This window comes from Cellvibrio sp. ATLC23, assembly GCF_057196725.1.
On record NZ_JBXUOS010000003.1, the window covers coordinates 57672 to 288357 of the forward strand.

The window sequence follows — 230686 nt, forward strand, 5'->3', positions numbered from 1 at the left end:
CGGAAGTGGGCGGTATAGACCCAGATATTTTTTTCGATGACGATGGCCGCGTATACATCGCCCACAATGATGCGCCCATAGGTGAACCACTCTACGAAGGTCACCGCGCGATTTGGCTATGGGAGTTTGATCTCAACAATAAAAAAATTATTAAAAACTCTGGCCGTATGATTGTGAATGGCGGTACCGATCTGGCAAAAAAACCGATTTGGATTGAAGCACCACACATCTACAAAATTAACGGCTGGTATTATTTGTTGTGTGCTGAAGGTGGCACTGGCTACGATCACAGTCAGGTTGCATTTCGCACCAAAGATCTCAGCAAACCATTTGAACCCTACACTGGCAACCCCATCCTGACCCAGCGCGATTTGGATATCAATCGCCCGAACCCTATCACCACGGCGGGCCATGCCGACTTAATTCAAACCAAAGAGGGAGAGTGGTGGGCAGTCTTTTTAGCCACTCGCGCCTATGACAAGACCGCGTACAACACCGGGCGCGAGACCTTTTTATTGCCGGTAACCTGGAAAGATGGCTGGCCAATTATTTTGGAGCAGGGCAAAGAAATCCTCTATCAAACAAACGCGCCAAAAATCACCTCAACCACAAAAGATGCAGAGCCGACCACAGGCAATTTTATCTGGCAGGATAATTTCTCCAGTAAAACACTACAGCATCAATGGGTCAGCTTGCGCACCGCAGATTCACCTTTTTATAAACTGCAAAAGAATAGCATTCAGTTGCAAGCACTAACTGTAGGGTTGGACGAACTGGAACAACCTGCATTTCTCGGCCGCCGCCAGCAACACACTCAATTCGCCGCCAGCACCGCGCTGGATATTCCAACAGAAAAAGTCTCCGCAGGCATAGTCGCATTACAAAGCGAAACCGCACATTATTATTTCGGCGCAACGACCAGCAACGGCAAAACGCAACTATTTATTGAGCAAGCCAACCAAGGTGCACCCAAGGTCATCAAGACACTAGCACCTACCGATATTAGCAAACGTTTAACATTGGAAATTACCGGCAACGCGGGCAAGATAAATTTTTACTACCATAATAAAGATGGCAATAAAAAACCGGTACTGGAAAATGCAGACGCAAAAATCCTGAGCACGGAAGTTGCCGGTGGTTTTGTTGGGACATTGTTAGGTATTCATGCGAGGACAGAATAATGCGCAGATTTTTTATCTTCTGGACTTTTTTATTGCTTGCACCAGTTAGTTTCGCGCTGGGTGAAAAATCCTGGCTGAGCACATCAGCCGGTCACAACCTGGTGCTGACCGATAAAAACAGCAGCGCCGAATTGATTATCGATAGCGATGAATTCCCCGGCGTGCTGCGCGCCGCAAAAAACTTACAGACTGACATCGAAAAAGTCAGCGGAAAAAAGCCAGCGCTCACCAATCTCATCGGCGATAAAAAATCATCGCTGGTAATTATTGGCACACTCGGCAAAAGTAAATTGATCGATCAATTGATAGCCGCCAAAAAAATCGATGTGAGTAAAATTCGCGACCAATGGGACGCTTATCACGTCGAAGTCATCGAACAACCGTTCCCGCAGGTACAGCGGGCGCTGGTGATTGTCGGCGCCAACAAACGCGGCACTATGTACGGTATTTACAGCTTGAGCGAACAAATCGGCGTATCACCCTGGTATTGGTGGGCCGATGTGCCGGTGAAAAAACAAGCCGCTTTGTATATTGATAAAAATGTGCATGTGAGTGAAATCCCCAAAGTGAAATACCGCGGCATTTTTCTCAACGATGAAGCGCCCGCACTCACTAATTGGGTGACTGAAAAATACGGTAACTACAATCACCAATTTTACGAAAATGTATTTGAATTATTGCTGCGTTTAAAAGCGAACTTTTTATGGCCAGCCATGTGGAACAACGCTTTTGCCGATGACGATCCACAAAATATGATTCTGGCCGATGAATACGGCATAGTCATGAGCACCTCGCACCATGAACCAATGATGCGCGCCGACAAAGAGTGGAACCGCTACGGCAAAGGCCCGTGGGAATATTCAAAAAATCCGGAAAATTTGTACAACTTCTGGGTCGATGGTGCCAAGCGCAATAAGCCCTATGAGAGTATCTACACCTTGGGCATGCGCGGCCAACAAGATGAGCCGATGAGCGAAGGTGAAAATATCGATTTACTGGAAAAAATTGTTCGCGATCAACGCAACATTATTAGCGATGTATTTGGTAAAGATCAGCTTACCAAAGTGCCTCAGGTGTGGGCGCTGTACAAAGAAGTCCAGGGATTTTACGAGCGAGGCATGCGCGTGCCCGACGATGTAATCCTGCTCTGGTGCGATGACAACTGGGGCAATATCCGCCGATTGCCGTCACCCGCCGAGCGCAACCGCGCGGGCGGCGCAGGCGTTTATTATCACTTTGATTATGTGGGCGGGCCGCGCTCTTATCGCTGGATCAATACAGTTTCCATCGCCAAAATTTGGGAGCAAATGCATCTCGCGTACACTTATGATGCAAACCAAATTTGGATTGTGAATGTGGGCGATTTAAAACCCATGGAATATCCGATTGAGTTCTTCCTCAACATGGCCTGGAACCCGGAGGCTTGGCCGAAAGAGCGCATTCCAGAATTTGCGACACTCTGGGCAGAGCGCGAATTTGGCAAACGACATGCGCAGGAAATTGCGGCGATTATGACCGGCTATACACGCCACAACTTGCGCCGCAAACCCGAATTGCAAGACGCCACAGTTTACAGCCAACTCAACTACGCTGAAGCCGACCGAGTGACGGCAGAAATAAAATCCTATGCCACGCGAGCAGAAGCACTCTACGCAAAAATTCCGAAGGAACAGCGCGATGCGTACTATCAGCTCGTGCTCTTCCCTGCCAAAGCGAGCGCGATAGTCACCGAGCTTTACGATGCGCAGGCGAAGAACCATCTCTATGCGCAGCAGACCCGTGCCAACACCAATGAATATGCCGATAAGGTGCGCAGATTATTCGCCGCCGATGCAGCACTGGAGCAGGAGTATCACAAACTAAATGACGGCAAGTGGAATCATTTTATGTCCCAGCCACATATCGGCTACAGTCATTGGAATAACCCGCCAGAAGATACGCTGCCAGTTACCCACCACTACCAGCCGCATAACTCGGCCGAAATGGGCATAGCCGTAGAAGGTGTAGCATCCGCCTGGCCAAGCCCCGGCAACTACCAATTGGGGCGTTTTGACCCTTTCGGCCAACAACAAAGAACCATTGAACTGTTCAATAAAGGTAAAGAATCGTTCGTCGCTACTGCCAAAGTGAGTGCACCTTGGATTATACTTAGCCATACTAGTATACAAGTTAGATCTGCGGCGCAACTTCAGGTATCCATCGACTGGAACAAAGCCCCCATCGGAGAAGCGTCCGGCAGCATACAAATTGCGGGCACAGGCTGGGGCAGCGCCAGCATTGCGATTAAAGCGTTTAACCCTGGCACCAACAAGCGTGCACTAAAAGGCTTTGTCGAAGCAGACGGCTATATCGCAATTGAGGCGGAACATTATCAACGCAAAGGCGACGCCCGCGATGACAAGGGGGCAAAGCTGAGCTGGGAGAAAATCCCGCAACACGGGCGCACCCTGTCATCTATGTCGGTTTATCCGATTACTGATACTCGCTTTGCAGCGGCGGAACAGGCGCCCTATTTGGAATATGAGATTTACCTGACACGCGCAGGCACATTTTCGATCACCGGATTGTTTGCGCCCAGCTGGCCGATGATGCCGGGGCAAGGTTTACGCTACGCGATTGCGATTGATGACCAACCGGCGCAGGTAATCGATTTAACCGCCGATATGAGCAGCGCCACTTGGGACGAAACCGTGCGCACCGATGTGCGCGCCAGCCGCAGCGAACACGTGTTTAACAAGCCCGGCATACACAAGCTGCGCATTTACAGCCTCGACCCGGGAGTGACGCTGCAGAAAATTATGATTGATACCGGCGGCCTGTTACCCAGCTATTTGGGGCCGGAGGAGAGCCGCTTTTACTAAAAAACCAGCAGTAGAGAAGCCATTGAATGAAAATTATTGATGCGAAAGTGATTGTCACCTGCCCCGGCAGAAATTTTGTCACACTGAAAATTACTACTGATCAGGGCGTGTACGGCATCGGCGATGCAACACTCAATGGCCGCGAAAAAAGCGTGGTCTCTTATTTGGAGGATTATTTAATCCCCGCATTAATTGGCCGCGACCCGCAGCAAATCGAAGATATCTGGCAATTTTTTTATCGCGGCGCCTATTGGCGTCGCGGGCCAGTGGGCATGACCGCGTTGGCTGCGATTGATGTCGCACTCTGGGACATAAAAGCCAAATTGGCGAATATGCCGCTATATCAATTGCTCGGTGGCAAAAGCCGCGAGCGTATCCTCACTTATACACACGCCAACGGTAAAGATTTGGACTCGACCCTGGACGCCGTGCGCAAAGCCAAAGAAAAAGGCTATCAGGCAATTCGCGTGCAGTGCGGCATTCCCGGCATCGAAAAAACCTATGGTGTTGCCAAAGGCGATAAGAGTTATGAACCGGCCGACGCCGATTTGCCCTCGACCGAAGTCTGGTCCACCGAAAAATATTTGAATTTTATTCCCGAAGTATTTGCCGCTGTGCGCAAAGAATTTGGCCGCGATATTCACCTGCTGCACGACGTGCATCACCGTTTAACGCCAATTGAGGCCGCGCGCCTAGGCAAAGAACTGGAGCCCTATCACCTGTTTTGGATGGAAGATGCGGTGCCCGCCGAGCATCAGGAAGCGTTTAAAATTATTCGCCAACACACCACCACTCCGCTGGCTGTGGGCGAAGTGTTTAACTCCATTCACGACTGCCGCGAGCTAATCCAAAATCAACTGATCGATTACATACGGACTACAATTGTTCACGCCGGTGGCATCACTCATGTGCGCCGCATCGCCGACTACGCCAGCCTGTTTAATGTGCGCACCGGCTTTCATGGCGCAACGGATTTATCGCCCGTGTGCATGGGCGCTGCGCTACATTTTGATTACTGGGTGCCGAACTTTGGCATTCAGGAGCATATGGCGCACAGCGCGCAGATGGATGAAGTGTTTCCCCACGCCTATCAATTTGAGCGCGGCTTTTTTACCCCGGGCGAAGTGCCGGGGCACGGCGTAGACATAGATGAAAAGCTTGCCGCCAAGTATCCCTACAAGCGCGCCTGCCTACCTGTGAATCGGTTGGAAGACGGAACGCTCTGGCATTGGTAAGATTGCGGTGGCAAACAGCAATACACTATCCACAACGAGACAATAATTATGAGAACACAACAATTCCTGATGTCTAGCCTCATCGCTGGCAGCTTGCTCATCACAGGCTGTCAGGATAAAAATGCACCGGAAGCCAGCGCGGAAGTAGCGTCCTCGGCTGCCGCTTCAGTTGCTGCCGCAGCGCCTGCACCAACACCAGCAGATCCAGCGCAATTTATCGGTCAACCACTCATCAGCGAGATTTACACCGCCGATCCATCTGCCCATGTGTTTAACGGCAAAATTTATATATATCCCTCACACGACATAGATACTGGCACCACCTCTGAAGGAGATGGCGATAAATTCGATATGAATGATTATCGCGTGCTCTCTATGGATAGCGCCGATGGTCCCGCGACCCTGCACGATGTAGCGCTGAAACTGGAAGATGTACCCTGGGCCAGCCGTCAACTTTGGGCGCCAGATGCTGCGGAAAAAGACGGCAAATACTATTTATTTTTCCCTGCTAAAAACAAAGAGCAGATTTTCCAGATCGGCGTCGCCACCAGCGACTCGCCTACCGGCCCATTCAAAGCCGAACCAGAACCAATCAAAGGCAGCTTCAGTATCGACCCAGCCGTATTTAAAGACGATGACGGCGCCTACTACATGTACTTCGGCGGTATTTGGGGCGGGCAATTACAGCGCTGGGCCAGCGGCAGCTATGTTGAAGAAGATAAATATCCAGCAAGTAATGAACCCGCCTACAGCCCGAAAATCGCCCGTATGAGCGACGACTTGCTGCAATTTGCCGAAACACCCAAAGATGTGCAAATCATTGACGGCGGCGGTGTTCCGCTGTTGGGCACCGACACCAATCGCCGCTTTTTTGAAGCCGCCTGGGTGCATAAATTTAACGGAAAATATTATTTGTCTTACTCCACCGGCGACACCCACTTTATCGCCTACGCGATTGGCGACACCCCCTACGGCCCCTTCACTTACAAAGGCATGGTGTTAGCACCAGTTTTAGGCTGGACCAACCATCACTCAATCGTGAAGCACAACGACAAATGGTATTTGTTCTACCACGATTCTCAGCTGTCCGGCGGCCAAACTCATCTGCGCAATGTGAAAGTGACTGAGCTTGTTCACAATGACGATGGCACCATTAACACCATTGATGCCTATCTCGACTAACGCCTAATGCACTAATGCACTAATGCAACAACCCGGAACCCCGCCCGATTAAATCGGGCGGGGTTTTTATTATTTGAAAGTCAAAACACAAAAATTGACTTTTGTCATACTAGGTGAATATTATTTGAACGCCAGCAAATGTCTTATCAATGGCAAATAGCCCTAATAATAATTACTCACACGAGACTAATTCCATGCGCAATCTTCTCATCAAACTGCTAAAAACATTACCCTCACTTGCTCTTGTTTGCCTCCTATCGCCACTCACTAGTCAGGCGCAAAACACGCTTAATCCTAATTATTTTTATTTGGTCAAAGGCGAGTTAATTGGCCGTAGTATTTCACTTGGCGATCCCAGCAATTGGAGCACAAGTTTGCAAGGGCGCGAGGGAAAATCAGCAAGTAGCAAAGTGGCTGTAGCCCCGACCGACTTTAAAGCGAAAGGCGATGCCATTCAAATAACTTGGTCGCGCAAAAAAATGCAAGGGAACTTGGGGCTCTATGGCAATGCAATTGATTTATCCAAGTTTAAAGACGCTGCATCATTAACTATTGATATGCGTGTCGATGTTAAACCAGATAAGGACGTAAAAATCGGACTGGACTGCGGCTACCCTTGCCGCGCCGAACTGAGCATCAATAAAATGATCAAAACTATGCCCAAGGGTGAATGGTTTTCTCTGCCACTTCCACTAAATTGCTTTCAGAGCGACAATTTTGACCTAAGCAAAATTGTTGGCCCGTTTAGCATTGGAACAGAGGGAAAGTTTACTGTAAGTATTACTAATATCCGGATAGAAAAATTGCCGGATGGCGACAAGGGCTGCGCTGCCAACGAATAAGTACAGACAGAAAAGGCGCATATCAGTTTTTCTGAATGCGCCCCTCCCCCCCCAATTGAGTCAGCTATTAGGGGGATGTATTAAAATTATTCCGCCTTACAGTTATCCGCTATATATCGTGTGTGTGTAGGCATAAAATCAATACACTTATTGATGACCTGCTCATACGCCTTGAACCTTTCCGCCAGCTCAGCCAAAGGCATTGAATCTACTGCCGGATGGTACTCTTCCGCTTGAATCCCCTGCCCCTCAAAAACGGCAAGCCAACTCGGAGTGCTAAATAACTCCTCGTTTTCTCGATAAATTCGTCCAGTGGAAACATAAAGTTTGATTTTCTCGCGCAAATATTCAGGTATTTCCATGCTGCGACAATAGTTCCAAAAATCAGAATCTGTGCGTTCAGTAGCCTTGTAATGCAAAATTAAAAAATCACGAATTCGCTCATACTCAAAAACCGTATTTTTGTTATATAGCTCTGCACCGTCTTCCATAAAACGCCGCGATGGAAACAAATTAATCAACTTGGAAATTGCTGTCTGAATCAAATGGATGCTCGTAGATTCCAACGGCTCCAAAAATCCGCTGGAAAGGCCGATTGCAACACAATTTTTATTCCAAAACTTCACGCGACGACCCGTTTTAAAGCGAATCACACGAGGGTCAGCGATGACGGCGCCATCCAAGTTTTTTAACAGTACTCCTGTTGCCTCATCGTCGCTCATGTACTGACTTGCATACACATGCCCGTTTCCAGTTCTATGCTGTAACGGTATACGCCATTGCCACCCAGCTGTGTGCGCAGTGGCGCGAGTGTAAGGAATTGGCTCTTCAATTTTCTCACAAGGGGCAGCCACCGCACTATTGCAAGGAAGCCAATGCGACCAATCTTCAAACCCGGTTTTGAGCGCGCCTTCAATTAACAGAGCACGAATTCCAGTGCAGTCGATAAAGAAATCGCCTTCTATGACAGCACCACCCACAAGAGACAATGATTTTATATAACCACTATTTTCACATAGCTCAACCGAAGAAATTTTGCCTTCTGTACGAACAACGCCACGAGCCTCTGCATAACCTCGCAAAAATTGCGCATAACGGCCCGCATCGAACTGAAATGCATAACCAAAATCAGACAGAGGTGAACCATTGATATTGAGCGGTCGAGTAAACTTTTTGTGCCGCGCCGCCATGGTGGCAATAGAGTAACTTTCCAAACTCGAGGCTAATCCGTTACTTTTTAGTTTTAGCCAGTACTGATGAAATGGAAACGCATTTATGTCTTCACCATAAGAACCAAATGGGTGGATATAACTCTGACCTATTTTTTTCCAGTTAATGAACTCAATCCCCAACTTAAATGTTGCCTGAGTTTTTTTCATGAATTCATTTTCGTCAATTTCCAGAATTTGATTAAATTTTTGGATATGAGGAATTGTTGCCTCCCCCACACCAATAGTTCCAATCTCTTCCGACTCGACTAGATGCACATCATAATTAGTACATCCCAGCACCTTACTAAGCGCCGAGGCAGTCATCCAGCCCGCTGTACCACCACCGGCAATGACTATTTTTTTAATTTTATTATCACTCATAATATCCACACTGAAATCCGGAGTAAGGGTAGTTACTTAAGTATTGCGTACTTACCTAAAATCTCATCTTCATCAGAAAGCTGGGCAGCCAGATTTGAATTCACCATGCGCATTTGACCCAAACGCTTAACAACCAATTCCAAATTGCAGCCATTTAATAGGATATCGTGCTTTTCAGGCCAATAGTCATTCCCCAATAACAACGACACCCATGCGCCAGGCATCCAAGTTTCGTATTCTTCGAACGCTAACTTGCCTCGCTCTTTAAATAAGCTAAGTTTTCGCTGTAGCTCAGCGGTGCGCGGAATTTTGCTAATGCAAGACCAAAACCCAGAAGATTCGGCGGCACCTAACAATAAATTGAGCTGCTGATAATCCAGCACTCGATCATATTCATCGGATGTCAACTGATTATATTGTTGCGTAGAAAAATCATTCACACCTGCAGCGGAATACAAATCAATAAAGCGTAAAACACCACTTTGTACATGATGTAAATAAGAAAAGGTAAGCTCGGTAAAATTACCCGCAGCGGCGCCTATTGCAAGGCAGTTTTTCACCCAAAATTTTTCCCTTCTGCCAGGCACAATATTCGATGGCTGCACAGGCTCCGAAAGCTTAATGCCAGCAAAATTTATTGCTGCGGCCACTGCCGCTTCATCAGACTCATACTCGTTGCTATAGGTTAGCGAGTACAACGTTTTATCTTTCAATGGAATCGATTTTAGCCAGCCCCCGCGACACAGTGACAACTCAGTACACAACCCTGACTTGGCTGCACCGCCTACAAGATCGATCTGCTTATTAACGGGCAATTCTTTATCCCATTTTAAAAACTTATCGCCTGGCAACTGCCGCACTAAAACCGAATCACTGCCACTACAATCAAAAAAGAAATCTCCACTAACTACTTCGCCAGAAGTCAGCACTAGCGCTTTAATATTATCATCGGCATCAAGATTTAAATGATCCAATTGGCCGCAAATCACTTCCAAGTGTTTTCTCACAGCACATGTTTGCATCAACTGGCTATATTGCGAAAGATCAACATGCAAGGAGTAATCTAAGTTAAAACCCTGCTCAACTAAGTCTTTATTGAGAAAGCCAAACTTTTTTGCTGCGGCAGCTTGCGCGGCTAAAGAGTACGCATCAAAAGCCGTTGTATCACCGCATTGATGTAACAAAATTGCATATTGATGAAAATCAACACCATCAAGCATGCTGCCGTAACTACTAAAACCATGCATGAAGTTTTGACCCAACTTGGACCAGTTTTTATATAGTGTTCCGAGCTTGAACGTGGCTGATGTTTGCCCCATAAGCTCCCGCTCAGACATCCGCATACTGGCATGAAACCGGCGCAAAGAAGTAAACCCCGAGTCTGCGATCGAAGGCTCTTTCATATTAACGCCAGGGTTAACAAGCACAACTTTCAGAGCATCTACGGTATATGCATTTGTAAGCGCGGCAGCAGTAACCCAAGCACTCACGCCTCCGCCATAAATAACAAGTCGATTTGAGGTCATTGACGCCCCCCGTACAAACTCATTAACGCCCTCGGACGCCCATTTGCTTCAGCTTGATGCTGCTCTAGAAATACGTGATGCGCAGGCATTTGCATCGCAGCGCGATCAATAAGCGCTTCTATTTCTATCATGGTTTTTTCCAACTGTGAATTAGTCATCCAATTAACGCGCGGATCATAAGCACTCGGCACCACTCCCTGCCCGAGATATACAGCAACCCAACTAGGCTCCAGAAATAATCCCCCCTGATATTCAACCACATGCCCACGCTCGCGAAAAAGCGCCATTTTATGAGCAAGCTCATCGGGAATAGACATGTTTCGGCAATAATCCCAAAAAGGAGCATCATTACGCTGGGTCGCATGATAGTGAAGGATTAGAAAGTCCCTGACTCGTAAATACTCCATATCCATTAAACGGTTAAACTCATCGACTCCGGCTAAATCAAATTTTTTGTCTGGAAAGAACTCTATCAACTTCATTATTGCAATTTGAATCAGATAGATACTTGTCGATTCAAGCGGCTCGAGAAATCCACCCGACAAACCAATTGCAACGCAGTTTTTATTCCACGCTTTTTTTCGTTTTCCAGTCGTAAATTGTAAAAACTTAGGGTCGGCAATCAACTTTCCATCGATATTACTCACCAAGGTATCGCAGGCGTCTTGATCAGTTATAAATTCACTGCAATATACATGACCATTACCCGTGCGATGACGGAGCGGAATCCGCCAACGCCATCCAGCAACTTGCGCAATTGCTTTCGTGTAGGGTAATAGCGCCCCGTCCAACTCGGAAGGCGCAGCAACAGCTCTATTGCACGGCAACCAATGGCTCCAGTTTTCATAGCCTGTTTTAAGTGTCTGCTCTATGAGAACTCCGCGAAAGCCAGAACAATCAATGAAGAAGTCGCCACCGATTACCTCTCCAGTTTCAAGCTGCACCGAGCTAATTTCGCCATTATCGCGCTGATTAACTGCAACCACTTTTCCTTCTTCACGGACGACCCCAAGGTTTTCACTGTATTTTCTTAGGTAGGATGCATACATACCGGCATCTATATGGAAAGCGTAAGAGTAGGTCGAAAAAACTGACCTCTCATCACTCATGGGGAACATAAATTTTTGTTGTGCTGCTGCAACAACAGGAAGCGAATAATAATCGATCGCCTTACCCAACCCCTGAAAATGCTGCCTTAGCCAGTAATGATGAAATGCAACGCCATTGATTTCCCGGCCATACTCACCAAATGGGTGAATATATGCATCACCCATCTTGCCCCAATTAGAAAATTCAATGCCCATTTTATAGGTTGCATTTGTTGCCGCCATAAACTCAGCTTCATCAATCCCAAGGGTTTGGTTAAAAAAGCGCAAATGCGGCAGCGTTGCTTCGCCCACGCCGACAGTCCCAATAACCTCAGATTCAATTAATGTAATAGCGTAGCCTTTATTTTTGAGAAAGTGAGCAAGCGCAGCCGCTGTCATCCAACCAGATGTTCCTCCACCAATAATTACAATTTGTTTTATTTGTTCTTCCTGCATGGACTAACCCCACTAAAGAATTGTTATAAGCAAAAAAAATGCACACGGCAATAATGCCGTGTGCATCCTTAGCTCTCAACATCAACAATCCTGAATTAGAACTGACCCTTCAAGACAATTGAGAAACGACGATCATTGATAAAGTAGTTACGAGGAACCACTGAACCTTCTTGATTAACCTGCATTTTGGTCCAAGTAACCTCATCCATCAAGTTTGAGCCTTCCAAACCAATTTTGAAGTTGTCATTAATGGTATAGAAAATCGAACCATCTAACTGACCGGCTGCCTGAGCATAAATTGGCAACTTAGTAATAACATCACGGGTAGTTAACAAATAATCTGAACGCCAGTTATAAGCTAAGCGAACAGATAAGTCGTCTTTTTCGTACATACCAACGATGTTATAGGTAGTTTCCGACATACCCTGCAGCGGCAAATCAGTATAAGTAGGAGTAAAACCAGCATCAGCGCTACCCGGTGGGTTTGCGGGGTCAATGTTGCTATTAGGTGAAGTGCCGCTAACATCCAACAGAGTTAAGTTCAATTGCAAACCCAAACCATCAAATGGTGCTGGCAGCATATCGTAGAATTGCTGATAGCCTGCTTCAAAACCGGCTATAGATGCATTTACGCTTTTGTTAACTGGTAAATCCATCAATACAGTGCGAGTCACGCCATTGTTTGTAATAGTAGTATTTACAGCCTCGTTAGCAAAGAAGTTACTCATGTCTTTATAGAAAACACCAGTAAACACAGAGCCTGCATCCGCAAAATACCACTCAACCGCCGCGTCATAATTAGTAGATTCCATCGGTTTAAGATTAGGGTTGCCACCACTACCACGGTATTCAAAGGTTACGTTTGTTGGTGCTGCATCTTCTGTAGGACGAGTCAACGTTGGTTGTGCACTCACAGAAGTATAATTACGTAGATTACCAATATCCGCAAAAGAAATTGCTTTAGACACAGCAAAACGTGCCTGCACATCGTCAGTTACCAAGTAGCGCAAGTTGAGACTAGGCAATGTTTTGGTAAATGATCCATTCACTGTACCTATATCTAAAGCACCATTACTGAACCTCTGATCTTCTGCCAATTTCGCAGTATCGCAACTAACACAGTCAGCAATCGCGTCAGCTAAGTTAGCATCCCAGACTTCAGGGAATGCGTTTCCTCCAACTGACTCTGTCTCAACCTTAACTATCCGCACACCCACATTACCAGTCAGACGCTCTTCACTATCCGCGAAGTTTAACTGCACATAGGCAGCCTGATTGGTCTCAGTAGTGTTAGTAAGTTCCGCTAATGTGTAAAGCCCGCCATTGTAAGCAGTATCTCTATAACCAGCCGGCTGATAACCAAAGGGTCTGGTAGCAGCAACGAAGTTATCGTAGTTTGTCACTAAGCTTTCAGCTGCTGCCAAGAAATTACCGCCCTCTACGCCACTCTTATTACCTTTGCGGAAATGCCCCCCCGCATAAGAGTACTGATCAAAAGCGATATTACCAGTGTAGGGAACACCATTTTTGCTATTACCATCCCACGGAGTATTGTCTTGCAAGCCAGAGAAATACTTTCTGCCATCACCCGCCCAGTTTTCAGAGAGGTTACCCCAATTGTATTGCGACCATTTTACGTCTTGCTCACGCTCTGAAAAACGAACACCAGCTTCAACGGATTGCAGCCAGCCGTTATCAACTTGATATTCAGCATCTAGCTTGATTGCAAACTCATCGCCTTCGCTGTCCTCAAGGTGATCCATTGCTGAACGCCAATAGTAGTTGGCGGGATCAGTAAAAAACTCCTCCGAGCTCACACCTGCATCAGGTGAGGTCATGAATACCGTAGGGCGATCAGATGTGAAATCGAATTCCGTGTTGGCACGCACCCCCGTCTGAATGCTCATGTCGATAGAATCTGTGGATGCTTTCACATATTGCACATCACCAATCAACTTCAATTCATCTGAGGGAGTGAACTCAAGACGGAACGAGAAGTCTTCAACCTTAGAATTGGTATCTGAAAAGCGTGAAGTGGTGGTGTAGGAGTCAACATTGTTGACTTCACCCTTAGTCACATAAAGCCCATTGGCTGAGAGATTGGAATAAGTGCCAATTTTATCGTCTGACTCTATGTTGTGCTCTAACCAATTGCGGCCAGAATCAGAGTAGACATATTCAACTGTAGCAAGCAATGTATCATCAGGATTACGCCATTGCCCTACCAAAGATCCGCCATTACGCTCGCGCTCCTGAATTGCCGAGGTAATACGACCATTGATCGGAGCAAAACGTGTGATCGTTTGACCATCTACCATAACATTGGTGTTTTGAAATCTCTCTTCTGCTGTTAACTCTCCATTGCCATCAATGTTATTACCAACCTGTCCATAAGCAACCCCATCAGTGCGACTAGTTAACTCAGAGGTAGCCAAACTAATCAAGAAACCAAACTCCCCTGCATCGGTATCCCATCGATCACTGAACAAACCTGAGATGCTTGGCTTTGTCTCTTCAGACAAGTCGGCATAGTTGGCTGCAGCGCTAAATGCTAACTGACGATCCGAAGAGTCGAACGGCTTACGGGTATTCAGATTAATTGTGCCGGAAATTCCGCCTTCAATCATTTTAGCGCTTTGACTTTTAAAGACTTCAACCTTCGCCATTAACTCTGGCGGAACATCTTGAAAGCTAAGGCCGCGACCGCTGTTAGCCGAAAAAGAGTCGCGACCATTAAATTCACTGCGAGTTTGCGGTAGACCACGAAGAGTCACACCGCTACCTTCGATAGAAAAGTGGTCAGGGTCATTTCTACCAGCAAAACGCTCGATAGAAACGCCAGGTACACGCTGCAGTGATTCGAGAACACTTTTATCAGGCAATGAACCAATGTCAGATGCAGAAATAGCATCAACAACAGTCGATGACTCACGTTTTATATCTTGTGCGTTTTGCAAGCTTGCACGCACACCGGTAACCAAAACCTCTTCAGTGGCACTGCTATTAGCTGGCGCATCTTGCGCGAAGGATGGTGCGCCCATCGCCATAATGCAGACAGCCAACATAGATTTCTTGAACTTAGTAGCTTGTTGTGGATCTTTTTGATTCTTATGGAAAACCATAGCCAACCCCTTGTTTAATATTATGATCAGGTGATTTTTATCGTGTCTCGCATGCCCTGTCAGGCAATAAGGACTTATTGAGTTTGTATCAAGAGCCTCATTAGTCAAATCATCTTGCGTTGATGTAGACAAAAAACAACAAGATAATCACATCCTACCCTGCAAACCGCATTTATGTCCATATGACCATAAGCCAAAAAGGCACATTTTTGATTGATTATTTCGCAAATTGACAGCGCTATCAATTGAGATGCTATATATCAATTATCTGTGATCAATGGTTTCGCAAATAAAAAAGCCCACTGCGATGAGTGGGCCTTAAAACGATGCAAACAATGATTCTTACGCCAAAAATGGATGACGCAGGACTATAGTTTCAACCCGATCGGGACCAGTGGAAACTATGTCAATTGGCGCCTTAATCAGCACCTCTAAACGACTAATATAGGCGCGGGCGTTAGCAGGCAATTCGGCCAAGGCTTGAGCGCCCACGGTAGATTCGGTCCAACCAGGCATTTCTTCATAGATTGGCTTGATGCCAGCCCAACCATCCGCATCGTAAGGCATACCAACGATAGGATTGCCTTTGGCATCTTGATAACCAATACAAATTTTCACGGTTTCCAAACCATCGAGCACATCAAGTTTGGTAAGGCAAATACCCGTAACACTGTTGATGCGATTGGCATGACGAACAGCTACCGCATCAAACCAACCACAACGACGCTTGCGCCCGGTGGTGGCGCCAAACTCATGGCCTTTTTTGCCCAAATACTCACCAATCTCACAACCCAACTCAGTAGGAAACGGACCTGAACCAACACGGGTGGTATAGGCTTTGGTGATACCGAGAACATAATCGAGATAAAGCGGACCAAAACCTGAACCCGTGGCAGTACCACCAGCAGTGGTATTGGACGAGGTCACAAAGGGATAGGTGCCATGATCGATGTCCAGCAGTGAACCTTGCGCACCTTCGAATAGAATACTTTCACCATTCTCACGCGCAGTGTGAAGAAACTCAGTTACATCAGCCATCATCGGCAATAATTGCTCAGCCCAAAGCTTGCAGTCTGCCATCACCTTATCAAAATCAACTGCCTCTACTTTGAAATAATTAGTCAGTACAAAGTTGTGGTAGCTGAGAATTTCTTTGAGCTTAATAGCAAAGCTATTCAAATTAACCAGATCACCCAAGCGCAAACCACGACGCGCAACCTTGTCTTCGTAGGCTGGGCCAATACCACGGCCAGTAGTGCCGATTTTGGCATCGCCACGCGCCAGTTCACGCGCCTGATCCAAGGCAACGTGATACGGCAGGATCAGCGGGCAAGCAGGCGACAGACGCAAATTTTTACGCACTGAAACGCCGGTATCTTCCAACCCTTTGATTTCTTTTAGTAAAGCTTCAGGCGATAAGACCACACCATTACCAATCAGACAGGTAACGCCTTCGCGCAAAATGCCAGAGGGAATCAAGTGAAGTACAGTCTTTTTGCCATCGATCACCAAGGTGTGACCGGCATTGTGGCCGCCTTGGAAACGCGTCACCAGGGAGACCTGATCGGTCAACAAGTCCACGATCTTGCCTTTACCTTCGTCACCCCATTGGGTGCCTAATACCACGACGTTCTTGCCCATGACTGGTTTAACTCTCTGTGCTGAATAAAAAAAGAAAATAGACGAATTTAAAGTGCTACGACCTGGTAGTGGCCATCAAATAACAGTAATTGGCGATCACAACCCAACTCGGCAAGATTAGCGCCATGATTGACTGCGATAACCCGCTGACCTTGCTGACGCAGGGCTTGAATCATTTGCCACTGTTGCGCATCACCCGTTTCAATCACGGCAATGGCAGGAACACCAACTTTAGTGAGCAAACCCAATTTACTGATAGCGGTGATATCGACCGCAAAACCTGTGGCAGGACGAGCGCGCCCAAACACCTCGCCAATATGATCGTAACGACCACCGCTAGCGATAGGATTGCCATAGCCAGGTGCAAACGCGGCAAAAACCAAACCGGTTAAATAGTGATAACCGCGCAGCTCGCCCAAATCGAAATACAATTCGGCAGCGGGATAGCGCTGCTCGATAATACGCGCAACCTCATCCAACTGATCGACCGCAACCTGCGCAGCCTTTACGCCATTAAATAATTCGCGTGCTTTATGTAAGACTGTTTTATCGCCTGCCAAGGTTGGCAGCACTAAAAACAACTCGGCTTTGGCAGCTTCAGTAATATTGGCAGCAACCCAAGCGCGAATCTCTGTTGTCGCTTTACGCTGCAACAACTCAAAAAAAGTATCTTCCTGGATTTTGCTCAAACCGGCATCTGCCGCAATCGCACGATAAATTCCGACATGGCCCAAATCGATATGCAAGCGCGGCAAACCCGCCACCTGCAAAGACTCTAATAAGAGTGAAACTACTTCGATATCCGCTACCACACCCGGCTCACCGTAAAACTCAAGCCCGGCTTGAATAGGTGTGCGAGTTGCTAGCGGATTTTTAGGCCGGGTATGAACTACATGGCCGGCATAACACAGGCGATTAGCACCGGTGTGATTAAAACTGTGGGCATCCATACGCGCCGTTTGCGGCGTGATGTCGGCGCGAATACCCAAGGTGCGGCCACTTAACTGATCGGTGACTTTAAATGTGAGTAAATCGACATCGCGCCCCAAACCGATAAGCAATGAATCGGTATATTCCAGCAGCGGCGGGATCACCATGTCGTAGCCCCAAGTGCTGTATAAATCCAGCAGGCGGCGACGCAAACTATCTATGGCTTTGGCCTCGGCGGGAAGAATTTCCTCCACTCCGTCCGGTAATAGCCAACGATCAGCGTAGGTCATAAGCGACTCTAGGTTAAATGCAGGGTTAAATGCGAATCAGGTAAGCACACATAAAAAAACCGAGCGGCTGGCTCGGTTGCGGCATTTTAACACTGTTTGGCGGGGGAATTGTAGGTCAATTACAACAAGTTAATCCCCCCAAAACCAAATCGCCCGCGGAGCGGGCGATTTGCTGAAAAACCAAGACTTAGTTTTTGCCTTTGGGGTCTTTCAGGTAGCGGAAAAAGTCGCTTTTGGGGTCAACTACCATCAAATCATCTTTGCCGCTAAAACTCAGACGATAAGCATTAAGACTGCGCACAAAACTATAGAATTCAGGATCCTTATTGTAGGCACTAGCAAAAATCGCGGCGGCCTTGGCATCACCTTCACCGCGAATACGCTCTGCGTCGCGATAAGCATTTGCCTCAAGCACAGAAACCTGACGGTCCGCATCCGCCCCAATCACTTCAGCCTGCTCCTTACCCTGAGAGCGATATTCACGCGCTTCTTTTTCACGATCCGCCGCCATCCGCGCAAACACTGACTGACTGGCCTCAGCAGGGAAATCGATACGCTTTACCCTGATATCCTTCACCTCAATGCCAAGCAATTTTACCGCATCAACATTAATACTGGCAGTGATCTCACTCATTAACTCGTCGCGTTTACCCGACACCACATCGTGCAAGGTGCGGCGACCAAACTGGTTACGCAAACCATCTGCTACACGCTGTGACAAGCGGTTTTCAGCGATCATCTCATCACCACCAGTGGCTTTGTAGTAAGTTTCTACATCGCTCACCTGCCATTTGATAAACGAGTCCACCATGATGCGTTTATTCTCTACGGTAAAGAAACTCTCGGTAGCCATATCGGCAGTCAATAAACGCCCATCAAACTTGCGCACTTTTTCTGCAAACGGCAGCTTAAAGTGCAAGCCAGGTGGAACATCCGCCTTAACCAAGCGACCAAACTGCAATACGACGGCGCGCTGATATTCAGTCACCACATACATCGAATTCGATCCGACCACCAATGCGATCAATATAACCACAATGGAAAAAATACCTTTACTGGACATTAGCGCATCTCCCGACGAAGAAGGGGCTTAGTCGCATCAGTCGGCTGCGCCGTGCGACTATTAAAATTCTCAGGTCGAACTTGAGGCTCGCTCGCCTGTTGACGATTACCCATACGATCTAACGGCAAATAGAGCATATTGTTTCCACCCGCCACATCCACCATTACCTTGGATGAGCTCGCCATCACCGTTTCCATTGTTTCAAGATATAGGCGCTGACGCGTCACTTCCGGAGCACGTTTGTACTCGGTAAGGAGACTCTCAAAGCGATCTGATTCACCTTCTGCACGCGCGACTACTTCGGCGCGATAGGCTTCAGCCTCTTCGATCATCCGCTGCGCGCGACCGCGAGCCTCGGGGATAATGCCATTGGCATAGGCTTGCGCTTGATTTTTAAAGCGCGCCTCATCTTCTTTTGCCCGTATTACATCATCGAACGCAGAGCGAACCTCTTCGGGTGGGCGAGCGTCCTGAATGTTCACTGTATTCACCTGAATCCCAGCGGCATAAGCATCAAGATAAGCCTGCAAACGCAGCTTCACTTCTTCTGCGATCTTCTGACGCCCTTCCGATAACACCTGATTCAATTCACTGGAGCCTATTACGTGCCGCACCGCTGAGTCGGTTGCATGACGCAGACTGGTTTCCGGGTCGCGTACATTCAATACAAATGCCCTGACATCAGAGACGTTGTACTGCACCGAGATCGGCAGCTCAACAATGCTTTCGTCTTCAGTCAGCATCAAACCACGAGACGGATACTGACGCTCGCCGGTGACGTTGACGATAACCACCTCGGTGATTAGAGGCGCATTCCAGTTCAAACCTTCCGTTTTGATTTCAGAAAAAGCGCCAAACTTAAGCACCACAGCGCGCTCTTTAGCATCGACTTGATAAACCCCGGCGCCAACATAAAACAAAGCGATAATAACGGCACCAATCGCAAATAAAGGCCCAAAGCTAGCACCACCAGATGATCTTCCACCACCTGAGCCGCCACCAAACATACCGTTTAGCTTGTCTTGCAGTTTTTTAAATGCCTCATCAAGATCCGGCGGGCCATCGTTATTCTTGCCGCTGTCGCGCCCACCCCAAGGATCCTTATCTTTTCCCGGTTCATTCCAGGCCATAGTTTTTCTCCAGATAGAAAGTAAAGCTGTGTTGGGGATGAATCACGAATTTACAACTCCCGGGATAAATCATCGGGCTCTGGTAAACTTTGTTCATCCCAAATCAAATCCTCATACACCAAAGAAGCGGCACTGAGAATTCGTAATAAATCACTTTTGGGCACACGAATCTGTAACAGACTGGCGCCATCATCACGGTAATGCTCCGCCACTACCGCCTGTTGGGTGTAGAGCATAGCGCGCAAACGCCCTTGTGTGGGCGCTAACACCAAACAACCATTTACCACTTCTTTGCCAAGCAGTTCAGAAATCGCTTGCGCCAGCAACTCGCAACCTAGATCAGCTTGCGCAGAAAGCCATACCGCAACAGGTTTGCCGGTTGCATCGCGATCTATCTGTGGCTCAGCTTCGGCAAGCAAATCTATTTTGTTATACACGCGAAGTTGGGGCAAATCGGCTGCGCCAATCTCTTCCAGCACCAACTCCACTTGCTCGGTATTGCGCATGCGCTCTTCCGCTGCGGAATCTATCACATGCAAGAGTAAAGTTGAGTTACTCGCCTCTTCTAATGTCGCGCGAAACGCTTCAACTAATTTATGCGGAAGATGACTGATAAAACCCACAGTATCCGCCATGACAACGGCACCTATATCCGATAGTTCGATTCGGCGCATTGTAGGGTCGAGAGTGGCGAACAGCTTATCTACCGCATACACATCTGATCCGGTAAGACGATTAAATAATGTTGATTTACCGGCATTGGTATAACCCACCAAGGATACAGTCGGAATCGCTGCACGCTGACGAGAGCGACGCCCTTGATCACGCTGGGAACGCACTTTTTCCAACCGCCGTTCAATCATGCTAATACGATTGCGCAGTAAACGCCGGTCGGTCTCAAGCTGGGTTTCACCGGGGCCACGCAAACCAATACCACCTTTTTGCCGCTCAAGGTGCGTCCAGCCGCGAATCAAACGCGTGGCGGTATGGCGCAACTGCGCTAATTCCACCTGCAATTTACCTTCAAAGGTACGTGCGCGCTGGGCAAAAATATCCAGAATTAAACCAGTGCGATCAAGCACGCGGCACTGAAGCACTTGCTCTAAGTTGCGCTCTTGGCTGGGCGTCAAGGTGTGATTAAAAATCACTAGCTCGGCGCTATGATCAGCAACCAAATCGGCCAGCTCTTGTAGCTTACCGGTGCTGATGAGAAATTTAGCGGTGGGAGTAATGCGGGAACCGCCGGTAAGAAAGGCAACCGGATCGCCACCTGCGGACAATACCAGCTCTTCAAATTCACGGGGATCTTCGGCGTCTTGGCCGTGAGATAAATTCAGGTGAACCAGCACCGCCAGTTCACCCGATTCAGGGCGATCAAAAAACAATTAGCGACCTCGAGGTTGTATCAATGATTTGATAAATTACTCGGCCTGCTCGTCTTCTTCGCCTTCGACACCATCTGCTTCGTTCAGCAGAGGTACGCGTACTGCGCGCGATGGAACTACAGTGGAGATTGCATGCTTGTAAACCATTTGGCTTACAGTGTTTTTCAACAGCACGACAAACTGATCAAATGACTCGACCTGGCCTTGTAACTTAATACCATTTACCAAGTAAATGGATACAGGCACACGCTCTTTGCGCAGAACGTTCAGGTAAGGGTCTTGTAAGCTATGCCCTTTTGACATGTTTATCTCCTAGGGACAATAAAAATTATAGTAATTACCCACCCAAAACACCTAGTACATCGAGTAAGGAGGAGGTGGAAGAAAGCATGAAAATCTGACAAGGGTTCTCACGTAGGCATTATATGGCTGCGAGGCCTATAAAATTCAAGGCGCAACGCACAATTTCTTCCTTTGTGAGTGAAATTCCCTGCTCATTCTCAGTGTATATCCAGTGTAGTTCACTATTTGGTGTTGTCGACCAGCCGCGTAACCAAGTGAATTGTCGTTTAGCTAATTGTCGCGTGGCGATAATTCCGCGCTCTGTCATCTCACTGTAATCCAAACGACCATCGAGATAATCCCACACTTGGCGATAACCCACCGCGCGAATTGCAGGCAAATCCGGATGCAAATCCCCACGCGCATGCAAACATTTCACCTCATCAACTAAACCGCTGCCGAGCATTTTTTCAAACCGTGTAGCAATACGCTGATGCAGGATGGCGCGATCACGTGGCGCTATCGCAAGCTGGCAAACATTGTATCGCTCGCAAAATGATGGCGCTGATGATGACTGATGTTGCGCTTGTCGCAGCTGCGCCATGGTTTTACCACTCACGCGATACACTTCCAACGCGCGGCTCACTCGCTGCGAGTGATTGGGGTGAATATCCGCCGCAGTCTGCGGATCAACCTGTGCGAGCTGTGCGTGAATATGCGGCCAACCCAACTCCTCCGCTTCACGCTCAATCTGTGCGCGGACTTCAACATCCGCCGCTGGCATTTCCGCCAAACCATCGAGTAACGCGCGAAAATAGAGCATGGTTCCACCCACGAGCAGCGGAATTTTTCCCTGCGCATGAATAGCTTGAACTTCACGTTCAGCATCCGCTAAAAAATCTGCCACCGAATAAGGCTCAGCGGGATCGCGAATATCAATCAGGCGATGCGGCGCAAGCGCTTGTTCTTGTGCAGAAGGCTTGGCCGAACCCACATCCATACCGCGATAAACCAATGCCGAATCCACACTGATCAATTCCACCGGCAGATGCTGGCGCAGCGCAATAGCGAGATCGGTTTTGCCGGAGGCGGTTGGCCCCATTAAAAAAATCACCGGTAATTTTTGCGCAGAGCCATTCATATCATTACTGCCCATCTTTGCTACTGCCCACGCATAAACATTTTGTCGAGCTCATCGAGCGATTGCAGCAGCCATGTGGGGCGGCCATGATTGCATTGGCCGCTGCGCTCGGTCGCTTCCATATCGCGCAGCAAGCCATTCATTTCGGGAATGGTTAGTTTGCGATTGGCGCGCACTGAGCCGTGGCAGGCCATAGTGCCGAGAATTTCATTGATGTGATGTTGAATGCGCTCACTGCTGCCGTGTTCGATCAAGTCGGATAAAACATCGCGCACCAACTGCTCTACTTTTGCGCGATTTAAAATCACCGGCAGTTGGCGGATCAATAAAGTCTCGGGCCCGGCGCGCTGCAATTCAAACCCGAGCGATCTAAAAATCTCGCAAAAATTATCGGCGCAATCAGCTTCTTTTTCACTGACCGCAATACTCTCTGGCACCAACAGCGGTTGGGTTTGAATGCCGCCGCAGGCAAAGGATTCTTTCATGCGCTCGTAGGTGATGCGCTCGTGCGCCGCGTGCATATCCACCACAATTAAACCCTGCGCATTTTCCGCCAGAATATAAATGCCTTTGAGTTGCGCGATGGCATATCCCAACGGTGGGATTTCTTCGTCAGCCGTCTCGGGCAAACTATAGGTTGCCGCCGTGTTTGCAGGGCGATGCAGTTCACCATAAGCGCCCATCTGTTCCCGCACATCAGCAGGAGAAATCGCTGCAGGTTGATAACTCGCCGGGTAGTTATTGCTTGCCGATGCAGCGCGAAAACCCATCGTCTCCTGGCCCTTAAATTCACCAGCGGCAAGACCTTGAATGGGGCGCGCCGATGAAAGCGCAAACGGATTTACACCGGGAGTTTCATCAGCACCTTCACTCAGCTCGCGTTTGGCCAGCGTATCTTCCGGACGTACTTTGGCAAGGGCGTGATGCAAACTTGAATAAATAAAATCGTGCACGCTGCGATTATCGCGAAAGCGCACTTCGTGTTTGGTGGGATGCACATTCACATCCACCGTCGATGGATCCAATTCCAGATACAACACAAATGCGGGATGACGGCCGTGATATAAAACATCCTGATAGGCCTGACGCACTGCGTGGCTGACCAGCTTGTCGCGAATCGCGCGGCCATTGACAAAAAAGTGTTGCAGGTCGGCCTGACTGCGGGAAAAAGTCGGCAGCGCAACCCAGCCCCACAGGCGCAAAGAACCGCGTTCAATATCGATATGCACCGCGTTTTCCATAAACGCTGGGCCACAGACTTGCGCCACGCGGCGCTCCTGCTCCAATTGCGAATCGCCCGCGCGCCAGGAATAAATCGCGCGGTTGTTGTGGCGCAAATTAAATGCGACATCAAAGCGCGAGAGCGCCAAGCGTTTTACAACATCTTCAAGATGGGTGTATTCGGTTTTATCGGTGCGCAAAAATTTGCGGCGTGCGGGGGTATTAAAAAACAGATCGCGCACTTCAACCGTAGTGCCGCGCGGATGGGGCGCCGGCGACAATTGGGTTTCCATATCACGCCCTTCGGCGACCACTTGCCAGCCGGCACTGTCTTCATTGGTACTGCTGATTAAGGCCAGACGCGCGACCGAGCTGATACTCGCGAGGGCTTCACCGCGAAAGCCCAAGGTTGCCACAGCTTCAAGGTCATCTAATTCATAAATTTTGCTGGTGGCGTGGCGGCTGAGTGCAAGCGGCAAATCGTCTTTATCGATACCGCCGCCGTTATCGCGCACGCGCATCAATTTAATTCCGCCCTCTTCCACATCGATTTCCAAGCGCGTTGCACCCGCATCGAGCGAGTTTTCTAACAGCTCTTTAATAACAGATGATGGCCGCTCCACCACTTCACCTGCAGCGATTTGGTTCGCGAGGCGGGGGCTGAGTAATTTAATTTTTCTCATGGGATGCAAGTCACGTGAAGATATCAGGAGGTCGGAATCTTAATCGTCTGACCAATTTTTACCGTGGCGTTTTTCATGTTGTTGTGGCGCTGAATCGCGGCAATGCTCACTCCATAGCGCGAGGCAATGCGGGAGAGAGTATCTCCTGCTACGACTTTGTGCTGGCGCGGCGCGGCTGGCGGCGGCGTGTAACTCGGGCGTGCGACTGGTCGGCTGGCAAGCGCAGCACCGCCAGCGGGAATTTTTAATGTCTGCCCTAAATTCACCGTGGTACCGCGCATATTGTTGTGCAGCATCAAACTCTGCATAGACACGCCATAGCGCGCCGCAATGCCGGATAAACTATCGCCCCGCGCAACTGTATGCTGCCGCTCAAAATCTTTCAGCGCGCCGGATTCCAATTGTGCTGCCACATAGGTTCCCGCAGGTGGATGCTGATAAAAATGCTGTTTGATACCGTGAAAAACCGATTGCGCCATTTGTTTGCGATAAGCCGGAGTCGCCAACTTACGCGCTTCTTCTGGATTGGAAATAAAACCGGTCTCGACCAGAATGGAGGGAACATCTGGCGACTTAAGCACCATAAAACCCGCCTGCTCTACATGGCGTTTATGCAAATGCGCCATGCTACCCATGGAATTCAGTACATGATGTCCCACTTGCAAACTCGAATTGAGCGTCGCGGTCATCGACAGATCTACCAGCACTCCAGCGAGCACCTGATCTTTATCGCCGAGGCTGATATCGCCCACACCGCCAATCAAATCCGATTCATTTTCGCGCTGCGCTAAAAACCGCGCGGTTTCCGACGTCGCACCATTTTGCGAAAGCGCAAATACCGAAGCGCCGCGCGCACTGGCTTTGGTAAAGGCGTCGGCGTGGATGGAGACAAACAAATCCGCTTTCATGTTGCGCGCCAAGTCGCGGCGTTTTTTAAGCGGGATAAAATAATCGCCAGTGCGAGTTAGCTTGCCGGTAAAGCCCGGCTGCGCATTTATCGCAGCAACCAACTCTTTGGCGATCGCGAGGGTAACTTCTTTTTCGCGCAGACGATTTGGCCCCATTGCACCCGGGTCTTCACCGCCGTGCCCGGCATCCACTGCGATCACAATAAAACGCTTGCCACTGAGATCGGCACTAACGGTAGTAACAGGGGCGGGAGCAGGAGCACTCACCGCAGGCTTGTCTTGCACCGCGACAGGTTTGGTGGCGGGTGCCGGCGATGGCGCTGTAGTCGCAACAGTGGTCGAATTTGCCGGCGTGACTTCATCGTACAAATCGATAACCAAACGGTCGTGCATGCCCGCGTGCGCCTTGAGCGCAAAACTGTTGGGTGCGACCTTGGCTTTTAAATCCAGCACTAAACGCAAATCTGTTTTGTTGTGCACATAGCTGCGAATCACCATCACCGGGGTGTCGGCGAGCGGCAGCTTGGCCAAGTCGCCGCGCAACTTACTGTTGGGCACATCGAGAATAATACGGTCGGGGTTACCGGCAAGGGTGAGACTGTGTTGCACCGGAGCATCCAAGTCCAACACTATGCGGGTGTGGTCTGGAGCACGCCAAACACGCACACCATTGACGTTAGCCGACTGGGCAGCTTGAGCAACCAATAATACGCCCAAGCAGCAAATAGCACTCAGCCAGCGAAAACAAACCATAGACGATCTCATCAACTTCAATAACAAATCTGATTGTAATTAGAGGGTGAAGGCTAAATCCCCTTACGCGGGTGCTGCAAATAAGAGCACGCAAGTGCGCACAAGTTCGCACTCTACCGCAAAACCCTGTTTTCGCTCTAGCACAATCGCCAAAGCGATCACTTACCAACCTGGGAAAACAGCACAGTTTTCCCCCGATTCTGTGAACCAGACACGACTATACTCACTGCTGTATCTGCATCATAACCACCACAAAAAACTTACCGGTGCTCACTTATGCCATCAGCCAGCCGTATCAACTTGTTGCCCTATTCGTTTGCCGCTCTTGGCTTAACACTGGCAAGCATGCCCAGCATGGCGATCAGTTATGGCATTTACGATTCCCGCGCACTCGCCATGGGCGGCTCCGCCACTGCTATCGGCAGCCATGCACAGGCGGCGTTTTACAACCCGGCGCTGCTGGCATTTCACGATAAAGAAGAGGAAGAAGGTCGCGATGGCCGAGTCTATTTGCCCAATATAGTGCTGCAGGTATCCGACGCCACGGAAGCGGCAATCAATGCCATTGACGATGATCTGGACACCCAGCTCAGCGGTGCAATTAACCGCTTTAATGCTGCACCCAGCCTCGACAGTGCCGGGCAAGTCGCCAGTTCAGCGCAGGACCTCAGTGATGCGCTGGATGATATAGCCAACCAAGAGTTAAATATCGACAGTTTTATTGGTTTCAACATCAGCGAGCCCAGCAACCGCGAAGGTGGGGCATTTTATTTTGGTGCGCGCCTGATCGGCGGCGGCCTTGCCAATGTCAGCGAAGCCGATAGCGCGCTGCTCAAGGACTATATCGAGTCCATGAACAAAGTCGCCGCCGGAGTTGACCCTGCCACTGTCGCCGCAGAATATCCGCAACTGATCAACACCAACGGCCAGTTGATCGACCCAACCCGCACCCTCACCTCCAATGCCGATATCAGCGCGCTCGCCATTAGCGAATGGGGCATGGCGATGGCCAAACAATTTGAGTGGGGCGATTATGGCCTCGCTATCGGCATCACCCCCAAGCTGATGCGAGTCGATGCCTTCCGCGATACCGCTGACTTTAATGACAGCCTGGGCTCTGCCGATGAAGGCGTTGATAAATTTTCGGACACCCAAGCAACCCATATCACGCTCAATGCCGACTTCGGTTTAGCAGCCACGATTAAAGAACACTACCGCGTTAGCCTTACGCTTAAAGATGCGTTTGAAAAGAGCTTCACCACCACCCAAGCGCCAGATCCTCTCACCGGAGAAGAAGCGCCTGAACTCAAGGTTACACTCAGTTCGCGCGCGCGCCTCGGTGTGGGTTATGTGGCTGAGACCTTCAGTGTGGGCGTGGATTACGATCTACACGAAGCCACCCCCATGGCCAATGAAGCGGGCACACAGGAGTTAAGTGTGGGCGCAGAATATGTCCTGTTTGATGCGCTTGCCCTGCGCGCCGGTTATCGCCAAGACAAAACCGGCCTGCGCGACAATTTAATCAGCGGTGGTGTGGGTTATCAGTGGAGGCGTTTTGTGATGGATATCGCCTATGCCAGCGGTGGTAATTATCGCGGCGGCGGCTTGCAGTTGGGCTGGACGTTTTAGCCTGCCAGCATCGCAAGCTAGTCTTTCATAAACTGACTGATATCAAATGTTTGCGCCGCATGGGCGCACATAAACTCAATAAATTCTGCTTCTGGTAATGGACGGGATATCACATAGCCTTGAGCGATATCGCAGCCATCTTTTTTCAGCATCTGCAAGGTTTGGTCGTCCTCGACTCCTTCGGCCACCGTGACCAAACCCAGCTCCCGCGCCATTAAAATCGTCGAGCGCACTATGCTGTGATTGCGCGGATTGTCGAGCATATCGCCAACAAAACTACGATCGATTTTTAATTCGCGAATTGGAAATAAACTTAGATACGACAGCGATGAATAACCCGTACCAAAATCATCGACCGAGGCGTAAATACCTCGCTCACTCAACTCGCCCAAGACTTGTTGTACACGCTGCGGATCGGATGCCACCGAGGTCTCGGTCAGCTCCAATTTGATATCACTGGGCAACCCCTGATAGCGCACCAGCGCCTGACTCACAATTTCCGCGAGATTGGTTTCAATTAAATCGTAGGCGGCGATATTAATACTGATACAGCAGGACAAGTAACGCTTGCGCAACAGAACCGCTACACGCACTGCCTCATCGATCATCTGCTCGGTCACCTGCTCGATCAAACCGGAGTTTTCCAGCAGTGGAATAAACACGTTGGGCGGCACCAAGCCCAAACGTGGATGCTGCCAGCGCACCAACACTTCAGCGGAGGTAATTTTGCCAGAGCGCAAATCCAGTTGCGGCTGGAATACCGGAAAAATACCTTGCACATTGCCATCGATAAAAATGGAAATAATATCCAGATCGACACGGCTGGGTTCCATCGCCGCTTCATAGGCCAGCCAGCGACGACGACGCACTTCGCTCATCGCCAAGGCGGTCTCTGCATGACGCATTAACTTTCCCGCTGAGCGACCATGCTGCGGCCAATAGGCAGAGCCGCCGACAAATTGCGAGTTCAACCCCGGATCAGACTCTGCCATAGCGCTACCCAACTGTTCGAACAGCGTCAGGGCATTGCCTTTATTCAGAAACAATGCAAATACACCGCGCCCCAAGTAAGAACAAAAAGCATCTTCCAACTTGAGCAGATGACTCGCCAAAGCGCTCACGATCATTTCTCCCCGCGAAAAACCAAAGGTGCGCACTATGACATCCAGATCAACCAGCTTAAGCACCAGAACTTCTTTTTCTTGTTTGACCGGTTGCTGATGGGAGTGAAAATAATCATCCAACTGGTCAATAAAATAAGGCAGCTTGGCCAAGCCGGTCTGTGCATCAAACTGCGCAGCTCGGCGCAACTCCTGCTCTGCGCTCTCGCGTTGCACCAGCGCCTCGCTCAACTCGTGAGTGCGCATTTCAACCTTGCGTTTTAAGCTCCAATACCAACTCCCGCCAAGAGCAAGGAAAGCCAACAACAAGGCAAATCCAGTAGAAAAAAAACTCAGCCAGCGATTGTCGCGTTGCGCTGGTTCCAATTCGTTTTGCCACTTTAGATAAAGCGCTTGATACTGACCGCTAGCGATGGTGGCACTCAAGGAATCCTGCAACCACTCGGCCAATTCTGGTTTATTTTTATTGACCGCAAATGCGTAACCACGCGACCAAAACGGCGGGCCCATGCGCTCCAACTTCCATTCGTGCTGGCGCAACAAACTTTCAGCCGCCAAGCTGGCAAGCACGGCGTAATCCGCCTTACCCTGCAACACCGCCTCTATCGCCGTAAGCGTATTGGAGGTAAGCACCAAGTTAGGTTTATTGGTTAAATGACGCAATTGTTGATGGGCGAAAGACTCTTCTTCCAGTGCTACAGTTTTATCAATGAGGCCATCTAATGATGAAACCCGCATCGCGCTGGGCAACGCATAAATCGCATGCGAAGAGTAAAGATAAGCTTGAGTGAAAATAAAATGCCGCGAACGTTCCAGCGAGTAATACATAGGCACCACATCCAGATGCCCGGTTTCCAATGCATGCACGGTATCAGGCCAATTCCCCAAGCGATGCACTGCTTTACTGCCGCCAATACGCGCCACTTCGCGCGCTAATTCGATGTTAAAACCTTTGATCTGATTTTTTTCCAGCCACTCGAGCGGCGGATAGGCAAGATCCCCGCCAAATAAAATTTGCGCGGGCGGCTCATATGCGGACACGGAACGCGGCAGACACACGCCTAAAAAACACAACCACACCAGCAATCGCTGGCAATTGCCCGCCGAAAAGAAATTACTCAGGCACATCCTTAAACACCCAAAAAAATGGCGACCCATTACTACTTCGCCGAAAGATCAATTAAGCCTAGGGCATGAATGGAGTTTTCACCAACAAGTCAAACTGCAAGATCACGAGAATGTCGCCTCACCACTTGTGAGGGATTAATAGATCTACGACAAAGCCAATGGCTGGACACGCCGCATCGGGAGAGATAGCTATAGGGGACAATGGACACTAAGCTGCGATAAGCAAGTGGGCGAGTTCCGCACTGTGCGCGCGCCACTCAAGACGGCGCCCCTCACCTGCAACACTGATATCAATTACCAGATCCGGCACCGGCAGCACACCCTCACCGCGCGCGGGCCATTCGATCAAACACAGCGTGTTATCGGCAAAATAATCGCGAATACCCATGTACTCCAACTCTTCCGGGTCACCAAGGCGATAGAGATCAAAGTGATACACAGTGCGCGCTGTAAACTCATAAGCCTCGACCAATGTGTAGGTCGGGCTTTTTACCGCACCGGCATGGCCAAATGCGCGCAAGATCCCGCGGGTCAGCGTGGTTTTACCGGCACCCAGCTCCCCCAATAAATGCACGGTGAGTGCACTGGAATATTGCGCAAACACACTCCCCAGTTGCTCACCCAGAGCAACCATGGCGGTTTCGTTCTCAGCAATATAGGCGGCTTGATAAGTAGGCATTTACTAACTCCGCAACCTAGAGCAATTGGCCAAGATAGGGGATTAAATCAGTCGCTAACAGGCTGCGCTGGCCGAGATCTTCAGCCGCCAAATCCGCTGCGCAAGCGTGCACCACTGCCCCCAAACGCGCTGCATCGTGGCTGCGCAGCCCTTGGGCGATTAACGCCCCCACAATGCCGGACAGCACATCACCCATACCGCCGCTGGCCATACCGGGATTGCCATCAGTCACCACACCGATAAGACCATCATTCGATGCAACCAAGCTGCCAACGCCTTTTAAAATCACACTGGCGTTATAACGCGCACTAAGCGCCCGCACTGCGGCAAAGCGGTCGGCCTGCACTTCGGCGGTGGTGATGCCCAACAAACGCGCCGCCTCAGCGGGGTGCGGGGTAAGCAGCCAAGGGCGATGTTGTTGCTGCGCCGCAGCAGGTACCACACGGCCTTCCGCGAGAATATTCAGCGCATCGGCGTCCAGCACCAACGGCAAGCCGGATTTGATCGCCTGTTGCAGCATTTGCTCCGACCAAGGCGTGCGGCCAAGGCCAGGGCCAACTACCAGCAGTGTCGGCTGTGCTAACAATGGCTCCAACTCCTGCCCCGAAACCACACCGCAGGCCATCACTTCCGGGCGGCGTGCAAGAATTGCCGCCACATGCTCCGGGCGTGTCGCCACACTGACTTTACCGGCGCCAGAGCGCGCTGCCGCTTCAGCGGCCATCAGTGCAGCACCGCCGTAACCTGTATCGCCACCAATCACCATCACATGGCCAAAGTCACCTTTGTGCGCATCGGCAGCGCGGGCGGGCAGCAGGTCAATTAATTCATTCAGAGATAGACGCTCAACATCGGAGGTGATTGCATCATAAGTAGCAGCGGGCACCTCCAGATTAGCAAGGACTAACTCACCAGTCAGCGCAGCACCGCGCCCGGTAAGTAAACCGCGTTTGATGGCGATAAAGGTAATGGTCAACTTGGCCGCTACCGCGACACCGGCAACCGCACCGGTATCGGCATTCAGGCCAGAGGGAATATCCAGCGCGAACACCGGTAAACGGCTGTGATTGATCTGTTCAATCGCTGCGGCAAACTCGCCCGTGGGGGCGCCGCGCAGACCTATGCCCAGCAGTGCATCCACAATCACTCCACTCGCTGGCGCAGCCGCTTGCGCAAAAGGCACCATGGTCACGCCCTCTTGCAGGGCAAAATCATAGGCTTGGCGCGCTTCGCCGCTAAGTTTGTCCGGCGCGGTCAATTGAATAACCTGCACTGGCAATAAACGCTGCGCCGTCAACGCCGCGAGCACATAACCATCGCCACCATTTTTGCCTGCGCCACAGTAAATGCTGATCAACTCCGGCGCCGGAAAGCGCTCAAGCAGCAGCTCAAACGCTGCCCGCCCCGCCCGTTTCATCAACTGAATCGCGGGAATACCACCGGCGATAGCGGCTGCATCCAACGCATAAACGTCATTGGCGGTGTACAAAATAGGAGATGAAGCGGTAATTTTCATGAGTCGCGACCATTAGGGGCAGGAATGGGGCGCGATTATACGCAACTTGCTGGAATGACGTTAAGGCTTCGCCGTATTGGTTAAGAGGGGCTTGGCCGGAATGGCAGAGAAAATGCAGCACCCTCTGCCAAGTTGACTATATTGAACAAGTCTTTTTATTGATTAGTACATCCCATTTCTGCTTTGGAACCACATGTCTGAATTTAGCCTGCAAGCCATTATCGAGGGTGATTCGCTGCAACTAGGCGAAGTATTCGCCAGTATCGCCGCGACTGAAGCCGGCGATCCCGCTAGCCTGCGGCAACAGTTCGCCAGCGATTTTTTTACCGCATTTACCCAAAGCAACCCATGGGATCATCGCCTGCAGCCATTGCTCTACGCATTCAAGCCTGCCGCCTTACAGCACCTCGCTAGCAGTGATGCGTTTTATTGCACTGCGAAACACCCACTGCGGCGATTTTTTGGCGCCATCGCCGCACCCGCAAACGCTTGGTGTCTGCGGGATTCAAAACCCAATCAGCAATTGTTCGATAAGCTCAGCACGCTATTTGCCTTCGCCACTCGTTATTGGTCCAATAGCGAAGAAGCACAAATCGCTGCGGCCACTGAGCTGCAACAGCAGCTTGATGACTTTAACAATTGGCTCGCCACCGAAGACAAACGCGCCGCCATGCTTGAAAGCCGTCTGTGCGAAACCGAATTGGCTAACTTGAAACTTGAGAGTGCCGAAGCGCGCGTCGCCGATGCCATCAATCGCAATCTGGCACAGCGCCCACTGCCAGCCGAGTTGCACAACAGCATCGCCGCAACCCTCAAAAGTGAACTGCAATACTGGGCATTTAATACCGCGCCCGATGAACTGCCGCAATTGCCCCTCTGGAAAAGCTGGCAGCGCCTCTTGCCTGCACTCGGGCAACTGTTTACCAGCGAAGGCAACCAAGTTGATGACCAATTGTTGTATGAGCAGATCCCGCTGGTGCTCGCCGAATTGGAGCGCAGCCTGCAATATCCGAGTAGCAATGCCCAAGCCTATGAGCAATTCGTAGCGCAATTAAATCGCTGCCTGATGAGTGCCATCCAAAAACAGCCGCAGGAATGCACCCTATTCCCCGAACTCGACCATCCCGGCAGCCCGAGCGATGCCCACACCCATATTCCCAAAACACTGTTGCAGCAAACCGAGCGCATTAATGTGGGTGACTGGATTGTATTTAGCGGCGCGGATAACAGCAGCGATAGTGATATTCGCTGCAAACTGGCGTTTAAAAATCCGGAGTTGGATCAACTGCTATTTGTCGATCACACCGGGCGCAAAGTGATGAACAAAAACACCAAAGATTTTGCCCTCTGCCTGTCCACCGGCATTGCGCGCCCGCTGCCCGCAGCAGAAATTGCCAACATTATTCAGCGCTGCATAAGCCCGCTGATCGAACGCGCCAAACGCAGTGTGCAAGCGCAATTACTCGCGCAAAAAAATAAAGCCGAACAAGTGGTGCGCGCGCTGATCGCCCAACAACAAGCGGCGGCTGAAGCAGCTGAACGCGAGCGCGTCGCAGAACAGGCGCGTATGGAGCAACAACTGGCAGCGCGCCGCGCCGCCGCACGCAAAGCCATGATGGAAGCGCGCGCACTGGCCGACGAAAAAATGCGCCGCGCCGCCGAACAAGCTGCCGAAACTGAGCGGCAGCGCATTGAACAGGCCGCCAGCCAAGCGGCAGAGACCATCGCCAAACAGCAGCAGGCCACACAAAGTGTGAGCGAGTTGCAAGTGGGCGCTTGGGTGGAAATTAACAGCGAAACAAATCCAAATGAAAAACTGCGCGCAAAACTTTCAGTGATTATCAGTTCCACCGGCAAATATATTTTTGCCGATCAAGTCGGACGCAAAGTAGCGGAACATACCCGCGAGCAACTAATCGCCGCACTGGTGGCAGAGCAAATAAAAGTGGTGCGCAACGGCGACAATTTTGAAGATCAACTGGCCAAAGTGATTCGCGGTTTACGCCGCGACGTCTCTTAACAGCGCGAAGGGAAAACACCTATGAATAATAACGATCAACGCCAGGAATACCGTTTGGATAATCAACTTACGGTGATTATCGAACTCGACTCATCCGACGCCGGCGAACCCACACTAGTGGTCAGTAAAAGTTTGGATATTTCCGCTAATGGTTTGCGTGCGATTGCCCACGAAGTGGTCGCCACCGATATTATCCTGCGCTGCTGTATTCGCGATGAAAAAAATGATCGCCAGTTTTTATTAGTCAGCGAAGTGAAATGGTGTCGCCCCCATAGCGACGGCGATTATTTAATCGGCCTCAGCCTGTTCGATTCCGACGGCACCGACATAGTGAAATGGAAAGAATATATTGCGCAGAGCTGTGCGGACTGACTCCAATAAGCGCCAAAAAGCTCTGCCGTTCACCCGCTATTTTGTCCGCTCACCTGCGCTAACCACCACTCTCACGAAACCTGCTACATACAATTTATCCCTCTTTTAAAGTAACCCTGTGTTTATCAAATCAACCTCAGGGGTAAGGAGCAATGTATGTTATGCAATAAAAAAAACGGTCTATGGTTTTCAGTAGTGTTTGGAATTCTGGTCGCTCTTGGCGTATTCAACCAAAGCCATGCCGCGACAAATAATTTCACCCAATTTAAAGATATGACCATTGCAGTACGCGGCCACGGTGCTGCACTGATTTTTATTCCCGGCTTAAACAGCGGCACAGAAACGTTTGACGCTACCTGTAATTATTTTCAGCAGCATTATCAATGCCATCTGGTACAACTACCCGGCTTTGCTGGCTTAGCACCCAACAACAACGACTCTAATTTTTTAACCGCAAGGCGCGATGCACTTATCACGTATGTAAAACAAAAAACCACCGGAAAAGTCACGCTGGTAGGGCATAGTTTAGGCGGCACACTAAGCCTAATGATTGCACTCAAGGCACCGGAGCTAATCGATAAATTAATTATTGTCGATGCGCTGCCATTTTTTCCTGCGCTACAAAACCCTGCGCTCACTGCTGAACTCGTGCGTCCGCAAGCGGAGCAAATGCGCACCATGATGGATAACCAAACACAAACCGATTACCAAAAAAATGCTGTCGCACAATTGCATGGCATGAGTAACGATCCGGCACGGATGCCGTTATTACTGGAGTGGAGTAAAACCAGTGACCGCGCCACCACCACACAAGCCCTGTACGATTTAATGACGACAGATTTGCGCGCTGACTTAGCCAGAATAGAACAACCCACACTGGTACTGGGTGCTTGGGCGGCGTATAAAGCCTATGGCTCGACAAAAGATAGCACCCAAACAATATTCCAAACTCAGTACGCATCGCTCAAGGATGTGGATATTCGTTTATCAGAAAGCGGCTATCATTTTCTCACTTGGGATGACCCCGAGTGGGTAAATGAACAAATACAACAATTTTTGCAGTTTACAAAATAAAAATTTCACTTATGTATCCAACTAGTATCGACCTCATCATCTAACAGCACAATTCCAATTATGATTAATCATCGCCCGCAGACCCTCCCCAAAAAATCATCCAGCCGCGCCTATTACTGGGCGCAACTGGCGTTCTGGGGTTGTTATCTATTTATTAGTTGGATTTTTGTTGCGCTCTGGGGGCAAATGTCTGGCGCGGCGGCGGCAATTTTTATCAGCCATACACTGCTGCTGTTGTGTGCTAGCCACGCTTTGCGCCAGCTGTATCACCTGCAAACCGGTAGCACCCGGTTTGCCGCGATGATGATGCAATTACTTTGGGTGTTGCCACTCAGCGCAATGGCCATTCAAAGTCTGCTGCATTTGTTTATTTATGGCGTCTTGGTTTTTACTCCACTGCAAAGTGGTATCCACGCCTTCAACATGGGTAGTTTCATTGGCTACAGCATCAACACCACAATCATCCTTACACTCTGGTCGATTTTGTATTTGCTGCGCAGTGAATTTAGCAAGCGCCGCGACACTGAAATTGCGCACTGGCGCGATCAAGCCAAATTGCGCGATATGGAATTGCAATTTTTACGTAGCCAAATCAACTCCCATTTTTTATTTAATTCAATCAATAATTTGCGCGCGTTAATTTTGGAAGATCCGCAAGCAGCGCGGCAGGGGCTAGCCGATTTAGCCACGTTATTGCGCGGCCTGTTACAAGTGGAGACCCACACCACCGTCACTTTGCGCGAGGAGTTGGACTGGGTGCGCGGCTATCTCGCGCTGGAAGCGTTACAATTTGAGCAACGACTGCAATATGAATTTGCCATTGACGAATCGTTACTCAACGCCCAGGTGCCGCCGCTGTTACTGCAAACACTGGTTGAAAATGCCATTAAACACGGTATCGCCAGTCGCCGCCAGGGTGGCTTGATTAGCCTGCGCGCGCAGTTACTCAGCGCTGAACAATGGCAATTAGAAGTGGAAAATCCAGCCGCCGAACTGCCCGCGCTGCATCAGGGCAATGGCATTGGCCTTGCCAATACACGCGCCCGCTTAACCAGCGCGTTTGGCACGCAAGCAACATTGGCTTTACAACTGGGTGAGCGTGTTATCGCACAGGTAACCATACCTTTGAAGACAAGCCCTTAATAAATTTATAAAAATATCTCGTCAGCCGAAGAAAACACACAATGAACATAGTGATAGTGGATGACTCGCGCCTTGCGCGCAAAGAGCTATGCGGATTAATTGCCGAGCACACCGACTGCACAATTACCGGTGAAGCGAGCGATGTGCAATCGGCAGTTGCGCTGATTAATGAAGTGCAACCGGAGTTGTTGTTACTCGATATAAATCTGCCCGACGGCAACGGCTTTGATGTATTGGAGCGGTGCGATCACACCCCCAAAGTGATTTTCACCACTGCCTACGAACAACACGCCCTGCGTGCATTTGAGGTGAATGCGCTGGATTATTTATTAAAACCGGTGACCCCAGAGCGCCTGTCCGCCGCACTGGAAAAATTAACCCAGCAAATCCAATCTGCATCACAGCCAACGCCCAGCAATAAAGCCGCCAGCGAACATGTATTTATCCGCGAAGGCGAGCAGTGTCACTTCGTAAAATTCCGTGATATCAACCGCATATCCGTAGAGGGAAATTACGTGCGCGTATTTTTTAATGCACAGAGCGCACTTCTGCCTCGCTCCTTGAATTACGTGGAAAGCCGTTTGGATAACAAAGTATTTTTTCGCGCTAATCGCCAAGAGATGATTAATTTAAATTTTATTGCGCGCATCGAACCCTGGGTTGGCGATGGCTTGTTAATTGTGATGCAAGATAAAACTGAAGTCATCAGCTCGCGTCGCCAAGCGCGCGAGCTGAAACTGCGAATGGAATTTTAGTTCAGGTTTAATGAAGATAGGTCAAACGCACACCGAAAATGGTTTGATGCGGATGATAAGGAGCTGCCAATTGATTAAAGCGGCTGTTCACTAAATATTGTGCGTCGGTGGTTACAAACAGCGAAGGGTTAACTTCATAGCGCGCATAAATTTCATAATGCCGGGTATCGGCAGGTTCTATCACGGCGGCCTCAACCGGCATATGCGATGACACTTGCATTAGCGCCGCACCAGAACCGAATACCCAAGACGGATAGACGTATTGATAACTTACCCCGACAAACCCGGCTATGGGTGACACAGTATCATTTGCGCGCCCCACACGAAGATTAACGGCGTGCTGCCCGGTTTTATATCCCACCAACCCATAACCGCCATAGTTGCGCTGTTCGCCAGCCGATTGATCCAAACGGCTGTGGTCTGCACTATTGAGCCACAACCCAGTGCGCATCAACCAATGTGAATTACTTTTGGTAATCGCCGCAATCGCAAACACTCCTTTGTGATCCTCGCCCACATTCACCAACTGGGCGTAACTAAGGTTGGGATTATCGGCCAGACCATTCGACGATGCCAAAGCAGTGCGCAGCGCCAGTCCGTCACCCAACTGATGTTCATAGACCGCGCCCAAACTGTAATCGGGAAATTCTATGGTGGGATTTTGCACAAAAGGTACCGCTAAAAATTGCGCATTTTCATCGCTGGCAATTCGGCTTTGATCGAAATAAGCGGTGACATCCAGCAAACCGATACTCAGTGTTTGCTGTGGATTAAAAAAATGGCGATAACCCAATTCCGATAGCTGAACTCGCCCGCGACGCTCATCATCCAACGCGCTGCCTGCATCGGCATTGACCTCGGGCAACACGCTGGAGACACCCATTTGCCGCGGTGAGTTATTCGCTTCTATGTAGGAGTAAAACTCACTCATCTCACCCTGCCAGCGCAGCACCAAATCGCCTGAGAAAGTTATTTCCTCGCGCACCTGCGCATCGTTAGCGGTTTGATAAGTAGTTGTTATACCCGCTTCAACCAGGGGCATAGCCCATGCATTGCCACTGGTTAAGGCGATCATTCCCAACGAAAATCCACCGACACTGTATTTCATTTTTTCCTCTACAGGCGGCCACTCAAGCAGCCTGAATGTGATTCGCGATTAGATGTGCCGATTATAGTAGCGCAATTATTTGCCCTCGCACCTGTTTTATCATCTCGATATTTTCAAACCGCTCGAACTGATACAGAGAGTGGAGTGTTAAAGTTTTTCCAATCGCCTTTGTGCATCAGCCGCCCACTGACTTTTTTCATCCAGTACAAGAGCCTTTGCTAAAAACGTTTTAGCAGCATGCTGTTTGCCCATCGCAGCAAAAATCACACCTGCATGGTAATGAACAATGGCTGACGAAGGCGCAATTTTAGCAGCATCAACCAGCAGTTCCGATGCTTCCCTGTAGTGTTTTTGTTGATATAAAACCCACCCTAATGTATCCATCAACTGCGCATTGTTAGGCATTAACTGATTCGCTTTGCGCGCATTTTTTTCCGCCTCATCCAACTTGTTTTGCTCCGCCAAAAGAGCAGCCAAATTATTTAATGCCACAACATTCTCCGGCTCAGTTGCCAGAATTTTATTGTAGGTCAACTCGGCTTGAGAATATTGCTTGTCTTGCTGCAAAAGTGTCGCGTACAGCAATGCTTCTGGAGTTTGCTCGCCACGAGCTAAGTACAATTGTTTCGCCGTTAATGCCGCCTCTGCAGTTTTGCCCAATTTGCTTTGCACAAGGCTATAAGCACGCAAAACTTCAGCTGCTTGTGGGTGCAATTGATTCGCTCTTTCAAGATACGAAAGCGCCTCTTCATAGCGTCGCAATGCCGCTAACTCACTCCCAATACGAAATTGTAATAGACCATTTTTCGGAAATTTTTCCGCTCCAGCCAGCAAGGCAGCAAGACCTGCATCCAAATTGTTTTGCGCGCGCTCCAGTTCAGCCAACATAGTGTAAGTTCTGGGTTGTGCCTGCCCTGCCGCAATTCCTCCCCGCAAACGCTTAATAGCTTCTTCAGGCTGTTTTTTTTCCAAGTAGTAATTTGCGAATTTGTAGTCAATCGAAGCTCGGCGAGCCCCCTTGGCAACAGCAGTGGCAAATGCGGCTTCTGCTTCTGCAAGCCGACCAGACGCCAAGACTAAATCACCCTGTTCAATATAGACCGACCCCCAATTGGGAAATTTGCTCGCCAGTTTTTTCAGTGTTGTTTCCGCTGCGTCGAACTCTTTATTCTTGCGCTGGCTAATGGCTAATCCCAAGAGATATTCGCGCGTATCAGGTTGCAATTCCAGCGCCCGTCTAAACCGCTGGCTCGCATTAGCATACTCACCTGCACCTAAATAAGATGTCGCGAGAATAGAATGCACGCTCGCATCCGCCATGGTGAGCGGCACGCGTGGAGCAAGATACTCGATAGCTTCAGCATATCTATCGTGTTTATTTAACAGCTGCGCCAAGTTTGGTGCCACTCCCAAATATTGACTACCTGTATCAATCAATCCTTTTTTCAAATACTGGATGGCTTGCAAATCTTTTTTCTGGAACTCATACAAAAGCCCAAGACGCTGATTCGCCACGCGATTCATGGGCTTAAGCTCCAATGCTTTTTTCAGGGAAGACTCAGCGGCATCCACTTGCTCAAGCTCCATCTGGACTATACCGAGCTTGGTCCATGGACCATCTTGTTCTGGATCTAGCTGCGCGGCTTGTTTGAATTCAATTAACGCACCGTCAAGATCATGGGAATAAAATAAAACCGTACCCAAAACTTCATGGGCTAATCCTGACTTTGGATATTTTTTTATCGCTGCATGCGCAATCTGATTGAGTTGCTCCAAACCTGACTTACCGGGATCAACAGTGACATTCACAAAGGCCTCTGAACCAATCCGATTTTTCAACTCTATGCTGGGGACAGGGCTGACACCCTGATCCGTAAATGCCGATGATGGCTCAAGTGTAAATAGCGCCGCGTGAGCAGTCAGTACGCCAAAAAACAAACACCAACTCACCGATAGTTGGATCAACCATTTAATGGCCGGAGAATAGGTTTTACACAAGCGAAATAGAAATATTGGGGCAATCACTGCCATCTCCTTTGTTCAAATCTATATTATTTAAATGGACGCTAACATAAGGTCCTTGTTTGCCATCATATACCGACAATTATTCTCGACAAGCGTTTACCGCTACAAAACAAGAGGAAGGACCGGCGGCATAAAAACCTTACCAAGCCCCCAAAATAAAAAAAGCGACCCGATGGCCGCTTTTTTTATCAACGCCGTATTAAGCCTTAACGCGACGACGAGCCATACCCAACCCAAGCAGGCCAATACCCAACAACAGCATGCCACTAGGTTCTGGCACAGAAACACCTGTTACTCTGATGCTATCTTTCTCACTCGCAACAATGCTACCGCCCACTAAACCATGGGTAAGAAAATCGTGCGTGCCAACTTCTTTACCAGTGAAAGTCACTGCGAAAGTAAATGAACGAGAAACACTACGGTCAAAACTGCCCACCGCACTATCACCCACGCAAGCACCAGTGTCGGCTGTCAGGCACGCAACAGAAACATCAACGCCCGGCATACCAGCACCCAGATCATCGACAGACACTTTGCTATAGGTAGCAAATGAATCCTCAACGCCAGCTAAAATAGATGCTATCAGTGCATCTGAACTTATAGCGCTGGAAACAATAGAACCACCGGTCGCAGTCGCCAATACGGTTGGATCAATACCACCCCATGAAGTGCGGGTCATATTGCCGAAGTCAATCCCAATAAAGGTGACATCATTCGCAGCCAAAGCAGCTTGTGCACCGGCCAAGGTAGAACCGTCAGACTCTTTGAAAGTTGCATCACCTAACGCAATAACGAAACGCGATGAACCTGGTCTCCAAGATGTGTTTTCAGCCGCTAACTTAACGGCATGAATACCTTCTTCAGGAAAGTCACCGCCATAACCGCCATCACCCAAGTTAATAGCATTGATTGCTGCTGCACCTGCGACGGCATCAGTAGTGAGGTCAGTATTTAAACCCGAGCCCGGCTCACTGTAGTAGCCGGTGCCAGTGGCCAAACTACCAAAGCCAGAAAGACCAGCCAGCAAATTACTCGCCGCTGTTTTAGCAGCATCAATAACGCCACCCATACTGCCAGAGGTATCAATCAGGAATACGATATCAAGGACACCACTAGAAATGGATTCTTCGATGGTGACAGTTTTGGTGATAGTTACGCTTTCACCTAAGCCCAAGGTTGCAGAGTAAGTGTCAGGAGAGATGGTGTCAGCATTTACCGCAACTGGCAAAAACAGTGCCGCCGACAATGCGATTTTTTTAAACAGATTCATGGCTTAAGATCCTTCATCAATAAAACAAGTGATTGGTTTAGGTATAACAAAATTAATGTTGCCCTAAATTTTGTAAGTCGCGGATACACTTCACTGAAAAGGCTCTTATATAACAACGAGCCTTTTAACTGTCCTTAGCGACATACAGCAATACCAAAAAGCAAAAAATGAGCCAGCCCAATAAAAATGTTTAATATCAAGCACAAAGAGCACCGCAATGGCGCGCCACTGTATTTGCCGTGTAAATATCTTCGACAACCAAAGGCTGCGCGATGAAATAAACAAAAAGTCGGCGAGCCCCCAACAACAGCGGCACCCGCCTCTAAGTAGAGGATTGAGCAGAAGGGTTATTTCAACAAATAGACCACATACACCTGCGCGGTAATTTTCATCACGCCCGGCTCAAAGGGTTCTGAACTATCTGACGCCCTCATCACACCCATTTCTTTTGCTGAGCTACCCATCAACTGGCGATTGGGGCGCAGTTCCCAGCGCTCGTTGCCGCGATTATTAAATTCCGAAATCGACCAGGGCTCACCTGCGGTTTTGCCTTGGGATTTTGCCAAGCGATTTGCGCGCGCCTTGGCATCATTCATGGCCGCGGTTTGCACTTTTTCTTCCACCGCTTTTTTATCGGCAAGCGTCAGATTGGTGTTGATGGTTTCAGAAATGTTGGCATCGACTAGCGCCTTCATCATCTCGGGATATTTTTTTAAATCGCGCAGATTAATATCCACCTGGCGCGATACATTATTGCCGGTTAATACCCGCTGGCCGTCTTTGTATTCATAATCGGGGCGAATGTTGAGCGCGGTGGTGGCGATATCATTAGCTTTGATACCAAATTTTTTCACTGTCTCAATTAGCAGGCGCGAGCGCGCATCCACATCCGCTTTGGCTTTGGCGAGATCCAGATCGGACTTTTGAATACTGAGAGTAAAAGTCATCATATCCGGTTCCACTTCCAGTTCCGCCGAACCTTCTACATAGACATGGGGCTGTGCAGGCAGAGGGGTTGCCGAAACACCAACAGTCGCACCGACACTTAACAGCAAAGCAGTAATAACCATTGTCAATTTCATAAAAAACTCCAGTGGGAAAACGTGGCTTCACTATAGCGGCCGAAAGTGAATATCACCCGAATCAAATGTTTAAAAATGTAACCCCATCAGTTTTCGGGCAAAATGCACCGCTCAACTGATTAATGAGCTGCCATGTCAAACCTCGATCTCCAGCAACTTGCCGCCGATATCAAACTCTGGGGGCGCGAACTCGGCTTTCAGCAAGTCGGTATTACCGATATCGACTTGGGCGACGCGGAATTGCGCCTGCAAGAGTGGCTGGCCAAAGGCTATCAGGGCAGCATGGAGTGGCTCGCGGCGCACGGCAATAAACGCTCGCGCCCGGCAGAGCTGCTGCCCGGCACCGTGCGGGTGATCTCGGTGCGCATGGATTATCTGCCCGGCGACACCCAGCAAATCAAAATCCTCAAAGACCCGACCAAGGCTTACATATCCCGCTACACCCTCGGGCGCGATTACCACAAGCTGATCCGTAAACGTCTGAGTGTACTGGCGCAAAAAATCGACGATGCACTGCCCTGCGACTATCCGAACAAAGGTCAAAACCGCGCCTTTGTCGATAGCGCCCCAGTGATGGAACGCCCCTTCGCGGAAAAAGCCGGTTTAGGTTGGACGGGTAAACACACACTGATTCTTAACGATACGGCCGGCAGCTGGTTTTTCCTCGGTGAGATTTTTACTTTTGTGCCGTTGCCCGTTGATCAATCCACGCAAGTCAATCAGTGTGGCGAGTGCACCGCCTGCCTAAAAGTCTGCCCCACCGACGCCTTCCCGCGCCCCTATGAGCTGGATGCGCGCCGCTGTATTTCTTACCTGACGATTGAAAACAAAGGCGCCATTCCCGAAGAATTCCGCGAGCCCATCGGCAACCGTATTTTTGGCTGCGACGACTGCCAAGCCATCTGCCCTTGGAATAAATATGCGCAATTCACCGGCGAGACGGACTTTTTACCGCGCCACGGCCTCGCCGATAGCGACTTGGTCGATCTCTTTAATTGGAGCGAAGAAGAATTTCTCGCCCGCACCGAAGGCTCGGCGATTCGCCGTGTAGGTTATGAAGGCTGGCTGCGCAATATCGCCGTGGGTTTGGGTAATGCGCCTAGCGATGAGCGGATTATTCAGGCGCTGATGAATAAAAAAGATCAAGCATCGCCACTGGTGCAGGAACATATCGACTGGGCGCTAGTGCAACAAGCCAGTCCTCAGCGACGACGCAAGCGGAAAATCCGCAACGACATTAGGTGAGTGTCGATTTTTTTTACCAAAAACAGCAACAACAGAATTGCGTCACACTTTAATCAGTTTCAGCGCCCAAAAAGTATGCCGTTTTCGTAGACTGCGGCGCGCAGTAGCAACTGCGTTTTTATCATTACATCAAGGGATTTTTATCAGCATGAAAGTCAATAAACTCGCACTGGCAATTGGCATTGCCTTCACTACACTGGCAGCGGCTCCCTCTTACGCACTGTTGATCTCTACCAGCGTAAAAGCAAGCACATCGGTTAGCATCAACGGCACCACCAATGCTGATAGCGTTAGTTCCTCAACCTACGCCCTCAGTGAATCTGGACTTAACACTGAGTCACCGGTAAGAGCGAATGCTTCCGCATCAGCCTATGGCAAAGACACAGGTGAAAGTGGCCTGAAAAGCTATGGCTCACCATTTCTGGACAGAAGCTTTCTGTCAACCAACCTGGATTTATCCTCCAACGCGAGCGTCCTGCATACGGCAACTATTACTAACGATACCGGTACAGGACAAAATATCGACTTCAGTTTTTTAATCCTGAGCGGTGAATTAGGGCTTGGCTATTCGGACACATACAGCGACGACAGCACTCTGATTCAATCGGGCTACTCGGCGGATATCCGCGTTAATGGCGTAAGCCTGTGGGATAGCTCTGCCAGTCTTACTGCGGTTAACGACTGGTGGAATGGCCAAAGCCTAACCACCAACGGCACCACTCTTGGCGCACTAAGCGGTGATGGTGTGACTTACCAATGGGGTAGTTATGCGGGTCTATTGAACTTGGGTTATCTCGCCGCAGGCGCCTCATTAACTCTGGAGTATCAACTCAATACTTACGTTAATCAGTATTTAGCTGATGCAGGTTATGCCCACACCCCAGAGGCTCGTTTCGACGACCCATTTGGTTTTGGTTCCACTCCCATCTTTGATGTGAGCAACTTTGTTACCACCAGTAGCGGTGCTCCGTCGACAGTGCCCGAACCAGCAAACACCTTGCTGCTGGGTGCTGGTCTTGCAGCTTTGGCGTTCCGTCGCCGCAAAGCGCGCAAAACCGCTGTATAAGTAGTATCAACTGCTATCCCCTTTAAGGGGATAGCAGTTCCAACATATCCTCTACCAACGCACCTATCTGTTCATCCTGTGAAAATCCCCGATACTGCTGCGCCAGCATTTGGCTGTTGTTAGCCAATACCTCACAGCCCAACGCCTGTTGAAAAACAGCAGCATAGTCAGTATTAGTCGCATCCGCTTTCACGGCATAAGCCAAGCCCATATCACTTAACCGACGCGCCAACATGGTTTGTTCCATCTGCGTGGGGACAATTACATGGCGCACACCGGCCAAAAGGCATTGTGCGCTAACACCCATTCCACCCTGGCTAACTACCATCGTCGCTTGCGCTAACACACTGCGCATGCTGACTGGCTGGGCTTCAATCCGTAAGGAACTGGTAGACCAGGCCTCGCGCTGGGTTTCGCTCAAGCCCGGAATGTGGAGCAGAACTGCGCAAGGCAATTGCGCGAGAGCGGTAACCACTTGCTCCAGATGCACCAATTTCGGCGTGAGATAAGCAAAAACCCGCGCTTCCGCCCGCACGTCCGATAACATCGGCCACTGGGGCTCCAGACCTTGATCAGCACTGAACAGCGGCCCCCAGTAATCCACATCCGCGCGCGCGCCATAGTGATCTAACTCCGGCAAGGTACATAAATAGGGTTCAGCGCGATCAAAGATATCGCCCAGGCTGCTGAGAGCCTGACCACCACATTGGTGCATGGCGTAATTGATATTAGCCAGTAGCTGCTCATCCAAACCGGCATCTGGCTCAGACAGACTCGGGGTAAATAGTGGAAATCCTGAAGCAAAGGGAGGGATAACAAAACCCGTGCCGATTGCAGCAACCGGTAGGCCGAGAGCCTGTGCCGCCAAAATAGCTGTAGGGGCGTGATCGGCAATGACTAGGTCGGCCTGATACTCGCTTAACAATGTTTGCCAAGCCGCAACGTACCCTGCTAACACCGTTTTATCGAGATAACCTATAGCGGCCAAAATACCGCTGTAAGAGTAAGAATCGCGCTGGCGCGGGATAAAATTTGGGATCGGCGCTTGCACACAAGTCACCCCATCGCCCAACAATCCTGCGTGCTGCAAATTGCGCAGCGCAAAAATCACCTCGCAGCCACGTGCCTTGAACGCCTGCGCCAAGCTAATAAAACCGGTGATATGGCCGTAATTTCCACCCAGCTCCCAACAAAATACCACTCGTGTCATTGTTATCTCTACCTTGAATATTGAGAAGGAGCGCAGCCTAACCAATGCACCACAAGGCGGCAACATCCAATCACATTAGATAAATTGCACCTCGCTATGACGAAAATAGCCATAAGTTTTGCCCCTTGGCTGTTTTTTTGCGCCACAAACAGGAATAATACGCACCCCCTCAAGAGCGCAGCCGTTAGAGCAGCGCCGTTAGATAGAAATCGGTCAATCTCTGCTCCCTGGAATACACAGGAAGGGTAACGGGTGATAGGGACCGGAACCGCCCTGTTGAATTGCGCCTGAGAGCCAGGACATCAACCACAACGATAGGCTATTACTACTATGAAACCACTTTCCGATATAGGCTTGGTTGGCTTGGCTGTGATGGGTGAAAACCTCATCCTGAACATGGCTAGCAAAGGCTATACAGTCACCGCTTACAACCGCTCCGTAGACAAAGTAGACAGCTTCATCGCTGGTCGCGCAGCGGGCAAAACCATTCGTGGCGCGCGCTCAATTGAAGAGCTGGTCGCCTCATTGGCTAAACCACGCAAAATTATGTTGATGGTTAAAGCCGGTAAAGCGGTAGATGATTTTATCGAACAACTGATTCCGCACCTTGAAGCTGGCGACATCATTATCGATGGCGGCAATACTCACTTCCCCGATACCGACCGTCGCACCGCATACCTCGCGAGCAAAGGTTTACGTTTTATCGGCACCGGCGTTTCCGGTGGTGAAGAAGGCGCATTGACTGGCCCATCCATCATGCCCGGCGGCTCACCTGAAGCCTGGCCGTTTGTGAAAGATATTTTCCAGGACATCTCCGCCAAAGTAGATGACGGCTCACCTTGCTGTGACTGGGTTGGCGAGAACGGCGCTGGTCACTTTGTGAAAATGGTGCACAACGGTATCGAGTACGGCGATATGCAGTTGATCTGTGAAGCCTACCAATTGCTCAAAGAAGTAGTTGGCCTGAGCGCAGACGAAATGCACCAAGTCTTTGCCGAGTGGAACAAAGGTGAACTCGACTCTTACTTGATCGAAATCACCCGCGACATCCTCGCCTACAAAGATGAAGATGGCTCACCACTGGTTGAGAAAATCCTCGACACCGCTGGCCAAAAAGGTACCGGTAAATGGACTGGCGTAATCGCACTGGATCTGGGTGTACCTCTCACGCTGATTTCTGAAGCGGTATTTGCGCGCTGCCTGTCATCGCAAAAAGCTGAGCGTGTTGAAGCAGCGAAAGTCATTAAAGGCCCAGCCGTGAATTTCACTGGCGACAAACAAGCCTTTATCGATGACCTGCGCAACGCAGTATTTGCGTCAAAAATTATTTCTTACGCACAAGGTTATTTATTAATGCGCGAAGCGGCCAAAGAATACGGCTGGCATTTGAACTACGGCGGCATCGCATTAATGTGGCGCGGCGGTTGTATCATTCGCTCATCTTTCCTCGGCAATATCAAAGAAGCATTCGATAAGAATCCTGAATTGAAAAACCTGTTGCTGGATGATTACTTCGCCAAAACCGTTGATGCAGCCCAAGCTGGCTGGCGTCGTGTAGCTGCTGCGGCAATTGTTAACGGCATTCCCGCCCCGACAATCACCTCTGCACTCACCTACTTCGACGGCTACCGCACTGCGCGCTTGCCAGCAAACCTGCTGCAAGCCCAACGCGACTACTTCGGCGCGCACACCTATGAGCGCACCGACAAACCACGCGGTGAATTCTTCCACACCAACTGGACCGGCCGCGGCGGCAACACCGCATCGACCACTTACAACGTTTAAGTTTTTAAACGCGGTGTGAGAAAAACAAAAACCCGAATCAGCAATGGTTCGGGTTTTTTGTTGGGAAGTTAAAATGGAGATAAGCATGAAGGTTTATAGGTTTGAAAAAAATTCTGCAACGCGACTTCAAACAATTTTGAATAGCGAGATTCATATATCTTGCCCAGAAGAATTCAATGACCTAGATGACTGTTTCTTACAAGGAATCTTTACACCATATGTCGATGACCAGCACAACAAAAAGCTAAAAAAATGTGTTGATATTCTTTACCCAGAAAATCAGTATGATCATTCACCATTTCCTGAAGAAGCAGTAATTGAATTAAAAAGATTTTTCGCCTCCTTCGAATCACTTGAAAACCCTATCAAGTCCAAACTTGATAGAAACTCAATAGTCAGAAAAATTAGAGACCTATTGAGAAAAAGAACCGGTGTTTGTTGCTTTTTTAAAGATGCACCCACACACCCTTTGATGTGGGCGCATTATGCGGACAGTCACAAAGGCTTGTGCATTGAGTACGAAGTAGACAAAGAAAACCCATTATTCGCTATCAATTATTCCAGCGAGCCGCTAGAACCATCCCTTCACGAATTGCTTCTATGCCCCAATGAGACCCTAACCCGCATACTTACAACAAAAAGTATCGAATGGCAGCACGAAAAAGAAGTTCGTCTTATTTCGTTAAATACATTTGAAAATGGGGAAAAGGGAAAGAATATAAGCTTACCAATGGCAATGCACCCCACTAAGATAATTACCGGTGCTAATTTTACACATTCAGATGAACCACCACATTTAGAAGAGATAAGAGAAAAATTGAACATCGATGTGATTCTGTATAAAAAATTTATCGCCCAATTAAAACACATTGACAGAATTTAGCTCGTAGGTTGGGCAGCCATGCCCAACAAAACTTTTATTATCAAAGTTCTATGCCTATGAAAAATATAACCGATATCGCACCACCAAAACCCCCGAACGACTCGATATTGGAGGGTATCAAAAGAGGAGAAAAAGCCATCAAGGAAGGAAATGTATATACACACGCACAAGCCAAAGAAAAACTTAAAAAATGGCTTAAACCTTGAGGTGTTTGGCATTGCTGCCCAACCTACGGCCCAATAAATAATTAATCGACAAACGCAAAGGAATACCATGAACAACCGCTGGCTTTACGAAACCACACTCAAGGGCAATCGCGTCACTCTTGCTCCGTTAAAACGCGAGCACGCGGCAGAATTACTCGAAGCCGCAGCTGATGGTGAATTGTGGAATCTTTGGTACACATCGGTGCCCAACAACGAAACCATTACCGCGTATTTGGATCACGCATTTACAGAGCAAGCTAACGGGCGCGCCCTGCCCTTTGTGGTAATTGAAAATACCACGCAAAAAATCATTGGCAGCACCCGCTATTGCAATGCAGACAATGCAAATCATCGCCTGGAGATTGGTTACACTTGGTACGCAAAAACTTTTCAGCGCACAGACGTTAATACCGAGTGCAAATTGTTATTGCTTAACCATGCCTTTGAAGCACTTGGCTCAATCGCTGTTGAGTTTCGCACGCACTGGCACAATCAGGCATCGCGCGCGGCGATTGCTCGATTAGGCGCAAAGCAGGATGGGATTTTGCGCAACCATCAGAAAAACGCAGAGGGGATTTATCGCGATACAGTGGTGTTTTCAATCATCGATCAGGAATGGCCAACAGTGAAGAAGAACCTAGAATTCAAAATGCTGCCATAAATCAGGCTGCGACACCCAACATCACAGGTAAAAAAGTTTTTTTGCCGCGTATTACCGCCCAACCTCCCGAGCACCCTATTTCTCGTGCCACATCACAAACCCGTCATTTCTACTATGAAAACCCGCCAAATCCGCTACTAGCTGCTATAACTTAATGCAGTTCGGCCACACATAACCGCGCAAGAGCGATAACAAATTTGCGGTCGACAGCACCCTCTACTACAGCTAGCGATATAACAATGACACCACGCTTGATTCTATTTCTGACACTTACCATTGCGCAGTTTGCGCTGATGCCTGCCAGTCATGCGGACACCGCTGTCGCGGAGGTTGATTACCCCAAAAAAATCCACTTCCGCAACATTATGCAAAATCAGGACATCGCCCTCGGCGAAGTTGAATCCATTTTGCAGGACTACCAAGGCTTTATGTGGTTGGGTGGGCGCAATGCGCTGCTGCGTTATGACGGTTATGAGTTTTTGCCGATTTCCGCTGTGAAAGACCCGACCAATGTGACTGAGACAGAGCCGGTCAATCAGGTGTTGGAGTTACTGGAAGATAAACACCACAACCTCTGGGCGGCGACCCGCTCGGGCCTGTACCGCTATGATCGCGATCGCGAAGTTCTGCTGCCAATAGATGTGCCCGCCGGCTTGCTGGAAGCCGGCGGCGCGATCAATGCCATTGCTGAAAGCCCGACGGGTGATATTTTGATTGGCACCGCCACTGGCTTTGGCATTCTCGATCAAGGAACGGGGGCAGTGACTATTTTGAACCAACAAAACGGTGGCCTGCCAAGTAATCAGGTTAACGATATTTTGATGGATCAAGACAATGTGGTATGGCTTGGTTTGGACAGCGGTTTGGCGCAAATGGATTTCATCACACGCAAGGTCATACTGCATCTACCCAGCCCTGAAAACCCCAAATCAACTTTGGAAAATACCCTGCGCACACTCGCCGTTGATCGCGCGGGCAGAGTGTGGGGCGGCAGTGATTTAGGCATTTTTCGCTTTGACCGAAAAAGCCAAGCATTCACGCGCTACCAGCACAATCCCAAAGACCCAACCAGTCTGCCGATAAATTTCTTATGGAGCCTGTATGTCGATAATAGTGGCCGGATGTGGGTTGGCACAGACGGCGCAGGACTAAGCCTTTACAACGAGCCTCAGGACAACTGGCTCAGCTATAGCCGCAGCGACGGCGGCGCAGGCCAGTTGAGCAGCAATGTTGTCAGACGTATTTATGAAGATCGCACCGGCGACATTTGGGTCGGCACCTATCCCTCGGGTGTACATTTATATGACCGCTCAAGCATTGGCATCAGAGCCTATCAAAAATCAGCAATCAGCCACCATGGGCCGATGGACAACAATGTCGAGGCCGTAGTCGAAGACAAGGAGGGCAATATCTGGGTGGGCGCCAATGGTGTTTCGCGTTTTGATCCACACACTGATTTATTCACCCACTATCCTTACAGCCCAGGGGAGGATTCACCAATTGCCGCGCCGAACATGCTCTTTGGCACTATCGACTCCCAAAATCGCCTGCTGTTTGGATCTTGGGGCGCGGGCGTACAGGTTTACAACCCCACAACGGATAGGTTCGACAGTCTTCCGGTTGACCCGGACCAGAGCAGGCGCGGCGAGAAGACAGGAAGTACGCTGAATGACCTAATGGTGTGGAATGTTTTTGAGGACAGAGAACACAACATCTGGTTCGGCACACACTACAACGGACTGACTAAATTCGATCGTAAGACCGGCGTATATTCTTTCTTCCCGCACAGCGAAAGCGGCCCCCACAGCTTATCCAGCGCCGTGACCTGGGTTTCCTATGAAGATTCGCAAGGACGGTTTTGGGTGGGTACCGCCTATGGGCTGAACTTAATGAATCGCGAGAATAATAGCTTTAAGCGCTATCTACCCGATGACAAAAACCCCCGCAGTCTCGCAAATGGTTCCGTGCTCGCCATTTACGAAGACAGTAAAAAACGCCTGTGGTTTGGCACCGATATGGGCTTACACCTGTACCACCCGGAGACTGATGATTTTACTCACTATGGCACCCGCAACGGCTTTGCCGACCCTGGCATTCGCGCAATTACGCAGGATCATCAGGGCAACCTGTGGGTCGGTACCAATAACGGCGTAGTGCGCTTTAACCCCGATACCCTGGCAGTAAAAAATTACACGCGTTTTAACGGCGCCTTAATTGGCGGCATTACCACTGGTGCTGTGACATTTACCCGCGCAAATGAAGTGGTGTTTGGGTCTCGCAATGGTGTGTATTTTTTTGATGTTGATCAGCTCGAAAGCAATCAAAACCAACTTGCTCCGGCTATCGCAATTACTGACTTTCGCCTGTTTACTGAAAAAGTGCCCGTTCACGGACCACACAAGTTATTAGATAAGGTGATCACCCAAACCAGTGCTATCACGCTGAATCACACCCAATCCATGATTTCCTTTAGTTTTGCCGCGCTGAATTACCGCGATACCGAAAAAAATCTTTACGCCTATAAGCTGGAAGGTTTTGACAATCAGTGGCGCGAGGTGGGCAACCAGCGCACAGCGCTCTACACCAATTTGCCTGCTGGCAGTTATCGGTTTCGGGTGAAGGCCAGCAACAACGATGGTATCTGGAATGAAGAAGGACGCAGCCTACAACTCACTGTGCTGCCGCCACCGTGGAAAACCTGGTGGGCCTACACCCTTTACATCTCGGTTGTTATCGGCCTGCTTCTGATGTTTGTCCGCACTCAACATCAAAAAGTAGTAGTAGCGCGCAATATTAGTCGCGAGCTGGAACATAAAGTCACCGAGCGCACCGCTGAATTACGCAATAAAAACGCGGAGCTTGAAGGTGCTTATGCGCAGCTCGAGGCAATCAGCCTGTCCGACCCGCTGACCGGTTTAAATAACCGTCGCTACCTGCAAAAATTAATCCCCATGGATATAGCCAAAGTGCAGCGCGAATACGCTCCACCTGCCCCCGATCGCCTGCCGCGTCCAAATACCCGAGACCTCACATTTTTTATTCTGGATGTGGACTTTTTTAAAGCAGTTAACGATACCCACGGCCATGCGGCGGGGGATCAATTATTGATTCAGCTCTCGGATGTGCTGACTAAGATTTGCCGTGAATCGGATTGCGTAGTGCGCTGGGGCGGCGAAGAGTTTTTAATTGTGAGCCGGTTCGCCGATCGCGACGAGGCACCATTGATGGCTGAGCGCATTCGCAAAAGTATCGAGCAGCATAATTTCACCCTACCCGACGGCAATATTTTGAAAAAAACCTGCTCTATGGGTTTTGCCAGCTTCCCTTTCTTGCGCGAACACACTGCAACCCTGTCCTGGGAACAGGTGATCGATATCGCCGACCGCGCGCTCTATGCTGCAAAAAAATCCGGCCGCAACCGCTGTGTTGGCCTTGCAGCTAACGACAATACACCAGAAGACAATTTGTACCCCCGAATAAGCCGTGACCTGTCCAGCATGATTTATAACAATGAGCTCGCCGTGATAAGCCCATCAGAAACACCACTCGTTTGGGCGTAACAACTACTCATCGAACAGAGACCTTACGAGCAAGGCCAGATCAGGTGCGAGTTTAAATTCGCTACCGGATCTGGCTGCTGGGTATAGCCCTATTATTTTTTGTGCGCCGCTTGTAAATAAGTTGGCGCAATCTCGGTGGCGAAATACATTACGGGCACTAAAGATGCATTAGCGTCGATAGAAATTTCACGCGATGACCAACCGGTCTCCGTCAGCGCAAACATTTTCATCCCCGGCTGCGAGCCAAACTTGGGCATGGCAGGATCATTGGCATTGGTCCAATTGTTTGGCCCCAATACGAACTTGCCACTGTTTTTATCATCGACCAACGCATCGTGCGTGCGCTGAACAGCATGCTCTATGTGCGGGTAATCGGGCGCTGTCAACATGGCTAGCGCAACCCCATTCGTACCGAACATCTGATCTAAGACGCGCAAAACGCCGTTGGTATAACGAACAGCAGCCGAGTGCTTGCCGCGCGCATGGCTGATATCCGCTGCCCGCATAAGGATACGCGCATCATTGAGTTGCATACGGTTAGAACCCCAACGGAAATTGTTATCCACATCATTTTGGTCTGCCGCATCCCATTTATCGGATTTCACATCAAAGGTTACGCCGGGATACCCAACCTCTTGGTGTACCAGCACCTGTTCAGCGTAATGAAACAGATTTTTTTCTGCCTGGGTGAGATCAATGCCAGCAGGTTTTAGGGTTAAGAGGGACAAGGTTGCCTCGGTCGATACGGCTCCCCAGAAAAATTGACTCACACGTTGATGGTGATTGTGAGAGAGAATTTTTGACTTGAGTGCAGCAGCATCTTTCTCGTGCCCTAATGTTATTGCGGCGAGATACACTTCAACCAACGCAGCGTAGTGATCATCGTTGACATTATCATCACGCGGATCGAACTCGGGGCCCGACGCACATGGGGTGCGATCACCCTGCGGGTCACGCCATAATCCCCAATTATCATTGTTGGGGTAGTAGCCACCCTCACCACCAAACGAATCTGGCCCAAGGCATACAAAATCTTCTGTTTCGGCATTGCGAAGCGCGTTGTACGCATGCTGGTATGCAAGAGCGGCATCCTCTGCCGAACCATAACGCGTGTGCAAGCGAGCCATAGCACCCAAACTGCGCGCCACTGAATAAGTAGCTTTGGTTTCCGGCATAGAGATACATGAACTGCCCTTTCCTGTCGTTTCCGTACACTTCGCCCAAGTGTCATTAGAGTTGGTGTGCAACTTGGCTACAGCGAGCTTTTGACCAGGGAAAATCAACTGGTACATGGGGCTCGCAAAAAATACCAATTCATCAAAAACGCTACTCATACCTGCCCGCTTATCGCTGTAGTAGGTATTAATCGCGGGATAAGACTCCAGCAGATTGATCAATGACCACTTGGCCTCAGCGGCATTGACTGGGTAATAGCCTTGATCGCCCGCATCGGCAATAAAATTCATGGTGAGCTGATGGTTCGTCCAATCTTTCACTGAACGGGAAAACACATCCCCTTCGCGGCGATGGCTTTTGAAGTATCCGTACACATCCAGTTTGAGATCGCCGTACGGATCATTGCTGAGTGCAAAAGGGTGGGAGGTATGCTCACCCACGGCAAGAAAATAGCCGTCGCCGGGGGTGGTGAAATGAGAGAAGTCTATTCGAAAAAAGCTGTCGCCCGATGCGTGGTCGTTTTGATAATACTGCTTACTCTTACCCTGCGTAAGAACCTCGCCTTTTGCATTCAACAACTGCCATTTAATTGGTGTTTTATCGCTCGACATGAACAGAGCGATTTTCTGTTGCAAGGGTAAATATCCCGCGTAATTGATTCGAAAGGGATTGGCGAGCTGAGAGCCATCGTCGAGATTGGGCAGGGCTGCAGCCGTCAGGCGTGAAGATGATTGAGCAGGCTTCGTCGATTCACATGCTGCCAGCACCAAACCGAAAATAACGAATGAAACCAAGGTGAGCACTCGCCCACCTGCAGTTATTGACCGAGAAAAAATGTTAGGCATTGTAGTGTCCTTTTCACCGCACAGGTGTTAGTTATCGTTATGGGGCAAGACGAGCGCCTGCCACTAAATTGCTAAAAGCCCACCTATCATAGGTTAGGCATAAAGCCGCAGCAAACCCCTACACGACAAGATACACACCATCGCTCGATAAACGGGTTAACGAACAATCCAATAGCGTCACAAAACTGTAAACGAATAGCGGACAAAACCCGCTATGCTCAGCACACCCAAGATTGTTGCGGCACTGCTTATGACCAATCGCGAAATAATTACCGCTGTGGAGCAACCCTGTTTTCGCAGCGCCGACGTGCAACAAGATTTCCACCAAAAAATTCCCGAGCTGTTACAACTGGAGCAGCTGATAGGCGAGCACAGCCACCTGCTGCACGCCTGTTGCGAAACTACCGTGCAGCATGGCGCGATGGAATTCCCGCTCTACTCACTCAGGCTCGGCTCAAGTGCGCCCAGCGCGCCAACCCTATTGCTTACCGGTGGCATTCACGGCATTGAACGGATCGGCAGCCAGGTATTGATCGCATGGCTGCAATCTCTGCTGGAGCGGCTGCGGTGGGATACAGGTGTGCAACAGCAGTTGCAACAACTGCAATTAGTGATCATGCCGATAATGAATCCGGTGGGGATGTATTTAAATCAGCGCGCCAATGGCAATGGCGTGGATTTAAATCGCAATGCGCCGATTGATGCCGAAGGCCCAGTGCCGCTGCTTGGCGGCGGCCACAGGCTCGGGCCATTTTTGCCCTGGTATCGCGGGCGTAAACGCGGGCAGATGGAAGCAGAAAATAGCGCATTGGAGCGCGTCATCCGGCGGCAAGTGTTTAATCGCCCGTTTGCCACAGTGCTCGATTTGCACTCAGGCTTGGGCATGCAAGATCGCCTCTGGTTTCCACATGCCTATCGCAAAAAAGCCATTGGTAATATTGCTGAATATATTGCATTAAAAATGTTGTGGGAGCGAAGTTACCCAAATCACACCTATTTATTTGAACCGCAATCAATTCATTATTTATCCCACGGCGATCTGTGGGACTATTTTTACTACCAATCGCGCGCGCAAAACCAACCACATTTTTTACCGCTAACCCTGGAGATGGGTTCCTGGATGTGGGTGAAAAAAAGTCCGCGTCAACTGTTTAATATGGCGGGATTATTTAATCCGCAAATTCAACATCGCCACACACGGGTATTGCGCCGCCATATTGTCTTGTTGGATTTTATGCTGGCCGCCACGCTCAACCACGCCCACTGGCTGCCCGATAAAAAACACGCAGAAATACTGGCGCAAACCGCTAAGAGTCTGTGGTTTTGAAAACAGGTGAGTTTTTGAAAGTACAGAGAGGTTGAATAAATGCAGTTAATTTTATTGCGCGGCCTCGCACGTGAAGCCGACCACTGGCTAAATTTCCCCGCACAACTGCAACAGGCACTGGGCGACAACTGCCAAATTCATTTAGTCGATTTCCCCGGCTGCGGAAAATATTTTCAGCAGCCCGCACTCACATCCATTGCCGCCATGACCGATCATGCGCGCGCCGCAATCGATATAGCCGCAATCACTACGCGCAATGAAGCAGTCTACGTGATAGGCATTTCGATGGGTGGCATGGTTGCACTCGATTGGGCGCAGCGCTACCCACAAGAATTGCGCGGATTAGTGTTAATTAACTCCAGCGCGGGCAACCAACCTTTTTGGTGGCGCCTGCGGCCTACGGCATGGCCAACCATGATAAGTGCGCTGCTAAGCGATAGCCGAACACGCGAGGCGCGGGTCTTAAAAATCGTCAGCAATAACACTGCAGATTATGCGCAGCATTTAGAGCAGTGGCTGAGTATCCAGCAACAGCGCCCTGTCACCCGCGCAACGATTGTGACCATGCTGCGCGCCGCAGCCCAATTTCACCCACAAGCCACCTGCACAGTGAATGGCCTTGTATTAGCAAGCCAACACGACCGCATGGTCAGCGTGCGCGCAAGCGAGGCCATAGCCGCGCAATTTGGCTGGCCCATCCATAAACACCCGTCCGCCGGGCACGACTTACCAATGGATGATCCGCTGTGGTCGATCAAACACCTGGCAAGCTGGATCAATCAACACACTTAACCGTATTAATTACGGACACCGCTCTCATAAAATCACATAACTGTAACCGGTTACCAATCCATCAAGTAAGACAGCCTCAAAACTTCTTTATACAAAACATAGAGTTACCATTTTTTATATTATTAATATCAAAATAAAACATAAAAAATCACTTGTTTGTGTAAACGGTTACATATACATTTGGTTTTAGTGTTAGATGAAAAACACATGCAATACACGAATGAGATTTCTAACAATAATCAGCTACTGGAGTGCTCCATGAGAAATACTTCGCGCAATAAAATAAAACTATTAACCAAAATCATTGCATTTTATGGAGTGGCTTCATCGCCATTCTCTATGGCAAGCAATGACACAGATCAGGTCGAAGAAATTGTAGTATTGGGTATCAAAGGAGCGATAAGCAGGGCAGTCGATATCAAGCGTGAATCCAATAAAATTGTAGATTCTATTTCAGCTGAAGATGTGGGCAAGCTGCCTGATACAACAATTGCAGACTCACTACAGCGAGTGCCAGGGGTACAAATCAGACGCTCTGCTGGGGAAGGCTCAACAATTAACGTGCGTGGCATGCCCCAGGTAGGGGTGCAATTGAATGGTGAACAATTTATTAGTGCCGGCTCCATTACGACTACTCAGCCCGATTTTACCGATATACCTGCGACTTTATTATCCGGGGTGGACGTCATCAAATCCTCCACTGCCGATATAGCCAGCGGTGGCATTTCCGGTACAGTTAATTTAAAAACTCGTCGCCCTTTCGATCTGAGCGACGGTTTGACCGCAGCAGGCTCACTTGAAGCATCAACGGGCTCTTACTCCAGCGAGCTTGATCCAAAAAGCTCAGTATTTGTTGGCTGGAATAACGACGACGCGTTTGGTGTAGTGGCTACCGTAAGCGCGTCAACATCTAATTTAGCCAACTACCAATTAGGTAGTGTAAACCCCGACTGGCTGGGCTTACCAAATGAATCCTGGGCATGGAGTATCGGTCATGGCAGCAACCCCCAAAATAGTTATGACGCTAACCACGACGGTGACACTCAAGATACTTATGTGGCATTTCAGGGGCACTCCGGACTAAATCGTTTCACGGAACGAGATCGCTTGGGAGCCTCTTTATCTACCCAAGTTGCGCTGGCAGATTCATTTGAATTAATTGCCGATGTGTTTTACACCGAAATGGATGAATACAATCGCTCAGTAGGCTTTGTTGCCAGTAATTCATGGCGTGAATGGGGTTGGTTTAATCCGTTGGTTACCACCGAAGTAGAACCCGGTTTTCATACTGTACAAAAAGCCGAGCTTGAGGCACGCAGGGTGATGGCTTACGCCAAAACAGAAAACACTTTTAGCGACTCATTAAACGCCAATGTTGAACTGAAATTTGATAATGGTGGGCCATTCACTGGCTCTGTGCGCTATCTCTCGGGTTCCGCAAATTCAGATCGCATAAATAGCTATGCAGACTCCTATATATCAGATGGTCGTTCGCAGGTTGGAGCTACAGCCAATTTCGGCGATGGTCTGGTCGCCGTGAATCAGCGCGGCCTGGCCGGGCAACCGCTAAACTTTTATGCAGGCAACACTGGCGGACGAAACGGAGTTCCGATTACCGTTGACTACACGGGACAACATCCAGCTTGGGATTTCTCCAAGGTAGGCACAATTACCAAAGAAAATTATTCCCTTGTCTCGCTCTATTCGGAGAATAACTATCGCGCCGAAACGGATATGGACGCACTGCGCGCAGATGCAAGCTATGAATTTGAGTGGACTGACATTAAATCCATTGATGCGGGCATTCGTGTTTCCGATCGCGACATTGCACGCAACTCCTATGATCTAGTCGCACCTTTTACCAATAATCAAACCGGCCAGATCGGTTATGCCAAATGGAAAGATCCCGCCGGAAAATGGGGCACCCTGTCTAATGGCAGCTATCTACCTTTTACTGCAGATACCACCAGCACATCCACAGCGCCCGGACTAGACGAGCGCGGCTGGATTATTCAAGAGGATGATTTCGGCCCGGCAAAAGGCCTACCAGCAGGCGGCTTTTATTTTGTTGACCCCAAGGCTATGGATAACACCTTTGCTTTTCATGAAGCCATATACCCAGGTCACATTGAAGCGCCTTTGCCAACGCAAACTTTTGCGGTTAATGAACAAACCGAAGCCTTTTACTTACAAGCAAATTTTGAAGGTGACACAGGGGCATCAGGGATTGGATATCAAGCTAATCTAGGCGTTCGTTATATCAATACCGAGCTGACTACAACCCAGCACTTTGAAGGCAATAGCTTCATGGTGCCGAGTGCAGCAGCAATTTCAGGCGCACCGCCAGTTATTGGTGGTGAAATCGTGACAGTCAATAAATACGATGACTGGCTACCTAGCGCCAACATTAGCTTTGATTTGGCGGACGATAAAAAATTACGCTTTGCCTATTCCAAAACAATGACAAATCAAGATGCCAATGATTTGGGGCTGGGCTTAAAAGTAACACGCACTATCGACCCGAATGATAACAATCGTTTTAAAGCAGTTAGCGGCAGCCTCTTGGGCAACCCCAACATGGCTCCATGGCGCTCGGACAATTTTGATATTTCTTTTGAATGGTATTTCACCGACTCCAGTTTATTTAGCATTGGAGCATTCAAAATGGATATTGAATCCTTTATCGAAACTGCCAGCACACAAATGGAGCTACCTGACTCCGATGGCCAATACACGCAAGGTATGCTGCCCGTTACTCTGCGCCAAAATGGCCAAGGCGGAAGTATTGAAGGCCTGGAAATGGGTTATCAACAAGCGTTTGATTTCTTGCCGCGCGGCTGGGATGGTTTTGGTATAGCCCTTAATTACACCTACGCCCCAAGTGAAAGCGCCAACAAAGGTTATGCAGGGGAACTGTTACCCATAGCAGATAACTCTGAGGAGCAAGCCAATATCGTTTTATGGTATGAAAAAGATGCACTGCAAGCGCGACTCGCCTACAACTATCGCAGTAAACGGCTGATTGGACCTCGCGACATTTGGGGGACTCAGTTTGGATACTGGCAATCGCCAACAAGCTATTTGGACGCTTCGATTAGTTACGACATCAACGAGAACATTACCTTATTTGCGCAAGGTACCAACCTCACCGAAGAATATGAGAACAATTACCTTCAGTGGGAATCGCAGATGGTAACTCAAAATATATACGAACGCCGTCTAAACCTAGGCATAAGAGTCCGGTTTTAAGATAGCACTATCCTTTTTAGCGTCCCCTTTCCTCTCACACTTTTGAAGTGTGGGAGGCTTTTTTTTAGGAGCTTTGTATGATTCATTTCACTAACAAATGGAAGAGTATTTTCCCTCTCTTTTTTTCATTTTTGCTTTTTGCATTTAGCAGTCACTCAATATCAAAAGAAGCCGCTCAGCCCAATGTGATACTGATTATGGCGGATGATCAAGGCTGGGGGGATTTGGGTTTCAATGGCAACAAAATAGTAGACACTAAAAATCTTGATAGTCTCTTCTCCCAATCCGTTGTGTTTGATCGATTTTATGTAAGCCCGGTTTGCTCACCAACAAGAGCAAGTTTATTAACCGGACGCCACTCACTGGCCACCGGTGTATTCAGTGTGACCCGAGGTGGAGAAAAAATAAGTATTGCCGAAAATACAATAGCCGAACTATTACAAGACAAGGGTTATAGCACCGGAATTTTTGGTAAGTGGCACAATGGGCTGCAATATCCTTATAGTCCAAACGGACAAGGCTTCGATGAATTTTACGGTTTCGCAGATGGGCACATCACCCGCTATTTTGATGGAAAAATCCAGCACAATGCCAAAGCCATTAAATACACCGGTTATTTGCCAGATCGTTTAACAGATGCCGCGCTATCCTTTATAGAAAAAAATAAACACACCCCTTTTTTTACTTATCTCTCTTTTAATACTCCCCACAGTCCATATGAGCTGCCAAAAACATTATTTGAAAAGTACCAAGCCAAGGGTATAGATAATAATGCGGCTGCTGTTTATGGCATGATGGAAAATCTTGATGACAATGTTGGCCGTGTACTACTGAAAATAAAATCCCTCGGCATAGAAAAGAACACCATTGTTATTTATCTGTCTGATAATGGCCCTGCATTTGGGCATGGACATCATCGCTTTAATGGCCATATGAAAGGCTGGAAAGGAAAAGTAGACGAAGGCGGAGTAAGAGTGCCCTTCGCAATTTATTGGCCGGAAAAATACAAAGCCACAAAAATTGACACCATCGCACAACACATCGATGTTGTGCCCACCATTTTGGATTTGGTTGGACTTCCGATAAAAAGCAATATTCACGGTTTAAGTTTGCTGCCGCTGTTAAATAGCGACGCAAACAGCGGTAAAACTTTCTCCGACCGAATGTTATTTACCCATCATTTCCGCAATACAACAAGGCCAGACCAACAGCCCGTGCAACATAACCCTGGAGCAGTACGCCAAGGCAATTGGATCGCGGTATTAGACGAAACCGATTCCTGGTATCTGTTTGATGTTAAATCTGATCCCAGTCAGAAAAATAATCTAGCAGAAAAAAACAAAGACGTTTTGCGTCACTTGTCGAGCGTTTATGATAATTGGTACGAAAAAACTGTAGCTGAACATGGTGCATTTCGGCCACTACCCATTCATATTGGCTATAAAAACTTTCCCGAAACTTTTCTTCCAGCGCATGAAGGAGAACTGCAGGGAACCGGCATTGATTACAAATTTAAATACGGCTGGTCACACGATTGGATCACTACCATTGGCGCCGATAAAAGCGTTGCTTCCTGGCCCATTAGCATAATGCAGACAGGCAAATACCACCTTTATATTGGTTACTTCGCACCAGCCGATGCAGCGGCAGGGCAAGTAGCGCTTACTATTGGCGAGCACACATTAAAGCTGAATAAATTCAAGCCCTATATTGCCGCAATCGACGAAGGCAAACGCCTTTCTTACACAGATGAAGCTCCGGCTGTAAGTTGGAAAGAATACGATGTCGGCCAGCTAAATTTAACTAAAGGAGATAGCAGTATTAAACTTATCTTTAATGATTTTGACCCGCAGCACTCGTTAAATATTGGCTACATCAGGGTGGTATACAAAGAATAACTGCTTAATGGCAATTAACTATCGCAAAAAAATATCACACCAAAAATCCACATTGACCTGATGAATACCGATAAAAATGAACAAACTTTTTAATGTAATTACTCGATCATTAATGCCTATAGTACTGGCCTTTACCGGGCAGAGCTTCGCAGCGACATTACCGCACAACCACCAAAACAGCGAATCAACAGATGGACTGCGCATAAACACATTGAAAAATTCTTTAGAATTTTTCAACCGCTATGCCTATAACAAGGAACTCAACACCTATTATTCCGAAATAGCCAATGATGGTGCAGTAGTGTCTACGCGTATTCATACCGTCGCCCTGAGCAGGTTAATTTATAGCCTTGCTTATTCAGCAAAATATTTTCCGGAAAATATTCAAAAAGCCAAAGACTCAGCCAACTACCTATTAAATAACCTGGTCGCTAGCGACAACATTGGTCCTTATTTTATTCCGTCTATAGCCAATGGCGTGGCAGAAACAAATGACGTGCTCGATATATGGCAGCAAGCCTACGGACTCACGGGGTTAACTGAGTTGTATCGCAATACCGGCGATGCAAATTTACTTAAATAAATTCACGGTTTACATGACGCATTTGTGCGCCGATTTCATGATCGCCAATACGGCGGCTTCTACAACAATTATTCGCTTAGTTCAGGCCAACAAACCGCAGAGAAATCAATTCAATCGCTTATCTATCCCATATCGGCTTACATGGGAAACCTTTGGTTGTCCGACACTAGGAATCGCGCAAAGTATCAACCGTTTTTGCAAGAAAACCTGCAGATTATTATGCGCCATCACATATGGAGTGAAGAAAACGGATGGATCAATGCAAAATTTAATCGCCAATGGAAACCCTGCGAACAAAAGGAGCAGGATGAGATATGCTTTAGTGTTAGCCCCGGCCACAACTTTCAACTGGCCTGGTTTCTACTGCGTTCACACGAGTGGAATTTTTTACCGAAAGAAGACCGCCAGTACTATCGCCAGCTAGGTGAGCACATCATAGACATCACCTTAGCCAAGCCAGTATGGGACAAAAAGAACGGCGGTTTTTTTGAAAATGTTAATCCAACAGATGACGCAGTTCTATCAGAAAAAAAATCCTGGTGGCAACACTCAGAAGCGCTGATTGCACTATCCTATGACACAGATCGTCACAGCGGCGAACTTGCCACTCTGGAGAGGTTTTATTTTGAACACTTTATTGATTACAAAATAGGTGGAGAGTTTTTTTATATTGATAAAAACAATCAACCTATTATGGATGAACTAAAAGGCAGCAAAGGCAAGTCTTCATACCACATTACCGAAGCAATACGCTATCTGCTTGACAACGATACCGCCCCAAAAACCATCGCACACAAAACTCATAACAGAGCGCCATAACAGATGCGCAAATAGAATGATTACCTTGGAATACTGTTCTTATGCGCATTTATTACGTCTTATCGCACATAAAAATATAGATCAAATAGTTCTAAAAAAAAGAAAAGTTTTTGCAACGAAATGAAATCGGTTACATATTTACAAATATTGACCCCTCTTAACCAGATCTAGAACTAGACTTCAATGCATGCTTCCCCCCTTCTGAGGGCAGCTCCGCATTCGCTTGGGACAGGGGAATGAAACACCGTCAAGGTCGCGCCTGAACTTCAAAACCTAGAATAAGCACGAGGCTTACATGACCCACTCTGCTCTATCCGCGGGCATTTCGCGCCGCGATACCATTAAACAACTTGCTCTAGCCTGTGGTTTGGCACTCTCGGCCAATTCACTATCAGCATTGGCGGCGAGTTTTACCCCACCAACGGATTTCACCCGCAGCAAAAAAACACTGCTCAATAGCGATCAATTAGCACTGGTGCGCGAGCTGGGTGAGATTATTATTCCCACTACCGATACCCCCGGCGCCATTGCCGCAGGCGTGCACGATTTTATTAATCACTTTGTTGCCTACTGTGCAAACCCCAGCGAACAGCAAGCACTGTTAAGCGGATTAAAACGCATCGATGAATCAGCCCAAGCACGGCTGAGTAAATCTTTTTTATCTGCCAGCAAAGACCAGCAAATCGAATTGCTCACCAAAATGGAACAAGCGAGCGATGGTTTTACCGCTGCTGACCGCAAGTTTTTTAAACAATTTAAAGCCTTGGTAACCTTTGGTTACTACACCTCGGAAATCGGCGCCACGCAAGAGTTGGCTTACCTCGCCATTCCCGGCGGCTACAAAGGTAATTTCAAATTCAAGGATGTCGGCAAAGCCTGGGCGCTGCCGCAATAAATCAATCATCTGGCCAGTGTGCACAGACATCCTAATTTGATCCGTTAACTTTTTTGCGAAGTCATCTCATGAATAAAAATATTTACATCATTAAAAGCAGCGAAATTTTTGATGCAATTGTCGTCGGCTCTGGTATTTCCGGTGGCTGGGCCGCCAAAGAACTAACTGAAAAAGGGTTAAAAACTTTAATGGTCGAACGCGGCCGTCCGGTTGAACATCGCAAAGATTATGTCGGCGAAGGCTTGAAACCCTGGCAGATGCCTTTTCGCGGCAGAGTTGAAAACAGCACTGTTGATGAGCAGCATTATGTGCAAAAAAAATGTTACGCCTTTAACGATGCCACCAAACATTTTTTTGGCAATGACAAAGACTATCCCTACAGCACACCCAAAGACAAACCCTTCGACTGGATTCGCGGCAATCAACTGGGCGGAAAATCCCTCATCTGGCATCGCCAATCCTATCGCTGGAGTGAACATGACTTTACCGCCAATGCGCGCGACGGCCACGGCGTGGACTGGCCCATTCGTTACAAAGATATTGAACAATGGTACGACCATGTCGAAGTTCATGCGGGCATTAGTGGTTCTGTAGAAAACAACCCTGCGCTACCCGATAGTAAATTTCTGCCACCGTTTGAAATGAATGCGGTCGAAAAAGAAATGAAAAAGCGCATCGAGAAAAAATGGAAAACGCGCAAACTTATTATGGGTCGCACTGCGCATTTATCGGTGCCCGCTCCACATCACACCGCGCAGGGGCGCATTCAATGTCAGGCGCGTAATGAGTGCCAAAAAGGCTGCTCGTTCGGTGCTTATTTTTCTACCCAAAGCTCAACACTGCCTGCGGCGCTGGCCACTAATAATTTAACCATTGCCACCAACAGTATTGTGCACAGTGTTATTTACGATCCAAAGACCAATCGTGCTACCGGTGTGCGGGTAATCGATGCAGAAACACTGGAGACACGTGAATATTTTGCCAAAGTGATTTTTCTCTGCGCTTCCACACTCGGCACAACACAAATCATGCTCAACTCGGTGAGCGAAAGTTTTCCTACCGGTATCGCCAATTCCTCTGGCGCACTCGGCCATTATTTAATGGATCACCTTTACGGCGCGGGCGCATCTGGCCGTGTTGAAGGTTTTGAAGACGAATATTATTCCGGCCGCCGCCCCACGGGTTTGGTGATGCCACGCTTTACTAATTACAGCGAAATGAATCCCAACTTCCTGCGCGGTTATCAATTAACGGGCAGTGCAATGCGCGAAGGCTGGGATCAATTTAGTGAGCGCGACGGTTTTGGCGCAGACTACAAAAAAGCGATTCGCAGCGCAGGCAGCTGGATATTCAATTTGGGCGGCTCGGGTGAAATGCTGCCGCGTTATGAAAACCAGGTTTCCCTGCACCCCACATTAAAAGACAAATGGGGCATGCCGCAATTGCATATCGAGTGCGACCTTTCCGAAAACGATTGGAAAATGTTTGAAGATATAGCCGATACCTGTGCCGAAATTTTAGAAGGCATTGGCGTAAAAGATATAACTAAAAAAATCGAAGCTAAAAAAGATTGGCATCCCGGCCTCGCCATTCACGAAATGGGTACTGCGCGCATGGGGAAAGATCCAAAAACGTCCGTACTCAACGGCTGGAATCAGGCGCACGATGTACCTAACCTATTTGTCACCGATGGCTCTTCCATGGCATCTTGCGCCTCGCAAAATCCATCGCTGACTTATATGGCGCTTACCGCACGCGCCGCCGACTATGCAGTGCAACAACTGAAACTCGGAAAAATCTAGCAAAAAAACCATAACTACAGCACTAACAACACATATCCCAAAGGCAATAAAAAGGAACTCGACATGAAATTATCTAACACCATCAAAGCCATCACTATGGCCGCAATTGCTAGCGTCAGCATGGCAAGCTTTGCCGCCGATGTTGCACCCACCTCACCACAGCTGAGTGTGCAACTCTGGTCAGTGAAAGATGCTGTTGCAGCCGACTTTGAAGGCACCTTAAAACAACTCAAGGCCATGGGTTTTGATGGTGTAGAGTTTGCCGGAAACTTTGGTGCGTACGAAAAAGACCCCAAGGGTTTAAAAGCATTTTTGGAAAAGACCGGTTTGAAAGCATCGGGCGCACATGTGCATTTTGATAAATTGTCGCCTGAAAATTTTGATGCAACAGTCGCGTTTTACAAAGCCATCGATTGCAAATATCTAATTATCCCTATGGATAATCGCGCTGCAACACCCGAAGGCGCGAAACAAGTCGCCGCCGATTTGGACGCAGTCCAAAAGAAATTGGCAGCCCACGGCATGCACACTGGCTATCACAATCACACCGTAGAAATGCTCGGCGAGATGGGCAAAACTCCTTGGGATGTGATTGGTATCAATACTGAAAGTGATGTAATTTTGCAGCAAGATGTAGGTTGGACTGAAGTAGCAGGTAAAGATCCAATCGCGTTTATTAAAGCCTATCCAGGGCGCACTATTACCACCCACTACAAAGCGTCCGCACCTGCGGAAGGCAATACTGAGCATCCGATCATTGGGCAAGACACGACTGATTGGAAAGCGCTGATTGAAGCCAATAAAACCTACGGCGGCACACTTTGGTTAGTGGTAGAGCAAGAGTCTTATCCAAAAGACATGAGCCCAATGCAAAGCGTTGAAGCATCACTCAAAGGTTTACAAAAAGTCATTGCCGAGATGAAATAACACTCTTTATTGATACACAATCAAAAACCGCTGCCAAATGAATACTGGTAGCGGGTTTGTTTTTAACAGCACAGGTTAAAGAGTTGATAGACACGAGAATAAATATGAAAAAATTAACATGCTATGGTTTGTTATTAGGTCTTATTTTTGCACCCGCACTCTGGGCAGCGAGTGCGGACCTCAGTCAACTTCCACTTCATATTGGCGGGCGAGTGCTCGTAGAAACTAATAGCGACGGCAATAAAACCTATGAATACTCCTGGCCATCTATTTATTTTGAAACCGCATTTAAAGGTGATTCACTTACACTCAAATTTGATGATGACCAAAATAACTTTCAATTAATAGTTGATAATGGCTCGCCTATCACCATCAAAAAGCCCGGCAAAAATGATTTTGTGGTGCAAGATCTTACTGCGGGAAAACATTATGTAAGACTGGAGAAAATCAGCGAAACCCAATCCAGCAGCGGTCGCTTCCTCGGATTTTATAGCGATGACAAGCCATTAAAACTAAACACCAGACAACGCCAAATAGAATTTATCGGCGACTCCTACACCGTCGGTTACGGCAATATCTCACCTAGCCGTGAATGCAACAATGAACAACTGTTTGAAACCACCAATTCCCAATTGGCATTTGGCCCTTTGATCGCGAAACACTTTAATGCGGACTATCAAATCAACGCGTCTTCCGGTTTTGGCATAGTACGCAATTACAACGGCCACTCACCGGACAAAAACCTGATTGGCCTGTACCCATTCACTTTGTATAACAACAATTACATCTACCACAGCGACTGGCAGCCAAAAGTGATTGTGATAGGTTTGGGCACTAACGATTTTTCCACCAAAATCAACGATGGCGAACGCTGGAAAACACGCGAAGAACTGCAGCAGGATTACGTCAAAAAGTATGTGGAGTTTGTAAAATTCTTACAACGTAAAAACCCCAAAGCCCAATTTATCTTAATGGCATCAACCAATGCTGAAAATGAAATTGCGAATCAAATGACCAATGTGCTTGAACAGCTAAAATCCTCCGACATGAAAAATATCGATTCCATTATTTTCAGCGGCTTGGATTTCCAAGGCTGCCATTGGCACCCGTCAAAAAAAGATGATGAACTACTAGCGGAGTTGATTATCAAACATATAACGAAAAACAAAATCTGGTAACTTTAAAAAAGCCGCTGGCAAAACCAGCGGCGTTTTTTTATCTTCAAGCTAAAAAATACTTTAAGCTTTTGTACCCAGCGGCAATTTAGTCACAGGTTTTCCGGTAGCCGCAAATAACGCATTTGCCACAGCGCCTGCAATGGGCGGCAAACCCGGTTCGCCGACGCCTGACGGCATTTCTGCCGAAGGAACTATGTGTACTTCTATGTTTGGCATAGCGTTGATGCGCATGAGTTGATATTGGTGATAATTCGTTTGTTCGACCACACCATTTTTTAAGGTGATAGCTTCGCCTAGCGCTGCGCTTAAACCCATGCCGATTCCACCTTCCATTTGCGCACGAATCACATCAGGTGTTACAGCAACACCACAATCAACAGCACACACTACGCGTTCAACTTTAAACGTTTTATCGGCATTCACTCGCACTTCAGCGACTTGTGCGACCCAGGTTCCAAAAGACTTATGTACGGCAATGCCACGGCTTACACCCTTAGGCAACGCTTTTTTCCAATTTGATTTTTCTGCAGCAAGATTTAGTACACCTAATGCACGGGGCTCTTTAACCAATAATTCGCGGCGAAAAATAACCGGATCTTTTTTGGCTGCCTTGGCGAGTTGATCGACAAAAGTTTCCACCACAAATGCATTGCCGGAATGCCCCACTGAGCGCCACCAGAGTGTAGGCACTTTTACCGACAACTCAGTGCCCTGCACCTGCAAATGCGGGATTGTGTAGTGCATATCTTCAATGCCTTCAACTACAGTGCCATCGAGCGGGCCTCTTATCATGCCCTCAAAAGGCGTGCCGCGCAAAATCGATGGGGCTACCGCATGGTGCTGCCACACCAGCGCGCCCTCGTCTGTAACTGCGCCGCGAATGTGATGAACAGCCATTGGTCGATAACGCGCATTTAACATTTCATCTTCGCGCGTCCACACCATTTTTACCGCGCGCCCGGTCAGCTGTTTGGCAATAGCGGCAGCATCGAGCACATAATCACTCGCACAGGCGCGGCGACCAAAACTGCCGCCTGCGTAGAGCGTATTAATTTTTACCTGCTCCGGCTTTAAACCCAAAAGCTTGCCAACTTCATTTTGATCGATGGTAGGCATCTGGCAGGCGTACCACATTTCGCACTGGGTTTTATCGGCTTTTACGACGCAGTTGAGCGGCTCAATAGGCGCGTGCGCCAAGTAGGGCAATTCGTATTTGGCTTCGATAATATTTTTTGCCGCACTCAGGTTTGCTACTGCATCACCATTTGTTTTAGCAATGTGCCCGGTCTTTTCTGCTGCGGCATGAGCTGCAGCAAATAACGCTTCGCTGTCGCGAGTTTCACAAGCAGATAAATCCCACTCGATTTGCAATAATTTTCGCGCTTGATTCGCAGCCCAAAAACTTTTCGCAACAACTGCAACACCGCGCGGAATTTCCACTACGGCGACCACACCGGCAGCGGCTTTGGCTTTAGCAGCTTCGAGTTTTTTTACTTTGCCAAAAATTTGCGGCGGATAAGCAACCACGGCGGTGAGCATGCCGGGGAATTGAATATCCTGAGTGTAAACAGCGGTGCCATTCGTCTTTTCAAAACTGTCTTGACGCGGAATAGTTTTCCCTAGCAGCTGAAAATCTTTAGGATCTTTTAGCGCTGGTTTCTGTGGCGTGGGCATGGTTGCAGCCTTGCCAACCAACTGCTCAAAAGTGGCGTTTTTGGTTCCATGGTTTACTACACCTTTGCTGACCTGAATTTCACTGGCGGGAACTTTCCATTGCGCCGCTGCTGCGGACACTAACATAGCGCGCGCCGCTGCACCTGCCTCACGCAACTGCATCCAGGAGTTGGCGATTGATGACGAACCGCCAGTGCCTTGGGTTGGGCCCCAAAATAAATTGTTGTAGCGAGCAGCATCCGCAGGCGCAAATTCCCAATCCATTTGCTCCCAGCTTGCATCCAGCTCTTCTGCAACAATCGCCGCCAAACCTGTGCTAACGCCCTGCCCCATGTCCAGATGTTTTACCACCATAGTGACTTTGCTGTCGGGCGTAATTTTTATAAATGCGTTAAATACCGGTGCATCAAGCGCGCTGGATTTTTCTATTGTGCCGCCGGTTGTTGCGGCCGTTGCGCCGCCCGCGAGAAAACCACTGCCAATAATGAATCCGCCACCCGCGCCAACCGCCTGCAAAAATGTGCGGCGCGATACAACAGATGAGCCAGTATTTTGTTGGGCTTGAATAGCTTGTCGTTTAAGGAAGTTCATCAGGCTTTAACTCCCAGTTTTTCTGCGGCTTGATGAATCGCGCCGCGAATTCGATGATAGGTCGCGCAGCGGCACAGGTTTCCACTCATGGCCGAATCGATTTCGGCATCGGTAGGTTTTTTATTGTTTTGCAGCAGCGCCGTAGCCGACATGATTTGTCCTGACTGACAGTAACCGCACTGCACCACATCCAATTCGCGCCATGCTTGTTGCACTGCTTGAAAAGCAGGAGAGTCTATTCCCTCAATTGTTTCAATTTTGGCACCTGCCGCCGCAGAGATCGGCAAACTGCAAGAGCGTATCGGGCTGCCATTCATATGCACGGTGCAAGCACCACACTGCGCCATACCGCAACCTAATTTAGTGCCAGTCAGCTGTAATTCATCGCGCAGCGCCCAAAGCAAAGGCGTATCCGGGGCTATATCCAACTCGTGGGTTTTGCCATTAATTGTAAGCGAAATCATGGAGAACTCCTTGGCAATAAAGTAGTGAGATCGGCTGGCGTATCTATATCAAACTCAGCCGATGGCATGGCGACAGGAATAACCTGACTAGAACAATCTAACAATATTTTTTTTGCGCCCTGATCGCCACGGCATTGATACAACTGGGCCTTAAATTGCGCCGGAAAAATAGCGGGTACACCTAGGGTATTAGCAAAACTAGCGCAGGCAATCTGCTCGGGATTGCTGCACCAGCTGCGATACAGCGCACGCAAATCCTGCGCACTAATTAACGGCTGGTCGCCCAACATCACCAATACCGGATTATTGTTTTGCAAATATTTAATACCAAATGAGAGTGAATTCCCCACACCCAATTTCCACGCGGGGAATTCCAGTAACTCAATTGCGCGATCATTAATTTCTGTTGCATTTACGTCCAACTCAGGTAACGACTGCAACAGCTGGGAATAATAGGCGCCGCCTATAATCAAAATACGTTCCGGTTCAAGCGTTCGCGCCGCCGCAATGCAGGCAGCGAGTAGTGGCCGCCCCTGCCAATTAGCCAATTGTTTACAACCGCCAAAACGGCTCGCACTGCCCGCCGCAAGAATTAAACAATCGATAGCTGCATTGTTTGCGTTCATCGCGCCACCGCCATTAAGGCGTTGGCCTGATGACCAGTTGCACAACTCGACATCATTTCACTTAATGGTAGAGCACTACTGCCAAATATTTTTGCATGGCATTCAGCTAGCACCGATAGCGCAATACTTTCAGGCAAATCGCCACCCAATGCTAGCCCCATCGGCCCAGCAATGGGGTAACGTAATTGTGTTTCACTCAAACCGGCCACAGCCAAAACATCGGCTTTGCGTTTACTTGGGCCGAGTAAACCAATATAGGGGTTAATCATTTCGCGCTGCTGTAAAACCGCAATTGCCGCAGCATCCAAATTCATATTGTGATGCGCAATGACCAAGCCATCAATTTGTTGCAATAGATCACTGTGCAATTCCGCTGGCGATAAATTCAGTGCGTTAATAGCCGCTGGAAAATTTTCCCGCTTGGTAGCGTTTAAGCGCTGATCCGCCAATGTGACTCGCCAACCTAAGGTCAGCGCCAATTGGCACAAAGGAATAAGATCTACACCACTACCAAGAATTAATAAATGCGGCAGCGGATTAATTAACGTGGCTAGAATTTTTTTATCGCGCGCTGTTTCATCATGCACGGCAGAACTAAGTTGCATATGCCCCTGCTGGCGCTGTGAGAATTTTCGTGGGCAGGTTGTAAAAGTTGCATGGGCGTGGTCGAGCTGCAGTGAATAATCACAGGCTTGCTGTTGTTGTAAACAAGCCAATACAGCAGGTAACTGCAGATATTCATTAAGTAGATTGCAGGGATGCAACAAAATTTCCGCTGCGCCACCACAACCTATACCAAGTCGCCAAGCGATATTGCTATCGTCCGCTGCGTCGTAAATCACTCGGCGCGATTTACCCAGCGCCACCACTTTGCGCGCTTGCAATAGTAAATCTGATTCTATACAGCCACCGCTTAATAACCCTAATTGATGCCCGGCATCACTGAGCAACATAAGTGACCCGGTTTTACGGTAGACGGATCCGCGTGTATCAATCACCGCACCCAGCACCCAGTTAGCCTCGTTTTTCAGCGGCAACCAAGTGTTAAGCAAATGGTAAAAATGATTAGACATAAACAGGCATCCCTATTATTTCGCTTATCGGCCTACTCTGGCGATAGATAATCCCACCGACAGGCTGATAATGAAAGCGGGATTAACAAAACTAAACAGCCATCAAAAAAAGCATCCAGAATACTGAATGCTTTTTTCGCGATAACACAGGGAATAACTGCGGATATTTGGACAATAACGTTAAAGGCGAGAAGATTGAGGCTAAAGAAATTCAAATGAACCCAACACAACCTTTATAGATCGCGAAGGAATTTATGATTGATGACACCTAAGGAGCCATCATCATCAGGATTGGTTAATTCGATGAGAGTACGTTTGGCTAAATGCAAACGCATTAATCGTTCACCGAAGTGAGTTTTAAACAAGCGCTCCATCTGTCCATTTTCTTGTAAATACTTTAAACCCAAGGTCAAACGATCAGCCAACAATGATTGTTTGGGGCTAACATAAAAATAGACTGGCAAAGGCATATAGAGCAATAGCGTTTGCTCAGGCACCAGTTCATCAACCCGCTGTCCATCAATTTCATAATCATCATCAATTTCTATCACGCTTAATGGCACAAAGTGGTAGCGCCTACCGGCAAGCATTTTTAACAACATTGTCATATTAAGCGGCTCTGCCACAGAAAAGCCGTTGAATTTATAAACATGCCCCTCCCAGCCCTTACCGAACCCCATAGGTAACTTGCGCAATTCATCCAGAGTACCAATGCTGCTGAAGCGCACCTGATCCTCTTTTCTAATTAACAAAATGCGATAACCCATGACCCCATTTAACAAGGGCACTTCAACTCGAATTAATCCTTTACGCGGCCCTTTTTGACTCGGAAAGCCAACCAGACGATCCACATTGACCTTTTCGCCGTCCACCAACAAGTCGTGTTTGCGTTCTGAGCTCAACTGTTGCTGGGTGAACACCAATTGATACGGACCATAAGTTGCCTCAGTCACCTTGAGTGCCGACTCAATCACCGCCAGATAATACTCTTCACTAATTGAATTCGTGTTATTGCCGAGATATTTCACCAACATAGGTTCAACAGCGGATGCAGGCGCAGCTCGATGTAAGAATGCCGTCACCAGTAAGACAATGAATACGTTGGCATTGATTGATAGACAGGTCATAACACCCTCAACTGCAGTGCTTTATAAAGTTAAGACTAGCAGTAGTTTATTTTTACAGAGCGTCTATTTATGCATGAAAAGTGGCAAAACAATCACATGAAAGCATAACGAAGCGCCAGCTGGCGCAAACTGAGATAGCACAAATTTGATAACATTAGGCCTGTCTATTAGCTTTCAGGCAGCTCTCTATTGCCAATCAAGCTAGTGTAATTTTCACGGTAGTCATCCATATGTTCTTTGAGAAAATCGCGGTAGCGGCCAGTTAAATAATTGGTGGTGCCTTCCACATCTTCAGCGAATTCACTTTTATCCAGCGATGAATGCGCAACCACAAAAGCATTAAAGCGAGCTGCAGCATTTAACAGTGCTGCCGCAACCAAACCCGGGTCAGCGTTATCGCAAGCATCGTTGGCGGAATTAATAAAGCCTTCCACTAAATTCCAATACTGTTGCTCGTCATCGCTGTTGCTAATGTCGCTGCTGTTCGAATTCATGTTGTTATCGCTCATAAACTATTTCCAAGAATTAAGGATGTAATATTAAAAATGTAAAAATTAAGGATCTGATACTTGGGAGTCAACTACCGATGTGCGCAAACTGCGCAGGCGATTGCTGATGTCCGCCGCCAGTAAATTTAAGCAGGGCACCAAAATTAAAGTGACCACTGTGGCAAAGAGTACACCGAAGGCGAGTGAGATGACCATAGGGATAAGAAAGCGCGCCTGCACGCTCTGCTCCGCCATGATCGGCATCAAACCGATAAACGTAGTGAGCGAGGTTAACAAAATTGCACGAAAACGATCGCGCCCCGCCTGCACTACGGCTGCGTAAATATCCAAACCCTGCTGGCGCAATTGGTTGATGCGATCCAACAACACCAGATTGTCGTTCACCACTACACCGGCGCAGGCGATAAAACCGAGCATAGACAACATGCTCACTTCACGCCCCATCAGCAAATGGCCAATCACTGCGCCCATAAAACCAAATGGAATTGCAGTAAGCACAATCAGCGGTTGACCATAAGAGCGAAACACCACCGCCATCATCATATAAATTACCAATACCGCGAGTAAAAAACTCTGCAGTAACGATTGCTGAAAATCAGCTTGGTCGCGCATATTGCCATCGGGCTGCAAACTAAACCCGGAATACTGCCGCTGCCACTCCTGATAAAAACGTTCATTCATCGCGCGCACAATTGCTTGCGCATCACCCTCTGCACCTACACGCGCAGTCACGGCAATATTGCGTTTGCGGTCGCGCCGGTCAATCACGCTATAACCCGGTACAAACACCATTTCAGCCACTTCTAACAAGGGCACTTCAACACCGGTTGCCGTGCGAATTCGCATTTGATTAATTTGTTCCAAGCGCTGGCGATCTTCCACCGGATAACGCACCAGTACACGCACATCTTCACTGCCGCGTGGAATGCGCTGCGCCTCTTCACCGTAAAAACCCTGCCGCACTTGGCGCGCAACTTGATTGAGCGTAACACCGAGCATTTCAGCATTGGGTTTTAAGCGAATTTCCAATTCCGGACGCGTCGCCTCCAAACTGGTTTTTGCATCAAATACATGAGGATAAGCGGCCAGTGTGGTGCGCACCGCATCGGCCACGGCCTGCTGATCTTCAAAACGATTGCTATTAATACTCAGGTTCAAACGTATGTCATCGCCCGTGGCATTCAGGGTAAAATCCAAACGAAATTCTTTTGCTTCCGGTACATCGCCAATTAACGCCTGCCAGTGGCGGGTGACTTCATCGATTCCCACTTTGCGCGTTTGTGAATCCTCCAGTGCAACCGCCATATAAATATTGACGCCGTTGGCCCAGGTTTGCACTGCACGCACAAAATCGCCGCCATTTTTTTCACGCAGATCTTCATCTTCACGCAATTTTAACGCGGCATCTTGCACCTTGCGCATAATGCGCTGGGTTTCAAAAAAGGATGTACCCTCCGGCATGACCAGCCGCGCTTCTACTGAATCGCCCGGCACCTTGGGCATAAAACTACTTTTCAACCAACCACCAGCAAATAGCGCGAGTGATGCAGTAAACGCAAACACAAATCCAAGGATGGTGGCGTAGCGCGCGTTGAGCAAATTTTTCAGCAGTGGCACATAACAGGTTTCAATAAAGCCATCGAGTTTTGTCGCGATCCAACCGCGTAATTGATGCAAACGTTTGAGCGCAACATTTTTCGGTTCGCGTTCCGGCGCCATATGCGATAAGTGCGAGGGCAAAATCAACAGGGATTCAATCAGCGAAAAAACCAAACACAACAGCACCACTATGCCAATCGCGCGGGCAATCACCGCCATATTGCCCGGCACATCCAACATGGGCGCAAAAAATATCATGGTACTGGCAACCGAAAAAAACACCGGTACACTCACCAGTTTTGCACCGCTCGCCGCACTTGCTGCGCCGCGCAAACCGTGTTGCTGCCGCGAGTAAATACTTTCGCCAACAATAATCGCATCGTCCACGACTATGCCGAGCACCAATAAAAATGCGAATAGCGAAACCATATTAATGCTCACGCCCAGCGTTGGCAGCAGCCAGATTGCTCCTGCAAAAGCGGTGGCAATACCCACCGCAACCCAGATTGCAATCAGCGGGCGCAGAAATAACATCAATACAACGAGTACCAACAACAAACCGCTGAACGCATTACTCAATAATAAATCGAGGCGCGCTTCAAACAGTTTGGACATATCGCGCCAGATATCAATATGCACACCCGCCGGTAACACTGGTCGAATATCTTCAATATATTGTTTAACCGTTTTGGTCGCAGCGAGAATATCCGGGTCTTCTGAAATCGATAATTCCAAAAAGGCTGCAGGTTGGCCGTTGTATTGCGCCACCAAAGTCCAATCAGAAAAACCATCCTGAATACTGGCAATATCACCTAATAATAATTTAGAGCCATCGGCGCGGGTCAGCACGGGAATTTTGGCAAAGTCGTCAGCGGAATAGGCTTGATTGCGCGCCTGGATTTGAATATCGCCATCCATAGTGCGAATAGTACCCGCAGGAATATTAACGGAGGATTGGCGAATCGCCTGCGCAATTTGATCAAAACTTAATTGATAACGGCGCAAATTTTCTTCCGACACTTCTATGCCCATTTCATAGGGGCGAGTGCCATTGAGTTGCACCATGGAAATACCGGGTAAAAGCGCCAATTCATTGCGCAAATTCATGCCCGTTTCTTTTAGCGCAGCTTCATCCACATCACCATAGACCGCAATGCTCATTAATTGGCTGCGCCCGATTTGGCGGCTGGCGACAGGCCGCTCTACATCGGCGGGAAAACTATTGATGGCATCGATGCGGGTTTTAACATCGTTTAATATTTCTTGCGCGTCATAACCATCGGCCACTTCAATAGTGACTTGCGCATAACCCTGGCGGGATTTGGAGCTGATGGCATAAATCCCTTCCAAATCAGCAACGGCTTCTTCAATACGGATCGCAATTTGTTGCTCTACTTCCGTTGGCCCGGCGCCGGGGTAATTCATATTCACTTGAATAATATTGCGCTCAACCATGGGGAATACTTCTTTGCTGAGCTGGTTAAAACTAAAAAAGCAACCCACAAAAATCAGCACCATTAATAAGTTGGCGGCAACTTTATTTTCGATAAACCACTGAATGAGTCGGCTCATGGTTGGGTGGCCTCCGCAGCAAGATTAGTCGCCACTTCCGGCACCACTTGCGTGCCCGCCGTTAAATAACCCTGCCGCTCCAATACAATCGCCTGCTCCGGTTTGATATCGCCGGTAAACCACACCTGTTGCTCATCGCTACGCAAAATTTTCACGCTGTGAATCTGCACGCGATTATCAGCATCTAAACTATAAACCTGATCGCGCCGGAAAATAACGCTCTTGGGTAAGCGCATCACATTGGCGCTAGGCTTACCGATAATTTCAGCATTTACATACATTCCCATTAACAGCGGCACCGCATTTTTAACGGGATCAAACGGATCGGGAATTTCAACCACCGCATAAAACATGCGCGATTGCGGATCGAGACTCGCCTCGGTACGCGTTATTTTTCCTTTCCATTCATAGGCATTGCCCGCCACCACGCCGCGCAAGATAACATCGGGCAACTCCTGCTGCGGCTTACCAAAGGCGAGCGGCAAATTAATGAGTGATGCTTGTAAATCTGTGAGTGGCAAACGCACCAGTGCCGCCGCCGAATCGTACACAGTGGCAATGCGTGTGCCGATACCGACGTACTGCCCCAAATCCACCCAGGTAGTATTCACCCGCGCCGCAAAGGGCAATTGAATGCGGGTGCGCGCTAAATTTAATTGCGCCTGCTGCACACCGGCGCGCGCGGCCTCTACTTGCGCTTCTGCCGCGGCCAATTGCGGTTTACGCAGAAATAAATCATTGGCGTCTTTACTGCCCAACTCGTGCCACTGGCGCTGCGCCTGTTGCGCTTGGCCACGTTCAGTTGCAAGTGTTTTTTCCGCATCAAGCAACGCGGCTTTGGCGCGCACCAGCGCGATTTCATAATCGCGCGGATCTATTTGCACCAGCGTGGCACCCTTGGCAAAAAAACCACCGCTGGCAAATTGCTCTGACACCTGCACCAAACTGCCAGCCACTTGGCTGACCACATCAATTTGGCGACGCGGTTCTACACTGCCCTGCGCATTCACATTCACCGCCATGGTCTGCGGCTGCGCCAGGACGACTTTTACCTGAGTTTGCGCGATAGGTTTGGGCGCACGCGGTTGCGGGTTAGGTTTTAACAATACAATCGCAGCAATGAGTGTTACACCCAAGATAAGTACCCAAGCCACGGCAGGAATTCGGCGAAGTTGAGCTGCTAGAGTCATGTAAAAATTCTCACTTCCAATAAGAAAAACCCCTGCATCATAACAATGCAGAGGTTTATTAACTTATTTATTAATGATTAACACCCCTAGTCGCCGATATTACTGCACCGGCGCAAAGGGTTTGGCTTTAAAGTTAGTGCCGCGCAACTGCAACAGAAACTTGCCAGATTTTTTATTCAGCAACAAATTGTTATAAATACTGAGCAAATCTTTTTTAGTCACTTTTTGCAATGCAGCTAAATAGCGGTCGCGACGATCAAATTGATATTTACCTTGCCAAAATTCGCCAGTGTAGCGGTCAGCTTCGGCATAAAAATCCGTTGGCTTTTCCAACAGATTGGCAATCAAGGCTTGTTTTGCTTGTTCAATTTCTTGTTCATCGGTTGCGTTCAAGATTGCCAGATAATCCGCGCGGAATTTGTCCATACGGTTTTTTATGCCGGGCAAATCTGTATTGGAACTTTGTACCAGCATCACAAAACCGGGCACTTCATCCACCGCATAATTAAAACTGGTCACCACATAACCCAGTTGTTCATGGGTGCGCAGCTGCATAAAAAAGGCATTGCTAAACAATGAGTTTAATACCGCTAACTGCGCCTGCTCATCATCGGATTTTTTACTGCCAAACCAGGCTTGCAATACCGCACTATCGGCAAGTTCAACATCATCGCTGAAGGTTACTGCTTGCCCTACTGCAGGCGTTACATACTTATTTACAGCGCGAGCTTCAGGTAGACGCTTGCCCGGCAAGACCTGTGCCGCTTGCTCCGCCATTTCGCGCACTTGCGCTTCGCTGTAATTGCCCACGGCTAATAAGCGCAACAGTGGATCTGCTTTAATTTTCTGATGATAGGCGACCACGTCCGCCTTGGTCACCTTGTTGGCCGCCGCCAAAATAATGTCATCTGGCCATTGGGTTTTGTAAGTCAAACGCTGAGCATGGCCATACAACTGGCGAAATACATGATTCTTTTTCTTGTTCGCCATATTTTGCTGAAAGCTATCCATGGCTTCATTAAAATGTTTGTCACTAATATCCAACGTCACAAATTCCGTTAACATTTGCTGCAGCAATTGCGGATGCTTGTTGGTATAGCCGGACAAATAAAGCCCCTGACTATTTACATCCATCACCGAAGTGGAAATCCCTAAAGATGCACGCCCGGCGCGATCAGCCAGCGTCATAGTTTGTTTGGTATAAATCGCATTGACCAAATTCGCCAGTACCGCCTCTTTTGGTGAGTCGAGCGCAAAATCCACATTGATTTGCACTGACACACGGCCTTTGTCTTCACGATAAAACTCCGGGTGCGCCAAAAAGGCTTCGATGCCCGCTTGGGATACCACCGGATGGGGTTTGAGATAAGTATTTTCGACAATCGGCGCCTGCGTATCGGTAAACAAATCATTCAGCGGCGGCAGATTAAATTGATACTTGGCTTGCAACGCATTCCAACGTTTATATTCTTCCGCTGTGATATCGCGAATCGCATAGTGTCCATCAAAAAACGGCACTGGGGTCTCCGCTTTTTCAGCAGGGCTAACATGCCAAATACGCGCGCGTTTTTCATCGAGCTGTGTCAACACCGCTTTAATTGCCTTGGCGTCATAGCGCTCGTAAACATAATCCGCATTGATCAGGTTTTCGACCGGCAGATCAAATTGGGCCATAGCCAAACCGACTGCCTGCTGTAGCGGATCAGGCTTAGGTGCATTGGCAAAATCTTTACTGCGCATTGCCTGCAGCTCGCGATAATAATTTTGATCCAGACCTTTGCGTTTAATTAAATCTACATAGGAAAAAATGGCGGCGATAATTTCATCCTGTTTTTGCAAGCCGGCATCGGTTAAATCCGCCTGCACCCGCAAAAAACCATCTGGACCATAGGCTTCGGTATCAAAATAAGCTGACAGGGTTTTTACCAGCCCTTGAGCGCGCAACTGCTCGCCCAGTGTGCCCGGTTCCTCAGAGGTAAGTAAGCCATTGATAAATTCGTTGGGCTTCAACCGCCATTGGGCTTTGTTGGATTTCACCGGGAAATCCACATACAGCGCTTTCATATCCTTGATGGGTTTGTAGTGAATACTTTTACCCATTTCTGCTTTGGTTAAACCCGGCACGGTTACTTCAGGCAGAGTGACATTATTATTGCGGATGGACGCGAAATGTTTTTCGGCCAAAGCTTTTAATTCAGGCAGCGATTGTTTGCCCACCAGCGCCAACTTCATAATGTTGGCCGAGTAATAGGCATCGTAAAACTGTTTCATTTCTTCATTGAGCACTGAACCGGGCTTATCTTTCAACGTATCCAAGTTGCCAATGGTAAATTTGGAGCTGGGGTTTTTAGGGTTGGCGGTATAACCCTGCAACACATAAAGATTCCAGCCGTCCTGCGCTTTTTGCAGCGACCACTCGTTGTTAACGGCATTGCGCTCTTTATCGCTGAAGTGCGGATCAAAGGTCGGCTTTTTAAAATAATCGCTAAAGCGATCCAATGCCTCATCAAATTTTCCGGCATTGATTTGAAATAAATAGTTGGTTTTATCGTACGCGGTAAAAGCATTAGTCATACCGCCATTGGCTTGGGTGTATTTCATAAAGCCATCGGGTTCGGGATATTTTTCGGTGCCCAAAAACAACATGTGCTCTAAATAGTGCGCAAGCCCGAGCTGGTCTTCCGGATTGTGTGCGCTGCCCACACCAACGGCGAGCGAGGCAGAGGAGTTTTCCAGCGAGGGATCTGACACCAACACCACTTGCAAACCATTAGGTAACATCATCGCCGCGTATTGGCGATCATCATTCGGGCTTTTAATGATGGTGGCTTGTTCAATATTCTGTACGGCGGGCTTGAGATTGCTGGTAGATTCACAGCCCACCAAACTGATCCCGCCCAAGCCGATACCGCCCAGCAAGAGCACACTGAAGGCATAAGCCGAATAGCGCTTTAACATAGCCTGATTCCTTTTTTCCTTTGGAGTTAGAGTTTATTGTAGAGCGGGCAAAGCCTAACAGACTTTAACCCTGATCGCATCGCAGTGTTCACTTGTGCATATTGCGCCAATAGACCGGCCGGCTACTGAGAGTTTCCAGCGAAAGGCGCAGCAACAGGATTCAGCGTGGCGACAAAATGCCGCTGGCTTTGCATGGTTGCACCTGAACTCTCATCTCTCAATTCACGCTTTACCGTGATCAAACGCGAGCCCTGCTGACGATACTCGCTGTGAATTTCATTTTTAAATTGAAAACCGATCACAATAAATACTCGCCCTGAACCTTTTTCGGTCAACTGGCTGGCGAGTGGGACACCATTATCATCGATCCAAACTTGAAAGCGATTTTTGTATTTTTTAACATACTGACGAAACTCTTTATCAATTTTTTCCATCGGCATACTAAATGTGAGCAGGCGGGTTGGCCGACCGTTAAAGGTAACTGCTGTCTCGCTTACAAAGTGGTAGCGCCCCAACATTAATTCCATTTGCGCCGCCGGGTACAACAGCTCACGCCACTCCCAGTATTGAAATTGACCAACGGCATTCAGCGCGGAGTTTTTAACATTCTCATCTTCAATTTTTGCCAACTCTTCGGCATGTAGCTGAGCCGTTAATGCGGGCGAATAAACTGCATGCAGCCCATTTTTGCCATCTTCCAAACGCATTTCAATCAAACCTTCACGCTCGATCAGTTCATCGCGCTCGCCACTGCGGCCAAACAATTTAAATTGTGCATTAACAGCGATAGGCGCAGAAGATTTTAGCCGCGTTAATGCACTGCGAAAGTCAGCGAGACCATCGGCTTTTGCCGCAAGCGAAAGGCTCATTAAACAACCCATGATCACCATGGACGAGCAACCCGATAAAAATAGCCGTTTGATCATTAACATTCCTTTCCTATTATAAAAAACCAAGCATCATAAAAAACATCGACAGTTAAATCACAGTAACAATACCGGACACCTTGGGTTAGCCAAACATAGAGTCTGATCCCTAAGAAGAGTTCAACCACTAGTATTTTGAGTGCTAACCGGAACCTCCTTTGCGCCCATGACTATCAACCACAAGCAAATTCCAAATTCACCAAGCGTTCCGGGCAATCCAATCCAAAATGGAACCAACTCTTGCGAAAACATAAATTTCATGATGAATTCTGCCAAATATCCCAGACCACCGAGAGTTAATAAAATACCCAACACCCGAGGCAAGATTCCCGACCTCATTACTAAATAACCAAATGGAAACAACCAAGCCCCCCAGAAAATATTTGCGATTAATGTATTGTTGTTAAAAGACACCAATAAATACATCACCTGCGCTTCTAATAGTGCCCCCTCTATTGCAGCCAAATAGGAGTGACCGGAGAGTAACGTAAGCACATCGACAAGCTTTACCATATTGACCAAAGTCACCGGAATACTGATCAGCGCTAATATCACCATCAATATCGCCACCTCTCGATTAACCCACGCTAATAGTTTATAAAGCACTAGCGGTAAGAAAATAAAACACACAAAGCAAATTGCGTCGGCCAATACTCCCAAGCGAAAAAACATTTCTTGTGACTTAATCTGCGTTACGGTTGTCGCTGGGCTGGACCAATCAATTAACGTAGCGGGCATATAGACCAATCCAAAAATGCCGCTGATTATCAGTACGAGATAAACAAGCCCCGCCATTCTCGCTATGTTTGATGTCTTCATAATTCAAATATCCTTAAAAAATACAAGACTTAAAATATTAAACTTCGTAACGATTCTTCCGCAGCCAGATAACCGCACCCAGCAGCACCGCTACGACCAATCCATAGATGGCAACATCAGCAGAGTAGTTAAACGAAAAACTCACATTACCGTCAACACCATTACCAAACGACATCTGCATAACCTTACCGATGTTATTTAGATAGGTTTTGACTAGCTCATAGATATGGATATTGATTCCCAAAAAATAATTGAGAAAGCGATCCGCAACCAGAAGGATTAACGGAATAAAAGTAGCGCCTAAAAAAGGAGATTTTTTGGCATAGGCCGATGCCAGCATTGCCCAAGCAAACAACGGCAATATAAGCGGCACTAAACCAATGCTGCCAAATAGATAATTACCCAGTAATGGCAGTGCCTGCAGTGCAGTGACAAATTGCCCAAAATCACCCAGCCACAAACAAACCACCAACAATAACATCATGCTCGTTAACGCATTCATTGCCAAGGTCAACAAGGGAACACTCACCATCACCACCACTAACTTAATCAACACATTAAATTGCTCACTCACTGGCATTGAGCGCCAAAATAAAATATCGCGGCTTTTACGATCAGAAAACAAACAAGACGTACTGTAGTACAAAGTCAAAAACACACTGACAATAGTAAAAAACCACCAGCCCATAAACTGCTGCAAGGCAATAATAAAACCAACAACATCTTTGTTTTCAAAATTGATTTTAAATCCACTGCCTGCGTCATTCGGCTTTAAGAAGCTCTGAAAGTGCGGATCCAACAATTTGATGCCCGAGCCATTGTTATGGTTGATGGACGGATCGCTAATAATGACCAACACCCAAAAACTAGCGATGAGCAATACACACACCAAGGGCAAAAATACAAACAGGCTACGGTGCTCCCAGTATTCACGCTTCATTTGCACCACTAAAAGTTTCCCTAACATTACGCAACCTCCTTCGCTAAATGCTGCGGTTTTATTTTGGCAACAAATAATTCGCTTAAACTTGGTGTTGTGAGTTGCCCTAGTTGGGCAAGAGATTCGCGCTGCTGCTCATTGGGTTCAAACAACATACTAAAACCACCCAACAAGCGACGACTATGAATAGGGTTATGCGCCAAGGCATGCTCCTTGTAATTAGCACCGACTTGTAACTCCACATATTGCGTAGCTATTTGCTCCATACTCGCATCCAATACAATATTGCCCTGATTGATAAATACCAAATCAGTTAGGATGGTTTCGATCTCCTCCACTTGATGAGTGGTAATTAATATAGTTTTTTGCCCATCGAAATAATCGTTCAACAAGTTTTCATAAAATTGCTTGCGGTAGAGAATATCCAAACCCAGTGTCGGCTCATCCAATACCAGCAGCTCGCTATCAATCGCCATAATTAAGGAAAGGTGCAGTTGGGTAATCATACCCTTGGAGAGCGAACTAACTTTATCGCTTAACGCGATGGAAGTTTCCGCAAGATACTTTAGGCATTGGGCGCGACTGAAACGCGGGTGGACGCCTTCTGTATATGCAATTAACTCACTCACCCTAATCCATTGCGGCAATATGGCAGTATCGGCAATAAAAGAAACTCGCTCCAATAACTTCACCCGCTCACGTTGCGGATTCATCCCTAATACACTCAACTCACCAGCCACCGGCGCCAACCCTAGAATCCCTTTTAGAAAACTGGTTTTGCCCGCGCCATTCGGGCCAATCAGACCAACAATTTTTCCTGGGCTCACACCAAGATTAATATTATCGAGTGCGATTTTTTTGCCATAGTGCTTGCTGACACCCCGTGCGCTAATGACCTGATTCATTTTATTCTCCTTGTGCTGACTGCAAGGCAGCAATCAATTCTTTTTTGGTGATGCCTAGTTGTCGCATGCGCAGTAAAAGTGCAGGCACCTCAGTAGTAATAAATTTTTCTCTTTCCATCGCGTGTAATTTTTGCTGCGCATTAGGCAGCACATACATGCCCATGCCACGTCGTGCCTCTACCAAATCCATATCCACCAACTCCTGATAAGCCTTGCTCACCGTAATATGGTTAATTTGATAATCACTCGCTACCTGACGCACTGATGGCAGAGGGTCACCTTCTTTAAATGCGCCCGACAAAATAAGCGCGACAACTTTTTCGCGCAATTGCCGATAAATCGGTTGGTCATCATTCCAATTCATGCTTCACACTCCTATTCGGCCTTGGCATATCTGGAGTTTTGGTGCACACCAAATTCATTCCAATAATGCCGATATAGGTAGCGCCAAGGAATGGCAACGGGAGTTAATACAATACCCATTGCGCAAGCAAACACTACACCTGTCGCATACTCATCAAGCCCGGTATGCAACCAAACTGGCAGGGCATAGAACAGCACCCACATGGTTTTCCAGACCAGCTCAAAAATTAAAATGGGCAACATCTGTAGCGGATAACGCAACCCAACAAAGGCAAGAAGACTAAATGCCCCCAAAATGGATTGAATAACAGAGTGAGAATCAGCCACTCGCTCGGCTGGCGCCATTATCGCTGGCCAGATGGTCAAGCCTAAGCCGACGGCAATTAACAGATACATCGCCCGCAATAGGTACAACTGTACTTTTGTTACACCGGTCATCTTCTTCCTCCTGAAGTGATAAGTTTGACACTGCAATAGTGATATACAAAACCATAACACCAAAACAGGATATAGCAATAGACACGAAGCTAATCACCAATTTAAGGTTTTGCAAGCAGCTGCCTAGCTGACTATGCTATGCACACGGCAAGGCCTACATGTTGAGTCGCGGCCATCACCAATGGATAGATGTTATGAATCCCCTCTCTTTTCCCGCCTTAGGGAAATACATGGATCTGCTGGTCGACACGCTCTGTGTTGTCGATAAAAACGGGCATTTTTTGTATGTCAGCCCCAGCGCTGAACAGATTTTTGGTTATAGCCAAGCAGAGATGATGGGCAAACAAATGCTGGAGCTAGTGCACCCGGATGATCGCCACCTCACCCTGCAAACCGTCGACAAGATTATTGCGGGAGAACCGCAACCGCATTTTGAAAATCGCTACATTCGTAAAGATGGAGAAATAGTACACATCATGTGGTCGGCGCGCTGGTCGGAAAAAGATCAGTACCGCGTAGCCGTAGCGCGCGATATCACCCGACGCAAACAGGCAGAATCAGCGCAACAAGCCGTATTTGCAATTGCCGAAGCATCCCACGACGCGCAGGATTTACCCACACTCTTCGCGCAAATTCACAAAATTATTAGCGAACATTTACCGGCCGATAATTTCTCGGTAGCGCTGCGCGATAAAAACTCCGGCTTTGTTAGCTTTCCCTACTCACGGGAGCAGGTGGTTGTTTCCTTTGGCAACGACGGGAGAGACACTGCAAACCAATTGTTGGCGCAAGTACTGAACACCAATGAAGCCCAACTTTATAACGCGCCCCATGAGCGTCAGGCATTGCAGAGTTGGCTGGGGGTTCCTTTAAAATCCCACACCGGCGTGTTGGGCGCTTTAGTATTGAAAAGCTTTTCCACCACATACCATTACAGTCAAAAAAATACTGAACTGCTGCAATTTGTATCGACCCAAATTGCCGCTGCCATCGAACGCAAACAAATGATGGCGCGCTTGGAGCATCTTGCACTCTACGATCAGTTAACTCGCTTACCCAATCGCACCTTATTTTATGATCGTATTCATTCGGCCATGGCCCGCGCAAAACGCACCAAGGGAATTTTCTCCCTGCTGTATTTGGATTTGGATAAATTCAAAGCCGTGAACGATACCTATGGCCACAATATTGGCGATTTATTATTGGAACAGGCTTCACGCCGTTTGGAGCACTGCGTGCGCGAGTGCGACACGATTGCGCGCTTTGGCGGCGATGAATTTGTCATATTGCTGGAAAATATTGATCGGCCAGAACAAAGTACTGCAGTGAGCGATAAAGTGTACGCCTCACTCAGTCAACCATTCACCCTTGCCGAACACAATGTGACCATTTACCCAAGCATTGGTATTGCGCATTTCCCCGAGCATGGCAACAACGAAAAAGACCTGTTGCGCCATGCTGATGCGGCTATGTATCAAAATAAAAAACAGCAATAACTTATTCGGACAGGCTATTCAACTGCGTGTGCATTGACATGACTTGCACCACTGGCGTTGGTTTTTGCTTTGGGGCTGCCGTAATAATCGACGCTCGATGCACCACTTGCCTCAGCAACTAGCACTTCTGTAACAGCCGCCTCTACGTGAGATGCGCCGCTCGCACCCAAATCGGCTTTTTTTGCCATTAACTTTTTACCGCGAAAATTGCTCGCACCACTTGCATCTACCTTTAAGTCCTGAGCGTTGCTGGTCGATTTGATTTCAATATTGGAGGCACCCGATAGATCAAATTCTTGCTCCTGACTATTCACGCTATCGACGCGAACATTGGCAGCGCCAGACAATTCCATCCGCAAATTCTTGGCATTTAATGCCGAAAAATTTACATTGCCCGCGCCACTGACATTTAGCTGAAATTTTTCCCCTTGAAAATCACTCAAGTTAGCGCGCGCACCGCCCGATATTTCCAAATACTCCAGTTGTTTAACTCGCAATACAATGCGCACCGGGTCGTTGCTGCCGCCAAACCAGTTAAAAAAATTACTATCACTTTTTACCCATACACTTACACGGTTACCGCTCTGATCCACCTTGACCCGTTTCATTACTTCAGCATCCGCTTCAACACGCAGGTATTCAGTGCCGTCCTGACTAATTGCTACCGAGGTATTTCCACCCGAGACAAACTCGGTGAAATTTTTTACGGGATAAACTTTTGCTACAGTTTCCGCCAACGCGACTGGTGCAACCAACAAAACCATCAGCGTTATCATTAATCTGCGTAATAACATCATAGACTCCTATTCGTGCTCATCTTAACGTTTAAAAACTACTTAAATATTATGCTGTGCAGCATCAACGTCCACGGTTTTTACCCGAAACAAATTGAATGATTGAACAGCCGGTACAGCCAGCTTCAATTGTTCCTCTCGTGCATCGACCGACTGCATAGTGCCGCACAGTTTTTTACCTTGTTCCTCCAAACCGGCCGCTTTTGCATCCATCTGCAGCTCCAGTTGTTCGCCAAACTTATTCATGCGCGCCTCAAATGCTTTCATACTGCCACCTGATGCCAGCAGTTCTTTACCCATCGCGACCATTATGCTGCCGATAGAGTTTTGCATTGAGGTTTCCACAATACGCTCAATGCGAGTTTCAAATTGTTTACCTAAAAAATCGGGCGTATCTTCATTGGCGCGATTCAGGCTAATCGGGCGACCCGACGTGAAATAGCGATTTACATCGCCCTTGGCGTTATTCAACTCCGTAGTTAACTGCGCAGAAACCTGATTTTTTTCACCGAGTAAATTGTCAAACGTGAGAGCAACAGCCTCAATTGCCAGGTCGATCCCGCCCAGCGCCATGCTATGTACTTCCGGCACGACGGCGCGAATAGCCTTTGCGTAGCCGGTAACCGCATCTTGCTGCCCGGCAGTGAGTTTGAGAGTCTGCCCATTCACCACCAAGTAATGATCGGCAACAATTTTGTAGCTCGGTTTATCGGCTTCATAGAACTCAATGCTGCCCTCGCTGATGCGCAAGCCTGCATCTAACTCCAGATTACAAGAGTCGTGTGCGGCGGCGGCACCAGTCATTAATAACAACACTCCAGCAATAACAGTTTTCATCTATAACTCCTTTCCATTGAGGGAAATCAATCGCACGGGTTAATAATCGGGGTTTTCGTCCACTCCTAAGTGGCGCGGTTATAGATTGAGACGCTAGTGGCGCCGAATCAGATTCACCCTGCGAAAAATTTTGTTTTCCGTTCATAAACACCGGTTAAAAACAAGTCTGGCAGATACCCTGTTTTTGGGGATAATGGTGCCCTTTCCGATTCAAGCCCGCTCAAGAGTGTTTCATGCTATGACCAGCTTACCCAGTATTGCCAAACGTATCGCCGATGAATTAAACGTTCAGGAACAACAAGTTAGCGCCGCCGTAGGGCTGCTCGATGAAGGTGCAACCGTGCCCTTTATCTCGCGCTACCGTAAAGAAGTGACCGGCGGGTTGGACGATACACAAATGCGCACCCTGGAAGAGCGGTTGCGCTACCTGCGCGAACTGGAAGAGCGCCGTGCGGCGATCCTTAAATCTATTGCAGAGCAAGAAAAGCTCACCCCGGAATTGGAGCGCGAGATTCAAATCGCCGACACCAAAAACCGCCTGGAAGACCTCTACCTGCCCTACAAACCCAAACGCCGCACCAAGGGCCAGATCGCCAAAGAGGCTGGCCTTGAGCCACTGGCAGAGGCATTGCTCGCCGACCCGAGCCTCGCCCCCGAAGTGGAGGCAGCCAAATACTTCAACGCTGAGCACAGCATTAACGATGTGAAATCGGCGCTCGACGGTGCCAAATACATCCTCATGGAAAAATTCAGTGAAGATGCTGAATTGCTCGGCCAATTGCGTCACTTCCTAAAACAGGAAGCAACCTTCACTGCACGTGTTGCCACAGGTAAAGAAACCGACACCTCACAAGAAGTGCAAAAATTCCGCGATTATTTTGAACACGACGAACCACTAAAATCTGTACCCTCCCATCGCGCACTGGCGATGTTCCGCGGCCGCAATGAAGGTGTTCTCAGCATCACTATTAAAGTAGGTGATGAAGAGGCTAAGGTAGGTCATCCATGCGAGACGATGATCGCCAATCACTGGCAAGTGAAAGATCAGGGCCGCGCCGCCGATGGTTGGTTAGCCGAAGTGGTGCGCTGGACCTGGCGAGTAAAATTGCTGACGCATCTTGAAACCGATTTACTCGGCGAGTTGCGCGAAAAAGCCGAAGAAGAAGCGATCAAAGTATTTGCATCCAACTTAAAAGATTTATTGCTCGCCGCACCTGCAGGGCAAAAAGCCACAATCGGTTTAGACCCAGGCATGCGTACCGGCGTGAAAGTCGCCGTGGTTGATGCCACCGGTAAAGTGCTCGACCACGGTGTTATGTATCCAACACCGCCGCTGAATAAAATCGCTGAATCCGAAGCAATGTTGGTGCACCTGTGCAAAAAACATAATGTCGGTTTAATCGCTATTGGCAACGGCACCGCATCGCGCGAAACCGAAAAGTTCGCGAAAGATGTGTTGAAAAGACACAGCGATATCACTGCCAGCACCGTGATTGTGAGCGAAGCAGGTGCATCGGTTTACTCGGCGTCTGAATTTGCGGCAAAAGAATTTCCCGATTTGGACGTGACTATTCGCGGTGCAATTTCTATCGCGCGCCGCCTGCAAGATCCACTCGCGGAATTGGTAAAAATTGATCCAAAATCGATTGGTGTGGGCCAATATCAACATGATGTTTCACAATCGCAATTGGCGCGCTCGCTCGACGCGGTTGTTGAGGACTGTGTAAACGCCGTGGGTGTAGAGGTAAATACTGCATCGGCGGCATTGCTCGCGCGTGTGTCTGGTTTAAACACCACACTTGCCAACAACATCGTAGAATTCCGCAATCAAAACGGCGTGTTTAATTCCCGCGCCGCGCTGAAAAAAGTTCCGCGCTTTGGTGAAAAAACCTTTGAACAAGCGGCGGGCTTTTTGCGCGTTGCCGGTGGTGATAATCCGCTCGACGCATCAGCTGTTCACCCTGAATCCTATTCGGTAGTAGAAAAAATCGCGCAAAAAAATGCCCGCGAATTAAAAGGCCTGATTGGCGATTCCTCTTTCCTGCGCGGCTTAAAAGCCGCCGACTACACCGATGAAAAATTTGGTGTGCCGACTGTGACCGACATTATCAAAGAATTAGATAAACCCGGCCGCGACCCGCGCCCGGAATTTAAAACTGCACAATTTCAAGACGGCGTAGAAGAAATTACCGACCTGGTTCCCGGCATGATTTTGGAAGGCACAGTCACCAACGTGACTAACTTCGGCGCGTTTGTGGATATTGGTGTGCATCAAGATGGTTTGGTGCACATCTCGGCGCTGTCGCATAATTTCATTAAAGACCCACGCGAAGCGGTTAAAGCCGGCGATATAGTCAAAGCCAAGGTGATGGAGGTGGATGTACCGCGCAAGCGCATCGCCCTGTCACTGCGCTTGGATGATACCCCCGGTGAAAAAGTTGAAGGCAAGCGCGGCGGCGAGCGTCCACCATCGCAAAACCAACAGCGCGCAGCACAGAAAAACAACCCCGCGCCCGCCGCCATGGGTAGCATGGGTGCGCTGTTGCAACAGGCGCTGAAAAAGAAATAGCCGGAAAAAATTAGCCTTTTATTCTGCCCCGTCTATGCGGGGCACTGTTATTGAGAAATTTGATGAGCGATTTACCCAACTGCCCCAAATGCAATTCCGAATACACTTACGAAGACGGCGAATTATTAATTTGCCCTGAGTGCGCCCACGAATGGTCAAAAAATGCAGCAGAGGCCAATAGCGATGATGATGCATTAATCGTGCGCGATGCCAACGGCAGTATTCTGATTGATGGCGACAATGTCACTGTAGCAAAAGATTTAAAAATCAAGGGCAGCTCATCGGTCATTAAAGTGGGCACCAAAGCCAAAATCGTTCGCATAGTGGCAGGTGATCACGATCTGGATTGTAAGGTTGACGGCATGGGGCCAATGATGTTGAAATCTTCCGTCGTTAAAAAAGCATAATTAGCAGTAAAAAAACCAATTGCAACCAGGAGAAAGCAATGGAAATTGGTACAAAAACAATAGCAGCGGCAGTAGGTTTATTTTTTCTCGGTGGATTAAGTGTTTATTTGGTAATGGCTAAATCTGATGCACCAGCACAGCCAGCCCTTACCCAGCACAAAACTGCCGCTATGCAAGAAGCTCTGGAGCAAGTGCGCGCCAATGCCGCAACAGTGCAAGAAAAAAGCACTCTCACTAACCCAGTGGTAAACGATAGTGCGCCAGAGGCAGAGGCTGTAGAAGAGTTAACCCATGAAGCTTTTTTGGCACAAGCAGAAGCGCGCCGCGAAGAGAGATTAATCAATAAAGAAGAAACAGAACGCCTGGAAAAGTTAAAGGCGATGAAAGAGCGCAGTGTGGAGTGCAAGTTTTGGAAACAGCAGCAAAAAACTTCCAGCGCAGCGGCGAAAATAGAAGAAAAAATCAACGAGCATTGCAACCTGCCCAGCTCATCAGCTGCAAGCGAATCAAGCGCAGCAAGTCAAGATGCATTGAGCAGCACAATTAGCGAGAATACTACTCAGTGAACAACATCTTTCTTAGATCACACTATTAGGGGGGACTGGAACTTTCCAATTGAAAATTCCAGCCCCTCCTGTCTATTCAGGTCAAATTAAAAACGATAATCCACATTAAGTGAAACACCGCTTAATTCAATACCCTCTGAATAACCATCCCACTTGGAATCACCATCAACGATCATCCGGTATTCCAGATTAAAATTCAGGCGAGAATTAATGACAAACCCTACACCTACACCATAAGAAAAACCATTCAAACTAACAGTATCATCCTCCCCGGCATCCGCATCAAACATGACCGAACCCAGGGTATAACCCAGCAGTAAATAGGTTTTAGCCGTGTCATTTGAACTTTCTGTGCGATAGTAGAATGAGCTATATAACAGATCCAAACCATCATCAGATCCATAACCCAAACGCGCTTCGCCCCCAATAAAAGGGTTGCGCTTGTATCCACCAACAGCCTCAACTGTAACCCAATCGAGTGACCCACCCTCTTCAAAACGCATTTTTACATCGGCAGCACCACCACCCACATAAAAACCGCCCACATTATTATCACCAGCAACGGCCACCATAGGTAGACTTAATGCAACAGCTGCAAACCAATTTTTCATTTTTTTGCTTCCTTTAACATCATTGTTGTTTTCAAGACGGGAACAAAGCCCTCCCCGATCTTGATTGCCCATAAACTAGCGACGACATAATAGCCATTTCGTTAACAAATTCCATCTGATAAGAGCCATTAATAGCTCAACAACCCCACAGCTCCCTCATAGGTGAGTTTGATTCCCGCCAATAACAAAAAGCCATAACTGAGCCAATAAAAAAAGCGGTCCGATACACGGTGATGCAGATAAACGCCTAGCCACACACCTAATGGCGCCAGTGGTAAAAGTGCAAGTGAGGTGAAAAAAGAGCTGCTGTCAATTTGGCCTAGCCAGACATAGGGGATGAGTTTTATAAAATTAATAATGGCGAAAAATAAAATCGTGGTGCCCGCCAATACTGATTTGGATAAGTGCTGCGGCAATAAATAAATCGCAATTGGTGGGCCACCCGCATGGGCGATATAACTTACATAACCGGCAATACCGCCCCAGAAACTGCCGGCTATTTTGTTGGGTTTACGCTGGTTTAACTGTTCCAAAAAGTGCCTACCCCATAAGTAGTGCGCGACAAAATAAATCGACAGCACACCAATCATAAAGCGCACCCAATCGGCATTGGTCATTTCAAAGGTTAGCGCACCAGCAACTGTTCCCAGTAGTGCGCCAGGCAACAAAATTTTTAAATTCAGTTTGTCCCAGGTGCCGCGAAAGCTCCACAAACTAAATGCATCCATACTGCATAAAATAGGCAATAAAATAGCAGCGGCAAAACGCGGATCAATCATCAACGATAACAGTGGAACTGCGAGCATACCCAAGCCGCCACCAAAACCGCCTTTGGACATACCCACAAGAATGACGACCGGTACCGCAAGGAGATAAAAAGAGAGATCACTGACCATAGAGACTACTGCGCATGATGGCTTATTCAATACACGTGCAGCATGATGGCATTAAACCGATTTTTCCAGCGCAATCCTTGCGCTTAGCTAATTATTTTACTCTTTTCCTTTTACTCAAGAATCTTATTCAAGCGTCACAGGATAATAATCGTATTCGCAATAGCCTGAATTGGAGTCGCAAACTTCAATAAACAGATACACTTTCTGCGGTACTTGTTTAACTAATGAGTAAATATCCACTTCTTTGGTAGAACCTTCACAAGACATATAAAAATCGCTGGTATATTCGCATACCCAGTTGCCGCTCTGGTCACAGGCGCGCCCGGCACCACACCACTGCGAATAAATCGGCAAGCTGCCGTTGATAGAAGCGCGATCATTAATGCGCAGTGTCACGCGATAATCTTCAAGACTATCTACATCCCAAAAAATTTCGTACAGCCCATCATAAAGATAGGGGCTGAGTGCAAGCGGCGGGTGATTAGCAAAGGCAGTATCTGTATCGTAGCTATCAATAATATCGAAGGCACGCAATTCGGGAACGTAATTTTCATGCGGGTCATCAACTGCGACAGTTTCACCGCCACAGCCAAATAACCCAATAGACAGGAGCAATAGCATTGCAATAGGTAGATTTTTTAACATGGCTCAACTCCGTAGAAGCATACAGAGTTGATGCTAGAGTTTTAGCTCTGAATCACACCTGAATAATTAGCAATTCAGTATTGCTAATGACGAAGCTGCAGTGACGGTTTTAGATTGACCGATCCGTCTTCTTCCAGCTGCGCGTGCTGGGTCGATTCTGCATTCGCCACCATCACGATTGGCTGCATAAACAATGGCCGGCGCACAAACCACAGATGCCAACCAAAGTTTTCAAGGCTGTGCAGCGCAAGCAACTGGGATTCATTCAAATAGCGCCCAAGGTCGATAGGCACTGCCTTTTGTGCGCCGCGTCGATTATCAACAACCTGCTGTAACCGCTCGGCGAGTGTAGATTTGAGGGGCGATTTTGAGGCTCTAAGTTCCGGCATGTTGCAACTCCCTTAAAAAATGAACCAACCCTGTCGTAGCAAGCACACAATGCGTGATGCATGTCACAATAAGTGTCGCGAGAATTATCCACCTTGTCAAAAACCGAGTTGGAATATCCAGAAGGGCTATCAGCATCCTTTTACATAATTGATACACACAATGCCCTGCCAGCCGCTAGAATCACCTATCACTATAAGAATCTACACTTGGTCGCTCACTCACTTCACTATAGGGTTTACTTTATGAGTCACAGTCGTTTAAGCCATCCAGTTATGAAAAAAATTCTGCTGATCGCCAGCCTTTGTATTAGTCCGCTATCTATGGCCGACAAGAGTGAAATAAACACGCTGAGCAAAAAAGTTGAGCAGTTGCGTATTGCAATGATTGATGGCGACGCAAAAGCCTTGCAACAACTCTCATCGCCTCAACTCAGCTATGGACATTCAGGTGGCCACATCGAAGACCAACAAGCTTTTATTGAAAAAATTGTCAGCGGAAAATCTGACTTTGTCACTATGGAATTAGCGGATCAAACCATCAGTATTTCAGGTGATGTAGCCTTGGTACGTCACAATCTAAACGCCGATATTAAAGATGGCGGCGTACCTAACACGATTCACCTGGGCGTATTATTGGTTTGGCAAAAGCAGGCGGGAGAGTGGAAACTACTCGCGCGGCAGGCATTTAAATATCCACCCCAAGCGCAATAAACCCGATTAAAAGAGCAATCAACTGTTTAGAGAATATGTTATGAAACTTTACGGTAGCTACACATCACCCTTTGTTCGCCATGTGCGTATTGTACTGTTGGAAACCGGATTAGCCTGCGAGTTTATTGAAACCGACCAAACCGGCAGCGCAGCAAAATCACCCACCCAGCGGGTGCCATTTTTAGAAGACGGCGATATTTTTTTAACCGATTCCACATCGATTATTAAACATCTGCGCGAACGTGTTGGGCAGGAGTACTGCAAAACAGCTAAAGAATTAGATGAACTGTGCTTAGTGAATACGGTGATGGATACTTGCGTAAATTTGTTTTTCATCAAACGCGATGGAGTTGATATTAGCGCGATCCCCTACTTGCAGCGGCAAGCAGCGCGCATTCAATCAACATTGGCCGAATTAAATCAACAACAGTGGCCGACAAGCGCACCTTACAACGACGCTCAAATTCGCTTGGCCTGTTTTATCGGCTGGGCAAAATTGCGCAAACAAGTAGATTTTTCACTCCACCCTAATCTGGATGCATTTTTTACCTACGCCAACCAGCATCCGCATTTTCAAGTAACACAACCACCGCAAAGTTAACTTGCACCACAACATATTCTCTAAATAATTAAAAAGGCGCCGCGGCGCCTTTTTAATTAACTGAATGAACAAATCTACTCAAACTCCATACACAATTTTTGGTTTGCGCAGTTGCCGCGCCGTACACAATAAAAAGAATCCCGCTAATAAAATTGCCACCAACCATACCTGCAAAAAAAATACTGGTGACACATCGCCACCCAGCAACAAATCCTTAATTAATACTTGTTGCCCCAACACAGGAACCCAGCGAAACCAATCCGCATAAGCACTAGGATTAAACAAAGTATAAAACAGCGGCACCATTGGAATAAAAATCATCAGCCCCATGTAGGTTTGCGCATCTTTAAAACTGCGCGCAAACAATGAAATAACAAATTGCAATCCAGTCGCCAGCAATGCTACTGAAGACAGCACTAAATACACACCCGCCAAATCCAATGGGCTTACATTTACCCGCAATCCTAATTCTTTAAACGGCACATAAGCAAAAGCGAGCGCCAGCAGCGCCACCTCTATTAATAGCACCATTAAGGTGAGTGAAAAACAAGTAAACCATTTGCCCAATACCAATACCGCAGAGGATGCTGGCGTAATTAACAGTGACTCCAAAGAGCGCCGCTCGCGTTCACCCGCGGTCATATCCGCACTAAAACCGACACTGGCCATAAACGCGGTGAGAATTAACAGCATGGGTAAACTTGCCATCACAAAAAAACCCATCTTTTCATCGCTGGCAATATTTAAATCGCGAATCAATACCGGGTTAATAATACCCGGTGAAATTCCTCGCGCTAATAAACGTAAACTGCCCATGCGCCCATTCCAACTCCATATTTGCTGACGCACAAAATGTAAACTTCCCTGCAATTTACTATTGGTCGCATCAAACACCAGCGCCAATTCAATTGAGTCACCTGTGGCAAATTTTTCACGTGCGTCCGCTGGAATAATGAGCGCATAACCTAAATCACCGCGCTCAACCTGTTGATAAGCATCCTCGCCGACCGCATCGATCTGCACCCCGCGCTCTTGCAGCCAGTCAATCAGCGGCGGCAAATAATCGGCACCTACCACGGCGAGTTTAATCGGCTCGCTGGTCGTTGCGCGGGATTGATTGCTCATGTGAATAATAAACAGCGAAGAGGCCACAAACACGCCGACAAAATACACTGGCATCAGCAGCGCCATACGCAAACTTTTGCTATCGCGCAGCGCATCGCGCCACTCTTTGCGCAGCACTATAGCCACTTTCCCCAACCACTTACCCATGTTGCAGCTCCTGTTGCGGTTGAACGAGATTGACAAATGCATCCTCCAGCGAATGCGCTTTACCTGCAGCTAGAATTGCTTCCAGAGAACCATCAGCCAAAATTTTCCCGTGTGAAATCACAATAATTCGATCACACAAACCACTCACCTCATGCATTAAATGGCTGGAAAAAATCACACAGCGCCCCTGCTGTTTTAATTCGAGCAATAAACGGCGTACCGCGCGCGTGGTAATAACATCTAATCCATTGGTGGGCTCGTCGAGTAAAACATGTTGCGGCTGATGCACAATTGCACGCGCCAATGCAGTTTTCATTCGCTCACCCAACGAGAAACCTTCGGCGCGCCGCTCGGCGATATTATTCATACCCAGCCACGTAATTAATTGCTCGATCGATTGCTCCAGTTGTGCCCCCTGCAGCCCCTGCAACTCACCGAAGTAGCGGATATTTTCGCGCGCGGTCAAGCGCTTGTACAACCCCGTATCATCCGGCAGTACACCCAAACCTTGCCGGGCAGCATTGGGGTTTTTACTCACTTGGTGTTCGTCAACCCACACTTCACCGGAAGTGGGTTGAAGCAAGCCGTAGATCAATCGCATCAAGGTGGATTTACCCGCGCCATTTAAGCCCAGCAGACCGGTAATTTCGCCATCATTCAGGGTAAAGTTCACGTCGTCCAAGGCGACAATATTATTGGATGGAATCGTTTTGTTTTTATTTAAAAAATTTATTGAAGATGTTTTTTTTGCAGCAAAGGTTTTGCTCACATGTTCTACACGAATCATTATTCTGCCCCCCCTGCGGAAGAAGTCTGGGCCGAGCTCAGACTATCTGCTGATGAGCTCGTCACCTTTTTCTGATTAGCGCCCAACACTAATGGCAGCGGTTTTATATTGTCGACACAATCCAGTTTTACATCATTCATGGATGCGCGCTCAAGAAATTGTGCAATCAATTGCGGCACACAACCTTCGGTTGAAATAGAGTGATTACCACCCGCAGCACTGAGCAGAGTTGCATGGGACAAATGCGCAGCAACTGATTGCGCCCAACGCTCGGGAGTTACCGGATCATGTTTGCCCGACAGCAACAATGCGGGCACATCGCTGACAATGGGCTGCCAATAATCTTGCGGCAATTCAGCTTTGGGCCAGAATGCGCAGATAGGCTGTACCTCCTGCACAAAATGCAAACCTAAAAAGGGTGTGCTGTGGGCAACATCGTCAGCGCTTAACAGCGGCCAATCTTCATTACACATGACGCTATAACGCATTCCTTCGGCAATATTCATCTGTTGCGTCTGCTCACCGGAAAGCGATGCAAGCGCGGCAAGCAACCGATAATCTTCTTTTTCTGCACTGCTAATCGCGCGTGGTAGCAACACGGTTAAATCGCGCGAATAAAGCGACATAAACACCAGCGAAGAAAATGTGCGCGGCGTTAAATGCAATGTATCGGGTTGTTGATGACGCGGATGCTCATAATTGACCACCAAGGATTCTCCTTTAGTTTGCAGCTCAATTAAACGCTGCAAAACACGCTCAGTTTTTTGCACTATATCGCCAAAAAGAGAAGCGCAGTCTGTTTGCGCCATGCATTCATCACTTACTGCCGTTAAAGCAGCCATAGCATCGCGGGAAAAATATTTTGGTAGGGCAATCTCTACTGGGGCGACGCCATCCAAAATAATAGCGCGCGCCTGTTGCGGATAGCGACGCGCATATTCAAGCGCAACCCGCGTACCATAAGAGCCGCCCCACAGGTTTATTTGCGGATACCCCAAGGCGGCGCGCACCGCATCTAAATCCTGCACGCCGTGAACCGTAGTGTAAAACGCAGCGGAGTTGGTATATTTTTCTGCGCAGTTTTTTATTAATTGCAGATATTTTTCTTTCTGTTCAGTTTCAGATAAGAGCAAATCCGCCGCCGACAATTGTTCGCAGCGCAGCGGATTAGATTTGCCCGTACCGCGCTGATCAACAAAAATCAAATCGCGATTCTTACGTACATCGGCAAAAAAACTGTGCAGCTGTGTAGCCATTTCAATTGAAGATCCACCAGGGCCACCCTGAATCAAAAAAAGCGGGTCGGCGGCAGGAATTGGGCTGATCGCCGGTAAACGCAAAATCGCGATACTGATATCCTGACTATTGGCGTCAGCCGAATTTTCCTTCAACACCAATTCACCACATTCCGCGCCATACACTAGCGGCGGCTTGCCTGTTTCTACAAAGCCGGGGCAAGGTTTGAGAATGGATTCCGCATTGGTTTTCTGATCACTTTTTTCGGTGCAACCAACTATAAAAAATAGCGAAAAAAAACACAGAAACCGAGAGGTGAACCAAACAATTTTCATCCTTTAATTCCTTATATCAATACCAAAGTAAATTAGTGTCTTATGCACGATCACTCACTGGCAAGCATGTCGCGCAGACTAGCGAGCAGAACCTTGTCGGAAATTTCCAATTGCCGCGCAGCTATAACCAATTGCTCCAACTGCGAGTGTAAGTGCTGCAATCGCTCTTGTTCAGAATTGTTTTGTTTATTTTGTCGCGCAATTTGCATAGGTTTACCACGGTGCCGAATTAACAATCCTTCAACTTCCAGCAAGCTATAGGCTTTGGAAATAGTCATAGGGTTTACCGCATGCTCCAATGCCAGTTCACGTACCGATGGCAATTCATCGCCCTCCTTTAATTGACCACCGGCGACCATGCGCCGGATTTGTTCAGCGAGTTGGCGATAAATAGGGATGCCTGATTGGGGGTTAAGAGTAAACATTAAACTTTCCCCCGCGCAAAACCTATTTTTGCGGTCGCCTTTTGCGCATAGGTACGCAAGAACAACGCAGCAACCGTACAACACAACATAGTGCTCACAATTAACAGATCCACACTTATCTTCTCGCTTGAGACAAGACTCCAGCTAACACCTGCGAGGAAAATTTGCAGCATAACAATGAAGAAAATGGCAACACCCAATAAATTACTATTGCCCTCAGTACGACAATATAAACACCACACAAAATGAAACAACAACCAGTTCACCGCCAGCACTAGCAGACAGTAGAACATAATCCATTTCATTTGCAAAAATTCGGGAAATGCCCAATAACATGCAAAGCCAATTAATGCACAGAAAAAAAACAAATCAATTAATAGGGACAATACAAAATTCTTTTCAACTGCACTCAATAACTCAGCCCTGGTGCCTGGAAAATAAAGCCACACACGCCCAATACTCGTAAACAGCCCAGTAAAATAGCCCATTCCCGCGCTACTCAAAAATGCCCAGAGTGTAATGGGTATTGCAACTGGTGCTATGTCACGCAAAGCGCCACCATAACCCAAGCGTACGATTAGGCTCAAACTTAATACGAAAACCCCACCCATCGCTAGCCAAGTTATTACCCGCGATAGAGGATTACCCGTCACTCCATTTAACAAATGCAAATAGAGCGATGCAGGGGAATAAACACTTTTAATCCGCAAAGCAAGCATATTTATAGGCAACTTAGCCCAATGATTAAGTGATGTGTTATGCAAACTCTGCCAATTACGCAACAAAAAAACATTGTCAATTTTTTCCGTTGGCCGCCAATGCAGCCACCAATCTGAGAAACCTATACAAACCACCACACCCAAGGTAAAAAGCCCCCATGGAGAAATCTCAAGCGGCCAGATAAATGTCGAAAACACTATCCCCATACACCAAACAGCGAGCAGAGAAAAGTTCCCAAACCATTTCAAACAAAAACTGATGCAAGTAAAAACAATGACCAATTGAACATTATTCTAGTTAAAGAAAAATCCATTTCTTTTAAAAAAAATTGGAACGCGGTAAACAATACTGACATTGTCGCCAACACCAACCAATGAATTACCAACGCCCGCTGACGTAAACCCGGCATTAATCGCAATTGCCGATTAGATGGCAAAGACATGAGCTGCCCATGCAATACCAATACTGCGCTAAATGACCAGATTGAAAATACGACTGCCCAGATCCCCACAAAGACCAGCCGCCAATCGCCCACATTTAACAAGGATCCAACTACCACACTGAACACTGCAATTATGGTTGCCACCATACTGAGCATAAACAACCAGTAGTGGTAGCGCGCGGGGATCATCAGCCAGCGAAACAAATGCCAATATTGGCTTAAAGTATTCGTCATCATGGCGCCAGCTCCAGAAAAATATCTTCCAAGCTTAAATACTCCACCGCCACCTCTGCATTAAATTCATTCGCGAGCTGTTGCGCCATATCTGGCTGCCAGTACTGGATCGTCAATTGTGCTTGCAGTCCCTGATTTTTTTGTTTTAGCAAATAAGGCCAGCGAATTTTTTCTGGTAGAGGTTCATTAGCTGTAAGCCTGACGCGCACCAAACTTTCCTTCAGCCCATCCAAATCACTCTGACAAACCAGCAAGCCGTCGCGCAGTATCCACACCTGATTGGCAACTCGTTCAACATCATTGACAATATGCGTAGAAAAAATAACGGCGCGATTTTCATCGGAGGCTATCTCCACTAGCTGCTGTAAAAATTGACGGCGCGCAATCGGATCAAGGCTGGCGACCGGTTCATCCAGCACTAATAATTCTGGTTCGTGCGCTAATGCCAATAGAATCGATAATTTTTGGCGCTGCCCAACCGACATTTTTCCTACATAGGTATCCATCGGGATTAACCAATCGATAATTAAACGATCCACCAAGGTTTGATTCCAACGAGACTGATAGGCCTTAAATAGCGCGAGATGCTCCCAACCGTTCATCCCCGCTAACAATTCATCCTGCTGCGGCACAAATCCAATGCGTTGCTTTATTTCACCATTGATCTCAGTCGCTTTAACGTCCCACAGTTTGGCGTCACCTGAAGCCGGAAAACCAAACCCCAAAATAGTTTCCAGCAAAGTGGTTTTACCTGCGCCATTTTTACCGAGCAATGCGATTACTTGCCCCGGCAATACTTGCGCGCTGATTCCTTTTAATACGGTAACGCCTCCGAGTTTGCGTTGAAGATTATTTAATGGTACTGGGACTGACATAAAAACTCCTTGGATAAATAATGCCCAAAATATTATTCAGTGATTTGATAAGGTTTAATTTTGTATCCGCGCTGTTTTAGCTGCGCGAGCAAACCGTCTTTGCTACTAAGATGCAAACTTCCCACCAGCACCAATTCCACTTCGGGCGTTGCAAGCATCTTTTCAATTTTTGGCAGCCAAGCCTGATTCCGCGAGACTAATAATTGCTGATAGATCTGCGGCGTCTCTTTGCGCATATCAGCCGCCATTTCTTTATCTAATTTGTCTAATTCACCCACACGCCAATATTCAAGGGATTTAGCCAGTACCTGATCCATTTTATGTATATCGCGCAAAGTGGATTTGATTACCAAATTGGCATCCATATCGTCGAGCGATGTTAATTGCGCAAGCACTTCGCCTGTTGTTTCAAGTTCTTGTGTAGCTTTACCACCTAGAATCGCCTTTTGATAAAAGTAGGCATCAACTCCCTGCCCCACACCGAAACCTTTGCTTTGCATTTCTGCCATGGATAAGGCGAGGCTGACAAACATGGCTTTAAACATACTCATTTGGCCAAGCGGAAATTGGCGCTGATCTGCAAAAGTTTGTAATTCTTGCCAAAGTTTTGGGTGTAAGTCTCGCGCTAAATTTTTGCCGTCGCTGTACATAAATGCCTGCGCCATCTGCCGGCCAAATTCCGGTGAACTGGCTTGTTTCATATCAGTTTCCAGCACCAAAATTTTTGCATTTTCATAGGCGTGTTCGAATTCCGGTGGGAGCGGGTAATCGCTATTGCGCAGCACATGAATAGTGCCGCCGAGATAAATTTTTTCATCGCCCTTGGTGATTTCATACAAGCTGGTTTCCGCGCTCGCAGAAATACTGACGAATACCAACAAACTGGTAATTAACGTAAAGCGGAATCTCATGTTGCACTCCTTGGTGACGGGTTATACAGCGGATATTTTTAGGTCTATCACTATAAAAGCGATGTGTATTACTACACTAATACACATTAGTAGTTCTGGCAACAGTCAAAATAGATTTTTTTGGCGGGAGCCCCGAGCCTATCGCTAACCGCCCTTACACCGGATGATCCAAAGTGAGGTGAAATGCGTAAAAAGCTGTTATGGACTATCTAAAAGTTACCGGTAAGCGATAATGAGACTTCACATGACGACTAAAAAGGCCGTGTCGATGAATGACTCTACCGCCACAAATGACGCTCCCGACTGGGGGGCACTGCTGGCACGTGTTGCAGAGAATGATGACAAAGCGGCATTTCGTGCGATCTACCAACACTTTGCGCCGCGCATCAAAGCCTATGCAATCAATCAAGGCTTTAGCCAACACGCCGAAGTACTAGTACAAGAGGTTATGACCAGCGTCTGGCGCAACGCGGGAAAATACTCCGAGTCGCTTGCATCAGTATCGACCTGGATTTTTACCATCACCCGCAACCAGCGCATTGATATTTTGCGCAAGCTAAATCGCACTCGCGCAGAAATTGTGATCGAAACCGAAGAGCTGTGGCAGATTCCCACCGAAGACACCACCATTTGTTCGATTCAAAATTTGTCGACGGAAAAATTTGTCAAAACCGCCATCGATAAATTACCCGAAGAGCAAATGATCGCACTGCGCAAAGTGTATTACGAAGGCAAAACCCACGAGGAAGTGGCTGATGAGTTAAATATTCCTTTGGGTACAGTGAAGGGGCGCTTGCGTCTTTCGCTGCAAAAATTACGCGTTATGTTTGAGGATAAAGAGATATGAGTGGCTATCATCCTGATGATATGACCTTGATGAATTATGCAGCGGGAAGTTGCACCATTCCGGAATCACTCGCAGTGGCAATGCATTTGTGTTTTTGCCACGACTGCCGCCAGCACGTGAAAAACTTAAACCATTTAGGCGGCGCACTGCTGGAGACCATCAAACCTGCCAGCACCGATGACGATGCCTTTGAATCACTTATGGCATCGCTGGAACCGCACGCGCAGAGTGAAATCGCACAGGTGAAAATGGAACCAACTCCAAGCGAAAAAATCACTCAGCACTTCACTAATCCTTTGCTGCGTTATTTACCCACATCGCTTGCGGATTTACCCTGGCAACGCCAAACAAAAGAAATCAGCAAGTACGATTTAACCTCACTAATTAACGTAAAAGGCTTTCAAGTAGCGCTGCAAAAAATCAACGCTGGCGCAAAAGTGCCTAAGCATACCCACAAAGGTTTTGAATACACGGTAATTTTAAGCGGCGGATTTTCCGATGAACTCGGCGTATACCACGAAGGCGACTTCATCGCCCGCGACGCCAGCCACAAACACAGCCCAACCGCACTGCAAAACGAAGACTGTATTTGTTTAACCGTATTGAATGCACCGCTGAAATTTACCGGTTGGTACAGAGTGTTAAATCCGTTTATGGCGTGGAGTTGAAACTCGAATACTGTAAATCAAACCATGGAAACACTACCCCCGCACATGTGGGGGATAGCTTTTTATGATTCAAATATATTCCCGCATTTTCCTACCGCCGACAGGCACCAACCCATTACTCTGATAAAAAGTTAGCGTGCGTTCGAACTCCGACAACGGCGGTGTACATAATTCAATACATGACCAGCCCTGATCCCGCCCATAATCTTTAACCGCTGAAATAAGCTTGGCTCCAATACCGGAATTTCTATAGCTAGGATCAACATAAAATTCAGGGACAATACCAATTTTTCCACCAGCATAGAGCGCATAGGATTCGCTAAAGGTTGACATAGCAATCGGTTGATCTTCAATGTAGCCAATAATCGCACCGTAATTTTTATTGCGAATCAACTCGCAACACCGCGCAATGGTTTCCTCCAGATTAATCGAAAAAAAATTTTCCTTGGTTTTTAAGCAAATCTCTTCCGTTAGTTTTATAACAAACTTCGCTATCAATTCCGCATTTCGCTCAGTTGCGACAACAAATTTAACACTCATCAATCACTCCTTTAATGTTGCCAGTGGGTATTGTTGCACTCCACCCACGCTACACAGCTTTCATCTACTAAAACAAAAACGCCCGCATCTTTAGAGGCGGGCGTTTTTGTTTGACTCAACTAGCGAAAATTACTCGGCAGTCACTTCTTCTGAAGGTGCTGCGCCTGACTCTTCGGCCAATGCTTCTTTGATCGAGAGCTTGATGCGGCCGCGTTGGTCTACATCCAAGCACTTCACTTTTACAACTTGGCCTTCTTTCAAATAGTCGCTCACGCTAGCTACGCGCTCGTCGGCGATTTGCGAGATGTGTACCAAGCCATCTTTACCTGGCAGGAAGTTTACGAATGCGCCGAAGTCTACGATACGCACTACAGTACCTTCGTAGATTGCACCGATTTCCGCTTCAGCAACAATGCCCATTACGCGCAGGATCGCTGCTTGCAATGCGTCGTTGTTGTCGGCGTAGATCTTAACGGTGCCGTCATCATCGATATCGATAGACGATTGGGTTTCTTCGGTGATTGCACGAATAGTCGCGCCGCCTTTACCGATGATGTCGCGGATTTTGTCCGGATGAATTTTGATGGTTTCAAAGCGCGGTGCGTTTTCGCTAACCACTGAACGCGAGCTTGGCAGCACTTTGTTCATTTCACCAAGAATGTGTAAACGCGCGGCCAGAGCTTGCTCCAGTGCGATTTCCATAATCTCTTCGGTGATGCCTTCGATTTTGATATCCATTTGCAGTGCAGTTACACCGCTGGTGGTACCGGCTACTTTAAAGTCCATATCGCCGAGGTGATCTTCGTCGCCGAGGATGTCGGTCAATACCGCAAAACCATTAGCTTCTTTCACCAAGCCCATTGCGATACCCGCAACCGGTGCTTTGAGTGGAACACCAGCATCCATCAACGCCAAGCTTGCGCCACATACAGAAGCCATTGAACTTGAACCGTTAGATTCAGTAATTTCGCTCACTACACGCAAGGTGTAAGGGAAATCGGATTCTTTTGGCAGAACAGACGTCACACCGCGACGCGCCAAACGGCCGTGGCCGATTTCGCGACGACCAGTAGCACCCATACGACCACACTCACCTACCGAGAAAGGTGGGAAGTTGTAGTGCAGCATGAACGCATCTTTTTTGGAGCCTTCAAGGAAATCGATAATTTGTGCATCGCGTGCGTTACCCAGAGTCGCCACAACCAGCGCCTGAGTTTCACCGCGAGTGAACAACGCAGAACCGTGGGCTTTGCCCAATACGCCAACTTCAACTTGAATTGGACGTACGGTTTTGTTGTCGCGGCCATCGATACGTGGCTCGCCCGCTACGATGCGTGAACGCACCAAACGGTATTCAACCATGCCGAATTCGCCTTTCACTTCATCTGCTGTGAAGCCGGATTCTTCAGTAACCAATGCTTCAACAGCTTGGGTGCGCAACTCGCCTAAACGGTTGTAACGCTCGGCCTTGTCGGTGATGCGGTAAGCAGCGCCGATAGCATCGCCAAAACCATTTACGATCGCATCGGTCAAGCCTGCTTTAACAGCAACTGGTTGCCAATCCCAACGCGGCTTGCCCGCATCGCGTGCTAATTCAGCACAGGCTTGTACAACAGCTTGCATCTCCTGGTGAGCGTAAAGTACTGCGCCGAGCATGATATCTTCGGGCAATTCTTTCGCTTCAGATTCCACCATCAATACGGCGTCTTTAGTACCGGCAACCACCATGTCCAACTCGGAAGTTTCAAGTTGCGCAAAGCTTGGGTTGAGGATGTAGCCTTCTTCCTGGGTATAACCTACACGTGCACCACCAATCGGGCCGTTGAATGGAATACCGGAAATTGCCAATGCAGCAGAAGTACCGATCATTGCAACTATATCGGGATCATATTGCTTGTCGGTAGATACAACAGTACAAACCACTTGAACTTCGTTCAAGAAACCTTCGGGGAACAAGGGACGGATTGGACGATCGATCAAACGAGAGGTCAGCGTTTCTTTTTCAGAAGGACGACCTTCACGCTTCAAATAGCCGCCGGGGATACGGCCAGCGGCATAACTTTTTTCTTGGTAGTGCACAGACAGCGGGAAAAAATCTTGCCCGGCTTTAGCTTCTTTAGAACCTACAACGGTACAAAGTACACTGACTTCGCCCATGGTTACCATAACTGCACCGGTTGCTTGACGAGCAATGCGGCCAGTTTCGAGGGTTACGGTTTGGTTGCCGTATTGGAACTTTTTAATAATCGGATTCACTCTTTTATCCTTTATATTCACTAAAAATCAATTGCGTTAATTGTTACGCGTCTATTTAAGTTTGTTCTTTTCTATCTATACAGGATCTATAAATTTCACATTCAACATCAGTACAAATATGCGTCCTGCCTATGCGCTAACTTTTTCTCTTATCAGCACAGATCCCTAACAGCTTTCGGTCTCTAGATGAAAAATAACTAGAAGCACAAAATAAAAGTGCCCGCAGAGCGGGCACTGGACAAACTTAACGGCGCAGACCTAATTTTTGAATCAGAGCAACGTAACGTGAAGCGTCTTTACCTTTCAGGTAGTCCAACAATTTACGACGGGCGTTTACCATACGGATCAGGCCGCGACGTGAATGGTGGTCTGCCTTGTGGTCAGCGAAGTGGCCTTGCAGTTTGTTGATGTTTACAGTCAACAGAGCTACTTGGACTTCGGGTGAACCAGTATCACCTTCAGCTTGTTTGTATTCGTTAACGATTGCAGCTTTTTCAGAAGCACTCAGTGCCATGATGTTTTCCTCAATTTAATATGCGATTCAATTACAGCCCGCCCGTGCATATTTACAGGTGGGTTGTTGCGGTGATTATCCTGTCCTTATTAATGAAGCACAAAGGATGTCAGCCGCGGCTTTTTACCCATTCAAGCAAGCTTGAGGGCAAATTCTAAGGGCTAGCGCTCGTTAGCCGAGCGATTTGCCAAAATTCGTTTGGGGGCTACGCCACCCTCATCGGTGATGGTGCCCAAACCGAGAAACGCACGAGGCGATTGTTCGGTTTCTGCACAAAAGACGCGCACAATAGCACCTTGCTCGCCAAATCGATAGACCTTGGACACCATTACCGGGTTGCCCAAGCGGAAGTAGTGGGCACTGTTGGCGGGTAAGTCTACCGCTGGCAGGCTGGCCACTGGCGCATCGGTGCTGAGCAGATACGCATCCAATGCCGCATATGCCGCCTCATCACCCGCTTCGGTCTGCACCTCATCAAAGCGCGTTTGCAGCTCTTCCAACGTGATGCACTGCGCTTCATCAAACAGACCCGCATGTGAACGATGCAGCGTTTTCACATGGCCACCGCAGCCTAACGCAACACCCAGATCCACCGCAATCGAACGGATATAGGTGCCTTTGGTGCAGCGGATATCCAGCTCTACTTCGGCGTCTGCACCGGCGCGAAAGGCAAGAATTTCAATACTGTGAATAGTCACTGGGCGCGGCGCGCGCTCCACTTCAACCCCTTCGCGCGCCATCTTATAGAGCGGCTGGCCGTTGAGTTTGAGCGCGGAATACATAGGTGGCACTTGCAGAATATCGCCAGTGATTGGCTTAAGTGCTGCTTCAACCTGTGCCCGCGTAATACCTGCCGTGGATTTTTGTTCGATGATCTCGCCATCGGCATCGCAGGTATCCGTAGTCGCGCCAAGGCGAATACAGGTGCGATAGCCTTTGTCGGCATCCAACAAAAATTGCGAGAACTTGGTCGCCTCACCAAAACAGAGCGGTAATACGCCGGTAGCCAGCGGGTCCAAGGCGCCGGTATGGCCGGCTTTTTCCACAAAAAACAACCGCTTAGCGCGCTGTAATGCGTGGTTAGAGGTCATGCCTGCAGGTTTTTCTAACAACAATACGCCATCGACGGGACGGCCTTTTCTACGCGCCATCAGTGCTGCTCGCCCTTGAAATCATCATCGGAAGCTGGCTCGTCATCGTGTTGATGCTGGCTGTCTTCTTTTAACGCGCGCTCAATCAACGTAGAAATCGCCTGACCTTTGACCGAGGTTTTGTCGTAGATAAATTGCAGCTTGGGCACTGTGCGCATGCTCAATTCTTTCGCCAGAAATGTGCGCAAGAAACCGCTCGCTTTATTGAGAATCGAAGCGGCTGCGATACTTTCTTTTTCGTCATCAACACCCACAAAAGTCACATAGACTTTGGCGTAGGCCATATCGCGGGTGACGGTGACTTCATTGATATTGACCAAACCAATACGCGGATCGCGGATTTCATTGGGGATCACCTGCCCCAGCAAACGCTGGATGGCATCGGAGACGCGGTCTGAACGGGTAAATTCTCTTGGCATGCGCCACTAACCTCAATAATTACCCCCTCCCAGCCTCCCCCTTGGCAGGGGGAGGAGCTTTCACTCCCTCCCGTTTTGAAGGGGAGGGTTGGGGAGGGGTCAAAAATAACAAAGCCCCACTCCCATGACAGGAGTGGGGCACAGGTGTTGCAACCGGCTTAAAGCTGGCGCGCAACCTCTTTAACTTCGTAAACTTCGATCTGATCGCCCACTTTAACGTCGTAGTTCTTCACACCGATACCACATTCAATACCGTTGCGCACTTCGTTAACGTCATCTTTAAAGCGACGCAGAGATTCAAGCTCACCAGTGAAGATCACCACGTTATCGCGCAGTACACGGATCGGCTTATTGCGCGATACAGTACCTTCTATCACCATACAACCAGCAACCTGGCCGAACTTCGGCGAATTGAACACTTCACGCACATTGGCGATACCAACGATTGTCTCAACACGCTCTGGATCCAGCATGCCGCTCAGTGCCGCTTTTACTTCATCGAGCAGTTGGTAAATGATGCTGTAGTAGCGAATATCCACGCCTTCCGCTTCCGCCATACGACGGGTAGTGCCATCGGCGCGCACGTTAAAGCCAACAATGATTGCACCAGACGTAATCGCCAGATTCACATCATTCTCGGTAATACCGCCGATACCGGAAGAGATAATGTTCACCTGCACTTCTTCGTTACCGAGGTCGCCGAGTGAGGCAATAATCGCTTCGAGTGAACCGCGTACATCGGCTTTAACCACCACGGTAAGATTTTTCTTCTGGCCAGCTTCCATGTTGGAGAACATATTCTCCAGTTTAGATGCCTGGAAGCGCGCCAATTTCTCTTTGCGCTCTTTCTCGGCACGGAACTGGGCAACTTCGCGCGCTTTACGCTCGTCAGTCAACACCACAAAATCATCACCAGCGCTTGGCGGAGTATCCAAGCCAAGAATCTCAACCGGGGTAGATGGACCCGCTTCAGTCACTTGTTGACCGCGCTCGTTCATCATGGCGCGCACACGACCATAGCTTTGGCCGGCGAGAATCAAATCGCCCTGCTTCAAGGTGCCTTGTTGCACCAACACAGTGGCAACAGTACCGCGCCCCTTATCGACACGCGCCTCAATCACAACGCCCTTAGCTGCCGCACTTGGCACAGCATGCAATTCCAAGACTTCGGCTTGCAATGAGATAGCTTCAAGCAACTCATCAATACCTTGACCGGTATGGGCAGATACTTGAATAAATTGGGTATCACCACCGTAATTTTCGGGAATAACACCTTTTACGACCAATTCATTAGTCACACGATCTGGATCGGCAGAATGCTTGTCGCACTTATTGATCGCCACCACGATAGGCACATTAGCCGCACGCGCATGGAGGATGGCTTCTTCAGTTTGAGGCATTACACCATCATCCGCTGCCACCACCAGAATCACCACGTCAGTTGCCTTGGCACCACGGGCACGCATAGCGGTAAATGCGGCGTGACCAGGGGTGTCGAGGAAGGTAATCTCACCACGTGAAGTCGGCACACGATAAGCACCGATATGCTGGGTAATACCACCGGCTTCGCCAGCGGCCACTTTTGCTTCGCGGATGTAATCGAGCAGCGAGGTTTTACCGTGGTCAACGTGCCCCATTACGGTAACAACCGGTGCACGCTGTACCAGATCACCCTCAGTTTCGAGTGATTTTTCCAACGCATGTTCGATATCGTTTTCGCTAACCAATACAGCCTGATGCCCCATCTCTTCAACCAACAGCACCGCAGTGTCCTGATCGATAGATTCGTTCATCGACGCCATTACACCCATCTTCATCAAGCGTTTGATCACTTCGCCCACTTTAACGGTGAGGCGCTGCGCCAACTCTGCTACCGCAATGGTTTCCGGCACATTCACTTCATGAACAATTTTGGTGGTTGGCTTTTTAAAGGCGTGTTTATTGTGCTTTTTGTGACTCGCACGCAAATGGCTGCGGCGCGCTAATACATCGCTGTCTTCGCCATCTTCAGCAACAAAGTCCAACAAGTCGACCTTGGGAGCTTTCTTGGAGCCTGGCGCGCCTTTTTTGATCGCCTTGCCCGCTCCGCGCTTGTTGCGCTCGGAGTCATCGCTATCATCGTCATCGCGCTTATGGGTTTTCTTGTGGTTATGGCTGTGCTTGGTATCTTCTTTGTCTGCCGGCGGTGCAATAACAGCAACTGCAGGCTTACCTTTGGCTGGGCCACGGCCATCAGGACGGGCTGTTTTTGCTGGCGCTTGTCCAGCAGGTTTTTCCGCAGCATTATCTGCACGCACTGGATTGCGTTTCGCCTCTTCAGCAGCACGCTTGGCCTCTTCACGCGCTTTAACTTCAGCAAGACGCGCAGCCTCTTCGGCTTGACGGCGCTCAATCGCTGCGCGGCGCTTCTCTTCGATACCATCGGTGAAGGAAATGCGGTGGGAAGGCACTTCAGCAGCAGGCGTATCAACAGCAACCTCTTCCACCGCCGCTTCAACTTCTGGCGCAGCTTCTACGACAGGCTCGGGCGCAGGAGCGACTTCAGCAACTACCGGCTCTGCAGTCACTTCAACTTCCGGCTCAAAATCGGGCTCTTGCTCTGCAACGACGGATTCGCCCACTTCGTCCTCACGTTTAACGTAGGTGCGTTTTTTACGCACCTCAACATTTACCGTTTTACGTGCATTACCCGTACCGGTTTTAATGGTCGTGGTGGTTTTACGCTGCAAAGTGATTTTTTTAGGTTCCAGCGCGGCTTCGCCATGACTGCTCTTCAAAAAATTGAGCAAGCGCTGCTTCTCATCGTCAGAAACTTTCGCCTCGGCACTTTTGTGCTGCAAACCAGCTTCGCTCATTTGCTTAAGCAAACGCTCGACCGGTGCGCCTATTGATTTGGCGAGTTCATTAACGGTTACTTCTGCCATTGTTCTTCCTCAGGGATTGTTCGTTGCCTACAGGGTTTCGCTCACTAGAGTGGCTCACACTCAGGCAAACCAGGGCTCGCGCGCTTTCATAATCAGTGCGGCGGCACGAGTCGCGTCAACACCTTCAATTTCCAACAATTCATCTATCGATTGTTCAGCTAAATCTTCCATGCTGACAATGCCGCGGCGCGCAAGGTTTGCGGCTAATGCATCATCCATACCTTCCATCGCCAGCAAATCCTCTGCTGGTGCAACACCTTCAATGCGTTCTTCTGTTGCCAGTGCTTGCGTCAAGAGTGCATCTTTCGCACGCGCACGCAATTCTTCAGCAATCGTTTCATCAAAACCATCGATTGCCAGCATTTCTTCCAGCGGAACGTAAGCAACCTCTTCAAGCGTAGTGAAACCTTCTTCTACTAATACGCCAGCAATGTCTTCATCGACATCCAGCGCACTCATAAACATATTGATGTAGCTGCCAGATTCCGCTTCTTGTTTTGATTGCCATTCAGCAATACTCATGACATTGATATTCCAGCCAGTCAATTCACATGCAAGACGCACATTTTGACCACCGCGACCAATTGCCATTGCCAAATTTTCTTCGTTAACAGCCAAGTCCATTGAACCTGCATCTTCATCAACCACAATCGATTCAATTTCAGCAGGTGACATAGCATTGATAACAAATTGCGCTGGATTATCATCCCACAACACGATATCAACACGCTCGCCACCCAACTCATTGGACACCGCTTGCACACGCGAACCGCGCATACCCACACAGGCACCTACTGGATCGATACGGCCGTCGTTAGTTTTAACCGCAATTTTTGCACGCAGACCTGGGTCGCGCGCAGCGCCTTTAATTTCAATCACTTCTTCAGCAATTTCTGGCACTTCAATTTTGAACAACTCAACCAACATTTGTGGATTCGAACGGCTCAACAATAATTGTGGACCGCGCGCTTCTGAACGCACTTCTAACAACAGCGCACGAATACGATCGCCCATGCGGAAAATTTCGCGGCCAATTAATTGATCGCGCGGCAAAACACCTTCAGCGTTATTGCCCAAATCCACAATGATGCTATCGCGTGTTACTTTTTTCACGGTACCGCTGATAAGATCACCCATGCGATCACGGTACTCATCAACCATTTGCGCACGCTCAGCTTCACGCACTTTTTGCACGATCACTTGCTTGGCAGTTTGCGCAGCAATACGACCAAATTCTGCGTTATCAATTTTTTCGCGGTAAGTATCACCCACAACAAGTGACGCATCTTTATCGCGCGCTTCATCCAAATAAAGCTGAGTGCCTAACTCTGCCATAGTGTCATCGGCAACCAATTCCCAGCTGCGGAAAGTTTCATAATCGCCAGTGACGCGATTGATAATAACCTCAATGGTTGAATCTTCATCGAAACGTTTTTTAGTGGCAGTCGCGAGTGCAATTTCAATTGCCTGGAAAATTAATTCCTTATCAACGCCCTTCTCATTGGATACCGCATCAGCGACCAGCAAAATTTCTTTGTTCATTGGTTTGCCTCTGTTAACTCCTCAAGCCAGTGCCATGCACACACCAGATATTTACATTTCCCACACCGTCTATTTACGCAATTTGTCGCAAACAGACAGTTCATTTATATTCTGCTGCCAACTACTCTTTATCGTTAGACAGATTATGTTCGCGCATTAAATCCTCGTAACGCGGCTCTACATTTGCTTTATCAATTACATCAATCGCGATCTGTACTTCCTTATTATCTACTTGCAAAAACACATCGCCGCTTTCAACTTTGGTGATAACGCCTTTAAAACGACGGCGACCATCGCGTGCGATACGTAAACGCACACTGATAGTTTCACCCACATAGCGCACATACTGCGCCTCTTTATACAGAGGGCGATCCATACCGGGTGATGAGACTTCAAGCGTGTATTCGCCATCAATCGGATCTTCCACATCAAACACACTGCTCACTTGACGACTTACGCGCTCGCAGTCATCCAGCGACACACCATTAGGGCCATCAATAAAAATGCGCACCGTGGTGTAACGCCCTTGCGTCAAATACTCCAACCCCCACAGCTCACAACCCAAGGCGGCGGCGACAGGGGATACCATTTGCTCTAACAATTCTTGCTTGGAAGCCATGCTTTAATCCGGATTCAAACCAGCTCTGCAAAATACAAGAGCCCAAAAAACAAAAATGGGCACAAGGCCCATTCAAACGTTTACTGCTTTCACCACACAGGCCTGCATGGTGGGGACGATGCCCGCAAACAACAAATACAAAAAAGCCCCAAAAAGGGGCTTCTCGACTTGAACTTGCTTTACACAAAAGCAAATTCAATACTTCTTGGTCTGGCGAGAGCCGGGAAATCCCTTTATCTCCACCTGTTTCTTGTTTATCAAACCAACAAGAAGCAAAGAATTTTTGGTTGCGGGGGCAGGATTTGAACCTACGACCTTCGGGTTATGAGCCCGACGAGCTACCAAACTGCTCCACCCCGCGACTGAAACTCACATTTGCTAACCGCTCAAGTGAGGCCGCGAATTATAGGGAGACTCGGGCGCGCGGTCAAGGAAAATATATACTCAAGTACAACAAAAACCGATTCAGATGCATTACTGAACGATAAGATCAATTGCACAACAACTGCGCCCGCAAATTGAAATTTAACAGCCGGTTATGACAATTAAATTAACAGTCACACAGTTCTATTTAAAAAACTGCCGATCTCGGCACCTGAATTAAATACACCAATCTCTATCAGGCGACGATTGAGATCGATATTGCGCTTAGTGCCTTCATTAAAAAACTCCGCGCGCGCCTGACGCTGATCCAGCAGGCGCTGCTCAGCCTCAAAGCGCTCTTGATCTGCCTGTAGGCGCGCCTCTTCCTCGGCTAAACGCTGCTTTTCGCTTTCAGTATTATCTTGCGCACGCACGTCAGCGGGCTTATCTGCTTCAGCAGCTTGATCCTGCTGCGCCGAATCCACCCCGTCGCGACGACCTTCTGCTTCTATTGCCTGCTCTTCGCGCAGCTCAGCTCGCGCTTGAAGCTCCATTTGAGCAGCCAATGCCGCCACACGACCATCCTGCGCGGAAGGCTCAGCAGGAGCATTGGCAGCCCGACGCAATTGTTGTGCCTTACGCAAGGTTGCTTCCGGATCACCGGGGATGGGGGATGTATCAATTTTGACCTCACCGCCCACGGCGTAACTCACACCATCGGGGCCACGCACAAACGAATAGGTAGGGCTGCTGCCATATTGCCCGGCGACAGCCGCATGGGCCTGTTCATGAGCACGCACTTCGCGGTCGCGTGCCGCCAGTGTCTGTATTTGTTCGCGCTCGGCCTGTTGTCGCTCTTGTTCAGCACGACGATTTGCTGTCGCCCCCTGCGCTGCCTGATCGCCACTCTGGACAACAGGCTCTCGCCCCTGTGCGCCGCGCTCAACACGATCGCGCTCAACATCATCATTGGGGCGCTCATCGGGAAAGCGGCGATTCTGCCCGCGCCCTGACTCAGCGGATTGCTCAGCGGGGCGAAAGCTGGACGATTTAAGATCGGTAGTTTCCTGACCAACAGGCGCACGTCCCATAGGCGCAAACGGCGCTACGGTATTGGCGAAGCTAGACGGAATGTTATTGATCACTCAAATCACCTCACAGAACCCAAAAACGCGGCACCATTAAGCCTTGACGTCTAATAGAGTGCCTATTGTTTCATTGGCGGCCTGAACCACTTTGGCAGAGCTATCAAACACCTGGCTCTGCGCTTTGATATTAATCAGCGGCTCAGCAACATCATTTGCTTGAGGATTGTCGCGCTGGGTGGTGCCCGCTTGCGCGATTTGCTGTGCCGATTGCAGCATCGATGACTGGCTTTTTTGCATACCAATCAGACCCTGATTGACTACCGAACCTACGTCCATCAGCTTGCCCTCTTTTGTTGGCTATCAAGAATGAAATTGAGAAAGGAAACAGCATAAAAACATTTCCCCGACACTATGTAATAGTCTACGCCGGGAAACGACCAAAAAACAGGCGATATTGCCGCTAATGAGGCGCCTTTTAAGACGAGTTTGATGTAAAAAGCGCTTTACTATAACCCCTGATTATTCCAACACAGGGTTATTCGTTTTTTCTTTGACTGCAGCAAACAGGCCCAAGCTTTGCTGATACTTCGATATGGCTTTTGCCTGCTCAAACACACTTTGGGCCGTTAACTGCAAGCGGCTGCGCACCGGCAGCTGCGCTGCTTGCAATGCCCGCCCACTCCATGTGTTGCAGTTGCTAAACAAACTGTAATGGCCGCTGGCCTGATAAAAATGTCCCGCATCCGTTACATAAGCCCGCAGCGGAATCACGCGGCCGGAGTCATCTAACGCAAACGATTTATCCAAATAGCGAATCAATGTGCGCATCCCCTTGTCGGTTATGGCGATGGGCACGCGGGTTTCAGGGGGAATGGAAGTGAAAGGTGGCTGAGCATAAGCAATCACCTGCAGCGCCGAATGGCTCGATGCAATTAGCGCTTTAGTCGCAGAACCAAAGGTTTTACTTTTGCCGGTGAAGTAATTGCCATCGCCCCAGCCGATACGAACAAAACGCTGGCTGGCAGCCTCTTGCTGCAAATAACGGCTGTGGCGCGCGACCGTTTTTGCATCAATTAAAATGCTCGTGTGCCAATCGCGGTAAATAAAATAAATGATGTGCTCGGTATTAACACTGGGAATTTTTTGTTTTGCTGGCATAGAGCTGCAGCCCGCAAGCGCACATAGGGCAAAAAACCAGACTGTAAAATTCCGCAACAAGGCGCACATGCTTATTGAATCTTCACGCTGAAAACAACTGCGCCAGCACTCCGGCATCAAGTGCACTGGCGACTACTTCCGGCGCAGCATCATCCAACCAAGGCACAACCCCCAAACAAGGTGCGGGAATACGCGCGGCCAGGCTGTGAATATTTTCCTGCAATACCGGCATATCCGCATCGATACAATTGGCCACCCAGCCCGCCAATTGCAAACCGTCATTGCGAATTGCCTCTACCGTTAAGAGCGCATGATTGATACAACCCAAACGCACCCCCACCACTAAAATTACCGGCAGGCGCAAAATTTTTACTACATCGGCCACTGTCTCTTGTGGATTTAACGGTACGCGCCAACCGCCCGCACCTTCAACCAAGGTGAAGTCTGCCTGATTCAAACTGCCGCGACAAAAACCGGCGATGCGATCCGCCGATAAAATTCGCATCTCTTGTTGCGCTGCAATATGTGGCGCTATGGCCGATACCAAGGCGATAGGATTTATTTGTTCATAAACCAAGGGTTCGGTGATTACCGACTGCAACAACAAGGCATCAGCATTGCGCAAACCGGCATCGGTTTTTTCGCAACCGGCTGCAAGCGGTTTTAATGCAGCGGTACTTAAACCGTGCCGTTTTGCCGCGACTAATAATCCTGCCGCCACTAAAGTTTTGCCAACATCAGTATCCGTACCTGCGATAAAAAAAGTTTTTCTAGCCATGGTTCTGGATGCCGTTAATTGTGTGTGTCGTTAAGTTTAGATGCAGTTAAATAGATAACATCGTAGGTTGCGGGCAAGCCTTGCGGATTGCGAAACACTTCGTAAGCATTTTTAAACGCAAGCAAACGTGCCCGCCCGGTTAAACCTTCTGGTTTACCCGCATTGATATTGTGCGCACCCAAGGCTTTAAGCTCACGGGTTAATTCACTCAATCGCTCATAATAAAGGCTGCGATTTTCCTGCTTTAATTGAGCCACAAATAAATTCGCCGCCTCGGTTGCCGCCGTTAAATCCTGCGCTGACTGGAAGCGATTCACGTGCACATAACTGTCCACTTTTTGCCATGCGGATTTTAATTCGTGCAAGGTGTTGGGGCCGAGCGTGGCTATATGCAATTGGCCGCCGGGTTTCAACACCCGCGCCAACTCACTCAGCAACTGTGGCAAATCATTACACCACTGAATGGCGAGGCTGGAGAAAATAAGGTCGACGCTATTGTCCGCCAGCGGCAACACCTCGGCATCTGCACACAGCCAATTGATTTTTGCATGCTGCGCCGCCGCGTAATGCAACATGCCTTGAGCTATATCTAAACCTATAACCTGCGCATCGCCATATTGCTGCGCCAATTGTCGAGTAAAAAATCCGGTGCCAGAACCCAGATCCAAAATCACTTTTTGTGCAGAGGTATGAGCGGGAAAATCAGATGGCAACTGCACCATTAACTCTGTGCCTATATCGCGCTGCAATTGCGCGACCGAATCGTAAGTAGCTGCAGCGCGACTAAAGGATTGCGCCACCTTTTTTTTATCCAGGTCTAGTGTTTTAACGATTTGCTCTTTTACAAAATGCGCGACCGCATCGACCACCACTTGCGGCTGACTCCAGTGCAAAGCATGGGCGCTATTTTTTACGATTTGAATCTGCTGCTGGGGATTCAGCTGCGCCATTAACTCCGCAGCGGCCACCGGCACTAACGCATCTTTTTCGGCCAACAAATGCAAACCTGGCTGAACGAGTTGTGCAAATAGCTCGCGGTTATCCAACACCGATAACAACTGCAAAGCTTGCAGCCAATTGTCGGTCACTGGGCCGGCATCGCTGCGGCGCAATTGTTTTAATAGGCTGCGCTCTTCGGCATCACCCTGTGCTAATAAGCCGCTGAATAATTTCAACGTCGCCTGCGGGTCTTGAGCAAAACCTTGGTTAAATTGACGATTGGTGGCGCGCGCCATGGCTGCAGGGTAATCCGGCGCCGTGACAAACTTTACGTTAGCCGCAAGCGTAATCAGGCCGCGAATGCGCTCGGGAAAACGCGCCGCCAATTGCACCGCAAGCATGCCGCCCAGCGACCAGCCCATAACCACGGCGTTTTCCGGTAGTTGCGCCGCGACCTTATCGAGCAATGCGTCGAGTGAAAATTCTGGCAGAGGTTCGCTTTCACCAAAACCGGGTAAATCAATGAGCGTCAACGCCGCTATTTTTTGCAGAGGTTCCAACAGCGGCTGCCAAGTGCGGCTATCGCAACCCCAGCCGTGAATTAACACCAGATTAATCATGCGCAACCTCGCCCATGATGTCAGCAAGTGCCAACAATAATTGGTCAACTTGTTCAATGGTGTGTTGTGCGGAAAAAGTAATACGCAAACGGGAGCTGCCAACCGGAACGGTGGGCGGGCGAATCGCAATAATTAAAATGCCGCGCTCGGCTAATTTTTGCGAAATCGATAAAGCGCGCGCTTCATCGCCAATCACTATCGGCTGGATCGGCGAAAAGGAATCCATTAATTGCAAATTGAGCGCCTGAACGCCAGCGCGAAAATGTGCGATAAGTGTATTGAGATGTTCACGGCGCCACTGCTCCGTTTGTATCAAACGCAAACTCGCCCGTGTTGCCGCCGCCACTGCAGGCGGCATGGCTGTGGTGTAAATATAAGGCCGAGCAAATTGGATAAGGGTTTCGATCAGGGTTTCACTGCCTGCGATAAAAGCACCGAAGCTACCGGCGGCTTTGCCAAGGGTGCCCATTAAAATCGGCAACTGCTCTTGGTTTAAACCAAAGTGTTCTGCGCAACCGGCGCCGGTTTTTCCCAAGCAACCAAAGCCGTGGGCGTCATCCACCATCAACCAGGCATTATTTTTTTGCGCAAGTGCGGCGAGTTCAGGCAAGGGCGCACAGTCGCCGTCCATGCTGAACACACCATCGACCACAATTAATTTTCTTGCGGCTTCGGTTTTTTCTAAACGGCTTTGCAGGCTAGCCAGATCATTGTGCAAAAAACGCTGGAAACGCGCGCCGCTTAATAAACCTGCATCGAGCAAACTGGCGTGATTTAATCGGTCTTCCAATACCGCATCGCCCTGCCCGACCAAGGCGGTAATCGCACCCATATTGGCCATATAACCGGTGGAAAATAACAGCGCGCGCCCGCGCCCGGTAAATGCCGCCAACTCTTCTTCCAGCGCGTGGTGCTCACTGGAATGCCCAGCGACTAGATGCGAAGCACCACTGCCGACACCAAATGTGGTTGCGGATTTTTGTAGCGCGGCAATGACATCGGGGTGATTGGCTAGGCCTAAATAATCATTGCTGCAAAAGGCGAGATAGTTTTTTCCATCCACAACCACTTCGGGCGTTTGCGGCGACTGCAATAATTTGCGCGTGCGATACAAATGCGCAGCGCGGCGTTCGGCAAGAGCGGGAGCGAGAGTTTGATCGAGATGAGAGGACATGAGTGCAGCACACGTAGGATGGGTGGAGCCGCAAGGCGATACCCATCAAATTCGAACGCAGATGTGGTGGATATCGCTTAGGCTCCACCCACCCTACGAATTCATAACAACATTTTTTTGCAGCTTTACTTCGCCGCGTTGTAGAAAAACTCATCCAACTTGGCTTCTTGCAGCTGATGGACGATTGCAGCTTCCTGTTCGCTTTCATCTTCATGCACTTCGTAAGCTTCGGGTTTGATGCCGAGCTTGCTGAACAATTGCATATCTTTGTTAGCTTCTGGGTTGGGCGTGGTCAGCAATTTTTCGCCGTAGAAAATCGAGTTGGCACCAGCGAGGAATGCCATCGCTTGGGTTTGCTCATTCATTTGCTCGCGGCCAGCCGATAAACGCACATGGGATTGCGGCATCAAAATACGGGCAACGGCGATAGTGCGGATAAAATCAAACGGATCGAGATCGGCTTCATTTTCTAATGGTGTGCCATCCACTTTAACCAGCATATTAATCGGCACAGACTCGGGGTGCTCGGGCATATTGGCCAACTGTTGCAGCAAACCGGCGCGATCATTTTCCTCTTCGCCCATACCAACGATACCGCCGCAGCAGACTTTCATACCCGCTTTGCGCACATTGTCGAGGGTTTGCAGGCGATCTTGATAGGTGCGGGTGGTGATAATTTCGCCGTAGTATTCGGGCGAGGTATCCAGATTGTGGTTGTAGTAATCCAAACCGGCATCAGCCAATTCTTGCGCTTGCGACTCGTCCAGCATACCCAGCGTCATACAGGTTTCCAGACCCAGCGCTTTTACGCCCTGCACCATGGTGGTCACGTAAGGCATGTCTTTGTTTTTCGGCGAGCGCCAGGCGGCACCCATGCAGAATCGAGTTGCGCCCGAGGCTTTGGCAGCTTTGGCTTCCTCGATGACTTTTTCTACCGCCATCAGCTTTTCGCGCTCAAGGCCGGTGTCGTAACGCGCCGATTGCGGGCAGTAGGCACAGTCTTCCGGGCAGGCGCCGGTTTTGATCGAGCAGAGTGTACTGACTTGCACTTCATTCGGGTTGAAATGGGCGCGATGCACACTTTGCGCCTGAAACATCAGGTCGCTAAATGGCAGGGCAAACAGGGCGGTAATTTCGGCGCGGGTCCAATCGTGTCTAACACTTGGAGCAAAGCTGGCATTCATAAAGGCATTCCGTGGTCATTCTGGACAAGAGTTTTTGGGCTATGCCGCATCTTAACCGAGCCAAAAAAGCTGTCAACCTAAAAGACAGAATGAGGTTTACTACTCGATTTTGACAAAACCGCTGGCAATATCGAAAATGCGCCCACAAGGATTATTGCCAACAGGGATTTTTATGCTGCATTTCATCGCTTCAGCTACCACCAAACTGGTCGATCAACTTCTACCCGCCCCTTGCCTGCTGTGCGGCTTGGCCAACCCCAACTACCGATTGCTCTGCCCCGAGTGCGATGCAGCCCTGCCGCGCCTCAGCCATGAACCGTATTTATGCAACTGCTGCGCACTGCCACTGAGCAGCAATGCCACCCTGTGCGGCAAGTGCCTGCGCAAACCACCCGCATTTAAGCAATCGAGCATTGCCTTTAGTTACATTCATCCGCTGGATCATCTCATCCATCAATTTAAGTACCGGCGCCAATTGAGCAGCGGCAAATTGCTTGCGCGACTCTTAGCCGATACCTGCCAGCACAGCGAGCGCCCTGATTTTTTATTGCCCGTGCCCAGCTACTGGCGCAAACGCTGGCAGCGAGGGTTTAACCAGAGTGAGCTGATGGCCTATTGGGTGGGTGAACAATTGGCGCTTCCGGTGGTATCGGCCTGCCAGCAAACCCATTATCACCATTCACAAAAAGGCCTAAGCCGCGCTGAGCGATTAAAAAATTTGCGCGAATCTTTCAGTATCAAGCCGGGTTATCGCCTAAAAATCGCCAATGCTCATATTGCGCTGATTGATGATGTGGTCACCACCACGGCCACAACACGCACACTGAGTGAACTTTTGCTCAAAGCGGGCGCCCAACGGGTGGATATTTGGGCGCTGGCGCGTACACCAGACCATTAAGGTTGGGTTTATTGAACCAGATCAACTACACACCCGTATTCGCTATAAGCGGCGCAACATTCGCGTATTGATAACAAATCTTGCTACCTCAAGCATGTAATAGCCGCTACTATTCTTTTTCGCTTAGCCCGTTACTTTTATCGTTAATAGCCACAAGGATTTACATGAGTTTTCCCTATCGAGCGCTGACCCGCGCCCTTGCTTTAGCCGTCAGCTTGAGCCTGCCCGCGCTGGCCGAAACCACCCCGCCATTGCCATCGTCCGCCGCCCAGCAACTTTATGCCTCGGCGCAACAAGACTTGTTGCAGCTGCGCGTATTGCTGAAAAACGGCAATAGCCAGTCGTCGGTAGGCTCGGGGTTTTTAATCGGCAACTCCAACTTGGTGGTGACTAATTTCCATGTGGTCTCGCAAATTGCGCTGGAACCGGAAACCTATTTTGGCGAATACAAAGACACCAGCGGCGCCAGCGGTGCGATTGAATTGCTCGCCGTGGATGTACTGCACGACTTGGCAATTGTGCGGATCGCACGCAATGGCAGCGGCTTTTTCAAAGTGCCCCATGCACCCGCTGGCACCGAACAACCCGCGCTGGTGAAATTAAATCAGGGGCAGCATTTATATTCTCTCGGCAATCCACTCGATTTGGGTTTTACCATCTCCGAGGGGACTTATAACGGGATCAGCGCACGCGGTTTTTCCGATCAATTGATGTTTACTGGCCCAGTCAACGCCGGCATGAGCGGCGGCCCCAATGTGACGGCCGATGGCCAGGTCGCGGGAGTTAATGTTGCGCACCGCCGCGATGGCGAATTAGTCAGTTTTTTAGTGCCGGTGCGCTATGTGCAAGCGTTACTGGCGCGAGTCACCAGCGAGATGAAAGCGCCGGCCGATTTCAAACCCGTCATTGGCGAACAATTGCTCGAACACCAAGCGGTGATGGTGGATAAATTATTGGAGAAGCCATTCAGCATTAAAGATTTGGGCCCCTACCGCGTTCCGGTGCGCGAATCCGATCAGGTGCGCTGCTGGGGCAATACCGATAGCTCGGCCAAAAAGGCTTATACCATCGCCAGAATTAATTGCTCGATGGAGTCGGCGATTTTTGTGTCAGGTGAATTGCAAACCGGTCACATCAGCATGCATCACAAATACGCACACAACAAAAAACTCAACGCTATGCAATTTGCCCAACTCGCCAGCAATATGTTTGACGATCAGGTGTACAGCACCGCAAAAAGTGAAACCATCACTCCCGCTGCCTGTACTGAAGACTTTATTAAACACAATAATATTTCACTGCGCGCGCTGGTCTGCGCCGAGGCTTATCACAAATTTAAAGAGCTGTACGATTTCACCTTGATCACCGCAAGCACCGACGACAGCTATAAAAGTTTACAAAGCATGATCAATATTCAGGGCGTTTCCTACAGCAACGGGATGAAGTTAATCAGCCAATTTTTGCAAGGCATTGATCGCTCAAGCAAAACTGACGATGAAATAAAACCACTGCCCGATGACATGATACAAAGCGATGATGTTGATACTGACGAATCCAACACTATGGAGGCCGCACAATGAGCCACTCCATTTTTGTTGAGCAGTTAACCCCCGATGGCGAAGTGCTGCATCGCAGCAAGGTGACACATCTACCTATCACCATTGGCCGCGCTTACGACAACGATATTATTCTCGATGATCCACACACGGCTGCACATCACGCCCAGATTGAGTTGAATCAACTCGATGAATTAATTATCGCCGACCTGGGCAGCCACAATGGCATCACACTGACCAATACCCATGAGAATTTTTTTGTAGTGGATGGCGATAAAGTCTATCGCCTCGGCCACACGCGCTTGCGTATTCGCACCGCCGATTACCAGGTCGCTGCTGAAGTGACTGATTTGACCAACCATCAGTGGGAGGGGTTATTGCCTGCCTTAACGGGTTTGGTCTTGCTGCTAGTTACCGGCTTGACCAGCACTTGGCTGGCGGACCTTAATCAAGGCACGCTGAGCAAATACCTGCTGGAATTGGTGAGCGTGTTTGGTTTTGCCATTGGCTGGAGCGGTGTGTGGGCGCTGTTTGGCAAACTCTTTACCGGCCATGCGCGTTTTGGCCGCCACTTGTTTATTGCCAGTGCCGGGCTTGCCTTTCTGGAGCTGTGGGAGCATGTCAGCGGCCTACTCGCCTATGCATTGAGCTGGGAATTTTTGACCCTCTTTAATTCACATCCACTCATTGTCATTTGCGCAACGGTGCTGTACTTCCACATGCGCACCGCTGGCAACAAACGCCCGGGGCGTTTGAAACTCATCTTGATTGCCTTGGTATTGCTGGGTTCCACCATCACCATGACCAAAAAATATCAGGCGAGCAATCATCTGTCCGATGAGCTTTATATGAGCCACATTTATCCCCCTGTCGTCCGCCTCAGCCGCGATCACAGCTTGGAAGAATTTATGGCGGATATGCAATCGCTCAAAAAACAGGTTGATGATGAGCGCAAAGAAAAACCAGAAAAAGAAAGGCCAGAGAAAGATGCCATCACCAACAATCAAACCGAGGAGCCAAGGTCAGAACAGGAAAGTTCCGCCGCGACACCATGATCTATAACAAGGATTCAGGTGCGGGCTTTTCCATCGCCCGCGCCGATTCGTTGGACACTATCCACCCGCGCGCCTAGAATGGCGCCCTTTTTCTAACCCACCCTATCTGCGCAGGTACTCCAATGGGCAACAAAACCACCCTCTATGCCACTCACCAAACCATGGGCGGCAAACTTGTGGACTTTGGCGGCTGGGATATGCCACTGCATTACGGCTCGCAAATCGAAGAACACCACAAGGTGCGGCAACACGCCGGCATGTTTGATGTATCACACATGACGGTGGTGGATGTGACCGGCGCAGACGCCAAAGCCTATCTGCAATATTTGCTGGCGAACGATGTCGCCAAGCTGGATACGCTCTACGGCAAGGCGCTGTACAGCGGCATGCTCAACCATGAAGGTGGTGTGATTGACGACTTGATCGTGTACAACCTGGGCGATTGGTATCGCGTTGTGGTCAATTGCAGCACCCGCGAAAAAGATCTCGCCTGGATGAACCAAGTCGCACAAAAATTCGCTGTCGCCATCGCCGAGCGCGCCGAATTGGCGATGATTGCAGTACAGGGCCCGCAAGCCATTCAAATCGCCTCATCACTGGTTAGTGCTGAGCAGGCAGCGGTAATTGCCAGCTTGAACGTATTCCAAGGTTTACCTGCAGGCGATTGGTTTATTGGTCGCACCGGTTATACCGGCGAAGATGGCTTGGAAATTATGCTACCCAATGAAGCCGCAGCAAGCTTCTGGCAAGCACTGGCGGATGCGGGTGTCGCACCTTGCGGCTTGGGCGCACGCGATACCTTGCGCCTGGAAGCAGGTATGAACCTCTACGGCCATGAAATGGATGAAACTGTATCGCCACTGGCCGCCAATATGGGCTGGACTATTGCTTGGCAACCAGCGGAGCGCGATTTTATCGGCCGCGCGGTTTTGGAATCTCAAAAGGCTGCCGCATCAACCCAAAAACTGGTGGGATTAGTCTTGCGCGAACGCGGTGTATTGCGCGCCGAACAAGTTGTCACAGTCGAGGGTAGCGATGAAAAAGGCGTTATCACCAGCGGGACATTTTCACCGAGCTTGGGCTATTCTATTGCTTTAGCACGCGTGCCGCGGAGTATTGGCAGCCACTGCCAAGTGGAAATGCGCGGCAAGCAAGTGACGGTTGAAGTGGTAGCACCCAATTTTGTACGCAACGGCAAAGCGGTTATCTAAAGTTACGTAAAACGTTAAATATTCTCACAGAACCATTGCTGGAATAATCACAGCAACATTTACACGAACAATTACAGGAAAAAAGCCATGAGCGATATTCGCAAAGAACTGAAATATTTGAGCAGCCACGAGTGGGCACGCGTTGAAGAAGACGGCACTGTCACCATCGGCATTACCGACCACGCACAAGATGCATTGGGTGATGTTGTGTATGTGGAAACTCCGGAAGTCGGCACCCGTGTTGCGTTGGGTGAAGAAGCGGGTGTAGTGGAATCAGTTAAAGCCGCGTCCGATATTTATTCACTGGTTTCTGGCGAAGTGGTTGAAGTTAACGAAGCGCTGCAAGACGCACCTGAAACCGTTAACAGCTCACCCTATGATGACGGCTGGTTCTTCCGTGTTAAACCCGATGATTTAGCAGAGCTCGACGAAGCACTGGATGCCAGCGAGTATCGTGAATTACTGGAAAGCGACGAATAATTTCTTATTTATTCGCCATCCATAAAAAACGCGGCCGATGCCGCGTTTTTTATTGCCAACGATTTAAGTTTATTTACATCGCTGATTTGATTTCGTTTTGAATAGTTTTTATATCACGCGGCCAAGGGCCTGCATCGCGCTGCGCGCTGGGCAAACGGGCAATCGCCTGCCGCGCCTGTGCCGAACTGGAGTAGCGGCCAGTAATCACCACAAACCAATCTCGCCCTTGGCGCTTGCTGCGAAAGACTAGCAAATCATTTTTATTGGGTTGCTCCGCAACAAAAGCCCGCGCAGCTTTTTCAGTGCTAACGCCCAATAACTGCACAGTAAATTCGCTTGGCTGCCAAGACAAAATAGTGCGCTCTTGTGCATTTGCACCAATCGCCGCAGTACTTGTCGATTTCACCACAGGCTTAGCAATTTCCGGCTCAGGTTTAACCTCTCGCACCTTAGGCTGCGCCACTGGCTCCGGCACAGTCACGACCGGTTTTGGCTGCGGCAATGGTTCTGGCATTGGCTCGGGCACAGATTGAACCTGCTTGGGTGCCGCGGTAGGCAACTGCGCCAACGGAACAATTTCCTCTTTAGGTAACTCATCGCTGCCAACATTCGCACCTTTTGTTGTTTGCGCTGCTGGCTGCACTTGCTGATTAGGCTGTAATGGTTGCGGCAGTGACTGCAACAGTGGCTGCACTGGGGTATCGGTAGAGCTCAATGCTGCCTGCTGATCGGTAGCTATTGACGACACAGGCTGGGCTGGCGCAGCTGGAATTGCCGCCGAATTCACCAAAGAAGAATTGGCGCTTGTCGGTTTTTTTTCCTCATCACCCATATAGAGAATTACAACACCAACCATTGCTATCAGCAGAGATAAAGCCACAATATGCAGCACTGGTAGCGGGCGCTTACTAGATGGAGATGCAGGCGTAACTGACTCCAGCAGACGCTCCTGCGCCAATTCATGCAGCACACTGAGCTGCCCATGGGTCTGCCGCCACCAAGGCTCAACCATCGACTCTGAAAAAATTTCCGGCCCGAGATAGTCGGCCATCTCCATACGGAAATTTAAATAATCAACAGTTTCCAATAATCCGAAGGATTGCAAATGTAGATCATTGATTAATAAGTTTTCCGGACTCAAACGCTCCAGGCGATGCATCAATTGCGGCTCGCCAACCAATGCAAGGTGCAGGCGATTTTGCTGTGGAAAATTATTGAGCAGTGAGGTAATCACAGATATGGATTGATCATCCAACAAATGTGCATTATCCAATACGACAACGGCTAAACCTTCATCATCTGATACAGCCTCCTCGGCAATAAAAGCCTCAAGGCTGGTCAGCAAATTTTCCGTTGATGGGATATCGCCAGCATTAATTTCAAACGACTGAACAATCGATAATAAAATTTGCTCAAGACTTTGCCCGGAGCGCAAACTTAAAAAACAAATTTGATCCTGATCAGAAAGCGAATCCATAAACGCATGGGCGATGCGTGTTTTGCCCACACCATACTCGCCCAAAACCGCAAGAACACTATTGCTGAATTGGCAGAGATGCAATAGCTGGTCGAGCAACTGCCGACGGCCTGCACCAGTAAACAGAGGGAATGAATAGTCATTCGCAAAAGGATCTTCAGACAAACCATAACGCTGGCGATAATCTGCCAATAATTGATCTTCAGAGTGCCCGTTATCCAGCTCATCAAACAAATAAGGTTGTTGTGAGTCGCCGTGATCGAGCAAGCGACTGTCCGGCTGGGCACGCAGCGGTGACTCTCTGGTCATGATCTATGTCTCTTGTAACCTGTTTGATTAATCTGCTTTACACGCATCAAATGTATCTTGCAGCATGCCAGCATCTATATCGCTGGTAATAATTGCTTTGCCCATAGCCTCCAACAACACCAAACGCAAACGACCATCCAATACTTTTTTATCCACGCCCATTAACCCCATGAATTGAGTTGGAGTCATATCAGACGGTGCTTTAACGGGCAGATTTGCACGCTGCAACAAATGGATCACGCGCGCCAACTCATCATTACTGATAGCACCGCGACGACAGGATAAGTCCGCTGCCATTACCATGCCTGCAGCAACCGCCTCGCCATGCAGCCAATTGCCATACCCCTGCGCCGTTTCAATTGCATGGCCAAAGGTGTGGCCTAAATTTAAAATCGCACGCAAGCCGCCTTCATGCTCATCTTGCGCCACTACATCCGCTTTATTTTCACAGGAACGTTTTACCGCATAAGCCAAGGCAGTCATGTCGCCTGCAAGCAAATCATCCATATTGTTTTCCAACCAGACAAAAAAGTCATAATCAGAAATCAAACCGTATTTCACTATCTCCGCAATACCGGCAGACAATTCACGCGCGGGTAAGGTCGTTAACAAGGAGGTATCGGCAAGCACACAACGCGGCTGATAAAAAGCACCGATCATATTTTTACCGAGCGGATGATTCACGCCGGTTTTTCCACCCACGGATGAATCAACCATGGATAACAAGGTTGTAGGAATCTGAATAAAATCCACGCCACGTTGATAGGTTGCAGCGGCAAAACCAGTCATATCGCCAACCACTCCACCACCCAGCGCAATTAACGTAGTTGTACGGTTGTGGCGCGAGCTAAGTAAGGTATCAAAGATACTGCTCCACACTTGCACCGTCTTATGGCTTTCACCATCGGGCAAAATCACAGTGTCTACTTGATAGTCACTAAGGGCCGCACAAAGCTTATCGAGATAGAGAGGAGCAACCGTCTCATTGGTAACCACGCAAACCTGACGCCCCCGAATATGCTGACACAGTAATTCCGGCTGCGACAACAATTGTTCGCCGATATAAATGGGATAGCTGCGATCCCCCAAGTTAACGGTTAAAACCTGCATAAAGATTGCCTTTTACGAAGACGAAGAAAATCAGCCGCACTTTATCACAAAGCACAGACTGATATCAGCGATGGAAAGACGAGAAAAGAAGTGCTGAAAAGTGTTGAGACGTTTAGGTGTCTTGCACCAGTGATGCAATCTCTTGTGCTACTGCTTTGGGAGAGCGTCGATCAGTATTGACCACAAAGTCAGCTGCATCTTGATAAAGCGGATCGCGCAGCGCAAGCAGATCAATAATTTTCTGACGCGGATTTTCGACTTGCAGCAAAGGGCGCTTTTTATCGCGAGCGGTGCGCTCAACCAGCTGCTCGATAGATGCCGTGAGATAACATACAAAACCAGACGCCTTCATCATGTCGCGGTTTTGTACACGCAAAACAATCCCACCACCTGTGGCAATGACTGCATCGCGCTCTTTTGCTAACTCATGTAAAACTGCGGTCTCGCGCTCACGAAAGCCTTCCTCTCCTTCCATATCGAAGATCCAGGGAATGTCGGCCCCCGTGCGCTCTTCTATGACACGGTCGCTATCGCGAAAACTGAGATTTAATTCTGCAGCCAACAAGCGGCCTATTGTAGATTTGCCGGCCCCCATGGGGCCGACCAGAAAGACATTGGGTTTACGCATTAGTTTGAGAGAGTATCCGACATCAACTTGGGAGTGACAAAAATCAACAATTCAGTTTTGAATTGACTATCGATTGTTTTCTTAAATAATCGCCCAAGGTAGGGAATATCTCCCAACAGAGGCACCTTACTTTCGCCCTTGGTTCCCTCGAGCGAGAACACACCACCCAAGACCACTGTCTGACCATTATTTACCAATACTTTGGTCTCCAAACGAGTGATATCCACTGTCGGCACACCTGTTTCGGTGACTTGACCAATCGAATCTTTCCAAACAACCAGATCCATAATAATGCGATTATCCGGTGTTATTTGCGGCGTTACTTCAAGTTTTAACACCGCTTCGCGGAAGCCGGTAGTAGTCCCGCCGCTGGGAGCGCTTTCTTGATAACCAATTTCTTTACCAGATTTGATAATCGCCAGCTGTTTATCACTGGTAATTACCTTCGGCTGGGATACGATCTCAGCATAACCCGATGTCTCTAAAGCACTTAACTCCAAATCAAGAAAAGTATTATCTGTAATCACACCTATTGCCGCAGTAGCCGCATTGGTATTGTTTACAGCCAAGTTCACAACATTATTTTCCGTAATGTTAAGAGACTTATCATCATCAGGCCCTTGATTCCACCAATTATAAGGGCTAGTACCATCATCATCATCCAATCCTTCCTGAGAGCCTGCAAAGTTAATAATTCGCCTATTGTTAGCGTTGAATCCTGCACCACCCCAGCGCACCCCCAACTCACGCTCAAAGTCTGTGTTGGCAATAACAATACGCGCTTCAATCATTACCTGCCGGATTGGAATATCAATCTGATCAACCAAACGTTTGAAGGCTTCAATTCGCTCTGCCGTATCAGTAATAATAATCGAGTTGGTACGCTCATCAACAACACCCTGTCCGCGCTCGGATAGAACACTTCCTGTCGCCTTACTGCCACCCTGACCACCACCGCCACCGCCACCGCCGTCGCCACGGAACAACTCAAACATTTCCTTAGCATTAGCATAGCGAATACGAATATATTCAGTCCTAAGGGGAGCCAGCTCTTCAAGTTGTTTTTTGGTAGTAATTTCCTGACGCTCACGCTCTGCAATTTCTGCTGCCGGAGCAACCATCAGTACATTGCCAACCTGGCGTTTATCCAGCCCCTTATTTTTAAGCACCATCTCTAGCGCCTGATCCCAAGGGACATTTTGCAAACGTAGCGTGATACGCCCCTGCACAGTGTCACTCGCCACCAAATTCAATTCGGTAAAATCAGCAATAATTTGTAATACCGCACGAACCTCGATGTCTTGAAAGTCAAGAGATAACTTTTCGCCGGTGTATTCAAAATCTTTTTTCTTTTCCTGCTTTTCTTGCGCAGTTAGCGGCTTAATGCTCAACACATATTCATTATCAGTCTGATAGGCGAGATAATCAAAATCGCCTCCAGCACTGATGTTAAGCACTGAACTTTCGCCCTCTTGAGTCGCACTCACCAATGAAACCGGAGTGGCAAAGTCAACCACATCCAGCCGACGGCGCAATTCAGGCGGCAACCAAGCATCTCTAAACGATAATTTGACACCGGCGCCAGTACCAACCATGTCAGCACTTACTTTTGGATTGGATAAAGTCACAATCACTCGCCCCTCGCCAGCAGTGCCGCGGCGAAAGTCGATATTGGTGATTTTTGTTTGATTGCCAATAGCATCATTTTCTTTAAACGATGATCTAGTAGCCACTTCGACGGCTGGTCGAGAAATTTGCCCACTATCCGTACCTTTTGCTGCGCCAACTTCCACAACAAAACTATTGCCATCCGTACGGGTTGTATAAGAAGCCAAATCATTAAGATTTAAAATAAGGCGAGTGCGTCCTTCACTAGTCAACACCATTGCACTTTGACCATTATCGACAGCCAGAGGAAAACGACGTTCTTTTAACCCGCTCACAACATCAGGAAAGTCGAGCACAATGCGTGCAGGCTTTTCGATGGTATAGCCCTTGGGAGTAGGCGGCGGCGCATCAAATGACATGCGCACTTCAAAACGCTCACCAGGCAACTGGAAAAAATTAATTTCACTTAATGTACTTGCCAACGCTATAGGCGAAATAACCAAGCCAACAAATGCCAAAACATATTTACGCATATTCAACCCCGGAGTGAATAGAGCACACATATCCGCTTATTCCTTCTCTTCTAATTTAATAATTCTGGGACGTTCAACCCAACCATTGGAACCATCACCCACGATCTCCATCACCTCAATTTGCCCTGAGCTAGTGGATATTATTTTGCCGTGGTTCATCCCCAAGTAATTTCCAACCGTTGCTGGCACAACACTGTTTGCACCATCATCAATAAGCGCCCAAAGCTGGCCACCCTTACTGATAGTGCCTACCATTTTAAGCGAAGTGATATTAAAACCTTCGAGAAACTCTTTTTCTCTAGTCAAATCAGGAGCAACTGCACGCCCACCTTTTGCTGCCGATTCATCGATTGGAATAGGTTTTTCAAAGGGACTGCGCAAAGTCATCGCACTATAAGTGAAAGGCTGGTATGGACTAAACGTAGGCAATGGCTCAATTTGTCCTTTGGGCCTACGCTTTGTCTCTTCCATAAAATTGAGCAAATCCTGCTGTGATGACTGACCGCACCCTACCAAAGCCAGCATACAAACCAATTGGGTAATTAACAGTGACCGTCTCATTTGTCGGCCTCCTGAGACTTGTAGCGATAGGTCTTCGCTAGAATTTTCATATTCAAGGTTTTATTTTCTTTAGACGCCACAATGGAGAAATCATGCAAGGTCACAATACGCGGCATACCGGCAACACCACTGACAAAACCACCCATATCATGGTAACCGCCCTCCGCCGAAATATTAATTGGCACCTCAATGTAATACTCAGCCACCACATCAGGCTGAAAATTAATATTGATATTTGTCAATCCACTCTCACTACCACGAGTGCCTATATCTTCTAAAAGTCCAGGCACTTCGGTTTTGGCAGGCAGGCGCGACAACAAGGAGTCAAATGTAACCTTCATCTCCTCCATTTGCGCCTTGTAGGCATCCAAATTCGCTGCTTCAAAACTGCGTTTTTCAAAAGTTCCTCTCAAAGCTTGCTCTTGTGCGACAGCAGCCTCAAGCTCTAAATTCAAATCACTAATTTTCAGATAATAAGTACCCGCAAAAACCACCGCTATTAACAACAAACAGACAAAAGCTTTAGCGGGCCAAGGCCAAACACCTATCTTTTCAAAATCTATATCGTTTACATCAAATTCTTTAAGCTGTTCGAGGGTATCTTGAAATGACATTTATTTAGCTCCCCCTGTAGTTTTGGCCGGATCAATGGCAGCGTCCACCGGTGCGGAAGTCTCAACCGTCATTTTAAATCTACTCGCATCCTCACCCTCTTCTGGTGCAGCATCGACTGAAATCAAGTTGTGTGAGGCATACCAGTCTGAGGCTTCAAGATTGCGAAGAAAACTAGCAATACGATTGTAGGACTCAGCTACCCCCTCAATTGTCACCACATTACCTTTTCGCTCTGCCGAACTAATCCATACCCCATCAGGAATAGCTCGCGCAAGCTCATCGAAATACCGAACAATAACTGGACGAGTCCCCTCAAGATCGGTGATCACTTTTATGCGCGCCAATAAATCATCGCGAACTTTTTTAATCTCACTAATCTCTTTCACTTGTGCATCAAGCTTTGCAATTTCCTGACTCAGTAATTGATTGCGAAGATTTTGATTTTCAATCGCAGTCTGCACACTGGACACCCACGCATAGGCACCAAAGACCGCCGCCAAGCCAATAGCAACAATAACCCCAAGAAACTCTCGCTTCTTTTCTTGCCGATAAGCCTCGCGCCAGGGCAATAAGTTAATTTTGGCCATTAGTCAAAACTCCTCATTGCCAATCCAGTAACAATCATCAAGGCAGGAGCATCGTTTGCAAGCGACACCGCATTAACTCTGGATGAAACTGACATACGCGCAAACGGATTAGCTACCACAGTTTGCGTTCCTAATTTTTCTTCTATCAAACCAACCAATCCTTCTAACGAAGCAACACCGCCAGCGAGGATGATGTAGTCCACATCATTGTACTGACTAGCGGAGAAGAAGAATTGAAGGGAACGAGTGACCTGCTGCACAACAGCATCTTTAAAGGGAACCAGAACTTCCATCTCGTAGTCATCGGGCAAACCGCCTTGCTTCTTGGCAAGACCTGCCTCCTCGCGTGATAAACCATAGCGCCGCTGAATTTCTTCTGTCAGCTGACGCCCGCCAAACAACTGTTCGCGGGTATAAACGGTTTTGCCATCAACCAGAACACTCAAGGTCGTCATGGTTGCGCCTATATCAATAATCGCAACCACCTGCCCCTCTTGATCTTCCAATTGCTCAGCGATCAATTCAAAGGCGCGCTCCATACAATAGGCTTCAATATCAACTTTTTCCGCTATCAGATCTGAATCAGCCAGCACCTGCTGGCGAACCTCTACGTTTTCACGGCGACATGCCGCCAACAAAACTTCCACCTGATCGGGGTTGCGCGGAGAAATCCCCTGCACTTCAAAGTCAAGTGCAACCTCCTCAAGGGGGAAGGGGATATATTGATCAGCCTCAGCAGCGATCTGGCTTTCCATTGCGTCGTCATTTAAATCCATCGGCATATCGATCATCTTAGTGATCACCGCTGAACCAGCGACAGCAACAGCTGCATGTTTAAGCTTGGTTTTAGACTGCTTGACCATAGACCTGACCACTTCAGCCACTGCGACGGGGTCAGCAATGTTCTTCTCCACCACCGCATTGGGCGGGAGAGCTTTTACGGTATAGGACTCAACGCGGTAGCGATCGCCACTGCGACTAAGTTCAAGCAATTTGACCGAGGTGGAACTGATATCCAACCCGACCACCGGCTTAGCCTTCTTATCGAGGAAACTTAAAATGCCCATTTTTCTATCTATATCCGTAACTTAGACGTTGTTTATGTTATAGCACTTTAACTTAAGCCTGCAACAAACCGATGAATATGTAAACAGGCAAAAAGCCCGTATAATGCCCGCCACCTGCGGCAACCGCGCTAACTCATTAATTCACATAGAAAAAATGTTCAGTAAAAAATCCTTCTTCGGCATTATTTTCTGGCTGTTACTGGCCGGTTTCAGCGTTACTTTGGTGACATTCGCCGGGCTCTATCTTTATTTGAGCCCTAAATTGCCATCGGTTGATTCATTGAGGGAGGTTAAATTACAGACCCCTTTGAGAGTTTATTCAAGCGACGGCAAGTTAATAGGTGAATTTGGCGAACAGCGTCGCACTCCCCTTACCTACAACCAGATACCGCCTCTGTATATAAAAGCACTCCTCTCCGCCGAAGATGCAGAGTTCTTTGAGCATCATGGAGTTTCTCTAAAAGGCATGTTGCGCGCCGCATCACAAATTCTGAAGTCCGGCGCCATTCAATCGGGCGGAAGCACTATTACGCAACAGTTGGCGCGTGATTTCTTTCTCACTCGCAAACAAATCTTCTCACGCAAGTTTAACGAAATCCTCTTATCTATTGAAATTGAACGAAAATTTACCAAGGAAGAAATTCTTGAGCTGTTCAATAACAAAATGTTCTTTGGCAACCGCGCCTATGGTTTGCAAGCGGCAGCCCAGATCTACTATGGCAAGGATATTCACCAACTAAGTATCGCCCAATACGCAATGATTGTCGGTGTATTGAAAGCCCCCTCCGCCTATAACCCACTCGCCAATCTCAAGCGCGCTATGATTCGCCGCAATTGGATTATCGGGCGGATGTACGAGCTAAAACACATCGATCAAGCGACTTACGAAGCAGCAATTAATGAACCCAATACCGCTAGTTACCACGGCACAACATTAGATGTGCAAGCGCCTTATATCTCCGAAATGGCACGCCAGGAAGTATTGGATCGTTTTGGCGACAAGGCTTACTCCGAGGGCTACAAGGTCTACACCAGTGTCGATAGCGCCATGCAGGCAACCGCGCAAGCCGCTGTACTCAAGGGATTGCTGAGCTACGATCAGCGCCACGGTTATCGCGGGCCGGAGCGGCATTTAAAACCCTCAGAGGATGCCGATCTGATCGACTGGCAAGATCAGTTGCAAAACATTCCCACCCTGGGCGGCCAGGAACCTGCCGCAGTGGTAAATGCACAAGCAAAATCGCTACGGGTATTGATGAGCAATGGCGACTTTGTTGATCTGGGATGGGAGCAAGGCTTATCTGAGGTTCGCCCTTACTTGACGGAAGATAGCCGCGGGGGAACCTATAAAGCGGTCACCGAATTTCTCAAACCTGGCGATGTAGTGCGCATCACCAAAGACAGTGACGACCAATGGCGATTTAGCCAAGTGCCCACCATTCAGGCAGCGCTTGTCTCCCTCGACCCACTCGACGGCGCAATTCGCTCGTTAGTTGGCGGCCTCGATTTCAATCAAAGCCATTACAACCGCGCAATTCAAGGAGCGCGCCAGCCAGGCTCCAGCTTTAAACCGCTGATTTATACCGCCGCACTGGAAAATGGCTTCACTCCAGCGTCGATCATTAACGATGCTCCCATCGTGATTGAAAACACCAGCACCGGCATTGCCTGGCGCCCAGAGAATGACGATGGTAAGTTTGTCGGCCCCATGCGCATGCGTCAGGCACTCTATCGCTCACGCAACCTGGTATCGATTCGCCTATTGCGCAGCATTGGCATGCAAACCGCGCTAGACAGCCTCGCCCGTTTTGGCTTTAACCCCAAAGAGTTCCCGCGTGATCTAACCCTCGCACTGGGCACCCACGCCCTCACCCCCATGCAAATGGCCACCGCTTACGCCACCTTTGCCAATGGCGGCTTTAAGGTTGACCCTTATCTGGTCACTCGAATTGAAGACAGCAAAGGCAACATTGTTTACGAGGCACGCCCAAAGCGGGTATGTAAGGAGTGTGAGTTCAACCAACTCAGCTATGCCGATGATGGCAGCCTGATACCGGCAACCCCCAGCCTTGATAACAATGCGCGTGCGCCTCGTATTATTGATGCTCGCATCGCCTACCTGATCGACTCCATGCTGCGCGATGTTGTCGATAAAGGCACTGGTCGGCTAGCCAAACAACTCGGCCGCAATGACATCGCCGGTAAAACCGGGACTACCAACGGCCCACGCGACAGCTGGTTTTCCGGCTACAACCCCAATATTGCCACCAGTGTTTGGGTCGGATTTGATGCAAACACATTATTGGGGCGCAAAGAATTTGGCAGTTCCGCAGCACTGCCTATCTGGATCGATTTTATGCGCACCGCACTGGAGGGAATTCCTGATAAATTGCCGCGCCAGCCAGAGGGGATAGTGACTGTGCGGATCAATCCAGACACCGGAAAACCAGCCATGCCAGGCGATCCAGATGCAATTTTTGAAGTATTTTTAGGTGAAGACACAGGCCGCACTTCGGCTGCAGGTAATGAAAGCAGCGAGCAAGCGACCTTACCGGAAGAGCTTTTCTAACCCTTATCATTCAGTGATTACCCTCATGGACGAGGGCGACCGCAGCTGCATCACCAGCGGCTTAAATTGCTGCGAACGCTTCGACTTTTGCGCACTAATCCAACCGCGCACTTCAATTTTTCGCCCTTTCAACGTCAGCCAATTCTGCTTACGGTAACCAAATAGAGGCCAGTCTTTTTTGGCGACTCGCACCACCAGCTTGCCATCCAACTCCAGCCACAACGCAGAATTAATATCCACCTTAGCGACACGCCCCCTCACCAAACGAAAACCAGTTTCATCGCCGCGCATGGAGGTCCTTGGCAGCGGCTGCCAATAGGGGTCGCGCCACATGCCCAGATGTTTTTTGCGCGCGCCCGACTCAATTGCCGCTAGGCATTTTGCCTGTGCGATATTAGGCGGCACCCCGACTTGCATCGCCATCCCGTTGCGCACCTGCTCTGCCCCCAAACTGCGGCCACTGCCATCATATACATGCGCCAGCAAACGACCGTAGTGATCGCGCCAAACCCAAGCGCACACGGCCTTTAGCTCGCTCGATAAACGCCTGCGCCGCTGCGCGGGATTCTCGCCCGAGCGGCTGACCAGCATTTTTGCCGTGGGTGATTTCCGGTGCATTCACCCCGAGAATGCGTACCGAGCGGCCATCTTGCAGCTTCAAGGTGTCGCCGTCAGATACACGCACTACCTGCAACAGCTCACCGGACGAAGAGCCGCATTCAGCAACAACGTAAACGGAAAATAACAGGCATAAAAAAACGCCGGAAATTTTCATTCCCGGCGTTTTTACTAGCGCAGCTAGCAAAGTGCGATACAAGAAATTAGTCTTTCTTGGCACCAGCGATACGGCTGCCGAAACGCTTGGTGAAGCGATCGATACGGCCACCGGTATCAACAACTTTTTGCTTGCCGGTGTAGAACGGGTGGCAAGAACCACATACGTCAACGTGTAAAGGCTTACCCATAGTTGAACGGGTGCTAAAAGTGTTACCGCAGCTGCAAGTTACTGCGATCTCAACGTAATTTGGGTGAATATCTGCTTTCATGATGATTGCCTTGTGTGATCTGTGCCGCCACCCGGTCGTTGCCGAGCACCGCACATAGGTTTAAAAAACGGCTGTTTTCAGGGAGCGGCGATACTACCAGAAAACCATATCTGCGCAACTGAAAAGAGCAGTTTAGCGCAAAAAATCACCAGCCAGCCTTGCCCTTATCTGCCACTATGTGCCTTTAGCCTACGAAGCTCAGGTCGATTAGGTTATTCTGCCCGCCTCGTTTGGCGACTATCGACCCCATGACCTCAACCACATCGACAGAATTCCTGCTACTGGAAATCGCGCTGCCAGTGCCGCTAAGGCGCTGCTTCGACTATTTATTACCTGCAGGTGTTAGCGCCGATGAACTGCAACCCGGCGTATTGGTGCGTGTGCCCTTTGGCCGTCAGGAATTGATTGGTGTGCTGCTCAGGGTGAAAACCGAAACCGTGCAGGAGTCTGCCAAATTGCGTGCAGCCTTGGCGATTATCGACCCACGACCCGCGCTCGATAACGAATTGCTCGACCTCTGCCTCTGGGCCGCTGACTACTACCAATGCGCCCCCGGTGAAGCCCTGCAAACCGCACTGCCCGCACTCTTGCGCCAAGGCGAACCGGCACAACTGCGCGGCGAGCCGGTATTTCGCCTCACCACTGAGGGTAAAGGTTTACCCGAAGGCGCACTTAAACGCTCCCCCAAACAGGCGGCCTTACTCGCCGCACTGCAAACTCGCCATCAGCTCAGCCGCGCCGATCTAGACTTGCTCGACATTCCGCGCAGCATCGCCAAAACCCTGATCGATAAAGGTCTGGTTCGCATCGATGAAATCACCCCAGTGCAAGCACCGCTGCCCGCACAACTATTGGGTGAGCAGCCGTTAGTATTGAGCGATGAACAGCACAACGCATTTGCGCAGATCGATTACCACCACTTTAAAACCTACCTGCTGGATGGCGCCACCGGCAGCGGCAAAACCGAAATCTACCTGCAAGCCATTGAACAAACCCTCAAGCAGGGCAAACAAGCCTTGGTACTGGTGCCAGAAATAGGCCTGACCCCGCAAACCCTTGAGCGCTTCCAGCGCCGCTTTAATTTGCCAATTGTCGCCCTGCACTCCGGCCTGAATGACCGCGAGCGGTTGGACGCTTGGCTGCAAGCGCGCGACGGTATCGCACGAATTATCATCGGCACCCGCTCGGCATTGTTTACCCCATTAAAAGAACCGGGCATTTTGATTATCGATGAAGAGCATGACGGCTCCTTTAAACAGCAAGATGGCTTTCGTTATTCCGCACGGGATCTCGCCGCCGTTCGCGCCCATCGCCTCGGGATTCCACTGATCCTCGGCTCCGCCACCCCCTCATTGGAAACCCTGCACAACGCCATCCAAGGTCGCTACCAATATCTGCGCCTGAAAGCACGCGCGGGCAAGGCCAAACCGCCTGAAATCCAATTGCTCGATATTCGCGGCGAAATCCTGCACGAAGGTTTTGCGCAAGCCAGTATCGATGCGATTGGCGATACCCTCGACAAGGGCAATCAGGTACTGGTTTTCCTTAATCGCCGCGGTTACGCCCCCACATTGGAGTGTCACGATTGCGGCTGGCTGGCGAACTGCAATCACTGTGATGCACGTATGACCGTGCACCAAACCCCGCGCCATTTGCATTGCCACCACTGTGATCACCAGCGCGGTATTCCCAAGCGCTGCCCGAGCTGCAACAGCAGCAAAATCCAGCCCATTGGCCAAGGCACCGAGCGCAGCGAAGTAGTGCTGCAACAACTGTTTCCTACCCAGAAAGTGATCCGCGTCGACCGCGATTCCACCCGCAACAAAAACGCGATGCAGAAATTATTGGTCGATGTCCATTCCGGCGAACCTTGCATTCTGGTCGGTACACAGATGCTCGCCAAGGGTCATCACTTTGCCGATGTCACACTGGTGGTGATTATCGATGCCGACGCCGGTTTATTCAGCACCGACTTTCGCGGCGCCGAGCGCATGGGGCAACTCTTGTTGCAAGTCGCCGGGCGCGCCGGGCGCGAAGAAAAAAATGGCCGAGTGATTTTGCAGAGCCACCACACCGATCACCCGCTGGTACAAACCCTAGTGCAACAGGGCTATCACGCACTGGCAGATTTGATTCTGCATGAACGCCAAATTACCCAGCTGCCGCCCTATCGCCACTTGGCACTGCTTCGCGCCGAGAGCAAACAAGCCATAGCCGCTGTGGATTTTTTACAAGTCGCACGGCAAATGGCCGAACAACTACAAGCACCGCAACCGCTCTTTAATTACCTCGGGCCACTGCCGGCGATGATGGAAAAACGCGGCGACCGCTTTCGCTACCAATTACAAATCAACAGCGCGCAGCGCAAACCGTTGCAACAATTGCTCAGCCAACTTGCCTTGCAACTAGAGGCATCGCCGCTCGCCAAACGGGTGCGCTGGTCGATTGATGTAGATCCGCAGGAGATGGGATAAACAACCCTAAGTGTAATAACTAACAGACAGCAGCAGGAATTGCAGGCTTAGTGACTCACCTGTGCAATCCCTTTACAATCGCGCCCTCGATGTAACCCAAAAAAGCCAATCCCATGAGTAGAGATTTCGCCAAAAAAGGCCGCGCACCGGCGCGCCGCACGTCATCCAACAATGCCCCCACGCCGCCTTGGCTGTGGTTTGCTGCAGGTTTGGTCTTGGGGGCTTTTGCGGCCAGCCTCTATTTCATTAAAAATCCGGTGACTGCTCCGGCACCAAAAGAAGAACCTAAACCCAAAGTCGTCGATAACAAAACCCCTAAACCGCGTTTTGATTTCTACAAATTACTGCAAGAAAGCGAGACGATTGTTCCGGCCAGCGAAACCATCAACGAAGAAAAACCGGCGCAGGAACAAACTACCGAATATATCTTGCAGGTAGGTTCTTTCCCGCGCGCGGAAGATGCAGACAAATTGCGCGCGCAATTAATTCTGCTCAACCTCGACGCCAATATCGAGAAAGTGGAAATTCGCAAAGGCGAAATTTGGCACCGTGTAGTAGTCGGCCCGTTCAAAACCCAAAACCAACTCACCAGCGCGCGCTCGCAATTGGTTAAAAACGAATACAACGCACTGGTGCTCAAGCGCGCCAAAACCAAATAAGCCCCTTCCCTCAGCCCGCGCCTTGAAAAAGGCACGCGCGCCCCCACTTTTCTGGCTTCTCCGAAGTAAATTTAGAAGGAAGTCCAGTGACAACAATTCTCTCTGTGCGCCGCGAAGGGCAAGTGGTTATCGGCGGCGATGGCCAGGTATCCCTCGGCAATACCGTGATGAAAGGCAATGCGCGCAAAGTGCGCCGCCTTTACAAAAATCAAGTAATTGCCGGATTTGCCGGTGGCACTGCCGATGCATTCACATTATTCGAGCGCTTTGAAGCCAAACTTGAAGCCCACAACGGCCAACTCACTCGCGCGGCGGTCGAACTCGCCAAAGAGTGGCGAACGGATCGCAGCTTGCGGCGATTGGAAGCATTACTCGCCGTTGCCGATAAAGAGGCTTCGTTAATCATTACCGGCAATGGCGATGTGATCCAACCGGAAGACGATTTAATCGCCATCGGCTCCGGCGGTAATTACGCCCAAGCCGCCGCGCGCGCGCTGCTGGAAAACACCCAATTAGATGCGCGCAGCATTGTGGAAAAGGGTTTGAAAATCGCTGGTGATATCTGCGTGTTCACCAACCAATCCCACACCATCGAACTGCTCGATTATTAATTCATTCTTTTAAGAGTTTTTTATGTCCTCCATGACTCCGCGCGAAATCGTGCACGAATTAGATAAACATATCGTCGGCCAAGGCGATGCCAAACGCGCCGTTGCGATTGCGTTGCGCAACCGCTGGCGTCGCATGCAAGTGCCGGCTGATATGCGCAATGAGATCACACCCAAAAATATTTTGATGATCGGCCCAACCGGTGTCGGCAAAACAGAAATCGCGCGTCGCTTGGCCAAGCTTGCCAACGCACCGTTTATCAAAGTGGAAGCGACCAAGTTTACCGAAGTTGGTTACGTTGGCCGCGATGTGGAATCCATCATCCGCGATCTGGTTGATGTCGCCATTAAAATGCGCCGCGAGCAGGCGACCAAATCGGTACAGCATCGCGCCGCCGAGGCAGCGGAAGAGCGCATCCTTGACGCACTCTTACCACCCGCGCGCGATCTCTCCAGCGAAGAAAGCAAACACGAATCCAGCACCCGCCAAATCTTCCGCAAAAAATTCCGCGAAGGCGAGTTGGATGATAAAGAAATTGAAATCGATATAGCCGCTGCCAGCGTCGGCGTAGAGATCATGGCGCCGCCCGGCATGGAAGACATGACCAATCAATTGCAAAGCATGTTTTCATCGCTCGGGCGCGACAAAACCAAAAAAGCCAAACTCACGGTGAAAAAAGCCTTCAAACAATTGCAAGATGAAGAAGCCGCAAAGTTAGTGAGCGATGACGACATCAAAACCCAGGCGATTGAAGCAGCAGAGCAAAACGGTATTGTATTTATCGATGAAATAGACAAGGTTGCACGCAAGGGCAATGTGAGTGGCGCCGATGTGTCGCGCGAAGGTGTGCAGCGCGATTTGCTGCCACTGATCGAAGGCTGCACTGTAACCACCAAACACGGCAGCATCAAAACCGACCATATTTTATTTATCACCTCGGGCGCCTTTCACCTGAGCAAACCGTCGGATTTGATTCCGGAATTGCAAGGCCGCCTGCCGATTCGCGTTGAGCTGCAAGCCTTAACGCCAGATGATTTTGAGCGCATCCTCACCGAGCCAACGGCATCGCTCACTGAACAGCAAGAAGCGCTGCTGAAAACCGAAGGGGTCGACATCACCTTTACTAAAGACGGTATTCGCCGCATTGCGGAAACCGCTTATGAAGTAAATGAACGCACTGAAAATATCGGCGCGCGCCGTTTGCATACAATTTTGGAACGTTTGTTAGAAGATGTATCGTTTGAAGCGGGCGATGGCAACCGCCAAGTGGAGATCAACGCAGCTTATGTTGACGAACATGTGGGCGAGCTGGCAAAAGACGAAGACCTTAGCCGCTTTATTTTGTAATCCCGCGCCCATTTATTAAGTGGCTTCACCATGAACAAAATGCCCAGCAAAATTCAATTGCACAAACAATCGCAACAACTGGAACTGCATTTCGGCGGCGAGCAATTTTTATTGCCCGCCGAGTTTTTGCGCGTGCACTCACCCAGTGCCGAAGTAAAAGGTCACGGCCCCGGGCAAGCAGTGTTGCAATATGGCAAACAAGGTGTGGCGATCAGCACCATTGAGCGCGCAGGCAACTACGCGCTCAAACTGGTGTTTGACGACGGCCACGACAGCGGCATTTACACCTGGGATTATTTTTACGAGCTGGGGAAAAATCAGGAAAGTCTGTGGAACACGTATTTAGATGCGCTGCATCAAGCGGGTAAAAGCCGCGCCAAAGATACCAGCGTAGTGAAATTTATCGGCTGACAACTGGCGCAGATTGCGCCAGCCAAATCAGTACCCTCGTTAATAACCCAAGCGTTAAGCCACCCAATTAATTGCGCCGCTGTAGGCAGTCAGCAAAATCAGCAAGCCAAACGCAATGCGGTACCAAGCAAACACCATAAAGGTGTGATTGCTAATAAATTTCAGCAAAGCGCGCATCACCACAAACGCACTGATAAACGAAGCTACAAAACCCAGTGCAAAAATTTCAATATCCGCCACTTCAATTAAATCGCGCGCGCCCCACATGCTGTACAGCGATGCGGCACTGATCACCGGAATTGCCAGAAAAAAAGAAAACTCGGTCGATGCTTTGCGTGACAAGCCGAAATACATACCACCGATAATGGATGCCCCCGAACGCGACACTCCAGGCACCAACGCCAAGCATTGGCACAGTCCGACCTTGAACGCGCGCGCATAGCTAATAGCATCCATATCATCGGTGTCGGGTTTATAAGCGCGTTTTTCCACCCACATAATCGCCAGCCCACCCACAATAAATCCGGTCGCAACCACATAGGGGCTAAACAACACAGAGCGAATAAAGTCCGCACAGGTGTAGCCAATTAAAATAAAAGGGATAAATGCAATCGCCACATTGATATATAAATTGCGCTCAACGCCGGGTTTGCCCAAGCCTAACAAACTGGAAAATATTTTTTGCCGATACTCCCAGACCACCGCCATCATGGCGCCCATCTGGATAAAGATTTCAAATACAACGCGCTTATCTTTACGCCAAAAATCCATCAACTCGCCCGCCAGAATCAAATGGCCAGTACTGGAAATAGGCAATAGCTCTGTTAACCCCTCAACAATACCCATGATGACGGCTTGTAACATCAGCAGTAAATCCACAATAACTCCCTGATTGGCAAAGTAAGCAATAAAAAGGCGGCGCAAGTCTGCGGCAATTACCCCTTGTTTGCAATCTATGTGCCTATATCGAGGGTGAGGCTAGGTTATACTCGCACCGAACGCATTTCCCCCAAGAGGACAGCACCATGCGCTTATTAACTTACACCTGTTTAATGTCTATCATGCTGATGCTACTCAGCGCATGCACCAACATCCAATATGCCAACGACTACAAAAGCGGTACCGATTTTAGCGGGTTAAAAACCTACAATTGGCGGGCAGTCAGTGTGGATATAGGCGGTATAGATAAAACTGCCCTACAAAAAATCGCCGATGAACAATTGCGCGCACAGGGATTTATTCTGGCCGACACCAGCGCTGAGTTATTGATCGACATGCAGGTATTTTCACGAGTAAGCAAAGGTGGCAACACCAGCATCGGGATTGGCATTGGCTTACCGGTCGGGCGCAATGGCAGCATCGGTTTGGGCACAGGTCAAACACTGGGCAAGGGCAAACAAGAAGGCGTGATAGTGCTTGATATCACCCAAACTAGCAGCAACCAATTAATTTGGCGCGGCAACGCCGAAGGTATTCCGCTAATTAATTTTTCGTTAAAAGCCGAGCAAAAACTGCGCGAAACTTTTAGCAAACTCTTAGCGCCGTTTCCGCCCGCACCCGCCACAAAATAACGCGACAAAACCTCACGACAAAACCCGCAAGCTTCGATCCAGCGCAATCCTATGCTGCGCTGGATTGATGCTGGCAGCATAGGCGATAACCTCCACACCGGCAGCACGCGCAAGCGCTAAAGTGTCTGCATAAGTCTTATCAATATGCGCCGCCGCGCGCACCGATTGAATCCCCGTGTGCTGCACACAAAACAACAACACCGCTCTATGCCCCTGTTCAACCATCGCTATTAATTCACGCAAATGTTTACTGCCGCGCTCACTGACCGCATCGGGGAAAAAACCTTTACCCTCTGCTTCCATCAGGGTCACGTTTTTGACTTCCAGATAACAGAGACGTACATCGCCACTATTTTCACTTAAGAGAAAATCGATGCGCGATTTTTCGCTGCCATACACCACCTCGCGCCGCAGCGTTTGATAACCACGCAATTCGGCAATCACGTCTGCGCGCAGCGCTTGCTCAACCAGCTCATTGGTACGCGCGGTGTTGATCCCTGCCAGATGCCCACCGGGCGCAGTCACCACCTCCAGGGTTTGCGGGTATTTGCGGGTTTTGCTATCGCTCACCGAATACCAGCAGGGGCTTTCGGGCACCAGACAATTTTTCATTGAACCGGTATTGGGGCAATGGATGGTCAACTCCGTCCCATCAGCTAGACGAATATCAGCCAAAAAACGCTTGTAACGTTTGAGTAGCAGCGCAGGATAAAACCGGGACATAGTCGACAAGGCACTCGCAGATGACAAATTCATGGCAAATTGAAGCACAAACGCGCCAATTTGGGGCTATAGTTTTTGCTTGAGACAGGATTGAATACAGTTTGGACAATATAGAAGCAATCCGCTAACAGGCGCGCGAAAAAACGCTAGCACTCGCATTTGTTATCTGATAGCTTGCTCCCCCTTCTAATTCTGCCCACCCGCTGGTGCAGATTATTGCCGATCCAGGAAGTCTTGCGAGGCGCTACTATGGCGAAAAAAACACCCTCTACTGAAACATTTGCACTGCGCCCTTTTACTCCTTATGTGGAGAAAAAAGGCGAAGATTATATGAGCGAAGGTCAAAAGCAGCACTTTAGACAACTGCTGCTCAACTGGCGCTCAGAGCTGATGGAAGAAGTAGACCGCACAGTAACCCACATGAAGGACGAAGCGGCTAACTTTCCCGACCCCGCCGACCGCGCCAGTCAGGAAGAAGAGTTCAGCCTTGAACTGCGCACCCGCGACCGCGAGCGCAAGTTGATCAAGAAAATCGACAGCACCTTGGAGCTGATCGAAAACGATGATTACGGCTACTGCGATGCCTGCGGCGTAGAGATTGGTATTCGTCGCCTTGAGGCGCGCCCAACCGCTACCCTCTGCGTGGATTGCAAAACCCTCGCGGAAATCAAAGAAAAACAAGTCGGCGGTTAATGCCGATTTGATCGAGGCGGGCAGCGCTCGCCTCTTTCATCATGTCAGTCACACCTATCACCCTCACCCCCGCTCGTTTACCCGACGGCAGCACCCCCTCAGGCTATATCGGCCGTTTTGCCCCCTCACCTACCGGCCCATTACATTTTGGTTCGCTGGTCAGTGCGCTTGCCAGTTATTTGGATGCCAAAGCCAATGGCGGACTGTGGCGGGTGCGCATGGAAGATCTCGACCCGCCGCGTGAACAAGCCGGTGCCGCCAGCGCAATCCTGCAAAGTTTGGAAGATCACGGTTTGCAGTGGGATGGCGACGTCATCTATCAAAGCCAGCGCAGCCATGCCTATCAAGCCTGCCTTGATGCCCTATTAAATGCAGGGTTGGCCTATCGCTGCAGCTGCTCGCGGCAAGATTTAACAGCCATGGGCGGTATTTACGATGGCCGCTGCCGCAACCGCCAGCCAAACCCAGAACAAACCTGTTCGGTGCGACTGAAGCTTTACGACCTGCCAGATCGCGTTACCGCAGAGCAGATCCAATTTGACGATTTAATTCAGGGGCGACAAAGCCAACATTTACGCAGCCAAGCGGGCGATCAAATCCTGCAGCGGCGCGATGGCTTTTACGCCTATCAACTGGCCGTAGTAGTCGATGATATAGCCCAGGGCATCACCCATATTATTCGCGGCAGCGACTTGCTAGAGGTAACCGGCAGGCAGCTATTTTTCTTTGAGCTATTAGGCGCACCACTACCGCAATTCGGCCACGTGCCCTTGGCAATGCAAGCCAACGGCCAAAAACTCAGTAAACAAAACCATGCCAAAGCTATTGAAAGCCAACACGCCAGCAGGAACCTATGGCGTGGGCTAGCATTTTTAGGGCAGAATCCCCCCTCTGATTTGGCGGATGCTTCCACATCAGAATGTTTGGACTGGGCCTTGCATCATTGGCAGCGCAGTGCGATTCACGGCTTAAGCCATTTACACCAAGAAGAATAAGAAAACTCAACCCACCGCGCCTTGTGCAAGGGGAACCGAATTATGAACAATCAACGCTTGGTTATTTTGCTGCTGTTAGTGGCCTATATTTTTTCACCCAGCCTGTTTAACTGGATTATCAACCCTGAAGGGGCTTGGTATCGCCCTTATTTAGTCTGGGTGGCCGTGATTGTCATCGCCTTTGTGATGCAGATTCGCCGCAAGAATTACCACGAGTTTGACTAGTTCACCTAGGAATTAGCTCTCCCATAAGACTGATAAGAACTAAAACAATATGACATTTGATCTCAGCCAGGTAGCACTCATCGGCATTAGCTATTTATTGCTGCTTTTTGGCATAGCCTGGATTACCGAGCGCGGCTGGATTCCCGAAGCGGTAACCTCACACCCCATTACCTATATTTTATCGCTGGGTATTTTTGCCAGTGCCTGGGCGTTTTACGGGGTGATCGACCTCGCTTTCCAATACGGTTATGGCGCGCTCGCCTACTACTTGGGCACCGGCGCACTCTTTCTGTTTGCACCGGTTGCATTGGCGCCGCTGGCAGAACTGGCGCGGCGCCATCAGGTACACTCGCTCGCCGATTTGCTGGTGTTCCGCTACCACAGCCACAGCGTGGGCGCGCTCACCACCCTCTGCATGCTGTGCGGCATATTGCCGCTCATGGCACTGCAGATTCAGGCGATCGCCGACACCATGCATATCCTCACAGTGAGCGGCAACCCATCGCTGCCGCTGGCGGGCACTGGCCTCACCTTTAAGGATGTGATGGCACTCTGCTACTGCGCCATTCTCGCCTTTTTTACTATCTCTTTTGGCGCCAACCGCGAACAGCATCGCGGGCTGATTACCGCCATGGCATTCGAGTCCCTACTCAAGGTTTGCGCGCTCTGCGCGGTAGGCTTGGTTGCGGTTTTTGGTGTGTTTGATGGGCTGGAAGGGCTGGACCAATGGCTGCTCGACCATCCGGAAAACCTCGCCCTGTTGCACACCCCCATCCACACAGATTCCGCCCACACCCTGCTATTAGTGTTTGTCGCTACCGCCGTCACCATGCCACATATTTTCCACTTAGGGCTGGCGGAAAACCCATTGATGCGCAACTCGCACACAGTAACTTGGGCGTTTCCACTGTTCTTATTATTGATGGCGCTGCCGATTTTCCCCATCCTGTGGGCGGGCACCGAACTGAGCGTGCCCCTACCACCCCAGTATTACACGCTGGGTGTGCCGATCCTGTTTAATTCGCCCGGCCTAACCCTATTGGCATTTATCGGCGGCTTGTCAGCAGCGACCGGCGCCATGGTGGTAATCTCCCTTGCCCTATCCACAATGGTGATGAACCACTGGCTCCTGCCAAGTCTAAAACTGCGCACCCGTACCGACCTCTACAGCCAGTTGATTTGGTTGCGCCGAATTTTGATCGCCGCCATCTTTTTTGGCGGCTATCTGCTCTATTGGATTCTGGACAACCGCCTCAGCCTCGCTGATTTAGCGATGACCGCCTTTATCGAAACCCTGCAATTCCTGCCCGGCACCTTTGCGATTGTGTTCTGGAGCAAAGGCAACAGACGCGGGATTATTGCCGGTTTGGCGGTGGGCACCAGTATTTGGGCGCTCGGCCTCCTGCTGCCCATATTAACTGGCCTGCAATACATCCAATTACCACTGCCCAGCTGGTCAATCCCGGTCGGTATCGAGTACTGGAGCGAAGTCACACTTATCTCCCTCGGGCTTAATACCCTCTGTTTCGTAGTGATCTCCATGCTCAGCCGCCAAACAGAAGATGAACAATACAGCGCCGACCTCTGCGCCGCTGACGAAATCAGTCACCCGGTGCGTCAAGCGCTGGACGTTCACTCCGCCTCGGAGTTTAAACATCGCCTCGCCAAACCACTGGGTAAAGTAACGGCCAGTCGCGAGGTGGATATAGCGCTAAAAGAACTCAACCTAGGTATCGACGAACGTCGCCCTTACGCCTTGCGCCGCCTGCGCGACCAGATCGAGGGTAATTTATCGAGCCTGATGGGGATTCATGTCGCCAGCGAGATTATGGATAAGTGCATTCCGCATGCGACCGCCGAGGCGCAATCCACCGTCGATATCAACCTGATTGAAAACCGCCTCGCGGAATACCGCAACCATCTCACCGGCATGGCGGCAGAACTGAATACACTGCGTCTATACCATCGCAAAACACTCGAAGAACTGCCGATGGCGGTCTGCTCCCTCGGGCGCGATATGGAAGTACTCATGTGGAACCGCGCCATGTCCGAACTCACCCAAACCCCGGGGGAGGATGTCACCGGCTCTTATCTGGAAGATATCCCTGAACCCTGGTGCAGCCTGCTGATCGACTTCAGCCAGAGCAGCGAGCCGCATTTTTATCGCCGTGAAATCGAACTCAACAACCGCCCACACTGGATCAGCCTGCACAAAGCCAATATTGAGGGGCCAATCACCGCCGGAGTATACGATCAGGTCATGCTGCTGGAAGATGTGACCGAAACCCAATTGCTCGAACAGGAACTGGTGCACTCCGAGCGCCTCGCCTCGGTCGGCCGCCTTGCGGCCGGTGTCGCCCATGAGATTGGCAACCCGATTACCGGCATCGCCTGCCTTGCACAAAATCTCAAATATGACTCTCACGATCCTGCCGAAGTATTGGAAACTGCCGAGCAGATCCTCAGTCAGACCGATCGTGTCGGGCGCATCGTGCAGTCGCTGGTGAGCTTCTCCCACGCTGGTCACGCCAGCAAAACCGAGTTTGAAGCCGTATCGATTCGCGATTGCGCCAATGAAGCCATCAATCTATTGTCGCTGCAAAAAGAGAAAACCCAAGTACTGTTCTGCAATGACATCCCCAAAACCGCCATAGTGGCAGGTGACGCACAACGCATTATTCAGGTTTTTATAAACCTTTTATCTAACGCGCGGGATGCCAGCCCAGAGCAAGGGCGTGTTATGCTTGAAAGTAACGAAGATGAGGATTCGGTAACAGTTTCTGTTACCGACGAGGGGCATGGTATCCCTCCCGAACTGATTGAACGGATTCTCGAACCTTTCTTCACCACTAAAGAACCCGGTGAAGGTACAGGTTTGGGCTTGGCCATGGTGTACAGCATTATCGAAGACCACAGTGGCCATATGGATATCATTAGCCCTGCCGACACAGTTCACCATCGCGGTGCCAGCTTTGTCATCACCCTGCCGCGTCATCTCGACTACTTCATGGATGCATGATCTAAAAAGTGAACCACACCAGCGGCTTACAAGCCTAGCTTGCAAGCTATTGACCCGTAACACTTAACGCAAGACCCGGATAGCTATGAGTAAGATTCTGATTGTTGAAGACGAAACCATCATCCGTAACGCCCTGCGCAAACTGCTTGAGCGCAACCAGTACGAGGTCAATGAGGCCCCGTCGGTAAAAGAGGCGACATCCAAATTCCAATTGAAAGAATTTGACTTGATCATCAGCGACCTACGCCTGCCCGGCGCACCGGGAACGGATTTGATCAAACTGGCAGGTGATACGCCGGTACTCATCATGACCAGCTACGCCAGCCTGCGTTCAGCGGTAGATTCCATGCGCATGGGCGCGGTGGACTATATCGCCAAACCCTTCGACCATGACGAGATGGTCAATGCCGTCAAGCGGGTGATCGGCAAAGCTAAAGCAGCCAATAAAGCGGCGGCAAACGGGCTAACCGCCAGTACCGCAATCGCCGGCATGATTGGCGCGAGCGACGTAATGCAGGATTTGTACAACCGCATCCACAAAGTTGCTCCCACCAACGCTACCGTACTCATTCACGGCGAAACCGGCACAGGCAAAGAGCTGGTTGCCCGTGCACTGCACGAAGAGAGCAATCGCAATAACCACCTGATGATCTCGGTTAACTGCGCGGCAATTCCGGATACATTGATCGAATCCGAACTGTTCGGCTACGAAAAAGGCGCCTTTACCGGCGCAGCCACCAATCGCGAAGGCCTCGTCGCTGCGGCTGATGGCGGCACACTGTTCCTCGATGAAATTGGCGAGTTGCCTCTGGAAGCCCAAGCGCGCCTACTGCGGGTACTGCAAGAAGGGGAAGTGCGCCCGCTCGGCTCAGTTGAATCGCGCAAAGTGGATGTCCGCTTGGTCGCCGCAACTCACCGCGATCTGCGCAAGCTATCCAAAGAAGGCAAATTCCGCGAAGACCTCTATTTCCGTATCAATGTAATGCAATTAGAGCTGCCACCGCTGCGTGAGCGCGGGCGCGATATCATCAATATCGCCGAGTCCCTGCTGCAGCGCTACTGCGCCCAATTTGGCAAAACACAGCTAAAGCTATCCTCGTCTGCTATGGATGCGATCATGAGCTACAACTGGCCGGGCAATGTGCGCGAGCTGGAAAATGCGATGCAGCGCGCGGTGATTCTGTGCGAAGACAGCAACGAAATTGGCGATCACCTGCTCTCCATCGATATGGACGCTCAGGATCTGGACGACAATACCGGGAGCTCACTGTTTGAGCCTGCCCGCCTTGCCAACCGCAACGCTAACGGTGTACCTGCTGCATCAGAAGACCTTTCGCTGGAAGACTATTTCCAGCGCTTTGTACTAGAGCATCAGGACAGCATGAGTGAAACCGAACTGGCACGTAAGCTGGGCGTTAGCCGCAAGTGCCTGTGGGAGCGCCGTCAGCGCCTTGGCATACCGCGTAGCAAATCCACTGCGGCACTTAGCAGCGCCAAATAACAACTCCTTACACAGCAGCACACAGCAAATCCCCAGCAGCTTATCAGCACTGGGGATTTTTGTTTTTTAGTGACATTTATTGATTAATGCGCCACGCATGTTGTTATTAACGCCAAATCGTTACCCCCAAACACGTGAGTGTTACCGCACAAATACTGTTACCGCATTTGTCTTACGTAACAATTTAGTGACAAACATGTAACCGTTCGAAATAACAAAAAGTAATAAGAAGAACCGAAAAAAATGTAACCCATTGTTTTAATTGAACATTTAAAAAGTGGCACGAGTACTGCTTTTAGAGCGCCATAACAAAAACAAATAATAAGAATTAAATGTGAAAATCTAATAACAACAACAAATAATAAAAAACAGAACGAACTTAAAAATAACAACAATAGACAATAAGAAACTGAAACAAACGAATAACAACAAGAAACAATAAGAAACGGAAAATAAAAGAGCATAACAACAACAAACAATAACAAGATAAACTGAATAATAATAACGAAAACAATAACTTAGATAGACCTACGCTAGAAGACAAGAGCAATAAGACACTAAAATAAAGCGGATACTGACTAGGCACGGGATGGGACAGCACGCGAGATTGGATATGGGCACGGAAGCACCCCATTGAATGCCGATTAAAGCACTCCGGTGCTCCCTCCTACGGGAAAGCGAAAGCTTTCCCGTTTTGCTTTCTGAGCCAGATTTTTTACAGATTCGCACCTACACTAAAAACCGAACTAGGATTTCGACCCGATTTCAAAGTAACACACGCGGTAGTATTGTCGTAAAAAACCCCGTGCTTCTGCTAAACTCGCCGCTCTTGTGCAACTGACTGCCTAAACACCAGCGAGACAACATGCTCAAACGCTTGCTAAACCTCTTTACCACCGGCGCCAAAGATTCCAGTAAGGCATCCAATGCGCGCAATAGCGATGGCGCCGCGCTTATCCCGCGCGACCAACACACTATCTCCCGCAAGAACATTAGCCCTGCGGCGATCAAGATTATCAAACAACTGGAAGATGCAGGCTTTGCCGCCTATTTGGTTGGCGGCGGCGTGCGCGATTTACTGCTGGGTAATCGCCCCAAAGACTTTGATGTGGCCACCAATGCCAAACCGGAAGAGGTAAAACGCATCTTCCGCGGCGCACGCATTGTTGGCCGCCGCTTTCAAATCGTCCATGTGCGCATGGGCCGTGAAGTGATTGAAGTGACCACCTTCCGCGGTCACCATGATGAGGCTTCCAGTACGCGCAGTCAGGATGGCATGCTACTGCGCGACAATGTTTATGGCACGCTTGAAACCGACGCTATGCGCCGCGACTTCACCGTCAATGCGCTCTATTACACGCTCAAGGACTTTTCTGTCATTGACTACTGCAATGGTATGGACGACCTCAAACAGCGCACCTTACGCATCATTGGCGACCCAGCGACCCGCTATAAAGAAGATCCAGTGCGTATACTGCGCGCGCTGCGTTTTGCCGCCAAATTGGGCTTTAATCTGGAAGCCAAAACCGCCAAGCCTATCCGTGAGCTGAGCGGTCTACTATTGAACGTGTCCGATGCGCGCCTGTTCGAGGAAGTGCTGAAATTATTTCTGGGCGGGTCAGCCACTGCAACTTTCAGCCTGATGCGCGACTACGATTTACTGACACACCTCTTTCCCGGTACCGATAAAGCACTCAAGTCAGGCGATGAACTAGGCGCCAACCTGATCGAACAATGCATGATCAATACCGATAAACGCATCCGCAGCGAAAAAACCGTCACCCCGGCATTTATCTATGCCGCATTGCTTTGGCCCGCACTGCAGCAACAATTCAAATTGCTCAGCGGACAGATGACCCCCACCCAGGCATGGGCGCAGGCTGCGCAAAATGTTATCAACCAACAGCTCACCCGCACTGCGGTACCCAAGCGCTTCTTAATCCCCATGCGCGAAATCTGGGACTTGCAACAGCGCTTGCCGAGCCGTTTAGGCATGCGTGCACTGCGCACCCTGGATCACCCGCGCTTCCGCGCCGCTTACGACTTTTTGTTGATGCGCGAAGCCGCTGGCGAAGCACTCGATGGCCTGGGTGTATGGTGGACGAATTACCAAACTGCCAGCGATGAAGAGCGCGAGCAAATGGTGAAAGACATAGGCAAACAAAGTGGGGGTAAATCGGCCAGCAAACCGCGTCGTCGCCGCGGCCCGCGCAAACCCAAAACCGATGCCGCACCCGGCGGGAACGAGTAATTCATGGCGCTGGCCTACATAGGTCTGGGTAGCAATCTCGAAGACCCGCTCGCACAAGTGACACGCGCGTTTGCTGAGCTAGCGGATCTTCCCACCACAGCACTGCTGGCGCGCTCGTCGATTTACACCAGCCGCGCCATTGGCCCCGCGCAACCCGACTACACCAACGCAGTCGCCCTGCTCGACACCCAGCTCGCACCCATCGCGCTGTTAGACGCGCTGCAGGCTATAGAGCAAGCCCATCAGCGGGTGCGTGTTCAACATTGGGGGCCTCGCACACTGGATCTGGATCTGCTGCTCTATGGCGACCAGACTATCGCTGTTGAGCGACTGACCGTACCTCACCCTTATCTCAGCCAGCGCAGTTTTGTACTGTATCCACTGGCGGAGATCACCCCGAATTTGCACTTGCCTGATGGCACCCCGCTCGCCGAGTTGCTCAGCTGCTGCCCCGCAGACGGCCTGACGCGCCTGCCATCGCCCGCTTAACAAATTAGTTTCAAGGAGTTGCCGTGGACGCTGTTTTTGAAGAGCTCGGACTGGATTTAACCAACGTTAAATTACCCCGTTATATCGCCGTGGAAGGGTGCATCGGCGTAGGCAAAACGACGCTCGCGCGCAATATCGCGCAATTGTTTAATTACGATATGCTGCTGGAGCAACCGGAAGAGAATCCCTTTTTGGAGCGCTTTTATCGCGACCCAAAATCCACCGCCTTGCCCACGCAACTATTCTTTTTATTCCAGCGCGCCAATCAATTACAAAGCCTGCGGCAAGACGATATTTTTGAACCAGTGCGCGTGGCGGATTTTTTAATCGAGAAAGATCAGCTGTTTGCGCGGGTAACGCTGGATGACGATGAACTCAATATTTATCGCCAGGTATATGATCGGCTGGTCATCAACGCACCGCGCCCGGATTTGGTGATTTATCTACAGGCGCCGCTCGATGTATTGCTCGACCGTATTCGTCAGCGCGGCATCAGCGCCGAGCAACATATCAGCGCTGATTATTTAAAAGCGCTCAACGACACCTATACTGAATTTTTCCATTTCTACGATGGCGCGCCGCTGCTGATCGTTAACGCCAAAGATCTCAATCTGGCGAAAAACCGCGATCACTTTAAGCAGCTGGTGGAATATATTCTCACCATCAACAGCGGCCGCCACTATTACAATCCAGTGCCTGCGCTCTAACGACCACGCGCACGACTCCATATTTTCAGCGAGAACAGCCATGCCCTACGCAACCCTTAACAGCACCTCCACGGCGAATACCGCGCTCACCAAAAATGTCACCATCAATACACTGCACAAACTAAAAACCAGTGGCGAAAAGTTTGTGGTGATTTCCCTATACGATGCACACATGGCCGCTATGGCACAGCGCTGCGGTGTAGAAGTTGTGTTGGTCGGCGATTCGCTCGGCATGACGGTATTGGGCTACGACAGCACCATCCCGGTCACTATGGAGCAGATGATTTATCACGTGGAAGCGGTAGCGCGCGGCAATAAAAAATCGCTGATTATTGGCGACCTTCCCTTTATGACCTATGCCACGCCCGATGAAGCCATGCGCAATTGCACCCGCATCATGCAAGCCGGTGCGCAAATGGTAAAACTCGAAGGCGGCGCCTGGCTCGCCGAGACGGTGCGCATGCTCTCTGAACGCGGCGTTCCGGTGTGTGCGCACTTGGGTTTAACACCGCAATCAGTGAATAAATTTGGCGGCTTTCGGGTGCAGGGGCGCGATGAAGCGGGCGCGGAAAAAATTCTCGCAGATGCTAAATTACTCGCTGATGCCGGTGCCGATTTATTAGTGCTGGAATGTGTACCTGCCGATTTGGGCGCGCGTATTACCCGCGAAATTGCGATCCCAACCATTGGTATAGGTGCAGGGCGCGATACCGATGCGCAAGTCTTGGTGATTAACGATATTCTCGGCCTCACCGAACAGCCACCTAAGTTCTCTAAAAACTTTTTGTTAGAAGCAACCGACATTCCCGGCGCAATGCAAAAATATGTTGCCGATGTCAAAGCCGGAACATTCCCCGGCGATGACAACATTTTTATCTAACCTGTTTTTACTCTCTATTAAAAATATAACTACAGGGCAATTCCCTGCCCTGTTGCTACACTCTTACCTAATCGGCAAAAAATTCGGCAAATAGTCGCACAACAATTACAAGGCGACGCTATCAACAACCGACCACCGTTATTAAGCGGTAACCAAAAGGTACGAGTTATGTTCAGCAAAACATCACTACTTATTGCTCTGTTAAGCAGCTGCTTTATCGCACCACTACACGCGGATACACCTGCTACTAAAGAATCTACAACATTCACCCAAACCACGAACGACAAAGCGGCCTGGAAAACTTATCTCGCCAAATCCCAAGCGCTGCGCAAAGCCGACCAGGCATTTCTTAAGAACGAGTTAAAAAAGCTCGGGCAAAAAAAAGCAAGCCTGCCGGAATACACCAAAGAATTTGGCTTTGAAGTCAAACAAAAACCCGATTGGTTTAAAAGCGACGAAGGTAAACGCGTGATGGATATTATCCTCTCGTTTCAAACCCCGTCCGGCGGCTGGTCAAAACGCACCGATATGAGCAAAGCGCCGCGTAAACCCGGTCAAGCTTTTGGTGTTGAACAAGATTACATCCCTACCTTTGATAACGGTGCGACCAGCACACAGCTAATGCTGCTGGCACAAGCACATCAGGCCACCGGCGATAAACGTTATAGCGATGCATTTGCCAGAGGTTTGGATTTTATAATCGCTGCCCAATATCCCAATGGCGGCTGGCCGCAAAACTTCCCCTTGGTTGGCGGCTACCACGATCACATCACCTACAATGATGCGCTCATGAGCGACCTGATGGTAATTTTGCATAAGGTTGCCCTTGCGCAAGAAGAGTATTCATTTGCAACACCCGCACAACAACAAGCAGCGCAAACCAGCCTCTCGCGTGCGCTTGATTGCGTACTCAAAACCCAAGTCATTAGCAATGGCAAGCGCACTATCTGGGGAGCACAACACGATGCGAAAACCTTACAGCCAGCCAAAGCTCGCGCCTATGAAATGATTTCCCTCACCAGTTCAGAGAGCGTAGGCACGCTGAATTTTTTGATGGATTTGGAGACGCCAAGTAGTGAGATTATCAATGCTATTCATGCCGCAGCTGCCTGGTACGAACAAAATAAAATTATCGGAAAAACCTGGACACGGGGCGACGCCTTGCTGAAAGATGATAAAAATGCACCGCCAATGTGGGCGCGTTTTTATGAGATAGGCACTAACCAACCTTTATTTGGCGACCGCGATGACTCAGTGCATTATGATCTGGCGAAAGTATCGGAAGAGCGCCGCCTAGGCTATGCCTGGTACACAACCTCGCCCAACCAAGTATTAGCAAAGTACGCCCGCTGGGCTGAACAATATCCGCAATAGATATTAATCACAGCACCTTCACTGCCGTGCAATACGGCAGTGAAGGATAACATCGTTAAATCTCAATTCCCTTCACTTGACCAGACTTTCATGGTTTGCACCGCCAGCAATTTGCACTGACCTTTTTGCTCAACGTATGTACGCATAAATTGGTAGCGCGAGGTGCGCAGGGTTTTTCCGTCTGGATTTAATTTATCGACACTGCTCAAGCCCTGCAACACCACCGTATTTCCCAAGCGATGCGAGCGAACATCATGGGAACGGCGCTGATGCGCTTGCGCCTCCGGTTTTTTTATTCGCATCAGCAATTGCGCTTTGGTCTCTTGCAGGCTTGCTAGGTTATGCACCCAATAAAACTCCGGTGCGAGCAACTTATCCAAAAATTGAACATTGCCCACCTGCAATGCAGTTTCGTATTGTGCATCCAGCTTCAGCAGCGTTTCTATATCCAGACAAGTTTCCGCCCGCGCAATTGACGCCACCAAACATGCAGTCATAACAAAGATTTTTTTCATCTCAAATTTTCACCATAAGAATTAACCTCTAGAAAGTAGAGCATAAAAAAAGCCGGCATCACAAGATGCCGGCCAAGACCATACTAGAGTACAAACAAAGGGGAGTTCCAAACTGGGCCAAGAGAAAACCCATCGGCAATGGCACCTATTCCTAAATCGATGAGTCAACCAAATCACAAGCTGTTGCACTCACAGGAAGAAACCCTTACCGGTAGTTTCAGTATTGTTCACTTTTCAGCCGTTGCCAGTTTTTTTATTCTTCTATTTAAATTATTTAGCGATAAACCCGCAAAACTGATTAGGAAAGGCTATAAAAACCAATTAAACCGGTGGATTGTGCCCCATCAACATCATTGCCTCGTTAATTAAATACTCAAGGCGAGTTGCAGTGGTGGAGCGCAACGCAAAGTCATCGACAAGTTTACGTAAACGGCTCAGCTTCGGGCGCACGGCACGCAATTCTTCTGTCACCGGCTCATAATCCAGATAATGATCTTGCACACTCAGCTTGTTCAGCTCAGATAACTCCGCATGCAACACACTGATCAGGTCATAAAAAAAATCTTTGCGATCCAAACTATTGGCTTCCCAATAAGCTTGATTCAATCCGCCCAACAAATCTTCAAGTACCTTGATGGCTTTGGAAATACTGCTATTCGACATAACACACCTTGCTTTAAGTTCATGATGAATCGTTTGAGTATAGAAGACTTTAGCGTCGTTGCTGGCGGCTCTGCTAAACTCCGCTCTCCTCGCCTCAGGACACCGCCATGCCGCTCGAACAACTCTGGTTGTTTACCACTATTACGCTCGTGCTCTCCGCCAGCCCCGGGCCAGTGATGCTGGCATGTATGATCGATGCCGGGCGCTACGGCTTTCGCAAATCGCTCTACACCATGCTCGGTGCCAGTGTGGGGAATTTGGTGTTGATGTTGTTATCTGCATTGGGGTTAGGTTTATTAGTCGAACAAGCGGAATGGATTTTTCATACGATTAAATGGATTGGTGCAGCTTATCTGGTGTATCTGGGCATTCAATTGGTATTGGCGCCCGCATTAAGTGTTGATCTGGAATCCCGTCAAATACGCAGCAGCCATTTATTCAGCAAAGCGTTTATCGTGGCGGTAACCAACCCCAAGGGGCTGATTTATTTCGGCGCACTCTTTCCGCAATTTATCGACATCCAGCGCAGCATGCCGCCACAATTTGCATTGCTCACGGTGATATTTTTAGCAATGGATTTTGTCTGGATGAGCATCTACGCGGTTGGCGGACGCAGCATTGTGCGCTGGCTAAAATCACCGGAACACCAGCGCTGGTTTAACTGGATTTCTGGCGGTGCATTAATTCTCGCGGGCGGAGCATTGGCCTTTGCCAAGCTATAGCATGACCAGAGAGCTCTGATGCTAAATACCGAAACTCAAGGCAGGGATGCACCCTCAATACTTGACATACCATAATAGTAATACATACCATAAAAGACATGTGGACAATATTCGAACATAGAAAGCTCACCAAACAACTCAGCAAAGTACCGGCTGAGATCTTGGCACGTTATGAGATATGGAAAAGCATTGTTGAAATCTCAGGCCCGGAAGGGCTTAAAGCCATCAAAGGCTTTAAGGATGAAGGTCTACAAGGAGAATGGAAAGGGTTTAGATCATCGCGCCTGAATATTCAGTATCGCGTGATTTATCAGGTTAAGGACAAAGAGCTCTATGTAAACGTTGTCGAAGTTACCCCTCATGATTACAAGAGGAAGTCCTGATGAAAGATTTTATTCCCGCCACACAACACATAATCGTCACTCCCGGTGAATCGGTACGCATTATTCGCGAACTCCAGGAGCTGAGCCAAAATCAGCTGGCAGAACTCACTGGCATCCCGCAATCCACCATTTCCAGCATTGAATCTGGGCGAATTAATCTTGGAGTCGAGCGAGCTAAGGTGCTGGCAACCGCGTTAAAGTGCCATCCGGCAGTATTGGTTTTTCCGGGGTGGAAATTGGATAAAAGTACAGCAGCTTGACGATTACCAGTGATCACAATAGGCAAAAAGTGATGAGCGATTTTATTCTTTCACCAAAATCATTTTCAGAATTTATTGAAAGGGTTTTAAATGAGGAAAGGCATTTTTGGTCAGAAAAGACCAATGTTTTTCTAAATGCGCTTCTTGATTCAAGCAAAACTCGAACCCAATCAATCCCTCAAGGCGCGGAATACTTTAGGGCTAGGGCAAGCAACGCAGTGAGCGGAATTCTGACCAAAGAGGAAATGAAACCGAAAAAAAACTTACGCAGCGAAGGCAGAATTAATCCCTACAACATAAATGTGCTGTACCTCGCCAGCCGAAAAGAAACCGCTATCGCAGAAACCAGAGCGGCAAATAGACAACCAATAACAATTGCAAGATTTATTACCAAGAGAGAACTTAAGTTAATCGATTGCACAATGGATCGGCCCGGCTGGTATTGGTATTTTTATAGCTATAATCCAAATACTCTAGAGGATGCTGAAAATTTTACATGGGTTGAAATTGGCGGAGCATTCTCGAAACCTGCTGAAGACGAAGATCAGAGGCACTTTTATACTCCAACCCAGATAATTGCAGAATTTTTTAAACATAACGGTTTTGACGGCATTATCTATCAATCTCAATTTGATGCGCGGCTTAAGGGAGAGGAAAGATACTCAGGTATAAGCCAAAATATTGCACTGTTTAATTTGGATGATGCAGATCCAATAGACGCTGAACTATGGCAAATTGACGCCAAAATAATAGAGGCATCTCCTATTAAAGGGGTAACAACTAGTTACTAGAAAATGGAGGTGCGCCAACACCTCCATTTTCAAAACACTATCAAGCCGGCGCACTGGCGCGAATCAGGTGATCAAACGCCCCCAGTGATGCAGTTGCTCCTGCACCCATCGCAATAATAATTTGCTTGTAAGGCACGTTGGTGCAATCGCCCGCCGCAAATACACCCGCAACCGAGGTTTCACCGCGCGCATTGATTTCGATCTCGCCGCGATTAGTTAACTGCACTGTACCTTTTAAAAAGTCGGTATTGGGCAGCAGACCGATTTGCACAAAAATACCTTCCAATTCCACAGTGGCGATTTCATCGGTATTGCGGCTTTTGTATTTCAGCGCAGTGACTTTTTCGCCGTTGCCGATCACTTCAGTGGTCAGCGCTTCGGTAATTACCGTCACATTCGGCAAGCTGAATAATTTGCGCTGCAAGACAGCATCGGCACGTAATTTTGAATCGAATTCAATCAAGGTTACATGAGCGACAATACCCGCCAAATCAATTGCTGCTTCCACACCCGAATTGCCGCCGCCGATCACCGCTACACGTTTGCCTTTAAACAAAGGGCCATCGCAGTGCGGGCAGTAGGCAACGCCTTTGCCGCGATATTCTTGCTCGCCCGGCACATTCATTTCTCTCCAACGTGCGCCGGTAGCAAGGATAATGCTTTTACTTTTTAAGCTGGCACCGCTGGCGAGTTTTACCTCTACCAAATCACCGGGATTTGCACCGGGAATAACTTCAGCCGCTTTTTGCAGGTTCATCACATCAACAGCGTATTCTTTTACGTGTTGCTCTAACGCCATCGCAAGTTTCGGGCCTTCGGTTTCTTTTACCGAAATAAAATTTTCAATCGAGACAGTATCCAATACCTGACCACCAAAACGCTCGGCTACTACACCCGTGCGAATGCCTTTGCGCGCCGAATAAATGGCTGCCGCTGCACCGGCTGGGCCGCCGCCGATAACGAGCACATCAAACGGATCTTTTTCGCTCAAGACTTTGGCATCGCGCTCGGCGGCGCCTGTATCGATTCTGGCGATAATTTCTTCTAGCGTCATGCGGCCCTGGCCGAAATGTTCACCGTTTAAATACACACTCGGCACCGCCATGACTTTGCGCTGCTCAACTTCGTTTTGAAAGAGCGCGCCATCAATCATGGTGGCAGAAAAATTCGGGTTAAGCGCTGCCAATAAATTTACCGCTTGCACTACGTCCGGGCAGTTGTGACAGGAGAGCGAGACAAAGACTTCAAAATGAAACTTGCCGTCAATCGCTTTAATTTGTTCGATGGTTTTTGCATCCACTTTTGGCGGATGTCCGCCGGTTTGCAACAAAGCCAACACTAGCGAAGTAAATTCGTGCCCCATTGGGATACCGGCAAAATGAATGCGCGGTGCCTCACTTAGGGAGGCAATAGCAAACGATGGGCGATAGTTTGAATCGCCTTGATCAGTCACACCTACCTTATCGGAAAGTGTAGAAATTTCTTGCAGGAGGCTATACATCTCCTGACTTTTTGCGCTGTCATCCAGACTTGCAACCAGTTGGATGGGGCGTTGCAGTTTTTCCAAATAGGCTTTGAGTTGGCCTTTAATCGCGGCATCTAACATGGTGTTCTCCGTAAGAATTTTTTAATAAAAGCCCGCCTTGTGAGCGGGCTTTTTCTACAACGGTTGCTTGTTTGCAAATGTCATCCCCGCATGCGGGGATCCATAGGTCTTAGCAATTAAAAGCTGGACTCCCGCAAGCGGGAGTGACGAATCAGCAATCTTAGATTTTGCCAACCAAATCGAGAGACGGAGCTAAAGTCGCTTCACCTTCTTTCCACTTAGCTGGGCACACTTCACCTGGGTGAGCAGCAACGTATTGTGCGGCTTTTACTTTGCGCAGCAGTTCAGATGCATCGCGGCCGACACCACCAGCGTTAATTTCAATGATTTGGATTTTGCCTTCTGGATCGATCACGAAAGTACCGCGATCCGCCAGACCAGCGTCTTCAATCATCACACCGAAGTTGCGGGTGATGGTGCCAGTTGGATCACCGATCATTGGGTATTGGATTTTGCCAATGGTCTCGGAGCTGTCGTGCCATGCTTTGTGAGTGAAGTGAGTGTCGGTAGACACTGAATAGATCTCTACGCCCATGCTTTGGAATTCAGCGTAGTTGTCCGCCAGATCACCCAGTTCGGTAGGGCATACAAAGGTGAAATCCGCTGGGTAGAAGAACACGACAGACCATTTGCCTTTCAGGTCCGCGTCGGTCACAGGGATGAATTTGCCCTGGTGATAAGCCTGAGCACTGAAAGGTTTGATTTCTGAATTGATAGTTGCCATGAGTAAATCTCCTAATTATGGAAAGGTCTGTATGGGCTAAGCCCGTTGGGTTAATTGCGTCAACGGGGTACAGATTAGGGATTCAGGCGTGATAGGACTAATTGTCTGTGGCCATAGACCGCATAGACAAAACCTATCTATTTGATATGATCCATTTTTAATTACTATTGAAATTAGCAGTGCATTCAACTGCAGCAGTAAAAACAGCATGCAATAAAAAAGCGACGAGCCGGAAGCACGCCGCTTTTTTATTGATCTTTAAGTGAAAACTAATCAGTAATTTTGATTGATTAAATCTTGTGCGCGTGTGAGCCCTTCGGCGGCATCAGAGCCGGGCACTGCAAAACGCAGCCCCTGCTGCACAAACATTCTGGCTTTATCTGGAAGCGCTAGTTGGATGTAACTTTGCGCCAGCACCAAATACAGTTCGGCGGAGCGGCGCTCAATGCGCAGGCCGCGCTCGGCGGTGGCGATCGCGCCTTGATAGTCTAAGGATTGATACTGCTGCCGCGCCTGTTTAGCCAGACTCAATGCCGCAGGGTTTAATGCGGCGACTGCAGGGGCGGGGGCGTTGGGCACAGATCCGGGTTGAGGTTTTAAGATGACCGGTTGATTGGGTTCAATTACACCCGGTTTATTCACCACGGGCGGCGGGTTTTGTGGCTGCTGGGTATAAGTGGAACAACCGGCAATAACAAACATGCCTGCAAGCAGGCAGGGGCGGAGCAATAGCTTAATCATGAATAACTCTTCAATTGGAAAATGGACATTCGAAAACTGACTTGCGCACGGGATTTATGCGGTGATTTGCCCAAGAGCTACTCACCGTCTTTCGCTGCTGCTTTTAATAAACGTGCGATTTCTTTCCACATATCGAGATAGGCGAGTGCCGCGCGGCTGCGCTGATTGTAGCTGGTTAGCGGCGCGCGGCGCAGCCCCATTTGTTCAACGGCGGCATCATTCGGGATATAGGTTTTCAACATAGGCACCGGCATTTTTTTGCTGTTTTCTATCGCTTCGCGGTGCAAGTTGCGGCGCATATCCACCTGATTAAAAAACCCGACAATACGGGTAGGCGCGGATTTTTTGCCATTGAGAAACTCCACCACCTGCTCCATCGCCCTGATCGATAAAGGGCTGGGAATCATCGGGATTAATAAAATATCCACTTCCAGTAATAGCTGCTCAACACTGGGCGAGAGCGTAGGCGGGCAATCAAAAATAAGAATGTCGGCTTTTTCGCTCAAGGGTTTGAGCAGTTGTTTGAGGAATTTTTTATCTTTACTGAGTTCATCGAATTCGCTGTCCAAACTGCGCAAACTCAAATCGGCTGGGATCAGCATCAACCGCGGATAAGGGCTGTAAAGTTCCATCTCGGCGATGGATTTACCTTTACTGAAGAGTTTGATGGCTTTAGTGGCGTCCGGCTCCTGCTGGCAAAACCAGCTGGCGGCGGCCTGAGGGTCAAGATCCCAAAGGATCACATTCTTTTTCGCGCTAGTAGCCATGTAGGCCATATTGACGGCGGTAGTGGTTTTACCCACACCACCTTTGAGATTGTAAAAAGCGATTTTTATCATAGGAATTCCGTTTTTGACGAAGTTGCACTGCGATCACGCGTGAATTATTCAATAACAATAATAACTTGTAGCATTTTTATCCAAATCCTTCAAAATTTATACGCCATCAGCGGCGTAAAAACGCGAACCGGCGCATATCCAAGCGCAACTGACTGGCGGCAGGTACAATCTCCGTTCATTTTAGCGAGCAGCGGTTATGACCCAGTCCCATCCCTATGAACTTCTCACGCCCGATATGGTGCTGGATGCGATTGATAGCACCGGCTTCCTGACCGATGCCCGCATCCTTGCGCTCAATAGTTATGAGAATCGCGTCTACCAAGTGGGAATTGAGGGAGCTAGCCCGCTGATTGCCAAGTTTTATCGCCCCGAGCGCTGGAGCGATGCGCAGATCATCGAAGAACATGAATTCACCCAAGCGCTAAAAGACTTGGAGATTTCTGTAGTACCTCCTATGGCCGATGACGAGGGCAAGACCCTGCGCGAATTTCAGGGTTTCCGCTTTGCGCTCTATCTGCGCCAAGGCGGCCATGCACCCAATCTAGATGACTTTGATGCACTGCTATCCCTTGGCCGCACCCTCGGGCGTATTCACGCACTGGGGCAAGCGCGCCCGTTTGCCCATCGCCCGGCACTGAATATCCAAACTTTTGGCCGCGACAGTTACGATTTTTTAATGGCGAATGATTTTATCCCCGCCAGTTTGCGCGAGTCTTATCGCACCCTGGGAGCGGATTTATTAGCGCGTTGCGAAACCCTGTTTAGTCGCGTGGATTACACTCCCATCCGCCTGCATGGCGACTGCCATCCGGGCAATATTTTATGGCGCGAAGACGTGCCGCATTTTGTCGATTTTGATGATGCGCGCATGGGGCCGGCGATTCAGGACTTATGGATGCTGCTGTCGGGCGAGCGCGAACAGCAGACACTGCAACTCGCCGACGTGCTGGAAGGCTATCGCGAATTTTGCGATTTTGATTTGGCCGAGCTGGCGCTGATCGAGGCGCTGCGCAGCCTGCGTATCATGCACTACAGTGCGTGGCTGGCGCGGCGCTGGAGCGACCCCGCCTTTCCGCGTCACTTCCCCTGGTTTAATACCGAGCGCTATTGGGGCGAACATATTCTGGAGTTACGCGAGCAGCTGGCCGCGCTGAACGAGCCGCCGCTGGTCATTTATTGAGGAAATACGGTTGGAAAACCGCCATTAACCCCCAATAATGCCTCACACCCTTTTTATTTACCGAGTAAGGATCTGGCCATGAACGCCACCGTTACCGCTACCAACACCGCACATGTTGTCGATAGCCTATGGGAATCCATTCGCCTGCAAACCCGCAAACAAGCGGAAACCGAACCGGTACTGGCGAGTTTCCTCTACTCCACCATCCTCAATCACGACACCCTTGAGGCCGCCCTGAGCTTCCATCTCGCCAATAAACTCGACAGCCCGGCACTGCCCGCTATGTCGATCCGCGAAGTAATTGAAGAGGCACTCAAGGCCGATAAAACCATTATTGAATCAGTTCGCGCCGATTTGATGGCCGTCAGCGAGCGCGATTCCGCCTGCTGCTCGCTAGTAACCCCCCTGCTCTTCTTCAAGGGCTTCCACGCGCTGCAGGCCTATCGTGTTGCGCACTGGCTGTGGAACCAAGGCCGAAATTCGCTGGCATTGTTTCTGCAGAACCGCATTTCAGGGGTGTTTGCAGTGGATATACACCCGGCCGCCCGCATCGGCAGAGGCATTATGTTCGACCACGCCACCGGCATTGTGATTGGCGAAACGGCCGTGATTGAGGATATGGTCTCGATCATGCAATCCGTCACCCTGGGCGGCACGGGCAAAGAGGCGGGCGACCGCCACCCGAAAGTGCGCAAAGGTGTGCTGATCGGCGCAGGCGCGAAGATTCTCGGCAATATCACCGTAGGTGAGTGCGCCAAAATTGGTGCAGGCAGTGTGGTACTCAAAGACGTTCCGGCGCGCGCCACGGTAGCGGGAGTACCAGCCCAGATCATCGGCGAAACCCAGTGCAATCAACCGGCACGGGAAATGGATCACTCCATTCGTTAATTGTTTTAGGCACGGCGCACTGTTTTATGCAAGGCGCCGTTTTAGTATTTAGAGCGCCAATCTGCCCCAAAATAAAATTCCTGCACCAAAAAATTCCCCTGATTGCTTCATTAGCGCTCAAAAGCTGGCGATATAACCCTTATTCCGCGTTTGGTCTGATATTTGCTCAACTAGGTTTTCAAAACCGAGGAGAGCCCAGCATGCAATACACTAAGCCCATGATCGATCTGGTGTACGAGATTCGCCGCCGCGTAGATGCTGACATGAAGCCAAGCGTAAAAATGGCAAACCCGGAGTTGCTGAAGGAATTAGCGGACTACCACCACCACACCAAAGACACCATTACCAAAACCCTGATCAAAGAACTGCTGTTTATGGCTGGCGACCAATGGCCACAGCTATTAGAACCGACTACAGCAGAAACACCTAAAACAGCCGAAATTCCAAAACAGATGGTCAAAGTCTATCGCGGTCAAACCATTTTGGAAGACGCACCACAAATGACAGAAGCCAGCCCTCCCGAAGAAGGCACAGCCCTGCGCAAAGAGATGCTGATCAATAGCATTCCACCCACCGCCGCCAAACCGGTGCGCATGTACCGCGGCCACCCTATTGTGTAGCCTGCCCTGACTGAGCCAAAAGAAATTTCATGTGCCAAGTCAAGAGCGGCCAAGCTGGGCTATAGTAAGAAACAAGTCTCCTGATCGCCGCTGCGCAACAGGCCGACGCCCAGGGTCAAAGCTTGTAGCGAGTGCTTTTCATGCCGGTAAAAATTCAATCTGCAATGCGTGCATTTTGTTGGCTGTTACTTGCCATTCCGGCCATGCTGTGGGCCGATGACAGCGAGCTGGCTCCGGTCGGACTGCTGACCGATATCAAACATGATTACCTTTTATTTTTAGCAAACCGCGCGCCAGAGGAGATTACTTTTTTTGGCGGCCCCCACGCGCGCCGCGATGTCGCAGAACTGATTTTGTTGCAGCAGGCACTCGCGTTGGGCGGATTTAAACGGAAAATCACATTTATTAACGAAGATAACTATTTTCGCAGTATCCGCAATGTGGTCGAAGGAAAAACACTGAGCATCAGCGGCACGATTTGGCTGCAGGATCTGAATCAAGTTAAAGACCGCGTATTTATCTCGCCCGCCGTGGTGCGCGACGGCGAGTTCATTGTGGGTCTCTATACCTCGCCCAATAATCAACGTGCCCTAGGCAGCCACACGCTTGCCGAACTTGCCCAGCTGCGAGCAGTGAGCAGCCGCCAATGGAAACCCGACTTGCGAGCACTGCAAACACTCGGCTTCCACAAAATTATGCACACCTCTAATTGGATTAATATGGCGCGCATGCTCAACGTCGGACGAGTTGACGTTACACTTGCGCCATTCAGCAGGTCATCGGATTTGCACATCCAAGTGGACGGTATAGAACTGGTGCCCATCCCTGGAGTGAAAGTGATTATTGCCGGTTCTCGCCATTGGCCAATCAGTCAAAAACATCCTTATGGCATAGAATTTCATCAGGCACTAACTAAAGGGATGACCGTGTTACGCGAACGGGGCACCATCGAACGCGCTTATCGCGAGAGCGGATTTTTCCACCCAGCGGTCGCAGACTGGACGCTACTCAACGCAGGAACTCATCACCGCAGACCAGCGGATTGACAATAAAAAAACGCGACGATGAAGTCGCGTTTTTTATTCAACAATACATTCGCAGCATTATTGTTTCTGTTTTAACAAATCGCGAATTTCTGTGAGCAATAATTCTTCTTTAGTCGGTGCAGGCGGCGGAGTAGGCTCAGTCGGTTTTGCTTCCTCTTTACGCTTCATGCGATTAATGCCTTTAATCACCATAAAAATCGCAAAGGCCACAATAGTAAAATCCAGGACGGTTTGAATAAATTTACCATAGGCAATCAACACCGGTTCCCGGCCTTCGATAAGCGCCGGCAGAGTGACAGCAAGATCACTAAAATCCACGCCACCAATTAACCAGCCAATCGGCGGCATAATTACGTCGGCAACCAAGGAGCTGACAATTTTTCCGAAAGCGGCGCCGATAACAATACCCACCGCCATATCAACTACATTGCCGCGCACGGCAAACTCTTTAAACTCTTTTGCAAAGCTCATATCAATTCCCCTTTGTTAGTTTAAAACACACCACTGCAACGAGCACCGGGGTTTTATAGCCTATCCGGCACCATAAACCAAGCGCTAGCGCCACTTACTCATCCTCGCGCTGCGCATAGACTTCAGGTACACCAGCGTGATCGACATTTACATGGAGCACCATCGGCTGGCAGCAGACTTGGCAATCCTCCACATAAGTTTGCTGCTCGCAAGAACAATCGACCAACACGCTAATTGGCTCACCACAGTAGGGGCAATCGAGAAAACACTCTTCTTGTAAACTCATTACCAACTCCGATAATTATCGACAACCACATCAATAAGCGGTAGGTGCATCGATACCCAACTCATCCCACAATTCATCGACACGATCTTTTACCGCTTGGTCCATCTCAATCGGTGTGCCCCATTCACGGGTAGTTTCGCCCGGCCATTTATTGGTTGCATCAAAACCAATTTTAGAACCCAGGCCAGAAACGGGTGAGGCAAAATCGAGATAATCAATCGGCGTGTTTTCGATCATCACTGTGTCACGCGCTGGATCCATGCGTGTTGTCATCGCCCAGATCACATCATTCCAATCGCGCGCGTTGACATCATCGTCGGTGACTATGACAAATTTGGTGTACATAAATTGCCGCAGAAAACTCCACACGCCCATCATCACCCGCTTGGCGTGACCGGGATATTGTTTTTTCATAGTGACGACGGCCATGCGGTAGGAGCAACCTTCGGGCGGCAAATAAAAATCCACAATCTCCGGGAATTGTTTTTGCAAAATCGGCACAAATACTTCGTTGAGTGCAACACCGAGAATCGCCGGCTCATCTGGCGGACGGCCAGTGTAAGTGCTGTGATAAATGGGGTCGCGCCGATGGGTAATGCGCTCAACAGTGAACACCGGAAACTTATCTACTTCATTGTAGTAGCCGGTGTGGTCGCCAAACGGGCCCTCGGGCGCTAAATCATTCGGCGCAATATAGCCCTCCAAAATAAATTCCGCCGATGCAGGCACTTGCAAATCATTGCCAATACATTTCACCACTTCGGTTTTATCGCCGCGCAATAATCCGGCAAAACCGTATTCAGACAGCGTATCGGGAACCGGCGTGACAGCACCGAGAATGGTGGCAGGGTCGGCACCGAGCGCCACCGCAACTGGATAATTTTTACCGGGATTTTGAATTTGAAATTCACGAAAATCCAACGCGCCACCGCGATGGGAAAGCCAGCGCATAATCAACCGGTTTTTACCGATTTTTTGCATGCGGTAAATACCCAGGTTTTGCCGCTCCTTGTGCGGCCCGCGGGTAACCACTAATGGCCAAGTCACTAAAGGGCCTGCATCACCCGGCCAGCAGGTTTGAATCGGCAGCAGATCCAAATTTACTGCATCGCTTTCAAGTATCACATCCTGACACTGGGCTTTGCTCAACACCTTGGGCGCCAAATTCAATACCTGTTTAAAAATCGGCAGTTTATCCCAGGCATCTTTAAATCCTTTCGGCGGCTCTGGCTCTTTTAAAAAGGCGAGCAACTTGCCGACTTCACGCAAAGCACTTACCGATTCCTGCCCCATACCGAGCGCAACACGCTCGGTAGTGCCAAATAAATTAGCGAGTACGGGAATGTCATAACCTTTGGGGTTTTCAAACAGCAACGCGGGGCCACCAGCACGCAAGGTGCGGTCGCAAATTTCTGTCATTTCCAGATTGGGATCAATTTCTTGTTTGATGCGTTTTAATAAACCGCGACTTTCAAGCAGGGCGATAAAATCGCGCAGGTCTTTATATTTCATTTTTTAGAAAACCAAAGAGTAAAAACCGAAGTTATAAAAAAGAAAGCCCGTATGGAATACAGCAAACTACGGGATTTTAATTTCCCGCATTACGCTGTGCTCCATACGGGCTACAAGCTACAAATTAACCCCCTCCCAACCTCCCCCTTGATCAAGGGGGAGGAGCTAGTCCCCTCCCCTTTTGAAGGGGAGGGTTAGGGTGGGGTGTTTATTTGCGTTTCATCGACATAAAGAATTCATCGTTAGTCTTGAAGTCTTTCAATTTATCGAGCAAAAATTCAGTTGCCGCAACGTCTTCCATATCGTTTAACAAACGGCGCAGAATCCACGCGCGCTGCAACTCGTCTTCACGCATTAACAACTCTTCGCGGCGAGTACCGGAGCGGCGCACGTTGATCGCTGGATAAATACGCTTTTCAGCAATTTTGCGATCAAGATGCAACTCAAGGTTGCCCGTACCTTTAAATTCTTCGTAAATCACTTCGTCCATTTTGGAGCCGGTATCAACCAGTGCGGTAGCGATAATACTCAGGCTGCCGCCCTCTTCGATATTACGCGCAGCACCAAAGAAACGTTTTGGCCGCTCCAACGCATGAGCATCCACACCACCGGTCAATACTTTACCGGAGGAAGGAATTACGGTGTTGTAAGCACGTGCAAGACGGGTGATAGAGTCGAGCAAAATCACTACGTCTTTTTTGTGCTCAACCAAACGCTTGGCTTTTTCGATCACCATGTCTGCCACTTGCACGTGACGTGCAGGCGGCTCATCAAAGGTAGAAGCGACCACTTCACCGCGCACTGAGCGCTGCATTTCAGTTACTTCTTCCGGGCGCTCATCGATCAACAATACGATCAAATGACACTCGGGATTATTACGTGTAATCGCCTGCGCAATATTTTGCATCATGATGGTTTTACCGGCTTTGGGCGGTGCCACAATCAAACCGCGCTGGCCTTTACCGATAGGGGCAATCAAATCGATGATACGACCAGTGAGGTCTTCGGTGGAACCGTTACCCGCTTCGAGCGGCAAACGAATATTGGGGAACAGCGGCGTGAGGTTTTCAAACAGAATTTTGTTGCGGGAACTTTCTGGTTTATCAAAGTTAATATCATTAACTTTTAACAGCGCAAAATAACGTTCACCTTCTTTTGGTGGGCGAATCTTACCGGAGATGGTATCGCCTGTGCGCAAGTTGAAGCGGCGAATCTGACTGGGTGAAACATAAATATCGTCAGGACCCGCAAGATAAGAGCTGTCGGCTGAACGCAAGAACCCGAAGCCATCGACCAAAATTTCCAGTACACCGTCGCCGTAAATATCTTCTCCGCCTTTTGCGTGGCGCTTGAGGATATTAAAAATAATGTCCTGTTTACGCGAGCGGGCGATATTTTCCAAACCCATTTCGTGGGCGATATCAATTAATTCTTCAATCGGTTTCTTTTTAAGGTCGGTTAAATTCATAGGAAAGACTTTATGGATGGATGTGAGTTGTTGCAGATTAGTAGCCGCAGGGCCTGTGTTGATTTTAAAAAAATAGGGTTGCGTTTTTTTGCTGTTATTAAGCCGCTTATTTTAAGGTTGCTGGCTTAACGCCTGCGTTTAATCGCCCTATCAGTATTGTTTGTGCTAATTGACTGGTTGCTTGACTGATTTGGTTATTCAGATAACGACTTGTCAGGTACCGGGGCAAAAACAATAGCAGGGAAATTAGGGTTTGTTCGTCTGGTTATGGGAATCGGGAAGGTGATTCAGGGAGGAACAAACATCAGATGAGGCTGAGTATAGCGGCAAATATCACACAGTGCAAAAACAAATTCGGCCATCTTGCGATGGCCTGCGTCAATTAGATTGCCGAGTTAATAAAATCGATCAACTGCGGCTTGCTGACGGCCCCCACTTTGGTCGCGTGAGCCGCACCATTTTTAAAGATGATCAGCGTAGGAATACCGCGCACATTGAATTTAGCCGCCGTCTCTTTGTGATCATCAACATTGAGTTTGGTAACTTTTATTTTACCCTCAAACTGCTCTGCCAAATCATCAAGGATAGGAGCAATCATCTTACAAGGCCCGCACCAAGGAGCCCAAAAATCTACCAAAACCGGCAAATCAGCACCGATTACTTCCTGCTCAAAACTGGCATCACTCACGTGCACGATGGCATCACTACTCATAATCAACTCCAAACCTAACGGTCATTTAGTGGTGGGAAGCTCCCAATTAGATGCAGTCATCATAAGGATTGCCTCTGATGCAGGCAAGGAGAAAAAACTAATCATTACTATAGGGGAACGCTATGTGCGCGCAGCGGACAAAGCTCAATTAGGGGAATTTTCCCGCTCAACCAAACCCGCCGCTTCAAATGCTAAATACAGATTATTGAAGGTAATAGGCTTGGATAGATAGTAATTCATGCCACTGGCGAACACCGCGTCGCGATGTTCCTGAAGCGCATGAGCAGTGAGCGCGATAATAGGTGTTGCAGGCAAACCCTCGCGCCCCTCATAGTCGCGAATGCTGCGCGTGGCTTCAAACCCGTCCATTTCCGGCATTTCACAATCCATCAAGATCAAATTAAAACGCTCACTCGCCTCCTGCACTGCATCGCAGGCTTCAACTCCATTTTCAGCAAAGACTGGCGCTATGCCCAGCTTGCCTAACAACCCTTTAATGACCATGCGATTGACCGGATTATCCTCAGCCACCAGCACTCGCAGGTGCGAAAACTTATCGAGGTCGCGCACCGGTTTCTCAGCAGTCATTTGCGGTAGTGGCTCGTGCCCCAGCAATGCAATTAATTCTTGCTGCAACAATTTCATCGATACGGGCTTACGCAGAATCGCATGAATCCCCAGACTGCGCACTTGCCCTTGATCGTGATAAACATCACCCGCGCTAAACATAAATAGGGGCAGCTCACGAAACTCAGAAAGCGCCCTTAACCATTGCGCAAATTCAAAGCCAACAGCATCTGGTAGCGCCTGATCAAAGCCGACAAAATCATAGGGCTCACCCGAATGCAACGCATGTTTAAGCTGCGTTAACGCTGCTTTTGCCGATGCGGCCGACTCCAAATTGACTCCCCACGCAGCGCAATGCGACGCCATAAATTCCGCCAGATGAGAACTGGACTCGACCAATAATAATTTTTTTCCTGGCAACAAATCGCTGCTGGACTCCAACTGCGGGCGATTCCAGTCGCACACCGACTCTTGGTGCAAGCGCGCAGTAAACCAAAACGTGGAGCCCTGCCCTTTTACGCTCTCAACACCAATTTCACCGCCCATTAACTCTGCAAGACTTTTGCAAATTGCCAAACCCAAACCGGTACCGCCATATTTGCGCGTAGTGGACGCGTCCGCTTGATTGAAGGAATCAAACAAATCCTCCGTGCGGCTCATTTCTATACCAATGCCGCTATCCTGTACGATAAAACGCAACTCAACCATATCGTCCGGCAGCTCTGCACTGCATTGCACCTGCAAAGTGACAAAACCTTCAGTAGTAAACTTAAATGCATTGCCGAGTAAATTGATAATGATCTGACGCAAGCGGGTGGGGTCGCCTTTAACCCACTTAGGGACCTTGGGATCCAGCCCGCCAAATAATTCGATGTGGCGTTTGTTCGCGGTAGCACCAAATAATTGCACGCAATTCTCGATCATTTCATCCAATTCAAAGGTAGTTTCCTCGAGGCGCATTTTCCCCGCCTCGATTTTAGAGTAATCGAGAATATCGTTAATGATAGCGAGCAGGGTTTCACCCGAGCGATGAATCACATCTATGTAATGTTTTTGGTTGTCATCGAGTGGAGTATCGCGCAGCATCTCCAGCATGCCGATTACGCCATTCATCGGCGTGCGAATTTCGTGACTCATAGTGGCGAGGAATTGGCTTTTGGCACGGCTTGCATCTTCCGCTGCATTTTTTTGTCTACGCGTTTCCAGCTTCTCTTCTTTTTCACTCAACAGCGCCATTTCGATTGCATGGCGCTGCTCGATATCGTCGAGCAACGTCTCGCGCATGTGATTAATCGCGTTGACCACATTATCCAGCTCATCGGAAGCCGAATCCACCTTCATGCGCTTGAGTTTGAGCGGTTTGGTCAAGGTCTCCAAATTGAGATTGCGCGCATAATTAGCAACCGTTTTCATATGGCGGGTCAGCAAGGTGTGCACCAGCCAAACAATAAACAGCGCAATAACCAGTGTTTTAGTACCCTGCACCAACGCAATAAAAAACGCGCGTTCCCACAATTTGTCATAAATGCTGCTGAGGCTGGCAGTCACCGTGAGGGTGCCCAATTGCTGTTCCGGCGTACTGGCGTCTTCATACACTAGCGGATAACTACGCACCAAAAACTGACTGCGTTTATTTTCTAAATCCTTTGGGTCATAGGCTTGATTGCTTGCCACTAGCGTCTGTTCGGTGTTGTTCCAATCGTGCCAGACCACCTTCACCTGCACCACATCGTCCACGGCCAGAACACTATTGATCTGGATATTTAATTGTTCCTGATCAAAACCCCACAAGCTTTTGGTGATGCTCGCGAGAGTGCTGATACGCACCTGATCCAGACGCTTTTCAAGTGCGGCTATGTCGTCATTAAAATTGCTGTGCAGCTGCAATAAGATTGCAACCAGTGTGATGATCGAACTACTGATGATAATCAACCCTAATAGCCGCGCCGCTATAGGGTTTTCACGCATATATTTTCTTATGTTGGGCATCTCAACCAACCGCCGCAAGACCAGAGAGGAGTGCCCTTGAGTGTAGCAGCAAAAAGCACTTGCCCCCATGACCAAGCATGAGTAAAGACCTTAGACTAGGGGGAAATTTGCGCTTAACTTACATAACCGGACTGGAGATGTAGCAGTAACTGCTCGGCGCGCTCGATAAAATCTTCGCGCACCGCGGGCTCCTCCAACTGCACCCCCAGTGCGTGGACATAGTGACGCAAACCCGATGGCCCCGTTTTGCCCGCCCGCAACCACTGATTGAACGCATCATCAACCAACCCCTGACCTAACAAACCGAAATGTTCGATAAAAAGTTCGTTTAACTGTTCGATAACGCGCCGCACAACGGGCAATAAATTGGGCTGGGCATGAAGCGCCTGAATAGCAGAATTGCTCATAGTGATTCTCCTTGAGTACTACTCTTGAGTTAAGCTGATACCCGATTAATCGCAAAGACTGATTGGGAATAACCTATTTATTTGAAGCACCCAGAACATCAAATGGCGCTTTGCAAAGAAGCGTAAAAAAAAGACTGACTTGTGCTGCCAGTCCCGCTATTTTTCAGCAACAGATGGTTTACAATGCGCGCCAGCTCTCAGTTTTTGCACTCTGGGAGCAGGCATCCCGCCCACAACTAATTCCATCCCGAACTTCAGAATAATCACCGCTGTCATCGGGTGTGGTTGTGTGTGCATAAATCATTTTTTAATTAACTGATCTGAATAATTCGACGCGGAGAAAGAGTGGATGAGCATGTTGTTTAACAACAAAATTGGTAGTCGATTATTTACCCGTACCGGTTTCACTACGCTGGCGATCAGCTGTGCATTCAATGTTGGCCTGATCGGGCTTGCCCAGGCGCAATCACAACCTGCGGTTGCCCCTGTAGCGGCGACCGAGATTGCCCAACCCGCCCTGTTTGATGCCATAGCCTCGCGTGCAAAATTGCTCGCGCGCCGTGAATACAAACCGATTCAAGCCAATATTCCCGAAGCACTGGCGAATATGAATTACGACCAATATCGCTCAATTCGCTTCCGTCCCGAAGCATCGCTCTGGCACAACGAGTCGTTATTCGAGCTGCAGCTCTTTCACCCTGGATTTTTATATCGTGAACCTATCACCCTGCATATGGCGACCAATGGCCCAGATGCCTTTGTGCAATTCAAACAGGAATACTTTAATTACGACGGCCCCGCCGCGCCGCTCGCCGGAGTTGCACCAGACAATATAGGATTTGCCGGTTTCCGCATTCACTACCCGCTCAATAGCAACGACTACAAAGATGAATTTATCGTCTTCCAAGGTGCATCCTATTTCCGCATGGTTGGCCCGGGCTTGGCTTACGGCCTATCAGCGCGCGGTTTGGCAATCGACACCGCCGAACCCAAAGGTGAAGAGTTTCCGGTATTTCGCGAATTCTGGCTGGTCAAACCAGGTCCAACAGATACGCGCATGGTGATGTATGCATTGCTCGATAGTCCATCGATTACCGGCGCCTATCGCTTTGAAATCATCCCCGGCGCGCCGACCGAGATGGCGGTAGAAGCGCGTCTGTTCGCCCGTAAAGACATCCAAAAAGTTGGCGTAGCGCCGCTCACCAGCATGTATATGTGGGGCGAAAACCACACTCGTTTTGTCGATGACTTCCGCCCCGAAGTACATGATTCCGATGGTCTGTTAATGGCCGCATCCAACGGCGAGTGGATCTGGCGCCCAATCAGTAATCATCGCCAACTGCGCGTGTCATCTATGTCCGATGAAAACCCGCGCGGTTTTGGCCTGCTGCAACGGGACCGCGACTTTGATCACTACATGGATATGGAAGCGCGTTACGAAAAGCGCCCAAGCATGTGGATTATCCCCGAAGGCAACTGGGGCAAAGGACGCGCAGAATTGGTAGAAATCCCGAGCGATAGCGAAACTAATGACAACCTGGTTGCCTATTGGGTACCCAGTAAATCGATGAAAGCAGGCAGTACCGCCACCTTTAAATATCGCCTGCGCACCTTCGATGATCATCTACCCGAAAACACCGGAGCCAAAGTCATTCGCACCCGTATTGGTTGGGGCGCAAACCCGGGGCAGGCCAATCCGCCACCGGCGAGCAAGCGCAAATTTGTAATCGATTTCCGCGGTGGGGAGTTGGATAACCTCTCGACCGATGCACCGCTAGTCGCCGAGATGCAAAAAAACGCCGGAACCATCAGCGAATTAACAGTGCGCCAACTGCCCGATGGCCGCACTTGGCGCGCCTCGTTTAAACTGGACCCCGAGGGCGACAAAGTAGCCGATATGCGTCTCTACCTAAAATTGCGCGACCAGCGTTTAAGTGAAGTCTGGAGCTATGTCTGGTACCCGGATGCAATCTGATATGACCCAGGAGTTCCGCGCCCCAGCCGATTTAACCCAACTGCCTGCGGATGCGATCAGCATCCCGGGCAAATCATTGCGCCGCTATGTGTATGTGATCCTGAGTGTGCTCACCGCCATCAGCGGCGTGTACATCATGTTCGACATCTTGCGCGCCAATGATCTGACCACACTGGAAGCCGTCATTCTGCTGCTGTTTGGCATCAGCTTCAGTTGGCTTTCGCTCGCCTTCTGGAGCGGCCTGTTCGGTTTTGTATTGCAGATGTTGCGCATTGATCCGCTCACGCTGAAATCCACCAAAAACCTACTGGCCGACACAGCGCCCATCACCTGTCGCACGGCGGTGGTGATGCCGGTGTACAACGAAGATACGCACCGCGTGATCGCCGGTTTTGAGGCGACCCTGCGCTCGCTGGAACAGACAGGTGAGATCGCCCAGTTCGATTTCTTTTTGCTCAGCGACACCACCAACCTGACCATCGCCCAAGCCGAGCGCGATGCTTGGCAGCAATTGCAGGGGCGCTTGGGTGGGTTGGGCAAGCAGGCGTTTTATCGCCGCCGCGAAAAAAATACCGCGCGCAAAGTGGGTAATATTGCCGAGTTCTGTCAGCGCTGGGGCGCCAATTACGAACATATGATTGTGTTGGATGCCGACAGCATTATGACCGGCGAGTGCCTGCTAAAAATGGTGCGCGCCATGCAGGCCAACCCGCGCACCGGGCTGATTCAAACCATTCCGATTCCGGTGCGCCAAACCACTTTTTTTGGCCGCTTTGTTCAGTTCGCCGCCGTGCTCTACAGCCCCATGCTCGCCACCGGCCTCGCTTTTTGGCAGACCGATGCCGCCAACTACTGGGGGCACAACGCCATCATTCGTATGCGCGCTTTTATCGACCACTGCGGCCTGCCGACTTTACCCGGCAAAGCGCCCTTTGGCGGCGATATTCTCAGCCACGATTTTGTCGAAGCCGCGATGCTGCGCCGTGCCGGTTGGGATGTGTTTCTGCTCAGCGATTTGGAAGGCAGCTACGAAGAAGTACCGTGCAACATTATCGATTACGCCACCCGCGACCGCCGTTGGGTGCAGGGCAATATCCAACACTTAGGCATAGTCGATACCAAAGATTTACATCCCATTAGCCGCATGCACTTTTTATTGGGCGCGATTGCCTATATCACCTCGCTAATTTGGCTATTGATGCTAGTGCTCAGCACCGCAGATGCAGTAGTGCGCGCGATCAATTCCAATGTGTATTTCACTGAGGTTTACCAGTTGTACCCCAACTGGCCGATCGCCAAAACGGAATTGATCGTAGCCTTGATCCTGCTCACCACCACACTCTTGATGGGGCCAAAATTCCTCGGGGTGGTGGTAGCTTTAGTGCATCGCCGTAAACAATTTGGCGGTGCGAAGGCGATTATCAAAGGCGCGTTTATTGAAACCATTTTTGCGGTACTGATTGCACCGATCATGATGGTCTACCACGCCTATTTTGTAATTTCGGTTTTGCTCGGTTTTAAAGTCAATTGGGATTCACAAGATCGCGAAGGCCGCCTCTTACCTTGGGGGGAATGTATTGCGCGCACTTCTAAAATGACCATCGCCGCGCTGGTGTGGGGGGCGATGACCTACACCTACGCCCCGATATTTTTTTGGTGGTTAACACCGGTCATCACCGGTTTGATTTTGGCATCGGTGCTAGTGCGCTACTCCAGTAGTTTGGATTGGGGGCGCAGCACCCGCGAACATAAAATCTTTTTAAGCCCGAGCGAGGCGATTGCCGATCCGGTACTGGCGCATTTGGATGAACTCTTAGCCATTGAGCATCCGCCCCTGGCGACACCGGCATCCATTCCAGAGTTGCCCGCCGACAACTGGACGGCAATGCCCCATCGCGAAATGGATGAGTATGTGAGCGTTAAACGCTGAGCAATTATTTGCTCAGCCCCAACCACTGATTCACCGAATTGATACGCCGGAACAGTAAAAACTCAAGCGCCAACAGCGCCAGCAGTGAAATGGCTAATAACGGTAGCAATACCGCCAAGCCAAGGGTAATCGCCACCACCGCAAAACCAACACGGGCTGGCATTGCCGGTGGCGCACCCAATACCGAATCGGGTTTGCGCTTGCGCCAGAGAATAAAGCCGCTGACGCTCATTAGTATTAATCCCACACAGGTGAGCACACCGAGCAGCAGATTAAACCAGCCGAACAAATAACCTTCGTGCGCGGCAACGCCTATTCCAATGGCGCGATCCAATAATTTTTTTTCAGCAAAACCGCTTTGTTTTTCGATGCTGCCATCACTCGCGAGCCAGACATCGGCGCGCGCGGGGCGGTTTTGACTTTGCGATGAAGCTTTCCAGCTATTGTGATGAGCGTTGGCAATACTTAATTCAACCGGCGGCGCCAATTGAATGGTTTCGGCGGCAGTTAACATTGCCGGTGTTAAATCAAATACCTCGCTGGCTTGGGCGCGCCAGTGTTGATGTTCTTCTGCGCGGCCTTGCGTCCAACCCTGCTGTGCGGAAAAATTGATTGCGCGCACTTCTTTTAAAGCGGCGCCCCATACAGTCGCCCAAGGTAACCCCGTCACTAATAAAAATAACGCGAGTGTGGAAATCCAAATACCGGTAACCGCGTGAATATCACGCCAGAAAATGCGACTGCCTTCGCGCAGACGCGGATACAAAACACCCGCCACACCTTTTGCATTGCGCGGCCACCACAAATACAAACCGGTCACCAGCAATACAATTGCCCAGCAGGCCGCCAGCTCAACCAAAATAGAACCAACATTACCGATCAGCAATTCGCCGTGAATAGTTTTGACAATATTCATTAACTGCCAACTGGTTTCTCGCTTGCCAACCACCTCGGCAGTGTAAGGGTTTACGAACACCTGCCAATTGGAGTCAGCTTGCACTTTAATCAGCACAGCTTCAGTCGGGTCTTGCGGCATACGATAGCTGAGAAATTTTCCGCCGGGGATTGCATCCAGCGCCGCTTGAATTTGTTGGTTAGCGGGCGCGCGCTCAGCAGTTGAATTTATCTGGTGAAACTGGCTTTCCTGCCAGCTTTCGTAATAGGGTTTGAATAAATAAATCGCACCGGTGAGCGCCAGAACAATGACAAACGGAATACAAAAAATACCGGCGTAAAAATGCCAGCGCCAAATGGTGCGATAAAGCCCACGGGATTGATTGGTTTGGCTAAGAGGTGCGTTGGCATTCATTTTTTAACCTTTTTGAGATCGCTTTTTAGATAGCACATTAAATACGCCCACACTTAAGCCGAGTAGTTTTTGAAAACGCATAAACCCATCCATGGGGCTCCCGCAAGTCGTCCATGACTTGAGGGTTTCAAAATCTACTCGGCTTAAGCGCGGGCTCAGATCAACTTAACCCTGTGCAAATTACATATCGTAAGAAAGACTCAAATAATAACTTCTGCCCGGCCAAGGGTGAGCGACATAACTGATCTCATCAGTGACATTATCGATACCAAAACCCAACTCCAGGTTATCGCGCAGATCGTAGGTGGTTTTTACGCCGATGCGGGTGTAGCCATCTTGCGCGCCCATCACGTTTTCGGCCGTGTCATCGTTTTGCAAGCGACCAAAACTTTTATCGGCATATTGCAGGTTTGCACTCAAATCCCAACGATCATTTGCGTGATAGGTCGTCATTAAATTACCGCGCCAGCGGGGCATACGCGGGTAATCATTGCCTTCAATACTAATGACATTGGGATTGGTATCTTCAATGGTGCTGTTGTCGGTAATAATCGATTTGGTGTAAGCGATATTGAAGCGAATATCCAACTCCGGCACTAACACGCCGTAGCGATTCAAAATTAATTCCACGCCATCGGTTTTTACTTCATCGACAGCCGAAAAAGTAGTGATTGATGGAACCGCCGAGCCACTCGGCAGAAGTGTGGTTTGGGATTCAATTGCATCCTGAATCGTTTCAGTGAACAAGTTGATCCTTGCGTAACCGGAATCAAATTGTTTTTCCAGCATCAGGTTGTGATGCAAACCGTTTTCCGGTTTTAAATCCGGGCGCGCTTCTACCGCATTTGAATACGATGCACTCTGGGCAAACAATTCTTCTACAATTGGAAAACGATAAGCTTTTGCCAGCGAGTAACGCACCAACCAAGAATCTGCTGGCACATAACCGAGGGAAAATTTTGGCGAAAATTGATTACTGGACGCCTCAACAACATTGACCAAATCAAACTCAGGCGTTGCTGAAATATCTTTGCTGTAATAACCGTCTTCACTTTGCCAGCGCTCGTAGCGGCCACCCAAGGCCAGATCCCAACGCGGGTTAATATCCCAATTCATTTGCACAAACGCGGCACTGATATTGGTTTTGCCACCACTACGGCCGGTAAAACCAGCGAAATCACCCTTAGTCCACACGGCAGAATTATATGTATCCAAATTTAATTCATAGGCTTCATAGCGTGCGCCGGTGATTACTTCCAGGCCATCAACAACCACATTAGAAAAGGTAAATTTTCCTTCCAATGTTTGCCAGCCGGTATCTTCATAATTGGTGGTTAAACCGTGCCCTTTGAATAAGGGATCTTGCAATGCATGGCTAGACGCGCGGCTGTTATCTTCCAAAATCCGGAAGTCGCTCATGTTCGCTTCAAAGTGCGTACTGTCAGTCAATTCACCTTTAATGCGCAAACCAGTGGACAAACTGCGGCGATCCAATTCGCTTGCACCCAAACGCGATGCAGGAACAGTGATTGCTACTCCATCCTGAATAAAATTGCCCGACCAAACAGTGTCGCCCGCAGCATTGGTTAAATAGGAATTGGCCGAATCGCGCAATGTATTGCGATCTTCGTACGCGATATTTAATAAACTCGACCAATTTTCAAAATCGTAACCGATTTTGATTTTGAAATTATCAGTGACCGCTTGTTCAACACCGGTATCGCCAAAATAATATGCAGGCTTACCATACACATCCGTATCGGTTATTAAACCGCTCACTGGCGTTGCATTATTGAGCGTGCGTTTGCTATCAAAATAATAAGACTGCGGCTGGCTGTTATTTTCCAACCGGTTGTAGGAGAGATACACACTTAAATCTTCAAATTTTTCGCCATAAGAGACAAAGGTTTTGTAACCTTCTAGCGTGTCATTAAAACCATAGGCAGAAAAATCCTGTACAAAATAATCCAGATCCACATGCACCTTGCGCTCTTGTGGAATCGCGGTTTCGATCAGGATCACACCGCCCATAGAATTGCCGCTGTACTCCGCCGAAAAAGGGCCGTACAAAATTTCGACCTGCGCAATTTCACTCGCACTTACCATGGTCCAACGGGGCGCGCCGCTCCAGCGGGTTTGCAATAAATAATGCAGCGGTACGCCGTCGGCAAATACCATCGAGCGCGGGGTGGCAAACATATTGGAGCCGCGCAACCCGAGAGTACCGTTGGAATCGCCAATGTAGCGCTTGCGAATCACTATGCTGGGTTCGTACTTGACCAGATCTTCGGTGGTGGTGGCGTTAATGCTGACCATATCTTCCTGCGTCAGCACACTGGTGGGATTGGTATAACCGGAGCTGGCACTGTCGCGCGCCTCGCCCCAGACTTTTACCTCTTCAACTTGTTGCGGATTTTTGCTGCGCTTTTTTTTCAGCACTTCTTCGTGCGCCTGCACCATTCCGGCTGCACTCACACTGGCGATAGCAATCGCCAGCAAGGTTTTCAGATTTCTCACTTACCCCACCCACTTATGATTTTAATTTAGGAATGGAACATTAAGTGTTTCAGTGCCACGCGCACAGTGACAAATTGTCGCAGGGGTGCGACTTGTTGTCGCTACTGAGGAGTCGTTGCGCTGGAGGGGTTAATCCAACCAGCGTCGCATCGCCGAAATATGGGAGCCGCTGGTTTTGAGGTTGTCGAGCGCGTGGCGGGCCGACTGTTCGGGGCGATTGGGTAGCGGAGCAATGCGCAGCAGGTATTCCTCTGGCTGCTGCGATGGCGATGAAGTAATCGGGGTTACAAAGGATTTAATTGGCAGCGCGCCTATGTCGCGGGCAAAACCGTCAAACATCGACCAGGAGATGGAATTTTTAATGCCGATGGCGGTGACCAAACGCTGGGCGTGGGCGCAGGCGGGTTGATCGACCAACCAGTGCAACATGGTTTTACCCAGCCCTAAATGGCGCACCTCTTGTGCGACCACCACTTGCCAGACGAACAAAGTCTGGGGTTCGGTGGGCGGATAGTAAGCGGAGACAAAACCGACCAAATGCCCCTGCCAAAATGCGGCTACCGAGGTTTTGGCAAAGTGACCGCACTGCAATAGTGTGCACTGCACTGAGTTGCCATCAAGTACGGGGGTGGTTGCGAGCAGGGCTTGCAGGGCATCGCCATCGCTGGTGAGCGGATGGCGAAATTGGATGTTGTCGAGCAAAAGATCGTTTCTGGTGTTCATCTAAACCTCCATATCGCATCTTTCCTGCATCCGGGCAGAGCTGCCAATCAGCAGGAGCCATTCAAAATTGAATTCTGGTTAACTCCGACTCCCCAAACTCTGCCAAGGTTCCCAATTCTATCTTCTTCAATAGATTGAATTGCTATAGCCGCTCACACGCAAATCGCCGTTACTTTTACGACTGCTCAGTCACTTCCGGTTTTTGATGAGGTAACCGCCGCCACAGGAGCATGACAACAATGAACAGCAGGCACACGAACAACGCCGGTAAACCCTTGTAGACATCACCGCCGTTCAAGGCCAGATCGGCGCCAAAGAAGCGCCAGAACAATACACTGCCCGCCCCCACTAACATCAACACCAATGCTTGTAAGGTGGATATGCGAATACGCCAGAGCAGGAGCAGAATCAATGGCACAAAACAGGCGCCCAGTACCGACCAAGAAAAAATCACCAATGCAAATACCGACTGGCGATTGAGCAGTGCCCAACCCAAGGCGGCCAAGGTCACTAGGGCGGTGGCGATTTTGATGCCGTAGCGCGAGGCAAATTGACGGGGGAATAAATCCTGACTCAAGAAGGATGAACAGCTCAGCAACAGGGAATCGGCGGTGGAGATAGTCGCGGCAAAAATACCCGCCAGCACCAAACCGACCACAACTGGCGGCAGCAAATCCATGGCGATACTGGGCAGGGCTAATTCGCCATCAAACCCGGCGGTATCCGGCAGATACAACCGCGCCAGCATACCGACTGCGGTGGCCATGCAATAAAACACGACAAACCAGAAGTAATACCAGCAGCGGGTGCGCGCCAAGCCACCTTCGCTGTCCAGCGCCATAAACCGCACCATGATGTGCGGCTGAGCCACCACCGAGAAACCAGCGACCAGCCAACCAATAAAAAACAGCGCCACACCGCCATAACCGGGGATTAATACCTCTGCCGGTGCGAGCGATAAAAAGCCGGGAATATCCGCCCAGGCCCCCATAATCACCTCGGTTCCACCCAGTACCGACACCAAACTGAACAACATCACCGCCATGGCCACAATCATCACCAGCGACTGGGCGGCATCGGTCCAGATGGAGGCGCGTATACCGCCCGCCAGACAATAGGCCATCACCAGTACTGCACCCAGAATCGCGCCCGACCAGGTGGGCCAGTGCAACAATACTTGCAGCGCTTTGCTGCCCGCCACTAACTGCGCGGCGGCGTAGGCCAGCAAAAAAATCAGCGCCATTAGCGCCGCTATTTTGCGGAAGCGGTTATCGCCAAAACCGGCCCATTGATGCAGCACACCAAGATAACTGGATTCATTGTGTTGCATGGCAACGCGACGCAATTGTTTATGCACCCAGAGCGATGCGAGAAAATCCCCCAGAATCCAGCCAACCATTAATAAACCGGCCGACAAACCCACCGCATAGGTGTAGCCAATCACGCCGATAAACATGTAGCCGCTGTTGTTAGTTGCCACCGCCGACAGCCCCACCAACCAGGGCGGGACACTGCGGCTGGCGAGGTAATAGTCCTGCGCATTATTGCGCTGCAAACGGCTGGAGGCCAAACCCACCAGTAAGAATAAAAATAGACATATAACAAAACTGATGAGCATCCAAACCTCTCGCAGATGAACGCATAATATGATGTGTTAGTTATTGTCTTTATGCATCATTTTTTGATTTAGGTATTTTTGATTTAGGTATTTTTACTTTAATTTTTTATGTAGATGTTTCTAATCTAATTATGCGGGGCAACTGTTTTGGTCATGGTTTCATCCAACAGCCGCTTGAACGCCGGCAGCGGGTGCAAAGGTTGCAGAGCGGGATCTTCGGCAAAATCATCCAGCCGCGCATCACCCTTAATCAACGCTTGGGTGAGAAATTTAATGGCATCATCAAAATGACCCAGCGTGGTATGGGCGCAAGCGAGCTGATAAAACGCATGGGCGTTGGTGGAGTCAAGTTGCAGTGCACGCTGGCATAAATTGATCGCCCATTGCGGCTCGTTAGTTTCCAGCGCGGCATCCGCTTTGTAGGTGATAGCTTCGCAGTCTTGCGGATTTAGCGCGAGGATTTGATCGTAAATCGCAATTTTATTGGCGGGGCTATTTTCTTGCGCAGCGCGCAACCAGAGCGCATGAATGTCTTTGGTGCGCTCGATTGCCTCGCGGTTTTCATCGATATTGGTGGATTTTTCTTGCAGTTGTTGCTCAATTTCGCGCAGGCGATATTCATAGGCGCCAATTAATTTGCGCAATTCTTTATCAGCCAGGGTGCCCATTTTTTCTTTCATTTCGCGAATCGATGTCCAACCGACAATCACCAACACCGAACTTACGGCCGCAATAATGTAGAAAAAATTAGACACTGTATTAGTCGCATAACTGACACTGCGATCTACCGCTTCAATTTGGCGATCCGTTATCTGTTGAATAAACTCCACGCGCTGCGCGGCCATATCCACACGCAACGCTTTTAATTCATCCAACACATAACGTTCAGTAAACGCGCTGTAAAGCGGCGCTTGCAACTGCTCCACCTGCTGCTGCGCGCGCTCGGCAGCGTCGGTCGTTTGAGTTGCCGCTTTAGCTTCTTCGCTTTGCACTGCAACGGGCTGAGCCTGAATGCCTGCCGCAAATAACAGGGGTAACAATACAATCAGCAATAATATAAATGCCCGCTTAAAAGCGGAGTCTTGCCTCATGCTATCTCTTCCGCAGTTAATTCATAAGCGCCTTCAGCGTTGTGCACTTCGCGCCCATTCAGCGGCGGATTAAATACACAGGCCAACTGCAACTCTTCAAACGCACGCAAAATATGTTTGTCGTGTTGATCCAGTACATAAAGTGTACCGGGCTTAATCTCATGGGTTTCATTTTGCGCAATATCAAATATCTCACCTACACCGCTAATGCAGTACACCGCTTCAATATGGTGTTGATAATGCAGCGCTAACTCAGCATCTTTTACAATGCGGGTGATATGAAATGAAAAACCCGCGTTATCACTTTTTAATAACAGGCGATTACTTTCCCAACCGGGCGCACTTATAGAACGCCCCTGTAGCGGAGCATCCGCCAAACGTCTAATCAACATATGTGCATGTACCTCTTTTGATTTTTTAGCGAATCGCGCAGAGCGATTTGTCGCTATTAATGTCGATCTCTGCAAATGGTTCTGGCAGTTATATTTACGCTGTTTTCAGCGATGGATATTCCTGCAGCGCAGCTTTAAAAGAGCGCCCCAAAATATTCAAACCTTTTAACAAATCTTCTTCGCTAATGGTCAGCGGGCAAAAGCACTTCACTACCTGACCTTGGTTGCCCGCAGTCTCAATGATCATGCCGCGCTCAAATGCGTGCTGTGAAATAGAATCGGCAACTTCACCACTGGAGCATTCGATACCCTGCATAAACCCACGCCCGCGCACCATTCTCGCCAACGGCTTATTCGCATCGACTATGGCTTGCAAACTGCGGGTAATAATTTCGGCTTTATGTTTAATATCCTGCTGAAAACGATCATCGCTCCAGTAGGCTTTTAACGCCGCTGTCGCGGTGACAAATGCATGATTATTGCCGCGGAAGGTACCGTTATGCTCACCCGGCTTCCACACATCCAGTGCCGGATTTAACAGCACTATAGAGAACGGCAAACCAAAACCGCTGAGCGATTTGGACAGGGTCACTATGTCTGGCTTGATACCGCTGGATTCAAAACTGAAAAAACTACCAGTGCGACCGCAACCCGCTTGAATATCATCGACAATCAACAAGATGTCGTGTTTGCGACACAATTTTTGCAGGCCTTGCAGCCAGCTATCGCCCGCTACATTTAAACCGCCCTCGCCCTGCACCACTTCTACAATGACCGCAGCAGGCAAATCCACACCACTGGATGGATCGCTCAACAACTTATCCATCATCTTGATCGTATCTGTATCGCGCCCGTGATAACCGCAAAATGGCATGCGCTCAATATTGCCAAGTGAAACACCGGCGCCATTGCGATGATGTTCGTTACCAGTTGCCGCGACCGCGCCAAGTGACACACCGTGGAAACCATTGGTAAACGCGATAATTTTTTCGCGGCCTTTTACTTTGCGCGCAATTTTCATTGCCGCTTCAACTGCATTGGTGCCGGTAGGGCCGGTAAATTGCACGCGGTAATCCAGATCGCGCGGCTGCAAAATCACATCGCGCAGCACTTCCAAAAATTCTTGCTTGGCGCCGGTGTGCATGTCCAAACCATGGGCAACACCATCGGCTTCAATGTAATCCAGCAAGGCCTTTTTCAGCAGTGGATTATTGTGGCCGTAGTTCAATGAACCTGCACCGGCTAAAAAATCCAGATAAGGTTTATCTTGCTGGTCGAACAGGTAACTGCCGCGAGCACGTTGAAATACAATCGGAAAATTGCGTGAATAAGACCTTACTGCAGACTCCATCTGTTGGAAAACTTGCATAGTCCAGCTCCTCATTTTGGTTAAAAGTATCCCGTGAACAGACGCAGGCCTGCCCGATAGGAAAAATAATGGGTGAGTTAATTAATCCAGCCAGCGTCTGCCAGGCGACAAACCCAAACTGCTACGTAAATCGGAATAGGAATGCGTGTGCGATTCCTGTGGGCGGTTGGGCAGAGGGGAAACGCGCAGCAGATACTCGTCGTCATGTTGGTTAGCAAAATGACGCTCGCGCTCGAAGTACACATCCTTTGCCACTAGCGCTTGCCAATCGCGCGCCAAACCTTCAAATAACTTCCAGGAGGCACTATTGTCAGGTGTGATAGTGGTAATCAGATGGCGTGCATTTTCCGTCGTACTTTGCGCAACCAACCAATTGAGCATGCGCTTGGCCAAGCCGTGGCCACGGAACTTAGCATCGACCACTACCTGCCAGATAAACAGCGTTTCAGGGTCGTTTGGCACTAGATAGCCAGAGATAAAACCGATGATTTTGCCATCGATAACAGCGGCGACAGAGGTATCGGCAAAGTGCTGGCACTGGAGTAAATTACAGTAAACCGAGTTGGTATCCAGCGGCGGGCTAGCAGCTACTAATTGATTGAGATGAAAACCGTCGGTGGCACGGGGATGACGCAACTCCAACTTGTCCTCAAAAAGATCGTTTCTGGTGTTCATTAAACCTCCATAGCGCGTCTTTATTAAATGCATCTTGCTGAGGGCATTTTTATTACAACACTAACCATTAAAATGCCCGGTTAAACAGGGTGATGTTTAGAGCCCCAAGCAACACGGGGTAGGAGCTCATCAGCGGCAACTTTTGCTGCCTCGATGCAAGTTATTTCATTAGTATACTAAGTATTATGTAAAAAGTCCATGACAGGATAATGACGAACAAGTGACAAGGCGCACAAGAACAGGCATGCTGTCACCTCACACAACCCACTATTTACGTGATAAACCGCAGAATCCTTCATGAGCCAGATAGATCAAGTACTTACCAGCCTCCGCCGTGTGATACGCGCAATTGATTTGCACTCAAAGCAATTAGTAAAGACTGTCAGTGTCACCGGCCCGCAATTGCGCCTGTTGCAACTGATCCGCCGCGAGGGTGATGCCACCGCCAGCGAACTGTCTGAAGCCATGAGCCTGAGCCAGGCCACAGTGACCAGTATTTTGGATCGTCTGGAGGATCGCGGCCTGCTGGAACGCATTCGTTCGCAGACCGATAAACGCAAAATCCATCCGCGCCTGACCGAGACCGGCTCCCGCTTGCTCGACCAAGCCCCCACCCCACTGCAAGATAGCTTTGTGCGCAAGTTCGACCAGCTACAGAGCTGGGAGCAACACATGATTATCGCCTCACTACAGCGACTGGCCGAAATGATGGACGCCGAAGATATAGATGCATCGCCCTACCTGGATTTGGGCTCGCTAGATCGCACTATCGAAAAAGAATAAAAAGAAAACCGCTGAAACAGCAAAACAGGAAACCGAGCGTCATCAAAACATCACCAAACCGTCCTCTTAACGCCACAGCTCCGTAACAAAGGCTCCCTAAGCTGCGTTCCGATCACCACCTATCGGAACCAGCCGCCTCAGGAGCCAAACATGAAGCTTTTCCATACATCACTCGCACTTACCATTAGCTGCTTATGCGCATTGCCCGCCAGTGCCAACGTGTATTTTTCCGAATACATCGAAGGCAGCAGCAATAACAAAGCACTGGAAATTTACAACAGCGGCGACAACGCAATTAATTTAAGCGGCTACAAAGTTGAGATGTATTTCAACGGTAGCAACAGCGCCGGACTGACCATCAACCTGAGCGGCACCATTCCCGCACAAGGCGTGTTTGTACTGGCGCACGGCAGCGCCAATGGGACCATTCTGGCGGTCGCCAATCAAACCAGCAGCGCCAGCTGGTTTAACGGCAACGATGCCATAGTGTTAAAAAACGGCAGCACCATATTGGATAGCATCGGCCAAGTTGGTAACAACCCCGGCAGCGAATGGGGCACAGGCCTAACCAGCACTGCCGACAACACCCTGCGCCGCAAAACCTCCATCACCAGCGGCGACACCATCATCAACGACAGTTTTGATCCAGCCTCTGAATGGGAAGGCTACGCGCAAGACACCTTTGACCATCTGGGCACTTATCAAGGCAGCAGCAATGGCGGCGACAACAATGGTGGCAGCACTATTGGCCAATGCGGTGAAACCGCCAGCCGGATCGCCAGCGTTCAAGGCGCAGGCAGCGCGAGCCCATTCGTTGGCAATAACGTCACTATCGAAGCAATCGTGGTCGCCGACTTTCAAAACACCAATCAACTCGGCGGATTTTTTATTCAGGAAGAAGATGCCGATCGTGATAGCAATCCTGCAACATCGGAAGGTATTTATATCGCCAGCTCTACGCCGGTCGCAGTGGGGGATCGCGTACGCGTAAACGGAACGGTTGCAGAAACATTTGAGCTAACCCAACTCAACACCGCTACAGTCAAAGTGTGCGCCAGCAATCAACCACTGCCAACTCCTGCAAGCCTTTCACTGCCGGTTACATCGCTGGATGCATTTGAAGCCCTAGAGGGTATGTCGGTTGCGATATCACAAACACTCACCGTTAACGAAACCTATCAATTGGGCCGCTACGGACAACTGCTGCTGGCCAATGGTCGCTTACAGCAGCCGACCAATGTGGTCGAACCAGGCGCTGCCGCCAACGCTCTACAAGCGCAAAACAATTTAAATAAATTAATGATGGATGATGGGAGCAATGTGCAAAACCCTAACCCGGTTATTTTCCCTGCACCGGGTTTATCGGCTGAAAATACTCTGCGCAGCGGCGATACAGTGGCCAACTTGCGCGGTGTGATCACTTACGATTTTGGCAGCTATCGCATTCTGCCAACCGTTACACCGAATTTTATTCACACGAATGCACGCCCGCTCGCACCGGAAATCGATTCCGCTGCGAATTTAACAATCGCCAGTTTTAACGTTTTAAATTTCTTCAACGGCAATGGCACCGGCGGCGGCTTCCCCACCTCACGCGGCGCAAACAACACAACAGAATTCGCCCGCCAAAAAGCCAAAATCGTCAGCGCACTGGTTGGCTTGAATGCTGATGTGATCGGCCTGATCGAAATTGAAAACGATGGCTACAGCAATACCAGCGCGATTGCAGAATTGGCCGCCGCATTAAATACAGCCACCAATACCAACGTGTGGAAATTTATTAACCCAGGCGTGAACAAAATTGGAACCGATGAAATTGCCGTTGGTTTTATTTATCGCAGCGATAAAGCCACTGCCATTGGCCAAACAGCGATTCTGGATTCCAGTGTGGATGCGCAATTTATCGACACCAAAAACCGCCCGGCACTGGCGCAAAGTTTTCGCGTGAATAGCAATCGCGCCATTGCCACTGCTGTCGTCAACCATTTCAAATCCAAAGGTTCGGATTGTAATGACTTGGGTGATACCGACATCGGCGATGGTCAAGGCAACTGCAACCTCACTCGCACCAAGGCAGCGACTGCATTGGTGAATTGGTTGAGCACTCACCCCACCGGCGTGAATGATTCCGATTATTTAATCATCGGCGACTTAAACGCTTACGCCAAAGAAGATCCTATCCGCCAGATTCTTAACGCGGGCTACAGCGATTTGATCAATTTGTTTGGCGGCAGCCGCGCCTACTCTTATGTATTTGATGGCCAAGCGGGTTATTTGGATCACGGCCTCGCCAGCAGCTCACTCACTCCGCAGGTATTGTTCGCATCTGATTGGCATATCAACGCTGACGAACCCATCAGCCTCGATTACAACACCGAATTTAAATCCGCTGCGCAGATTAATAATTTTTACGCGCCTGATGCCTATCGTTCATCGGATCACGACCCGCTGTTGATATCGCTGAAATTAGTAATCGATTTGGATGGCGACGGCGACGTGGATAAAAACGATGTAATGATCGTGACCAATGCGCGCGGCGCTACTCCAACGGCAATTGATCAACGCGACGTAAATGGCGACGGCACCATCAATGCACTCGATGCCCGTGCACTCACACTGCAATGCACTCGCCCCGGCTGCGCCACTAACTAAACACAAGACCAGATTAAGGAGACAACAATGAAAACTCTATTACGCCTATTTTCAATACTCTGCATAGCTGCATCATTCAACGCCAATGCAATCAGCATCGATTTAATTGCCGACAACAATGCCATCAACCTTGGCGACAGCCTTGAAGTTCAAGTTCGCATCAGCGGCTTGGATGGCAGCACTGCCCTAGGGGTTTACGATGTGAATGTTAATTACGATGCAAGCCTGTTTAGCCTTGGCAATATCAACTGGGGCGATTCACTGCTGGGCAATCAATTGGATTTGTCCGGCTTTGGCAGCCTGCAAGACAGCAACAGCGGCAGCGGTTGGTTAAACCTGTTTGAATTATCGTTTGATGCGGTAACGGATTTGGAAAACTACCAAGCAGGAGAATTCACTCTGTTCAGTATCCTGTTCAAGGCTATTGCTATAGGCAGCGGCGATTTTTCACTAACCGCCAACGCCTTGGGCGATGCCTACGGCAACAATTTAGCCCTCGATAGCATCAATGGCACCAGCATTAATATCAACAGTGTTTCAGTGCCGGAGCCATCGAGCTTGTTATTGTTGATTGGCATGTTGGCTATTTTAGTTTTACGCACCAAATTGTCGCAGTCACCAAAATGAAAACCAAATTATAAAAAAGCCTGACAATCACCGATGAAGCGGAATTAATGAATAGCTACCGTTCTTCCGAAATCTAAATCCAGGTCGCCGAAGTTACGCTTGTTCTTGTAAATAATGAAAAGAGTTAAAATGCCAACAAAATAGGAGCCAGACATATCGAGAACTTAGCAAAACTGTTGTCTTTTTAAGGCCATCTGGCGCGAATGCATAGTGCGAAGCGGGATTGAAACCCCAATAGGACTCCGAATACATTAGCCCAAACCATCTCGTTCTTATAAGAGTGATTACAGCAATAAGGTGAACATACATTTTTTACCTACCCAATTTATCCCGCCGTACTTGCATTTTTAGCCACAATCGCCGATAACAAGCCGACATGAATGACCGAGCCATACCATGACTATTGACTTCAAACGCTATCAGGATCACCTGCAAAACCTGGTTTCTCTGCCATCGGTAAGCTGCGCCGTGCCCGAGTGGGATATGAGCAACCGCGCGGTGATTGATTATCTCGCGAGTTGTTTTGCCGATTTAGGTTTCAACACTCAGGTGATGGAACTGGCTCAGGCCGGCAAAGCCAACCTCATCGCTACCCTTGGCCGCGGCGAAGGTGGATTAGTATTGGCGGGACATAGCGATACGGTTCCCTATGACGCCAATCGCTGGCAATCCGACCCCTTCAGGCTCACCGAAAAAGATGGCAAGCTCTACGGTCTTGGCGCTACCGATATGAAAGGCTTTTTTCCGGTCATTATCGAAGCGGTCAAACCCTATATCGGCCACACATTTAAACACCCGCTGATTGTGCTCGCCACCGCCGACGAAGAGAGCAGTATGAGTGGCGCCCGTGCGCTGACTAAAGCAGGCATTCCCGGTGTGTCGCCGCGCTATGCGGTGATTGGCGAACCCACCGAGCTAGTGCCAATCCGCATGCACAAAGGCATCATGATGGAAGCGATTCGTGTGCGCGGCCAGAGCGGTCACTCTTCCAATCCAGCGCTGGGCAATAATGCGCTGGAGGCGATGAATCAGGTGATGAATGAACTCATCGGCCTGCGCAATGAATTGCAATTGAAATATCGCAACGCCGGATTTGCCGTGCAAACGCCAACACTGAATTTAGGCTGCATTCACGGCGGCGATGGTGCCAACCGCATCTGCGGCGATTGCGAATTGCATTTTGATTTGCGCCTGCTGCCGGGCATGGATAACAACGAAGTGCGCGCCGCGATTCAGCAGCGCTTAACACCTATCGCCGAGCGCAGCGGCACCGATATTGTTTTATCATCGCTGTTTGAAGGTGTTGATCCCTTCGGTGAAGACGAACACAGCGAGTTAATAAAACTGTGCGAGCAATTGACCGGCAATCACTCCGAGAGTGTTGCTTTCGCCACCGAAGCGCCGTTTATGCAACAGCTCGGGATGCAAACTGTCGTGCTCGGACCTGGTTCGATTAATCAGGCACACCAACCGGATGAGTTTATTCCACTCGATCAGATTGAACCGGCAGTAAAGATTGTGCGCGGGCTAATCGAGAAATATTGTTTGTAGTTTTTCTTTCGCCACAACAATGATTTTTTAAAAGACTTTTTAACAAGAGACATATCGTGCCTGCGAACACTCAAGACACCAGTACCAACGCCTATGTGAAATGGTTTCGTCACTCGACGCCTTACATCAACAGACACAGCGATAAAACCTTTGTGCTGATGCTGCCCGGTGAAGCCATCACCCACGCGAACTTTCACAATATAGTGCACGATATAGCGCTACTTTGTAGCCTCGATGTGCGCTTGGTACTGGTGCACGGCGCCCGCCCGCAAATTGATGATCGACTGCAAGTTGCCGATACGTTTAGTCATTTTCACAATCATTTGCGCATCACCGACAGTGAAAGTTTACGCTTGGTAATTCAAGCGATTGGCGAGGCGCGCACTATTGTTGAAGCGGCGCTCTCCACCAGCCTACCCAACTCGCCCATGCACGATGCCGACATGCAGGTGATCAGCGGCAATTTTGTTGTGGCCATGCCCTACGGTGTAATTGATGGTGTGGATTTGCAACACACCGGCAAAGTGCGCAAGGTCAACACTCGCTCGCTCAATGCTGCACTCGATTCCGGCGCGGTAGTATTGCTATCGCCTATGGCCTACTCACCCACGGGTGAAATTTTTAATTTAACCTTTAGCGACGTTGCCACTCATGTAGCAGGCGCCATTAAAGCCGACAAATTATTAGCCTTTGTTGAAGGCAATGGTTTGAGCGATAGCGAAGGCAATTTAATTCGCCAGCTATCGCTGCCCGAATGCAAAAATTATCTCAATGAACACGGTAATAAAATCAGTTTTGATTTACAGCAGGCGGTCAGCGCCTGTTATTTAAGTTGCCTGCAAGGTGTGCAGCGCGCGCAATTAATCAGTTACGAAACCGATGGCGCACTGCTCACCGAACTGTTTACCCGCGATGGCTTGGGCACCATGATTTACTCAGGTCAATACGAGCAATTGCGCACGGCCACTATCGATGATGTAGCTGATATTTTGGAATTAATACGTCCACTCGAAGAACAGGGAATTTTAGTGCGTCGCTCGCGTGAAGTACTGGAAACGGAAATCAATAAATTTCATGTGATGGATAAAGACGGCTCCATTATCGCCTGCGCAGCACTCTACCCTTACGGCGATATGGCGGAGTTGTCCTGCGTGGCGACCCATCCGGAATATCGCAATGGCGGCCGCGCTGCAACTCTGCTGCAACAAATGGAAACACAGGCGCGCAAACAGAAAATCAAACAGCTGTTTTTGCTCACTACCCAAACAGCCCACTGGTTTATCGAGCAGGGCTTTGTGCAGGGGAAAATTGACGATTTGCCCATCGCCAAACAGGAGCTTTATAACTATCAGCGCAACTCCAAGATTTTTATTAAAACACTGATATAGCTCTAAATACACGCCGCTCTCGAAACAATTGAAAGCGGCAATGCTTGCAATTTCCCGCCACAGGCAATCTGCCGAAAACGGCAGCTTTCTGCTATCATTTCGCACATTGCTACATCCAAATTCACCGCTGGCCGCAACTCGCGACACGCTTTACGAGGTTACGCTTTATGCCAATCTATCGCTCCAAAACCACCACCGCTGGCCGCAATATGGCCGGGGCTCGCGCATTGTGGCGCGCTACCGGCATGAAAGACGGTGACTTCGACAAACCGATTATCGCCATCGCCAACTCTTTTACCCAGTTTGTACCCGGCCACGTTCACCTAAAAGACTTGGGTCAACTGGTTGCACGCGAAATTGAAAGAGTCGGCGGCGTCGCCAAAGAATTCAACACCATCGCCGTAGATGACGGTATCGCCATGGGGCACGACGGTATGCTCTACAGCTTGCCTTCGCGCGACATCATCGCCGATTCGGTTGAATACATGGTTAACGCCCATTGCGCCGATGCGATTGTGTGTATCTCCAACTGTGACAAAATCACCCCCGGTATGTTGATGGCGGCTATGCGCTTGAACATTCCCGTGATTTTCGTTTCCGGCGGCCCAATGGAAGCCGGTAAAACCAAACTCTCTGAGCACAAGCTTGATTTGGTTGATGCCATGGTGATTGCGGTAGACGACAACGCCAGCGACGAAACAGTCGCTGAATACGAGCGCTCTGCCTGCCCCACTTGTGGCTCTTGCTCAGGCATGTTTACCGCTAATTCCATGAACTGCTTGACCGAAGCGCTGGGCTTATCCTTGCCAGGCAACGGCTCGTTGTTAGCGACTCACTCTGACCGCGAGCAACTCTTTTTAGAAGCTGGCCGCCGCATTGTCGAAATCACCAAGCGCTACTACGAAGAAGATGACTACAGCGTATTGCCACGCTCCATCGCCAGCTTTGCTGCTTTTGAAAATGCAATGGCCTTGGATATCGCCATGGGCGGCTCTACCAACACCATTTTGCATTTGCTGGCTGCTGCTCAAGAAGGTGATGTCCCCTTCACTATGTTTGATGTAGATCGCATGAGCCGCAAGGTTCCGCAGCTTTGCAAAGTCGCACCTAATACACCTAAGTATCACATGGAAGATGTGCATCGCGCCGGCGGCGTAATGAGCATTTTAGCTGAGCTGAACCGCGGCGGTCTTTTCCACAATCAACTACCTACCGTTCACAGCAGAACCTTCCAAGAAGCCTTAGACAAATGGGACATTATCAGCACCTCATCTGAAGCTGTAGCCACTTTCTACAAAGCAGGCCCCGCTGGCATTCCCACCCAAACGGCGTTTAGCCAATCTACCCGCTGGCCCACCTTGGACGGCGACCGCGCAGAAGGCTGTATTCGCTCAGTGAAAAATGCCTATAGCAAAGAAGGCGGTTTGGCCGTACTCAAAGGCAATATCGCCCTTGATGGCTGCGTCGTAAAAACCTCTGGTGTAGACGAAAGCTGCTGGGTGTTTGAAGGCAAAGCCTATGTAGTGGAAAGTCAAGACAAGGCCGTTGCCGATATATTGGACGGCAAGGTAAAAGAAGGCGATGTAGTCGTAATTCGCTACGAAGGCCCCAAAGGCGGGCCCGGCATGCAGGAAATGCTCTACCCCACTAGCTATTTAAAATCCAAAGGTTTGGGCAAGGCTTGCGCACTCCTTACCGATGGCCGCTTCTCTGGCGGAACTTCTGGTTTGTCGATTGGCCACGTATCACCTGAAGCGGCGTCTGGTGGCGCGATTGGTTTGGTGCAAACCGGCGATATTATCCGTATCGACATACCCAATCGCAGCATTAATGTAGTTCTGACCGATGCCGAACTGGATGCGCGCCGCGCCGCCGAAGAAGCAAAAGGTGCATTGGCCTGGAAGCCAACTGAAGTCCGCCCACGCAAAATTAGCGCATCACTCAAAGCCTATGCGATGCTAGCAACCAGTGCAGACAAAGGCGCGGTTAGGGATTTAAGTAAACTCGATTGATAAATAAGTTAGCGCCGCAGCTTAGTGTTTCTTGCGGCGCAATTCTCTCCAATAATAGGATATCTAATCAGCAGGTAACTTTTAATTTTACTTGAATAATTTTCCCAATAAAAAAGCCAGCTACTGCTGGCTTTTTTATTGGGGGGGAGAACACATAATCGACAGCTATTGTTTTGCTAAAGCTTCCAATCTAGCCTTCTCTCTCTGCGAGTAATCAACCCACTGCGCAGCCACTTTGGAACTACGGGCATCTTTACCAGCTTCTTTAAAGAACTTTATTGCTTCTTCAAAGTTTTTCAATTCAAATTCAGCCTGAGCTACAGTTAAATTGGCATGATCAACACGCTTTAATTTACCGGCTTTAAGCGCTTGACGCCCCCATTTAGAAGCATCTTTGAATTTATCAGTAGCAAGATATGCCTGTGCAAGACCGATAATTAAATCGCCATCGGTAGACTTAGTCGCTGCTTTTTCATATTCAACCAAAGACTCTTTAGCATTTTGAGCCAAGCGTAAAGAATCAGCTAACAATTTAAGATTTTTAGCTGTTGGCTCAACAATCTTGTCCGTGTAGATACCCTTCTTAAGCGCTTTAGCCGCCTTGTAAGGGACTTCTGCTTCCAAGTACATGCTTGCTAAACGAATTATATCTTTTTCGGAAGTTAAGCCGCCCATTAGATAGCAGGTTTCAAATGCGTACAAGGAGTCTTTCGGGCGATCAACAACATAATACACCTGCGACAACTGCTTCCAATATTGTGCTTTTGGATAGTGCTTAATCAGCTTTTCCAAAACCACCAGACCACTCTTGTAGTCTTCTTTATCAAAATAAAGGCCACGTTGAAGAATGTACCATGACTCCGCTGGCACTTTACCCGCCGCCTCTTGATTCTTTACCGCCTCATTAATGTTCAATAAAGCGTTTCTATTGTCTTCTAGCTGATAATACAGCGTCGAAAACATGTAAGAGTCTTCAGGCTTTAGAGTATCTTCATACTCAGTCCACTTCAGCAAAGTTTCCAATGCTTTTCTGGGGTTGTCGACTTGAGAATAAAGTTGCCCAACTATACGAATAGTAGCGGCTTCAGTTCCAATTGGCATATTCGGACTCTGAGCAAGCATTTTGTTAAAGCTATCAATCGCTTTAGCATAATTCTCACTACCCAAATGCGCGTATCCAGTGTATTGATGAAGCAAGACCAATTCATATGCATTAGCTTTAGCCGAATTAGCAGCCATTTCATTCAATAACTGCATAGCTTTGCGTGGATCAGGCTTTACTGTTTCGTCTTGCGGTTGTAAATACCCGGCAGCTTCAGTGATCTTTTTACCAAAAGATTCAGTCACATTGGGGAACTTACGTTGCTCTCCAGCATGCTTATTTTTAGCTCTAACCTGCGCAACTGCACTGGAAATTTCAACTACACCAGGTACAACTGCGTCAACTGCTTTACCTATAAACAATGGAGACACAGCAATAACACCGGCCAGCAAAGTACGGTTAAGAGCAACTGAAACAGCAGGAAATACTTGTCTCATTTCATTACCCCTTATTTCTGCATCGTGTAGGTGAAGCGATTCTTCACCCCAGGAACCTCAACAGGCTTCCCATCAACCACTTTCGGCTTGTATTTAAACTTGAGCGCAGCCTTCACGGATGCACGATTAAATACAGAAGTAGGCTTACCTTCTTTGGTTATGCATTCACTTTCAATTGGCTCTGGGTCACGAGTAGTACCAGTTTCCGTAACGGTGTAAATAACTGTACAAAACCCTTCAATGCCGCGAGACAACGCAGTACTTGGATACTCAGGTGGAACCTTCACAATTGGAAGATACTCACCTTCGCTAAAAGCCAAAGAACCGCTGCCCATATCTATTCCAGCCTTGGCAACAGGAGCCGTCATATTAAGAGCTTCACCAGAAATATCAGGGGCATCAAACTCTGGCTCTGGTAAGTCAGGCGGAATATCAGGCTCTTCCGGTTTTTCCGGTTTAGCATCTTCAAAACGGGTCTCAATTTTGGTATCTGGCATTGTAATGTCAGGAATTTTTACCGTTTTTTTCTGTTTTAACTCGCCGAGATCGTTATTTATTAACTGATACATCAAGAACAAGAGCAATAGGGTGGTAACCACCCCTAAGAGCCCTGCTATACCTACTTTTGCGAAGTTCATAGCAACCTATTTCTCTTCAGTAGAGACAGACACATCACTAATACCCGCTTCACGCGCAGCAGTAGCGACTTCCAATACGTATTTGAGATCTGCCTTGGCATCTGCCTGAATAGAGACAGTACCATTTGGATTATCGGCGCGCATACGCTCAATAACTTTAGCAACCAAACGAGGATCAACTTCTTTTTTATCAATCCAGATTTCGTTGTCTTCACCAATGGCAATCAGAATACTGGCGTTAGGCTTTTTATCAGCAGTACTGGCATCAGGTCTTGTTACCTCTTTACCAGTCTCTTTGATGAATGTCGCCGTAACGATGAAAAAGATCAGCATAATAAACACCACATCCAACATTGGAGTGAGGTCGATTGCCTGAGCTTCCTCTTCAGGTTTTGCGTTTTTCCTGCTCATGAGACATCTCTTAATTACAGGTTAATATTGCTCGATCACCTAGTGATCCATTGTCAAATGGTCAGCAAACAAATGATCTTCACGCTCAGCAATACGCGACAAATAGGTGTTCACAAAAATCCCGGATAATGCCGCAACCATACCTGCCATTGTTGGGATAGTTGCTTTTGACACACCACCAGCCATGGATTTAGCATCACCGCCACCGGTATACGCCATCACACTGAACACTTCAATCATACCTGTTACCGTTCCCAACAACCCCATTAAAGGACAGAGGGCAATCAATGTAACAATCATATCCATGTTGGCATTTATCTTGGCGGACATGCGCGAAATCATCTTTGCGCGAATTTGGTGAGCATTCCAGGACTTGCGCTCTTTGCGCGCCTCCCAGCCTGCTAATGCTTGCTGAACATCGCCTTTTAGACCACCTTTGAAGTACCACGCCCGTTCAAACACGAGCGTCCACATGACAAAGGTAAGGGCGGCAATGAGGTACATTACCCAACCGCCCTGATCCATAAAGGCTCCAATGGAACTAAAAGCGTCCGTTAAAGCCTGCATGTGTTATCTCCTACTTAGTACGCTCAGAGTTTTCAGCAATAATGCCAGTGGTTTGCTCATCCAATACTTGAACAACGGCTTTGGCGCGACCGTTAACCAAGGTATGCATCAGCACCACCGGAATTGCAACGATCAAGCCCTGTACAGTGGTAACCAATGCTGAAGAAATACCACCGGCCATATTTTTAGGATCACCAGCACCGAAGATAGTGATCGCCTGGAAGGTTTCGATCATACCGGTTACTGTACCCAACAGACCCAACAAAGGAGCTACTGCAGCGATAATTTTCAACACTGCCAAGCCGCTTTCAATGGATGGGCGCTCTTTGAGAACCGCCTCTTCCAACTTGAGCTCCAAAGTCTCGGTATCAACATTTTTGTTCTCTTCAGCTACTTTTAATACACGACCCAGAGGATTATTGGTATTGGCCTTATCAGATTTAAGTTGAGCATTTACTTTGCCACTTACAGCAAGCAATACCAATATTCTGAACAAGCCCAGCAACATACCAATTACACCAACAGCAGTAATCACGTAGCCAACTGACCCACCTTGATGCCAACGCTCAACCAGTGTTGGTGTGTCGATTAAAGCAGTTAATAATTGGCCACCAGCTGGACCCGTTGGATCAACACCAAAGGCAACAATTGAAGAGTTAGCATCTTGCAATGCTTGAGCACCAGCCAGAAATTTAGATGGTTGGCGTGGCAACTCTTGAATCTTGACACCGTCAAAAGTCAGATACTTACCTTCTGAAACCAAGTTGTATGTACCAACACGCACAACCTCTTGTTGGGCTTGCTCACCGCTCGGCTTGATAACATTAGCAGTGAATTTCACCACACGACCAGTTTCAACCATTTCACGCTGAACTTCGTACCACAAACGTTCAATCTCTTCGATGTCCGGCAAGCTCGTGCTGCTGGTCATCTTCTCAATCAGAGTCTCGAGGAACTCACCACGATTTGGGTGTTGTGCACTAACGATGGAGGTTTCCAGAGTTGCACGCAAATCACCTGCGGTAGAGGTCAAATGACCAAACAACTCTTTCATTGAGCCAAGACGTTCATTCAATTGAACTTTTTTAGCTGCAACCAGAATGTCTTGCTCTTGGTATTTCTTTTCGAGTGCAACAGAGCGAGCATCTTCAGCTTGACGAGTAGCTTTAGCTTGAGCCAACAAGTTAGCTTGGTTCGCTTTATCGCGAGCAAATTCAGCTTCACGCTGCTTGTGCTCCGCCGATTCACTGATTTGCGATTTTTTTACCATATCCAACAGCTGATCAAGAGTCTGTGCTTTCTCTTGCGCGACAGCAAAGGAACTACTTAAAACGCCAGCAGCAGCGAGCATTAAGCAGCTTTTAACAAATTTCATTTTCATTGTGCTGCCTCCGGTGCCTGAACGGTCATGGTCATAATATCTTTGGATGCTTGACCGCGCGCGATGCGCAAGCCTTTCAGTATGTTGGCGTTGTATGAATCATCCAGCGCAACCCATTGGCCTTGAGCCGCATCCCACGTACCGCATTGTTTTGCATCGGTAGTTTGATACATCAAAGAGATACGACCTACACGGAGGATGTTTACTTCGCGATCTTGACCGTCGACAGGTAATGTACCTTTGTAAGCTTCGATCGTACTGCCATAGGCAGATTCGATTTTGTAAGCTTCAAGCACTTGACGGAACTTCTCAGAAACAGAGATATCAGCGCGATCTTGGTTGTTGCGCAGCATTTCAATACGCGCCTTGCGCTCTTCAACTTGGAAAGGTTTATCCAAGCTGACAAATTGTTCTAGGCTTTCCAACATGCGGAAAATCAATGGCTGGATTTGACGCTCAATAACGGTCACTTTCTCAATGGATTTCTCCAAGTCTTGAACAACAACCAGTTGTTTTGCAACTTGCTTTTCCATCTGAGCGTTGAACACGCGGAGATCATCGATCAACTTATTTTGCTGTTTGAATTGTTGAGCCAGATCATCAGTTTCCTGGGCCAATCTGTCAATGCGCTTCTGGGAGTCTTGCGCCAAAGTCGTTTTTGCTTGACCGACTTTAAGTACAGAATCCAGAGCTTGATCTGCCATGGCAACGCTACCCATTAGCGCGCCCGCAGAAAGCATTGTGGTCAGAGCCACCGCTTTCAATCGCTGCTTTTTCATAATCCCCCCAACTGGGTGTTCAATCAAGTGAGTTTGTGGCAACAGGCTGCCACAGACGCGTTATCCACGTAGCCTCTGCGAGGCGGTTAAGAACGGCGGCATTGTAATAAGCACCATGACCTACTTCCAATGATTTATCCTACAACCTTCTACGTGTGTATTTAAGTATCAGACCGGTAACACATTATTGCTTTTAATAAGTGCACAGGTAACACAAAAACAAAACCTTTAAAACCAAATCAAAAAAACACATTTACAACAAAACTTTTAGTTATTAGCTTTTAGGTGCTGGCAGACCGCTCATAAACCAAAAACTGGTGCCCCACTACCGCAGCCTCATCTCCGACCGAGGTTGATTTCAACTCCCACTCAGCCGCACTTAAGGGTTCAAAAAATGCGTCACCCTCGGGCGCAAGATCGACCCAAGTCAGATAGATGCGATCAGCAACATTCAATGCAGAACGATATATTTCAGCGCCACCAATAACCATAGCTTCATTCAAAGCTAGCGGAGCGCCAAGCAAAACTTTATTTGCTTCAGTCAATGCCTGCTCGAAACTATTGGTAACAACCACACCGTCGGCACCCAACCAATCTTTATTGCGCGTAACAACTATATTTGTTCGCCCAGGAAGAGGCTTACCGATCGATTCATAGGTTTTTCGCCCCATGATTACCGGCTTATTCAAGGTTACCGATTTAAAATATTTCAAATCCTGCGGTAGATGCCAAGGCAGCCGATTATTGCATCCTATGACACCATTTTTAGCTGCAGCAACTATGATGGACAATTTCATGCAGTATCTTCGCCTTGCCTCTTATTAATACTTAAATTTCGCCAACAACCACTAAATAGCGATAGGCGCGACTATACGCGGATGGGGATGGTAACCTTCAAATTCAAAATCTTGCAACTCGTAACCGAAAATACTATCGGGGCGACGACGAATCATAAGTGTAGGCAAGTTTTTCGGTTCGCGTGTTAATTGTTCGTAAACTATGTCGTCTGTAATATGATTTTTGTACAAATGGCAATCGCCAAACGTATGCACAAATTCCCCCACCCCCAAATCACACTGCTGCGCGATCATATGAGTTAACAACGCATAACTGGCAATGTTGAAAGGCACACCAAGAAATAGATCCGCGCTGCGCTGGTAGAGCTGGCAGGAAAGCTTGCCTTCAGATACATAGAATTGGAACAAAGTATGGCACGCCGCCAAAGCCATGCGCCCTTGCTCTACATTCTGCTGGGGGCCCATAGATTCATCTGGTAAATCGGCAGGATTCCACGCACTAACAATCAGGCGACGCGAGTAGGGATTCTTTTTGATCTGGGTAATCACCTGTGATATCTGATCAATAGTGGAGCCGTCAGGGCATGCCCAGCTACGCCATTGCTTTCCGTATACAGGCCCCAAATCACCTGCCTCAGTAGCCCACTCGTTCCAGATATTACAACCACGCTCTTGCAACCAACCAACGTCCGTGCGCCCCTGCAGAAACCAAAGCAGCTCAACAATTACACTTTTCAGATGCACGGTCTTGGTTGTCACCAAGGGAAACCCTTTGTTTAAATCAAAGCGCAATTGACGCCCAAATACCGAATAAGTCCCAGTGCCGGTGCGATCGCCTCGCAGGGTGCCGTTTTCGACTACATCGCGCATCAACTCTAGATATTGCTTCATCAACCAACCTGTACAAAAAATTAAATAAGCCTATGAACCTTTAACAGCCTTTGGGGCAAAGGCGTATGCCCACACCAGCAACCCAACGCCGAGTAAGAACATTGGTACACACAGCAATTGACCGCGAGTCATTCCGGCAATCAGGGCAACCCCCAGATCCGGTTCACGCACATACTCGACACCAAAGCGGAAAGTGGAATAACCAACCAAGAACACGCCTGATACCGCGCCGCGGGGACGAGGCTTGGCTGAAAACCAAAATACGATCACAAATAGAACCAGCCCCTCAAGGAAGGCCTGATAAAGCTGGCTAGGATGACGTGCAATTCCTTCCGGATCCATAGCCTTGGGGAAGACCATTGCCCAAGGCGCATCGCTCACACGCCCCCAAAGCTCCTGACCGATAAAGTTGCCCAAACGGCCAAAGCCCAAGCCGAGCGGCACTATGGGAGCAACAAAATCCATCAAACCAACAAAGGGGCGATTGATGCGGTAAGAATAAATAACCATCGCCACTATCACACCGATCAAACCACCATGGAATGACATCCCACCCTCCCATAGACGGAACAACCAGAGTGGGTCACGCATCCACTGATCAAAGTTATAAAACACAACGTAGCCAAAGCGGCCACCGAGAATCACCCCGAACGCGCCATAGGTAATCAGGTTTTCTACCTGAGAACGGTTGATTGTGGCCGTCGAAGCCTTAGCGCGATGCATCGCAATTAACCACGCACTGGCAAAAGCCAGCAAATACATAATGCCGTACCAATGAACACTGAATGGACCAAGCGCCATGCCACCAATAGATACAGGCTCTTTAAGAAGAGTAAATGCGATGGGATTTAAATCCGGGTATTGCAGCATAAGCAGTTAAACCTGAAACAGCCAATTCAATAGGCGGGGATTATGGCGCGGAAATGTGACCCGCCCAAGACATTTTCATTCATTTGCATCGGACGCAACTGGGCGGATTAATCGTGTTAAGCCAGTTTCGCGCAATTCGCGGGCTATATGCTCGCGGATAAGCTCGCCATTAGACATCCGCATCACTTCGTCGAGCAATTGTTTGGCGCGCTCAAAGGTAATGCCGCGAATCACCGATTTTACCTTGGGCAAGTTGGTGGCATTCATTGAAAGCACATCGTACCCCATGGCCATCAATAAAATGGCAGCCCCCGGATCACCCGCCAATTCACCACAGATGCTAACACTGATACCCGCATCATGTGCCGCGTACACAATGTACTGGAGTGCCCGCAAAACAGCGGGGTGAAAGGCCTGATAAAGATCGGCCACCTGGGCATTGTTGCGATCCACCGCCAATAAATACTGGGTGAGATCGTTGCTGCCAACCGAGAGAAAATCCACCCGGCGCGATAATTCCGGCGCGAGATAAACAGCTGCCGGCACTTCGATCATCACCCCGATCTGCGGCTTGCGCACCCTATAGCCTTCTTCAAGCAGCTCTTTATGTACGCGCTGGATAAGTGCCTTGGAAGCATCCACTTCTTGCATATTGGTGATCATCGGCAAGAGGATACGTAGATTATCCAAGCCTTCACTCGCCTTAATCATGGCGCGAATTTGTGCCAGAAAAATCTCGGGGTGATCGAGGGTAACACGAATACCGCGCCAGCCAAGGAAAGGGTTATCTTCTTCAATTGGGAAATAGGGTAAGGCTTTATCGCCGCCGATATCCAAGGTTCGCATAGTGACTGAATGAGGCGCAAAAGCCTCCAACTGTTCACGATAGATGGCGCGCTGCTCTTCCTCGCTGGGAAAACGATCGCGCAGCAGAAAGGGCACCTCGGTGCGGTACAGACCTACACCTTCAGCACCGCGCTCCAATGAACGCAGCACATCGGCCATCAAGCCGGTATTCACATGCAGCGGTAAACGATAGCGATCTTTGGTTTCGCACGGCAGATCCTTGAGCGCCTCCAAGCCCTTTACCAGAGCCTGCTCCTCAAGGAATATCGCCTTGTATTGCTTGCGCAATTGCGCGCTGGGATCGCAATACACTGTACCCTTGTAACCGTCTACAATAATCGGGCGCCCATCCATCTGGGTAAAGGGTAAATCCACCGCACCCATCACGGTTGGAATATCCATCGCCCGCGCCAAAATAGCCACATGGGAGTTGGATGAGCCCAACACTGATACCAAACCAGCCAACTTTTCTTTGGGAATTTCACCCAGCATGGATGCCGTCAACTCTTCACCGATGAGGATGGTTTTATCGGGATAGACACGGGTTTTTTGATTGGACTCTTGGAGATAAGCCAACACGCGCCGCCCCAGATCGCGCAGATCGGTTGCCCGCTCACGCAAATAAGGGTCATTCATACTGTTGAAAATATTTTCGTGCTCGAGGATCACCTCGCTCCAAGCATAGGAAGCGTTGGCACCTTTGCGGATGCGCTCGGTCACTTCGCCGCCAAGGGATGCATCGTCCAACATCGCCAAATAAGCATCGAATAGCGCTTGTTCTTCGCGATTAATACGTGCCTTTAGCTGCTCGCCGAGGGATTTAATATCCTCCCGCACCGCCATCAAGCTGCGCAGGAAAAAGGCGATTTCTTCATCTACATCTTTACAGGGCTGATAGCGCACCGAGCGCAGGTCGGCCGATGGCGTAATCACCACCGCCTCACCTATAGCGATACCCGAGGCACCCGAGACACCGAGAAATTTAGTTTGGGTTGCTTTGGCACCCACCGGAACAACACCACCGGTTGCTTCAGCATGCGCAATGACACCGGCGAGCTGCGCCGACATAGTAACAAGAAATGCCTCTTCACCCTCATCAAAACGACGCTGCTCGACCTGCTGAACGACTAATACACCGAGCACTTTACGGTGATGGATAATGGGCACACCAAGAAAGGATCGATAGCGCTCTTCGCCAGTTTCAGGAAAGTATTGATAGCTGGGGTGCGCCTCTGCGTGCTCGAGGTTAATCGGTTCTTCGCGCACCACTACGCGCCCCACCAAACCCTCACCTGCAGCCAAGCGCACCTTGCCAACCGCATCGATGTTGAGACCATCGGTCGCCATCAGCACATAGTCGCCTTTTTCGTCGCGCAAATAGACTGAACATACTTGCGTGACCATCACCTGTTTCACCCGCGTAACAATAATCGCCAGCGCGGTTTTCATGTCGCGCGCGGCGTTTACTTCCAGAACGATGGAGCGGAGTGAATTTAGCATAGGGCGTGTCGGTCAAACCTGTCGGTAGAGTTGCTTATATTATGTATTGATTAGGGAACGCGAGCTGCGATCTTCAAGATGCGCGTGGAACAATGACAACTCTTTCAACGCCCGGCGATAGACATCGCGCTTGAAAGAGACGACCTTGCCCAGAGGATACCAGTAACTGACCCAGCGCCAATCATCAAACTCGGCGCGACCGCCATTGTTGAGACTCACTTTTGAATCTTCACTCACCATGCGCAGCAAAAACCACTTTTGTTTTTGACCGACACACAGGGGCAAAGAGTTGTGACGCACCAACCGGTGCGGTAACCGATAGCGCAGCCAACCACGGGTACAAGCCAGTATTTGCACATCTTCAGGCCGCAAACCCACTTCTTCATGTAGCTCGCGATAGAGCGCCTGCTCAGGCGTCTCATTCGGGTTAATGCCGCCTTGTGGAAATTGCCAAGCATCCTGACCGCCTACACGCCGAGCCCAGAGCAACTGCCCCTGATCATTAGTCAAAATAATACCCACATTAGGGCGAAATCCGTCGGAATCTATCACGGGGGAATTATCCATATAAAAGGTTTTGCTGTGGCAGAAAACAAAACTCCAGCGATCAAAGAGCGGACATGTTCCACAAAACAGCGTTTTCCGCACTATATCAGGCTTGCTCAAAGCCGCAACCCTGAATCTCGGAAATGGTTTTCGTTGAGCCCACCCGTTACTGCCGCTATCCTAGCGCCCCGCAGTAACAACTTCGGCAATCATTCACTTCATCTATATGGGGAACCACCGTGGCGCTGGCTATTTTTGATCTCGACAACACATTGATTGCAGGCGACAGCGACCACAGTTGGGGCGTATTTCTAGTAGAAAAGCAGCTGGTAGATGCGGAAACCTATCGCCTTGCCAACGATGGTTTTTATGCCGACTACAAAAACGGCACGCTCGATATTCGCGCCTATTTGCAATTTTCGCTCGCACCATTGACCCAACACAGCATGGTAGAGCTGGAAAAATTACACGCAGAATTTATGCGCGATCATATCGAACCACTGATGCTCCCCAAAGCCGAGGCGCTGCTACAACATCACCGCGATCAGGGCGATCACCTGCTGATCATCACCGCCACCAATGGCTTTGTGACCCGCCCCATCGCCAAGCGTTTAGGGGTTGATGACATTCTAGCGACTGATCCAGAAGTAATAGATGACGCTTACACCGGCAATTTTGTCGGTGAACCCTGCTTTCAAGCAGGGAAAATTACACACCTGCACGAGTGGCTCAAGCACAACCATCACTCGCTGGACGGGGCTTACTTTTACAGTGATTCGATTAATGATTTGCCGCTGCTGGAACAGGTTGATCATCCAGTCGTGGTGGATGCCGATGAGCGCCTCACGACGATTGCCCTCGAACGCAACTGGAAAGCAATAAGCCTGCGCTAAGCAGGCTTATTGAAGACCAAACGGAGTTTGTTTTTAGGCTAGATAGACCCGCGCAAATACCGCTTTTAAGTAATCAGTTTCAGGAATGGCCGGATGAATCGGGTGATCCGGCCCCTGCCCGCCCTGCCCAATAATCTGCACATGGCGATCCAAATGGCGGCCCGACGCACGCACGATTTCCAACAAAGTATCTTTGCCTAAGTGCATGGAACACGATGCTGACACCAACAAGCCATCGCGCCCCAATAAGCGCATACCCAGTTCATTAATGTGACGATAGGCTGCCTCACCGGCTTTTTGGTCTTTGCGCTTTTTGATAAAGGCCGGTGGATCAAGCACTACCACATCAAAACGCTCATCGCTGGCGATCAGCTCTTTCAACACATCAATCGCCTTACCCTGGATCGCTCCAACCCGGTCGGCAACACCATTAAGCTGGGCATTTTCCAAAACCGCATCAGTAGCTGACTCCGACGCATCCACACAAATAACCTCGCTCGCTCCTGCAACTGCCGCTTGCACCCCCCAGCCGCCGATGTACGAAAAAACATCCAGCACACGCTTACCCTGCACATACTGCTGCAATTGCGCGCGGTTCATCCGGTGATCATAAAACCAACCGGTTTTCTGCCCTGCACGCACAGGCGCCATAAAGCGAGCACCGTTTTCCACCAACTCGACCGATTCAGGCACTTCGCCGTAAGCGACCTCGGTGTACTCAGACAACCCTTCCAGGGTACGCGCACTATGCTCATTGGCGAGCAAAACACCGTGCGGATTCAACACCTGCACCAGCGCTTCGACGATTTCATCTTTCACCAATTCCATACCAGCACTGGCAATTTGCACCACCAGATAATCACCAAATCTATCCACCACCAATCCCGGCAGCAAATCCGCATCGCCATAGATCAGGCGATAAAAAGGCTCATCAAACGCCATCTCACGCAGCGCTAATGATTGTTTGATGCGGTGCACCAACAGGGATTTATTGAGCGGGTATTTTTCATCGCGGCTAACCAAGCGTCCGCAGATCAAACCATTGGGATTGATGACTGCAATCCCGAGCGGCTTGCCGCTATTGGTGGTCACCAGCGCCTGCTGCCCCATTGCAAAAGATTTGAGTGGCGACTTGGCGATATCCACCTCGTTACTGTAAATCCATAAATGGCCCAGCTTTAAACGGCGATCCGCTTGGGAGTTAAGAACAAGGGTAGGCAAACTCATGGCAAGGCTCACATAGCAAAAAAAGTGAGCGGATTATAAGCCTTGTGCGACTAGGACACAGAATTAAAAATGCGCCAACTGCAAAATGCGTCAGCAGGGCGAGCAAAATGACAGGGAAAATGCTAAGAAACGCACAAATATCGGGTGTTTTGAATGCAGGAGCACGTTTTTTGAACGCTTAGCACTTTATCATTGAAAAGATATGAGCTAACGTTAGCTGTGGCCATAAGTCCCAATAGGCTCAAGAGCTTAGCGCAGACTCTTTATGCCATTTATACCATCGAATTCAATACCAGCCGCCGCCTTATAATCACTTTACGGCGGTCGGTAACCTAGGAAGACATCACATGCATACTCTAAAAACGACGACGATTGTCAGTGCAGCATTCATCAGCCTGCTACTCTCCGCTTGCGGTGGTTCCGGTTCACCTATATCCAATCAAGGTTCAAGCAGTGTTAGTTCAGGTACTGTAGACACCACCACTCCAACAGCCATTGGACTGGGCAGCGGCACCACCTTTGCTGCAGGTCAAATCGGCGTAGGTATAGGTAGCACCACACTATCCCCTGGCGGCAGCACCACATTGACCGTGAATGTGGTGAGCCCAACCAATACGCTGGTGACCAACCCTATCAACATTACTTTTAACTCAGTGTGTGTTGCGGCAGGTGAAGCCACCCTCAAATCTGGCGACGCCACCACCAACAGCGTTTCAACCAATAATGGTCAAGCCACTATTACCTACACGGCTAATGGCTGTGTAGGTAACGACGAGATCACCGCTAGCGCTACTTTAGGCGGCACCACCAAAACAGCAAAAGCGACCTTAAATATAGCGTCCGACACCATCCAAACCGTATCCTTTATTGATGCGATTCCCACCTTGGTAAACCTGAAAGGTACAGGCGGTGGAGAAACATCCATTGTGCGCTTCCGCGTGCTCGGTGGCACTGGCGCGCCCATGAAAGATATAGATATAGATTTCTCCCTCAGCACCTCAGTCGGCGGTCTCAGCCTGACCAATACCACTGCCAAGACAGATAAATCAGGTTATGCAATTACCACCGTACAAGCCGGCGCTGTAGCCACCACCGTGCGCGTTACCGGCAAAGCGCGCGGCACCGAGATATCAACCCAATCAAATCAATTAATTGTATCCACTGGTATTCCCGATCAAGACAGTATGTCTCTGTCAGCCAGCCACCCTATCCCTGTTGGCGCGTGGAATTACGATGGCATTGAATCGCAAATTACCATTCGCATGGCCGATGCGTTCAACAACCCACCACCTAATGGCACGGCTGTAACCTTTACCACTGAAGGCGGCGCCATTGTCTCCGGCTGCCCAACAACAAATGGAGCCTGTACCGTTAAGTGGGTAAGCCAGGCTCCAAAGCCCACTCGCAATAGCGCCAATAACAGTGTTGAACGCATTCTCTGCGTGGATAGCCTAGGCAATCCTGTAGCCGACGCGGCAGCCTGTGCTTTGGAGCGAGCAGGCAGGGTGACTATTTTGGCTACAGCAATTGGCAATGAAAGCTTTATCGATGCCAATGGAAATGGTTATTTCGATAAAGGAATCGATATATTCAGATCATTCAACGATGGCGGTAATTGCGATGCAAACGTACCACCATCATCCGCTAAAACCCCGTCAAACTCCGGTGTCATCCCCTGCGATGACCTTGTTGAGGCCTATCTCGACAAGAACGAAAATCAAAAGCGTGACAGCAATGAAGAGTTCACTGACTTCAACAAAGACAACGCTCACTCAATTGAAAACGGTCTGTACAACGGCGTCCTTTGCCAATTAGAGGGCGACGGCTGCACCAAAACTGGTGTAACAATTCGCGAAGACTTACTGCTGATTATGAATAGCACCAACATGCTCTATCGCAACGGTGTATTTCCCTTCATCAACACCGATGTAAAGCTTAAACCAACCCTAGCAGATGCGGCCCCAGACTTTAAAGTTACCTCATTCTGGATGGCAGATGAAAATGGCCATGGCTTACCCGAGGGCACCACCTTGTCACTTGACACTGCCAACCTTAAAAATGCTGAGGCAACCATTGGCCTAAAAGGTCCAATTTCGGGGTCAAGCTCGCCTACAAAAGTATCCGTAACGGTGGTGGCAAGCAAAACCGATATACCCTTTGGAACCTTTAATATTGACATTAAGGTCCCAACACCTAGTGGCACTGTGACTTACACACAACCCATTATTGTTAGCGCAGAATAGATCTCCCGCCAAATAATCTACCACAAAGCCCCTCATTCATCATGAGGGGCTTGTTATCACCGTCCTTCTATAGTCCCCCAAACGATCACCATATATGTGAATTGGAAGCGCCCTCCGTTGCATGCCGAGCAATAAATCGCACTGCACAGGAGACCCCCCATAAGCTAGCCAATTAATCTACCGCGAGAAACACCAAATAAAACATGCTATTTATTACAGAGAGAAGCATGCATATGAGGAGGAACTTACGGAAATAAAAAACCGGAGCCATTTCTGACTCCGGTTTTTTTATTTCTATGTTTATTTAACGCAGGTTAAGAACTTATTCGGTTGCTGGCGGAGCGTAATACTTTAAGCCCCCTTTACCGTTTACAATATCTTCACCTCGCTCAGTTAATGCGGTTGCATCGCCAACAGATTTAGTTAAATCCAAGTCTGCTTTTTCTGAACTGTTGCCATACCATGACCAAGCCAACCAATTAAAGCCCGCGCTACGCAAATCGGCTCTACCCTTACCTAATAAATCTTCAGGGAGAATTACGCCCTCAGTAATATCTACGGTTAAATCATTGAAATGGCGTGCATAGAAGAAATCTACCTGGCCAAATACCACTTCTTCTTTTTCCACCGGCACCAATCCTTCAAAGATAAGGTCGTCTACTTTAATTGGATCAGTTTTGGACATTGCAGGGCCAGTGACTGAGCCATCCAAGCTGGTTGCAAACGAGAAGCCCATATGCTTTGGCAAGCCATCGCGATTAAACGCAGCGGGGAATGCAACTTTTACCGCAATATCATTCCACTCACCGATTTTTAATTGGTCGTAAGTCATATTGATCACATCAAAATGGTTCGACCAATTCGAATCCTGTAAATAAAACTGCACGGTCAATGATGTAACACCTTGATAATAAGCAGGTATGAACAAGCGCGTTTTAAAGGTGAAGGGGTCGTTGAAATTCAGGCCTTCAATTTTTGCGGGATTTTGATGCTGCACATCGATGCGGTCAGCAAAATCTTTTGCGGTGATATTTAACGTGCCGCCACTCGCTTCTACGATAGCAGAATCACCCCAACTGAAAGCCACCCAATTATCGGCATCAACTTCGAACGTACCATGGTAAATAGTGCCCAACTCAAACGCATTGTTTTCAGCCACGCCGCTGATCACTAAATCTTTGATCACCACAGCGCCGTAGAAATTAGGATTGGCTGTGCCGTCACCCACCCCCAAGTTTCCAATCTGAATTCCCAGTGAACTTAAGCCTGCTCCTTTTGCACCAAAGTCAGCAGTCAAAATCATTTCATTCCAGGCACCGTAGGTAATATTGCCTAAGTCTGACGAGGTCAACCACTCACCCTCACTGTTAAAAAATTTGCCGTATGCCCATGAGCCCTGGTAGCCCGCCGGGAAATAAATATTGGCTTTGATTTGAATCGGCTTGGTGAAATCTACGCCAGTAATACCTTTGTAGATGGCCACAACCTGATCCTTACCTTGCGCACGTGTTAAACCAACACCTTCACCCGCGACCTGAGCAACCAAGGTACCTTCCCATGCCGTTTCCCAACCAGTGATCGCATTTTCAAAATTCGCATTCAGTAATTCTTTTGCACCACTGCCCTCAACGATTTTGAAATTATCAAATTTGATATCGCCGACAACTTCCGGGACTTTGCCGTTGGATACCAACTCCAACCCGACTTTGGTTACCCGCTTCATATTAAAGTTGTCACTTGCCCAACCAAATGAACCTTTGTTTTTTACGGCAACCTTGATGGTATTCCAAGCATCCGGCGTTTGCTGCCACACACCATTCCAACCCAGATTGGCATACTCGCCATTTTCATCGCGCAGGTACATTTGGAAGCCCATGTTGCCGTCGTTGACATAAGCTTTATCAAACAGCACATCAAAACTTATGTCGGTGCCAGTCACATCAATCGGCTCATCCAAAGGCACTGTGTAGCCCACTTTATCGTTTGCACTCTTCCAGGGAACAGCGACTGCAAGCGCATAATCACCGGCAGCTTTTTCGATAATCTCTTTATGCTTGACCGGTTTGTCGCCCACACCCGAACCACCAAATTCGCTCATAATGAACGGCATTTTTTGCGAGCGCAGCACCGCCAAGGCAGTATCGATTTTGGCGTTGCTGTTCCAATAAGAGCCGTAGCCGTGTACCGAGAGCACCAAGTTTTTCTCGCTGTCAGCCGCCAACAATTCCTTACCGCGATCAGCCGCAAACGCGTAATAATCCACACCACAAGGCGCATCGATTACCAAAGGCAGTTGAAAACCTGCTTTACGAAAAGCGCGGATCGCTGTTTTGTAATTGTCGATGTAAGTTTTGTAGCCGGTGGAGTTGCCGTTAAACACGTCTTTCGGCCCCCAACCGCTGGCGATATTAATCATCAAGTTATTTTGATAGCGATCTTGATGGATGATCGGCAAAAAGGTTTTTAACCAGGTTGTTTTTACCGCAGCTGAAAACAGACTTTCGTCATCAGTACAGGCGAGCGCTGTATCCGCGAGGCTCAAGATAACAAACAGCTTGTTAGTAATGGCCGCATTGAGTGCCGCCTCTAAATTGGATGGCACAGTGGTCGAATTAACCGTAATACGGACAATATTGGAGCCGGTTTCGCTGATCGCTTTAATGCCATCAAAACGCCCGAGCGGATCTTCCGCATATTGCAAGTTGATGCCGTGAAAGCTGGCGGGCTTCCCTTGAAAAAGAATATCTTCACCGCTTGCGCGCAATACAGGCAACCCTGCAGTTGGGCGCTGGGGATTGGGATCTTCCGTTACCACTTCCGGTATCAGTTTATGATCTTCCGCATCGGAGGAGCCCAACATGCTGCCGCCACCGCAGCCGTACAATAATCCTGCGCTGGTCATGAGCGCGATTAACGTCATCTTATTTTTCATTTCAAACTCCAGAATTCTATTATTCGGTATGCGCCGCCATGCGGCGCTTATCGCTCATGAACTTAGAAAGAAACATTTACACCGGCGGTGTAACGCGCTTCTTGCACCCACAGGGACTGGAACTGATCCTCAAACTGGGCATAGCTTTTTCTGCTCTCCTCAGTGAGGTTGGTGCCATTAAGGAAGAAGCTCCAGTTATCGTTCAGCCAATAACTAATGGACAAATCCAAATAACCCACCGGCTCAACCCAATTCGCCATTTGCATCACCGCCACATTGGTGGTTACCCCCGTGCGTTTGGAGAACTCGGCACTGCGGTAGTTGTAGGCCAAACGAACGTTCAGGCCGTCTTTGTCGTACCAGAGAATCAGGTTGGTTTGATTTTCAGAGTTGGACGGCAGTGGCAGCTTGTTACCCATAATGTCCACTTCGCTGGTTTCGCTGTGCGAATAGGTGTAGTTAAATTCGATACCGGTGGCGCTCAGATATTCGCCCGGCAAGAAAGTAAACGGCTGTTTGTAGCCAAATTCGATACCATAAAGATCCGATGCACCCACATTGCGGGTGGTGTAGATATTGGCCTGGCGGCCGCGATCGATACCATCCATATCCAGAAAGTGGCGCGCCTCTTGATAATCCTCTACTGCGGTATCCACCTGAATCAAAAACATCCCCAGCCCGAGGATGGCATTCTCGTCAAAGTACCACTCGGCCGATGCGTTATAGACGGTAGACATCCAGGGCTTGATATCAGGATTACCCTTATCCTCACCACCGCCGATACAACCCACCGTATCCTGACGCTGCTGGCCATTTGATGGATCAAGCACCATCACTGGATTGCCGTTTTCATCGGTTTTATTACATTGGCCGTACCAGAGCGCCATGCTTGAACCCACCTGCTCCAAATCGTTACGGGTCATGGTTTTGGCCACACCAAAACGGGCGATCACGTCATCGCTAGGGAACAGGTTCAGGTTGAATGAGGGCAAGACTTCGGTATTACTATTTTTGTAATTTTCAGTCTCGTAGACGTAGGCGATTTTTTGCCAGTCGTCATAGCCGATGGAGTTAAAGGAATCGAGCACGTCTGGCACGACACTCTTATCTACCGAACGCTCGGTTTTTACCGCTTGCAAACCAAGGTTACCGCGGTAAGGAATGCCAAACAGTCCAGTGCTTTCGTTGCCAAAATTAAGCTGGACATAAGTGTTGGTTGATGTCTCTTCCACGCCGTAGGTATAACCCGGGTCGTTAACGGTACGGGTACCGGGGTAAAGACGATTCATAAACTCATAGGGGTTATCCCATTGCGAGGGATTGAGCGAGGCAACACCCTGCTCGAAACCTTTGATCGGGCCAAAGTCGCTGAACGCCATGGTGTCTGCTGCACTGAAACCATTGTCCTGCAAACCGCCAATATCAATCAGGCTGGAATTGGTTTCGGCGAAGTTAAACTTCAACCAGTTGGGATACTTCTGCCAAATCAGGTTGCCCGGCAGCAGTTTGTAGCGCTTGTCCACCGGCACACGGGAGTCTTCCCAATCGGTGTAACGACCGGTTGGGGTAACGTAGAAAAACTTGTTGTGATCCGCCTCGCGCACTGAGTGGCGCACACCGCCTTCAATCGATTCGATAAAGTCGCCATCCAGATTGAACTTCACATCCGCGCGCACCACATTGAGCTCTGCTTCCGTATTGGCGCCCTCAGCAAAACCCTGGTACTGCTTAAGCAAGTCAGAACTGGAGAGATCATCCGGATAGGTAAAAGTTGGATAGTCGCCGGTGTAATCCACGGTCACGCGGAAGCCATCCACCGCATCTTTACCACTAATGCCGTCTTCATCGACCCACAACCAGGCGGGAGTACCTTGCTGAAACGCCGCTTTGCGGTACTGCTTTTCCGCCTCGGCATGCAATACCCGCAAGCTTGCTTCCAGATTGTCGTTATTGGTGTAATTCACCTGAAAGTTAGTATTGAGCGCGGCCGTTTTTTCGATTTCACTGGTCGAATTGGTTTGAAAATCAGCTGACCAAATTTCAGCTTTTTTCAATGAGTGGATATTGACGTTGCGCAGTACGCCACTGCTATCGGTGTAACTGAAGGGATGACCTTCACCCACCACCGTGCCCGCTTGCAACACATCAAAGGTCTGCTCGCGGTATTTAGCTGATTCACCATTCACTTGGAAAGATTCAGGCGTATGACGGCCATTAAAGCCCGCTTTTACACCGCGATTGTATTTATCCATCTGGGTGTAAAACACATCGCCGCGCACCGACCAGTTGTCATTCAAGGTGTACTTGGCCGTGATAGAGCCACCATCGCGGTCGCGCTCTACAAAGCTGCTGCTAGCGCCAAATTCGTTGGGCACCAAATACCAATCGGTGGTTTCATAGCCCGCCTCGGGGTGAGGATTGCTCAGGTCGCCAACTGGTTTGCCACCCTGACTGTCGAGAAAAGCCAAATTATGCTCTTCCCACATGGAGTAGTTAGCCGCGTAAGAGTTAGCCGTATAGAGGTTGGCCAACACTGCAAAGTTATCGCCATTATTAAACCCAAAAACACCGGAAACACTGTAATCCGGGTCGCGCGTGCCCGTGGTCCCGTCATTGTTATACTCTTCAGTAGAGAGTGAGCCCCAACCGCCCTCTACCCGCGCACGAGCGGTAAGACCTTGATCCAGAGTAGAAGGGTCGAGGGTTTTCAAATCCACCACACCCGAAATACCGCCCGCTAGAGTTTTAGCCGATTGCGATTTGTACACGTCCACACCGCTGATCATTGAAGCGGGTACGTCTGAATAGTTGGCCTGAATACCCGTGATTGACCAAGGGCTGAGAAATTGCTCGCCGTTTAGCGTGGTCAATACTTGCGGCATGCCGCGTACGTTCAGGGTGGTACCCTCACCTGCTTCGCGAGTGATCTGCACACCCGTCACACGCTGCAGGGAGTCCGTGATGGTGGTATCGGGCAGCTTGCCTATATCCTCGGCAACAATCGAATCTACCACTACGGACGAGTTGCGTTTGATATCAATGGCTTTGGCCTGCGATGCACGCACGCCTTTAACGAAAACTTCCTCAACCTGCTCATCGCTGGTTGGCGCGGCTGCAGGTTCTTGTGCATAAGCCTGCACACCGTAAAGGGCACAGCCTATCGCCAGAACCAACGCTTTTTTTCCGGTAGTGATACCGCTAGGTTTGGTCATCTTGAGCTTCCTCGTGTTGTTATCTTTTATAAAAATCCAGACATACAGGCGGCAGCAAACGCAAAGCATCACAGCCACTGCAAGAGCGGCAAGCCGATGAGATCCTTTGCTAGTTATGCAGCACTGAAGATTCTTTAATTGCGTAAATTTATTGTGATTGCTGTACTGATATCGCGATTAAATAGTATTAATGGCACTTATTTGAATTTATTGAGCCAAGCGATAATGAATCAAAATGTAATCGGTTTCAAGAATAATTTGTGACCGGTTACATGGTAAGCAGGAATGGGAGGTTAAGAAGGAAGACCCTATGACATCTGGCAGGTGGCGCAGCAAAAAATTATAATCAATTGATAAATATAGAAAAAATGTTTAAATATTAATAAAAATGCCAAACCAACAGTAAAATTACAAATAAAAATAGCACTGCATATAAAAATAAACTGCTATATGAAGCACTAAAAAGATATCGGTTTCATTCCAGATGAGTAATGGAGAGCACCCAGACAATAAAAAACCCGGCCATGCCGGGTTTTTAGGAGCGTTGAAATAAAACGACACTAAAGCAATTTTTCAATCGCCTCAGCCAATTTGGGGGAGTCGGGCTTGGTCATACTGCCGAAGTACTCGGCGACCCGGCCGTCCTTGCCTACCAAGTACTTATTGAAGTTCCATTTTGGCTCTTTGGCTTGCTCCGCCAGCGCCTTAAACAGCGGATTAGCCTCTTTGCCAGTCACATGGGTTGGCGACAACATGGTAAATGTCACACCGTAATTGAGGTAGCAAATTTCTGCTGCCTTTTCCTCATCCGCATCTTCTTGCTTGAAGTCATCGCTGGCAAAACCAACCACTACGAGACCTTTGTCTTTGTATTTTTTGTGCAGTGCTTCCAGCTCTTTAAACTGTGAAGTAAACCCACAGTGGCTGGCGGTATTCACCACTAGCACGGTTTTGTTTTCCATCAACTGACAGACATCCACCATATCTTTGGAGTGCAACTTCCGGTATTCGCCTTTCATATAGTCCGGGCACGCAGAAGCGGCAGCACTAACTAATCCGACCATAGCCACTCCCAATAACCTAGCCAGAGGGGTAATAAATGATTTCACAGGTAATTCCTCGCTTAACAAGATCAGAACACAACATACGCAGTGTAAGCTTTTTTAGATAAAACAATACCAACACTATCGTTGGATTAACCATTCCTTACGGGACAATAAATGCATAGGGTTCAGCTACAAAACATCTAACCTGGCTGACCTCCACAGTCTCTTTCCCACCTCTATGACATTTGTTGTTTGCTCGCGCTGCACATTTTTCTATGCGCGATAACGCACAGACGTGTGATGACGCCTTGCTTAGCCTGAACCTGTGGCACTAGCTCCAATATCGCCAATCACTATTACTGACACTCCGATTTAGTGAACTGTCGTTTTTGAAGAGGATTATTACTATGAATAGATCAATCCAACATGGAAAGAAGGGAAGCCCTGCGCTCTATCTTGCCGCACTTGCTTTAAGCAGTACGCTTATTGTGGGCTGCAGTTCACCTGCAAAAGTACCGGATCAAGCGTTACAAGCTGCCGAGCTTGCAATTCAAAATGCGGAGCGCGAACGCGTTGCTGATTACGCATCACCTGAATTAGGTAGCGCACGCGACAAACTCTCTGCAGCGCGCGCCGCTGTAGCAAACGAAAAAATGGTTGATGCGGAGCGCCTCGCTGAACAAGCAAGAGCGGACGCAGAACTGGCAACCGCAAAAGCAGCTGCGGCAAAAGCGCAAGAAGTGAATGAAGATATGAAAAAAAATATCAACGCACTTGAACAGGAATTGCAACGTAACTCAGGAGGCACCCAATGAACTCACAAATCAAACGCATTAGTTCAACATTGACCGCCCTCGCCACGTGTTTAGTGTTAGCGGCTTGTAGCTCAACCCCCAAAGCACCCGACGGAGCCAGTGAAGTTCGCAATAAATTGATAAGCCTGCAGTCGGACTCACAATTAGCAACTCGTGCACCTGTTGCCATTAACGAGGCCGAAACTGCCGTCGCCGCCGCCGAGCAACCACGCAAAGATGGAGCTTACGCCAAACACTTGGTGTACATCGCCGATCGCAAAGTGGATACCGCAACTGCATTAGCAAAAGCGCGCTTACTCGAAGATCAACGGAAAGAGTTAAGCGGTCAAGCAACTGAAGCGCAATTGGCGTCGCGTAATCAAGAAATAAATGCATTACGTAACCAGTTGTCGGAACTTAATGCCAAACAAACGGAACGCGGTTTAGTCGTCACATTGGGCGACGTACTCTTTGCCTCGGGTAAAGCTGATTTACGTGGCGGAGCTACTACAAATCTCAAAAAATTAAGCGCTTTTCTCTCGCAATACCCTGACCGCTCGCTCGTTATCGAAGGCCACACAGACAATGTGGGCAGTGAAAGTTACAACCAAGTGCTTTCACAAAATCGTGCGGATTCAGTTAAAGCATTTTTACTGAATCAAGGTATCGCCGCCAACCGAATTACGGCTTTTGGTAAAGGTGAAAGCTCGCCCGTAGCCAGTAATGACTCATCATCAGGGCGTCAGATGAATCGCCGTGTCGAAGTGATTATCGCAACGCCCGGACAAGGCACAGCGGGCCAATAAATTAGGAACATCACGAAAAATGGCGCATGCCATTTCCGTGCTCAGCTATGGATAGCATCGGATATACGCACCAATAATTTTTCGCAACATTAATGCAAGGAGAAATCTATGACGCTTGGCACAATTTTATTGATCGTATTAATACTCATCTTGGTCGGGGCAATCCCTGCTTGGCCGCACAGCCGTAATTGGGGCTACGGACCCAGCGGCGGGTTAGGTTTGGTCGTGGTAATTTTGATCATACTTTTGTTAATGGGATACGTCTGACCTAATCAGCTTAATTCTCTGTAAATATTTTTTCGTCCAATTTTATTGTTAACTTAATTAAGGAACTACACCATGAAAACTTATAGCACTTATTTTACTGCGGCACTTTTTGCTTTTTTTGTATTGCTCGCCGGTTGCTCATCAACCGCTAAAGAAAAAAGTACTGGAGAGTATATTGACGATGCAGTTATTTCCACCAAAGTAAAAGCCGCTTTTATTGAGGATGACGAGCTGAAAGCGACTGAAATCCAAGTCGAGACCTTCAAAGGAGTAGTGCAACTGAGCGGCTTTGTAGCCAATGCAGCGCATATTAGTAAAGCCTCCAAAGTTGCACGTGAAGTAAAAGGCGTGCAATCCGTCAAGAACGACATTAGGGTCAAGTAATTATTTCGTTCACTTTTTGATGATTAATAAGAAGGCTGCGTTTGCGGCCTTTTATATTTTCTCCGTTTATTCAAGAAGATTAATAGGCACAAAAAAAGCGAATCTACACAGATCCGCAAGCCGGGGAGAAAACAGCAGAAAAAACCTTGCAACTATCTGATTATAATTTGGCGAATTTAAACCAGTTAAGATTCCACCCACCCTGGGGTGCAAAAATTCCTACGCTGTAAGTGCCTGCATTGATCGACACGTTGTGCGAAACCGTAACCCAATTTTGCCACCCACCAGTAGCCGGGATATTCACCTGACCGAGCGGAATTGCACCGACCACATCTTGCGACAACTCCCAAATCATCACACCAGAACCTTCTCGCAAAGCGAGTGCCGGTCACATCCGCTTGCGCGGCGCAAGTGTCAAATGAGATCTCAATAGAATTAAAGTCATACGCCGCAGCGCAACCATTAAAACCGCAGCCATAAAGTGGCATGCCAAATACCGTTTTTTGCTTGCTAAGGGTGCGCGCTTTCCAAATATTAATTCAGACCCGGCCATTGGCACACATAAGTAGGATGCATTAATGATAATGGCGCCAGGGTTTTCCTAACATAAAGTTCTAGCGTGAAAAGAAATTGACTGACGCATCACTTCAAATGGAATTAAATACGAGAGAGGCAAGCACGAAATAAAAAAGCCAGAACGGGGTTCTGGCAAGTCACGGGAAAACACAGTTTGCAACAAGCTAATTATTTAATTAGCAGAAGCGCGAAGAACATTAGTAGCAATACCAAATTAACAACATGAAATGCTGTAAAGAAGCTGCTTTTAGGCATTGTTAAATCAATCATAGGCGTCGAACAGAAATCAATTCTTGTTTCACAGTGAACATAAAACTAACACCGCAACACACAGCCAGCAATATCATTTTTTGGCTTGGATAAAAGTCGAACCTGAGCGCGAAAGATCGAACTTTTTTACCGTAAAGAGGCTCTCTTAAAATTTTTCTCAAGCAATTCATTATGGCTTTTAAAGTTCAATCCACATCGGCGAATGAAATCGGTCAGCTGCGCCATATCTTGCTGCGAGGGGAATTGCGCATTTTTTCCATCCGATGTTAATGGCGGGAAAACACCATAACCTGCCAGCAAACAAGCCCATGACTTGGGTTGATAACTACCCACCAAATTATTCATATACATACTTTTTGCAAAATCACCACCTCTGTGCCAGAAGTGAAGTATTTGGTTTAGTGAATCGGATAAATGTGTATTCGCGGAATTATCCTTCCAATAGTCTGTATCTGTTCGTTGGTTGACCTTGTAATGACACACAATGTAATCCCTAACACCATCAAATCTTGCATTAATCTCGTTATTAAACGCACTCTGATACTGATTGGTATATACACCTTTTTCGTATGATTTTATAAATCCGGAAATGGTATTAAAAGATAGGGCAAGTGCAGTAGCTTCCAAGGGTTCAATAAACCCCTGCGACAGACCTACGGCCAGACAATTTTTTTCCCAATGTTTTTCAACTCGCCCAACTTTCATCCGCAAGTGCCTGGCAGCAACGTCACTATCAAGCATACCCAAATGTTGTCTTAGTTCGGTTTCAGCTTGTTCTGGTGAAATATAATCTGCACTGTAAACATAGCCATTACCAAAGCGATTGGTTAAGGGAATTTTCCATGCCCAACCATTTGAAAGCGCAGTTGATTTTGTTTCAGGGGGAATAACATCGGATATTGGCGTCGGCAGGACTACCGCTGCATTGTTAAACAAATTTTCTTTAAAACTGACATAGCTTGCTTTTAATGTACCTTGCAACAATAAAGACCTAAAACCCGAGCAATCAATAAAAAAATCTGCAGGTAACAGACTGTTGTCATCCAAGCGCACTGAAGCCAACTCACCATCTTGATTCATGAGCACTTCCGTCACTGTGCCAAAAAAACGTTTAACGCCTTTGGCAACCGCTGTTTCGGCAAGATATTGCCCTAACAAACCCGAATCAAAATGGTAACCGTAAGCAACACCAAAGGGGAAATTCTCGGTAGGGATCGGCCCAAGATTTTGCTGGGTGATATAGGTTTCTAAAAAAAAGTGGTCGGGATGCGCAGTCGCGTTAAAGCCCTGCATACGCGCACTGATATTGTTAAAAAAAGTCGGTACGGTAAAAATATCATCAGTTTGAGCAGGAAAAGGATGGAAATAGGATTCAAACCCAGGAACGGAAGACCAACCTGAAAAAGAAATACCATTTTTATAAGTTGCGCTACAACGAGGCATCCATTCCGATTCTTCAATACCCGCCTCATCAAAGAATAATCGTAAGTGTGGCGTCGATCCTTCACCCACACCGATTATCCCAATGTCGCTAGACTCCAACAAACACAGTTCGACATCAGGCCAGCGCGTCACCAATAAGTTAGCCGCCATCCAACCAGCTGTACCGCCACCAACAATCAAAATTCGTTTAGGCTTTTGCATAATTTTTATTTCTTTAATTTTTCGATAAAAGAATCTTTAGCTGCCCTGACATACTCTGGCGACACTTTGCCCAGTACATGTTGTTGGTGCACAGGAATATAAGAAGCCGGATCAACCCCCTGCTTAAACAAATAATGATCGAACATGTGGCGCCACGCGTTACGTTGCGCTGGAGATAAATCGCGCATCGCGAGTAGTGCTATATTCAAGCTGTCGATCGGACTAGGCGATGTGGCGCCCTTTGCAGAAGAACCATTCCACCAATAATTCATCAAAGCATTCACTTTTTCCAAAGACTCAACATGATGCCACCAGAGCATGGGAATAAAAATCGCATCGCCTGGCTCGAGCTCAGCTGAATACGCTTCACCCAACGCTGTTCTGAAACGCGGATAACGATCAAAGTCTGGTTCATTTAGGTTAACCATAGTGGTAGGAGCTCCCGCCGGAGTAAAATTGAGCGAACCGGGGTATAAATTGCCGGTCTGATTTGGCGGGAATAGCACAAAGCGTCTACGACCTGCGACAACACACGCGATATTGTCAGAGCCATCATAGTGCGCGCTAACGATGCCTTCATTACCAACCCACAGGCGCGGCTCCACGTTGGGGAAATAATTGGATCTGTTTTCATCACTCAATCCAGGTAGTAATTCGCTGGGCAAAGAGTTTTGCATGGAAATGGCGGGATACACCTCCCTGTCTATCAACTCCAACAGTCGTCCCAAAAACAAATCCACACGCTCCTCACCACTAAGGTAATTCACATCGGTCAGATCGTCGTTATAGTAAAAGCGTTTGTTGGCTGCGGGAGGTGCAACAAAAATGCGGGCTTTTTTGCCCGTGTAAAAGCGCATCAGGTAGGCGGCGAAATCCTGCGGTGTTTTTTGCGCTGCCGCCACTAGTGGCCAATTTTTTGCGAAGCCACGAATAACCACCGGGTTTTGCTCAGGTGCAATCTGTTCAAAAAACTGGGTAGCCTCAAGCTGTTGGTATTCTGGAATTCGTTTATATGCCGTCATAGCCATTTTACTCACCAGGAATTTTCACGGCGCAGTGCTGCCTGATATAGTCATCATGCTTTGGCATGTTTATAACGGTTTCGCGGATGTTACGCGAACTCTCTTGCATCAATGCCGCCAAATATTGCTCATTAAATGCATCAATCAACGGATGATATTTCTTTGGGCGAACCTTCATGCCCTCAAGAATCGAACACCAACTATCAATCGAGAAGAACTGATCGGGCAGATGTTCTATTTGGCCGCGCTCGCGGAATAAACTGATTTTTTCGTGTAGGGAATCGGGTACCGGCATGGTCCGACACCAACGCCAGAATTCCGTATCATCACGCCCGCTAGTGCAATAATGCAAAATGATAAAATCGCGAATTTCATCATAATCACCGTTGATTTTTTGGTTGAAAGACTGCTCTGTATGCGGTTCAAAATCACGGTCGGGAAAATAACGAATAAAACGAATAAGGGTTTTATAAACCAGATGAATAGCAGTGGACTCGAGCGGCTCCA

Annotated in this window: 199 protein-coding genes and 1 tRNA gene (2 of these 200 only partly in view); 80 read left to right on the plus strand and 120 right to left on the minus strand. The window is 49.0% G+C overall.

What is annotated here, in order from left to right:
• The 5 genes from AC2CG4_RS05865 to AC2CG4_RS05885 all read left to right on the plus strand — a co-directional run.
• Positions 1 to 1181 carry the 3' portion of a glycoside hydrolase family 43 protein gene (locus tag AC2CG4_RS05865; protein WP_484485358.1) on the plus strand. 484 nt of this gene lie to the left of the window's left edge, so only the last 1181 of its 1665 coding nucleotides appear in the window; the start codon falls outside the window, past its left edge; its stop codon occupies positions 1179 to 1181.
• A complete protein-coding gene (locus AC2CG4_RS05870) occupies positions 1181 to 4042 on the plus strand; it encodes a glycosyl hydrolase 115 family protein (RefSeq protein WP_484485359.1) in 2862 nt (953 codons plus the stop codon). Before AC2CG4_RS05865 ends, AC2CG4_RS05870 begins: the two co-directional genes overlap by 1 nt.
• Before the next feature lie 26 nt (positions 4043 to 4068).
• On the plus strand, positions 4069 to 5277 hold the full coding sequence (gene manD, locus AC2CG4_RS05875) for a D-mannonate dehydratase ManD (protein WP_484485360.1): 1209 nt from the start codon (positions 4069 to 4071) through the stop codon (positions 5275 to 5277).
• A gap of 48 nt (positions 5278 to 5325) precedes the next feature.
• Positions 5326 to 6459: a glycoside hydrolase family 43 protein gene (locus AC2CG4_RS05880; RefSeq protein ID WP_484485361.1), complete on the plus strand. Its 1134-nt coding sequence runs from the start codon at positions 5326 to 5328 to the stop codon at positions 6457 to 6459.
• Between the two features lie 194 nt (positions 6460 to 6653).
• On the plus strand, positions 6654 to 7301 hold the full coding sequence (locus AC2CG4_RS05885) for a putative glycoside hydrolase (protein WP_484485362.1): 648 nt from the start codon (positions 6654 to 6656) through the stop codon (positions 7299 to 7301).
• Positions 7302 to 7387: 86 nt separating this feature from the next.
• Here the strand turns inward: AC2CG4_RS05885 and AC2CG4_RS05890 are convergent, their stop codons facing one another.
• The 13 genes from AC2CG4_RS05890 to AC2CG4_RS05950 all read right to left on the minus strand — a co-directional run bounded on the left by AC2CG4_RS05890 (position 7388) and on the right by AC2CG4_RS05950 (position 26512).
• Entirely contained in the window at positions 7388 to 8893 is a 1506-nt protein-coding gene (locus tag AC2CG4_RS05890) for a tryptophan halogenase family protein (protein ID WP_484485704.1), read from the minus strand.
• 32 nt (positions 8894 to 8925) lie between these two features.
• Positions 8926 to 10419, minus strand: a complete 1494-nt coding sequence (locus AC2CG4_RS05895; protein WP_484485363.1) for a tryptophan 7-halogenase — start codon at positions 10417 to 10419, stop codon at positions 8926 to 8928.
• A complete protein-coding gene (locus AC2CG4_RS05900; protein WP_484485364.1) occupies positions 10416 to 11963 on the minus strand; it encodes a tryptophan halogenase family protein in 1548 nt (515 codons plus the stop codon). The genes AC2CG4_RS05895 and AC2CG4_RS05900 overlap by 4 nt, the downstream gene beginning before the upstream one ends.
• A 95-nt stretch (positions 11964 to 12058) precedes the next feature.
• Positions 12059 to 15217, minus strand: coding sequence for a TonB-dependent receptor (locus AC2CG4_RS05905; protein ID WP_484485365.1), 3159 nt, complete (start codon positions 15215 to 15217; stop codon positions 12059 to 12061).
• Between the two features lie 210 nt (positions 15218 to 15427).
• Positions 15428 to 16726 (minus strand): adenylosuccinate synthase, encoded by a 1299-nt coding sequence (locus tag AC2CG4_RS05910; RefSeq protein ID WP_484485366.1) that lies wholly within the window; start codon positions 16724 to 16726, stop codon positions 15428 to 15430.
• A 47-nt stretch (positions 16727 to 16773) separates the two neighbouring features.
• Entirely contained in the window at positions 16774 to 17946 is a 1173-nt protein-coding gene (locus AC2CG4_RS05915; protein ID WP_484485367.1) for an ATP phosphoribosyltransferase regulatory subunit, read from the minus strand.
• Between the two features lie 187 nt (positions 17947 to 18133).
• Entirely contained in the window at positions 18134 to 19009 is an 876-nt protein-coding gene (hflC, locus tag AC2CG4_RS05920) for a protease modulator HflC (protein WP_484485368.1), read from the minus strand.
• Positions 19009 to 20139 (minus strand): FtsH protease activity modulator HflK, encoded by a 1131-nt coding sequence (gene hflK, locus AC2CG4_RS05925; protein ID WP_484485369.1) that lies wholly within the window; start codon positions 20137 to 20139, stop codon positions 19009 to 19011. Before hflK ends, hflC begins: the two co-directional genes overlap by 1 nt.
• Positions 20140 to 20189: 50 nt before the next feature.
• Positions 20190 to 21524: a ribosome rescue GTPase HflX gene (hflX, locus tag AC2CG4_RS05930; RefSeq protein WP_484485370.1), complete on the minus strand. Its 1335-nt coding sequence runs from the start codon at positions 21522 to 21524 to the stop codon at positions 20190 to 20192.
• A 36-nt stretch (positions 21525 to 21560) separates the two neighbouring features.
• On the minus strand, positions 21561 to 21827 hold the full coding sequence (gene hfq / locus AC2CG4_RS05935) for an RNA chaperone Hfq (RefSeq protein WP_484485371.1): 267 nt from the start codon (positions 21825 to 21827) through the stop codon (positions 21561 to 21563).
• Between the two features lie 118 nt (positions 21828 to 21945).
• The gene (miaA, locus tag AC2CG4_RS05940) at positions 21946 to 22962 is read right to left on the minus strand and encodes a tRNA (adenosine(37)-N6)-dimethylallyltransferase MiaA (RefSeq protein ID WP_484485372.1); all 1017 of its coding nucleotides are present in this window, start codon (positions 22960 to 22962) and stop codon (positions 21946 to 21948) included.
• A 5-nt stretch (positions 22963 to 22967) separates the two neighbouring features.
• Complete coding sequence (gene mutL / locus AC2CG4_RS05945; protein WP_484485373.1) at positions 22968 to 24851, minus strand: DNA mismatch repair endonuclease MutL; 1884 nt, start codon at positions 24849 to 24851, stop codon at positions 22968 to 22970.
• A 23-nt stretch (positions 24852 to 24874) separates the two neighbouring features.
• The gene (locus AC2CG4_RS05950; RefSeq protein WP_484485374.1) at positions 24875 to 26512 is read right to left on the minus strand and encodes an N-acetylmuramoyl-L-alanine amidase; all 1638 of its coding nucleotides are present in this window, start codon (positions 26510 to 26512) and stop codon (positions 24875 to 24877) included.
• A 276-nt stretch (positions 26513 to 26788) separates the two neighbouring features.
• Here AC2CG4_RS05950 and traF point away from each other — a divergent pair, with 276 nt between their 5' ends.
• Positions 26789 to 28141 carry a conjugal transfer protein TraF gene (traF, locus tag AC2CG4_RS05955; RefSeq protein WP_484485375.1) on the plus strand — a complete coding sequence of 451 codons (1353 nt, stop codon included), beginning with the start codon at positions 26789 to 26791 and terminating at the stop codon, positions 28139 to 28141.
• Between the two features lie 17 nt (positions 28142 to 28158).
• Here traF and AC2CG4_RS05960 read toward each other — a convergent pair whose 3' ends face one another.
• The 3 genes from AC2CG4_RS05960 to AC2CG4_RS05970 form a co-directional block, all read right to left on the minus strand.
• On the minus strand, positions 28159 to 30303 hold the full coding sequence (locus AC2CG4_RS05960) for an EAL domain-containing protein (RefSeq protein WP_484485376.1): 2145 nt from the start codon (positions 30301 to 30303) through the stop codon (positions 28159 to 28161).
• A 295-nt stretch (positions 30304 to 30598) separates the two neighbouring features.
• Positions 30599 to 31069, minus strand: coding sequence for a tRNA (adenosine(37)-N6)-threonylcarbamoyltransferase complex ATPase subunit type 1 TsaE (tsaE, locus tag AC2CG4_RS05965; protein WP_484485377.1), 471 nt, complete (start codon positions 31067 to 31069; stop codon positions 30599 to 30601).
• Between the two features lie 16 nt (positions 31070 to 31085).
• The gene (locus AC2CG4_RS05970) at positions 31086 to 32585 is read right to left on the minus strand and encodes an NAD(P)H-hydrate dehydratase (RefSeq protein WP_484485378.1); all 1500 of its coding nucleotides are present in this window, start codon (positions 32583 to 32585) and stop codon (positions 31086 to 31088) included.
• A 193-nt stretch (positions 32586 to 32778) separates the two neighbouring features.
• Here AC2CG4_RS05970 and AC2CG4_RS05975 point away from each other — a divergent pair, with 193 nt between their 5' ends.
• The 5 genes from AC2CG4_RS05975 to AC2CG4_RS05995 all read left to right on the plus strand — a co-directional run bounded on the left by AC2CG4_RS05975 (position 32779) and on the right by AC2CG4_RS05995 (position 37949).
• Complete coding sequence (locus tag AC2CG4_RS05975) at positions 32779 to 34605, plus strand: DUF1631 family protein (protein WP_484485379.1); 1827 nt, start codon at positions 32779 to 32781, stop codon at positions 34603 to 34605.
• Positions 34606 to 34626: 21 nt separating this feature from the next.
• On the plus strand, positions 34627 to 34977 hold the full coding sequence (locus AC2CG4_RS05980) for a PilZ domain-containing protein (protein WP_484485380.1): 351 nt from the start codon (positions 34627 to 34629) through the stop codon (positions 34975 to 34977).
• Between the two features lie 156 nt (positions 34978 to 35133).
• The gene (locus AC2CG4_RS05985; RefSeq protein WP_484485381.1) at positions 35134 to 36051 is read left to right on the plus strand and encodes an alpha/beta fold hydrolase; all 918 of its coding nucleotides are present in this window, start codon (positions 35134 to 35136) and stop codon (positions 36049 to 36051) included.
• A gap of 60 nt (positions 36052 to 36111) precedes the next feature.
• A complete protein-coding gene (locus AC2CG4_RS05990; RefSeq protein WP_484485382.1) occupies positions 36112 to 37194 on the plus strand; it encodes a sensor histidine kinase in 1083 nt (360 codons plus the stop codon).
• A gap of 41 nt (positions 37195 to 37235) precedes the next feature.
• Positions 37236 to 37949 carry a LytR/AlgR family response regulator transcription factor gene (locus tag AC2CG4_RS05995; RefSeq protein WP_484485383.1) on the plus strand — a complete coding sequence of 238 codons (714 nt, stop codon included), beginning with the start codon at positions 37236 to 37238 and terminating at the stop codon, positions 37947 to 37949.
• Positions 37950 to 37956: 7 nt separating this feature from the next.
• On the opposite strand, the gene AC2CG4_RS06000 is transcribed toward AC2CG4_RS05995, so the two are convergent.
• From AC2CG4_RS06000 to AC2CG4_RS06015, 4 genes are all read right to left on the minus strand, one after another.
• Entirely contained in the window at positions 37957 to 39057 is a 1101-nt protein-coding gene (locus AC2CG4_RS06000) for a hypothetical protein (protein WP_484485384.1), read from the minus strand.
• A gap of 147 nt (positions 39058 to 39204) precedes the next feature.
• Positions 39205 to 41082 (minus strand): tetratricopeptide repeat protein, encoded by a 1878-nt coding sequence (locus tag AC2CG4_RS06005; protein WP_484485385.1) that lies wholly within the window; start codon positions 41080 to 41082, stop codon positions 39205 to 39207.
• 199 nt (positions 41083 to 41281) lie between these two features.
• Complete coding sequence (locus tag AC2CG4_RS06010; protein WP_484485386.1) at positions 41282 to 42352, minus strand: PEP-CTERM sorting domain-containing protein; 1071 nt, start codon at positions 42350 to 42352, stop codon at positions 41282 to 41284.
• A 347-nt stretch (positions 42353 to 42699) separates the two neighbouring features.
• Complete coding sequence (locus tag AC2CG4_RS06015) at positions 42700 to 43434, minus strand: SIMPL domain-containing protein (RefSeq protein ID WP_484485387.1); 735 nt, start codon at positions 43432 to 43434, stop codon at positions 42700 to 42702.
• A 132-nt stretch (positions 43435 to 43566) separates the two neighbouring features.
• Between AC2CG4_RS06015 and queG the strand changes: the two genes are divergently transcribed.
• Both queG and AC2CG4_RS06025 read left to right on the plus strand, forming a co-directional pair.
• Entirely contained in the window at positions 43567 to 44679 is a 1113-nt protein-coding gene (gene queG, locus AC2CG4_RS06020; RefSeq protein ID WP_484485388.1) for a tRNA epoxyqueuosine(34) reductase QueG, read from the plus strand.
• Between the two features lie 148 nt (positions 44680 to 44827).
• Positions 44828 to 45745, plus strand: a complete 918-nt coding sequence (locus AC2CG4_RS06025) for a PEP-CTERM sorting domain-containing protein (protein ID WP_484485389.1) — start codon at positions 44828 to 44830, stop codon at positions 45743 to 45745.
• Between the two features lie 22 nt (positions 45746 to 45767).
• Here the strand turns inward: AC2CG4_RS06025 and AC2CG4_RS06030 are convergent, their stop codons facing one another.
• Positions 45768 to 46955, minus strand: a complete 1188-nt coding sequence (locus tag AC2CG4_RS06030; protein WP_484485390.1) for a glycosyltransferase — start codon at positions 46953 to 46955, stop codon at positions 45768 to 45770.
• A 330-nt stretch (positions 46956 to 47285) separates the two neighbouring features.
• Between AC2CG4_RS06030 and gnd the strand changes: the two genes are divergently transcribed.
• The 5 genes from gnd (at position 47286) to AC2CG4_RS06055 (ending at position 54050) form a co-directional block, all read left to right on the plus strand.
• On the plus strand, positions 47286 to 48740 hold the full coding sequence (gene gnd / locus AC2CG4_RS06035) for a decarboxylating NADP(+)-dependent phosphogluconate dehydrogenase (RefSeq protein WP_484485391.1): 1455 nt from the start codon (positions 47286 to 47288) through the stop codon (positions 48738 to 48740).
• A gap of 85 nt (positions 48741 to 48825) precedes the next feature.
• Positions 48826 to 49623 carry a DUF2971 domain-containing protein gene (locus tag AC2CG4_RS06040; RefSeq protein WP_484485392.1) on the plus strand — a complete coding sequence of 266 codons (798 nt, stop codon included), beginning with the start codon at positions 48826 to 48828 and terminating at the stop codon, positions 49621 to 49623.
• 56 nt (positions 49624 to 49679) lie between these two features.
• Complete coding sequence (locus AC2CG4_RS06045; RefSeq protein WP_484485393.1) at positions 49680 to 49829, plus strand: hypothetical protein; 150 nt, start codon at positions 49680 to 49682, stop codon at positions 49827 to 49829.
• 67 nt (positions 49830 to 49896) lie between these two features.
• Positions 49897 to 50490 (plus strand): GNAT family N-acetyltransferase, encoded by a 594-nt coding sequence (locus tag AC2CG4_RS06050; protein ID WP_484485394.1) that lies wholly within the window; start codon positions 49897 to 49899, stop codon positions 50488 to 50490.
• A 239-nt stretch (positions 50491 to 50729) separates the two neighbouring features.
• Positions 50730 to 54050 (plus strand): ligand-binding sensor domain-containing diguanylate cyclase, encoded by a 3321-nt coding sequence (locus tag AC2CG4_RS06055; protein ID WP_484485395.1) that lies wholly within the window; start codon positions 50730 to 50732, stop codon positions 54048 to 54050.
• A gap of 92 nt (positions 54051 to 54142) precedes the next feature.
• On the opposite strand, the gene AC2CG4_RS06060 is transcribed toward AC2CG4_RS06055, so the two are convergent.
• Positions 54143 to 56071 carry a cellulase N-terminal Ig-like domain-containing protein gene (locus AC2CG4_RS06060; protein ID WP_484485396.1) on the minus strand — a complete coding sequence of 643 codons (1929 nt, stop codon included), beginning with the start codon at positions 56069 to 56071 and terminating at the stop codon, positions 54143 to 54145.
• A gap of 214 nt (positions 56072 to 56285) precedes the next feature.
• Here AC2CG4_RS06060 and AC2CG4_RS06065 point away from each other — a divergent pair, with 214 nt between their 5' ends.
• The 10 genes from AC2CG4_RS06065 (at position 56286) to AC2CG4_RS06110 (ending at position 69541) form a co-directional block, all read left to right on the plus strand.
• Positions 56286 to 57398, plus strand: a complete 1113-nt coding sequence (locus AC2CG4_RS06065) for a DUF2817 domain-containing protein (protein ID WP_484485397.1) — start codon at positions 56286 to 56288, stop codon at positions 57396 to 57398.
• Positions 57399 to 57437: 39 nt separating this feature from the next.
• Positions 57438 to 58190, plus strand: coding sequence for an alpha/beta fold hydrolase (locus AC2CG4_RS06070; RefSeq protein ID WP_484485398.1), 753 nt, complete (start codon positions 57438 to 57440; stop codon positions 58188 to 58190).
• A gap of 258 nt (positions 58191 to 58448) precedes the next feature.
• Entirely contained in the window at positions 58449 to 61439 is a 2991-nt protein-coding gene (locus tag AC2CG4_RS06075; RefSeq protein WP_484485399.1) for a TonB-dependent receptor, read from the plus strand.
• A gap of 77 nt (positions 61440 to 61516) precedes the next feature.
• Positions 61517 to 63337 (plus strand): arylsulfatase, encoded by a 1821-nt coding sequence (locus AC2CG4_RS06080; protein ID WP_484485400.1) that lies wholly within the window; start codon positions 61517 to 61519, stop codon positions 63335 to 63337.
• A 76-nt stretch (positions 63338 to 63413) separates the two neighbouring features.
• Positions 63414 to 63920: a hypothetical protein gene (locus AC2CG4_RS06085; protein WP_484485401.1), complete on the plus strand. Its 507-nt coding sequence runs from the start codon at positions 63414 to 63416 to the stop codon at positions 63918 to 63920.
• Between the two features lie 195 nt (positions 63921 to 64115).
• Complete coding sequence (locus AC2CG4_RS06090; RefSeq protein ID WP_484485402.1) at positions 64116 to 64739, plus strand: AGE family epimerase/isomerase; 624 nt, start codon at positions 64116 to 64118, stop codon at positions 64737 to 64739.
• A gap of 295 nt (positions 64740 to 65034) precedes the next feature.
• Positions 65035 to 65634 carry a gluconate 2-dehydrogenase subunit 3 family protein gene (locus tag AC2CG4_RS06095; RefSeq protein WP_484485403.1) on the plus strand — a complete coding sequence of 200 codons (600 nt, stop codon included), beginning with the start codon at positions 65035 to 65037 and terminating at the stop codon, positions 65632 to 65634.
• 68 nt (positions 65635 to 65702) lie between these two features.
• Entirely contained in the window at positions 65703 to 67436 is a 1734-nt protein-coding gene (locus tag AC2CG4_RS06100; RefSeq protein ID WP_484485404.1) for a GMC oxidoreductase, read from the plus strand.
• A gap of 63 nt (positions 67437 to 67499) precedes the next feature.
• A complete protein-coding gene (locus AC2CG4_RS06105) occupies positions 67500 to 68363 on the plus strand; it encodes a sugar phosphate isomerase/epimerase family protein (RefSeq protein ID WP_484485405.1) in 864 nt (287 codons plus the stop codon).
• A 104-nt stretch (positions 68364 to 68467) separates the two neighbouring features.
• The gene (locus AC2CG4_RS06110) at positions 68468 to 69541 is read left to right on the plus strand and encodes an SGNH/GDSL hydrolase family protein (protein WP_484485406.1); all 1074 of its coding nucleotides are present in this window, start codon (positions 68468 to 68470) and stop codon (positions 69539 to 69541) included.
• Between the two features lie 60 nt (positions 69542 to 69601).
• Here AC2CG4_RS06110 and AC2CG4_RS06115 read toward each other — a convergent pair whose 3' ends face one another.
• The 15 genes from AC2CG4_RS06115 to AC2CG4_RS06185 all read right to left on the minus strand — a co-directional run bounded on the left by AC2CG4_RS06115 (position 69602) and on the right by AC2CG4_RS06185 (position 87315).
• Positions 69602 to 71806 (minus strand): xanthine dehydrogenase family protein molybdopterin-binding subunit, encoded by a 2205-nt coding sequence (locus AC2CG4_RS06115; RefSeq protein WP_484485407.1) that lies wholly within the window; start codon positions 71804 to 71806, stop codon positions 69602 to 69604.
• The gene (locus AC2CG4_RS06120; RefSeq protein WP_484485408.1) at positions 71806 to 72270 is read right to left on the minus strand and encodes a (2Fe-2S)-binding protein; all 465 of its coding nucleotides are present in this window, start codon (positions 72268 to 72270) and stop codon (positions 71806 to 71808) included. Before AC2CG4_RS06120 ends, AC2CG4_RS06115 begins: the two co-directional genes overlap by 1 nt.
• A complete protein-coding gene (locus tag AC2CG4_RS06125; RefSeq protein ID WP_484485409.1) occupies positions 72267 to 72896 on the minus strand; it encodes a nucleotidyltransferase family protein in 630 nt (209 codons plus the stop codon). Before AC2CG4_RS06125 ends, AC2CG4_RS06120 begins: the two co-directional genes overlap by 4 nt.
• Positions 72893 to 73969 carry an XdhC family protein gene (locus AC2CG4_RS06130; RefSeq protein WP_484485410.1) on the minus strand — a complete coding sequence of 359 codons (1077 nt, stop codon included), beginning with the start codon at positions 73967 to 73969 and terminating at the stop codon, positions 72893 to 72895. The genes AC2CG4_RS06125 and AC2CG4_RS06130 overlap by 4 nt, the downstream gene beginning before the upstream one ends.
• Positions 73970 to 74202: 233 nt before the next feature.
• Positions 74203 to 75096, minus strand: coding sequence for a hypothetical protein (locus AC2CG4_RS06135; protein ID WP_484485411.1), 894 nt, complete (start codon positions 75094 to 75096; stop codon positions 74203 to 74205).
• A 167-nt stretch (positions 75097 to 75263) separates the two neighbouring features.
• The gene (locus AC2CG4_RS06140) at positions 75264 to 75605 is read right to left on the minus strand and encodes a DUF3144 domain-containing protein (protein ID WP_484485412.1); all 342 of its coding nucleotides are present in this window, start codon (positions 75603 to 75605) and stop codon (positions 75264 to 75266) included.
• A gap of 45 nt (positions 75606 to 75650) precedes the next feature.
• Positions 75651 to 78776, minus strand: coding sequence for an efflux RND transporter permease subunit (locus AC2CG4_RS06145; protein WP_484485413.1), 3126 nt, complete (start codon positions 78774 to 78776; stop codon positions 75651 to 75653).
• Positions 78773 to 79966: an efflux RND transporter periplasmic adaptor subunit gene (locus AC2CG4_RS06150; RefSeq protein WP_484485414.1), complete on the minus strand. Its 1194-nt coding sequence runs from the start codon at positions 79964 to 79966 to the stop codon at positions 78773 to 78775. The genes AC2CG4_RS06145 and AC2CG4_RS06150 overlap by 4 nt, the downstream gene beginning before the upstream one ends.
• Before the next feature lie 99 nt (positions 79967 to 80065).
• Positions 80066 to 82924, minus strand: coding sequence for an insulinase family protein (locus tag AC2CG4_RS06155; protein ID WP_484485415.1), 2859 nt, complete (start codon positions 82922 to 82924; stop codon positions 80066 to 80068).
• A 122-nt stretch (positions 82925 to 83046) separates the two neighbouring features.
• The gene (locus tag AC2CG4_RS06160) at positions 83047 to 83850 is read right to left on the minus strand and encodes a hypothetical protein (RefSeq protein ID WP_484485416.1); all 804 of its coding nucleotides are present in this window, start codon (positions 83848 to 83850) and stop codon (positions 83047 to 83049) included.
• A 120-nt stretch (positions 83851 to 83970) separates the two neighbouring features.
• Positions 83971 to 84669: a DUF4386 domain-containing protein gene (locus AC2CG4_RS06165; RefSeq protein ID WP_484485417.1), complete on the minus strand. Its 699-nt coding sequence runs from the start codon at positions 84667 to 84669 to the stop codon at positions 83971 to 83973.
• Between the two features lie 37 nt (positions 84670 to 84706).
• Positions 84707 to 85636, minus strand: coding sequence for a hypothetical protein (locus AC2CG4_RS06170; protein WP_484485418.1), 930 nt, complete (start codon positions 85634 to 85636; stop codon positions 84707 to 84709).
• Positions 85636 to 86514, minus strand: coding sequence for an ABC transporter ATP-binding protein (locus AC2CG4_RS06175; RefSeq protein ID WP_484485419.1), 879 nt, complete (start codon positions 86512 to 86514; stop codon positions 85636 to 85638). Before AC2CG4_RS06175 ends, AC2CG4_RS06170 begins: the two co-directional genes overlap by 1 nt.
• A 1-nt stretch (position 86515) precedes the next feature.
• Positions 86516 to 86878 carry a GntR family transcriptional regulator gene (locus tag AC2CG4_RS06180; RefSeq protein WP_484485420.1) on the minus strand — a complete coding sequence of 121 codons (363 nt, stop codon included), beginning with the start codon at positions 86876 to 86878 and terminating at the stop codon, positions 86516 to 86518.
• A gap of 11 nt (positions 86879 to 86889) precedes the next feature.
• Positions 86890 to 87315 carry a hypothetical protein gene (locus tag AC2CG4_RS06185; protein ID WP_484485421.1) on the minus strand — a complete coding sequence of 142 codons (426 nt, stop codon included), beginning with the start codon at positions 87313 to 87315 and terminating at the stop codon, positions 86890 to 86892.
• Between the two features lie 194 nt (positions 87316 to 87509).
• Here AC2CG4_RS06185 and AC2CG4_RS06190 point away from each other — a divergent pair, with 194 nt between their 5' ends.
• Positions 87510 to 88811 carry a diguanylate cyclase domain-containing protein gene (locus AC2CG4_RS06190; protein ID WP_484485422.1) on the plus strand — a complete coding sequence of 434 codons (1302 nt, stop codon included), beginning with the start codon at positions 87510 to 87512 and terminating at the stop codon, positions 88809 to 88811.
• A gap of 14 nt (positions 88812 to 88825) precedes the next feature.
• Here the strand turns inward: AC2CG4_RS06190 and AC2CG4_RS06195 are convergent, their stop codons facing one another.
• Both AC2CG4_RS06195 and AC2CG4_RS06200 read right to left on the minus strand, forming a co-directional pair.
• Entirely contained in the window at positions 88826 to 89605 is a 780-nt protein-coding gene (locus AC2CG4_RS06195) for a GIN domain-containing protein (protein WP_484485423.1), read from the minus strand.
• Positions 89606 to 89647: 42 nt separating this feature from the next.
• The gene (locus tag AC2CG4_RS06200) at positions 89648 to 90442 is read right to left on the minus strand and encodes a DUF2884 family protein (protein WP_484485424.1); all 795 of its coding nucleotides are present in this window, start codon (positions 90440 to 90442) and stop codon (positions 89648 to 89650) included.
• A gap of 238 nt (positions 90443 to 90680) precedes the next feature.
• Here AC2CG4_RS06200 and AC2CG4_RS06205 point away from each other — a divergent pair, with 238 nt between their 5' ends.
• The 3 genes from AC2CG4_RS06205 to AC2CG4_RS06215 all read left to right on the plus strand — a co-directional run bounded on the left by AC2CG4_RS06205 (position 90681) and on the right by AC2CG4_RS06215 (position 93984).
• The gene (locus AC2CG4_RS06205) at positions 90681 to 93011 is read left to right on the plus strand and encodes a Tex family protein (RefSeq protein ID WP_484485425.1); all 2331 of its coding nucleotides are present in this window, start codon (positions 90681 to 90683) and stop codon (positions 93009 to 93011) included.
• Positions 93012 to 93073: 62 nt separating this feature from the next.
• Positions 93074 to 93418: a zinc ribbon domain-containing protein YjdM gene (locus AC2CG4_RS06210; protein ID WP_484485426.1), complete on the plus strand. Its 345-nt coding sequence runs from the start codon at positions 93074 to 93076 to the stop codon at positions 93416 to 93418.
• A gap of 38 nt (positions 93419 to 93456) precedes the next feature.
• Positions 93457 to 93984 (plus strand): hypothetical protein, encoded by a 528-nt coding sequence (locus AC2CG4_RS06215; protein WP_484485427.1) that lies wholly within the window; start codon positions 93457 to 93459, stop codon positions 93982 to 93984.
• Positions 93985 to 94070: 86 nt separating this feature from the next.
• Here AC2CG4_RS06215 and AC2CG4_RS06220 read toward each other — a convergent pair whose 3' ends face one another.
• From AC2CG4_RS06220 to AC2CG4_RS06235, 4 genes are all read right to left on the minus strand, one after another.
• On the minus strand, positions 94071 to 94595 hold the full coding sequence (locus AC2CG4_RS06220; protein WP_484485428.1) for an outer membrane beta-barrel protein: 525 nt from the start codon (positions 94593 to 94595) through the stop codon (positions 94071 to 94073).
• Positions 94596 to 94723: 128 nt separating this feature from the next.
• Positions 94724 to 95491, minus strand: coding sequence for a sulfite exporter TauE/SafE family protein (locus AC2CG4_RS06225; RefSeq protein ID WP_484485429.1), 768 nt, complete (start codon positions 95489 to 95491; stop codon positions 94724 to 94726).
• Between the two features lie 123 nt (positions 95492 to 95614).
• Positions 95615 to 96136 (minus strand): hypothetical protein, encoded by a 522-nt coding sequence (locus AC2CG4_RS06230; protein ID WP_062061497.1) that lies wholly within the window; start codon positions 96134 to 96136, stop codon positions 95615 to 95617.
• Positions 96137 to 96219: 83 nt separating this feature from the next.
• Positions 96220 to 96525: a hypothetical protein gene (locus AC2CG4_RS06235; RefSeq protein WP_062061499.1), complete on the minus strand. Its 306-nt coding sequence runs from the start codon at positions 96523 to 96525 to the stop codon at positions 96220 to 96222.
• Positions 96526 to 96768: 243 nt separating this feature from the next.
• On the opposite strand from AC2CG4_RS06235, the gene AC2CG4_RS06240 reads away from it, so the two are divergent.
• Together AC2CG4_RS06240 and AC2CG4_RS06245 are read left to right on the plus strand one after the other, a co-directional pair.
• Positions 96769 to 97236 (plus strand): nuclear transport factor 2 family protein, encoded by a 468-nt coding sequence (locus AC2CG4_RS06240; protein ID WP_484485430.1) that lies wholly within the window; start codon positions 96769 to 96771, stop codon positions 97234 to 97236.
• 40 nt (positions 97237 to 97276) lie between these two features.
• Entirely contained in the window at positions 97277 to 97837 is a 561-nt protein-coding gene (locus tag AC2CG4_RS06245; protein ID WP_484485431.1) for a glutathione S-transferase family protein, read from the plus strand.
• A 78-nt stretch (positions 97838 to 97915) separates the two neighbouring features.
• Here the strand turns inward: AC2CG4_RS06245 and AC2CG4_RS06250 are convergent, their stop codons facing one another.
• The 8 genes from AC2CG4_RS06250 to AC2CG4_RS06285 all read right to left on the minus strand — a co-directional run bounded on the left by AC2CG4_RS06250 (position 97916) and on the right by AC2CG4_RS06285 (position 105074).
• Positions 97916 to 99109: an ABC transporter permease gene (locus tag AC2CG4_RS06250; protein WP_484485432.1), complete on the minus strand. Its 1194-nt coding sequence runs from the start codon at positions 99107 to 99109 to the stop codon at positions 97916 to 97918.
• Positions 99102 to 99896: an ABC transporter ATP-binding protein gene (locus AC2CG4_RS06255; RefSeq protein WP_484485433.1), complete on the minus strand. Its 795-nt coding sequence runs from the start codon at positions 99894 to 99896 to the stop codon at positions 99102 to 99104. The genes AC2CG4_RS06250 and AC2CG4_RS06255 overlap by 8 nt, the downstream gene beginning before the upstream one ends.
• The gene (locus AC2CG4_RS06260; protein ID WP_484485434.1) at positions 99896 to 101467 is read right to left on the minus strand and encodes an alpha/beta hydrolase; all 1572 of its coding nucleotides are present in this window, start codon (positions 101465 to 101467) and stop codon (positions 99896 to 99898) included. The genes AC2CG4_RS06255 and AC2CG4_RS06260 overlap by 1 nt, the downstream gene beginning before the upstream one ends.
• Before the next feature lie 50 nt (positions 101468 to 101517).
• The gene (locus AC2CG4_RS06265) at positions 101518 to 101892 is read right to left on the minus strand and encodes a GntR family transcriptional regulator (protein ID WP_484485435.1); all 375 of its coding nucleotides are present in this window, start codon (positions 101890 to 101892) and stop codon (positions 101518 to 101520) included.
• Positions 101892 to 102611, minus strand: a complete 720-nt coding sequence (locus tag AC2CG4_RS06270) for a hypothetical protein (protein ID WP_484485436.1) — start codon at positions 102609 to 102611, stop codon at positions 101892 to 101894. The genes AC2CG4_RS06265 and AC2CG4_RS06270 overlap by 1 nt, the downstream gene beginning before the upstream one ends.
• Positions 102612 to 102856: 245 nt before the next feature.
• A complete protein-coding gene (locus AC2CG4_RS06275; protein WP_484485437.1) occupies positions 102857 to 103291 on the minus strand; it encodes a hypothetical protein in 435 nt (144 codons plus the stop codon).
• Positions 103288 to 104163 (minus strand): ABC transporter ATP-binding protein, encoded by an 876-nt coding sequence (locus tag AC2CG4_RS06280; RefSeq protein ID WP_484485438.1) that lies wholly within the window; start codon positions 104161 to 104163, stop codon positions 103288 to 103290. The genes AC2CG4_RS06275 and AC2CG4_RS06280 overlap by 4 nt, the downstream gene beginning before the upstream one ends.
• A gap of 32 nt (positions 104164 to 104195) precedes the next feature.
• The gene (locus AC2CG4_RS06285) at positions 104196 to 105074 is read right to left on the minus strand and encodes a TraB/GumN family protein (RefSeq protein WP_484485439.1); all 879 of its coding nucleotides are present in this window, start codon (positions 105072 to 105074) and stop codon (positions 104196 to 104198) included.
• Between the two features lie 244 nt (positions 105075 to 105318).
• Here AC2CG4_RS06285 and AC2CG4_RS06290 point away from each other — a divergent pair, with 244 nt between their 5' ends.
• On the plus strand, positions 105319 to 105921 hold the full coding sequence (locus AC2CG4_RS06290) for a sigma-70 family RNA polymerase sigma factor (protein ID WP_484485440.1): 603 nt from the start codon (positions 105319 to 105321) through the stop codon (positions 105919 to 105921).
• On the plus strand, positions 105918 to 106589 hold the full coding sequence (locus AC2CG4_RS06295; RefSeq protein WP_062061529.1) for a ChrR family anti-sigma-E factor: 672 nt from the start codon (positions 105918 to 105920) through the stop codon (positions 106587 to 106589). The genes AC2CG4_RS06290 and AC2CG4_RS06295 overlap by 4 nt, the downstream gene beginning before the upstream one ends.
• A gap of 69 nt (positions 106590 to 106658) precedes the next feature.
• Here the strand turns inward: AC2CG4_RS06295 and AC2CG4_RS06300 are convergent, their stop codons facing one another.
• From AC2CG4_RS06300 to bioB, 16 genes are all read right to left on the minus strand, one after another.
• Positions 106659 to 107129: a GNAT family N-acetyltransferase gene (locus AC2CG4_RS06300; RefSeq protein WP_484485441.1), complete on the minus strand. Its 471-nt coding sequence runs from the start codon at positions 107127 to 107129 to the stop codon at positions 106659 to 106661.
• Between the two features lie 129 nt (positions 107130 to 107258).
• Positions 107259 to 109385 carry a polyribonucleotide nucleotidyltransferase gene (pnp, locus tag AC2CG4_RS06305; protein WP_484485442.1) on the minus strand — a complete coding sequence of 709 codons (2127 nt, stop codon included), beginning with the start codon at positions 109383 to 109385 and terminating at the stop codon, positions 107259 to 107261.
• A gap of 244 nt (positions 109386 to 109629) precedes the next feature.
• The gene (gene rpsO / locus AC2CG4_RS06310; RefSeq protein WP_062061544.1) at positions 109630 to 109899 is read right to left on the minus strand and encodes a 30S ribosomal protein S15; all 270 of its coding nucleotides are present in this window, start codon (positions 109897 to 109899) and stop codon (positions 109630 to 109632) included.
• 161 nt (positions 109900 to 110060) lie between these two features.
• Entirely contained in the window at positions 110061 to 111050 is a 990-nt protein-coding gene (gene truB / locus AC2CG4_RS06315; RefSeq protein ID WP_484485443.1) for a tRNA pseudouridine(55) synthase TruB, read from the minus strand.
• On the minus strand, positions 111050 to 111469 hold the full coding sequence (gene rbfA / locus AC2CG4_RS06320; RefSeq protein WP_062061558.1) for a 30S ribosome-binding factor RbfA: 420 nt from the start codon (positions 111467 to 111469) through the stop codon (positions 111050 to 111052). Before rbfA ends, truB begins: the two co-directional genes overlap by 1 nt.
• 158 nt (positions 111470 to 111627) lie before the next feature.
• Positions 111628 to 114393: a translation initiation factor IF-2 gene (gene infB / locus AC2CG4_RS06325; RefSeq protein WP_484485444.1), complete on the minus strand. Its 2766-nt coding sequence runs from the start codon at positions 114391 to 114393 to the stop codon at positions 111628 to 111630.
• A gap of 60 nt (positions 114394 to 114453) precedes the next feature.
• Positions 114454 to 115935: a transcription termination factor NusA gene (gene nusA, locus AC2CG4_RS06330; RefSeq protein ID WP_292751817.1), complete on the minus strand. Its 1482-nt coding sequence runs from the start codon at positions 115933 to 115935 to the stop codon at positions 114454 to 114456.
• Between the two features lie 121 nt (positions 115936 to 116056).
• A complete protein-coding gene (rimP, locus tag AC2CG4_RS06335) occupies positions 116057 to 116554 on the minus strand; it encodes a ribosome maturation factor RimP (RefSeq protein WP_484485445.1) in 498 nt (165 codons plus the stop codon).
• A 284-nt stretch (positions 116555 to 116838) separates the two neighbouring features.
• Positions 116839 to 116915 (minus strand) — tRNA-Met (locus AC2CG4_RS06340).
• A 196-nt stretch (positions 116916 to 117111) separates the two neighbouring features.
• Positions 117112 to 118062 (minus strand): putative metalloprotease CJM1_0395 family protein, encoded by a 951-nt coding sequence (locus AC2CG4_RS06345; RefSeq protein ID WP_484485446.1) that lies wholly within the window; start codon positions 118060 to 118062, stop codon positions 117112 to 117114.
• A 36-nt stretch (positions 118063 to 118098) separates the two neighbouring features.
• Positions 118099 to 118341, minus strand: a complete 243-nt coding sequence (locus tag AC2CG4_RS06350; RefSeq protein WP_292751800.1) for a hypothetical protein — start codon at positions 118339 to 118341, stop codon at positions 118099 to 118101.
• A gap of 183 nt (positions 118342 to 118524) precedes the next feature.
• Positions 118525 to 119163 (minus strand): DUF2459 domain-containing protein, encoded by a 639-nt coding sequence (locus AC2CG4_RS06355; RefSeq protein WP_484485447.1) that lies wholly within the window; start codon positions 119161 to 119163, stop codon positions 118525 to 118527.
• A gap of 82 nt (positions 119164 to 119245) precedes the next feature.
• Positions 119246 to 119941, minus strand: coding sequence for a dethiobiotin synthase (gene bioD, locus AC2CG4_RS06360; RefSeq protein ID WP_484485448.1), 696 nt, complete (start codon positions 119939 to 119941; stop codon positions 119246 to 119248).
• A gap of 14 nt (positions 119942 to 119955) precedes the next feature.
• Complete coding sequence (bioC, locus tag AC2CG4_RS06365) at positions 119956 to 121500, minus strand: malonyl-ACP O-methyltransferase BioC (protein WP_484485449.1); 1545 nt, start codon at positions 121498 to 121500, stop codon at positions 119956 to 119958.
• Positions 121493 to 122674, minus strand: a complete 1182-nt coding sequence (gene bioF, locus AC2CG4_RS06370) for an 8-amino-7-oxononanoate synthase (protein WP_484485450.1) — start codon at positions 122672 to 122674, stop codon at positions 121493 to 121495. Before bioF ends, bioC begins: the two co-directional genes overlap by 8 nt.
• 125 nt (positions 122675 to 122799) lie before the next feature.
• On the minus strand, positions 122800 to 123858 hold the full coding sequence (gene bioB / locus AC2CG4_RS06375; protein ID WP_484485451.1) for a biotin synthase BioB: 1059 nt from the start codon (positions 123856 to 123858) through the stop codon (positions 122800 to 122802).
• A gap of 172 nt (positions 123859 to 124030) precedes the next feature.
• Here bioB and AC2CG4_RS06380 point away from each other — a divergent pair, with 172 nt between their 5' ends.
• The 5 genes from AC2CG4_RS06380 (at position 124031) to gcvH (ending at position 129058) form a co-directional block, all read left to right on the plus strand.
• Positions 124031 to 124756, plus strand: a complete 726-nt coding sequence (locus tag AC2CG4_RS06380; protein WP_484485452.1) for a double zinc ribbon domain-containing protein — start codon at positions 124031 to 124033, stop codon at positions 124754 to 124756.
• 164 nt (positions 124757 to 124920) lie between these two features.
• The gene (locus AC2CG4_RS06385; RefSeq protein WP_484485453.1) at positions 124921 to 126336 is read left to right on the plus strand and encodes a S1 family peptidase; all 1416 of its coding nucleotides are present in this window, start codon (positions 124921 to 124923) and stop codon (positions 126334 to 126336) included.
• Positions 126333 to 127367, plus strand: coding sequence for an FHA domain-containing protein (locus AC2CG4_RS06390; protein WP_484485454.1), 1035 nt, complete (start codon positions 126333 to 126335; stop codon positions 127365 to 127367). The genes AC2CG4_RS06385 and AC2CG4_RS06390 overlap by 4 nt, the downstream gene beginning before the upstream one ends.
• A 122-nt stretch (positions 127368 to 127489) precedes the next feature.
• Complete coding sequence (gene gcvT, locus AC2CG4_RS06395; protein WP_484485455.1) at positions 127490 to 128578, plus strand: glycine cleavage system aminomethyltransferase GcvT; 1089 nt, start codon at positions 127490 to 127492, stop codon at positions 128576 to 128578.
• Between the two features lie 87 nt (positions 128579 to 128665).
• Positions 128666 to 129058: a glycine cleavage system protein GcvH gene (gcvH, locus tag AC2CG4_RS06400; RefSeq protein WP_484485456.1), complete on the plus strand. Its 393-nt coding sequence runs from the start codon at positions 128666 to 128668 to the stop codon at positions 129056 to 129058.
• 73 nt (positions 129059 to 129131) lie between these two features.
• On the opposite strand, the gene AC2CG4_RS06405 is transcribed toward gcvH, so the two are convergent.
• The 8 genes from AC2CG4_RS06405 to AC2CG4_RS06440 all read right to left on the minus strand — a co-directional run bounded on the left by AC2CG4_RS06405 (position 129132) and on the right by AC2CG4_RS06440 (position 137553).
• A complete protein-coding gene (locus tag AC2CG4_RS06405; RefSeq protein WP_484485457.1) occupies positions 129132 to 130844 on the minus strand; it encodes an AAA family ATPase in 1713 nt (570 codons plus the stop codon).
• 27 nt (positions 130845 to 130871) lie between these two features.
• The gene (gene aroB, locus AC2CG4_RS06410) at positions 130872 to 131954 is read right to left on the minus strand and encodes a 3-dehydroquinate synthase (RefSeq protein WP_484485458.1); all 1083 of its coding nucleotides are present in this window, start codon (positions 131952 to 131954) and stop codon (positions 130872 to 130874) included.
• A gap of 112 nt (positions 131955 to 132066) precedes the next feature.
• Positions 132067 to 132582, minus strand: coding sequence for a shikimate kinase AroK (gene aroK / locus AC2CG4_RS06415; protein WP_484485459.1), 516 nt, complete (start codon positions 132580 to 132582; stop codon positions 132067 to 132069).
• Entirely contained in the window at positions 132582 to 134723 is a 2142-nt protein-coding gene (locus AC2CG4_RS06420) for a type IV pilus secretin PilQ (protein WP_484485460.1), read from the minus strand. Before AC2CG4_RS06420 ends, aroK begins: the two co-directional genes overlap by 1 nt.
• Positions 134724 to 134759: 36 nt before the next feature.
• Entirely contained in the window at positions 134760 to 135284 is a 525-nt protein-coding gene (locus AC2CG4_RS06425; protein ID WP_484485461.1) for a pilus assembly protein PilP, read from the minus strand.
• On the minus strand, positions 135281 to 135898 hold the full coding sequence (locus AC2CG4_RS06430; RefSeq protein WP_484485462.1) for a type IV pilus inner membrane component PilO: 618 nt from the start codon (positions 135896 to 135898) through the stop codon (positions 135281 to 135283). The genes AC2CG4_RS06425 and AC2CG4_RS06430 overlap by 4 nt, the downstream gene beginning before the upstream one ends.
• Positions 135899 to 136486, minus strand: a complete 588-nt coding sequence (locus tag AC2CG4_RS06435; RefSeq protein ID WP_484485463.1) for a PilN domain-containing protein — start codon at positions 136484 to 136486, stop codon at positions 135899 to 135901.
• Positions 136486 to 137553: a pilus assembly protein PilM gene (locus tag AC2CG4_RS06440; protein WP_062061617.1), complete on the minus strand. Its 1068-nt coding sequence runs from the start codon at positions 137551 to 137553 to the stop codon at positions 136486 to 136488. The genes AC2CG4_RS06435 and AC2CG4_RS06440 overlap by 1 nt, the downstream gene beginning before the upstream one ends.
• A gap of 103 nt (positions 137554 to 137656) precedes the next feature.
• Here AC2CG4_RS06440 and AC2CG4_RS06445 point away from each other — a divergent pair, with 103 nt between their 5' ends.
• A complete protein-coding gene (locus AC2CG4_RS06445; protein WP_484485464.1) occupies positions 137657 to 140122 on the plus strand; it encodes a penicillin-binding protein 1A in 2466 nt (821 codons plus the stop codon).
• A 6-nt stretch (positions 140123 to 140128) separates the two neighbouring features.
• Here the strand turns inward: AC2CG4_RS06445 and AC2CG4_RS06450 are convergent, their stop codons facing one another.
• Genes AC2CG4_RS06450 through rpmE form a run of 3 tightly spaced genes read right to left on the minus strand, consistent with a single transcriptional unit; the run spans position 140129 to position 141168 of the window.
• Positions 140129 to 140644: a thermonuclease family protein gene (locus tag AC2CG4_RS06450; RefSeq protein ID WP_484485465.1), complete on the minus strand. Its 516-nt coding sequence runs from the start codon at positions 140642 to 140644 to the stop codon at positions 140129 to 140131.
• A complete protein-coding gene (locus tag AC2CG4_RS06455; RefSeq protein WP_484485466.1) occupies positions 140589 to 140939 on the minus strand; it encodes a thermonuclease family protein in 351 nt (116 codons plus the stop codon). Before AC2CG4_RS06455 ends, AC2CG4_RS06450 begins: the two co-directional genes overlap by 56 nt.
• Positions 140940 to 140943: 4 nt before the next feature.
• Positions 140944 to 141168, minus strand: a complete 225-nt coding sequence (rpmE, locus tag AC2CG4_RS06460) for a 50S ribosomal protein L31 (protein WP_484485467.1) — start codon at positions 141166 to 141168, stop codon at positions 140944 to 140946.
• Between the two features lie 248 nt (positions 141169 to 141416).
• Here rpmE and AC2CG4_RS06465 point away from each other — a divergent pair, with 248 nt between their 5' ends.
• The 5 genes from AC2CG4_RS06465 (at position 141417) to AC2CG4_RS06485 (ending at position 146668) form a co-directional block, all read left to right on the plus strand.
• The gene (locus AC2CG4_RS06465) at positions 141417 to 143642 is read left to right on the plus strand and encodes a primosomal protein N' (RefSeq protein WP_484485468.1); all 2226 of its coding nucleotides are present in this window, start codon (positions 141417 to 141419) and stop codon (positions 143640 to 143642) included.
• A 113-nt stretch (positions 143643 to 143755) separates the two neighbouring features.
• Positions 143756 to 144301 carry an SPOR domain-containing protein gene (locus AC2CG4_RS06470; protein WP_484485469.1) on the plus strand — a complete coding sequence of 182 codons (546 nt, stop codon included), beginning with the start codon at positions 143756 to 143758 and terminating at the stop codon, positions 144299 to 144301.
• Positions 144302 to 144387: 86 nt separating this feature from the next.
• Complete coding sequence (gene hslV, locus AC2CG4_RS06475; RefSeq protein WP_484485470.1) at positions 144388 to 144912, plus strand: ATP-dependent protease subunit HslV; 525 nt, start codon at positions 144388 to 144390, stop codon at positions 144910 to 144912.
• Positions 144913 to 144934: 22 nt separating this feature from the next.
• Positions 144935 to 146257, plus strand: a complete 1323-nt coding sequence (hslU, locus tag AC2CG4_RS06480; protein WP_484485471.1) for an ATP-dependent protease ATPase subunit HslU — start codon at positions 144935 to 144937, stop codon at positions 146255 to 146257.
• A 30-nt stretch (positions 146258 to 146287) separates the two neighbouring features.
• Entirely contained in the window at positions 146288 to 146668 is a 381-nt protein-coding gene (locus AC2CG4_RS06485; protein WP_484485472.1) for a gamma-butyrobetaine hydroxylase family protein, read from the plus strand.
• Positions 146669 to 146722: 54 nt separating this feature from the next.
• Here AC2CG4_RS06485 and AC2CG4_RS06490 read toward each other — a convergent pair whose 3' ends face one another.
• Positions 146723 to 147547 (minus strand): undecaprenyl-diphosphate phosphatase, encoded by an 825-nt coding sequence (locus AC2CG4_RS06490; protein WP_484485473.1) that lies wholly within the window; start codon positions 147545 to 147547, stop codon positions 146723 to 146725.
• 146 nt (positions 147548 to 147693) lie between these two features.
• On the opposite strand from AC2CG4_RS06490, the gene AC2CG4_RS06495 reads away from it, so the two are divergent.
• Positions 147694 to 148239: a DUF4136 domain-containing protein gene (locus AC2CG4_RS06495; protein ID WP_484485474.1), complete on the plus strand. Its 546-nt coding sequence runs from the start codon at positions 147694 to 147696 to the stop codon at positions 148237 to 148239.
• A gap of 12 nt (positions 148240 to 148251) precedes the next feature.
• Here AC2CG4_RS06495 and sfsA read toward each other — a convergent pair whose 3' ends face one another.
• Complete coding sequence (gene sfsA / locus AC2CG4_RS06500) at positions 148252 to 148962, minus strand: DNA/RNA nuclease SfsA (protein WP_484485705.1); 711 nt, start codon at positions 148960 to 148962, stop codon at positions 148252 to 148254.
• Between the two features lie 249 nt (positions 148963 to 149211).
• Between sfsA and dksA the strand changes: the two genes are divergently transcribed.
• The 10 genes from dksA to pelA all read left to right on the plus strand — a co-directional run bounded on the left by dksA (position 149212) and on the right by pelA (position 161096).
• Entirely contained in the window at positions 149212 to 149655 is a 444-nt protein-coding gene (gene dksA, locus AC2CG4_RS06505; protein ID WP_062061654.1) for an RNA polymerase-binding protein DksA, read from the plus strand.
• A gap of 41 nt (positions 149656 to 149696) precedes the next feature.
• Entirely contained in the window at positions 149697 to 150650 is a 954-nt protein-coding gene (gluQRS, locus tag AC2CG4_RS06510) for a tRNA glutamyl-Q(34) synthetase GluQRS (RefSeq protein ID WP_484485475.1), read from the plus strand.
• A gap of 42 nt (positions 150651 to 150692) precedes the next feature.
• The gene (locus AC2CG4_RS06515; protein ID WP_062061659.1) at positions 150693 to 150875 is read left to right on the plus strand and encodes a hypothetical protein; all 183 of its coding nucleotides are present in this window, start codon (positions 150693 to 150695) and stop codon (positions 150873 to 150875) included.
• Positions 150876 to 150924: 49 nt separating this feature from the next.
• Positions 150925 to 153894 carry an ATP-binding protein gene (locus AC2CG4_RS06520; RefSeq protein WP_484485476.1) on the plus strand — a complete coding sequence of 990 codons (2970 nt, stop codon included), beginning with the start codon at positions 150925 to 150927 and terminating at the stop codon, positions 153892 to 153894.
• Between the two features lie 85 nt (positions 153895 to 153979).
• Positions 153980 to 155395: a sigma-54-dependent transcriptional regulator gene (locus AC2CG4_RS06525; RefSeq protein WP_484485477.1), complete on the plus strand. Its 1416-nt coding sequence runs from the start codon at positions 153980 to 153982 to the stop codon at positions 155393 to 155395.
• A gap of 865 nt (positions 155396 to 156260) precedes the next feature.
• On the plus strand, positions 156261 to 157646 hold the full coding sequence (pcnB, locus tag AC2CG4_RS06530) for a polynucleotide adenylyltransferase PcnB (RefSeq protein WP_484485478.1): 1386 nt from the start codon (positions 156261 to 156263) through the stop codon (positions 157644 to 157646).
• A 3-nt stretch (positions 157647 to 157649) separates the two neighbouring features.
• Positions 157650 to 158135: a 2-amino-4-hydroxy-6-hydroxymethyldihydropteridine diphosphokinase gene (folK, locus tag AC2CG4_RS06535; protein ID WP_484485479.1), complete on the plus strand. Its 486-nt coding sequence runs from the start codon at positions 157650 to 157652 to the stop codon at positions 158133 to 158135.
• Between the two features lie 23 nt (positions 158136 to 158158).
• Complete coding sequence (locus AC2CG4_RS06540; protein ID WP_062061674.1) at positions 158159 to 158842, plus strand: deoxynucleoside kinase; 684 nt, start codon at positions 158159 to 158161, stop codon at positions 158840 to 158842.
• A 40-nt stretch (positions 158843 to 158882) separates the two neighbouring features.
• A complete protein-coding gene (gene panB / locus AC2CG4_RS06545; RefSeq protein WP_484485480.1) occupies positions 158883 to 159722 on the plus strand; it encodes a 3-methyl-2-oxobutanoate hydroxymethyltransferase in 840 nt (279 codons plus the stop codon).
• A gap of 168 nt (positions 159723 to 159890) precedes the next feature.
• Complete coding sequence (gene pelA / locus AC2CG4_RS06550) at positions 159891 to 161096, plus strand: pectate lyase (protein ID WP_484485481.1); 1206 nt, start codon at positions 159891 to 159893, stop codon at positions 161094 to 161096.
• Positions 161097 to 161158: 62 nt separating this feature from the next.
• Here pelA and AC2CG4_RS06555 read toward each other — a convergent pair whose 3' ends face one another.
• Complete coding sequence (locus AC2CG4_RS06555) at positions 161159 to 161611, minus strand: nuclear transport factor 2 family protein (protein WP_484485482.1); 453 nt, start codon at positions 161609 to 161611, stop codon at positions 161159 to 161161.
• Positions 161612 to 161932: 321 nt separating this feature from the next.
• Positions 161933 to 162274, minus strand: a complete 342-nt coding sequence (locus AC2CG4_RS06560; protein ID WP_484485483.1) for a hypothetical protein — start codon at positions 162272 to 162274, stop codon at positions 161933 to 161935.
• Between the two features lie 107 nt (positions 162275 to 162381).
• Between AC2CG4_RS06560 and AC2CG4_RS06565 the strand changes: the two genes are divergently transcribed.
• The 4 genes from AC2CG4_RS06565 to AC2CG4_RS06580 all read left to right on the plus strand — a co-directional run bounded on the left by AC2CG4_RS06565 (position 162382) and on the right by AC2CG4_RS06580 (position 164430).
• Complete coding sequence (locus AC2CG4_RS06565) at positions 162382 to 162996, plus strand: LysE family translocator (protein WP_484485484.1); 615 nt, start codon at positions 162382 to 162384, stop codon at positions 162994 to 162996.
• Positions 162997 to 163157: 161 nt separating this feature from the next.
• Positions 163158 to 163379 carry a type II toxin-antitoxin system mRNA interferase toxin, RelE/StbE family gene (locus AC2CG4_RS06570; protein ID WP_484485485.1) on the plus strand — a complete coding sequence of 74 codons (222 nt, stop codon included), beginning with the start codon at positions 163158 to 163160 and terminating at the stop codon, positions 163377 to 163379.
• A complete protein-coding gene (locus AC2CG4_RS06575; protein ID WP_484485486.1) occupies positions 163379 to 163639 on the plus strand; it encodes a helix-turn-helix domain-containing protein in 261 nt (86 codons plus the stop codon). The genes AC2CG4_RS06570 and AC2CG4_RS06575 overlap by 1 nt, the downstream gene beginning before the upstream one ends.
• 32 nt (positions 163640 to 163671) lie before the next feature.
• Entirely contained in the window at positions 163672 to 164430 is a 759-nt protein-coding gene (locus AC2CG4_RS06580) for an RES family NAD+ phosphorylase (protein WP_484485487.1), read from the plus strand.
• A 40-nt stretch (positions 164431 to 164470) separates the two neighbouring features.
• Here AC2CG4_RS06580 and ahpF read toward each other — a convergent pair whose 3' ends face one another.
• From ahpF to AC2CG4_RS06600, 4 genes are all read right to left on the minus strand, one after another.
• The gene (gene ahpF / locus AC2CG4_RS06585) at positions 164471 to 166036 is read right to left on the minus strand and encodes an alkyl hydroperoxide reductase subunit F (RefSeq protein WP_484485488.1); all 1566 of its coding nucleotides are present in this window, start codon (positions 166034 to 166036) and stop codon (positions 164471 to 164473) included.
• Positions 166037 to 166196: 160 nt separating this feature from the next.
• Positions 166197 to 166760: an alkyl hydroperoxide reductase subunit C gene (gene ahpC / locus AC2CG4_RS06590; protein ID WP_484485489.1), complete on the minus strand. Its 564-nt coding sequence runs from the start codon at positions 166758 to 166760 to the stop codon at positions 166197 to 166199.
• Positions 166761 to 167033: 273 nt separating this feature from the next.
• Complete coding sequence (locus AC2CG4_RS06595; protein ID WP_484485490.1) at positions 167034 to 167501, minus strand: tetratricopeptide repeat protein; 468 nt, start codon at positions 167499 to 167501, stop codon at positions 167034 to 167036.
• Positions 167502 to 167578: 77 nt separating this feature from the next.
• Positions 167579 to 168340 (minus strand): ParA family protein, encoded by a 762-nt coding sequence (locus AC2CG4_RS06600; RefSeq protein ID WP_484485491.1) that lies wholly within the window; start codon positions 168338 to 168340, stop codon positions 167579 to 167581.
• A 196-nt stretch (positions 168341 to 168536) separates the two neighbouring features.
• Here AC2CG4_RS06600 and AC2CG4_RS06605 point away from each other — a divergent pair, with 196 nt between their 5' ends.
• From AC2CG4_RS06605 to AC2CG4_RS06620, 4 genes are all read left to right on the plus strand, one after another.
• Positions 168537 to 169520 (plus strand): serine/threonine protein kinase, encoded by a 984-nt coding sequence (locus AC2CG4_RS06605; RefSeq protein WP_484485492.1) that lies wholly within the window; start codon positions 168537 to 168539, stop codon positions 169518 to 169520.
• A gap of 78 nt (positions 169521 to 169598) precedes the next feature.
• A complete protein-coding gene (gene cysE / locus AC2CG4_RS06610; RefSeq protein WP_484485493.1) occupies positions 169599 to 170408 on the plus strand; it encodes a serine O-acetyltransferase in 810 nt (269 codons plus the stop codon).
• Between the two features lie 200 nt (positions 170409 to 170608).
• Positions 170609 to 171028, plus strand: a complete 420-nt coding sequence (locus tag AC2CG4_RS06615) for a hypothetical protein (protein ID WP_484485494.1) — start codon at positions 170609 to 170611, stop codon at positions 171026 to 171028.
• A 140-nt stretch (positions 171029 to 171168) separates the two neighbouring features.
• Positions 171169 to 172074 carry a hypothetical protein gene (locus tag AC2CG4_RS06620; protein ID WP_484485495.1) on the plus strand — a complete coding sequence of 302 codons (906 nt, stop codon included), beginning with the start codon at positions 171169 to 171171 and terminating at the stop codon, positions 172072 to 172074.
• A 57-nt stretch (positions 172075 to 172131) separates the two neighbouring features.
• Here AC2CG4_RS06620 and mscL read toward each other — a convergent pair whose 3' ends face one another.
• From mscL to AC2CG4_RS06655, 7 genes are all read right to left on the minus strand, one after another.
• Entirely contained in the window at positions 172132 to 172545 is a 414-nt protein-coding gene (mscL, locus tag AC2CG4_RS06625; RefSeq protein WP_484485496.1) for a large-conductance mechanosensitive channel protein MscL, read from the minus strand.
• A gap of 94 nt (positions 172546 to 172639) precedes the next feature.
• The gene (locus AC2CG4_RS06630) at positions 172640 to 172831 is read right to left on the minus strand and encodes a CPXCG motif-containing cysteine-rich protein (protein ID WP_484485497.1); all 192 of its coding nucleotides are present in this window, start codon (positions 172829 to 172831) and stop codon (positions 172640 to 172642) included.
• A gap of 30 nt (positions 172832 to 172861) precedes the next feature.
• The gene (ubiD, locus tag AC2CG4_RS06635; protein WP_484485498.1) at positions 172862 to 174343 is read right to left on the minus strand and encodes a 4-hydroxy-3-polyprenylbenzoate decarboxylase; all 1482 of its coding nucleotides are present in this window, start codon (positions 174341 to 174343) and stop codon (positions 172862 to 172864) included.
• A 208-nt stretch (positions 174344 to 174551) separates the two neighbouring features.
• On the minus strand, positions 174552 to 175811 hold the full coding sequence (rho, locus tag AC2CG4_RS06640; protein WP_484485499.1) for a transcription termination factor Rho: 1260 nt from the start codon (positions 175809 to 175811) through the stop codon (positions 174552 to 174554).
• A 382-nt stretch (positions 175812 to 176193) separates the two neighbouring features.
• A complete protein-coding gene (gene trxA, locus AC2CG4_RS06645; RefSeq protein WP_484485500.1) occupies positions 176194 to 176523 on the minus strand; it encodes a thioredoxin TrxA in 330 nt (109 codons plus the stop codon).
• Between the two features lie 144 nt (positions 176524 to 176667).
• The gene (locus AC2CG4_RS06650; RefSeq protein ID WP_484485501.1) at positions 176668 to 179058 is read right to left on the minus strand and encodes a response regulator; all 2391 of its coding nucleotides are present in this window, start codon (positions 179056 to 179058) and stop codon (positions 176668 to 176670) included.
• Positions 179059 to 179192: 134 nt separating this feature from the next.
• On the minus strand, positions 179193 to 179486 hold the full coding sequence (locus tag AC2CG4_RS06655; RefSeq protein WP_484485502.1) for a hypothetical protein: 294 nt from the start codon (positions 179484 to 179486) through the stop codon (positions 179193 to 179195).
• A gap of 349 nt (positions 179487 to 179835) precedes the next feature.
• On the opposite strand from AC2CG4_RS06655, the gene AC2CG4_RS06660 reads away from it, so the two are divergent.
• A complete protein-coding gene (locus AC2CG4_RS06660) occupies positions 179836 to 181461 on the plus strand; it encodes an OpgD/OpgG family glucan biosynthesis protein (protein ID WP_484485503.1) in 1626 nt (541 codons plus the stop codon).
• Positions 181451 to 183391: a glucans biosynthesis glucosyltransferase MdoH gene (gene mdoH, locus AC2CG4_RS06665; RefSeq protein WP_484485504.1), complete on the plus strand. Its 1941-nt coding sequence runs from the start codon at positions 181451 to 181453 to the stop codon at positions 183389 to 183391. The genes AC2CG4_RS06660 and mdoH overlap by 11 nt, the downstream gene beginning before the upstream one ends.
• A gap of 4 nt (positions 183392 to 183395) precedes the next feature.
• On the opposite strand, the gene AC2CG4_RS06670 is transcribed toward mdoH, so the two are convergent.
• The 8 genes from AC2CG4_RS06670 to ectA form a co-directional block, all read right to left on the minus strand.
• Entirely contained in the window at positions 183396 to 184700 is a 1305-nt protein-coding gene (locus AC2CG4_RS06670) for a PepSY-associated TM helix domain-containing protein (RefSeq protein WP_484485505.1), read from the minus strand.
• A gap of 180 nt (positions 184701 to 184880) precedes the next feature.
• A complete protein-coding gene (locus AC2CG4_RS06675; protein ID WP_484485506.1) occupies positions 184881 to 187217 on the minus strand; it encodes a TonB-dependent receptor in 2337 nt (778 codons plus the stop codon).
• A gap of 129 nt (positions 187218 to 187346) precedes the next feature.
• Positions 187347 to 187940 carry a GNAT family N-acetyltransferase gene (locus tag AC2CG4_RS06680; protein WP_484485507.1) on the minus strand — a complete coding sequence of 198 codons (594 nt, stop codon included), beginning with the start codon at positions 187938 to 187940 and terminating at the stop codon, positions 187347 to 187349.
• A 175-nt stretch (positions 187941 to 188115) separates the two neighbouring features.
• The gene (locus AC2CG4_RS06685) at positions 188116 to 189558 is read right to left on the minus strand and encodes a sodium/proline symporter (RefSeq protein ID WP_484485508.1); all 1443 of its coding nucleotides are present in this window, start codon (positions 189556 to 189558) and stop codon (positions 188116 to 188118) included.
• 125 nt (positions 189559 to 189683) lie between these two features.
• The gene (locus AC2CG4_RS06690; RefSeq protein WP_484485509.1) at positions 189684 to 190649 is read right to left on the minus strand and encodes a TPR end-of-group domain-containing protein; all 966 of its coding nucleotides are present in this window, start codon (positions 190647 to 190649) and stop codon (positions 189684 to 189686) included.
• Positions 190646 to 191041, minus strand: coding sequence for an ectoine synthase (locus AC2CG4_RS06695; RefSeq protein WP_484485510.1), 396 nt, complete (start codon positions 191039 to 191041; stop codon positions 190646 to 190648). The genes AC2CG4_RS06690 and AC2CG4_RS06695 overlap by 4 nt, the downstream gene beginning before the upstream one ends.
• Positions 191042 to 191135: 94 nt before the next feature.
• Positions 191136 to 192410 (minus strand): diaminobutyrate--2-oxoglutarate transaminase, encoded by a 1275-nt coding sequence (ectB, locus tag AC2CG4_RS06700; RefSeq protein WP_484485511.1) that lies wholly within the window; start codon positions 192408 to 192410, stop codon positions 191136 to 191138.
• 81 nt (positions 192411 to 192491) lie between these two features.
• Complete coding sequence (gene ectA, locus AC2CG4_RS06705; protein ID WP_484485512.1) at positions 192492 to 193085, minus strand: diaminobutyrate acetyltransferase; 594 nt, start codon at positions 193083 to 193085, stop codon at positions 192492 to 192494.
• A 297-nt stretch (positions 193086 to 193382) separates the two neighbouring features.
• Between ectA and AC2CG4_RS06710 the strand changes: the two genes are divergently transcribed.
• The 6 genes from AC2CG4_RS06710 (at position 193383) to ilvD (ending at position 202098) form a co-directional block, all read left to right on the plus strand.
• Entirely contained in the window at positions 193383 to 193868 is a 486-nt protein-coding gene (locus AC2CG4_RS06710) for a MarR family winged helix-turn-helix transcriptional regulator (RefSeq protein ID WP_062064483.1), read from the plus strand.
• 150 nt (positions 193869 to 194018) lie between these two features.
• Complete coding sequence (locus AC2CG4_RS06715) at positions 194019 to 196520, plus strand: ExeM/NucH family extracellular endonuclease (protein ID WP_484485513.1); 2502 nt, start codon at positions 194019 to 194021, stop codon at positions 196518 to 196520.
• Between the two features lie 27 nt (positions 196521 to 196547).
• The gene (locus AC2CG4_RS06720) at positions 196548 to 197147 is read left to right on the plus strand and encodes a cohesin domain-containing protein (RefSeq protein WP_484485514.1); all 600 of its coding nucleotides are present in this window, start codon (positions 196548 to 196550) and stop codon (positions 197145 to 197147) included.
• Positions 197148 to 197543: 396 nt separating this feature from the next.
• Positions 197544 to 198698 carry an acetylornithine deacetylase gene (argE, locus tag AC2CG4_RS06725; RefSeq protein WP_484485515.1) on the plus strand — a complete coding sequence of 385 codons (1155 nt, stop codon included), beginning with the start codon at positions 197544 to 197546 and terminating at the stop codon, positions 198696 to 198698.
• 56 nt (positions 198699 to 198754) lie between these two features.
• Complete coding sequence (gene argA / locus AC2CG4_RS06730; protein WP_484485516.1) at positions 198755 to 200086, plus strand: amino-acid N-acetyltransferase; 1332 nt, start codon at positions 198755 to 198757, stop codon at positions 200084 to 200086.
• 167 nt (positions 200087 to 200253) lie between these two features.
• On the plus strand, positions 200254 to 202098 hold the full coding sequence (gene ilvD, locus AC2CG4_RS06735; protein ID WP_484485517.1) for a dihydroxy-acid dehydratase: 1845 nt from the start codon (positions 200254 to 200256) through the stop codon (positions 202096 to 202098).
• A 165-nt stretch (positions 202099 to 202263) separates the two neighbouring features.
• Here ilvD and AC2CG4_RS06740 read toward each other — a convergent pair whose 3' ends face one another.
• The 11 genes from AC2CG4_RS06740 to AC2CG4_RS06790 all read right to left on the minus strand — a co-directional run bounded on the left by AC2CG4_RS06740 (position 202264) and on the right by AC2CG4_RS06790 (position 212869).
• Positions 202264 to 203637, minus strand: coding sequence for a tetratricopeptide repeat protein (locus AC2CG4_RS06740; protein ID WP_484485518.1), 1374 nt, complete (start codon positions 203635 to 203637; stop codon positions 202264 to 202266).
• Positions 203638 to 203648: 11 nt separating this feature from the next.
• Positions 203649 to 204275 (minus strand): energy transducer TonB, encoded by a 627-nt coding sequence (locus tag AC2CG4_RS06745; protein ID WP_484485519.1) that lies wholly within the window; start codon positions 204273 to 204275, stop codon positions 203649 to 203651.
• A 6-nt stretch (positions 204276 to 204281) separates the two neighbouring features.
• A complete protein-coding gene (locus tag AC2CG4_RS06750) occupies positions 204282 to 204686 on the minus strand; it encodes an ExbD/TolR family protein (protein ID WP_062061691.1) in 405 nt (134 codons plus the stop codon).
• 39 nt (positions 204687 to 204725) lie between these two features.
• Positions 204726 to 205253, minus strand: coding sequence for a MotA/TolQ/ExbB proton channel family protein (locus tag AC2CG4_RS06755; protein WP_484485520.1), 528 nt, complete (start codon positions 205251 to 205253; stop codon positions 204726 to 204728).
• A gap of 10 nt (positions 205254 to 205263) precedes the next feature.
• Positions 205264 to 206634, minus strand: coding sequence for a MotA/TolQ/ExbB proton channel family protein (locus AC2CG4_RS06760; protein WP_484485521.1), 1371 nt, complete (start codon positions 206632 to 206634; stop codon positions 205264 to 205266).
• Entirely contained in the window at positions 206631 to 207413 is a 783-nt protein-coding gene (locus tag AC2CG4_RS06765) for a DUF3450 domain-containing protein (protein ID WP_484485706.1), read from the minus strand. Before AC2CG4_RS06765 ends, AC2CG4_RS06760 begins: the two co-directional genes overlap by 4 nt.
• A gap of 281 nt (positions 207414 to 207694) precedes the next feature.
• Positions 207695 to 208210, minus strand: coding sequence for a dihydrofolate reductase (locus tag AC2CG4_RS06770; protein WP_484485522.1), 516 nt, complete (start codon positions 208208 to 208210; stop codon positions 207695 to 207697).
• Between the two features lie 51 nt (positions 208211 to 208261).
• A complete protein-coding gene (locus AC2CG4_RS06775; protein WP_484485523.1) occupies positions 208262 to 209101 on the minus strand; it encodes a thymidylate synthase in 840 nt (279 codons plus the stop codon).
• 30 nt (positions 209102 to 209131) lie between these two features.
• Positions 209132 to 209971 carry a prolipoprotein diacylglyceryl transferase gene (gene lgt, locus AC2CG4_RS06780; RefSeq protein WP_484485524.1) on the minus strand — a complete coding sequence of 280 codons (840 nt, stop codon included), beginning with the start codon at positions 209969 to 209971 and terminating at the stop codon, positions 209132 to 209134.
• Between the two features lie 75 nt (positions 209972 to 210046).
• Complete coding sequence (gene ptsP / locus AC2CG4_RS06785) at positions 210047 to 212317, minus strand: phosphoenolpyruvate--protein phosphotransferase (protein WP_484485525.1); 2271 nt, start codon at positions 212315 to 212317, stop codon at positions 210047 to 210049.
• 39 nt (positions 212318 to 212356) lie between these two features.
• Complete coding sequence (locus AC2CG4_RS06790) at positions 212357 to 212869, minus strand: RNA pyrophosphohydrolase (protein ID WP_484485707.1); 513 nt, start codon at positions 212867 to 212869, stop codon at positions 212357 to 212359.
• Positions 212870 to 213102: 233 nt separating this feature from the next.
• Between AC2CG4_RS06790 and AC2CG4_RS06795 the strand changes: the two genes are divergently transcribed.
• Positions 213103 to 213756, plus strand: coding sequence for a histidinol-phosphatase (locus AC2CG4_RS06795; protein WP_484485526.1), 654 nt, complete (start codon positions 213103 to 213105; stop codon positions 213754 to 213756).
• 33 nt (positions 213757 to 213789) lie between these two features.
• Here AC2CG4_RS06795 and AC2CG4_RS06800 read toward each other — a convergent pair whose 3' ends face one another.
• Positions 213790 to 214983, minus strand: a complete 1194-nt coding sequence (locus AC2CG4_RS06800; RefSeq protein ID WP_484485527.1) for a class I SAM-dependent rRNA methyltransferase — start codon at positions 214981 to 214983, stop codon at positions 213790 to 213792.
• A gap of 347 nt (positions 214984 to 215330) precedes the next feature.
• On the opposite strand from AC2CG4_RS06800, the gene AC2CG4_RS06805 reads away from it, so the two are divergent.
• On the plus strand, positions 215331 to 217226 hold the full coding sequence (locus tag AC2CG4_RS06805) for a hypothetical protein (RefSeq protein ID WP_484485528.1): 1896 nt from the start codon (positions 215331 to 215333) through the stop codon (positions 217224 to 217226).
• Between the two features lie 322 nt (positions 217227 to 217548).
• Here the strand turns inward: AC2CG4_RS06805 and AC2CG4_RS06810 are convergent, their stop codons facing one another.
• From AC2CG4_RS06810 to AC2CG4_RS06820, 3 genes are all read right to left on the minus strand, one after another.
• A complete protein-coding gene (locus AC2CG4_RS06810; protein WP_484485529.1) occupies positions 217549 to 220158 on the minus strand; it encodes a cellulase family glycosylhydrolase in 2610 nt (869 codons plus the stop codon).
• A gap of 62 nt (positions 220159 to 220220) precedes the next feature.
• Complete coding sequence (locus tag AC2CG4_RS06815) at positions 220221 to 223370, minus strand: TonB-dependent receptor (RefSeq protein ID WP_484485530.1); 3150 nt, start codon at positions 223368 to 223370, stop codon at positions 220221 to 220223.
• A gap of 560 nt (positions 223371 to 223930) precedes the next feature.
• Positions 223931 to 224434 carry a glutathione peroxidase gene (locus AC2CG4_RS06820; protein ID WP_062061732.1) on the minus strand — a complete coding sequence of 168 codons (504 nt, stop codon included), beginning with the start codon at positions 224432 to 224434 and terminating at the stop codon, positions 223931 to 223933.
• 389 nt (positions 224435 to 224823) lie between these two features.
• Between AC2CG4_RS06820 and AC2CG4_RS06825 the strand changes: the two genes are divergently transcribed.
• The 4 genes from AC2CG4_RS06825 to AC2CG4_RS06840 all read left to right on the plus strand — a co-directional run bounded on the left by AC2CG4_RS06825 (position 224824) and on the right by AC2CG4_RS06840 (position 226667).
• A complete protein-coding gene (locus AC2CG4_RS06825) occupies positions 224824 to 225231 on the plus strand; it encodes a DUF4398 domain-containing protein (RefSeq protein WP_484485531.1) in 408 nt (135 codons plus the stop codon).
• On the plus strand, positions 225228 to 226016 hold the full coding sequence (locus tag AC2CG4_RS06830; RefSeq protein WP_484485532.1) for an OmpA family protein: 789 nt from the start codon (positions 225228 to 225230) through the stop codon (positions 226014 to 226016). Before AC2CG4_RS06825 ends, AC2CG4_RS06830 begins: the two co-directional genes overlap by 4 nt.
• Before the next feature lie 108 nt (positions 226017 to 226124).
• Complete coding sequence (locus tag AC2CG4_RS06835) at positions 226125 to 226283, plus strand: DUF3309 family protein (protein WP_484485533.1); 159 nt, start codon at positions 226125 to 226127, stop codon at positions 226281 to 226283.
• Between the two features lie 72 nt (positions 226284 to 226355).
• The gene (locus tag AC2CG4_RS06840; protein WP_484485534.1) at positions 226356 to 226667 is read left to right on the plus strand and encodes a BON domain-containing protein; all 312 of its coding nucleotides are present in this window, start codon (positions 226356 to 226358) and stop codon (positions 226665 to 226667) included.
• A 160-nt stretch (positions 226668 to 226827) separates the two neighbouring features.
• Here the strand turns inward: AC2CG4_RS06840 and AC2CG4_RS06845 are convergent, their stop codons facing one another.
• The 4 genes from AC2CG4_RS06845 to AC2CG4_RS06860 all read right to left on the minus strand — a co-directional run.
• Entirely contained in the window at positions 226828 to 227043 is a 216-nt protein-coding gene (locus AC2CG4_RS06845) for a carbohydrate-binding protein (protein ID WP_484485535.1), read from the minus strand.
• 596 nt (positions 227044 to 227639) lie between these two features.
• Complete coding sequence (locus AC2CG4_RS06850; protein WP_484485536.1) at positions 227640 to 229157, minus strand: tryptophan halogenase family protein; 1518 nt, start codon at positions 229155 to 229157, stop codon at positions 227640 to 227642.
• A 5-nt stretch (positions 229158 to 229162) separates the two neighbouring features.
• On the minus strand, positions 229163 to 230185 hold the full coding sequence (locus tag AC2CG4_RS06855) for a cupin-like domain-containing protein (RefSeq protein WP_484485537.1): 1023 nt from the start codon (positions 230183 to 230185) through the stop codon (positions 229163 to 229165).
• 1 nt (position 230186) lies between these two features.
• A protein-coding gene (locus tag AC2CG4_RS06860; protein WP_484485538.1) for a tryptophan halogenase family protein crosses the window boundary here: on the minus strand, positions 230187 to 230686 show its 3' end. Its footprint extends 1018 nt past the window's final position; only the last 500 of its 1518 coding nucleotides appear in the window; its start codon lies off the right edge, out of view; the stop codon is at positions 230187 to 230189.

What these genes read in the sequence shown, in the direction of transcription:
- bioD (WP_484485448.1), bottom strand. Translation starts at nt 119,941, where the DNA reads ATGGCTAGAAAAACTTTTTTTATCGCAGGTACGGATACTGATGTTGGC.
- AC2CG4_RS06225 (WP_484485429.1), bottom strand. Translation starts at nt 95,491, where the DNA reads ATGGTCAGTGATCTCTCTTTTTATCTCCTTGCGGTACCGGTCGTCATT.
- AC2CG4_RS05895 (WP_484485363.1), bottom strand. Translation starts at nt 10,419, where the DNA reads ATGACCTCAAATCGACTTGTTATTTATGGCGGAGGCGTGAGTGCTTGG.
- AC2CG4_RS06265 (WP_484485435.1), bottom strand. Translation starts at nt 101,892, where the DNA reads ATGTTTACTCTTAACCCCCAATCAGGCATCCCTATTTATCGCCAACTC.
- lgt (WP_484485524.1), bottom strand. Translation starts at nt 209,971, where the DNA reads ATGCTGCAATACCCGGATTTAAATCCCATCGCATTTACTCTTCTTAAA.
- mdoH (WP_484485504.1), top strand. Translation starts at nt 181,451, where the DNA reads ATGCAATCTGATATGACCCAGGAGTTCCGCGCCCCAGCCGATTTAACC.
- AC2CG4_RS06740 (WP_484485518.1), bottom strand. Translation starts at nt 203,637, where the DNA reads ATGAGACAAGTATTTCCTGCTGTTTCAGTTGCTCTTAACCGTACTTTG.
- AC2CG4_RS05990 (WP_484485382.1), top strand. Translation starts at nt 36,112, where the DNA reads ATGATTAATCATCGCCCGCAGACCCTCCCCAAAAAATCATCCAGCCGC.
- AC2CG4_RS06385 (WP_484485453.1), top strand. Translation starts at nt 124,921, where the DNA reads ATGAGTTTTCCCTATCGAGCGCTGACCCGCGCCCTTGCTTTAGCCGTC.
- AC2CG4_RS06120 (WP_484485408.1), bottom strand. Translation starts at nt 72,270, where the DNA reads ATGATTTCGCTTACAATTAATGGCAAAACCCACGAGTTGGATATAGCC.
- AC2CG4_RS06850 (WP_484485536.1), bottom strand. Translation starts at nt 229,157, where the DNA reads ATGCAAAAGCCTAAACGAATTTTGATTGTTGGTGGCGGTACAGCTGGT.
- queG (WP_484485388.1), top strand. Translation starts at nt 43,567, where the DNA reads ATGTCAAACCTCGATCTCCAGCAACTTGCCGCCGATATCAAACTCTGG.
- AC2CG4_RS06230 (WP_062061497.1), bottom strand. Translation starts at nt 96,136, where the DNA reads ATGTTAAAAAATCTACCTATTGCAATGCTATTGCTCCTGTCTATTGGG.
- argE (WP_484485515.1), top strand. Translation starts at nt 197,544, where the DNA reads ATGACTATTGACTTCAAACGCTATCAGGATCACCTGCAAAACCTGGTT.
- miaA (WP_484485372.1), bottom strand. Translation starts at nt 22,962, where the DNA reads ATGGGCAGTAATGATATGAATGGCTCTGCGCAAAAATTACCGGTGATT.
- AC2CG4_RS06105 (WP_484485405.1), top strand. Translation starts at nt 67,500, where the DNA reads ATGAAATTATCTAACACCATCAAAGCCATCACTATGGCCGCAATTGCT.
- AC2CG4_RS06045 (WP_484485393.1), top strand. Translation starts at nt 49,680, where the DNA reads ATGAAAAATATAACCGATATCGCACCACCAAAACCCCCGAACGACTCG.
- rbfA (WP_062061558.1), bottom strand. Translation starts at nt 111,469, where the DNA reads ATGCCAAGAGAATTTACCCGTTCAGACCGCGTCTCCGATGCCATCCAG.
- AC2CG4_RS06755 (WP_484485520.1), bottom strand. Translation starts at nt 205,253, where the DNA reads ATGCAGGCTTTAACGGACGCTTTTAGTTCCATTGGAGCCTTTATGGAT.
- AC2CG4_RS06355 (WP_484485447.1), bottom strand. Translation starts at nt 119,163, where the DNA reads ATGCCAGCAAAACAAAAAATTCCCAGTGTTAATACCGAGCACATCATT.
- AC2CG4_RS06660 (WP_484485503.1), top strand. Translation starts at nt 179,836, where the DNA reads ATGAGCATGTTGTTTAACAACAAAATTGGTAGTCGATTATTTACCCGT.
- folK (WP_484485479.1), top strand. Translation starts at nt 157,650, where the DNA reads ATGGCGCTGGCCTACATAGGTCTGGGTAGCAATCTCGAAGACCCGCTC.
- AC2CG4_RS06025 (WP_484485389.1), top strand. Translation starts at nt 44,828, where the DNA reads ATGAAAGTCAATAAACTCGCACTGGCAATTGGCATTGCCTTCACTACA.
- AC2CG4_RS06595 (WP_484485490.1), bottom strand. Translation starts at nt 167,501, where the DNA reads ATGATTAAGCTATTGCTCCGCCCCTGCCTGCTTGCAGGCATGTTTGTT.
- AC2CG4_RS06420 (WP_484485460.1), bottom strand. Translation starts at nt 134,723, where the DNA reads ATGCGTAAATATGTTTTGGCATTTGTTGGCTTGGTTATTTCGCCTATA.
- AC2CG4_RS06810 (WP_484485529.1), bottom strand. Translation starts at nt 220,158, where the DNA reads ATGAAAAATAAGATGACGTTAATCGCGCTCATGACCAGCGCAGGATTA.
- AC2CG4_RS06605 (WP_484485492.1), top strand. Translation starts at nt 168,537, where the DNA reads ATGACCCAGTCCCATCCCTATGAACTTCTCACGCCCGATATGGTGCTG.
- AC2CG4_RS06565 (WP_484485484.1), top strand. Translation starts at nt 162,382, where the DNA reads ATGCCGCTCGAACAACTCTGGTTGTTTACCACTATTACGCTCGTGCTC.
- hfq (WP_484485371.1), bottom strand. Translation starts at nt 21,827, where the DNA reads ATGTCAAAAGGGCATAGCTTACAAGACCCTTACCTGAACGTTCTGCGC.
- AC2CG4_RS06240 (WP_484485430.1), top strand. Translation starts at nt 96,769, where the DNA reads ATGAGTCACAGTCGTTTAAGCCATCCAGTTATGAAAAAAATTCTGCTG.
- AC2CG4_RS06060 (WP_484485396.1), bottom strand. Translation starts at nt 56,071, where the DNA reads ATGCCTAACATTTTTTCTCGGTCAATAACTGCAGGTGGGCGAGTGCTC.
- AC2CG4_RS06180 (WP_484485420.1), bottom strand. Translation starts at nt 86,878, where the DNA reads ATGAATTGGAATGATGACCAACCGATTTATCGGCAATTGCGCGAAAAA.
- AC2CG4_RS06275 (WP_484485437.1), bottom strand. Translation starts at nt 103,291, where the DNA reads ATGATGACGAATACTTTAAGCCAATATTGGCATTTGTTTCGCTGGCTG.
- AC2CG4_RS05980 (WP_484485380.1), top strand. Translation starts at nt 34,627, where the DNA reads ATGAATAATAACGATCAACGCCAGGAATACCGTTTGGATAATCAACTT.
- AC2CG4_RS06055 (WP_484485395.1), top strand. Translation starts at nt 50,730, where the DNA reads ATGACACCACGCTTGATTCTATTTCTGACACTTACCATTGCGCAGTTT.
- AC2CG4_RS06040 (WP_484485392.1), top strand. Translation starts at nt 48,826, where the DNA reads ATGAAGGTTTATAGGTTTGAAAAAAATTCTGCAACGCGACTTCAAACA.
- AC2CG4_RS06745 (WP_484485519.1), bottom strand. Translation starts at nt 204,275, where the DNA reads ATGAACTTCGCAAAAGTAGGTATAGCAGGGCTCTTAGGGGTGGTTACC.
- rho (WP_484485499.1), bottom strand. Translation starts at nt 175,811, where the DNA reads ATGAATTTAACCGACCTTAAAAAGAAACCGATTGAAGAATTAATTGAT.
- AC2CG4_RS06520 (WP_484485476.1), top strand. Translation starts at nt 150,925, where the DNA reads ATGACATTTGATCTCAGCCAGGTAGCACTCATCGGCATTAGCTATTTA.
- AC2CG4_RS06465 (WP_484485468.1), top strand. Translation starts at nt 141,417, where the DNA reads ATGACCTCAACCACATCGACAGAATTCCTGCTACTGGAAATCGCGCTG.
- AC2CG4_RS06805 (WP_484485528.1), top strand. Translation starts at nt 215,331, where the DNA reads ATGCATACTCTAAAAACGACGACGATTGTCAGTGCAGCATTCATCAGC.
- AC2CG4_RS06130 (WP_484485410.1), bottom strand. Translation starts at nt 73,969, where the DNA reads ATGTCTAATCATTTTTACCATTTGCTTAACACTTGGTTGCCGCTGAAA.
- AC2CG4_RS06685 (WP_484485508.1), bottom strand. Translation starts at nt 189,558, where the DNA reads ATGCTCATCAGTTTTGTTATATGTCTATTTTTATTCTTACTGGTGGGT.
- AC2CG4_RS06770 (WP_484485522.1), bottom strand. Translation starts at nt 208,210, where the DNA reads ATGAAATTGTCCATCATAGTTGCTGCAGCTAAAAATGGTGTCATAGGA.
- AC2CG4_RS06015 (WP_484485387.1), bottom strand. Translation starts at nt 43,434, where the DNA reads ATGAAATTGACAATGGTTATTACTGCTTTGCTGTTAAGTGTCGGTGCG.
- AC2CG4_RS06140 (WP_484485412.1), bottom strand. Translation starts at nt 75,605, where the DNA reads ATGAGCGATAACAACATGAATTCGAACAGCAGCGACATTAGCAACAGC.
- AC2CG4_RS06050 (WP_484485394.1), top strand. Translation starts at nt 49,897, where the DNA reads ATGAACAACCGCTGGCTTTACGAAACCACACTCAAGGGCAATCGCGTC.
- AC2CG4_RS05995 (WP_484485383.1), top strand. Translation starts at nt 37,236, where the DNA reads ATGAACATAGTGATAGTGGATGACTCGCGCCTTGCGCGCAAAGAGCTA.
- AC2CG4_RS06255 (WP_484485433.1), bottom strand. Translation starts at nt 99,896, where the DNA reads ATGATTCGTGTAGAACATGTGAGCAAAACCTTTGCTGCAAAAAAAACA.
- rpsO (WP_062061544.1), bottom strand. Translation starts at nt 109,899, where the DNA reads ATGGCACTGAGTGCTTCTGAAAAAGCTGCAATCGTTAACGAATACAAA.
- AC2CG4_RS06760 (WP_484485521.1), bottom strand. Translation starts at nt 206,634, where the DNA reads ATGAAAATGAAATTTGTTAAAAGCTGCTTAATGCTCGCTGCTGCTGGC.
- ahpF (WP_484485488.1), bottom strand. Translation starts at nt 166,036, where the DNA reads ATGTTAGATGCCGCGATTAAAGGCCAACTCAAAGCCTATTTGGAAAAA.
- AC2CG4_RS06670 (WP_484485505.1), bottom strand. Translation starts at nt 184,700, where the DNA reads ATGAATGCCAACGCACCTCTTAGCCAAACCAATCAATCCCGTGGGCTT.
- bioC (WP_484485449.1), bottom strand. Translation starts at nt 121,500, where the DNA reads ATGATTAATCTGGTGTTAATTCACGGCTGGGGTTGCGATAGCCGCACT.
- AC2CG4_RS06380 (WP_484485452.1), top strand. Translation starts at nt 124,031, where the DNA reads ATGCTGCATTTCATCGCTTCAGCTACCACCAAACTGGTCGATCAACTT.
- AC2CG4_RS06650 (WP_484485501.1), bottom strand. Translation starts at nt 179,058, where the DNA reads ATGCGTGAAAACCCTATAGCGGCGCGGCTATTAGGGTTGATTATCATC.
- AC2CG4_RS06515 (WP_062061659.1), top strand. Translation starts at nt 150,693, where the DNA reads ATGAACAATCAACGCTTGGTTATTTTGCTGCTGTTAGTGGCCTATATT.
- AC2CG4_RS06800 (WP_484485527.1), bottom strand. Translation starts at nt 214,983, where the DNA reads ATGAGTTTGCCTACCCTTGTTCTTAACTCCCAAGCGGATCGCCGTTTA.
- cysE (WP_484485493.1), top strand. Translation starts at nt 169,599, where the DNA reads ATGAACGCCACCGTTACCGCTACCAACACCGCACATGTTGTCGATAGC.
- AC2CG4_RS06170 (WP_484485418.1), bottom strand. Translation starts at nt 85,636, where the DNA reads ATGTTAGGGAAACTTTTAGTGGTGCAAATGAAGCGTGAATACTGGGAG.
- AC2CG4_RS06210 (WP_484485426.1), top strand. Translation starts at nt 93,074, where the DNA reads ATGAGCGATTTACCCAACTGCCCCAAATGCAATTCCGAATACACTTAC.
- AC2CG4_RS06245 (WP_484485431.1), top strand. Translation starts at nt 97,277, where the DNA reads ATGAAACTTTACGGTAGCTACACATCACCCTTTGTTCGCCATGTGCGT.
- AC2CG4_RS06600 (WP_484485491.1), bottom strand. Translation starts at nt 168,340, where the DNA reads ATGATAAAAATCGCTTTTTACAATCTCAAAGGTGGTGTGGGTAAAACC.
- AC2CG4_RS06200 (WP_484485424.1), bottom strand. Translation starts at nt 90,442, where the DNA reads ATGAAAACTGTTATTGCTGGAGTGTTGTTATTAATGACTGGTGCCGCC.
- AC2CG4_RS06070 (WP_484485398.1), top strand. Translation starts at nt 57,438, where the DNA reads ATGCAGTTAATTTTATTGCGCGGCCTCGCACGTGAAGCCGACCACTGG.
- pelA (WP_484485481.1), top strand. Translation starts at nt 159,891, where the DNA reads ATGTTCAGCAAAACATCACTACTTATTGCTCTGTTAAGCAGCTGCTTT.
- nusA (WP_292751817.1), bottom strand. Translation starts at nt 115,935, where the DNA reads ATGAACAAAGAAATTTTGCTGGTCGCTGATGCGGTATCCAATGAGAAG.
- ptsP (WP_484485525.1), bottom strand. Translation starts at nt 212,317, where the DNA reads ATGCTAAATTCACTCCGCTCCATCGTTCTGGAAGTAAACGCCGCGCGC.
- gcvT (WP_484485455.1), top strand. Translation starts at nt 127,490, where the DNA reads ATGGGCAACAAAACCACCCTCTATGCCACTCACCAAACCATGGGCGGC.
- AC2CG4_RS06825 (WP_484485531.1), top strand. Translation starts at nt 224,824, where the DNA reads ATGAATAGATCAATCCAACATGGAAAGAAGGGAAGCCCTGCGCTCTAT.
- AC2CG4_RS06030 (WP_484485390.1), bottom strand. Translation starts at nt 46,955, where the DNA reads ATGACACGAGTGGTATTTTGTTGGGAGCTGGGTGGAAATTACGGCCAT.
- AC2CG4_RS06235 (WP_062061499.1), bottom strand. Translation starts at nt 96,525, where the DNA reads ATGCCGGAACTTAGAGCCTCAAAATCGCCCCTCAAATCTACACTCGCC.
- AC2CG4_RS06405 (WP_484485457.1), bottom strand. Translation starts at nt 130,844, where the DNA reads ATGACCAGAGAGTCACCGCTGCGTGCCCAGCCGGACAGTCGCTTGCTC.
- AC2CG4_RS06445 (WP_484485464.1), top strand. Translation starts at nt 137,657, where the DNA reads ATGCCCGCCACCTGCGGCAACCGCGCTAACTCATTAATTCACATAGAA.
- AC2CG4_RS06485 (WP_484485472.1), top strand. Translation starts at nt 146,288, where the DNA reads ATGAACAAAATGCCCAGCAAAATTCAATTGCACAAACAATCGCAACAA.
- AC2CG4_RS06630 (WP_484485497.1), bottom strand. Translation starts at nt 172,831, where the DNA reads ATGAGTTTACAAGAAGAGTGTTTTCTCGATTGCCCCTACTGTGGTGAG.
- AC2CG4_RS06495 (WP_484485474.1), top strand. Translation starts at nt 147,694, where the DNA reads ATGCGCTTATTAACTTACACCTGTTTAATGTCTATCATGCTGATGCTA.
- dksA (WP_062061654.1), top strand. Translation starts at nt 149,212, where the DNA reads ATGGCGAAAAAAACACCCTCTACTGAAACATTTGCACTGCGCCCTTTT.
- panB (WP_484485480.1), top strand. Translation starts at nt 158,883, where the DNA reads ATGCCCTACGCAACCCTTAACAGCACCTCCACGGCGAATACCGCGCTC.
- AC2CG4_RS06820 (WP_062061732.1), bottom strand. Translation starts at nt 224,434, where the DNA reads ATGGTCGGATTAGTTAGTGCTGCCGCTTCTGCGTGCCCGGACTATATG.
- AC2CG4_RS06215 (WP_484485427.1), top strand. Translation starts at nt 93,457, where the DNA reads ATGGAAATTGGTACAAAAACAATAGCAGCGGCAGTAGGTTTATTTTTT.
- AC2CG4_RS06750 (WP_062061691.1), bottom strand. Translation starts at nt 204,686, where the DNA reads ATGAGCAGGAAAAACGCAAAACCTGAAGAGGAAGCTCAGGCAATCGAC.
- AC2CG4_RS06620 (WP_484485495.1), top strand. Translation starts at nt 171,169, where the DNA reads ATGCCGGTAAAAATTCAATCTGCAATGCGTGCATTTTGTTGGCTGTTA.
- AC2CG4_RS06145 (WP_484485413.1), bottom strand. Translation starts at nt 78,776, where the DNA reads ATGAGCCGACTCATTCAGTGGTTTATCGAAAATAAAGTTGCCGCCAAC.
- AC2CG4_RS06695 (WP_484485510.1), bottom strand. Translation starts at nt 191,041, where the DNA reads ATGTTGATTAGACGTTTGGCGGATGCTCCGCTACAGGGGCGTTCTATA.
- AC2CG4_RS06390 (WP_484485454.1), top strand. Translation starts at nt 126,333, where the DNA reads ATGAGCCACTCCATTTTTGTTGAGCAGTTAACCCCCGATGGCGAAGTG.
- hflK (WP_484485369.1), bottom strand. Translation starts at nt 20,139, where the DNA reads ATGGCCTGGAATGAACCGGGAAAAGATAAGGATCCTTGGGGTGGGCGC.
- AC2CG4_RS06690 (WP_484485509.1), bottom strand. Translation starts at nt 190,649, where the DNA reads ATGAGGCAAGACTCCGCTTTTAAGCGGGCATTTATATTATTGCTGATT.
- AC2CG4_RS05915 (WP_484485367.1), bottom strand. Translation starts at nt 17,946, where the DNA reads ATGACCTACGCTGATCGTTGGCTATTACCGGACGGAGTGGAGGAAATT.
- gluQRS (WP_484485475.1), top strand. Translation starts at nt 149,697, where the DNA reads ATGTCAGTCACACCTATCACCCTCACCCCCGCTCGTTTACCCGACGGC.
- AC2CG4_RS06430 (WP_484485462.1), bottom strand. Translation starts at nt 135,898, where the DNA reads ATGTCATTTCAAGATACCCTCGAACAGCTTAAAGAATTTGATGTAAAC.
- AC2CG4_RS06775 (WP_484485523.1), bottom strand. Translation starts at nt 209,101, where the DNA reads ATGAAGCAATATCTAGAGTTGATGCGCGATGTAGTCGAAAACGGCACC.
- AC2CG4_RS06290 (WP_484485440.1), top strand. Translation starts at nt 105,319, where the DNA reads ATGACGACTAAAAAGGCCGTGTCGATGAATGACTCTACCGCCACAAAT.
- AC2CG4_RS06125 (WP_484485409.1), bottom strand. Translation starts at nt 72,896, where the DNA reads ATGAACGCAAACAATGCAGCTATCGATTGTTTAATTCTTGCGGCGGGC.
- aroK (WP_484485459.1), bottom strand. Translation starts at nt 132,582, where the DNA reads ATGCGTAAACCCAATGTCTTTCTGGTCGGCCCCATGGGGGCCGGCAAA.
- AC2CG4_RS05950 (WP_484485374.1), bottom strand. Translation starts at nt 26,512, where the DNA reads ATGGTTTGTTTTCGCTGGCTGAGTGCTATTTGCTGCTTGGGCGTATTA.
- rimP (WP_484485445.1), bottom strand. Translation starts at nt 116,554, where the DNA reads ATGGCTTCCAAGCAAGAATTGTTAGAGCAAATGGTATCCCCTGTCGCC.
- AC2CG4_RS06765 (WP_484485706.1), bottom strand. Translation starts at nt 207,413, where the DNA reads ATGAAAAAGCAGCGATTGAAAGCGGTGGCTCTGACCACAATGCTTTCT.
- AC2CG4_RS05890 (WP_484485704.1), bottom strand. Translation starts at nt 8,893, where the DNA reads ATGAGTGATAATAAAATTAAAAAAATAGTCATTGCCGGTGGTGGTACA.
- AC2CG4_RS06135 (WP_484485411.1), bottom strand. Translation starts at nt 75,096, where the DNA reads ATGACCTGTCTATCAATCAATGCCAACGTATTCATTGTCTTACTGGTG.
- truB (WP_484485443.1), bottom strand. Translation starts at nt 111,050, where the DNA reads ATGGCGCGTAGAAAAGGCCGTCCCGTCGATGGCGTATTGTTGTTAGAA.
- AC2CG4_RS06250 (WP_484485432.1), bottom strand. Translation starts at nt 99,109, where the DNA reads ATGGGTAAGTGGTTGGGGAAAGTGGCTATAGTGCTGCGCAAAGAGTGG.
- AC2CG4_RS06710 (WP_062064483.1), top strand. Translation starts at nt 193,383, where the DNA reads ATGAGCCAGATAGATCAAGTACTTACCAGCCTCCGCCGTGTGATACGC.
- AC2CG4_RS06470 (WP_484485469.1), top strand. Translation starts at nt 143,756, where the DNA reads ATGAGTAGAGATTTCGCCAAAAAAGGCCGCGCACCGGCGCGCCGCACG.
- AC2CG4_RS06575 (WP_484485486.1), top strand. Translation starts at nt 163,379, where the DNA reads ATGAAAGATTTTATTCCCGCCACACAACACATAATCGTCACTCCCGGT.
- ectA (WP_484485512.1), bottom strand. Translation starts at nt 193,085, where the DNA reads ATGAACACCAGAAACGATCTTTTTGAGGACAAGTTGGAGTTGCGTCAT.
- manD (WP_484485360.1), top strand. Translation starts at nt 4,069, where the DNA reads ATGAAAATTATTGATGCGAAAGTGATTGTCACCTGCCCCGGCAGAAAT.
- AC2CG4_RS06580 (WP_484485487.1), top strand. Translation starts at nt 163,672, where the DNA reads ATGAGCGATTTTATTCTTTCACCAAAATCATTTTCAGAATTTATTGAA.
- AC2CG4_RS06100 (WP_484485404.1), top strand. Translation starts at nt 65,703, where the DNA reads ATGAATAAAAATATTTACATCATTAAAAGCAGCGAAATTTTTGATGCA.
- AC2CG4_RS06195 (WP_484485423.1), bottom strand. Translation starts at nt 89,605, where the DNA reads ATGTTATTACGCAGATTAATGATAACGCTGATGGTTTTGTTGGTTGCA.
- AC2CG4_RS06095 (WP_484485403.1), top strand. Translation starts at nt 65,035, where the DNA reads ATGACCCACTCTGCTCTATCCGCGGGCATTTCGCGCCGCGATACCATT.
- tsaE (WP_484485377.1), bottom strand. Translation starts at nt 31,069, where the DNA reads ATGCCTACTTATCAAGCCGCCTATATTGCTGAGAACGAAACCGCCATG.
- hflC (WP_484485368.1), bottom strand. Translation starts at nt 19,009, where the DNA reads ATGTCCAGTAAAGGTATTTTTTCCATTGTGGTTATATTGATCGCATTG.
- AC2CG4_RS06715 (WP_484485513.1), top strand. Translation starts at nt 194,019, where the DNA reads ATGAAGCTTTTCCATACATCACTCGCACTTACCATTAGCTGCTTATGC.
- sfsA (WP_484485705.1), bottom strand. Translation starts at nt 148,962, where the DNA reads ATGTCCCGGTTTTATCCTGCGCTGCTACTCAAACGTTACAAGCGTTTT.
- ilvD (WP_484485517.1), top strand. Translation starts at nt 200,254, where the DNA reads ATGCCAATCTATCGCTCCAAAACCACCACCGCTGGCCGCAATATGGCC.
- AC2CG4_RS06175 (WP_484485419.1), bottom strand. Translation starts at nt 86,514, where the DNA reads ATGAATCAGGTCATTAGCGCACGGGGTGTCAGCAAGCACTATGGCAAA.
- AC2CG4_RS06560 (WP_484485483.1), bottom strand. Translation starts at nt 162,274, where the DNA reads ATGTCGAATAGCAGTATTTCCAAAGCCATCAAGGTACTTGAAGATTTG.
- ahpC (WP_484485489.1), bottom strand. Translation starts at nt 166,760, where the DNA reads ATGGCAACTATCAATTCAGAAATCAAACCTTTCAGTGCTCAGGCTTAT.
- AC2CG4_RS06855 (WP_484485537.1), bottom strand. Translation starts at nt 230,185, where the DNA reads ATGGCTATGACGGCATATAAACGAATTCCAGAATACCAACAGCTTGAG.
- AC2CG4_RS06555 (WP_484485482.1), bottom strand. Translation starts at nt 161,611, where the DNA reads ATGAAAAAAATCTTTGTTATGACTGCATGTTTGGTGGCGTCAATTGCG.
- AC2CG4_RS06815 (WP_484485530.1), bottom strand. Translation starts at nt 223,370, where the DNA reads ATGACCAAACCTAGCGGTATCACTACCGGAAAAAAAGCGTTGGTTCTG.
- infB (WP_484485444.1), bottom strand. Translation starts at nt 114,393, where the DNA reads ATGGCAGAAGTAACCGTTAATGAACTCGCCAAATCAATAGGCGCACCG.
- AC2CG4_RS06115 (WP_484485407.1), bottom strand. Translation starts at nt 71,806, where the DNA reads ATGAACTTCCTTAAACGACAAGCTATTCAAGCCCAACAAAATACTGGC.
- mscL (WP_484485496.1), bottom strand. Translation starts at nt 172,545, where the DNA reads ATGAGCTTTGCAAAAGAGTTTAAAGAGTTTGCCGTGCGCGGCAATGTA.
- AC2CG4_RS06260 (WP_484485434.1), bottom strand. Translation starts at nt 101,467, where the DNA reads ATGAAAATTGTTTGGTTCACCTCTCGGTTTCTGTGTTTTTTTTCGCTA.
- AC2CG4_RS06080 (WP_484485400.1), top strand. Translation starts at nt 61,517, where the DNA reads ATGATTCATTTCACTAACAAATGGAAGAGTATTTTCCCTCTCTTTTTT.
- AC2CG4_RS05985 (WP_484485381.1), top strand. Translation starts at nt 35,134, where the DNA reads ATGTTATGCAATAAAAAAAACGGTCTATGGTTTTCAGTAGTGTTTGGA.
- rpmE (WP_484485467.1), bottom strand. Translation starts at nt 141,168, where the DNA reads ATGAAAGCAGATATTCACCCAAATTACGTTGAGATCGCAGTAACTTGC.
- AC2CG4_RS06435 (WP_484485463.1), bottom strand. Translation starts at nt 136,486, where the DNA reads ATGGCCAAAATTAACTTATTGCCCTGGCGCGAGGCTTATCGGCAAGAA.
- AC2CG4_RS06680 (WP_484485507.1), bottom strand. Translation starts at nt 187,940, where the DNA reads ATGAACACCAGAAACGATCTTTTGCTCGACAACATCCAATTTCGCCAT.
- AC2CG4_RS06830 (WP_484485532.1), top strand. Translation starts at nt 225,228, where the DNA reads ATGAACTCACAAATCAAACGCATTAGTTCAACATTGACCGCCCTCGCC.
- AC2CG4_RS06350 (WP_292751800.1), bottom strand. Translation starts at nt 118,341, where the DNA reads ATGGACGTAGGTTCGGTAGTCAATCAGGGTCTGATTGGTATGCAAAAA.
- ubiD (WP_484485498.1), bottom strand. Translation starts at nt 174,343, where the DNA reads ATGAAATATAAAGACCTGCGCGATTTTATCGCCCTGCTTGAAAGTCGC.
- AC2CG4_RS06085 (WP_484485401.1), top strand. Translation starts at nt 63,414, where the DNA reads ATGAACAAACTTTTTAATGTAATTACTCGATCATTAATGCCTATAGTA.
- AC2CG4_RS06440 (WP_062061617.1), bottom strand. Translation starts at nt 137,553, where the DNA reads ATGGGCATTTTAAGTTTCCTCGATAAGAAGGCTAAGCCGGTGGTCGGG.
- trxA (WP_484485500.1), bottom strand. Translation starts at nt 176,523, where the DNA reads ATGAGTAGTGATGCCATCGTGCACGTGAGTGATGCCAGTTTTGAGCAG.
- bioF (WP_484485450.1), bottom strand. Translation starts at nt 122,674, where the DNA reads ATGTCCTCTCATCTCGATCAAACTCTCGCTCCCGCTCTTGCCGAACGC.
- traF (WP_484485375.1), top strand. Translation starts at nt 26,789, where the DNA reads ATGCCATCAGCCAGCCGTATCAACTTGTTGCCCTATTCGTTTGCCGCT.
- AC2CG4_RS06300 (WP_484485441.1), bottom strand. Translation starts at nt 107,129, where the DNA reads ATGAGTGTTAAATTTGTTGTCGCAACTGAGCGAAATGCGGAATTGATA.
- AC2CG4_RS06065 (WP_484485397.1), top strand. Translation starts at nt 56,286, where the DNA reads ATGCTCAGCACACCCAAGATTGTTGCGGCACTGCTTATGACCAATCGC.
- AC2CG4_RS06205 (WP_484485425.1), top strand. Translation starts at nt 90,681, where the DNA reads ATGACCAGCTTACCCAGTATTGCCAAACGTATCGCCGATGAATTAAAC.
- AC2CG4_RS06150 (WP_484485414.1), bottom strand. Translation starts at nt 79,966, where the DNA reads ATGACTCTAGCAGCTCAACTTCGCCGAATTCCTGCCGTGGCTTGGGTA.
- AC2CG4_RS06185 (WP_484485421.1), bottom strand. Translation starts at nt 87,315, where the DNA reads ATGACCGGTGTAACAAAAGTACAGTTGTACCTATTGCGGGCGATGTAT.
- AC2CG4_RS06615 (WP_484485494.1), top strand. Translation starts at nt 170,609, where the DNA reads ATGCAATACACTAAGCCCATGATCGATCTGGTGTACGAGATTCGCCGC.
- AC2CG4_RS06160 (WP_484485416.1), bottom strand. Translation starts at nt 83,850, where the DNA reads ATGATCAAACGGCTATTTTTATCGGGTTGCTCGTCCATGGTGATCATG.
- AC2CG4_RS05975 (WP_484485379.1), top strand. Translation starts at nt 32,779, where the DNA reads ATGTCTGAATTTAGCCTGCAAGCCATTATCGAGGGTGATTCGCTGCAA.
- AC2CG4_RS05900 (WP_484485364.1), bottom strand. Translation starts at nt 11,963, where the DNA reads ATGCAGGAAGAACAAATAAAACAAATTGTAATTATTGGTGGAGGAACA.
- AC2CG4_RS06155 (WP_484485415.1), bottom strand. Translation starts at nt 82,924, where the DNA reads ATGTTAAAGCGCTATTCGGCTTATGCCTTCAGTGTGCTCTTGCTGGGC.
- AC2CG4_RS05910 (WP_484485366.1), bottom strand. Translation starts at nt 16,726, where the DNA reads ATGGGCAAGAACGTCGTGGTATTAGGCACCCAATGGGGTGACGAAGGT.
- AC2CG4_RS05880 (WP_484485361.1), top strand. Translation starts at nt 5,326, where the DNA reads ATGAGAACACAACAATTCCTGATGTCTAGCCTCATCGCTGGCAGCTTG.
- mutL (WP_484485373.1), bottom strand. Translation starts at nt 24,851, where the DNA reads ATGAGAAAAATTAAATTACTCAGCCCCCGCCTCGCGAACCAAATCGCT.
- ectB (WP_484485511.1), bottom strand. Translation starts at nt 192,410, where the DNA reads ATGCAAGTTTTCCAACAGATGGAGTCTGCAGTAAGGTCTTATTCACGC.
- AC2CG4_RS06720 (WP_484485514.1), top strand. Translation starts at nt 196,548, where the DNA reads ATGAAAACTCTATTACGCCTATTTTCAATACTCTGCATAGCTGCATCA.
- AC2CG4_RS06010 (WP_484485386.1), bottom strand. Translation starts at nt 42,352, where the DNA reads ATGAATCTGTTTAAAAAAATCGCATTGTCGGCGGCACTGTTTTTGCCA.
- AC2CG4_RS06220 (WP_484485428.1), bottom strand. Translation starts at nt 94,595, where the DNA reads ATGAAAAATTGGTTTGCAGCTGTTGCATTAAGTCTACCTATGGTGGCC.
- AC2CG4_RS06165 (WP_484485417.1), bottom strand. Translation starts at nt 84,669, where the DNA reads ATGAAGACATCAAACATAGCGAGAATGGCGGGGCTTGTTTATCTCGTA.
- AC2CG4_RS05885 (WP_484485362.1), top strand. Translation starts at nt 6,654, where the DNA reads ATGCGCAATCTTCTCATCAAACTGCTAAAAACATTACCCTCACTTGCT.
- AC2CG4_RS06835 (WP_484485533.1), top strand. Translation starts at nt 226,125, where the DNA reads ATGACGCTTGGCACAATTTTATTGATCGTATTAATACTCATCTTGGTC.
- bioB (WP_484485451.1), bottom strand. Translation starts at nt 123,858, where the DNA reads ATGAATGCCAGCTTTGCTCCAAGTGTTAGACACGATTGGACCCGCGCC.
- aroB (WP_484485458.1), bottom strand. Translation starts at nt 131,954, where the DNA reads ATGCAGGTTTTAACCGTTAACTTGGGGGATCGCAGCTATCCCATTTAT.
- AC2CG4_RS05870 (WP_484485359.1), top strand. Translation starts at nt 1,181, where the DNA reads ATGCGCAGATTTTTTATCTTCTGGACTTTTTTATTGCTTGCACCAGTT.
- pcnB (WP_484485478.1), top strand. Translation starts at nt 156,261, where the DNA reads ATGCTCAAACGCTTGCTAAACCTCTTTACCACCGGCGCCAAAGATTCC.
- AC2CG4_RS06285 (WP_484485439.1), bottom strand. Translation starts at nt 105,074, where the DNA reads ATGAGATTCCGCTTTACGTTAATTACCAGTTTGTTGGTATTCGTCAGT.
- gcvH (WP_484485456.1), top strand. Translation starts at nt 128,666, where the DNA reads ATGAGCGATATTCGCAAAGAACTGAAATATTTGAGCAGCCACGAGTGG.
- AC2CG4_RS06270 (WP_484485436.1), bottom strand. Translation starts at nt 102,611, where the DNA reads ATGCTTGCTTTGCGGATTAAAAGTGTTTATTCCCCTGCATCGCTCTAT.
- AC2CG4_RS06110 (WP_484485406.1), top strand. Translation starts at nt 68,468, where the DNA reads ATGAAAAAATTAACATGCTATGGTTTGTTATTAGGTCTTATTTTTGCA.
- AC2CG4_RS06840 (WP_484485534.1), top strand. Translation starts at nt 226,356, where the DNA reads ATGAAAACTTATAGCACTTATTTTACTGCGGCACTTTTTGCTTTTTTT.
- AC2CG4_RS06280 (WP_484485438.1), bottom strand. Translation starts at nt 104,163, where the DNA reads ATGTCAGTCCCAGTACCATTAAATAATCTTCAACGCAAACTCGGAGGC.
- AC2CG4_RS06425 (WP_484485461.1), bottom strand. Translation starts at nt 135,284, where the DNA reads ATGAGACGGTCACTGTTAATTACCCAATTGGTTTGTATGCTGGCTTTG.
- AC2CG4_RS06000 (WP_484485384.1), bottom strand. Translation starts at nt 39,057, where the DNA reads ATGAAATACAGTGTCGGTGGATTTTCGTTGGGAATGATCGCCTTAACC.
- AC2CG4_RS06190 (WP_484485422.1), top strand. Translation starts at nt 87,510, where the DNA reads ATGAATCCCCTCTCTTTTCCCGCCTTAGGGAAATACATGGATCTGCTG.
- AC2CG4_RS06525 (WP_484485477.1), top strand. Translation starts at nt 153,980, where the DNA reads ATGAGTAAGATTCTGATTGTTGAAGACGAAACCATCATCCGTAACGCC.
- AC2CG4_RS05970 (WP_484485378.1), bottom strand. Translation starts at nt 32,585, where the DNA reads ATGAAAATTACCGCTTCATCTCCTATTTTGTACACCGCCAATGACGTT.
- AC2CG4_RS06655 (WP_484485502.1), bottom strand. Translation starts at nt 179,486, where the DNA reads ATGAGCAATTCTGCTATTCAGGCGCTTCATGCCCAGCCCAATTTATTG.
- hslU (WP_484485471.1), top strand. Translation starts at nt 144,935, where the DNA reads ATGTCCTCCATGACTCCGCGCGAAATCGTGCACGAATTAGATAAACAT.
- gnd (WP_484485391.1), top strand. Translation starts at nt 47,286, where the DNA reads ATGAAACCACTTTCCGATATAGGCTTGGTTGGCTTGGCTGTGATGGGT.
- AC2CG4_RS06075 (WP_484485399.1), top strand. Translation starts at nt 58,449, where the DNA reads ATGAGAAATACTTCGCGCAATAAAATAAAACTATTAACCAAAATCATT.
- AC2CG4_RS06295 (WP_062061529.1), top strand. Translation starts at nt 105,918, where the DNA reads ATGAGTGGCTATCATCCTGATGATATGACCTTGATGAATTATGCAGCG.